We start from the raw sequence: 230686 nt of genomic DNA, 5'->3' as shown, positions 1-230686 counted from the left end.
TACACCATCCGCATTAATTTCAATAGCATTTGACCATAACTGCCTATATAAATCTTTAGACTCATTCTCCTTCGAAATGGTTAGAACAGGCGAATCTTGAACATTCTTGGACAATAGGATATCAAAATCTTTATGCCAATAGGACCAATGGTGACTACCTCTCCGGAAGCTAGCATTGTATACTAAGTTTCTTTCTCCAGCTGCTTGTTGTATTTTTGAGTTCTGTGATTTTAGTGCATCATTTTGCTCTTTTAAGTCAGCCATAATTATGGACACTAATTGATGTGTAAAATCTTGATAAAATTGATTCTCGAAATGAAGATAAAATAAACCCCATAAATGCTTTTGATCTGCAAAATATGTTTTATTGCTAAAATCAATGTATCTGACCTTATAATGATCAATCACATACTTATCAAGTACATCCCACCACTTATTATAAAGGGCTATATCAATGGAATGTTGACCCTCAGTTTTTGAGACTAATTTTTGTTCCCCAGATTCAGAATCTATATATTTGTCTGTAAAACGAGCACAATTTAGAATTACTCTACAACCCGGAACGTAATTTTCCAAAAAATCAAAAAGGAATCTGATACCTTCTTTCCAAAGATTAAGATAGCTATCTGGATCATTAAAGATAGAGAGGTTATTCCCTTCCTGCAAATCTTTATATAAAGAGGTTTTTGAAAATAGCCATCGTTTATTAGTGATATAACTATTTTCTATTTCCCTTGCTCCATAATAGACATCCCCGTAAAAATCAAGGATAAGATAATCAGGTTGATTGATTACCATTGAATCGAGAAAGCTCTTACTAAGTTCTGTCTCAAAGTGCTGCTGATCAAATGGGCTTATCTTGTCAATTAAAGAGCGATTGAACGAAATCGGTTCAGCAGCAAGGGATATCATAGACATTTGATTCTGATGAGTAATAATTGAATAATAATCTTTATATTTTGCTACTATTTGAGAATTAAAGTTATCCCTCGTTGCGCAGCATCCTAGTGTAGCAATCTTAACAGTCATGTATTCATCCCCTTAACCAAATTGGCTTGTATCAATAAATTAAGAACGTTCATTCCTAAAAAATGACTTAAATTTCCATTACTTTTTGTTAGTTAGAAAAATTTCAACTTCGCTTTTTATGTACATAGCTGGTTGATTTCATATGTCCGGTCCAATAATATGTGAATTCTGTATGTTTATTTTAAAATTATTTTCTCTACATATCAATTGTGAAAAAAATTATCTAAGTATTATCTTAGGAATTAAATAATGCAAGTGTCTGTTTGCAATTACTGTGATATAATATGTTAGGTATTTTGTACCGTATCTAACGATACATGCACTAATTATTCTCTATCATAATATTTAATATAGTTGAATCACTAGCTGGTTGATTTTCTAGGCTATCAGATAATTATAAATAGTAGAGGTGTTCTATTGGTGAAAGATTGGAAAGTAAAGAATAGAAATATAACCAGAGCAATAGAAAGACTAGAGTGGAATGAGCATACATTGGTGATTGAAGGATATGCTTATCTGAATGACTCCAACATGGACAGGAAGGATACTATTGAAAAGTATGCTTTTCTTATCAACACTCATACTGGAGAAAAAACAAGTTCTATTAGTCTAAAGAGTATAAAACGTACCGATATTTCCTTTGTATATGGAGAAGAAGGAGATTTTGATTGGTCTGGGTATTCAATATCAATTGATTTTGATGAATTTCAAAAATTAGATTTCCTAGAGGGCTCATATGCTGTAGGAATAGAGTATAGAAAAAACGGAAAAATAATTGAGAAATTTTTAGTTGGAAGCCCAATTGTTGATTCATTGTCTTTTATCCCACGTCAATTCATGAATCGATCTGTCATAAACGCGGATGTCAATGAAGAGTCAGACTTTATTATTGCAATTTTACCTATTCGCGCAGCTATCGAAGATGTAAATTACCTAGCAGGAGATATTCAATTGACCGGTTGGATATCTGGAACAAATAGATATGAAGAGGTCATTCTCCAAAATGACCATACTGAATACATGCTGCCAATCGAGATTAATGAGAATTCTGAAGCTGAGTTCAGTAAGCTTCGCCTATCCATTAGCCCAGATATGCTAGATAAACTTAACGCCAGCAATGAACTGTCTTGTTACTTAAGTGGTCCAGATGGAAAAGTACCATTATTCTATGATAAAGACAGCTTTTTTATAGAGGAAATTAATGGCGCAGAAATAGTAATTATGAACAAAGAAAACGGCGGACTTACAATTGGTCAGTCGAACATACATGTCCCTGTACTATCAGAGATAAGCTGGCGTGAAACGCAGGCAGACATAGGTGTTCGTTACCCATCTTCCGAAGTGAAGAAAGTATCTTCCCTAGTCTTAAAGCATCACTCCTCTAATAAAATGCTAGAATTTGATGTATTTGCTCAGGAAGCAAGTGGAGATTTCTCATTAATACATGCTGTTATTGATTTGCAGAATCAAAAGAATCAGGTTCCTTTAAATATCGGAGAATGGTCAATCTACTTGAAAATTCATTCCAACCTAGACGATTTTGTATTAACACCTTTACTTTATGGGCTAAACAAGCCTGGCACAACTGAAAGCAGCTATTTAAAGTTTGCTATAAGAAAGAACCCAAATGGAACAAGCAAGCTTACAGTTAGTCATTCTACTATTAGACGATTAAACCCTAAAATCAGTGTGATTTTACCTGTCTATAATGTCGAAGAATATCTAGAAGAATGCTTGGAATCCTTAGTAGCTCAATCAATGAAGGACTTTGAAGTAATTATGGTTGATGATGGTTCTTTAGATGGCAGCCGAGATATTATGGCTGAATATAGTAACACTTATCATAACTTCATAGCTATTTACAAAGAAAATGGCGGATTAGGGCATGCCAGAAATTATGGTGTTTCTTATGCGTCAGGGGATTATATTATTTTCATGGACTCTGATGATTATATAGCAGATAAAGCTTATGAATTATTGCTTAATTCCGCTGAAAATTCTGGTTCAGATATAGTCATTGGTAATGTCAGACGTTTTAATTCTACAAGAGAATTTGCATCCGGCTTACACAGAAAGGTATTTAAAGAAACAATCATCGGGACTCACATTACTAAAAATCAAGAATTAATGTACGATACAACAGCATGGAATAAGCTTTACAAGAAAAGCTTCTGGGATGAGCATCAATTTGCTTTTCCAGAAGGAATTCTATACGAAGATATTCCTGTGACAATCCCTGCCCATTTCTTATCAAAGTCTACAGATATATTGTCAGAGGTTATATATTACTGGAGAGCCAGGGACGGTGCGAGCAAATCAATTACCCAGCAACGTGATCAGCTAAAAAACTTTACAGACCGCTTAGCTGTTGTGAAAATGGTGGACAGTTTCTTCAAGGGGCAAGAAATTGACAAAGAGTTAAAAATAGAAAAGGATTATAAGGTTTTAAATGTTGATATCCTGCTTTATTTAAATTCACTCGATGAAGTTGATGAGGAATATAAACAAATATTTATTCAGTCAGTCTCTGATTATCTAGGGAAGGTCGACCCTACAGCGTTAGAACGGTTAAATGCAATCGACCGCTTGAAGTACCACTTAATTAAAGAAAAGAATCTCGAACAGCTACTAGAAGTTCTCCGTTTCCAAAAGGAGGAACTACGTAAAACAAAAATATTCAGGGATCGAGACCGATATTATGGGAATTATCCATTTATGGAAAAACTCCCTAAAAGCATTTTCGATGTAACTGATGAACTTCAAGTACAAAGACAGATTGACCAATTACGCTGGAGACACAATAAGCTAATTATTTCTGGGTATGCTTATATTGATAAGATAGATATGAAACGGAAATCTTCTGTTGAGATGGACGCATACATTCATAATCCTGAGTCAGGTAAAAAGGTTGCTCTGAAGATAGAAAATATTAAAAGGCCTGATGTTACACATAAGAAGGGCATTGATATTAATTCAGCAATCCCATTAAAACGGCTATATAATTACCATTGGTCTGGATTCAATATTACGATTGATTTTGATAATCCTGAAATTGCTGATTTTGGCGAAGGTAGACAGGAAGTCTGGTTAACTTTGAAGGTAGGCACAATCTCTCGTACATTCAGAGTTGGCGGTCCAATTGCTGGCAAAAAGCCGAGACCGGGCATGGGAGTGACAAGCGCACAGAGAATATTCCCGAAATATAATGCCGCTTGGGACCTCGTAATCGAAACAAGCGATGTGTTCTCCATCATTAATACAATTACACAAAGCACTAATAAGCTTCTTATAAATGGGTGGACTGAGCTTCCAGTTGAAGAATCAAAGGTTGTAATGATTGATTGGGCTAGAAATATAAGTAAATCTTATCCGATTCATCCCATGGCAATTAAAGCTGAAGAGGAAAAACAAATCTTTACTAATAGGATGAAGAATGGATTTAGTGCGGAAATTTCATTAAAAGATTTGAACCTTCATAATTCATCCAAAGATTGGTCAGCTTATATGTTCCACGGCAGGAAACGCTACCCGCTGACATTAATGTCAAAAGCGAAAAATATGCCGACATTGATTGTTGGCTCATCAGAAACTCAAATCAACATGAATCCTGCGGGCAATATGAATATAAAGTTTAAAAAAGTCGCTCCTTATGTAAAATCATGTTTATTTGACAATGGAAGATTATTGCTGGAAATCCGGATGCACAAGAGTATGATGAATGAGTTTGATAAGATCAATCAGCAAACTGTTTATCTAGTATCAAGAGGCAGCGGCACAAAACATAATCTGTCTATCTTAAACCAAGAGTCTGATGGGGAATATCACGTTATCAGCTGTGAACTTGATATACTAAGCGGAGGAGTCGCTATCTTAGAACCTGGCAGATGGGATTTATTTATAACCCTAGATGGCAAAAAAGGGGACGCCCAAAAAATTTCAAGAAACAGGGTGGAGGTAAGGAAATCCTTATCATCGCTAAATAAGAGCAAGGTAATCTCTGGATTGAGTATAACTCCTTATATAACTGATAAGGGGAATTTCAGTTTTAAAGTTCTACTTCATTGGAACAAAATTGAACGTGGACCAAGAAGGCAAGAAGTTATCCAGAAAGTACTCTATCCATTATTCAGACTTCTTCCAATGTCTAAAAAGACAGTCATCTTTGAAAGTTATTGGGGAAAATCTTACAGCTGTAATCCGCGTGCCTTATATCAATATATGAGTAAAGAATACAAGGATTATCAATATGTATGGTTCTTCAAAAATGAAAACATTCATGTTGATGGGAATGCAAAAAAAGTACGCATTAACTCTATTAAATATTATTACTATTTGGCAAGAGCCAAATACTTCATCAACAATGCAAACTTCCCTGATGTATATGAAAAGAGACGTGGAGCAGTTGAAGTCCAAACTTTGCATGGGACTCCATTAAAAACTATGGGCTTAGATGTTCCAGGGGAAACGGATACGAAGGAAAAATTAGAGAAATTCTTAAATAGATGCAACCGCTGGGATTATCTAGTTTCTCCAAGCAGCTACGTATCAGATATTTCTAAGAGGGCGTTTAAATTTGATCGTCAATTACTCGAATTTGGTTTCCCACGTAATGATATGTTAAAACGGAATTGGTCTGATGAAGAAATAATGGCCATTAAGAATAAATTTCATATTCCATTAGACAAGAAAATCGTTATGTATGCCCCAACTTGGAGAGTCAAGAAAGGATTCCAGCTTGAATTGAATCTAGATAAAATGCAAGAAGCCTTAGGTGATGAATACGTTGTATTATTAAGGCTCCACTATTTTATTTCTAGTTCAATTAATGTCAATAAGTATAAAGGGTTCGTTTATGATTTATCGAGCCATAATGACATTCAGGAACTCTACCTGCTTGCTGATCTATTGATAACAGATTATTCATCTGTTATGTTTGATTACGCTAATTTAAATCGACCAATTCTTTTCTTCACATACGACTTAGAAGCTTATCGAGATAATCTTCGCGGATTATATATCGATTTTGAAGAAGAAGCTCCAGGACCGCTTTTAAGAGATACCGAAGAAATTATTGATGCAATTAAAAATTTAGATAAAGTACAGGCAGAATATGAAATCAAATTCAAACAGTTTAGAAACAAGTTCTGCCAATTTGATAATGGGAATGCTACACAGCTAGTAGTCGAAAAAATGTTAAATCATAAGAAGGCAATTTAATTATCTAGTAAGCTAAATCATTGAGTGCACCGAAAAGTTAGAGTAAAAGATGAACTGCACTCCAATTGTTAGACACACGTTTAACAATCGGAGATGCAGTTTTTCTATGGCAAAATATACATCAAATGAAAAATTAAAAGTGACACTCTAGATTACAAGCTGATTAGTCTAATGAATATCCAATTTTCCCTAAATCCACTTGTATACAAGTAGGTAATATACATCAATTCAGAGAATCACGTAAATTGCAATGCTCTGCCTCTACATCCGTATGGGCTTGAACGGCACTCTTTATTTATACTTTGCATCCAAGGTATGAATGACCCCAATATCCATTCCTGTTCTTCTAAAAATTACTTCATGATTTCAGCCAGCTGTTTTTACCACCACTTCCATTCTATTTACCACTATCTAAAAAGAATGTTCTTATCTATTCTGTTCACTGTTATTCCTACTAGAGATTGTTAGTCGGTAGCTGTTTGTCACTTTACATGGATCTCTGCGGTCATGAATTCCTAGCCAAAAAAACAGCAATCTTAAAGCTTGCCTAGCCTACAAGGCTATCAAGCCCATCTCTCCAAATAAAGTTCACGTCTCGTCAGGTATACTTATAGCGGCGGCTCAAGAATTGCTGAGTCCCCGAGTCATGACTTTAATTAGTGCTGATAATTTGTCTGTCATTCAGTGGTAAAACATTTGCCATTCATTGGTAAAAACAACAGTGAAAAGTTTATACCTCATCAAAAGATTATAATTTTAAAATAAAATAAGCCTTTATACCTATCATATTTTCATCCTTTTTTATTATCATTAAGAAAGATAGTTCAAAAAGCATAATCAATATTCCTAACAAGGAAAATAAACCAGCCCTTAAGTATGTGAACCATGACAAAAAGTTATAGTGTTAAAAGGAAATTTGATAAATTTGTACTAGACTTCTGAGGATATGCAGAACAATGAAACGGAGCAACGCGAACAACAGGAAATATTCATGAGACTCCGTTCTTTCTATCAAATAGGGATAAAAGCCTTCCTAAGAATATGAGCTTCTCTATCATCCGAAAGTACAGGGCACTCTTGCCTGATATGAAAATCCAATCGCTCAGCTCCGTTTATCGAATCTTTTCACCCCGTTCACATACACCTCCACTCATAAACTTTTATCACTAGATGGAGGTAGGGCGAAACTACGAAATATGGAGGAATCGTTTTATAGAAGATAGAAAGCGACTTTTTATACATAATGAATAAATCTGACGAAACATTTACAAATTAAAACATAATTTGCTATCATTTGGAAAAATGTTAGTAATTACCCTTTATTTATCTATACTATTTCTACTATTATTAAAATTGAATATATATAATGGCATATTTATAACTATCAAACTTAAGTCTGCTGTTACTAGGGAGGAAATTATTATGGCTATGTACCAAACTCCTGAGGAAATGTATAAAAAAAGAAAAATCAAACGTAATATCTTATATGTTTCCCTAATTATATTGGCAATAGGATTGGTATTGGGACTTCAATTCTTACTTTATTCCATGTAATCATTCATTAAATATTATAAAAGATGGCTATCCATCACCTCTTTACGCGGGTGGGATAGCCTATTTTTCATTCATATCTCTACAGCCGTTTCTCCTTGCATACTCCTCTACCAATAAGTTATCACGCACTTAGTGAAGTAAGAGAATGAAGAAATAAGAAACAATCATACATTAATTAATCAATCAATTGATTAATCAAACAGCCGACATTAACTAAGCCAATGCCAAACATTAAAACTATCTGCTTAACGTTGCAGAAATTAAAAAGAAACAACCGTCGTTCATTCAACGGTTGTTTTCCTTTACAATTAGCGCAGCACTCGCGCCACACACAATTATTTCGATACATATCCTTCTGGATTGTTCTTATGCCAATTCCAAGCATCCGAAATGATTTTCTCTAAGGAATCAAACTGCGGTTTCCAACCTAGAACAGTTTGCGCTTTCTCTGATGAAGCGATTAGAACAGCCGGATCTCCCGCTCTTCTCTCTTTCACATCGGCAGGGATTGGATGCTCGGTTACCTTCCTTGCTATATCAATAACCTCTTTAACAGAGTATCCATTCCCATTTCCGAGGTTGAAGATATCGCTAGGATTCCCTTTTCTTAGATACTCTAATGCCAGGTAGTGCGCAGATGCTAAGTCCATTACATGAATGTAATCACGGATACATGTTCCATCCTCTGTTGGGTAGTCATCCCCAAACATGTATACCTTGTCTCTTTGGCCAAGCGGCACCTGTAATACCAATGGAATGAGATGGGTTTCAGGATCATGCATCTCCCCGATTTCTCCACTCTGATGGGCGCCAGCAGCATTGAAGTATCTTAAAGAGACGAATTTCACATCATAGCCTTGGTCAAACCATTTCATCATTTTCTCCATAGCAAGCTTCGTCTCGCCATAGGTATTCGTAGGATTCGTTTCATTGTCTTCCATGATAGGAATTGTCTTAGGCTCCCCATATGTCGCTGCTGTGGAGGAAAAGACGATTTTGTTTACTTGATTCGTTTTCATGACATCCAATAAACACATCATGCCGTAAACATTATTATCATAGTATTCATACGGCTTAGTCATGCTCTCGCCAACTAGAGAGTTAGCAGCAAAGTGAATAACCGCTTCAATATTGTGAGCCTTAAAAACCTTATCTAACGCAGCTTTATCTCTAAGATCAATTTCATAAAAATGCTCGACAGAAACAGCTTCCCTATGGCCACTTTGTAAATTATCGACTACAACAACGTCTTCATTCTGATCCAAAAAATGCTTTACCGTATGAGAGCCAATATAGCCAGCTCCACCTGTAATGAGGATTGACATTCTATCACCTGCTTGTATTATTTTTTCTTCTATTATAATTAAACAACGGTCTAAGAAATTATATCATTTCGTATGCCAGGAGACTATTGGTACTCATAAATTTTACTCAATGCCACTAGCTTAATACCTTTAAAATCTTTTTGATAGAACTCTTGCTTTTGAAAATATACAGAAGGCCTTCGTACAATATGTGCTCCTTCAGCCTTTCGGGAACAGGGATTTTACCTAAGAAAACCGAATCATGCAGGCAGAGCGGGAAGCCCCCTATCCAGGAGCTTCCCGGTCTTCATCACTTCACATCCCCCTTATCTAGAAGTAGCCTTTCACTCAAACATTCTTTCCAGCCTCATGGAACATTCCATGAAACAAGAAAATTCGGGTGGTGACAGGCACCTTCTCTAAGTTTGCATTTCAAATCTCCTCATTCCCTAGGAATGAGCATTGCCACTTAATACCTTCCGTTGAAATTGGTAAAAAATTATGATTTAATTTTTTATAGTGTGTATATTTAATATTTATGGATTTCAGCAAAGTATAAAAAAGAAGGATGATCATGAAGAATGAGTACAAATATTTCCTTTGGATTAATAAAGGGTAATGTACCTTACCTATCAGATGAGTATTACAGCTTTAACGGAACTAAATCACTCATTGCTAGGAAGAAGTTTAATACCAAGTATAATGTTTACAAAAAAAACACTAATGAAAGAATTATATTAACTCAATATAAGCCGATGACAATTGTCCAAACTTTATCATATAAACATAATAATACCCACGAAAATATTGTTCTATATGTAGATACGAACCAAAAGTTATCATATGTAAGAATTAAAAGACCTAAATATGGTGACACACAACAAATAATAGAAAAAGCTGAAAAGACCCCATTTGTCCGGAGCATTACATTTATATTGTTTTCTACGATTTTCTTTCTCGGAGTATTAAGGGTCAGAAACTACACTTATGAAGATGCGCATCTATCTTTTGGGTATGATAAAAGCATATCAAAAAAAATCCACTTCCTGTTCCCAAAAAAAATTAGAGAAAAGTTTGCCCTAAGTACCAATAAGCTATCTCTCCTTGCCCATACATACTGGTGTATAACCCCAGCGAAAAATATCTATGAAGGGTATATCAAAAACAGTGAGATTAATGTCCCTGTCTTCATACAGCTTACACAAGGCAACATGAGCTTTTGGTACCCTTTAAAATCCGATTCTAAGCATATATACAATAAGAAGCACTATATCTTCAGCACAAGATCAACTCGGGTGAGAAAAACGAATAATGAATTATTTATACGTAAATCAATCACCGGTCAATATGTCATTGTTATAACGAGCCTTATGAGCAAATGGATAAACCTTGTAGAGAAAGCTGCCTATTTCATGAGCAAGCTCTCAAAAAATAAAGAAGTCTATGATATTTATTTCGAAAAATTCTCACAAGGAGCCTCGGAATCCGGATTTGAATTGTTTAAATATGCTTTCGAGAATAATAAAAATGCCGTGTATATCCTAGATAGAGACTATCATAAGTTTCAGGAGCTAAAAAATATTTACGGAAATAATCTCGTCGCAAAAAATAGCTTCCGCGCTTTTTACTACATTTTCTTAGCAAGAAGCTTCCAATCCTCCGATCTAGTATCACATATTCAAAGAAGACTATATGATAATGATAGTTTAATAAAAAGGAAAATTCTCGCTTGTAACAAGAAGATTATGTTGCAGCATGGCGTTTGCCTATGTACCAATATCTTCGAAAGAGGATACTTCAATAAAAAGGTCCCAATCACTCCAGACTATCTCTTAGTTAATTCTAAATATGAAAGGGATTTATTTATTCAGAACACAGAATACCATGCAAATGAATTAATGGTTACTGGATTACCAAATCTTGATTTATATGTAAAAGAAAAAAACAATACAAAAAAAGAAATCACATTCCTGCTCACTTGGAGACCTTGGGATATTACAGGCAAAATTGAAGAAGGAAGTTATATTGATAGATATTTATCATTTTTAAAATTAATTCAGACTCATCACTTTTATTCCGATAAGAAAGTAAACATTATATTGCATCCTAAATCAAGGATTATCTTAGAAGAACAGTTCCCTGATATATATAAGGACTTATCAAAGCATCTTTATGACGGGGATATTAAAGAAGCTCTTATAAATAGTAAAGTTGTTATTTCAGACTACTCATCAATTATCTATTATGCTTTCGCAGGCGGAAGTAACATCATTCTTTATTGGCAAGATAAAGAACTGGCTGAGTCTCAATATGGAAGTAAAAATATACTCCAAGAAGAGATTGCGTTTGGGGATATTGTTTATGAATTTAATCATCTCCATACATTCATCGAAAAAAATTATTCTATTAGCCAACCAATAAAATATGTAAACCAATATAATATTTTAGTAAGTGAGACTTCAGGGACTAACACAAAAAACACATATGATTATATAAAATATTACATATTGAAAGACAGCACTGCTAAATTAAATAATCCGGATTCTCAAACGTTCAATTCAGATAACCCTAGTCCTAATCAATTTCAATAATATATAATAATAAAGCTGTTATATCGGTCTTCGTAATGAAGTACTTGTATATAACAGCTTTTTCAATTCATCTAGTATTTTTGGATTCTTACCACATGTTGAAGTGTCATCTAAATACCATAGATAAGCAAGAGTAAATAATTGCTATGCAGATGAGAACTTAGTTACAATGTACCCTTCATTAGGCTATAATTTCAAACTCAACATAAAAAAGCGGAAAGCCCCTATTAGTAGCTTCCCGCTCTTTATATCACTTCACATCATAATACTCACAATACCAATCTGCGAACCTTTGCAGCCCATCCTCAATCGAGGTGCTCGGCTTGAACCCAAACGCTTTCTCAAGCGGTTCTGTATCCGCAAAGGTTGCATACACATCCCCAGGCTGCATCGGAAGGAATTCCTTCTTCGCGACAATCTCGCGGCCTGTCGTCTTGCTCAGCGCCTTCTCAAGCGTCTCGATGAAATACATCAATTGCTCCGGGGTGGAGCTCTCGGTGTTATTCAATGTATGTGGTTTCCCATACCCATTTATCTAAACAACAATTATTTAGATAAATATCCCTTTGGATTGTTCTTATGCCAATTCCAGGCATCCGTGATTTTTTTCTGAAGAATCAAACTGTGGTTTCCACCCTAAAACAGTCTGCGCTTTCTCTGATGAAGCGATTAAAACAGCCGGATCTCCCGCTCTTCTCTCTTTCACATCAGCAAGAATTGGATGCTTCGTTACCTTCCTTGCTACATCAATAACCTCTTTGACAGAGTATACCTGTAGGTTCATCGAGAATGGGGATAATATCTTACTCCTTGGTCCACCTGGAGTAGAGAAAGCACACCTCGCAATCGATCTAGCATTAGAAGCTTTAATCCAAGGATATTCAGCTTACTATACACGTTGTGATGATTTCATTACAACGTGTAAAAAAGCAAATTCTCGTGGAACAACTGGTCGTTTGGTAAACAAACTATCAAACTTTAATGTTCTGATTTTAGATGAGATGAGATACTTCCCAAAAAAGCTTCTACATAAATCAAATCATTTGACTGTAAGGTAATGCAGCTATAAATACGTATGCGGGTAGTTCTTCACCAGTTGATCGATCTTGGATAGCTAGTGTAGAGCCAGCCCAGTCAACCTCCATAATCTCCCCAGGCTTTCTTCGAAGGGGCATGGTCAGTTTAAATTTCTTCGCGTAGTGCCCATATTTCTCTGCGAACGTTCGATAAGCATAAGGGATTTTTCGGGCTTCATGCGCTGGATCACTTCTGAAACGGTATTTCAGTGCTTGAACTAATCGTTCTTTGACTAATGCCGCCAAAGTGTAATTCCGGAATTTTTCGGCAATTAATCACAAAAAACCTCCTGTCTCAAAGTGTCATGCTTATTCGCATGCCTCTTCATTATACAGGAGGTTCATTCATGTTTATGTGAGTGGCTCAATCTTCCTGCACCGAGTGGCTCTATACTCCGCAATCGGTGGCTTAATTTAACGCACTAGTGGCTCATTTTGGATGCAATAATCACTTGACGTCTACAGCATTATGGGGGACGTTAAAAGTAGAGAAGTATTATTTACATAAATACGAGTCTTATGAAGCATTACAGCACGTTGTTGATCAGTATATACAGTTCTACAATACTGAACGTTACCAAGAAAATTAAACGGCTTGAGCCCTTTAGAATACAGGACTCAAGCCGCCTAATGCATTTTTATTATTTACACTGTCTACTTGACAGGGAGCAGTATCACTTGACCGATATTTAACCGGGTTGATAACGACCTCAATAAATGCAGAGGACAAACCAATCAGCTGCTGCAGAATTTCCGCCACCTTCCTAGAAACCCCTGAACTGACATTATAGACACCATTCGTAAGCCGCTAAATCGTGCTCCTTCTTACGATGAGACCGTGGACTTTATAGCCCTTCTCTCTTTACCTTTCGGCAGACCATTGTCAACCACTGTCACTTTACGGGTGAATCTATCTGAATATCCTTTGTCGTCTCTCAACCAGTATTCAAGCGAATAGGTACCTGCTTTATTATCTTCTATTATTTTTCTATAGACCTCACTATCTACTACGAGATAAGATAGGATATCCTTTCCCGTTGCTTTATCAGTAGCCTTTACACCTTCAAAAGGATCAAAGCTTTCTCCCAAACTAATTATCACGTCCTTTAGACCCTCTACTATAGCCTTCCTATGAGTTACCTCTACCCAACGCTCCATTACAGCAGTATTCTGAGCTTCGTCTGTTACTGTATATATTAATACCCAAGAAGATCCTACTGACGTTGTATCAACAAAACCATCAAACTCTAGTTCTATTTTGGAGGTTAAGTCTCCATCGCAATTATCCGTAGCTCTTACCCCCTCCATCGGATCAAAAGTGTCAAACATCTGAAGCATTTTAGTTTCTGCTCCACTAATTACAGGAGCAGTCCTATCTACTACTTTCACTCTTCGATTAGCCGTTGTTAGGTTTCCAGACTTATCTCTGACTGTATAAGTTAGGTGATAAGTACCAGGCTTATTTAAATTTATCTTTCCCTCCACCTTGATATTCGCAGTTAAATTCCCATCTGCTGCATCATTCGCCTTTATACCCGCTAAAGGGTTGAAGGTTCCTCCAGCAGATATGGTAAGGTCAGAAATACCAGTCAAAATTGGACTGACCTTATCGACAACATGTACCTTTCGGATTACAATTGTTTGGTTTCCAGTCTTGTCTTTGACTGTGTATGTAAGTTTGTATGTACCTACTTGTTTTGTTTTTACAGTACCCTTAATTTTCATCAGACTGGTAATCGTACCATCTATGTTATCTGTAGCTTTCACGCCCTTCTTGGGATTAAAGGAATCACCATAATTAATAGTCTTATTACTAGCACCAGTAATTTTTGGTTTTTCTGTATCCTTTTTAACGGTAATAATACGCGTGACTGTTGTCTTATTTTTCGTCTTATCTACTACTGAATATTTGAGCTTATATATGCCGACTTCATTCACATTGAATTTTCCGCTAACCTTTATTTTGCTAGTTATATTCCCGTCAACATTGTCTATAGCCTTCACACTAGTTTTTGGATTGAAGGAATAACCCATATATATCGTTTTATTCAAAGCTCCTGTAATATTGGGCTTGGTTGTATCCTTCTTTACAGTAATGGTTCGAGTGATCTTACTAGTATTTTTCGCCTTATCAGTCACAATATATGTAATTTTGTACTTCCCAACTTTCTTAGTATTCACCTTACCGCTTACTTTAATTTTGGATGTGAGGTTACCAGCTGCATTATCCGTAGCCTTCACACCAGTTTTCGGATTAAAGGAATAACCCATATATATCGTTTTATTTGAAGTTCCGGTGATTTTTGGTTTGGTCGTATCCTTTTTAACAGTAATAACACGCTTTACCGTACAGGTATTCTTAGCACTATCCGTTACTTTATAAGTTAGCGTATACTTACCTAGTTTCTTTGTGTTAACTTTTCCTGATATTTTGATAATACTCGTTATGTTACCGTCTACGTTATCTTTAGCAGTAACCCCTTTTCGTGGGTCAAATGAATGATTTAAATAAGCAACCGAATTAGTAGCACATGAAATAGTCGGTTTAACTTTATCTGTTGCTGCATTAGCTAAGCTAGGGATAAAATAAACTAGAGGCTAATAAACTAAGAATTAAGGCTAAACCAGCTACAATAAAATACCTTTTCTTTTGCACTTTTATAACTTCCTTTCTTTGATAATAGACAATGCCCTGATTCTATTGACAGCAATCGAAAGACATCTTTATCACTGCTATTATTAAATGTACACATAAAGATATTTTAATATAATTACGAAAAAATATAAATATCACCATAATCTAAATAATCTGGTCAAACAGAAATTCTTTTATATTGAAATCTATTACAATATATGATCTTAATTTTGGAGTTCTATGATAACATCACTGCTCTCATGCGGTTACCTGTTACTTTCAGATTTAAAGGAGATTCATATAGTATAAAGGAAGAGAGCAAGCCTGGGATTTACACAGTAGGGTTAAATTCATGACATCATTAAGGAATTTTGAAACCGTTTATATTGGGGATTTTATCACCGTTGTTAACAGCATGCTCCTCCGTCAATCCAAGGTATCACGCGGATCTTCCTCAAAATCATGTTCCAGAGCCCAACCAATCGTCTCTAGAATCTTCTTATTACAATAATCCTTAACCCCCAACAGAAAAAGAGCGGGAAGCCCCCTATCCAGAAGCCCCCCGCTCTTAAATCACTTCACATCATAATATTCACAATACCAATCCGCAAACCTTTGCAGCCCATCCTCAATCGATGTGCTCGGCTTAAAGCCAAACGCCTTCTCAAGCGGTTCTGTATCTGCAAAGGTTGCATACACATCCCCAGGCTGCATCGGAAGGAATTCCTTCTTCGCGACAATCTCACGACCAGCCGCTTTACTTAGCGCCTTCTCAAGCGTCTCGATGAAATACATCAATTGCTCCGGATGGGAGTTCCCGATATTATACACCTTATGCGGCACCCCATGCTCATCCGCTGGCGGCGGCTGATTCAGCATTCTCTCCATCGAACCAACGATATCATCCACATAGGTGAAGTCCCGCTTCATGTCGCCATGATTGAAGATCTTAATCGGCTCGCCGGCAAAGATTTTCTGCGTGAAGCCATAATAGGCCATATCCGGTCGGCCCATCGGACCATAGACAGTAAAGAAGCGCAAGCCCGTTGCTGGGATGTTGTAGAGATGGGAATAGGATCTCGCCAATAATTCATTGCTCTTCTTTGTCGCGGCATATAAGGAAACCGGATCATCTGTCTTATCCTCAACCGAATATGGCGTCTTCCTATTCGCCCCATAGACCGAGCTGCTAGAGGCATACAATAAATGCTCAACCGCGGTATTCCCTTCATCATAAGAATGACGGCAGCACTCGAGAATATTGTAAAAACCAATCAGATTCGAATGGATATAGGCATCTGGATTGGTGATGCTGTACCGAACCCCTGCCTGCGCAGCCAAATTGACAACTATCTCAGGCTGATACTTTTCAAAGACCTCATCCAATGCCTGTTTATCTGAAATATCCACCTTCAAGAAGGTAAACTCATCATAATCAGATAGCAGCTCAAGGCGCTTTTCCTTCAACCGGACATCATAATAGTCATTCATATTATCGATGCCAACAACACGGCATCCTTTTTCCAATAGATTACGAGACAAATAGTACCCGATGAACCCAGCCGCACCGGTAATCAAGTAGGTCTTATTAGGATTTGGCTTTTTGTAGGTCATTCTCCACTAGCTCCTTCGCACGAACTCATTAAGCAGACTTTTCCAGACCAGTCCAAATAATCACCTACACTGGTCTGCTTTATCTCTGCTATATTATAGAAATTCGGTCCGGCGAACTCTATAGACACACTAATCAATTTCCAGCCTATTTCTTATCAAAGAACCTTCTAACTGACTCCACTGTGAACAATTTCATCAAAACTCCAGCATCAAATCAGGCCGCACTGGAGAGATGATGCTCTTAAGGAATTCCATTTCTTCTGATACACATTTGGGAAATTGTATACATTGGCGAGGAGGATGTTGCTGCTATTGTAAAGGGGTATAAAACCATCATGATACAGAGGAAAATACTAAAAGGGATGTAGACTGTACTAATTTGACTGGTTCTTAATAAGAAAAAGTCCATTTCTGAAACCTTAAAGGTTATTGATTGTCTCTCTCCGTCCCCTCATAATAATGAAGCACTGCTCCTATATTAAGAAACCTTAGAGGAACAGAATGGGGATAATAATAGGACATATAGCTACTCCATGGATAATGTTCAGGCTGCTTAACCATTTTCGCGACAACTGGATTTAGATGGATATACCTGCTAACCTCTAACATTCCTTCTTTATCCTCAATCAGTTTGTCATAAAATCGTTTCTCAAAGACATGCCCGTTAAGACGGTATTTGGTATTATAGTAGTTGGCATAGCGCTTATTAATAAGTGCCATGAGCTTTGAAAGCGGTGTATCCTTGCTGCATATTTGTAGATGGTAATGGTTTGTCACAAAGCAATAAGACGCCATTTCAAAAGGATACTTTTCACAAAGTTGTTCGAGAATATGAATAAAGGCTTCAAAATCAGCCGCACTTCGAAAGAGGGGATCTCGACGGTTTCCCCGGCAAACAACATGGTAATAACGGTTAGGAATAAAATTGCGTTTTGCCCTTCCCATTAAGTTTGCCTTGCAATGCTCTGTTGTTTTTGAATGCTCCAACGTCTTAAACGAAAAGCCTCCCAAAGAGCCCCATCCGTAATCTCCTTTTCTCCGGCTAAATCTGAGATGGTTCTCGCAAGGCGAATGATTTTGACTTGAACACGATTGCTCCAATTTTGCTTTGCCGTTATCTTCGTTAACATCTGCTGCTGTTCCATTGTAAGAGGGCTCCTGTCTGTCAGCCATTCCAGCGGAACCTTCGCATTAGATACTTCTGTCTGATAACGATCATACTGGATGCTTCGTGCCTTCTCTACCCTGGCACGAATATCATCAGAGGTTTCCTGCCACTTTACTGGCTGATCGAAATTAATAGACTGTAAAGAGAGCAATATATCCATTCTGTCATAAATAGGTCCAGATAAACGATTGCGATAAGAAAGAATTTGTTTTTCTGAGCACGAGCAGTAGTGATGATTGGAGCCTAAATATCCGCATGGACATGGATTCATGGCACCAATTAATAGAAACGAGGAAGGATAGGTAACAGTAGAATGAACCCTGCTAACGGTTACGGTCCCTCGTTCAAAAGGCTGTCGCAGCATATCTAACGTCTTTTTTGTAAACTCAGCCATTTCATCAAGAAACAAAACACCTCGGTGGGCAAGCGAAATTTCCCCCGGCCTTGGCGTGGAACCACCCCCAATAATCGCAACAGCAGATGCTGAATGATGCGGGTGGCGAAAAGGGACATGAAGGTGTTGTTCTCGTTTCTCTCCCGCTAATTGATAGAGACTCATCACCTCCAGCTGCGCTTTATTGGTCAATGGCGGAAGAATGGATGGAAAGGTTTCAGCAAGCAGGCTTTTCCCACATCCCGGAGGGCCGCTCATTAACACATTATGTTCCCCCGCAGCTGCAATCTCCAGCGCTCGCTTAGCATACTCATGACCAATCACATGACAGAAGTCTTTTGGGTAAGGGGCAACATTCAGATGAAGCGACTCAGCTTGTAACAAGGCTGGTTGAAGCGAAAGACTGCCCTGACCTCCAAGGTGGTTGACAACCTCCTCAATATGCTGAACAACCACGCACTCTTGCCCTTCCAACATATGAACCGGGATAAGAGGATCATGAGGGAAATAGATTTGCTTGATCCCAAGCTTCTTAGCCGAAATAAGAGCCGGCAACAGCCCATCTGCTTTTACTACCGATCCATCAAGTGACAAAGCACCAATAAAAGCTGTATCCTCTGGAATCTCGCACTTGATCACATCGAGTTCCTTTAATGCAGCAATCCCAATGGCTAAATCAAACAGGGGACCATGTTTCTTCTGCTCGGAGGGAGATAAATTAACGACCACCTTCTGGTCCGTCACATCAGCGCTAAAATGACTCAATGCCGCAATCACCCGCTCACGAGACTCTTTCACCGATGCATCCGGCAAACCCACAATAATTATCGACTCCGTTCCAGGCGAGATCCGAACCTCCACCTGCACTCGATATCCCTAAAGCCCCTTAAGACCAATACTGGATACCTTAACCGTCACTAAAAAAACCTCCAAGCTTATTAAATTTTAAACTAAATGGAATGGAAGATTGTTTTACATTGTAGGTAATAATAGAGGAAACAAAATAGAAGAAGTAAATTAAAGATACGAGAAAATGAAAACCAAGGACCGAGGGAGCTACTAAAGATAATCATTCGACAAACTACGCAAACCCCTTCAAAAGTCCCGATTATTTTCTCCAAAAGAAAAAAAGGCCCCATACACAAAAGGAGCCTTCAGTCAAAAATGCCTACCACCCCAACTGTGGAACAACCCGTGAAACAAGAAAAATCGGGTGGTGACAGGCACCTTTTCTTTAGGTAAACTGTTGAATCTTATTTGTTGTTTTCTGTTTATCCTTATTTGTGGAAAACTGTTGAGTCTAGTTTATCGTTTACACCCTTAAACCCTTAAGATCAACACTAGATATCTTAACCGTCACATAAAAACTCCAAGTTATTAAATTTTATTACTGAAGAAATGAAAGAATGATGTAATTTCATAGATAATAATAGAGGAAACAAAGTAGAAGAAAAAAGTTTGAAGACATTGTAAAATAAAAAAAGAATCTACCAAATAGATAAATTTAGCATAAATACCAAAATAATTTTAAAAATCCAAAGATATTTAGACCTAAAAAGAAAAAAGGCTACTCACATAAGAAGCCTGCCCCCCGCCGTACAGCATTCTGTTAAACGGGGGAGTGACAGGTACTCTTTCTAATATTTATTGTAATAACATTATGAAATATTCTTGTAACACAAGAAAAATCGAACCGCAACAGCCACTGATTCCGAACTAGTTTTTCTTTTTAAAGAACTTTACCCTTATATTATTTAAAATAATATTAACATCTTCTATTTTGAAGAATACCGCAATTAATAAGTAAGATATTATACCAATAGTAACACTTACTATTAGCGCAAGTGTGCTTGAGGTAAGTATTGAAAGATATTTATAAATATAATTAGATATAGTAGCCATTAAAAATGACGCAACAACAACTTTTATAAATGATTTTATTATATCCCTCATTCCAAAAGGACCAATTTTTTTTCTTAGGCTATAAAATAATAAAAGCGTACCTAAAATCGCCGATATACTTGATGCAAGAGCAAGTCCAGAGATTCCCATGAATTTTGATAAGATAATATTCAATATTATATTTAATATTACTGCAATAATTGCATTTATAGTGGGTGTTTTACTATCTTGTAATGCATAAAACGTTCTAGATAATATTTCTCTAAGACTTAAACCTATAAGTCCCAATGAGTAAAAAAACAATGCAGAAGTAGTTAAATCAATCGCAGCTTTATCAAACGCTCCCCTTCCGTATAATAATTCTACTATCGGTTGAGCATATACCATCAAACCAAATGTTGCTGGTATAATAAATACATTGATTCCCTTAACAGCGCTGGAAATTGAGTTCTTTAAGTTCCCAATTTCATTTTTTGCAGTAAAACTAGCTATAATAGGATATACAACTGCAATAATTGAAGATGCTAGTATACCTTGTATAAAACCAATTATTCTAGATGAATAATTTATTGCTGATATTCCACCACTAATAATATTGGAAGCTAAAGTCCGATCAACTAAATAATTTATTTGATAAGCAGAGATTCCAATTATAGCTGGAAGTGCAATTGCTGCCATACTTTTTATATTAGCATTATTAATGCTAGGCAATACTCTATATTTATACTTCTTTTTAATTATAAAAGGAAGTATAAATATCAATTGAAAAAGACCAGCAATAACACTACCAACAGCCAATATAGTAATATCAGTTTTTGTACTAATAAACATAAAAATTATAGTAATTATATTTAAAGGAAATCCAACTAGTGCAGGTATTATATAATTTCGCTTAATTTGAAGATAACCACTGAAAATTGAAACCATCCCCGTGAAGTAAATGGTAAAAATACTAATTCTTGTTAGATTGGTGGCGATGTTTAGAGTTTCTCCCTGAAATCCAGATGCAAACATTGTTACAACTGGTTCAGTGAAGATTAATGTCCCTAAAACTACTATGGTAAACAAAATACAAATTACAGTTATAAGGTTACTTGTAAAATTATTTGCAGCTAATTCACCACTTCTATTTTCAATCTTACTGTACATTGGTATATAACCTACTGTTATTCCTGCACCAACAAACCCGAATATTACCATCGGTATAGTTGTTGATATTATATAAGCATCACTGATATTAGAGGCTCCATAAAAATAAGATAAAGCTATCTCCCTACCGAAACCAATTAATCCTGATAGTAAAGTAATCAGCATTAATAATATAGTGGTTTTTTTCATATATATCACCCAATTTGAGAATTCCCCTCAAATGACATCATTTTTATTTAAATGAGTTTTGGAGAGTTTACATAGCTGAATAACTAATTCATTCAACTTTCTTCGTAAGCTAGTTTAAATTTTTTTAGATAATTGATGAGACTTAATAATAGAATCAATTTCCTCACTCAAAACTTCTGCAATTTTTCTATACCCTTCTTCAACTGGATGAAAATGATCGTTACCATATACTAAGCTTCTAGGATATTTTTTTAATATATTATAAATATCAATAAATTTATATCCATGTTCTAATGCTATTTGCTTAATAGTTGAATTGTATAACTCAAATTGCTTGGTGGAACCAGGAAAATATTTGTCATTAATAGTAACAGTTGATATTAATAGTATTTCTCGTCGTTTTCCTTCAGATACTCTTTCTAAAAACTGATTATATATTTCCCTAAATAATTCTAACTCTGTCCAACAATATGTTCCTTCTGTCTTTAATAGGATTTTTTTTATATTATATCTGATATGCGACTCTAATAATTGAAATGTTCCTTTTAACTTTTTTCTAGAGATAAATGCTCTTGGATCTAGCATTCCATTGTTTCTATATCGACGCGGAACAAGATTATATAGGCCAAACTTTTTATTTGTTATTGGTCTAAGAATAGCATCAACATTTCCATAACATACAAAGATAATGTCAGGATTAATTTTATTTATTTCATCAACTAAGCCTAATGCATATTTAATAGTTGTTCCGGTTAGTGCTAAATTTACTATCTCTATATCTTTATAGTCTTGTTGTAATATTTCTGCATAATTATGTTTTTTCTTTCCTATACCCTCACTTATACTATCGCCTAAAATAACAATTTTCATATAATCCCCCTGTTTACAACTATACCTTCGAATAATTTTCCTCATTGATATAACTTACAAAATAAAACGGCCAAATTAGAAAAACAACTAGATATATATCTCTTAAGCATAATTCAAACGTATTAGTCAAAAAGAATAAAAACACAAAGATTCGTAGTTGTTTTGTTGTTTTGAAATAAATCAAAAATAACATTAATACATATACAAAGAAACCTACATATCCAGATTGCACCAATACATATCCAAAACCGTGAATAAATTTAAACTCAATACCAAAATTATCAAAAAAATAATTTATTTCATTACCTATACCCACACCAAAAATTTGAGTAAAACCGTTTAAATATGATAAATAAGTGGATGCAGAATCTGTCCTTGCTGTACCTTCTGATAACTTACTTAGTCCATATTCTACAACTACACTATCCTTCAAAAAATATAAAAAGATCAACCCAAATAGTAAAATAAACGTTAAGTATTTAATTTTACCGTTTTCACTCGGTCTAGATAATTTATAGTATGAATAGTACAACCAAATAACGACTAAAAACACAAGGGCAGCTGTAGATGTTGAAGCCACTAAAGAGATAGAAATAAACAGAGGCATACTATAATTCTTATGTTTATTAAGAAATAAGAAAACACATAGCCCGATACTTGCATAATATGCAAAATGAGAAGGTTCTAGAAAGAGTGAATAAGGTCGATAGATATTACTGTTTCCAAATGATGTAACTATTAAATCCACTTGTGTCGTATTTAACTCTAAGCCCGGGATTCTAAATGTCAAATTTATCCCAAAACCATAATAAGCAATTAGTTGTATCCACAAAAAAGTACAGATGATTATTGTAATTGCTTTAACCAATCTCACGGCTAGATCTTTATTTAAAAAGTATTTAGCTGATAATAAAATTAAAAAGTAAAAAAGCCATTTTACTATTCTTAGCAATGAGTCACCGATAGCAAAATTTATTATACATAACGCTGAAATTGCCGATAAGAAAATGAAAGTAAAAATGATTATTAGCAAATAATATTCTTTTTGGTTAAAATCTAATCTTTGGTTAATAAGAAAGACTAATGAAAAAGACAAAAGAATTAACATTAATAACTCAGCTAAATTCAGGCTCGGAATACCACTAGCATAGATTCTTATTATAGGAAACATTAATAATAATACTGTAAATATACTATTAAAACTTTTTCTGAGAGTCATTATCATTCCCCCATATTTTTTAAATTTATAGAGAGGTTATGAGGGTATAAAATAAAGTAAACTAACTAGTTAATACCTTATTAATGGCGCTGTTCAATAGGCTATAGTAATCTTCCCATTGGTAATCTAACGGTGTCTTTGAGGCATTTTCACTCATTATGGATAATAAATCTCTATTTACTTCTAGTTGACTTAATTTCTCAATAATCTGTTTTGAATTACCAGCTTCTACTATATATCCATTATGGCCATTTACTATTAAATCACTTACACCTGCATTTTTTGTACTAATTACAGGTATACCACTAGCTAAAGCTTCAAGTGCAGCAAAGCCGAATCCATCACATAGAGAAGGAAAAACCATTACATCTGCATTTGATAGATATACTTTCAACTTATCTTTTGTAATGTGACCGGTAAAATTACACTTTTCTTTGTATTTAGTGATATTTACATCTGATCTATCATAATCCCCAATAATATTAAATTGATAATTGTCTGTGCCCAAAACATCAATCGCCTGAAATAAATAAAATATTCCTTTCTTTTGAGTTACATTACCAACAAATATACAATTTAACCTTTTATCTATTGAACTTTTATTTTCTCTTTTAACAATCCTACTGTAGTCAATACCATATTGACAGTTAATAATTTTCGATTCAGATACCCTATCGAACACAAGGGATTTTTTCGTAAAAGTTGATGCGACTAAAAAATAATCAGCTAATTTCATTTCATCTAATGCTGTTTTTATTCTTTGTTTATAAATACTTGTCTGTGTTTCTTCAATTAATTTTATTGATATTTCGGGGTTTAGTTTAATATCATTTTTATAGATTATATCCATGTAATGTGCATTTGGTGCTGACATATCTAGTATTAGTTTAATATTAGCCTTTTTGCTCTTTATATACTCTAGAGCAGTAAGTGCCAATGTATCATATAATATTATTGCATCAATATGATTTTTTATTGCATACTTTGCAACTTTTATATTAAATCTTTTTATAATAAAATTATTGAATTTATCAACAAATCTCCTCTTTTTATCTATTCTTCTTAAAGCTAACAACAATAAACTTTCAAATTCTGAGATTTGCAATACATCATTATCATCTAATCCATCAGTTTTATGAGCAGCAAGTTTTTTATAAAAATTCCCTTTTAAAAACTTCAAAAACAAACGGGTTAAGGAAAATTCTTTATCATAAACTGTTGTGATATATTTAAACAAATTATTATTTTTTTTTAAAGCAATAGCAGTATGAAAGGAATGTTGCATTGCTGGGTGTGCAACAATTACTTTGTAGTTTTTGTTAGTTCGGGAATTGTTTATGTTATTCACTTTTTCTTCCTAACCCCCACTAAATCGAATAAATGTAATACCTGTGCATAAAATATACTCGTATCACTATATTTTCTCTTTAAAAACTTTATGCCAGGAAATGCCACTGCTACTATATCCATTATATTGTCATATAATGCTGATTGAAAAAGTAAAAATTCCATCCTTGTAAATGCCGATGAGTCTTCTTTAAAGAGATCCATTTTTTCTATCTTTCTTCTAATATAATCACCTTTTAGTTTATTGGGTTTTAATTCATTTAAAACACTTTCTGGGATATTAGTATTAAATAAAGACTTTGCAGACTTTAAAGAGAAATACACGGCAGTTTTTGTATTAACTGAATATACTTTCTTTAAGAAATCATCCCAGTTAATATCGTTTTCACTTACAACCCTATCAACATCAAGATGTAATCTAAATCCCGGCTTTCTTATATATGAATGCTTTGCAGTATGAATTGAAACTTGTAGTAGGTTGTCTTCTGGTGATAATATTCTTACATTAGTATTTGGAATTAAGACAGAGCTTTTAATCAGCGTTTCCGCTTTAGGCTCTACAGCTTGATTTATCCATCTACCATCTATAGGCCTCCATGACATTTCAAACCACATATTTTGCCCAGTATTATCATTATAAGAGTATTCTGTACTACCATGCGCAAGTGCGTTGTCGAAATCTTCCTTTTCGTATACACTTCTAAATTTAAAAGCAAAACCCATTTTTTGTGCAATCTCATGAGCTTGTTTCATATCTTCTTTTTTAATAAGCGTATCTATATCACCCATTGGGCTAAGTCCAAAATCATCCAATAAACCTAATGCGATACCAGAGTTCTTCAAGGCAACAATAGGTATATTCGCTTTGTTTAACTCGTCAGACAATTGCTTAAACACACCCATCATCCAACTTATTCTATTCTTTATAGTTAAATACTCACTTTCCCATTTTTTATCTAATTTATGACCAAGAATTTGAACAAGTTCTGGGTACATAATGGATGCTACTTCATTATTATAGGAAACTCTATATAGTTCATCTATATCAATAGATTTTAAAATTTGCGATGCTTCTTTTCTGTCATTATCAGTAATATTTCTACGAATTAATAATGTAATCACACGATGATATGGATTACTCAAAAACTTTTCAAACATGATATCCAACAAACCCTTTCCTATTTACCAATAAACATAAGTAATGAATTAAAATAAGTTTTCAACTCACTAATTCCATAATCCTTTGGCAAATCTATTGTTTCATTTATTCTATAATCGATATCTTCTAATGCTATTAAACTCGCCAAGGATTTCCGGCTGCTTATTTGATGAATGTCATCAAATTTATAAAAATCATTAATATTAGATTCTTGCATCAAATGGAAGATATTGTCGTCCATTCTTGCTCCATTCATCAAAAGAAATCTATCGTACCAAACAGATCTATACTTCGCAGATTCCCAATCAATAATATAAATTTTTTCCGTATTATTTTCAATCCACACATTACCGTGTTGTAAATCTCCATGACTAAGACTAATCGAAATAACACCATCATATTCTAGGCAATTTTCTAGAAGCTTTTTTAGTACATTATCTACAACATCTGTTGGTATCTTACTTTTCAGTTTATTATTCTCCAACTTACTTTTAATTTCCTTTTGTAATCTATTTACATATAAAACGATATGAACATCTTGTCTCGTACTACTTTCAAGCATTCGCATGCATTCTAAAGTATTTTCTAAATATCTTTTATAATCTTTCTCACTTGTGATTCGTGCTAAAGGTGTCCCATCAATAATTTTTTCTCTATACAAATTATCGGTACTGTTTATTATAGGTAGAATAAAATCTTCGTTAACAGTACTTCTTACCTTAATCTCGTTTAAAATTGACTCATTAGAAAACCCATCTTTTACAATAACATCAACAGTATTTGTTTTAAAATTAAATATTCTTATTTTTCTATTACAAGGGTAGACTAAAATATCATTAAAATTTAAACTGTCCACACTACCATCAATATTTATTCCGAATTGAGAAAATAAAACCGGAAATTTAAAACACAGTATCAAATATAATTTAACCATCATCCTCCTAATAATACTTCCTTTTACACTATACTCAGTAAAAAGGTAATTCTTAATTTCCGGAGATGTTCTCTTTGATATAATCGCATTTAAATTAGGGAAGACATATAAATCAGAATGCTTAGTCGCCTTCTTAGTAGATATCGTGAAATTCCTATTTATATATTGTAAAAAATACTTTTCTAACGTTCGTTCATTTATTAGGTAAAAATTCTCCCTTTTTACCATTTGACTTATTTTCATTTTATAGCCCTCATAGTCTCTGTGAATACTTCGTCGATCGACTTTAATGCATTGATTTCATATTGCCATTTATTTTTACTAATTAAATGTTTATAATATCTAATTCTCTCAACTCTTTGTTCTTTGGTTTCTGGCCAAGGCTCATTCTTCAATTCAGATCTCCTCATTGATTCATCTACAGGAATTACATAAACAATAGAACACGTTGGGCGGTAGTATACCTTTGTGAGAATCCTCCAAACAATCCACTTTTCAAAATTAAATTCTTTATATTTCATCTTAAAATCAATATAACTATCCCAGATATATCTATCAGCAATAATTATCTTTTTTTCGTACTTTTCAATAAATCTAAAATAAATCCCATAGTATAAGATAAGATCAATTATAGATAGAAATAAAAGTAATTTTCTTTTTTTATTACTTCTATTAATATTCTCCCTATATAATTCCTTTTCTTCTTCGGTAGCCCCTTTATCACTCCTAATCAAAGTTTTAATCTTTTCAAGTAATGGGGTATATCCACCCCTACTCCAAATTATTATCGTTTTATGTCCCTCATTTGCTAATTCCTTATTCACCTTTTCAATCTGCGTGCTTTTGCCGCTACAGTCTATTCCACTAAAAGCTAACATTACCTCACCTCAATATAACTAACTTCATTTAAATTTTTCATATAGCTTAATATAATCATAAAATCTTTCCCACATATCAAATTCAGCAGCTTTTTTTCTACAAGAATCCTGAATAACTTGCTTTTCTGGTATCTTTTTTATACTATCAATAAGTCTTTCAATACTATTTTTTTGAACTACCATTCCACAACTTGAGTCAATACTTTCAGGGCTTCCACCAGTATCATAAGTAATTACAGGGGTACCACACGCAAGTGCTTCAATATTAGTTGTAGGAAAATTATCTTCAAGAGTTGGGTTTACAAATACATCGGCAGCCGAATATATACTAACTAATTCTTCAACATTATCAGTTCTAGTAATTCCAATGATGTTATCTGGTAGTAATTCTTTCTGTTTAGTGGTGACACCGATAATAACAACTTGGTATTTACTATCCAATTCTTTTGATAATTGTATAAATGTATCCAAACCTTTTCTTCTATCCCATACACTTGCTACCCCTAAGATTAAAAACTTATTCTCTATTTGGTATCTCATTTTAAAATCATTTTTTTTAGGTTTAAAAACATCTAAATTAATACCATTTGGTATTACCTTGACATCATATGACCCAAAATATGAGTCTTTAACTAAACCTGCAAGCCATTTTGAAGGTGTGACAAATGTTATATTCTTATATGACGTGAATAAATCCTTTTTTTTTCTATAGTTTTCTATAGAATTATCAAGTATTAAACTTTCTGGGTATACCCTTTTATTTGGACAGTGGTGACACTCCGATTTCCACCTTTCACAACCAACAAAATCAAAGTAGCCACAATGACCTGTAAAAGGCCAGCAATCATGAAGAGTCCAAATTACTGGCTTTCTTGCCTCCTCTATATATTTAAATAAAACTTCAATGTTCAAATAATAGCCATGGATATTGTGCAAATGAATTATATCTGGATCATATTCTTTCACCTTAGTGACAAATTCTTGGGTTGCTTTAGTAGATGCAAATCCATGCCTATCTAATATCCTAGTTTTTAAAACGTGATGATATAAATCAACCTTATTGCCTATTTTAATTGTATTGACTCCCTTTGGAGCTATACCTCTTCCATAGGCAATACAACCTTCATACCCTCTGTGTTCTAATGTTTTATATAAATCGACAGCAATTCTACCTGTACTTCCTACACCACAAACCGAATTTATTTGTAAAACTTTCATTATTTAGACCACACAACTCTGTTTACATAATCAGTATAAGATAAGATAATACGTAGTATCTTATCTGATACATTAGGCATACTATAATCACCTACAAGTCTCAAAGTATTTTTTCCTTGCTCCTCTAATATCTCTAAGCCTTGTAAAATTCTTTCTTTTGTTAAACCAACCATCATAACAGATGCTTCTTCCATCGCTTCTGGTCTTTCATGAGCTTGCCTAATATTTAATGCTCTAAATCCAAGAATAGATGATTCTTCACTAATAGTCCCACTATCACTAAGTACAGCTTTTGCTTTTGTTTGTAATTTTACATAATCATTAAACCCCAAAGGCTTCATTGTTTTCACTAATGGATTAAACTCTATTCCTCTAGCCGCAATCATTTTTGCAGTCCTAGGATGTGTACTTACAATCACTGGCATATTATATTTTTCAGCAATTTCATTTAAACTATCAACTAAGTCTAAGAAGTTGATTTCCGAGTTTATATTCTCTTCTCTATGAGCTGATACTAAAAAGTAGTTTCCTTCTTTTAAACCCAATCTTTCTAACGCATCTGAATTATCAATATCTTCTTTTCTTGAATTTAACACCTCAAACATCGGGCTACCGGTTTTTATAATTCGGTCCGAAGGAAAACCTTCTCTAAGAAGATATTCTCTAGCTATATCACTATAAGTCAAATTAATATCTGCTGTATGATCAACGATTTTACGATTTGTCTCTTCTGGTACCCTTTGATCGAAACATCTATTTCCTGCTTCCATATGAAAAATTGGAATATGCCTTCTTTTTGCCGCAATTGCGGTCAAGCAGCTATTAGTATCACCTAATACTAATAATGCTTCGGGTTTAACTTCTTCTAAAATAGAGTCTATCTTTATAAGGATATTTCCAATTGTCTCTACTGCCGTTCCCGTTGCTGCATTTAAAAAATAATCCGGTTTTCTCAATTTAAAGTCATTAAAAAACACTTCATTTAGCTCATAATCATAATTTTGACCTGTATGAACTAATACATGATCTATAGCTTCTGACTGTTCTAATTTATTTATAACAGCTGACAATCTAATAATCTCCGGACGTGTTCCTACTACTGTCATAACCTTTAATTTTTTCATCTTTTAAACCTCCACAAAAAATGTATCCGGATTTTCAGGATCAAACCATTCATTAGCCCACATTACGGTTACCATATCAGTTGTTCCTAGATTCTCAATATTATGTGTGTATCCAACTGGAATATCAACCACTTCTAACTTGTTTCCAGAAACAAAATACTCTATTACCTCATCAGTATCAATTTTTCTAAAACGAATAACACCTTCTCCACTTACAACTAGAAATTTTTCATTTTTAGTATGATGCCAGTGGTTACCTTTTGTTATACCAGGTTTAGATATATTAATAGAAACTTGCCCTCGATCAGGAGTTTTAATGAATTCTGTAAAAGAACCTCGATTATCGATATTCATCTTTAAAGGATAGGCAAACTGATCTTCTGGCAAATAGCTTAGATACGTACTATATAATTTTTTTACAAATGAATTCCCTAAATTCGGTACTAGACGTTCATCCCTACTTCTTTTAAATGACTGAATCAGATCAACTATAGTGCCAAGTATTTCTTTATGTTTCACTGGTACTTCATAAAAATGCCCTCTCTTTGTTCCTCCTGTTAATGCATAAATCAACTCATCTACTACATCATCAATATAAACTAATTCTAACTCTACCTTTGGGTTATTAACCGTAATAGGTAAATCGCGTGAAATATTATAACAAAACGTTGCTATTGCACTATTATAATTTGGACGACACCATTTCCCAAAAACATTTGGGAATCGGTATATTTTCACTTCCGTCCCTGTTTCTTTGGCATAATCAAATAATAAATCCTCTCCTGCTTTCTTACTCTCGCCATATGGGTTAGAGAGAGAGGCCTGAATAGAAGATGACATCATAACTGGACATGTATTTTGATACTTTTTTAAAGTATCTAACAATGTAGATGTAAAACCATAATTACCTTCTCTGAATTCTGCAATATCCATTGGTCGATTTACTCCAGCTAAGTGGAAGATAAAATCAGCCTTTTTGCAGTATTCTTCAAATATATGTGACTCAGTATGACGATCCACTTCAAATATATTATGGTATCCACAATTTTTTAATTCGGCGACTAGGTTTTTCCCTATAAAACCTCTAGCACCAGTTACTAGTATATTCATCGTGCTTGCCATTCCTCTAGCTCCTTACGAACATACTCTAATTGCATTAATTTCACCTTAATCTGTTCTATTGATAGACGTTCAGTATTATTTGAGTTATATTCATCCTGAATTGAAAGCTGATGATCTCCTTCAACAAAGTACTTATCATAGTTCAAATCACGGTTATCAGAAGGAACTCGGTAAAATCCCCCCATATCAGTAGAAACAATTTTTTCTTCACGAGTAAGTAATGTCTCGAATGATTTCTCACCGTGTCTAGTGCCAATTACTTTTATCTCATTATCTACTTCGAATAATTCTTTTAATGCCTGTGCTAAGTCGCCAACAGTTGAAGCTGGAGACTTTTGAACCATGATATCTCCTGCCTGAGCATTTTGAAATGCAAAGATAACTAGTTCAACCGCTTCTTCTAAACTCATTAAGAAACGAGTCATAGTCGGATCAGTTACTGTTAAAGGTTGTCCATTTTTAATTTGTTCTATAAATAAAGGGATAACTGAACCGCGCGAAGCCATTACATTGCCATAGCGTGTTCCACAAATTAATGTTTGATCAGGATTTACCGTTTTAGCTTTTGCTACAAACACCTTTTCCATCATGGCTTTCGAAATACCCATTGCATTAATTGGATAGGCAGCTTTATCAGTTGATAGACAAATAACCTTCTTTACTCCACATTCAATAGCTGCTGTAACCACATTATCAGTACCGATAATATTCGTTTTTACTGCTTCCATAGGAAAGAATTCGCAAGATGGTACCTGCTTAAGTGCTGCTGCATGAAAGATGTAGTCTACCCCATACATAGCATTTTTGACACTTGCTAAATCTCTTACATCCCCTATATAGAATTTAAGTTTGTCATTTTTATAAAGTTTCCGCATATCATCTTGTTTTTTCTCATCTCGAGAAAAAATACGAATTTCCTTTATATCAGTATCTAAAAATCTTTTCATAACTGCGTTTCCAAATGAACCTGTACCACCTGTTATTAACAAGGTTTTATTCTTAAACATACACTTACCTCTTTTCAAATCTAATTAAAATGATTCATTATAATTTCATATGAATGTTTACTTGTATAATTATTTTCTAGGTATAATCTTGCGTTAACGCCCATTTGTTTTCTCAAGCATTCATCACAAAGCTGCTGTAACCTTTTATTAAATTCATCAACAGTATCACTCTCACACCAAAATCCAAATCCACCTTCTTCAATAACCTGGCCGATATCAGTATTTTTATCTGTTGCAGCTAATACAGGCATTGATGCTTGCATATATGACAGAAGTCTGGAAGGGAAATTTGGTATAGTGAATCGTTTATCTAAAAAAATCAAACCGACATCACAAGAATTAGCTAAAATTTCATAATCCTGTTTTGGTAATTGAGAAAACAGCTGTGCATTGTTTAGATTTTCACTTTCAAAAAAGACTTTAAGTTTATTAAACTCTGTTCCTGATCCTGCTATAACAAAATAAACCTTATCATTAAGCTTATTAGTTCTTAAACATTCAATTAAGAAATCAATACCTTGTGGCTTTCCAAGGTTTCCGCCGTAAATCAGAACTGTACGGTCAAGTGGTATATTGTATTTATCCTTTATCCTTCGAATTTTTTTTACGTCCTTATTAACGTTTAAAGGTTCGATACTATTAGGGCAAATTTCTACACTGTCCGGGGAAATTTCAGTATTATGTTTTAGTAAAAAATCAACATTTGCCTGTGACATACAACCGATATAGTCTGATATTTTATACAACCTTTTTTCTTTGGATTTAAAGTGCTTATACAAAACACCTTTAACCCCTTTGTTAGAAATCACACCCAAGTCTATTGCATTTTGTGGAAATATATCTTTTAACAATAAATAAGTCTTTGCATTATCTCTTTTTTTCACATATTCTACCGCCTTTTGCAATGTTATAGGCGGTGTAGAATAAATAACTAAGTCAAACTTAACATCAGAAAAATATTCCTTAATCCCTTGTTTAAACTTTGACTCTAGCGTTAGCGTTGAGATACCTTTTTCTATTAGGTTAGTTTTTTGAATATTACCTATCTGTAATTTAAGAATTTTATATTTTTCATTTTCAATTAATTTGGTTGGTTGTTGTTTTCTCTTTTCAGTAGGTGAAATAATATGCACCTTATGATTGCCCCTAATAAACTCTCTCATCAAGTCAGTATATATACCTTTTTCATCCACTGTCGAAAAATCTAATAATGTTAAAAATAAGACGTTCATAGCTACTACTCTCCTATTTGGTTGTTACATTTTGAACTCGTTTATTTTCAAGCTCTTTATTAACAGTGGCTCTTATTATCTATATTTATCGCCCAATTATCAGATCCAACTCATTTAAAGAATGAATAGAAAAATTTTCTCTGATATCATTTAGATAATAACTATCCTTATATACACCTTCTCGATAAATCCTTATTGTGTGAACAGGATATTGAGCTCCTATATGAAAATCCTTTTCTGGATTATCACCAACATATATCATCTCGTTAAATTCGATATTCAGTCGTTCCTTCATCAACTCAAATGCCTTAACATGTGGTTTCCAATATTCTCTTCCCAACTCATCTGTCACTATAATTTCATCAAATAATTCAAATGCTTGTACAGCTTCTAACTTTTGACGTTGGGCGATAGCATAACCATCTGTAATAATCCCTAATTTCAGTCCCTTTTCCTTAAGCATTTCTAAACATGGCAATACATCAATATAAAACTCAATTAGTGGAATATGATTACGGTACTCCTCAACTAGCTCCAATATATCACTTTTAGTATAGGGTTTATTCAAAGTATCAAAAAGCCTATTAAATACGTTCTTTGGACTCTGGCTAAATAATTTTATTAATAGCTCATAAAGGTCAAATTCGTTTTTCTCAAGTTTAGAACTCAATAATTTAGAAATATGTCGATAACCACTTTCAATGTACTTCCTTTCAGATATCAACGTATCATCTAAATCAAAGATAACAGCTTTAATCATTTAACTATCTCCATATCTTCATTTAAACAGATACTACTATCAAATCTTAAAAAAATCAGGCTATCTTTATAATTCTCGTTATATTCTAAGGATTGTCCCATTAATAATCGATACAAACTTTCACAAGAATCAGCACCACTTTGAATACTCATTGGTGCTCCTCCACCAAATCTTGGATTAACCTCTATATATTCTATACCCTTTTTAGTTTTCATAAGTTGCACAGTTATATGTCCGATTGGCTTTAGTTCCTTCATTAATCTAATGACATCCTCAATAACTTCTCTGTCCTTCGTAATCTTGCCCTTAGAGATTTCACCACTCCTAGTAGCCATCCTTAACCTAGGAACAACTGTGATAATATTACTCTGAAAATCAAGGAAAACATCAACTGTGAATTCTTCGCCTTCTATAAAATCCTGTACTATAGGCTCTTCTACGATACTCTTGTAAATATTTAACTCATTAAAATTATTGACTTTGAATGTGTTAATACTGGAGCTACCAGATTTAGGCTTAATAAATACAGGAAACTGGATCTCGCTCAAAAGTTCCTCATCTTTATACATTTTTGGAATTCCAAAATCATTTTCTTCTAAGAATTTTTGTGTATTAATTTTATCTCTACAAATACTGATAACATTAGTATCAGATATTAATACTTTTGCGCTCGTCTTATCTTCAATCAAAGCTTTATTCTCTGCCAACAATAATAAATCAGTATCAATTGTTGGTACTATCAATGAAATATTCTCTTGTATACATGCGTCTATTATTGATTGAATGTAATTTGAATCATCAATTCTTGGAAGTTTATAAGTTCTATCTGCAAAGTATAAAGCTGGGGCTGTGTCGGAACAGTCACCAGCCACAATCTTACTACTTATATTTAATTTTTTTGCAGCACGTTGAAAGCACTGCACTAATTCTACCCGTCTGCCAACACTAAGAATTAGAATATTAATCTCTTTCATTTTTTGCTCTCCACCTTACTTCCCTCAAAATATTCCATTGTTACAGCGGTCTCAGAATTAATACCTTCTCTAACAAAAACCTTTTTTATAGTCATAAAGATAATCTTCCAATCCCCAATGAAGCTAACATTCTCCACATATTCAACATCGAGATTGAACTTATCCTCCCAACTAATCGCATTCCTGCCGTTTGCCTGTGCCAAACCTGATAACCCAGGTCTTACCTCATGACGACGTTTTTGATGTTCATTATAAAGAGGAAGATACTGAACTAATAATGGTCTTGGACCTATAATAGACATATCACCTTTTAGGATATTAACAAGTTCTGGTAGCTCATCAAGCGAAGTGGATCGCAGAAACTTTCCAAACTTAGTTAGGCGAATATCATCAGGGAGCAAAGCGCCGCTCTCATCTTTCTCATCCGTCATTGTCCTAAACTTATACATCTTAAAAATCTTCTCATTAAGTCCTGGTCGTTCTTGTTTAAAAAGTATTGGACTGCCAAGTTTCATTCTTACAAGGATTGCTACTATTATAAACACAGGACTTAGAACAAAAATAGCGATTAAAGAAAGAATGAAATCCATTGGTCTCTTTACATACCTTCTATAAATTCCATCATTTGAAACGTTCATTACCTTTCCCACAACCCCTTAATAATCGTACAAACTCTATTTAAATCCTCATCCGTCATCTTCGTATCAGAAGGCAAACAAACACCGTTCTCAAATAGTTTCTCTGATACATCAGTTCCTACAAAATCATACTTCTCAAAGAACGGTTGCATATGCATCGGCTTCCAAACTGGTCTTGACTCGATATTCTCAGCTTCCAATACTTCAAATATATCAATAGGTCGTACCTTACCAGTCAACGTCATTGAACTTAACCAATAATTTGGGTGGTCCCATTCATTGCTTGGCATAAACTGCACACCTTCAAGTTCACCAAGTTCTCTTTTATAAAATTCATAAATATACCTTTTCTTCTCAACTCTTTGATCTAATACCTTAAGTTGTCCTCTACCAATTCCAGCAACAACATTACTCATCCGATAATTAAACCCTAATTCGCTATGCTGATAATGCCTTGCTTGATCTCTAGATTGAGTAGACCAGAATCTTGCTTTAGCAATTCGTTCTTCATTATTGGAAACAAGCATACCGCCACCAGAAGTTGTGATAATCTTATTCCCATTAAAAGAGAAGATGCCGTAATCACCAAATGTTCCAGTCTGCTTGCCTTTATAATAGGTACCTAAGGATTCAGCAGCATCTTCTATAACTACTACATTATGTTTCTTGCAGATTTCCATAATCTTATCCATATCTGCAGATAATCCATATAAATGAACAACGATTACTGCCTTAACCTCCGGGTACCTTTCAAAAGCCTCTTCTAATGCCTTAGGACACATATTCCAAGTCTTATAATCACTATCGATGAAAACAGGAATCGCATTTTGATAGATAATTGGGTTAGCAGTTGCAGAGAAAGTAAGTGTTGGACAAAAAACAATATCCCCTTCTCCTACACCCGCTGCTTTAAGGGCCAAATGAATGGCGGCTGTACCTGAAGAAAGCGCCGCTGCAGCCTTTGAACCGACCTTTTCGGCCAATTCTCTTTCAAATCCATTTACGTTCTCACCAAGAGGAGCAATCCAATTAGTATCAAAAGCTTCTTGTACATATTGCATTTCATAACCTTCATCACTCATATGAGGTGAAGATAGGAAAATTCTCTCTTTCTCTTTAATCGACTGCATTATAAGACTTCCTTCCATTATTATACTTAGTAAACTAGGACTTAATTGGAATACCTTTCTTTCACATTTCCAATCAACTGCTCACCTACTAAATCAACATATCTAATCCTTACATCTTAACTTCTATCCAACCTATTAAGTTCAAAAAGGAATTGGCTCAGGATTTTAAGGGTTGAGTTTGCAGCTCTTTCAATTAGTGATTAAAAGACTGGTAAACCAGTAAAAGTTGGTGGTGATTTTTTTAAATATCACCACCAAGCTTTCACGTCTAAGGTATTAGTTTTAAGGGTAAGTCCGCTATATTATTGGATTCAGACTCTACATATATATCCCTCCTAACTAACCACCATCGATTGCTTCTCACCAAACTTCATATTAGCAACCCCAACCAACGTCTCTTTCAATTGAACATATTCCATATCAGGTAGAGTCTCAATCACCGCATAAAGCTCACGCTTCTCCATAGGCACAGCCTTCCCAATAAAAATCTTCGGAAACACATGATCCTTCTGCACCTCATTATCATTAAGAAGCTCCTCATACATCTTCTCACCAGGTCTTAGGCCCGAATACTCTATCCCAATCTCATCAACCGTATAACCGGAAAGGGTAATAAGATTCTTCGCCAAATCAACAATCTTAACCGGTTCACCCATATCTAGCACAAAAACTTCTCCGCCACGCGCCAAAGCACCGGCCTGTATCACCAATCGTGACGCTTCCGGAATCGTCATGAAGTATCTCGTAATATCTGGATGTGTAACCGTAATCGGCCCGCCAGCCTGAATCTGTTTCTTAAACAAAGGAATAACACTGCCTCGACTGCCTAGTACGTTTCCGAATCGCACGGCCACAAACCTTGTGTTGCTTTCCTTCGCCAAGTTCTGAATAATCATCTCAGCAAAACGCTTCGTCGCCCCCATCACATTAGGCGGATTCACGGCCTTGTCAGTGGAAATCAACACAAAAGCACCAACACCAAATGTATCTGCTGCTTCTGCGACATTACGCGTACCGAAAATATTATTCTTCACAGCTTCTCTCGGGTTATATTCCATTAATGGAACATGCTTATGGGCTGCCGCGTGATAAACCACATCTGGCTGATATTGCTCCATCACGTTAAATATCCTTGCACGATCCTGGACATCAGCAATCACCGGAATGATTTCAATGCTTTCTCCATATTTCTTACGCAATTCCATATCAATTAAATAAATGCTGTTCTCGCCATGACCTAAAAGAACCAACCGTCCTGGTTTGAAACGGCAAATCTGTCGGCAAATTTCTGATCCGATTGATCCGCCCGCACCTGTGACTAAAATGGTCTTACCTTCCACTTCTTCTGAGATGCTGTCAATGTCGAGCCTATTCGGCTCACGGCCGAGTAAGTCTTCTACTTCTACATCCCTAAACTGAGTGACAGGTACATCGCCGGATATGATTTCATCGATGCGCGGCATGATTTGCACCTTTGCTGCCGTTTTTGAGCATTCCTCGTAAATTCGTTTTACTTCTGCCTTCTTAAGGGACGGAATCGCAATGATGATGGTCTCAATTTCATATAATGCAACAGCAGCAGGAATATAGGTTGTATCGCCCACTACATTAATGCCATGGATTTGCAGCTTCTGTTTATTGCAATCATCATCTATGAAGGCAACAGGCAATAAATCGCCATCCGCTTTATTAAGCAAATGCCTTGCAAGCATCGTTCCAGCCGCTCCGGCTCCGATAATCAAGGTTTTCTTATTATTTTCATGATGATGTCTCAGCACGCGGTCTCTGACCATTCTCCATGAGAAACGGGAACCGCCAATGAATAACACAAGAATCATCGCCGCAATTGCCAATGCTCTGACATAAATGTCCTGAAAAAAGACTAATTGGATAATAGCAGTCGTTATAGTGGTTAATAGCACAGCTTTGACAATCGCGATTAATTCACTGACACTCGCGTATTCCCATACCTTGTGATAGAGCTTATAAATGAGCGCATAAATATGATAGCTGCCTAAGAGGGCAATGGATGTAATAAGCAAGGTCCCCATCTTGAAAATGCTCATATATGGGTGGAGAATTAAATAACTCAAGTAAATAGCCGATATAACGATTACAGAATCAATCAGTATCAAGGCTGTTAGCCGCTTTCGGTATGACACGTATTTATCTCCTCCTACAAATAGAAAAGACCTGGAATAATCCCGGTCTCATTTTTCCTTATTGATATTTGGCGTGCATGTGTAACTTTTCTTCCATAAAACGATAGAGATCATCTCTCAAGCTTGGTTCCTGCAAGGCAAATTCAATCGTCGTTTGAATGAACCCTAGCTTTTCTCCTACATCATAGCGTTTGCCTTCGAAGTCATAGGCAAATACCCGCTGGATTTCATTCAACTTTTGAATGGCATCGGTTAATTGAATCTCACCGCCTGCACCAATTTGCTGCTCCTCTAAAAAGGTGAAGATTTCCGGGCGCAGGACATATCGGCCCATGATGGCCAAATTAGAAGGCGCTGTTCCGAGGGCTGGTTTCTCCACGAATTTATCAACCTGATAACGGCGTCCATTTTGCTCAAGCGGCGCGATGATGCCATACCTATCTGTTTCATCCTCTGGCACATGCTGTACACCAATGACAGAGGAATGCGTTTCTTCATATTGATTCATTAATTGTCGCAGACAAGGCGTTTCTGCTTGAACAATATCATCTCCTAGCAGGACAGCGAACGGTTCATCCCCAATGAAGTTCCGTGCACACCAGATGGCATGGCCCAAACCCTTCGGTTCCTTTTGGCGGATATAATGGATATCAACCTTTGATGGGGCTTGTACTTTCTCGAGGAGATCAAACTTCCCCTTTTCCATCAAGTTATTTTCCAGCTCATACGCATGATCGAAATGGTCCTCGATCGATCGCTTTCCTTTACCAGTGACAATGATAATATCTTCAATTCCTGATTCAATGGCTTCTTCGACGATATATTGGATGGTTGGTTTATCTACAATTGGGAGCATTTCCTTCGGCATCGCCTTCGTTGCCGGCAAAAACCTGGTTCCAAGTCCGGCTGCAGGAATAATCGCTTTCCGTACCTTTTCCATCTCGTCCTCCTGTCCTATCGCGCCTGTTTATTTCTTCCTACTTTAATTTACATATTAAGGGAATGACTTAGGAATATTTAATCAAAATTTCCATTAATAACCGAATTTATTAGACAATTAGATGATGCGTGTTTCATAATCAGAGTATAAGGGTAAATCAGTTATTCACTTAGTAACGAGTAAACCATATATCCTATATTCATAAATAAAAAACATAGGGCATCTAACCCTCCCTCACGCCATCCTATTGACGACACGCATCTAAGGAAGAAAGCTTTCTTCCCACAGCATGGCCGAGTACCACCGTTGATAAAGGTAAGGCGGCATCACCTTATGTACTTGCATCATTTTAAAATAGTCCCAGGAACTTGCGCTGTTTGACCTGTTGCGGCATTTCTCTCATGATGTATTGCCCTTCAACAACTAACCGTGCATTTTCTTCAAAATAATAAAGCTGGTCCAAACCAAATTGCTTCTCCATCTCACTCCTGGCTTCCTTCATCCAAAACTGCCTGGAGGTTACATTATGGGCATCCGAGGCGATAAAATGGACAAGGTTTGCCGCGATTAAATCGACGGATACTTTCTTGATTTTCTTACCGAATTTCCCGGATATACTGCCGCATGTGAGCTGAGCACTGATTCCATTTTGAACGAATTCATAGAGGAGGTTCGGATTCTCGACAATCTCCATATTCCGTTCCGGATGGACCAAGATGGGATGAATCCCCCTTTGCAGCAGCTCAAAGAATAATCGGTTTGCATACCTCGGTATATGATTCGATGGAAATTCGATTAATACATAATTCGTGTCATGAATGGTTTGAATCGTACCAGTCTCCAAGTCTTCTATTAATTCGCCATAGAGACGCACCTCCTGCCCTGCTAGGACAGTCAGCGGAATTTGGTGAATTTCAAGCTGTTTTCTGAAGGCTTGAACCGATTCTTGAATTTGCGCCTTTTCATTCTCGTACGCGCCATTTTTATGATGAGGGGTTGCTATGATTGTCTCAATGCCTTCACTAACGGCAAGTCTAGCCATTTGCAGAGATTCTTCGATTGTTTTGGCCCCGTCATCAAGACCCGGCAATATATGACTATGCAAGTCAATCATTAGCAATCATCCTCACATTTTGTATTTTTTTGCACATATGAAACTATGATACTGGTTTTATTTGGCAAAGTCTAGAAATATACCTATTTTTTTCCGTAATAGTAATAGGTATTATCCTTCATCTTTTTGTTATTAAGAACAGTTCCGATGATTTTCGTCCCTGTATTTGTTAGCAATTCCTTTGTTTTCACGGCATCTTCGATATGTGTACGCCCGCTGCTTACGACAAGAAGGATTCCATCAGAGAGTCTGGCGATAACCTGGGCATCCGTAACAGCCGTAACTGGCGGACTATCAATGATGATGACATCATATTCCTGTTTTGCGTGATCAATGAGCTCCTTCATCGTTCTTGAGGATAATAATTCTGCCGGATTCGGCGGAAGCGGACCGCTCGTCAAGACATGAAGCCCAAGCGGGTTCATCACTTGAACAGCCTTGTCTAAGCTAGTTTGCTTGGTCAATACACTTGTTAGTCCAACCGTATTCATAAACGAGAACGTATAGTGGGATGAAGGCTTTCTAAGGTCGGAATCGATAAACAAGGTCCGTTTGCCTTGCTGTGCGAAGACAACCGCGATATTAGCCGCCGTCGTTGACTTTCCTTCGATTGGACCAGACGATGTAATCAAGATGGTCTGCAATTCCTCATCCACTGCTGAGAACTGGATATTTGTCCGTAATGTACGAAATTGCTCCGAGATTGGTGATTTAGGATCGTAGTACGTGACAAGCTTACGCTTATTATCCTGCCCAATCGCCTTTTTAGATTTATTCCGCGCCAATTGGTTCACCTCTTCCTGATTTCGATGCACGTGCCTTTGCCTCCATATGGGCATTGCTTGACTCAATCTGTCCAATTACGCCGATAACTGGCATCTCTAATATTCTTTCGATATCTTGCTCTGTCTTAATGGTGTTATCCAAATATTCTAGCAAAAACGCTATTCCGACTCCTAGGAATAGTCCGACAACTAAAGCGGCAGCAATGTTCATAAGCGGCTGCGGTTTGATCGGTGATGCCTGGTCGGATACTTCGGCTTTCGCCAGGATGCTGACATTATCGACATTCATGATCTTGGCGATATCCTTTTGGAATGTGTCAGCGACCGTGTTCGCAATCAATGCTGCCATCTCCGGATTTTCATCTGTGACTGACACCTTCACGACCTGTGAGTTTTGCTCGCTGGCAACCGTTATCTTCTCTCCTAAAGCAGCAGGAGACATATCTAATTCTAGCTCGTCGATGACTTTGTCGAGAATCGCCGGGCTCTTCATGATGACGTTATACGTATCAATAAACTGTAGGTTTGCTTGAATTTCATTGGCATTATAAGGAGTTCCTTCATCCTTTGACTGATTAACGAGTAACTGCGTGGATGACTGATAGATTGGTGTTAAAAGAAAAAAGCTTGTAACTCCGCTTACCAGCACCGCGAGGATTGTAATGGTCAAGATGAGCAACGCTCGCTTCTTTAACGTTGTGAACAGATCCTTTAAGCTGATTGTTTCTTCCATATTCCCCTCCAAAAAACTCATAATGATGCTATTATACAACACCATACTCTTATTTTCTCTGTTTTCTGATATTTTTTTGTGCTACTATTAAAATATATCATAAAATTTTAATATTTGTATTCATTTGTAAATATTTGTAATAATAAATTAATTGTTATTTGCGGAAGGTGAATGATGATGAAGTATATTGGCACCATGACGCTACTTGTGTTATGTATTGGCGTTTTAATTGCTGGCCAATTGCATTGGACGAACAAAATTGAGCAAGCCTCTACTGTCAAAGCCACTTCAACGGAAAAGAAATCGTCCTCAAATGAAAAGCTTCCATTTCAGGAGGTACAAGACGTTGAGTTAAAAGAAACGATGGAACTGGCTGCCTGGAATCACGGCTCTGCTCGTGTTCTCATTGCCGGATCTGATTCAATCGGTACAGAGGAAGAAGGCTTAGCAGAACAAGTAAGCAAGAGATTGGAAGAAGCCTACGGTGGTGCCATCACCGTCAAGCATCTAGAGTATGAGGGGAATTCGATTGACTTCTTGGCAGAGAATAAAGTAGAGGATTATGTCGACTTTAAGCCGGATGTGTTCATCTATGAACCGCTCCTCCTTAACAGCAATGGCATAGAGGATGCGGTCATGACGACAAATGAGATGATCGACACGGTACTGGAAGCACTTCAAGCAGAGAATGAAGGTCTGTACACCATCCTCACTCCTCCTAATCCTATTTATGGGGCGACCTATTATCCTCGTGAGGTGGATGACTTGAAGGAGTACGCCGAAAAACAGGCCATCACCTATGTCGACCATTGGAGTGCATGGCCAGATCATCAAGGTGAGGAAGTTAAAGACTACTTGAACGATGCACAAAGCGCGCCGAATGAAGAGGGCGTAAAAATCTGGGCTAATGAGATCCTAAATTTATTTGGATTATAATCAACAGAGGGGAATTTTTGTTTTTTAAACAGGAATTTCCTTTTTTCTGTTCAAACCCTACTCATTCGTCCGATAGGTTAATCGAGGTGAAATGAAAAAATGAACAAACAGCTTTCGAAACTCATCTGTCTCTTGATTCTTATATCCCTTGTCATATCCCTGATTCCTGCATCTAAAGAAGCTTCCGGCTATTCGGCAAAGGTGACGGCGAATATATTGAATGTTCGCTCGAAGGCAGCCATGAATTCATCCATCAAATTCAAACTATCACTGGGAACGGCTGTCACTGTAACGAAAGAGAGCAAGGATTGGTCGTATATTAGCTATGGAAAAAAAAGCGGGTGGGTAGCAAGCCAATATCTTTCCTATACCAAGCCGGCCAGTCTCGGAACATATTATGTCACCGCCTCTAGCTTGAATGTACGAACGAAGGCTTCGACTTCTTCCAAGGTTGTCACCTCCGTGAAGAAAAATGCCTCTCTCACTCTATTGAAAAAAAGCGGCAGCTGGGGACAGGTGAAAGTAAGTAACGGTAAAACCGGATGGGTTTCCTTGAACTATTTAACGACGAAGAAACCAGCTAGCGTCCCGAAAAATCTCGGAACCTACTATGTCACCGCCTCTAGCTTGAATGTGCGAGAGAAAGCGTCGACTTCTTCTAAGATTGTCACCTCTGTAAAGAAAAACGCTTCCGTCACTCTATTGAAGAAAAGCGGCAGCTGGGGACAGGTGAAAGTAAGTAACGGCAAAACAGGCTGGGTTTCCTTGAACTATTTAACGACGAAGAAAGCAGCTAGCGTCTCAAAAAATCTCGGAACCTATTATGTGACGGCTTCTAGCTTGAATGTACGGGCGAAGGCTTCTACTTCTTCTAAGGTTGTCACATCTGTTAAGAAAAACGCCTCCGTCACTCTATTGAAGAAAAGCGGCAACTGGGGGCAGATTAAATTAAGCAACGGCAAAATCGGTTGGGTTTCCTTGAACTATTTAACGACGAAGAAGCCCGTCAGTGCTCAAGCAAATCTTGGAATCTATTATGTCACCGCCTCTAGCTTGAATGTGCGGGCGAAGGCTTCTACTTCTTCTAAAATTGTCACCTCTGTTAAGAAAAACGCTTCTGTCACTCTGTTAAAGAAGAGCGGCAGCTGGGGACAGATTAAATTAAGCAATGGCAAAACTGGATGGGTTTCCTTGAACTATTTAACAACGAAGAAACCCGTCAGTGCTCAAGCAAATCTTGGAATCTATTATGTGACAGCTTCTAGCTTGAATGTGCGGGCGAAGGCTTCTACTTCTTCTAAGATTGTCACCTCTGTTAAGAAAAACGCTTCTGTCACTCTATTAAAGAAGAGCGGCAGCTGGGGACAGATTAAATTAAGCAACGGCAAAACAGGATGGGTTTCCTTGAACTATTTAACAACGAAGAAACCCGTCAGTACTGAAGCAGATCTTGGAACCTATTATGTCACTGCCTCTAGCTTGAATGTACGAGAAAAGGCTTCGACTTCTTCCAAGATTATCACCTCTGTGAATAAAAACTCCTCCGTCACTCTTTTGAAAAGAAGCGGCAGCTGGGGGCAGGTGAAGGTAAGCAACGGCAAAACAGGATGGGTTTCATTGAATTACTTAACGACGAAGAAACCGGCCAGCACCTCTCCCAATCCGGAAGAAGCGTATTACACAGCGGCAAGAGCAACCATCCATAAGGATGCGAGTTCAAAATCCTCCGTCGTCGCCTCTGTCTCTAAAGGAATAAAGGTGCAAATATTGAGCACAAAGAACAGCTTCACGCAGATCAAGCTACCTTCGGGTACGATTGGCTGGTTAGCCTCTCACTTGGTTACGACAAAGACGGTCAAAGGCAAAACCATTGTCATCGACCCCGGGCATGGCGGCCAAGATGCAGGTGCCATTGGAACCCTTCTTAAGACACTGGAAAAGAACATCAACCTGAGTACGGCCAACGAGCTCGCCGCACGACTTCGTCAAGCTGGCGCAAAGGTCGTGATGACTCGCTCAAGCGATACATACCCGACCCTTTTGGAACGTGCAGCAATTAGCAACAAAAATATGGCCGATGCATTTATCAGCATTCATTATAATGCCTCTATCTCATCAAGTGTCCGCGGCATTGAGACATTCTATCATCTCAATCCAAGCCTTGCGAGCTCCCTGCAGCAGGAAATCGCAAAATCTACCGGACTCAGAAATCGCGGCATCAAGAAAAATGGCTTCACTGTGCTCTACCAAAATACCCGTCCAGCCGCCCTTGTTGAGCTTGGTTTCCTGACGAATCCAACCGAGGAGAGAATCATCTCCCAGTCTAGCTACCACGAAAAAGCAGCTCAAGGGATGTTCAATGGGCTAAACGTCTTCTTCAGCAAATAAAAGCCTAGAAAAACAGATGTAAAAACGATCATGTTTTTACATCTGTTTTCTTTATGTATGATAGATTTTCCTCCTCCACCTTCCACTTCTTACCTTCACTTAATTTTCTATTTCCCTACACTGCCTTTTATCCGATAATGTTAATCGAGGTGAATACAACTATATGAAAAAACAGATTTCTATACATATCTGCATCATGATGATTCTGTGCCTTGTCTTTTCACAGTATCCTATTTATACAGAGGCAGCTGGCTATTCATCCAAAGTGACAGCGGACATCCTAAACGTCCGCTCAAAGGCCAATACAACATCCTCAATCAAATTTAAGATCAAAAAAGGAACAACAGTCACAGTCTCAGCTGAGCAAGGCAGCTGGTCTTACATAACCTATGGCAAGCAGAATGGATGGGTATCGAGCAAATACCTCTCATCTAAGACTAATAGTCTCGGAACCTATTATGTAAGCGCCACTAGCTTAAACGTTAGGGAGAAAGCTTCCTCTTCTTCTAAGAATATCGCTTCCGTGAAAAAGAACACCGCTCTCACCTTGCTCAAGAAAAGTGGCTCCTGGGGGCAGGTCAAATTAAGCAATGGGAAGACCGGATGGGTTTCCTTACAGTACTTAACGAAGACGAAGCCTACCACGACAACAACTAATCTCGGCACCTACTATGTAACCGCCACTAACCTGAATGTCCGTGAGAAAGCTTCCTCTTCTTCTAAGAATATCGCTTCCGTGAAAAAGAACACCTCTCTCACCTTGCTCAAAAAAAGTGGCTCCTGGGGACACGTTAAATTGAGTAATGGCAAATCCGGATGGGTTTCCTTGCAGTATTTAACACAGACGAAGCCTGCTGCAACGGCGGCTAATCTTGGTACCTATTATGTCACGGCTCCTACTCTTAATTTGCGTGAGAAAGCTTCGGCTTCTTCCAAGCTCATCACTTCTGTGAAGAAGGACTCAGCTGTCACTCTATTGAAGAAAAGCGGCTCTTGGGGGCAAATTAAATTAAGTAACGGAAAAATCGGATGGGTTTCCTTGCAGTATTTAACAAAGACGAAGCCTACCACGACAACAACTAATCTCGGCACCTACTATGTAACCGCCACTAACCTGAATGTGCATGAGAAAGCCTCCTCTTCTTCCAAGAATATCGCTTCCGTGAAGAAGGATACCTCTCTCACCCTGCTCAAAAAAAGTGGTTCTTGGGGACACGTTAAATTGAGTAATGGCAAAACCGGATGGGTTTCCATGCAGTATTTAACACAGACGAAGCCTGCTGCAGTTGCGACTAATATCGGTACCTATTATGTCACGGCTTCTACTCTTAATTTGCGTGAAAAAGCTTCAGCTTCTTCCAAGCTCATCACTTCTGTGAAGAAGGATTCAGCTGTCACTCTATTGAAGAAAAGCGGCACATGGGGGCAAATTAAATTAAGTAACGGAAAAACCGGGTGGGTTTCCTTGCAGTACTTAACGCAGACGAAGCCTGCTGCAACGGCGGCTAATCTCGGTACCTATTATGTCACGGCTTCCAGCCTTAATTTGCGCGAGAAAGCCTCGGCTTCTTCCAAGCTCATCACTTCTGTGAAGAAGGACTCAGCTGTCACTCTTTTGAAGAAAAGCGGCTCTTGGGCGCAGATTAAATTAAGCAATGGCAAAACTGGGTGGGTTTCCTTGCAGTACTTAACGCAGACGAAGCCTGCTGCAACGGCGACTAATCTTGGAACCTATTATGTCACGGCTTCCAGTCTTAATTTACGTGAAAAAGCTTCGGCTTCTTCCAAGCTCATCACTTCCGTGAAGAAGGACTCAGCTGTCACTCTTTTGAAGAAAAGCGGCACCTGGGGGCAGATTAAATTAAGTAATGGAAAAACCGGTTGGGTTTCCTTGCAGTACTTAACAAAGACGAAGCCGGCCACAACAACAGCTACCCTCGGCACCTACTATGTAACCGCGACTAGCTTGAACGTTCGTGAGAAAGCCTCATCCTCTTCTAAAGCAATCGCTTCCGTGAAGAAGAACACCGCTCTCACCCTGCTCAAGAAAAGCGGCACTTGGGGACAAGTCAAATTAAGCAACGGCACGACCGGTTGGGTTTCCTTGCAATACTTATCGGCTAAGAAGACAGAAAATATTGCCGTACCAACAGAATATGTATATTTAGCCAGCAAAGCATCCATCTATCAAGATGCCAGCACGAAATCTCCCGTATTAGCGTCCGCTTCTAAAGGAGAAAAAGCAGGAAAGCTAAGTGTGAAGAATGGCTTCACACAAGTGAAACTGAACTCTGGCATTATTGGCTGGGTATCCTCTAGCGTACTTACTACGAAGACCGTAAAAGGGAAGACCATTGTCATTGATCCAGGTCATGGTGGCCATGATGCGGGTGCCGTTGGCATACTTCTGGGGACAAAGGAAAAGGACATCGCACTAAGTACGGCAAATCAATTGGCGACCCTGCTCCGCAACGCAGGTGCCAATGTCATTATGACCCGCTCAACAGATGTTTACTTGACTCTTCCCACTCGTGCAAGTATCAGTAACAATAACAAAGCGGATGCCTTTGTCAGCATTCACTACAATGCAACACCTATCGGCAATGCATATGGGATTGAAACCTTTTATTATCACGCCCCGCACACAAGCCTTGCCAGCTCCCTCCAACAAGAAATGATCAAAACAACGGGACTCAGGGATCGCGGCGTGAAGAAGAAAGGATATACGGTCTTATCTCAGAATAATCGCCCAGCTGCTCTCGTGGAGCTAGGATTCCTGTCGACTCCATCTGAGGAAAAGATTATTGCGCAAACCAGCCACCACAGAAAAGCAGCGCAAGGAATCCTCAATGGATTAAACGTCTTTTTCAGTAAATAGCCCTTAAGCCGCCTGAACAGATTAGGCGGCTTTCTTTATGCGTCCAATTTGGACGGAATCCCACTCAAAATCCTCCTCTGTCGAATAAGCTATATGGATTCGCAAAATAAATGGAAGTGGTATGGATGGCCAAGGGTAATCATACTAAAGAGATTATCGGCTCCTGGATGCAGGCAATTGGCAATGCAATCGAGGCCTATGGCTCTACCCCCTCCGTTCCTCTCGACTCAGAAACGCGCGATGATTATAACCGGGTCGGACTGACGATGCAGGCAACCGGGGCTGGACTTGTGGCGGATGGTCAGAGCACGGTTTATTCATATGAATATGCCGGATCAGTCATCACCTCCATCGGTTCTCTTGAGGAGCTCCTGCCATTGATTTGGCGTTTTTCCTCCCTGGAGGCTGATTATGTATTGGAATCAGGGGGCAATATCCTCCAAGGGCTAGGAACAACTCTCTCAGCCTATGATGAAGTCATCAATGGGACACCGTCTGGAGCCTATGAAGGAATCATCGGAAACACACTCCAAACAATCGGCTGCATGATTTCCGTTCTTGGAATCAAGGTGGAGCTGACTGACCAGTACAATGGTCAGTGGATCAACGCCATCGGCTCTTGGGTCCAGACCCTTGGGGCATTCATAGCCGCTATAGGTCAGCAGCTTGAGGAAGAGGAGGAAAGTGGAGTAGGAGATGGAGACGCTGGCGAAAGGCCAACTGAATTTGGGCGATGCAATGCCCCATTCTTCCTAAGATAGGGCATTGCCACCCTATGTCAACCGAAATCTTGGACAAGTTGATTTCACTAAAAAACCCACCCACTTTCCTATGAAGTGAATACACTGTAAAGATAAGCTATTGATGGATATAGAATCTGTTCCATTAGATCAGTATAAAGAAATACTGTGAGGACGAGGATTCAATCGGCGGGAAATTGACATAAGACAAAGAGTCAATGTCTTATCAGCCATCGGACAACAATAAGAAGAATGGCAAGAGCTTACGCCTGGTATTGATGAATAAAGACAGGGGGGATGAGGATGGACAAAGAACATCTGCTCACAGAGTATATAGGGTCCTGGGTGTTAGCGATTGGCGCCAATATCAACGCCGCCGCTTCTACTCCCTCGCCCTTTTTAACAGATGAGCAATTACAAGAAATCAATCTTATCGGATTCGAGCTGCAGGCCCTCGGCTTTGCCATCCAGGTCGATGCCCAAAGTGAGTTAAATCTCGAGTCAGGCGGCAATGCGATTGCCGCCATCGGGATGCTTGAAATCATCTCCTCTATCCTGCTTCCATTCTCAGATGAAACAGACACGAATCTCCTGGTTTCCGGAAACCTCCTTGCCTCACTCGGGGCCTTCATGATCTTCATCGAGGAACGATTTAATGAGCCGCAGGAGCGTGGCAGCAGGCTTGAGGCAATCGGCAATCTCATGCAAGCCATCGGGGCAGGCATTCTGGCAATCGCCTTAAGACTTCAAGGCAACCAAAAGGACGCAGAGAAAAAACAAAGAATAAAGAAAGGCAAGGACGAGAAGGATACCAAACGCACAAATGCCATCACCAATTTAATCGCCTGGTCAAGCTGGCTTGTCGCAGCCGGTACAGTCGTTGCCCTAATCGGAGTCGGAATCCAGCTCTACAACCAATGAGCTGGTTTCTGTTCTAGATGCCCTCACTTATCTAATCAGAAGATAGGTCACTAGCCCAATCAAAAACCATATAGCACTCGAAATAAGGCACCCCGATCTCACTCCTCTTATAAAGGAATCTTTATCTGTTTGAAAGTCCTGCATAATCCTGCTCCTTTTTTATAGCATACTCGCCTTTACCAACTATACTACTTGACCCTAAACAATTATTCCTTCGAATTAACCCATTTGTACGCCTCATTTAATATTTTTTCATCGACATCCCTCACCGATACGCTTCCTTTTTACACCATTCCCTATCGTATCCTAACGCATGCTGTTTAATGATACGCTATCCCCCTCTTTTTGTAGGTATTTGTTTTGTTTCAAGAAAGGGGTTTTACGGTATATAGAGAGTACAAATTTTTAAAAAAGGAGGCGGAACTCATGAAAATCCGCGCAGGCAGCTGGAAGATGCTTTCCAAACAAGAAAAATTATTTATTCTAACGGCCATTAGCAAACGCCGCTCAGCTTGATTCCTTTCATTTCTAAAATCCCCTATAGAAGATGCCCACAACCTTTTTCCCCTTATTTCTCCACGGTAATAGCATTGATTTGAACAACTCGCCGAGGCGGGTGTTTTTTTTATGCTTTTTGTTAATCAAACGATTGATTAAGTCTATAAAGGGTATGAGGACAATAGACTATATAGAAGGAATTAACTGGTCTGGCCAATTTCATTAAAAAATCCAGTGGCTTGTTGATATTAATTGAATTCCAAATCTATTTTCCGATATAGTAAATAAAGAGGAGTCATACGAATTACCTATACCTAAAGGCGGTGAACGGAAATTGAGAAAATCTCCATTGAGGAAACTCCAAATAGGCCTTATAATTGCTTCTATTCTTCTTATCTGTATACCTCTCTATCTGATTAGCCGGCCGCCTGACAAGGATACCCTAATCCATCAGGTGGAGCTAGCATTCAAACAGCAAAACAGCGAAACGCTATCCAAAGTGCTGACCTCCTCAGATCAAAATCTCCAAATTGACGAGAAGGATACGAAAGCACTCATAAACTACCTCCATGAGAATCCTGAATACCTGGAATCACTAATAACCATCCTGCAGGAGCAATCCAGATATTATGATGAGGAAGCTGGCGTCGCGGCAAGCAATACCAAATCCACTGAGAAAATTGAAGGCTTCTTAACCCTTAAAAAGAACCAAAATTTCATCCTGCCAGACACCTACTCCATTGAAATTGACCCTGTCTACCTGACTGTCTGTACAAACACACAGGACGCCGTAATCAAAATCAATGGCCAAAAAGTCACCCATACAAGCCAAAAAGATTGCGATAAAACAGTCGGCCCGCTTCTCCCTGGAGAATACATGGTAGAAGCAACCTCCAAGCAAAAGGACAAAGAAATCAAGAAAACCGAAACCGTCACCCTTTGGAACACCGATCAAGAAATCACCCTTGATCTCCAAGCCGAGGACATTACTCTCCAAACCAATAAAGACAAAAAGTAGCAGCTGATTTTCACAGCTGCTCTTTTTAATGGATATAACCTGAGTATACAATTCATTTTGTATTAAATATTAAATTTCTACATGAAATGAGTAAAAAATCTCACGAAATTGAGGGGAAGAATGCGTATAGTTAAGATGGATATAGGTTTTATTCTATTTAAATACAAATAAAAAACAGAAGACCTGCCCGATCTCCTGCTCTTATACATTTAGAATATAATAACTATTCAGTCTGCAAATATTAAGAATGTCGTACTGTTGTGGTTTTACACTACTGAATTGCCAACGCTTAGCATACGTGGCGGGAATGGAATCGCTTCAGCTACTTCGTTCCCTACATTCAGCATACGTGGCGGGAATGGAATTGCTTCGGCTACTTCGTTCCCTACATTCAACATACGTGGCGGGAATGGAATCGCTTCAGCTACTTCGTTCCCTACATTCAACATACGTGGCGGGAATGGAATCGCTTCAGCTACTTCGTTCCCTACATTCAACATACGTGGCGGGAATGGAATCGCTTCGGCTGTATCAACTGAATTATCTTTAGGAGCAAATGTTAGTATTGAAGCTAAAACTGCTACACCCAAAAGACTAAAGCTTAGAATCTTCATTTTCTTTTTCATTTAAATTCTCCTTTTCATTCTCTAAATCGAGAGTATAATTGGAATATATATTGTATATTTCCATTTAATCACATTATATAAAAACATTGAAATTCAAAAAGCAAGGACTTTTGATTCAAAATATATTAATTCCTACTTAAAACGTAAGCGTATAGACTTAAATATAACTTTAGGCATATTTTCAGAGAGGGAGGTCAGGAATGGATTTTTCTATTATTGGACAAAGGATTAGAGAGCTTAGAAAATCATTAAAACTATCACAGGAAGAATTAGCGGAGGGTATATGTACCCAAGCCCAAATCAGTAAGATAGAAAAAGGCGACGTCTTCCCATATGCAAATACATTATATTTAATATCCCAAAAGCTTGGAGTGGATGTAAACTATTTCTTTGAGATTGGATCTACTCCAAGGATCGATTATGTTAATGAAGTATTTCGGCAACTTAGATTAGCAAGAAGAAGCCTCCAATTTGTCGAGATGGAGCGAATAATTAAGATAGAAGAAAAGAATCCTCTATTTACGCAAAATAACCGACATTACCAAATGATTCTATGGCATAAAGGATTATGTGAACATGCTGTATATAAGAATCCTGATAAAGGCATTAAAATTCTATGGGAAGCAATACAACTTACCCATACAAATAATAAGGTATGGACAGAAAGGGAAATCGAAATTCTCATAGCAGTCGGTTCCATCTATTCAGAAGACGGTAGAACACAAGAGGCTATTGATATTTTTCTCGGAGCTCTTGAAAACTTAGAGCAACTTGTCTTTATTAGTGATAATACTATCTTGCCGAGACTTTATTATAATTTAGCAAGAGTATATAGCATGCTTGAAAACTATGAAGAGTCTAATTACTACTGTCATAAAGGCATTAAGTATTGTTTATCAAAGGACAACCTCTATCCATTAGGGGAATTGCATTATCAAATATGCTACAACTACGAAAGACTTAATCAATTGGAAAATGCGCTGTCTTATTTAAATAAAGCTGTAATCATATTTGAATTAATTGAGGATAAAAACTATTTGTCTATATTAGAGAAAGGCAAGGAAATCCTCTTGGAAGAAATTGAACGACAAAAAAACGATCATCCTATGTGATCGTTTTTGTTTTCGTATTAGAAATTCATGTTTAATTTAGCAGGGCTTGGTTAAAGCCCCTACCGGCTGATTATTTTCAGGAAGGCCAGGATAAAAAAATACATCCTTTAAAAGAGCAAGTTTATTCTATATCCCTATTTAGATATTTCTAGTCCTTCTCCTGCTCCACCAAAGATAGATTGCCACCCCAAACATCCCGCCAACCGTATCAATCATCACATCCTGAAAGAGCGGTGTCCGCTCTCCATTAAAGGATTGGTGCCACTCATCCGAACAGGCATATAGGAATACAAAAAGCATTGTCATGGCCGCAAGCTTCAGCGGCTTCTTCTTCATCCAAAGATGAATAACACTCGCAACGGCAATTGCAAGGACGAAATAAATACTGAAATGGGCTCCCTTCCGAATGAAGAACTCAATCAGGCCAGGAATTCCTTTCGTCTCCACGCTGATGATATGGCCGGCATAAGTAAACTCCACCTTAGAAAGCAGGGACACGATCGGTTCAGGAATCTCCAGCTTTTCGCTGATAAGTGGCTGAATATTTTGCTTTGAATATGGCTGGGATGAGGAATAGAAAATGACCCCGATAATCATTAAGGCAAAGACAATACGTACGATAAGCTTTTTAGTTAAATTATTCATAATGTCTATCCTATAGGAATTTCCTCCTATCGTAAATGAGTTTGTTCCGACATTTACCCATTATTGCCATTTTGATATTAATCAATCGATTGATTAATATCAAAATGGCCGTCATTCAAGTCTAATGACCTGAATGACGGCCTGTATGAATCTATTCCTTCTTGAATGACGCCTTTACTTTGGAACTCTCAAGTAAACCGCTCTTGGTCACCGAGATATAAACACTGCCTGCGTTCTTCCCTAGTTGTTTAACAGAAAGAGTTGTGGATGTTCCGGCTGATTTCTTGGAAACAAGCAGTTTACCGCCACTTGCTTTGGTATAAACCTTAATCGTATCACCTTTTTGAATGCTTTTTACAGTGATGGTATCTGATTTGCCTTTATTATTCTTTATGGTTAATTGACTGGCCTTTAGCGGTGCTGATGGCTCTGCCTTATAGGAGACTCCCACTCTTGAACTTTCAAGCAATCCTGTCTTTGTGACACTTACGTAGACCTTCCCTGCTTTTTGAGTAAGCTGCTTTACAGTCAGATTAAGTGAGGTGCCTGTTGCTTTTTTGCTCACGAGTAATTTGCCACCACTTGCTTTATCATATACCTTAATGTTGTCTCCTTTTTTGATACCGCTCACTGTAATAACATCCTGACTAGTACGGTTATTCGTTATTTTTACTTGTGTTGTTTTCAAGGGAGCTGATGGCTCTGCTTTATAGGAAACTGCCGTTCTCGAACTTTCTAAATAACCGGATTGGGTATTCGTTACATAGATCTTTCCTGCTGTTTGACTTAGCTGCTTTACAGTTAGATTAAGTGAGGTGCCTGTTGCATTTTTGCTCACGAGCAATTTGCCGCCACTTGCTTTGTCGTATACCTTGACGGTGTCTCCTTTTTTGATACCGCTCACTGCAATAACATCCTGACTAGTACGGTTATTCGTTATTTTTACTTGTGTTGTTTTCAAGGGAGCTGATGGCTCTGCTTTATAGGAAACTGCCGTTCTCGAACTTTCTAAATAACCGGATTGGGTATTCGTTACATAGATCTTCCCAGCCTTTTGACCAAGTTGCTTAATAGAAAGAGCTGTGGATGTGCCAGCAGATGTTTGGCTAGCTAATAATTTACCTCCGCTGCTCTTGTCATACACCTTAATTTGATTCCCTTTTTGAATACCACTAACTGTTACCGTATCATTTTTTCCGTAATTATTTTTTACGGTGATTTTGCTGGTAGAGAGAGTTGGTGTTATGGTTTGGATTTTTAAATTGTAAGCGGTATGTGCTCTACCATCAATCCTCACATAGTAAGTGTCTGGCACTAGCTCCATTGTTTTGGTTGCAGTACCGGATACCGTATCAGATGGGAATAAATAATTCAGTTCTTTTTCACCATTTTCCACTGATAAATAGTCGACTGTATTACTCACACTGAACTTTAATTTTTCCTTCTTTGTCAATGTAAATGTATACACATCATTATCATATCGGCTGGAATTAAATCCTTGATAATTTGAATTAAGTTTAATAGGATCCGCTTCTGCCTTCTTATCATTTGATTCCGTCTCATAATTAGTGCCCGGTGTGAAATTCAGCTCTAATTGATAAGAAATTAGTTCATTGGAATCAGAATTATTTGAAACGCTCATATAATACGTTCCAGCTGGCAATCCAATCTCCATGTTGGTTGTCCCACTTTTTAGTGGATTAGTGAATAAATAATCATAATCATCCTCATCCACATTCGTTAATCCAAGATAAAGTTCCCCTTGCTTGGAATTGCTCAATTTAACCGTTACTTTGCCTGGCTTCGTCAGGATAAATTTATAATGGTCGCTATAGTCACTATTTTCTTTTAAATAGCCACTCGTTATCGTATTTAGATTTAGTTGTTGAGAACTGACAATAGTATCATTCGGTTCTTTCTCTAAATTAGCCTTTGCCTTAAAATCTAACTGAATATCATACTTAAAGGGCTCTTCATATGCTTCAATCACAATATAGATAACTTTCCCCTTTGCTAAACCCATCGATGTCTTCACAGTTCCTGTTCCATCATCTGATTCCAAGATAGCTATAATGTGCTCAAAATCCTCATCCCATACATATATTTCGGATGACTCCGGCATATTTGACACAGAAATGGTAAGCTCCCCATTGTCAGGTATCGTAGCCTTGTAATAACGTGAACCATAATCCTCGAGATTACCTTCTATCTTGGTGGGTAACGTTAATGGGATTGCTTTGCCCTTTGTTTCACCGTTATCTGTTGCTGCCTCTCCAATATTATTGTTATATGCGGGATTAATCATCGACAATAATAAAACTACCCCTAAAAAAGCCATGAAAATTTTCCTCATGAATATCCTCCTATAAATAATTATGAAATCATTACAAATATATCATAATAGTGTAATTATAGTCATATTTAACCATACAGGCGATTTACTAAATGAAAAAAGACCAAATCCAGAGCCTTGCGCTGAATTTGGTCTTTCGTTCTGTTATATAGTTTATGCCATTGCGGCAATACGGTTGTTCTCTCGATATCGGATGTTGTGGATTCCGATGACGTTCAGGAATTTCTTGATTTCGTTCATAGCGGCTGGTTTATGTCCTTCCATGACGACAAGGTCAGTGACAAAGGCAATCTTAGGATAATGACGCTTACGCTTCTTCGGATTCAAAATGGGCTCTTCTTCAATTAATTGAGCATCCATCTCCTCCTCACAGGTTAGGATGACGGCTTCCCCTATCTTCATATCCGCTTGATCAAAAAAGAACGAGAATTCAATTGAACATTCACCATCAATAAACTTTGGCAATACTCTTACATTCAATTCCATTGATGCCCAGCCTCCTTCATTTCCTATTTGTAACCAGTCTAACAGGATTAGCAAGTAGGTGGTCAGGCCAGTATGCCAGGAAATCCGATGTTTTTTTGCATATTCATACAGGATTACTCATGTTTTCATCCTTTTTTATAACTCGAGGAATATTCCTATATGAATATTTTATACTTTCTCTATTGTACCTATTTACGGTTTAATAATCTAGATGTTTTTGTAATATTTTTGAAACTTTTTTTAAATCAGCATCATCAATGACCTCATAATAGACGCCATTAATTTTCTTTGCAGACCCTTGCATATTTATGCTGTCTATATGATCAAGGGCATCGCGATAGTTTTGCTTAATTTGAAACATTTCCTTGATAGTGAAGTTCGTCTTCACATTATTCATGAGGGCGGTCGCGATTTTATCATAGTGGGTCAGCGATTGCAGGTCCGCTCCTGTGCGGATGACTTCCTCAATGACTTTGCGCTGGCGCTCCTGCCGCTCCTCCTCACCATTCTCTCCGAGCGTCCGCATGCGAATATAGGCAAGCGCCTGCTTCCCATTCAGGCTGATTCTCCCGGTCGGGAAATGATAGCCCTCATAGGAGAAGGCTTTCTTATTCTCCATCGTTATGCCGCCCATCGCATCCACGACCTCCTCTACTCCCTCCATATTAATCTTGACGAAATAATCAATCGGAATCTTCATGAACCCTTCCACCGTCTCCATCATCAGCTCCACTCCTCCTGTCTTGTAGGCATGATTGAGTTTATCAGGCTGGTCTTGCCCTGGAATGTTAACACGCGTTTCTCGCGGAATATGGAGAAGCTTGATTGACTGGAGCGTTGGGTTGACGGTCAGCACCATGATTGTTCCGGCGCTTCTTCGCACCTCCCCGTCATCATCTACACCGAGCAGGAGGACGGAGAATGGATCCCTGTCCTCTAATTGGAGCATCTTATCTCGAAGATCTGATTGCCTTTGTGCAAGAGGGTCCGATATGGATTGATAGGCCTTGTAAATTGGGATGAAGAGGATCGTCGCGATAAGGATAATAAGAGCGGTGATCCAAATCCATTTATGCTTCATGCTATCCTCACTTAATCGTTTTATTCTCTAGTGTTTTGCCATAAGCTATCTTTTCATACGTTTTTTTCAAGATGTTTGTTACAATTAAGAGTAAACTTGGTTACACTGTCGGGTAAGGAGAATGATGTATGCATGATGCACTAAATTTCTATGGCGAACGCATAGCCGGCGTGCTTTCACCAAAGTCTAATAATGATGTTAATGTCGTAACGAAAGGCCTCGTCCTTTACCGGCAAGGAATGGTGACGAAGCTTACTATAGATGAAGAATTAATCCATGGGGTCGTACAGGATGTGATGAAGGTCGATGTGACGCTTGATTTGACGTTCCCAAGCAATAGCTCCTGTTCATGCCCGGCGATTGACCTATGCCGCCACCAGCTGGCTGTATTTTTTGCGGCCTATAGCAAGAGCGCGAGTGTTTCCGATTGGGTCGATGACTGGAAGCATAAGAATGATGCTATGTATAAGCTGAAGAAATCGCTTGAGTCCGGTCCTGTCTTCAAGGGTACGGAATCAAAGCCCGTGCAGCAAAAGGTGAAACCAGATCATAACTATGCTTCCTGGAGAGCTTTTTTTGCAAATGTCGCACGCGAGGAGCTGACCCTGCCCCCTTATTTCATGATGGGCACTCACCGCATTGCCTCCTCTTATCAGCGCGCCATCCAGCGAAGCGAGCCGGATAATCGGCAGTGGGTTCCACTTTACCGGAGCATGGCCTATTTCCATGGGATTCGTTTTTTATTTGACCAGGATTCCGAATCGCTCGATCATTTCCGGAAAGAGATGCTCCAACAATCCGTGCATGAGCTTTATTTAGCGATCATTGATGAGATGAGCCGCTTTGAAACGTCTATCCGCCCGTTTGATTCAGAGGAGTTCATTGGGGCTTTCTTAGAGGAGACGCAAGGCCTCCTCTATACGGATTCCTTCGTCTTTTATCGCTGGCAGCTTTATGGACTCATTTGGTCAGCGAGCCTGTCCTCCAAGGAGGAACGTGCGGCAGAGCGGTCTCGGCTCGAAAGCCTTGTTACTTCCCTGCCCGAGGCAGATGCAGAGCTTGGACAGATGATGATCGTTCATTTGCTGATGCTTGAGCAGGAGGATGAGGCAGCGCTCGCGATTATCCAGCTTCTTGGACCGGCAGCCTGCTTCTACCTCACCTTTATGCTCGAGGATATGAATATGCTGAAGCAGCATGCTCGTATGATTCCATTTGTTGAATTTTACACAAAGAACATAAAGGCATATTTGCTTCACTACCATTCACAGGAGTATAAGCGCACGAATTACTTGTATAATGCCCTGCAAATCATCCGCCCGTTCAGCTCGGCAACAAAGCGCTTTGACCTGCTTGAGCGCATGCTTCGGGAGACGATTCCCTATTCCCTTATTCCGTACTCCCATTATTTATATGAGAAGAAGGAGTACAAGAAATGGGTTGAGCTGCAGGTGGCTGAGCGTGTGAATGTACTGGCCGAGTGGCCGCAGCAGGCGAAGGAAATTCAAAAAGAGAAGCCTGAGGTGCTGCTCCCGCTTTACCATCAGCAGGTCATCCAGCTGATTGGCGGCAAGAATCGCGCTGCCTATCGGGATGCGGTCCGCTATTTGAAAAAGCTCCGGACGATATACAAAAAGTTAAAACAAGTACCTGCGTGGGAATCCTATATTGCTTATTTGAGTGATACCTATAAACGATTGCGTGCATTCCAGGAAGAATTGAGGAAGGGAAAGTTAATTGATGCAGCTGATTGATACACTTTACATCCAAATTGAATTACTCGAAGACGGACGCATTTTTGTTTATGGAACAGATGAGGGTGAGGAGGTTCAGGCGGAGTTCTGGGCACCGAGCTTCTTTCTCTGGGATGAGGATAGCTACTACGGAACTAAGCTTGAGATTACCCGGCTTGACGGCAAGAGCGGCATCATCCTCTCCGCCTATGATTGGATGAAGGTCCTTTCAAAGGAGCCGTTCAACAGCTTCATTCAATGGTCCTGGTCCAATTGGGCCTCCATCAGCCTCTCTCTTGCCCAAGGCTTATTTGAAGCCGTTGAGAACGGCACGGTCATGCCAAACTTCAAAGAGATGAAGGAGGGTGCCCTCACCTTCCCGCTCCCGCAGGAGATTATCGATGATTTCCATGATACGTTCTGGGAACAGGAGATGGTGAAGCATATCGCCAGCGGGGAAACCGTCCAGATGACGGTGCGTGAGTATGCGAGCGAATGGCTCAATGAAGCCATCAAGGACCGCCCTGGTGAGCACCGTGTGCGCGACCTCGTGAATATATTTGCCGAGAAGGGCTTGTCCATTAAGTCACTCAGCCGCTTCTTCGATGAGAATCGATGGAATGAGTGGACTGGCATGAATGATAACGGCCTGCTTTTCACCCTCGGCCTCCGTTTAAGCGAGCCGGATTTCGCCGCTGGTGATGAGGTCGACCAATGGAAGCTTGAGCCCTTCCTGCGCAGCAAGAAGAAAACCGATCAATTCTTCCTCTGGTCTGAGCGCGAGAAGATTCCATTCTCCTGGAAGAAGCAGCTGGATACGGCTGAAGAGGAGCTCAACCGCTGGAAGGAATTATTCCCGTGGATGGAGGATATCATTACGGAGGACCAGGCTTGGGACTTCCTGACCGATGCCTCCGAGGTGCTCCATATGCTTGGTGCGGAGATTCTGCTGCCATCCTGGTGGCAGGCGATCAAGGACGCGAAGGTGACCATGCGGGCGAAGGTAAAGAACTCAAGCGGACGCCGCAAATCCTTCGTCGGCATCAATGCCCTGCTTGATTATAATTGGCGTTTCTCCGTTAATGGTGCGAATGTATCAGAGGAAGAATTCAATAAGCTCGTCGAAGAAAAGCGCCGACTCATGTACATTCAAGGGCGCTGGGTACGCCTGGACCCTGCGTTCATGAGACGAATGCAGGAGCTGAAGCGCGAGGCCGATGAGCGTGGCCTTCGCATTATGGACCTCCTTAATCAGGAACTGACCCAGGAGGATGACGAGGAAGCGGTGGATGAGGATCAATATGCCCGCATCCAGTTTGAATTGAACAATGATTTGAAGCGGTTCATGACGAAGATTCGTTCCCTAGCGGATATCCCGCTGATCGATGTGCCGGATACATTCCATGGTTCGTTAAGACCATACCAACAGCAAGGGATGAGCTGGCTATTATTCCTGCGTGAATACGGCTTCGGCGCATGCCTGGCCGATGACATGGGACTCGGAAAGACGATTCAGCTGATCAGCTACATGCTCGCTGTCAGGGAAAAGAACGGCCCTGCCTCCTCTCCTGCCCTGATTGTCTGCCCGACCTCGGTGCTCGGCAACTGGCAAAAGGAGCTTGAGCGCTTCGCCCCTGACTTCAAGGTTCACCTTCATTACGGCTCAGGTCGGAAGAAGGGCGAGGCATTCACCACAGCCTTCGCCGGCACGGATGTCGTACTCACCAGCTACGGCCTTCTCCATCAGGACGAGGAGGAATTCCTCTCCATCACATGGGATGCAGTCGTGCTTGATGAGGCACAGAATATCAAGAACTCGCATACGAAGCAATCCCGCTCCGCGCGCAAGCTGCAGGGCCGTCAGCATATCGCCCTCACCGGCACGCCCATGGAAAACCGCCTGAGTGAGCTTTGGTCGATCTTCGATTTCATCAATAAAGGGTATCTCGGCTCTCAGGCTCATTTTGATAAACATTTTGCAGCTCCGATTGAAAAGGACGGCGACAAGAAGAAAATTGCCTCCTTGCAGAAGCTGATTCAGCCCTTCCTGCTTCGCCGTACGAAGAAGGATGAGGAAGTGGCCCTCAACCTGCCGGATAAGCTTGAGCAGAAGGAATTCATCAGCCTCACTACCGAGCAGGCCGCCCTATATGAGCAGCTGGTGAAGGATACGCTTGAGAAAATTGAGCAATTGAGCGGATTTGAGCGTAAGGGGCTGATTCTACAGATGCTTACCAAACTGAAGCAGATCTGCGACCATCCGGCCCTCTACTTGAAGGAAGAGACGCCGACTCATATACTCCACCGCTCGGGCAAAATGGAGAAGCTGATTGAGCTCCTCGATGCCGTGTATGAGCAGAACGAGAGTGCTCTCGTCTTTACGCAATACATCGAGATGGGCAATATGATCAAGCATATCGCCGAGCGCCGCTACGGCCAAAAGGTGCCATTCCTGAACGGCTCAGCCGGCAAGAAGCAGCGCGATGATATGGTCACCGCCTTCCAGGAGGGCAAGTACCCGATTCTCCTCCTTTCATTGAAGGCTGGAGGTACCGGGCTGAATCTCACTGCAGCGAACCATGTCATCCATTATGACCGCTGGTGGAACCCAGCCGTTGAGAACCAGGCGACCGACCGCGCCTACCGAATCGGCCAGACACGCTTCGTGCATGTCCACAAGATGGTCGCCTCCGGCACGCTCGAGGAGAAAATCGATGCGATGCTAGAGAAGAAGCAGACCTTGAATGATGAGATTGTCCAAAGTGATAACTGGATTACCGAATTGTCTGGTGATGAGCTGAAGGAATTGCTCGTGCTGGATTTATAGAATGGATATTGGAGCCCGGACTTTGTACCGGGCTCTTTTTTAAGGGGGATTAGGGAGATGGATGTTGTGTTGGCATTATTGGTTTTTACGGTGCCCATTTGGGCTGTTGTGCTTTGCGTAAACTTTGTGGCAATTCTTCAGAAGCTGAAATATGAGGAGGATCATCCTCAGAATACGTTTTGGTTTACAGTATCTGGGGCGATGCTGATGTGTTTATTATTTTTCGTATTGATTTCATTAAAGTAGGCTGAACCTTTTATGGTCCAGCCTACTTCTTTGTGCTTAGCTATGTTTTATTCTGCTGCACGCTTAAGCGAAAGGTCATATTTATATACTTCCTCTGGACTTGAGAGTTTATATCCTAAGGACGGGCTGAAATCGATGAATAATTCGTTATGCAAATAGGCTTTGCTCTTATCTGATACATAGAAGGGAATCCCTTCAACCTCATAAGCATCATCCCCCTCCTGCTTTTGGTCAATCGATAATTGATAATCAGCAAAAAGAGAACAGCTGCCTACATAGCTTGATCCAATGCGAATCCCTTCTTCCGCATCCAACGATAGCCCTTTCAATTGCTGTAAAGCAGCAGGTCTGATTGTGATAGATAGGTCCATGTTTATTCGCACTCCTTTCCGTATCTCGAATTAAATACAATACCCTCTCATCACCAATCAGAAACCTACCTTTTACAAAAAACACCAAATATCCGTATAACACCCTAAATAAATTCACTTTTCGCCACTATAATTGTAAATTTTTGTCTAAAATACTCAGGAGGTACTAATGAATAATGGCCCCCGGACTGGCATATAAATAGAAAAAACGATGCCATACAACCAGACGAATCTTTGACAGGAGCTGTTTTATTACATGATAGTAAACGAAGGAATGGCTAGACCAGAGGGGTCGCTCATACAAGTACAAAGGAAACTAGCAAAAACCATGGTTCGAAATCATACGAATATGATTTCTGACTTCCAGCTCAAACAAATTCTGCGCCTTCTGCACGATGACTATCAATACCTCGGAATGACCATCTCAATTTATGATACACCCGACCAAGTAAAATCTGACCACGAAAATCACGGACAACGCTATATAGATGACTGGTGCTACAAAGATGCCTTGAATGGAACTCTAGGCGGCTATCATAAGCTTGGCAACATCGCCCTCTTTCCCTTCAACCATATCGTCAAAAATCCAGCCTATCGCAAAGGACTCATGCAGCTGTTTTTGATCCAAGACCTCTTCCATGAAATCCGTCACGCCTACCAGCGTGTCCATATGAAAAGGCAATACAATACACCCTATATCACCACCGACACAAGCGGCTACCGCTCCCAATGGATCGAGCGTGATGCCAACAGATTCGCCTACCGTATGGTGGAAAAGCACCGTCATACCTTGAATGCCATTCTCGGGATAGACTTTAGGTGGAATAGCTGCTGGGGAAGATTTTATATTACGATTGAACGGTGATAGTTAGGACGGCGCTTTCTCGTGGGAGAAGGTGCTTTTTCTATTGGATTTTGTTTTAAGGAAGTATGCTTAACAATGCTAATGACGATGTTTGGGTTATACCGAGGTATATCCGCTTTATTTTTTCCCCATTAGAAAAAGCCGCGCATGAATTGGCGGCTACAAGAGGAGTTTATTTCATTTTCTAAAGTAATGAGGCTGTTGTGTTGAGGGGTAAGCCAATCAGGTTATTCGTGGTATTGATAATTTCGTTCCTTCAAATCGGCGATTTCGTTGATGAGCATTTGGAGGATATTCTCTACCCGTTTGAGGTCATTTTCCGTCGTGCAAACACGGCTGTTTACACTTCCGAGGATACGGATGAGGTCGGCAAGCATTTCGCGTTCAGTCATAGGGCGTGCTCACTCGTTTCCTGTTCCTCTTTTGCCGGTTTCTTCTCAGCAGTCTTACGGTCCATAAAGCTCACGTTTTCGACGATGACCTCTGTGATGAAATTACGCTTGCCTTCTGGGTTTTCATACGTGCGTGTTTGGATTTTACCAGTGATTCCGACAATCGATCCTTTCTGGCAGTAAATCGTCGTATTCTCAGCAATCCGGTTCCAAAGGGTACAGTTGACAAAATCAACGACATATTCACCATTGGAATTTCGGAAGCTGCGTTTAACGGCCAGCGTGATGTTAGAGACTGCCTTGCCATCCGGAGTGTAGCGCAATTCAGGGTCTTTCGTAAGCCTGCCCACGAGTGTCACTTGATTTAGCATTCATTTTCACCTCTCTTTTTTTTGAAGGTACAAGTATCATAATGGGTATTCAGACCCTTTGTACATTTGGCTAATTTGAAGTTTGAGTGTTTCTTCATGGACAAACTCTCCGTTTCACCAGGCAAATGGCCCATATATGAGGGTACTTTGTAGTGGATGGTCGCATTTTGACATTCCGTTCGACAAATTACTCCCATGTCATGTCTTTGAGCCGCTCGTGTTATAATAGAAAAAAATGGAGAAACGGAGGGAAGTCGATGAAGACATTTAAGCTTGTTTCACTGCAGCTAATTCCAGAGGACGGAGAGCCGGAAAATATTGAAATTGTTGATGGCCTTATCATTAATAAAGAAAATGAGGCGAGCACGTGGCTGATTGAGGCATTGATGAATGATGAGCAATATGAATTGGTCAAAGAACAGCTTAATGGCAAGGAGGATTCTTCCTTTATTGTAAGCTGCATTATCACGAAGAAGGATAATACACCTGCTTTCTTTGAGGCTTTCTTCGAGAATGCGCGGGTAATGGAGGATTATGTGAGTGTCCTGTTTATTGGCAAGCTGCGCAACCGCAGACGGGAAATGGCAGAGCTCCTGCTCGATGATTTAGTTGATGAGGGATTTACCGGTGCAGAGCTAAAGAGCGCCTTTCGCGATAGCCTCCGCTCAGGAAGCCGATAAATAATATAGAAAAGCTGGCAAGCACAAGTCTCGCCAGCTTTGTTTTTTATCGGTTGTCGTTCTTATCGTTTCGATCAGTTGTATCGTCGATGATGTCGTTCGTGTCATTCTTGACGTCATCTTTAAGATTTTGTGCGTCATCAGTGAGTTCGCCATCGAGTGTGTCGACGCCATTATTATCGTCATTATCAACGCCATTGGTGCCGTTATCATTCTCACCGTTCATATCCACACCATTATTATCGTTGGTCATGTCATTTGTATCCGTATTCATTTCCGGAGGAGGGTTTGTATCATTATCATCGTTGTTGTTACAGCCCACCATTAATACGGAAGCCATGGCCACGCCTAGCAATGCTTTTAGGATTTTCTGCATTCGGATCTTGCTCCTTTCCATTCTCAAGTCTTGACCAAAGGTCTTTCTTATAGTTCCCTGATTTAGCTTGATTATGATAAGGCAAAAAAAAGCAGCAAGCCCAAATGATAGGCCTGCTAAAAGGGAGAAGTGATATGGTTATCCACCATGGTATTATGAATGGCTGGTAGCGATTCATATATACCTTATTAGCCCGTTTTTACTCCATCTTAAACCTATTTATCCAAAAATCGACATATAGGCCTATGTTTTTCTCATCCAAGGGCAAAAATCAGCTCAGCTTCACATACGACTTCCCCGTTGACCGTGGCAACGCCTTTGCCTTTGCCAATAGAGCCCCGCACGCGTGTCATCTCCACTTCTAGCCTCAATTGATCGCCTGGTGTAACCTGCTTTTTGAACCGACAATGATCAATTCCGGCGAAAAACGGGGTTTTCCCCTTATTCTCTTCCTTCATCAAGACCGAAACCGCTCCAACCTGAGCCAACGCCTCCACAATTAATACGCCCGGCATGACCGGATACTCAGGGAAATGGCCGGAGAAGAAGGGTTCATTCGCGCTCACATTCTTGATGCCGACCGCTCGTTTCCCTTCCTCTACCTCAATCATTCGATCCACTAATAAAAATGGGTAGCGATGGGGAATAATTTCTTTTATCTGATTGATATCAAACATGCGCCTATCCTCCAATAAATTTCGTCATAAAAAAACAGGAAGGGCATCAATCCCTTCCCCCAAATTAGTTATTCACCAGTTGTGCCCTTGTTCACCAAGTCTGTAATATGAGTCCATGTGGATTTCTCGAAGACGTCGCCGGCATTCCCGTCGCCAATGACAGAATAGCCAATCAAGGCACCGCCAACAGCTGCCGTGACAGCGAGCACTAAGACAATCAGGATGCGCGCCCAAATCGGCACGATGCGAAGCCTGATCTTCTCTTCCACATCAGACGTTTTCTTTCTCTCTATGCGGCTATTCGGCTCCGTTGACTCTAGCTGTTCATTCTTCTTTCTAACCACTGCTTGCATTGTTCTACTCCTTTAACGAATCCCGTTTACCAGCCCCATCATTTGATCCGCCATGCTTACGGCACGGGATTGGAATTGGTACTGCCTTTGCACCTGAATCAGCTCAGTCATCTCAACGCTCAAATCAACATTCGATTGCTCGAGAGCCCCTCCTGTAAGGGAGACCTGATTTCTCAAAGCGCCGGTCAGCGGGGTATAGATTTCGTTCTCTGTTACCCCCAATTGTGCCATATTATTCGGGAGAGTAAAAGTATTATCGCTCACTTTTTCCAAAAATTGTGGTTTTTCTACAGATATGATGGCTAAATCAATCGTTTCTTCGCTGTTATTCTGATAGACGACTCGAATATGACCATCAGACTTAAAACTTATCCTCTTCATATCCTCGCCAATAAGAATCTTTTCATTATTCTCATCCAAAACCGCATGCCCCTCTGAGGTAACGAGCTGCAGCTGGTCTCCGACAGGACTTAAATAAAAGGCTCCATCCCTCGTATAGCGCGTCTCTACATTGGCTCCATTTTGAACGCTTACCGTGAAGTACAAATTCTCCTTATTGAGCGCCACGTCTAGGTCACGGCCGGTTTTTTGGATCGCCCCAACCTCTGTGTTCAGCTTGGACTGACTCATGCTTGCCCCGACTCCCACGCGGATACCGTTCGGCGTTAGACGCCCTTTCTCTTTCTCTACCCGCTCCTGATTATTAAATTCCTGCGTGAGCAAATCTGAAAAATATGCCTGCTTTTGCTTATAGCCGGTCGTCTCAGAATTGGCGATATTATTGGAGACCGTATCCAGCTTCTTTTGCAGCTGCCCCATCGTGTTTGATGCGGTTATCATCATTCTGTTCATCGCTCACCCTCCTATACCCGTCCAATCTCATTGACCGCTTTATCCATGCTTTTATCATATGCCTGGATAATCTTTTGATTCGCCTCAAACGTCCGATAAGCTGTCATCAGCTCTGTCATCGTCTTTGACGAATCCACATTCGATTGTTCAACCGCGCCCTGTCTTATCGTGAAGCTTACATCCTCCGTCTCATAAGCAGAAGGAAGCTGGCCTCCATTCAAACGGTACAGCCCCTCACCTTCTTTAATAAGCTCACCTTGCGGGCTGGAACTAAACGCAACGCCAAGTCGCGCCACCTGCTGTCCATCCTCAGATATGTATCCTTCAGGCGTTACAGTGAAGTCCACAGAGCCAAGCTGGATCCTCTCTTCATTCTCATCTAATATGTATTGACCGCTCGCTGTCGTCAAATAGCCGCTTCCATCAAGCGTGAAATTTCCGTTCCTCGTATAAAGAGTGCCATTTGCTGATTCCACCATGAAAAGGACTGTACCAGGCTCTCCTGATTCCGCATCAATTGGCAGACCGCCATCTATAAGCGCTAAATCAGTACTATGCTCGGTCTCCTTTACATTGCCCTGAGCGAAGGAGGGAATCGCCTCCTGAAGGTACACACCTGTATTAATCGCCCCGACACTCCTCAGCTTACTTATATTGAAGGACTTCTCAACAGGAATCTTCTCACTCTCATAGCTGTTTAGGAGCATCTCCGGAAACGCACGCACACTCGTCTGATCCTCCTTATATCCAACCGTCTCCGCATTCGCCAAATTATTTGTCAGCAATTCCGTGCGCCGCTGCTGAGCGATCATTCCTGACGCCGCTGTGTAAAATCCCTTAAACATCCAGACACCTCTCTTCTATCTATTTATATCGGGTATAAAGAGATGTCCGGACACAGACTTTTGACCTATTTCTTGCAGGCATCCATGTACGTTCATTTTTTTGATGACTGTAAGCTCTAAAGAAGCCAATAAAAAAGACCTGGCGATCCGTCCCGCCAGGTCTTAAAGGAGTTATTGATTAAACTAGTTTACGTCGTGTCACTCTGTCGATGTTATCAAGCATGATACCTGTGCCAATAGCCACGCAATCCATTGGATTTTCCGCGATAATGACAGGAACCTTCAATTCCTCAGCCATCAGCTGCTCAATGCCATGAAGCAAGGCGCCGCCGCCAGTCAGAATGATACCACGATCGATGATGTCAGCCGATAATTCAGGAGGCGTTTGCTCAAGGACTGTCTTCGCCGCTTGGACTATCACATAGATGGACTCATGCAATGCTTCCTCAATCTCCTGAGAACCAACGGTAATCGTTCTAGGAAGCCCATTCACCATATCACGGCCGCGAACTTCAATTGTCTCGTCACGGGATCCTTTGAATACAGTGGCCACTTTAATCTTGATATCCTCTGCTGTACGGTCACCAATCAATAGTTTATATTTACGTTTAATGTAATTCAGAATCTCGGCATCGAATTTGTCACCGGCCATCTTGATGGATGCAGACGTAACAATGTCACCCATGGAAAGAACGGCAATATCTGTTGTTCCGCCGCCAATATCAATGACCATGTTACCGCTTGGCTGGAAGATATCCATTCCTGCTCCAATAGCGGCTACCTTCGGCTCCTCTTCTAAAAAGACCTTCTTGCCGCCGCTCTTCTCGGCCGCTTCACGGATAGCCTTCTGCTCTACACTTGTGATGTTCGTCGGGCAGCAAATGAGGATGCGCGGCTTTGTCAGTAGGCCCTTCACTTCCAATTTGTTCATGAAATACTTTAGCATGGATTCAGTCACATCAAAATCCGCAATGACGCCGTCCTTCAACGGGCGAATCGCGATGATGTTTCCCGGTGTCCGTCCAACCATGCGACGCGCTTCTTCTCCAACGGCAAGAACTCGATTGGTGTTCTTATCAATTGCTACAACAGAGGGCTCATTCAACACGATACCCTTCCCCTTCACATGGATGAGCACATTAGCCGTGCCCAAATCGATCCCAATATCTCTCGAAAACATAAACGAATAATCCTCCTCAAGAAACACTTTCTGTTCCCTACTTCTGTACTAATTAAGAATTTTATCATATTTTGTAGAAAAAAAGGAACTTTCTACTTAAAATTTTGGACTATTTAGGGAAAAAAATCAAATTCAAGAGTTGTTTTACATAAAGAAATGTGGTAAATAGGTCAAACGATTTATTTTTGCTTTGTTGGAGGATTTTTATTTCCACTAAACTTACACTATCCACAATGTGGATAACTCAATTCCATAATAAAAAGGCCGACAACCCGGCCCTTCAACATACCCTTATACTACAGCCTCATTGAACCGGTTCTTCCTCTGCCTTACGATATTTTTGCTTTGTCGCCTCTCCTCCGCGAAGATGCCTGATTGATTTATGATAATCAAGAATCTCCTTTACCTCATTGGCCAACTCTGCGTTAATATCTGGAAGTCGCTCCGTCAAATCCTTATGGACAGTACTTTTGGATACCCCAAACTCCTTCGCGATAACGCGAACAGTTTTTCTCGTTTCCACGATATACTTCCCAATCTTGATAGTTCTTTCTTTGATGTAATCGTGCAATTCACTCGCCCTCCCTATTTGTAATAAGAGAAGTACGAGATAGAGACTCGCGGCTTATGATACGAAATGAATGCTCATATAGACAGAGTGTCAACTTTTCTTAGATCACTGATAGAATAAAACGATTCCCACCTCGAGAGCCCTCTCCCTCTAATACAGGTTTGTAACAGTTTATTAGCTTGGTTCCATGTTTATGCACAAAATCCACAATAAGGACAAGATAGCCCATTTCTTTTTCAAAGAACGCCTGTTAAATCATAAGCCCGGCAAGGACATAAATCGCTGATGTTCGCCTTTATAATGAAATAAAGACAAGGATATTTCCCGAGAAATAGATGGAAGTGCGTCGAATAAAAATACCCTTAGGCGAATTCGCCCAAGGGTATTTGACAATTAGTTACCGGTTTCTTCTCCGTTTTCCATGTTGCCGCTATCTTCAGATTCGTTGCCTTTTTCATCCTGTTGGTCAGCTGCTTTTTCTTCCTTCTCTGCTTGGTCAGCTTTTAATGAACTTAACGGTTTGTCCAGATAGTCTAATGGATTGACGGCTGTGTTGTCTTTTCTTACTTCAAAGTGTACATGATTGCCAGCTTCAGCATTGATACCGCTAGTGGAGCTTTTCGCGATTGTTTCGCCTTGCTTCACCTTTTCTCCCTCTTTTACTTCAATATCTGTAATAGAAGAATAATGCGTTTCCATGCCTTTGTCATGCTCGATTACCACGCTGTTTCCAAGTAATGCATCTTCTTGAACAGAGACTACTTTTCCGCTCATGGATGCGATGACTTCGAATTCCTTGCCATCTTTCATCGCATAGTCAATACCGGTATTTGGCTGATACGTATTATTATAAAAAACGAGTGATGCCTCTTGTTGCTTCGTATCACCATTGACATCATAGAACTCTTTCTTGATGACGGCAGATTCAGCTTCAGCCATTGGGATTGTAAAAGTCTCAAGTGAATTGTTGACTTCAATGGATGGCTCTGATTCTTCGCTTGTTATATTCTGTCTTGTCTCAGATAGCTCTTTCGTGAATTCATCATCACTAGCTTGGTACACTAAAATTCCTGTCAAAATGACGGCAGCACTAGTAATATAAAGTGCTGGCAAAAACCAACGTTTCTTTGTGATCCCTTTCCATTTTGACAACTGAGAAGATCGTTTCTTTTCTTCCTCTCTCATTTTCATCACCTCTGCCATCATTCTGAACACTTTTCAGAAAATATATACATGAGGCCTGAAAAAATTTTTAGTTTGTGCTAGTTCGGTTGAAATTATGCAAAAAATATCCTATTCGTTTCACGCACCTTCAAGTAGAGAAGTTCAGGTCTTATTGTGAAAACCCAAACTCAGAACACCAGCGATATAACAGGTTAGTTTAAATCTTCTCAATTGTATGCGCATGATAAGAAACCGTATATTGTAAGAAGGGCATTTTGATGCGGATGCGAAATTAATACCAGGGGCAACCTTAGCCGAATAAGCATACTCTACTAGTGAATCTGATGGATGCTTAAACCTTGTATATCAATTCGCTCGCAAGAACTGTGATTATTTCGGCATATTCTATTGTTGATATCATTTTAAGATTGAGTAAGGTCGAGAGCCAAATTAATTTTTTATAGGACAATTCAATTAGTCGCAGAAACCTATTTTCAGCAGAATGGGCGAGACTCCTATGGGATAAGTAAGTAAGCTGAGACCACTCTGCCGAAGGCGAGGGGGCTCAGCACTTACCCCATGGAAAGCGAGTCCATTCTGCTGAAAATAACTTTCACCTACAAATGGAGTGCAAGAGCATGAGAACTGTTGAACCATCCCTACACATATTTATCCTACACGAGAGACTACTGCGGCAGTAAACTTTTCTAGTGGCTCATCTTTGACTCAACTATGAAAATCAAAGCCTCTATATGGAGACCAAATACCAAAACAAAGGATTGAGAATAGAAGCATCCTCAATCCCTAAAAAACATTATTTATTTCTTCGCCGTAATGGTTGGCAGGTATGCGGTTGCCTCATTGATTGTAACATCCTTATAGTAGTGGGCGATGATTTCCTTATATGTCTTGCCTTCCTGTGCCATTCCGTTTGCCCCGTATTGGCTCATTCCCACTCCATGGCCATAGCCTTTCGTGGTGATGACAATCTGATTGCCCGTGCGATACCAGGTGAAATCACTTGACTTGAGATTGAGCTTCTCACGCACTTCCTTGCCTGTGAGCGTCTTGCCTCCTATTTTTATTTGGGCAATGCGCTTTCCATCCGTACGTGAGATGATTTGACCAATATCGGTCTTGCTTCCAATCTGGATGCCAAGCAAGCGCTCGAATTCGCTTAAAGCTATTTTTGTTTCCTGAAGGTATTTCGGTGATTTCTTATCCCATGGACTTTCGACGCTGCGCAAATATGGCAGGGAGTTTTGCCAGTAATCCTCAGAATTCTCAGTGTAGCCATTACTTGTGGAGAAAAAGGATGGTGTGATTAATTCATCCTTATACGTCAGAATCTGTCCTTTCGTTGCTTGGACAGCCTCCTGGATTCTTTTTCGCCGTTCCTCATATTGATTGCCCCACTGTGCCCGCAGCTCCTCATCACTCAAGTAGACTTGGTCATTAACCGTATCCGTGATATCTGCATCGGCTGGAGTCTCCTTCTTCTTTTGGGAGGTGAGGGTCTTGGTCACGAAGGTCCTGGCGGTTAAGGCCTGCGCCTTCAATGCCTCCATCTCAAAGCTTGACGGCATCTCAGCGGCAACGACCCCCACGACATAATCCTCTAAATCGACTGTTTCGACCGTATTTGTTTGATTTCGGAATACATTGATGCTGGCCACTGGATCCTCCTTCTTTTGCTTTACTTTAGGGAGCTGCTCTGGTTCAGCGGCGGTTTCTAACTGACCTGAGAAAGGCACCACCAGGAGAGCTGGGATTAGTATGACGACGATACCGATGATGGTGAGTGTGAAAAGGACTGGCTTCCAATGCTTCATATATGGCTATCTCCCCTCTATTCAGTTATCCAATACTCTTCATATGTATGAACTGATTCAAGGGAATATGTACAGGTTTAACGGTTTCGTTTTTGATAATCCCGATAGAGGCTAAGGAGAATGAGCACAAAAGCAGCAGCTAGAATGAGGTTCAACAGCACATTCACTAGCTTAAAAATGATGATGCCAAGGACAAGCAAAACAATAATCTTGAGTAAAAGACTGGTATCTAAATTCTTCATTCTAATTCACCTCCTTTTTCTTCTAGTCTATCAAACTTTCATTATTTTCGGACAATTATCCCCATTATCAACAGCGTGTGCATAAGTCTGTGGATAATCCGTGGAAAAATATTTTTAGACGAAATGCTACAATTTTTTTACTCTATTTCTTGATGTATGAAGGTTTATTTTATGAAATGATCATTTTCTTATATGGATATGTGGATAAACATGTGTATAACATTGTCAATAATGTGCATAACTTGTTGAAAGCTTGTGAGTTGTCCTGTGGGTAACTGTGTATAAGTTGATTTGTATAATCAAGATTGTATTCTCATACAATGGAACAAGCAAACGCAAAAAAGCCAGACCATGAGCCTGGCTTTTTCAATCATTTGCTATGAATAAAATTAAGCATTTTCAGCGATAATTTCGGTTTGTTCTTTTGTTTCATTGATTCGCTCAATATCTGCGCCTAAAGCAGCCAATTTGCCATGGAAGTTCACATATCCACGGTCAAGATGCTTAAGCTCTGTTACGCGAGTCACGCCTTCAGCCACTAATCCGGATAGGATCAAGGCAGCGGCAGCACGCAAATCTGTGGCAGAAACCTCTGCACCCTGCAGATTCGCATCACCAGAAATAATGACAGAACGTCCGTCAATCTTGATATCAGCATTCATGCGGCGGAACTCCTCTACATGCATGAAGCGGTTTTCAAAGACCGTTTCCGTAATCATGCTAGTGCCTTTTGCACGAAGCAATAGGGCCATCATTTGTGATTGCATATCTGTCGGGAAACCTGGGTGTGGCATCGTTTTGATATCCACAGCTTTCATGATATCTGGACCAATTACACGAAGACCATCTTTCTCTTCTTGAACAATAATACCCATCTCTTCCATTTTGGCAACGAGGGATGATAAATGCTCTAAAACGGCTCCTTGTACTAATACATTTCCACCTGTAATTGCCGCAGCAACCATGAATGTACCAGCTTCAATACGGTCAGGAATGATATGATGCTCTGCACCGTAAAGTTTGTCTACACCTTCGATACGGATTGTCGCTGTACCTGCGCCTTTGACCTTCGCGCCCATCTTATTCAGATAGTTAGCTAAATCAACGATCTCAGGCTCCTTCGCAACGTTTTCAATAATCGTTACACCATCGGCAAGAGCAGCAGCCATCATAATGTTTTCCGTCGCACCCACACTTGGGAAGTCCAAATAAATCTTAGCGCCTTTAAGACGACCGTCAACCTCTGCTTCGATGAATCCATTGCCGACTTTAACCTTTGCGCCCATTGCTTCGAATCCTTTTAAATGCTGGTCAATTGGGCGAGACCCAATCGCACAGCCGCCTGGAAGGGCTACGCGTGCTTTCCCGTTACGCGCTAAAAGAGATCCCATTACTAGGACAGATGCACGCATTTTACGTACATACTCAAACGGCGCTTCATCAAATAATGGCTTTGAAGCATCTACGGTTACTGTATTATTACTGAAAGTTACTTCTGTATTTAAATTTCGGATGACTTCGTTAATCGTATATACATCGGATAGCTCCGGAACGTCTCTAAGAACGCTTTTTCCTTCACTTGCTAATAATGTTGCAGCTAATACAGGTAAAACGGCGTTTTTAGCACCCTCTACTCGAACTGTACCCTCTAACCTGTTTCCGCCGCGGACAATGATTTTTTCCAAATTTATTCCCCTCCGCGTTCAATTTCTCTATATTAGTATTCAAATGCTATTATCGGTGTGCCAATGGTGACCATTGTTCCTGCTTCTTCAGCTGTTTTACGAAACGCAAGCTGGAGGTTAGCCCCATTTGGCAGCATATTTTTAAATTGTTTGCTGTTAGCAGAAATTGATACGAAATCGCTCTCTACAGCACTTTCCACTGACTTTGCATCAAATAATTTCATCCAGTTTTTATAAACAGCCTCATTCATAGTATCACCGGTTCTCACCTTTAGACAAGCGAAATAATCAGGTTCATTTTTAAATAAACCTTTCTTCCCGGTTTTCAGTTCTTTCCGAATGAAAGCTGCATGCCCGTTTGACCACTTCTCACCTTGAATAGAGTACAAAATTGTGATTTCATCATGTTCACCAGACATTAATTTTATTGTAGTACTTACATCCAATTCCTTATTGAGCGAACTGCCAGTCCAAGCTATGTAGTCAGAAGTATTCTCCTTGGTCCACACGTAGCCAGGGTACTCGTCTTTAAGACTTAATGCCATCTCAGCTAGGTCTCCATCTGAAGTTGAGCGTGCTAAGATAGTCCAGCCTAATACATCTGCGTCTGGATTTATCTCAAAAACTCCGTTTACGATTTTTTCCAAATCATTCATAACCAAAGCTTCTGTCGTTTTATTCCCTACATATAAAAGCATCAAACCAACAATTACAGGTAATACGACTTTTTTAAGCATTTACCTCACTCTCCCCATAGAGATAGTTTGCCCCTATGAAAGGTGTGTAAATACATAAATCCGTTCGTCATCATCTGACATTTACTCAAATAAAAGTGGTAACTGTCTGGAATATCCCAAATAAGTCAGGAAAAACCCGCTCACACTCGAACCAATCGCGATAGTCAGCAAAATATACAGCACTCTTGCTTGAATTACCCGGCCCGCCCGAAGCAGCTTGTCGAAATGGATTGCCTGAAGCGCCCACCATGTCACTCCGATGAAAAATAAATGACTGAGGATACTGATTAACGCCTGTAATCCAAAACTACTCATGATCATTTCCCTTCCCTGTCTCAAGATATACGATAACAGTGTAACATATTTAATTCCCATCTTCCTCTTTTTCTACAATTTATCGACTAATTTCTTCAAATATCTGCTTAATTCTCAGAAATAAGTGTCAAAATCAACAATATCATCCAAAATGACGTAAAAGGTACATGCAACCACCTAATAATTGTAAACCATTCCTCTCCCTCTTACTCTAACAAATTCGTTAGTTAACAAATTTGTCACGATTGGAGAAAATGGTGCATTTATCTATATTGCTGCATGTGATCAAAAACTTGGGGGATATTCTAAATTGTACCTTTGACAAAGGACTGAAATTCTACTGCATGCAACGCTTAATTTTTCAGGGGCGTTAGAATCTGCCTCGTTATTCAAAATGCTATTGGGAAAACAGTCTACTCATTCACTGCAGCAAGCCACAGAAAAAAGCTCGCCCAGCACACGGCCGGACGAGCTACTCGTTTTAGATACTTATCTCAATAAATTGACCATATCCGCAAAATTCCCCTGATAAAAATCAAGCAGGACATTTGGGAATAGCCCGAGAGCAAGCGTTCCCACTAAACAAAAACCAATCGCAAGCCCCATTGGCAGGGAGAGCGAACTCTCACGCCGCTTTTCACCCGGACGGGCAAACATATGAACCATGACATTGAAGTAGAACACATAAGAAATGATCGTCGCTATCAGCATGATAGCCGCCAGGATGTAATTCCCGTTCTCTTTAGCGAAAAAGCTGACAAAAATATTGAGTTTCCCAATAAAGCCGGCTGTCAATGGAATTCCAGCAAGAGACAGAAGGAAAATCGTCATCGACACAGCTTGCCATGGGGCTCGTTTATATAAGCCGGCCATGGCATACACATCATCATCCTTGTCACCGACGACAAATTGGACAATGGCAAGGGCACCGGCAACCATGAACACATAAGCGATTAAATAAAACCACAGAGCCTCAATCGTATATTGGCCAAAGGCTGCAACTGCAGCAAGCAAGTAGCCTGCATGCCCGATGCTTGAATAGGCAAGCATTCGCTTCAAGCTTCTTTGGCGTAAGGCGATCATATTTCCGACCAGCATTGTTATTCCCGCCAGCACTGCGATATATTGATCATTCGCCGTAAAGATGGAGAGAAATCCAATTGAATCTACAGTCGCTGTCATATAGACAGTCACGAGCATCCTCAGGAGCAGAGCGAACCCGGCAGCCTTTGAGACGATGCTCAAGAATGCGGTAACCGGTGTTGGTGATCCCTCATACACATCTGGCGCCCACATATGGAATGGGACGGTTGCCAGCTTGAATGATAAGCCGACTAGCAAAATGAAGAAGGAAAGGCCCGCTATATATTGATATTGCTCATTCGTCTCAATCGCGAATTGGTTGCTGAGCTCATACAGGTTTGTCGTTCCGCCAAGACCGTATAGATAACTCATTGCAAACAGGACAATCGCCGTAGAGATGCCTCCATTAACGACATATTTCATGGCTGCTTCTGTAGATTTAATTGAGTGCTTTCTCATCCCAGCTAATATATAGGATGAAACGGAGAGCAGCTCAAGCCCGACGAAGAGCGTGATTAAGTCCGCACTCGATGTCATCATCATCCCGCCTAAAAGCGCGGTAAGGAAGAGGTAATAGAACTCTCCTTGGTAAGGCTTCATGCCTGCTGAGGGCTGGTGATCGATCGCCAGCAATAGCACTAAGGCAGATCCTATCAGCAAGACGATCTTAAAGGCTTTGGCAAAGGCGTCCAGCACGAAGGTATCATAAAGAATCGAGCCAGCTTCCGCTGAGGTCAGCCCTACCACCACCGCTAAAGCAAGGAGCACGCTCACAAAGGCAAACCAGCCGAGGACTCTTCTCCCTATCTCCCTCGGCATCACAAGATCAAGAATGGAGAGCAGAACAGCCGCAGCAAGGATAATAAATTCCGGAACCATCAAGCTCCAGTTAAATGAAAGCAGGGTATCCATATCCATTCCGCCTCACCCCCCCATTCCTGAAATCGCGCGCTCAAGGATGGACGGATAAACACCGATGAGCACAATAATACCTACCAGCACTGCTGCCGGCATCCATTCAATTAAGCGAAGATCTCGCGCTTTTGTTTGAGCAGGCCCAAATGTCATCTTAAGCACGGCCCGGAGTATATACACAGCTGTCAAAATAATTCCAAGTGTCCCTATCGCGCCAAGGACGGCTTCCTCCTCGAACACGCCGAGGAACGCGAGGAATTCACTGATGAATCCGGATAAGCCAGGTAAGCCAAGCGATGCCATTCCTGCCGTCAGCAGGAGCCCTGAGAAAACCGGCATTCCATTCCACAGTCCGCCCAGCTTCCGCATATCGGTCGTATGAAAACGATTCTGCATGACCCCCACCAAGAGGAAGAACAGGCTCGCAATCAGACCGTGGGACACGACCTGGAATACTGCCCCCTGCATGCCAGCATCATTCAAGGCGCCAATCCCCATGAGGACAATTCCCATATGAGAGACCGAGGAATATGCCAGCATCAGCTTGAAATCGGTCTGAACGAGCGCCAGAAAGGCTCCATACAGAAGGTTGACTACCCCAAGCAGGATCACCCAGAAGGAAACGTGGCTGAACTCCTCTGGAAACAGCCCAACGCCGAAACGAATCAAGCCATAGGCGCCAATCTTCAGCAAGATTCCGGCATGGAGCATAACCACAGCCGGGGGCGCTTCCACGTGGACCTTCAATACCCATGAATGAAGCGGGAAGATTGGCAGTTTAATGCCGAAGGCCACTAGCAGGGCGATGAGGAGGGCATATTTTAATTCCGAGCTAATCGGGGACAATAATGTTTGTCCGCCGAGGGATAAAATCTGTTGCAAAATCTCAATATTGGCTGTACCCGTCTTCGCGAATAAGACAGCAATCACGAACAGCAAAATCGCTGAACCTAGACCATTGTAGATTAAGAAACGATAGGAGGCCTTCTCCCGATCAAACCCTCCCCATTTGCCAACCAAAAAGAAGGTCGCAACAAGCGTCACTTCAAAGAAAAGGAAGAACAAAATCAAGTTCTCAGCCGCGAACACGCCGAGCATCCCTATTTCCAGCAGCAAGAAGAGGCTGAAATATCCCCTCCACTCCTTTCCGATTTGCCAAGTAGAGGCAATTGCCGCGAGCATGCTCAACACTGCCGTCAATAGAATCATCACCATTGAAAATCCATCAATACCAAGTTCAAACGGAACGGCATACATCTGACTGAATTCATTACCCGTATTGTCAAGCTGAAACCAATCCGCATAAGCTGTAAAGCTGCTCCATTTCTCCCCGGATAAGACGATAAGCAGTGAGAACAAAAGCGGAGGCAGCGTCCCAAGCACACCGACTAGCTTAAGCACGCGGCTATTCCCCTTCGGCAGGAGCCATAAAGCCAACAAGAACAGGAGTGGCGAAAAAACAAGCAAAATTAATATCATCGCACATACCCCCCTGTCAGTGCATAGACGACCAGAATGACCGTAAGTCCAATAAAGGCAACCGCTCCGTACAGCTGCATCTGTCCATTTCCGGCATCGGCTCCCTTTGCGCCCAGCCTGTAAACGACGCCGCTGACGAGTGAGCCGATTCCTTGTATGATATAGCGATCGAACCATGAAAGCACATGTCCGATCCCTTGAACAAACGGTAGAGCTGTCCTTGCGTAAATTTCATCCACATAAAACTTATTCACTAGCAGATCCGGCATAACACCTTCTGAGGTCCCTTTTCTACCATAGAGCCAATACGCCCCAAAGCTTCCAGCCAAAAAGGCAAGAGTTGCAACGAGAGCAATCCAGCCAGGTGCCTCCACATGGGCTGCTTCTACATATGGATTCCCTTCTAAAAGCCACTCTCCGAGAAACTCCCCAAACCATGGTGTATTGAGATAGCCCGCAAAGACTGCCAGTACGCCTAGCACCATCATCGGGATTGTCATATTGCGGGGGGATTCATGAATCTTTGCAGCTGTTTTTGATGGCCCTGTAAAAACCAAGAAGAAGAGCCTGAACATATAGAAGGCCGTCAAGACAGCCGTCATCAGCGCCAAAGCAAACAAGACAGGATGGCCCGCATTCCAGGCAGAAGCTAATATCTCATCCTTGCTGAAAAAACCGGAAAGGAGCGGAAATCCTGTCAATGCCAACGTCCCAATCAAAAAGAGCGAACCGGTCAGGCGCAGCTTTGAAAATAAACCGCCCATATCAAGGATGTTCTGCGTCTTGATGGCATGAATGACGCTGCCTGCTGCCAAGAATAAAAGCGCCTTAAAGAAGGCATGTGTCGTCAGATGAAAGACCCCTGCGACATAACCGGCGGAGCCAAGGGCAAGCATCATATAACCTAGCTGACTGACTGTTGAATACGCTAAAATGCGCTTAATATCATTTTGGCCAATCGCAATCAGCGCTGCAAAGATGGCCGTAAAAGCACCGATGACTGCAATCGTCAGCAGGGCTGCTTCACTCGCGAGAAATAGCGGAAACAGCGTCGCAACTAGATAAACCCCTGCTGCCACCATCGTCGCTGCATGGATGAGTGCCGATACCGGAGTCGGTCCCTCCATCGCATCTGGAAGCCATGTATGAAGCGGGAATTGCCCTGATTTTCCAATGGCGCCAATGAAGATGAGAATTGCGATGAGAGTGATCATCCCTTCTGATACAGAGCCAGAGGTTACTTCTGCAAATATAGCGCTTATCTCAAACGTACCAGTCTGCCAGAATAAGAGAATGATTCCGATCAATAGCCCGACATCCCCGATACGCGTCATGATGAAGGCCTTCTTTGCGGCATCACGAGCAGATTCCTTATAGAAATAAAACCCTATCAGGAGGAAGGACCCTAAGCCCACAAGCTCCCAAAACATATATAACTGGATAAGGTTTGGCGATATGACGAGGCCGAGCATCGCGAATGAGAACAAGCCCAAATAGGCATAAAAGGTCGCGATGCGCCCATCCCCCTTCATATAACCGATGGAATATATATGTACAAGCACACTGACAAGTGACACAATCACAAGCATCAATGCATTCAATTGATTGACCTCAACACCTGCTGTCAGGCGAAAGTCCCCAACCTTCAGCCATTCAAAAGAGGCACGGTATGTCGGGGAATCGATGCGCTCGGTCATAATGAGTGCCGCTCCTAAAAAGGTTAGGGCCAATAGGCCGGTACCAATATAGGCGCTCAAATGCCTCATCCTCTGACCGAAAAGCATTAACAATATAAACGACAGCAGGGGAACTAGCGGGATGACCCACACAAACTCCATCATGTATACATTTCCCCTTCTAACTAGAATGGTTCAGCTTGTTCATCTCGTCGATATTGACGGTTTTACGGTTACGGTATAAGGCAAACAAGATGGCAAGACCGACCGCCGCCTCAATCGCGGCCACCGCAATCACAAACAAGGCAAAGACCTGGCCATCGATAGCCGGTGCGGGCCCAAGCTTACTGAAAGCGATGAGGTTGATATTGACGGCATTAAGCATTAATTCAATCGAGACGAGGACCATGATCATGTTCCGCTTCGTCAATGCTCCATACAATCCGATGCAAAATAAAACCAAGGCCAGAGTCAAATAGGCTGGAAGTGGCACCGTACTCATGAATCCCCCTCCTCCTTTTCATCCTTTTTGGCGAGAACAATGGCACCGACAAGCCCGACAAGCAGCAGCACGGATAAGAGCTCAAATGGAATCACATACTCACTGAATATCGAGATGCCAATCTTCTCCGTATTATCCGCATGCAACCGTCCTGCCACAGTCCCAAAGTCAAGATTATAGATTCCAGCATATACCACGGCGGCAAAGCCGAGAATCCCCAATAGAATCATCGCCTTACCGAGCGGGCGAACCTTTGATGGGCTCTCATCCTGGTGATTGGTCAGCATGATCCCAAAAAGCATAATAATCGTGATCGCGCCTGAGTAAATCATAATCTGGACGACAGCGGCAAATTCCGCTGATAAGAGCAGGAAGATGCCAGCTACGCTGACGAAGGTCAGCACAAGGGCAATCATCATATGCATAACCTTCGTTAAATTGATCATCATCACCGCCCCAGCGACGGCCATAAACCCTAAAATCATAAATGCGATGACTTCCCCGCTCATTGCTGATTCACCTTTCGAATATTCTCATCATTTTCGTCGAGCCACTGGAGATTCTTGAACAGCTCATCCCGGCTGTACTCGGCGAGCTCAAAATTATTGGTCATCACGATCGCCTCAGTCGGGCAAACCTCCGTGCATAAATCACATAAAATACAAATCTCAAAATTGATATCATACGTGTCGATAATCTTCTTCCCCTTCTTTGTTGCATCTGGATGCTTCTTGCCGGTGAGATGGATGCAATCTGTCGGGCAGATATTCACGCACTGATTGCAGACGATGCATTTTTCCGGGTAGAATTTCTGGATGCCGCGGAACCGGTCCGGTAGCATGATTGGCTCATTTGGATAATCATAGGTCACTTTATCCTTTGATAAATTTTTGAGCGTATATTTTAAGCCTTTGACTAAACCGAGCATTGGATAGCCTCCCTTACATGATTTTCAACAATAGGGCCGTTACGAAAATATTCACGAGGGCAAGCGGCAAAAGCACCTTCCAGCCAAACTCCATTAAGTGATCCGCTCTTAGACGCGGCAGGGTGACTCGCACCCAAATGAGGAAGAAGGTTACGGCAAACCATTTCAGCGCGAACCAAATCGCCCCGGGAATAACATCTAGAAACGGAAGCGCATGCCATCCGCCAAGGAATAAAACAACCGTGAGTGCCGCCATCGCGAACATATACACATACTCCGACAGCATGAAGAACGCCCAGCGGAACCCGGAGTACTCCACATGAAAGCCAGCGACGAGCTCTGATTCGGCCTCTGACAGGTCAAAAGGAACCCGATTCAGCTCTGCGACAGCGGCAATAAAGAAGATAACGAAGGCGACTGGCTGCTTGATAATATTCCAAAGCCCCTCTTGCCCTGCAACAATATCATTTAAATTAAGACTCCCGCTCAAGAGTACAACCCCGATAACAGACATCACCAGTGGCACTTCATAGGATATCATCTGCGCCCCTGCCCGCATCCCCCCAAGGAGAGAGTATTTATTGTTTGAGGCCCAGCCAGCCGCAAGTACACCAACCGTCGATAAACTTGAGACCGCAATGTAATATAGAAGCCCGATGCCAAGGTCCGCGAATTGGAGCTTATCAGTAAACGGCACAACTGCGACGACCATCATCGCCGGTGCAAAGGCAATCATAGGCGCAAGCTTGAATAGCGGCTTGTCAGCCATGGCCGGTACCGTATCCTCCTTAATCAAGAGCTTCAGTACATCGGCCACCGTTTGCAGTAATCCAAAGTGTCCCCCAAGCTGATTAGGCCCATGGCGGAGCTGCATATAGCCCATCACCTTCCGCTCCGCCAAAATCGCGAATGTGACAAAGCCCAAAATAACGAACATAAATGCAACCGCCGTGATGAAAAAGAAAGCAAACGTCCCCAGGCTTGGAGCAGATGTCAGTAAATCCTGTACCATCATCCATCAACCTCCCCGAGCACAATATCAATGGCCCCTAAAATAGCAACGAGGTTCGCAATATTTTCACCCTTTAATAATTTCGGCAGAATTTGAAGGTTATAGAAGGAAGGACGCCTGAATTTCAGCCGATACGGCTCTTTCTTCCCCTCACTTGCAATATAGCAGCCAATTTCGCCTCGCGGTGATTCTATTCGCACGAAGCCCTCTCCCTTTGGCGGCTTCACAATCTTCGGCACCTTGGCAAGCACTGGTCCACTCTTAGGAAATTGCTCAATTGCCTGTTCCAAAATTTTTAAGGATTCCTCCATCTCATCCAAACGAATCTCATAACGGGACAGGACATCCCCTGTTTCACGTGTAACACTTTTAAAACGAAATCGTTCATAGATGGAATATGGGGCTGTCTTTCGAATATCCTGATCGATGCCTGTGCATCTCAGGTTAGGACCGCTGAGTGAATAGGCAATCGCTTCATCCGCCGAATAAATGCCGATTCCTTTTACACGCGTCTGAAATATCTCATTACCGCTGACCAGATCACGATAGCCCGCTATTTGCTCCCGCATATATGGGATGAAGGCAGCGACCTTCTCAATCCACCCATCTGGGGCATCCCACTTCACGCCGCCTATGCGCATGTAGTTGAAGGTAAGGCGTGCCCCAGAGAGCTCATTGAGAAAATTTAAGATCATCTCCCTTTCCCTGAAGGCATAGATGAAGGGACTTGTCGCTCCAAGGTCGAGGACGAATGTGCCCCAAGCCACGAGATGGCTTGCGATACGGCCGAGCTCCATTGCCATCACACGCAAATATTCTGCGCGCTCCGGCACCTCGAGGTTCACCATGGTCTCAACCGCATGACAAAGCACATAATTATTCGTCATCGCAGATAGATAATCCATCCGGTCAGTATACGGGATGATTTGCGTATATTGAAGATCCTCCGCGAGCTTTTCCGTCCCTCTATGTAAGTAGCCAATAACAGGTGTCGCCTCCGTGATGATCTCTCCGTCAATCTTGACGACAATGCGCAGCACTCCATGTGTGCTCGGATGCTGAGGCCCGACATTTAGAAGCATTTCCTCTGTGCGAATCATCGCCTACACCTCCACATCATCATATTGGACATAATCCTTGCGGAGCGGATAGCCCTGCCACTCTTCGCCCAATAAAATGCGTTTCAAATCCGGATGACCGATGAAATGGATGCCAAGCAAATCATACGCCTCCGATTCCGCCCAGTTCGCCCCTGGCCAAAGCGGTGTCACAGATTCAATCTCCGGATGCGTTCGGTCAACCTTCACCTTCACGACGACATCCCGTTTAAATAACAACGATTGTAAATATAAATATACTTCAAAATGCTCCAAAAAGTCTGTTCCGTGAATTTCACTTAAATAATCAAACCGCAGCTTCGGATGATTACGGAGGCACGTCACAAGCGGCAGATAGGACTCTCTTTTCACGATTAGGGTCGGTACATCCTTGGAAAGCTTATTAATATAGGAATCTTCTAAGCTATCATTTCCAAGCTCACCCTCTATGATAGCCTTGTAAGTATCCAATATCGGCTGGTTTGGGGATGGCAAGGCTATATCAGCAGCGGGCTCTGCCGCTTTAGTGTCTGCTCCCTTTTGTTTAGCCTTAGCGGCTGCAGCCGCCTTCGCTTTGGCAGCGGCAATGGCCTTTGCCTTTTCTTTATCTAGATCTGCCGGTTCCCCGGAATCGCGTTTTTGTTTGGCTAGAGCTGCGGCCTTTGCTTTCGCGGCTGCAGCAGCTTTTTTCTTCGCCAGGTCATCGGAAGAGTTCTCCCCTCCCTCTTCAGTCATTCGCTTTTGCTTCGCGAGAGCGGCGGCTTTTGCCTTGGCTGCTGCAGCGGCTTTCTTCTTTGCCAGGTCGTCGGTGGTGGAACTCGACCCCTCCTCTTCGGTCATTCGCTTTTGCTTTGCGAGCGCAGCTGCCTTCGCCTTGGCGGCGGCTGCGGCTTTTTTCTTCGCCAGGTCGTCGGAGGTACTCGACCCTTCCTCTTCAGTCATTCGCTTTTGCTTTGCTAGAGCTGCTGCCTTTGCCTTGGCGGCCGCAGCGGCTTTTTTCTTCGCCAGGTCGTCGGTGGTGGAACTCGACCCCTCCTCTTCTGTCATTCGCTTTTGCTTGGCAAGCGCTGCTGCCTTTGCCTTGGCAGCTGCGGCAGCTTTTTTCTTCGCCAGGTCGTCGGAGGTACTCGACCCCTCCTCTTCTGTCATTCGCTTTTGCTTTGCTAGCGCGGCGGCTTTCGCCTTGGCGGCTGCGGCAGCTTTTTTCTTCACCAGATCTTCGGTATTGGCGTTTGGCTCAGCTGCGGATTTTTGACTCTCTAGGGATGCAGTCCTCCCTTGCGATAAGGCAGGTTCATCTTCGGTTAGCGGTTCTTTTGGTTCAGCAGCGGGTTTATTCTTTGCTCGTTTCCTCGCATTCTCCTCCGCCATTCTTTTCAGCACTTCGATATCGCGTCGGCCCATCTACATCACCTTCTTCCCCGTCTTTGCCTCATAAGCGATTTTCTCTTTCAATTTATTGATGCCATAAATCAATGCTGCTGGATTTGGCGGGCAGCCAGGTATGTAAACATCGACCGGGACAATTTGGTCGACCCCCTTCACTACGCTGTATGATTTCACGTACGGACCACCAGCAGTCGCGCATGATCCCATTGCGATTACCCATTTGGGTTCAGGCATTTGGTCGTATAGGCGGCGCAGTATCGGGGCCATTTTCTTCGTGACGGTTCCGGATACAATCATCACGTCTGATTGACGCGGAGATGTACGGAAAAAGGAGCCGAAACGGTCAACATCATAATGTGAAGAGCCGACAGCCATCATTTCAATTGCACAGCAGGCAAGTCCAAATGTTAATGGCCATAGCGAATTCCCTCTTGCCCAGCCCTTCACTTGCTCTAGGGTAGCAAAGAAAATGTTTCGCTCAAGCTCGGCCTTTTCGTGTGCGGAAAGCTGATCAAGTTTCAATTCCATTTGAGCACCTTCTTTCTCCAGGCGTATGCCAGTCCAAGAATGAGCATGAAGACAAATATCAACATCTCAATAAGCGCAAAGACGCCTAATTTCTCATAGGCTACGGCCCATGGATAGAGGAATACCGTTTCTACATCAAATAAAACAAACAAAAGCGCAAATATGTAATAACGCACATTGAATTGGACCCTTGAATCATGAAATGGCTCCAATCCGCTTTCATAGGTGGCGCGCTTTGCCTCCGTCGGCTTATTTGGTCTAAGAATTTTCCCCATGGTGAGCGCGACGATCGGAAGCAGGATACCTAGGCACAAAAAAATCAGAACGATTATGTAATTGTTCTGATACCAATATAGCGATGCCATCTTTACCCCTCCGATTTCTCGTATTTTTTAGGCAAGGATTCTCTGATTATGCAATATATGTAAGCGTATACATTATAACATTGCCTAGCAAGGCTGTCGATATGTCGTACAGACCTTTTGGTCGGAAGAAACAGCCTTTCCCCCAGTACTAGTATGTATATTACGGATGGAGAAAGTTATGAGTATTATTGAAGAGGCAATAGACTGGGATATGTTTTCGGCCAAATAATGTTGAGACAGCGAGGATTGTGCTGAATACAGGGACTGCCAAGAGCACCCTCTGAGAGAAAAATTAAAAAGCGTAATGTAAGCGAATCTTTGAATCAATCATCCAGGCTAAGAGCGAATCCTGTTGAGTAAGTATCCCCTATCAAAACAAAAAACCTTCAAGACTGGCGATTTACTCGCTCAGCTTGAAGGTTTTTTCATAAGATTAACGTTGGTGTTCAGCAATATCTAGACGGTTTAAAGCACGCTTGAGTGCCATTTCGGCGCGATGTGCATCGATCGCAGCTTGTCTGTCTGTAAGACGTTTTTCTGCGCGCGCTTTGGCCTGTTTGGCGCGAGCAATGTCAATGTTCTCTGCACGTTCAGCTGATTGGGCAAGAATGGTTACTTCCTGGCCGTTAACTTCGACGAATCCGCCGGAGACAGCAACCCATTCAGTATGATTGCCGGTTTTCAAACGGACAGCGCCAATATCAAGCGGCGCAACCATTGGAATATGTCCGGCAAGGATACCTAGTTCCCCAGTTTTAGCTTTTGTGCTGACCATTTCCACTTCTTCTTCCAATACAGGACCGCCAGGAGTAACTACAGAAACTTTAATCGTTCTCATATAAGTGCCCTCCTATAGGATCCGTTTGGTTTAAGCCTCTACGCCCATTTGCTTAGCTTTTTCAACCACGTCTTCAATGCGGCCGACTAGGCGGAATGCATCCTCAGGAAGGTGGTCATGCTTACCGTCAAGGATTTCTTTGAATCCTTTAACAGTTTCTTTAACAGGTACGTAAGAACCTTTTTGACCAGTGAACTGCTCTGCCACGTGGAAGTTTTGAGATAGGAAGTTTTGGATACGGCGTGCACGTGCAACCGTCTGTTTGTCTTCCTCGCCCAATTCATCCATACCTAGGATGGCAATGATATCTTGCAATTCTCTGTAACGCTGCAGTGTAGATTGAACCGCACGAGCTACTTCATAGTGCTCTTCTCCAACGATATCTGGAGAAAGGGCGCGAGAAGTGGACGCTAGCGGATCCACCGCTGGGTAGATACCCATCTCGGATAGTCTACGCTCAAGGTTTGTTGTAGCATCTAAGTGGGCGAATGTTGTAGCCGGAGCCGGGTCAGTGTAGTCATCGGCTGGTACATAGATTGCTTGGATAGATGTAACAGAACCTACGTTAGTAGATGTGATACGCTCTTGTAATTGACCCATTTCAGTGGCCAATGTTGGCTGGTAACCAACGGCAGAAGGCATACGTCCAAGAAGGGCGGATACTTCAGAACCGGCTTGTGTGAAACGGAAGATGTTATCGATAAAGAACAATACGTCCTGGCCTTGAACATCACGGAAGTATTCAGCCATTGTCAAACCAGTCAAGGCAACACGCATACGTGCTCCAGGCGGCTCGTTCATTTGTCCGAATACCATCGCTGTTTTCTTGATAACGCCAGAATCTGTCATTTCGTGGTAAAGGTCATTACCTTCACGTGTACGCTCACCAACACCGGCGAATACAGAAATACCGCCGTGCTCTTGAGCGATGTTGTTGATCAATTCTTGGATTAATACGGTTTTACCTACACCGGCACCACCGAACAATCCAATCTTACCGCCCTTGATGTAAGGAGCAAGCAAGTCTACTACTTTGATACCTGTTTCAAGGATCTCAACTTGAGTAGATAATTCTTCAAATTTTGGAGCTTCCCTGTGGATAGGGTCTTTTTGATAATCGCCTTCCAAAGCAGGATCAAGGTCAATTTTCTCTCCCAATACGTTGAATACGCGACCAAGTGTTACGTCTCCAACTGGTACTGAAATTGGCGCTCCTGTATCGATTACTTCCGCGTGACGGACTAAACCGTCTGTAGAAGCCATCGCAATTGTACGAACCGTATCATCGCCCAAATGAAGAGCAACTTCCAAAGTGAGGTATTCCGCTTCATCAGCTGGAGCCCCTTTGGAAATATTAATCTTCAGAGCGTTATAGATCTCAGGCAGTTTGCCGTTTTCAAAACGAACGTCGACAACCGGACCCATGACTTGAGTAACGCGTCCTATGTTCATTCCATTCCCTCCTATTTACTCTAATGCCGAGTGAGTGCTTCAATCTATTGTTTATCCATTTATCTATTCGAGTGCGGCAGCTCCGCCGACAATCTCGGTAATCTCTTGTGTGATCGCAGCCTGACGTGCACGGTTGTATGTGAGCGTGAGTGAGCCGATAAGCTCAGAAGCGTTATCTGTTGCACTCTTCATCGCTGTCATACGGGATGCGTGCTCGCTTGCCTTGCCGTCCAATAGCGCGCCGTACATAAGGCTTTCCGCATATTGTGGGAGCAACACTTTAAGAATTTCCTCTTGATTCGGTTCAAACTCGTAAAGCGTTGAGGCTTTGTCTGAATCAACACTTCCAAGAGGCAACAATTTCTTCTCCGTTACCTCTTGAGAAATAGCACTGATAAAGTGGTTGTAATACATATAGATTTCATCCACTGCTTCATCTGCGAATAATTTCACCGTACTGGATGTGATTCCTTTAATATCATCAAAAGTTGGCTGATCAGAGATCCCAGTAAGCTCTTGGATGACGTTCATTCCGCGCATGCGGAAGAATTCACTGCCAATACGTCCAAGTACGATAATGCCATACTCATCCGGAGACTTATGGCGCTCACTGATCGTCTGATACACCTTTCTCAAGACACTGCTGTTATATGGTCCAGCCAATCCGCGATCGGAAGTGATAACTACGTATCCAGTTCTTTTCACAGGACGCGAGACGAGCATCGGATGAGATGCATCCTTGCTTCCGTTCGCGATGCTTGATACGACCTCTTGGATTTTCTCCATGTACGGTACAAAAGCTTTCGCGTTTGTTTCGGCACGATTCAATTTGGAGGCGGAGACCATTTGCATGGCTTTTGTGATCTGGCTCGTTTTCTTTGTTGATTTTATACGCGCGTCTATATCACGTAATGATGCCATTCATTCTCACCATCCTTCTATTAATGCCTATCCTGTTATTCCGATACAACAAATTGTTTTTTGAATTCAGTAATTGCCGCGTTCATATCGCTTTCTTCCGGAAGTTTTCCAGTTGATTTGATATGTTCATAAAGTTCATTGTGGTTGCGGCCAGTCCATTCGATGATTTCTGCTTCGAAGCGTCTGATATCAGCGAGTGGAATATCATCTAAGAATCCGCGAGTCAAGCAGTATAGGATTAATACTTGCTGTTCTACACGAAGCGGTTTGTGAAGGTCTTGTTTCAATACCTCAACCGTACGTTGACCACGGTTCAATTTCGCTTGTGTTGCTTTATCCAAGTCAGAACCGAATTGAGAGAAAGCTTCAAGCTCACGGAAGGATGCCAAGTCCAGACGAAGTGTACCGGCAACGCTCTTCATTGCTTTAATTTGCGCAGATCCACCTACACGGGATACGGAAAGACCTGCGTTGATTGCAGGGCGTACGCCGGAGAAGAATAAGTCAGATTGCAAGAAGATTTGCCCATCCGTGATGGAGATTACGTTTGTTGGAATGTAAGCAGAGATATCGCCTGCTTGTGTTTCAACGAACGGTAATGCTGTGATGGAACCAGCACCTAAAGTATCATTTAATTTAGCTGCACGCTCGAGCAAGCGGGAGTGCAAGTAGAATACGTCACCTGGGAAGGCTTCACGGCCTGGAGGACGACGAAGGAGCAAGGAAAGCTCACGGTAAGCCGCAGCTTGCTTGGACAGATCATCGTACACGACAAGAACGTGCTTGCCTTGGCGCATGAAATGCTCACCCATTGTTACGCCGGAGTAAGGAGCTAAGTATAATAGCGGTGCCGGCTGAGAAGCAGATGCAGATACAACGATTGTGTAATCAAGCGCACCGTACTTACGGAATGTTTCAACTGTTCCACGAACCGTTGATTCTTTTTGTCCGATAGCCACGTAGATACAAATCATGTTTTCATCCTTTTGGTTAAGGATTGTATCTACTGCTACGGAAGTTTTACCAGTTTGACGGTCTCCGATAATCAATTCACGTTGTCCGCGTCCGATTGGAACAAGGGCATCGATTGCCTTGATACCAGTTTGAAGCGGCTCATGAACAGATTTACGGTCCATAACGCCTGGTGCGTTGTTTTCGATTGGAAGCGTGTCAGTTGTCGCGATTGGACCCATGCCATCAAGCGGTTGACCGAGGGAGTTAACTACGCGGCCAATAAGCGCGTCACCCACCGGTACCTCCATGATGCGTCCTGTGCGGCGTACTGTGTCACCTTCTTTAATGTCGCGGAAAGGACCGAGGATAATAACACCGACGTTATTCTCTTCCAAGTTTTGCGCCATACCTACTACACCGTTAGAGAACTCAAGAAGCTCTCCGGACATGGCGTTGTCCAATCCATGAACACGCGCGATCCCGTCACCGACTGTGATAACCGTGCCGACTTCGCTTACTTCTATATCAGATTGATAGCCTTCAATTTGTTTCTTAATCAGCGCGCTGATTTCTTCAGCTCTGATGCTCATGAATTTCACCCCTAACTTCTATTATTAACCGAGCAGACTGCGCTCTAAGCGATCGAGTTTCCCTTGGACCGTACCATCAAAAATACGGTTTCCGATACGGATTTTGATGCCGCCTAAAAGACTGCTGTCTACGATATTTTCAATGCGCAATGCTTGTTTTCCAATTTTACGGGCAAAAACCTTTGAAATTCCTTCTTGCTCCGCGTTGGATAACGGCCGTACAGAGTACACTTTCGCGTCAACGATCCCTGTTTGCTCATTCACCAGGATGATGAATTCATCTGCAAGGTCTGGCACGATTGTTTCCCTGTGGCGTTCAACAAGAAGCATCAACAGGTTTTGGATGGAAGGAGAAGCAGTTGCGAAAGCAGTTGCGATCGCTTGTTTCTTGTTTTCCATAGAGACCTTTGGATGTTCAAGGAACTCGATAAACTGGCCATTCGTTTCAAAAACTTCTTTAACCGTTCTGATTTCCGTTTCCAAGCGGTCGATTTGGTTTTCTTCCTTGGCAATTTGGAAAAGAGCATTTGCATAGCGTTTCGCTGCAAGTGTATGACTCATCGCTCTTCTCCTGCCTCTTGAATGTATTCATTGATCAATTTTTCCTGATCTTTTGCACTAAGTTCTTTTTCAATCACTTTAGACGCAATTAAAACAGACAAGGATGCAACTTGTTCACGAAGGGCAGCAACAGCTTGTTCTTTTTGCTGTTCGATCTCGCGGGTTGCTGATTCTTTCACTCGTTCAGCTTCCTGGCGTGCCATTGCAATGATTTCTTCACGCTGTGTTTCGCCATGCTTCTTAGCCTCTTCAATAAGAGCTAATGATTCCTGGCGAGCTTCTTTCAGCATTGTGCGTTGTTCTTCAAGCAATGCAGCTGCTTCTGCGCGGCTTTTCTCTGCAGATTCAATTTCGCTCGCTACATGAGATTCACGTTCTTTCATGATTCCCATAAGCGGACCGAAAGCAAATTTCTTAAGTAAAAGCATCAATACGATGAATGCCACCAATTGGAAGATGATGTCACCCGTATTCAATCCAGCGTGCGCTGTTGCTCCGAGTACAAAATTAGTAAATAACACCCCTATTTCACTCCCTTCAGAAGTCTTTACATGCATTATAATCGAGCCGTTTATAGCGAACGGCTAATTTTCAAAGTCATAAAGGAATGGCGAAGATACCTGATTTAAGATTCTCCGCCATCAAAATTGTCAATTATCTGTTCAATACCATGAACGCGATAACAACCGCGATGATCGGAATCGCCTCAACTAGTGCTACCCCGATGAACATTGTTGTTTGAAGCATTCCACGTGCTTCTGGCTGACGTGCGATACCCTCTACTGTACGAGATACGATCATACCATTACCAATACCTGCTCCAAGAGCGGCTAAACCAATTGCGATTGCTGCTGCGATAACTCCCAAACTCATTATGAAGTTCCTCCTTTAATTTGTATAACTAGTATTTTGGATTTGTTTATATTATTAATGGTCTTCGCTGACTTTGTGGGCCATGTAAACCATCGTTAACATCGTAAAGATAAACGCTTGGATTGCTCCAATGAAAATACTGAATGCCTGCCAAACCATTGTTGGCGCAAAAGCGACAATGTGTCCCCAGAATCCTGTAGCCAGCGAGCCAGCCAAAAGACTGAGCAAAATCTCACCCGCATAAATATTACCGAATAGACGCAAGCCCAATGTAAGTGTGTTTGCAAACTCTTCAATAATCTTTAAGGGAAATAAGAAAGGCATTGGTGCCACAAAGTTCTTGCCGTAACCTTTAAGTCCGCGCATCTTGATGCCGTAGAAGTTGGTTAATACGACAATCATGACAGCGAGCGTAAGGGCAATTACTGGATCAGCTGTTGGTGATTTCCACCACAGATCTCCATTATAGGTGACTGAGAACGGAAGACCTAGCATATTCGATACGAATATGTACATGATTAGGGTTGTCCCTAGGATCAGGAAGCGTCCGCCTGTGTTCCAGTCCATATTGCTGTTAATAATATTTCTTACGAAGTCGATTACCCATTCCATGAAGTTCTGCATACCGGTAGGCTTCACTGCTAATTTCCGGGTGGACAGGACAGCAATGAGAAAGACAATGACACTCGCTACCGTGATCATCAGAACGTTACCTAGGTTGAAGGTAAGACCAAAAAGTTCTAGTGTTGGTGCTCCATGATTCAATCTATATTCACCTCTTTTCCCCCCGCCAAGTGTTATGGATTAGTAAATCTATCATAACGACAAGATAACCTGCCATTAATCCCAATATCACAAAGTAAATATTGAATAGTTCTGGAAACTCCATCGCGATGGCGACTGCCAGCACAGCGGCGGCCATCCTTGATATCGTTCCTATTGATTTCAGCCCTCTCCCATGAAGAACGGCTTCACCCAATTGATTGGTTTTCCGAGATAGCAGCCAGATATTATAAATACCAATGACGCTGCCAAGAATTAGCCCTAAACTTTCTGCCTTATACGGCGTAAAACCCCAAAGGATACAATAAATGGAGAGAAGGGTAAGCGTATGCTTTAAATATCGTTTAAATACGAAGTGGATTTCTTGCATTAGGATTCTCCATCAAAGTAGTAGTTAATTGTACGAACTACCGCGAAAACGCCTGCGGACAGTCCAGCCAGGAGACAAAGGATTAAAAAGAGAGGTTCCATTTGATAATGTTCATCAAGCCATCTACCAATAAAAATCCCTACCAGCACGGAACCTGTCAGTTGTGACAAGACCGCAGAATACAAACCAATCGCACGAAAGCTTTGATGATTTTTATTCTTCTGCATCCAATCTCCCATGGGCGTATGTATTTAAGGCAAATCGAGCCTGACATTCGCAAAATAGTTATACAGAAATGTCAATTTGAAAACCCTACCAATTATACCCCATGTTAGAATACAATAGGGATATATGATTGTCAATTATGATGAGAAACAAAACTCTTTCCCACAACTTGAAGAAAGTTACAATTCAGAGTTATTAAATGACATACATTCTATTTTACAACATCCCCAATGTAAATGGGGACTCTCATCACTAATTCCTTGTCACCTTTTTTTAATTTCGTCACAAATTCGTAAAAATTTGACGAGAAATCCTTCGATATTTTCATTTTTCGCTTGAAAAGTCCCTTCTTTACCCCTTTATACACTCCTAACTGATCAGCAAAGATCAAGGAATCATATTCATACAAGGAATATTCCACTTCATCCGCCCCAAAAGGCAAATAAAGATTGACTTCAATCGCATTCAAATCCTTGATATATTCTGCCTCAAGACCGCGACCAATTGGGTAATTAGGCTCCTTCATGGCAAATAAATAGGGAATGCGTATTTCTTCTCCATCCTCGTATATCTTTAAGTATCCATCTTTTATGGCTACCTTATCCATCCAATCGTCAAGTTCAATGGTAATATCGACAACTTTTTTCTCACCGCCGTCTAAGGAGAACATTCTAGGAACCCGCCAGGAAATGAATCGTTCCTTCTGTGGAACCTTAAAAGTATAGCGCTTCCTTCTTTTGCTCTTATTATGGATAATGATGGTTTTCCTATGCACTGCACCGTTTTTCATTAAGCCAAACTTTAGAGAGGGTGGTGAAAGAAGCGTCTCTTCTCCGATAGCCTTTTCGGGGTTGACTCTTCCGGCACCTTGCTCAAATGTATGATACTGCGTGAGGGGGTCGGCTGTTGTCATCAAGGCAGATTTAATTTCCTGCGGTGTCCAGTCCGGATGAGCCTCCTTCAGCAGCGCGCATACCCCGGCGACATATGGGGCCGCCATACTGGTTCCCTGCAAGGCCATATATTCCCCGCCAGGTACGGTGCTGTTTATCTGCACTCCAGGTGCAATAACATCGGGCTTGATGCCAAAGTTGTCAATCACCGGCCCGCGTGAACTGAATGAAGCAAGCTTCTCTTCCTCCAGCCGCTCCTTCGTAACAATGGCAATCGGCTCCCCAGTCTTTATGGCCCTACGGATTCTCTCCCCATCCTTTTTCGTCATCGTCGCAACCGGAATGCTAGAAGTCATGCCGATGGAAGCATTTAATTCCCCTTCTTCATTATTAAAAATAATCACCCCTGCTGCTTGCATCCGGATTGCCCGCTTTACTTTCTCCTTAAAGGTGATATCTCCCCTTTGCATAATCACGATCTTGCCATTTTGCTTCTCACGAAGACGGGTTCCTTTACCGCCATCCACTATTCGCATGGAATGCTGATACTCCCAAGGGGCTGAACCAGCGACAGGCATTATCTTCATGTCATGTCCTTTGCCAAGGCTAATTGTTTTAGTCCGCGCAGCCACAGAGCTTGCCCCTACGCTGATCGCTCGGCTGCTCGTGCCTGGGGAACCAATCGTCCACGCCTTCGGGCCATCATTTCCATTCGCGACAACTGACACAACGCCTTTTTTTACCGCCTCATCAAGCGCCACAGAAGTCGGAAGGTCCGGCCCATTCACCGTGTCCCCTAGTGACAGGTTGATAATATCCATTCCATCCTGCACCGCCCGTTCAATCGCGGCAATAACTTGGTCCGTCGTCCCTCTTCCGCCAGGCCCAAGTGCACGGTAAACATATAAATCTGCATCTGGAGCGATCCCTTTGAAGCGTCCGTCCGCCGCGATAATTCCAGACACATGTGTTCCATGAATTGTCGCTTCTTTCGGGTTACCCCTTGTTTCCATTGGATCACTATCTTGGTCGACAACATCATATCCACCCTTATAATTCTTCCTAAGATCCGGGTGGGTGTAATCGACACCTGTATCAATAACCCCCACCTTGACACCCTTGCCCGTAAACTTTTTCGTGTGAAAAGTAGATTTAGGACGGACAGAAATTATAGGGGATTCCTGAATCTTTGCCTGGATCGCCGCACTGCGGTGAACGGACCACACTACCTCCTCTTGCTCAAGCTTGCCAATGAGAGTATCTGAGACATCAGCCGAAAAGCCATGCAGTACAGTTGAGAACTGGTACCGCGGAACAAGAGAAGGATACTTTTCAGTTAGTGACTGAATCGCTTTCTTAACCGGCACCTCCTCCATCGTCTCAATAATGACCGTCTCCACCGGACTTGAACGGCTGGCAGCATGAACAACCATGGGCAAAATAAATACTATCAACAGCAAAATGGCTGATATCCTTTGAAAACATGTCAGCATTCTCCATCACATCCTTGCCTTTATGATGGATTAACTGCTCCGTGTTATACACGAAGCTTCTATACAATAGAAGGAAAGCTTCTGTGAGGAGGCGAGGCCTTGGCATTGAGGGATAGAAAAGATATGCCAGGAAGTCGCGCATTCTCCATTAGTGACTGTATTTCATAGGATGATTACATATAAGCAGAGAAAAACCACCCTAAAGAATTTCAGGGTGGTTTCAGCTATATTTTCTAATATTATTTAGTTCCGAACAATCTGTCTCCAGCGTCACCAAGACCTGGTACGATGTATCCGTGGTCATTTAGCTTCTCATCAAGGGCTGCGATGAAGATGTCCACATCCGGGTGAGCTTCTTCAACGGCTTTCACGCCTTCTGGAGCTGCGACAAGGCACATAAATTTAATGTTTTTCGCACCGCGTTTTTTGATGGCACTGATGGCATCAACAGCAGATCCGCCTGTTGCAAGCATCGGGTCAACAACGATGAATTCTCTTTCTTCTACGTCAGCTGGAAGCTTCACGTAGTACTCAACCGGCTTCAAGGTTTCTGGGTCTCTGTATAAACCAACATGTCCAACCTTTGCAGCTGGGATGATTTTGAGCATGCCGTCCACCATACCGAGTCCTGCGCGCAGGATTGGTACAAGGGCTACTTTTTTACCGGCGATGGTTTTGGATGTTGCTTTGCCGACAGGAGTTTCAATTTCTACTTCCTCAAGCGGGAGATCACGCGTGATTTCAAAGGCCATAAGTGTTGCAACCTCATCAACCAGCTCTCTGAATTCTTTAGTACCCGTATTCTTGTCACGTATGTACGTAAGCTTATGTTGAATTAATGGATGGTCAAAAACGTATACTTTTCCCATACTGATCTCTCCTTACTGTTAAAATCCAATATTTAAGCACTCGCTTCATTTTACAGAAAAACGATTATTTCTTCAATCGTGAATTTTCTCTAACTAAGACTTCTATTTTCCTCTTTGTAGTATGTCCCTTTTTCACCCGAAAAAAGCCGCAAGTTATGCTAAACCTGCGGCCCATTTTCTTATAGAGAAGGATACAACTCGTATTTTCCAGAAAGTGCAGCAACACGTTCCGCCGCCTCTTTCAACTTCAATTCGTCTTCTGGGTTTTTAAGTGCTAGTCCAATAATGGCCCCGATTTCATCCATATCCCGAAGTCCAAATCCACGGGATGTGACCGCAGCTGTTCCGATGCGGATTCCACTTGTAACAAATGGACTTTCCGGATCAAACGGAATCGTGTTCTTATTGACCGTGATGCCGATGTCATCAAGAACTTTTTCGGCTGTTTTTCCTGTCAAACCTGCTGAACGTACATCAATTAAAAGTAAGTGGTTATCCGTGCCGCCTGACACGAGTGTCAAACCTTCCTTTTCCAGGCTTTCACCGAGACGCTTCGCATTTTCGATGATGTTTTTCGCATAGCCTTTGAAGCTTTCTTGGAGTGTTTCACCAAAAGCGACGGCTTTAGCAGCAATCACATGCATAAGCGGGCCGCCTTGGATGCCAGGGAAGATGGATTTATCAATTTTCTTCGCGAACTCTTCACGGCAGAGAATCATGCCTCCGCGCGGACCGCGCAAGGTTTTGTGCGTCGTCGTGGTGACAAAGTCCGCATAAGGGACCGGGCTTGGATGAAGACCTGCAGCCACAAGGCCGGCGATATGCGCCATGTCAACCATTAAGTATGCGCCGACTTCATCAGCGATTTCACGGAATTTCTTGAAATCAATTTCGCGCGGGTAAGCACTTGCACCAGCTACGATCAATTTAGGCTTGGCCTCCAATGCCTTTTGACGGACATCTTCATAATTAATGAGGTGAGTCTTTTCATCTACACCGTATTCCACGAAGTTATAAAGAACCCCGCTGAAATTGACCGGGCTGCCATGTGTTAAATGACCGCCATGCGAAAGATTCATGCCAAGAACGGTATCTCCCGGATTCAAGATGGTGAAATAAACGGCCATATTTGCTTGAGCACCAGAGTGAGGCTGGACATTGGCATGCTCTGCCCCAAAAATTTCTTTAGCACGATCGCGCGCCAAATCCTCGACAATATCAACATATTCACAGCCGCCATAATAGCGTTTCGCTGGATATCCTTCTGCATATTTGTTTGTCAGTACAGAGCCTTGGGCTTCCATAACAGCTTCACTGACAAAGTTCTCAGAAGCAATTAGTTCGATTTTTCCCCTTTGTCTTCCTAATTCTTGCTGGATCGCCTTAAATACTTGTGAATCCTGCTCTTGCAAATAGCTCATCTCTTTGCATCCTCCCTTTATCAAAAACACACTTACTTTTAAGAATTCCTACTCATTTTAGCATGAAACATACGCAGCGTCATTCTTTCCTAAGGCCTCTCATAACAAGCACGTGCCCCGCCAATTAGCTTCGGCCTTGTCATTGCACTCGTAACATGCGCCTGGCCGATAGTCTTAACTGATGTTCGGATCGGAACGGCCACATGCTTCAGATGCATACCAATCATCGTATCGCCAATATCGATACCGGCATCTGCCTTTATATGCTCAACAATGACTGGGTCTTTAAAGTGATTAAAGGCATACGTCGCCATCGCTCCGCCTGCGCTCCGCACCGGAACGACGGTTACTTCCTCAAGTGAATAACGAATCGCCGTCTCACGCTCGACGACAAGAGCACGGTTAATATGCTCACAGCCTTGAAACGCCACCTGAACCTTCGTGCGCTCCGCAAATTCGGCAATGGACGTATAGATGGCTCCCGCTGTATCAAGTGTTCCAGATGTGCCTATACGCTCGCCGATTACTTCACTCGTGCTGCACCCAATCACAAGAAGACGATTTTCATTTAACGGGAATACATTGTGTAATTCTTCAAGAAGGCTTGCTGTTTCAGTTTGAATTTCTTCAAGATGCCTTTTTGCCATAGTGCATTCCCCCGGTTTTTATTGCTCTAGATTAGCAATTTTATTAATGCGGTTTTCATGGCGTCCGCCTTCAAACTCAGTCGTAAGCCAGACCTTCGCAATCATACGGGCAAGCCCCGGGCCGACGACGCGCTCGCCCATTGTAAGCACATTACTGTTATTATGGGCTCTTGTTGCTTCCGCACTGAACACATCATGCACAAGTGCTGCACGAATGCCCTTCACCTTGTTGGCAGCAATGCTCATACCAATGCCTGTCCCGCAAATGAGGATGCCCCGGTCAAATTCGCCGGCCGCCACTTTCTCAGCAACTGGCTGGGCATAGTCAGGATAATCAACTGATGTTGCGCAATCACACCCAAAGTCCTCAAATTCAATACCCATTTCCTTCATTAAGTCAGCGATTTCATTCTTAATATTGATTCCGCCGTGATCTGATGCAAGAGCTACTTTCATAATCATATTCTCCCTTCAGCGTACAAAAGTTTAGTCACCTTTATAGTAGTACTAGTCGTTTATTTTTTCCACTAGGCCGCTAATTAATTGCTTTAATTCAATAAATGTTCGTTCATACATCTGCTTGCTTCCCCCATACGGATCCGATACATCCCGGTCATACGAATCTCCAAGAACAAACTCCTTAAGGGTAAAGGTACGCTCGATTGCTTGCGGGTAGCGGGAGGCTATAAGCTGCTTATGCCCCTCTGTCATGGTAAAGATATAATCTGCCCACTCTACCTCTTTCTCGCTAAATGGGCTGGCCGAATGATCATGGCTGATTTGATTGTCCTCGAGCACGAGCTTCGCATTGACGGAAGCTGTGTCTCCCGGAAACGCATAGACACCGGCCGATTTCACGCTGATTCCCTCGATTTGATAACTTTTTAGAATAGCTTCAGCCATCGGGCTTCGGCACGTATTCCCTGTGCATACAAATAAAATATTTTTCAAGGTGTTTCCCTCCTGCCCCTATTATAGATGATTTCACCTTAATAAAAAAAGGCGGCTAGACTAAAAGCAAGAGGGGCGGAAATGATGAGGAGAGTGTGGGTACGATGGAGGAATAGGAGTTTTAATCATCCGGATAGGCGCTCTTTGATTTCCCGCATTCCCGGCAGGAGTCGAGTAGCCTCAGCGAAATTCCATTACTTATTCAGAATAAACAAGTCTGTTGAAAACAAATAAAACCCTGAACTATTAGGCGTAATAATGATGAAATATCACCTAATAGTTTGGGCTTATCATTGGCTGAATTACTTATTTCCTGGTCCCTTCTATGCAAAGCTTTTTCTACTATATTAATTGCATCAATATCTTCAACCCAAATGCGAATAAGATGCTGCCGCCAATTACAAAGCTGTATTTGCCTAAGAAAGAGTGCACCTTCCTCCCTAACAATAGGCCGGCAATTGTCATGATGCAGGCGGTTATACCAAAGCACATAATTGCGATAAAGGCACGAGCCCCAATCATACCGAGGGATAATCCCACCGAGAAGCTGTCGAGACTCACACTCGTCGCAAAGAGCAGCAGCCCGAATCCGACTGGCGCAATGACAGCCTCCTCCTTGCCGCGCAGTCCTGATAGGAGCATCTGTAAGCCTAAGAATAATAAAAGCACCGCTCCAACAAAGGAAGCAAATGTTCCGAATTTACCAGTGAGAAAAGCTCCTGATAATATACCCAAATAAGGGAGCCATACATGGAAAATCCCGACAGTAATGCCGATCAAGGCTATCGTTCTCAGACGAAGCTTAAAAGATCCCATTCCAAGGCCGACGGAGAACGCATCCATGCCAAGCGCCAGGGCCATGATTATCATCGTGAACAGCTCTGAAACATAATGTTGATCCATAAGAAAAAAACCTCCCGGGACTAGCCTGCTTAAAAAGCATATGCCTGTCCTTGGAGGTTTAGAACCTATCCTTCTTTGATGATTCTGCCGCTTGCAGCCTTCAGTAAACGGTTCATGATCGCCTCGCCGATGCCATCATGCGGGAATGCCTCCCCAAAGATAACATCGGGTTTCTCATGATCGAACTGGCGCAGCACGCCATACATATTTTCCGCTACTGTTCTTAAATCCTGCAGGGTGCCCCCTTCAAGAATAATGTCGGCCTCGTACAAATCCTTATGTTCTTCTATCGTATAAACACCTACACGAAGTCCTTCTGCCCGCTTCTCATTCACTAATGATTGAAGGAAATCCGGGCTTCCGTCCACAAGAATGAGCGGTGCCTGCGGGGCATAATGCTTGTACTTCATCCCCGGTGCTTTTGGCGCTTCCTTCTCCTTCAACAGCCCTTTATCCACTTCTACAGGGCCAATGACTTCCTGCAATTGCTCGATGGTCACTCCGCCCGGACGAAGAATGAGCGGTACATCTCCGGTCATATCAAGAACAGTAGATTCCAGACCGACGCCTGTCGCTCCGCCGTCAACGATTCCGGCAATACGTCCACTTAAGTCCTCAGCCACATGCTCAGCTGTCGTCGGACTTGGCTTTCCGGATAGATTCGCGCTCGGTGCCGCGACCGGACAGCCTGATTCCTGTATGAGCTGAAGCGCCAATGGATGGTCAGGCATGCGGATTGCAACCGTTGCCAGGCCAGCTGTGACCGTATCAGGAAACATGCCCTCTTTTTTGTTAAAAATCAAGGTAAGCGGTCCCGGCCAGAAATGATTCATTAATGTTTGAGCCAATGCCGGGATATCCTCCACTAGGCCATTTAGCTGATTCTTATGCCCAATGTGGACAATTAGTGGATTATCGCTTGGTCTTCCCTTCGCCCGGTAGATATCCGCTACTGCCTGGGCGTCAAGAGCATTCGCTCCAAGGCCATAAACGGTCTCTGTCGGAAAGGCAACTAACTCTCCATCCCTAAGTTTTGCTGCGGCATCCACAATCTGTGGATAATTTTCGTGATTATCCACAAAGTTATCCACTTTCCAAATTTTCGTTTTCATCAATCACACCTACTGTCTCTTTAAATCACAAAGCTAAAAAGCCTTATAATATCGCATTTTTTCCCTATCAGTTACTATTTATCTTCTATATATAAAAACATTCCCCAAAAAGAAGGGGCTTTATCCACAGACTGTGAATAAAGCTGGCTTTTTCCGTGGATAAATCCACCTTTATACAATATCAACGGTATCTTCCCACTGAAGGTTATATATACCAATCGAGCTTTAACCGGCGATTGTCTATGAACCAGAATTCTTAAGCTTTAAGTCGTGATTAAATGACGACTCATAAAGTATACATCCTTCATTGTACACACCTTTTCCACAACAGGCGAATCTTTCACTTTATCCGGGAGGTCCTCCCCGCGACATGGCGCAAATTGCAATGCCTCAAAAAAAGCCATGGCCTGCTGTTTATTCGAGACAAGGAATACTTGTTCCACCCCTTGCTCCCTAGCGATAGCAAGCATGGCCTCAAACATAGCCGGCACCTGTGAGTGAGCCTCTGGCAGAAAGAGAAAAGAACGGAGCAGTCCAAATTCTTCACAGGCTTCAATCCCGATCATGCCTTTAATAGAATGCGCATCATCCTTTAGAAGAATGAATTTCCCGTTCTCTATCTCTTCAGCGGCCGCTTCCATTCCAGCCCGCTCCATAAACCGTATCGCAGGCTCAATATCCTGATTCTTCGCGATTGCCAAATAATACATACCTACCAATCCCCTCTCTATCATTTCTACTTCCATACATATGAATTGATAGAGTGAATAGAACTAAAAGAGCGAATCAACTATTTCCTTCAGGAAGAACTTCACCTCGACTTCCCCCTCATCTCGTTGTTCATATACGACCTTCGTCTCTTCCGCTGATTCCTCTTCATCAATCGATTGATTAACACCTTCAACCCTTGCTTCTTCTGCCTTTTGGGCTTCTTGTTCAATCGATTGATTAATAGCCCTATCACTTGAGACTTCTTCTGTTTGGCCAATCACTTCTTCCTTTGGTGCCTCTTCTTCTGGTTGAATGGAAGCAGCTTTATCGCCGGCGCGGCCAATTGCTGCTTCTTTAGATGATGCTTCTTCTGCTTGATTCACCGCTTCTTCACTTGCTTCCGTACCTTCATCCGTTTGAAAATCATCTTTTGTTTGTGCCTTCACAGCCGTCCCACTGCTAAAGTCCAGGAAGCATAGCGGCGGAAATAGAACACACCACCAGTTCTCCCCTTCCCCTGCTCCTAGGGTTATCTTGATGGCTTCATATTCTCCGGCAGGATATAAATATTGGCCATAAAGCTTGGTTGGAAAGACGGTTTTGCCAAACTGAACATCTACAGTCTGCACATCGCCCTCTCGTTCCATGACCTCCTGTGCGATTGCTTCAATCTCATCCAAACGGGAGGAGATCGTCTTGCGCGCTTCTTCTACACTTGTCAGCTCTGCTACCCAGCCGTTAATTTCTTCATTGACTTCATCCCTGATTTTTCTTTTCAATTCTTGATCAGCTTCATGATTGCTGTTTGCCAGGATTCGAAGACGAATCGCCTCAGACGGAATGATTTGGACCTCTGCATTCGTCTCATTGGTTTTAGGTGTCATAAAACCAGCCATAGTCGCCATAGATAAAAATAGAATATATAGTAAGGGTAAATACGTTCTCCCTCTCATCATCATCAAAAGCACCGTCCTTTCACTTATCAACAGTGTGGACAGTATTTCTCTATCTTAAACTATCATTATCTAATTTTTGTTGCGATTGTCATTTATTTCCTATATGATTTTCGAGAAAGGAGGGAAGAACAGTGGAAGACGTTATCTTTGAAGAGGAGCCAGGCTTTTTTGACAGCTTTGCTTTTGACACAGGGGCACCCATTTTTATTTTTATCGCACTAATATTCATCATCGTTATCAGCTTCATTGCCTACACCATCATCTCAGGGCTTATTCAATGGAAACGGAACAATGACCAAGCAAGGCTTTCAGTCCTCGCAAAGGTGGTCACGAAACGAACCGATACGCGTTCTGAGAGCACGTGGTATTACGCCACATTTGAGGTGGAAAGCGGGGACCGAATGGAGTTTGGTTTAAGCGGAAAAGAATTTGGTACGATTGCCGAGGGAGACGTTGGGACCCTTCAATTCCAAGGTACCCGCTATTTAGGGTTTGAGAGGATGGCATAAAGCCTCCTCTCTATTCTTTTATTACAGCAAATACCATCCGGTCCTTGCCATTAATGTCAAAGACAATGTCTGTTTCCGCTCCAGGAATGGAGGACTTAATCAGGGCTGCCACGCTCTCAGCCTGTCCTGCCCCAACCTCAAAGCCAACTAATGCCGGGAGACCCAGCACCTTAGACATATTGGCCGCAAGCTCACGATAGCAATCCAGTCCGTCCTCACCAGCAAAAAGGGCCATCGATGGTTCATGATCGGTTACGACCTCAGACATCCATTCTCGGTCACTCTCCGGGATATAAGGAGGGTTTGAGAGGAGGATATCCACCTTCTGCCCTGCATCGATCAGCGGGTCGAGAAGATTTCCCTGCATGAATCGAATCTCTGCCCCGTGAGCTGCCGCATTCCTTTTGGCGACTTCAAGCGCTCTATCTGATAAATCCACAGCAAGTACAGAAAGCCCAGGAAGCTCACAAGCCATCGTGACGGCGATGATGCCGCTTCCAGTCCCAATATCGGCAAGCGTCAGTGTCTGTTCTGCAGAGAATAGGTCCTTCTGTTTTTCAATCGCATGGTAGATGAGTTCTTCAGTTTCCGGGCGAGGGATAAGACAGTCACCGTTTACCGCAAAGGTTCGGCCATAAAACTCCTCAGAGCCGATGATATGCTGGATAGGCACGGCGTCTACACCATGCTTTCGCACAGACTCCTGGAATTGTTCAAGCACTTCAGCCGGCAGCTCCTCCTGCATAGCGGCAAGCAACTGGGCTCTTGTGTTCCCAAGCTGTGCCATTAAAAGCCATTCGCCGGCGTTTTCATCCCTTCCTTTTTCCCGTAAAAAAGAAGAAGCCCATTTCAGAGCTTCATATATCTTCATCATTCCTGCTCCGCATTCTCAAGGCGGCTTGCTTGGTCAGCCATGATAAGTGCATCAATGACTTCATCAAGCTTGCCTTCCATGATTTGGTCGAGCTTTTGAATTGTGAGACCAATGCGGTGGTCTGTTACACGGTTTTGCGGGAAATTATATGTGCGAATCCGCTCAGAGCGATCCCCTGTACCAACCGCGCTTTTACGTGTTTTATCGTATTCGGCCTGTGCCTCTTGCTGGAATTTATCATAAATACGGGCACGAAGAACCTTCATTGCTTTTTCTTTATTCTTGATTTGGGACTTCTCATCCTGGCAGGATACAACGATCCCTGTAGGCATATGGGTCAGACGCACTGCTGACATCGTCGTATTAACGCTTTGTCCGCCAGGACCGCTGGATGCGAACGTATCCACACGGATATCCTTATCATGAACCTCTACTTCTACCTCTTCCGCTTCCGGCAGGCAGGCCACTGTTGCCGTGGATGTATGAATCCGTCCGCCCGACTCGGTCTCAGGAACACGCTGCACGCGGTGTGCCCCATTTTCGAATTTCATCTTCGAGTAGGCGCCATTACCATTGATCATGAAAATAATCTCTTTATAACCGCCTAAGCCCGTCGGGTTGGAGTCCATGACTTCAATCTTCCAGCCCTGTGCCTCTGCATAGCGGCTGTACATACGATAAAGACTGCCCGCAAACAGTGCTGCTTCATCCCCGCCGGCTGCGCCGCGGATTTCCATGATAACGTTCTTATCATCATTCGGGTCCTTCGGAATGAGAAGAATGCGAAGCTTTTCCTCAAGCTCGGTCATTTGGCCGCTAAGCTCGTCCACTTCCTCCTTCACCATCTCGCGCATATCCGCGTCAAGCTTCTCTTCAAGCATCGCCTTCGCGTCTTGAAGCTGAGAGCGTACTTCTTTGTATTCTCTATAAGCAAATACCGTATCCTGGATATCGGATTGCTCCTTGGAATATTCACGGAGCTTAGTCGTGTTATTGACGATATCCGGATCACTCAATAATTCATTTAATCTTTCATATCGGTCTTCAACCGCTTGTAATCGATCGATCAATCTATTCACCTCATCAACAGGTTTTATCTGCATCGGCGCATTAATCCGCCGTCTCAATTCAATTATCTATTGTAACACACAAGGCAGCAAATAAGAAAATTCACTTCCAGCACCCACTAAAAAAACACCCTCTTCATGAAGGTGTTTCCTAAGGGGTTATTCAAGTATGCCGCCATCAAGCGGAGCTGACACAATCTCTCTCTTGCCAGGCACTTCATGGTGGTGTCGGCACCTAGGCTCATAGGATTCCGATGCGCCAACCAAGATGACTGGATCCTCATATCCCGCCGGCTTCTCATCAATTAGACGCTGCGTACGGCTGGCTGGTGATCCGCATACTGAGCAGACAGCCTGGAGCTTGGTCACTTGTTCCGCATGACACATCAATTGAGGCATCGGACCAAACGGCTCCCCTCTGAAATCTTGGTCAAGACCGGCCAAAATGACACGATATCCGCTATCAGCCAAGTGCTGGGCGACCTCAACAATCTCTTCATCAAAGAATTGCACCTCATCAATGGCAATCAAATCTGTATCCATATCAATATGCTCAAAGATTTTAGATGAATGTGTAATGGACTTCGCTATAACAGATGATCCATTGTGGGAAACGACCGCCTCCTCACTGTAACGATTATCAATAGCGGGTTTGAATACTGCGATGGATTGCTTGGCAAATACCGCTCTCCTCACTCTTCGAATCAATTCTTCAGATTTGCCGGAAAACATGCTGCCACAAATTAATTCCATCCAGCCCGTTTGTTTCATTTCGTACATGCGATGGTGTCTCCCTTCGTTCATTCATACTTGATCATAAGAATTATGCTTACCACTAGTGCTTATTATATCATGATTAAAAATCCATAAGAATGTATAATTGCATATCTTGCTTAATTTCTCTCGGCGCAAAATAACTTTTCTTTATAACAAAAATTGGCCGAATAAAAAACAGGCAAGCGGCTTACCCGCTGCCTGTTCCTAGTAAAATCATTATTATTATTGTTGTTGAGATTTGAAACCGTACTTCTTGTTGAAACGTTCAACACGTCCATCAGCAGAAGCGAATTTTTGACGTCCAGTGTAGAATGGGTGGCACTCAGAGCAAACCTCTACGCGCACTTCCTCTTTAACGGAGCCAGTTTCAAATTCATTACCACAAGCACATTTAACCATGGCTTTTTTGTAATTAGGGTGAATTCCTGCTTTCATCTTTTCCACTCCTTCCGCCCTGAGTCTTTCGAAACAGAGTTATAAGGTGTACATCCACTTATGTGAAGCACACTTAAAATAGTATAACAGACATACATTTATAAATCAACAAATCGAATCTTTTTCTTTAGAGGATTCTCTTTGTATTCGTTGACTTCTTCATTTCATCATCAAGATAGTCAAAAAACTCTTGGTTGGTCTTAGTCTGCTTCAATTTACGCAGCAAGCGCTCGGCAAAATCTGGCATATCGGACATCGTTTTGCGAATTGCCCAAAGCTTCTCCAAATGATCCTTCGGAATGATGAGCTCTTCTTTCCGTGTGCCGGAGCGGCGAATGTCGATGGCCGGGAAGATCCTTCTCTCCGCAAGGGAACGATCAAGGTGCAGCTCCATATTGCCTGTTCCTTTGAATTCCTCATAAATGACGTCATCCATACGTGAACCTGTATCCACAAGTGCCGTTGCAAGGATGGTCAAGCTGCCGCCTTCTTCAATATTACGGGCTGCCCCGAAGAATCGCTTCGGACGGTGGAAGGCTGCCGGGTCAATCCCGCCGGAAAGTGTCCTTCCGCTTGGCGGAATAACCAGGTTATAGGCTCTTGCCAATCGCGTGATACTATCCATGAGGATAATAACGTCACGCTTATGCTCAACGAGGCGCATCGCTCTCTCCAGTACAAGCTCAGCAACTTTGATATGGTTTTCTGGCACCTCATCAAAGGTAGAGCTGACGACATCACCTTGTACAGAACGCTCAATATCGGTTACCTCTTCCGGACGTTCATCAATCAAAAGCACGATTAATTCTGCCTCCGGATGATTCGTCGTAATCGCATTAGCGATCTCCTTTAAGAGCATCGTTTTACCAGCTTTAGGAGGAGCGACAATCAATCCCCTCTGGCCGAAGCCGACAGGAGCGATGATGTCCATCACACGAGTGGACATATTACGCGGGGTTGTTTCAAGAATGACCTGACGATCCGGGTATAGCGGCGTAAGCGCAGGGAAATGGACACGCTCCTTCGCAGATTCCGGATTATCGCCATTAACCGCTTCCACATGAAGCAATCCGTAATATCGTTCATTCTCCTTAGGCGGGCGTACCTTTCCGGATACCTTGTCCCCATTTCGCAGATCGAAACGACGAATTTGGGATGCGGAAATATAGATATCCTCACTGCTTGGTGAATAATTGATTGGACGAAGGAAGCCGAATCCTTCAGAAGGAATGATTTCAAGAACGCCCTCCATAAATAAATAGCCGTCCCGCTCCGCTTGCGCCTTCAGAATGGCAAAAATAAGCTCCTTTTTCGTTAGCTTGCTGTAATAGGATACTTTATATTTCTTCGCTTGTTCATATAGTTCTTTCAGTTTTAAATTTTCTAAATCAGAAATAGTTAATTCCATTATGACACCACACTTTAAATTAATAAGTTATATTTTTTTGGTTGAACTAGTGAATGATTAATGATACTTGGATAGGAATTCAAGAAGAAAAGAATCAGAAGATAATAGAAGCAGTTGTGGTAATGGGTATACCGTTAAGAGTTAACGACCTTCATACGAATCAAACATATTTTATTGTACTCGGTTTTCATGCATACTTCAACTTTTAGAGTTCACTTATGAAATCAACACAACTACCGCAATATTCATAATATAACACAATTTTTTAAAAATTATAACAAATCCTCCAGCTTATTTATCTGGAGGATTTGTTTCAATGCACCAAATTACGATTTAATGACCAGATTTGGTTTTTTCTTCAAGCTGTGTTTTCCTTCGATGAAACGCACTGTTCCTGACTTTGCTCTCATAACGACTGAATGTGTGAGACCATAATTATTGCTTTTAAATTGAACACCTTTGAGCAGCTCTCCGTCTGTCACGCCAGTAGCGGCGAAAATAGCATCTTCTCCGCGAACAAGGTCCTCCATGAGGAGAATCTTATTGACGTCAATGCCCATATTCAAGCAGCGTTCTTGTTCTGCTTCGCTCTGCGGGATGAGCTTGCCTTGAATTTCTCCTCCGAGACATTTAAGGGCAACAGCGGCAAGCACACCCTCCGGAGCTCCCCCGGAACCAAATAGAATGTCCACACCCGTGTCATCAAAGGCTGTGTTGATGGCTCCGGCTACATCTCCATCATTGATGAGCTTAATACGGGCACCCGCTTCTCTCAGCTGATAAATGATTTCTTCATGGCGTTTGCGGTTCAGCACGGTTGCCACGATGTCTTCTATGTCTTTATTCTTAGCCTTGGCAACCGCTTTCAGATTATCAATGATTGGTGCATTAATGTCAATGCTTCCGACTGCTTCGGGACCGACAGCAATCTTGTCCATATACATATCAGGGGCATGCAGCAAATTGCCGTGATCTGCAACCGCAAGTACGGCCAGGGCATTCCAGCCTCCTGAGGCGACGATATTTGTTCCTTCGAGCGGGTCAACGGCCACGTCTACACGCTGTCCATATCCCGTTCCTAATTTCTCGCCAATATAGAGCATTGGGGCTTCATCCATCTCACCTTCCCCAATCACAACCGTGCCCTTCATAGGAACTGTATCAAAAACGTCCCGCATGGCGCTTGTTGCGGCATCATCCGCCTCATCCTTCTTACCGCGCCCCATCCATCTTGCAGAGGCCAATGCTGCTGCCTCGGTTACCCTAACCAACTCCATTGATAAACTTCTTTCCATCCTGCAACCCCCGCTTCTTTTTGGCTTATGAATTCTCCAGCTGCTCAATCTCTCTTTCGGTTAACTCTTCTCTCCAAATCGTTGCTCCAAGACCAGACAGCTTGTCCACGATAAAACTATAGCCACGGTCAATATGTTCTACACCTGTTATCTCTGTCACGCCTTCTGCCAAAAGCCCTGCTGCGATTAAGGCGGCCCCTGCGCGCAGGTCACTCGCTTTAACTCTGGCACCCGTCAATTGAACCGGTCCATTCACGATAGCTGAACGTCCCTCTACCTTAATGCTTGCATTCATTCTCCGCAATTCATCAATATGCTTAAAACGAGCTCCATAAATCGTGTCCGTTACAATTGCCGAGCCTTCTGCCTTTGTCAAAAGAGTAGTGAACGGCTGCTGGAGGTCAGTCGGAAAACCTGGATAAACCAGTGTCTTTATATCAACTGCCTTTAATTTATCTGTTTTCGGGATGTAGATCTGATCATCCCTTTCTTCAACGACGACGCCCATCTCCCTCAATTTAGCAATCAGGGACTCAAGGTGCTGAGGAATGACATTGTCAATAAGGATTCCTTCCCCAGCCGCAGCCGCAATAATCATGTAGGTGCCTGCCTCGATTCGGTCTGGAATGATGGTATGACGGCAGCCGTGCAGTTCCTCTACCCCCTCGATGCGAATCACATCGGTTCCAGCCCCCTTGATACGAGCGCCCATATTGGTTAAAAGGGTTGCCACATCGATAATTTCCGGCTCTTTAGCGGCATTCTCAATAATGGTCTTTCCCTTTGCCAATACGGCTGCAAGCATAATATTGATGGTCGCCCCTACACTGACGACATCCAGATAAATACGTGCACCGCGAAGTTCATCAGCACGCAGGTAAATAGCGCCCTGCTCATTCGTCACCTGTGCACCCAATGCTTCAAATCCTTTAATATGCTGGTCAATTGGGCGCGGCCCAAGGTAGCAGCCACCTGGGAGCCCAATGACGGCTTTCTTGAATTTGCCGAGCATCGCACCCATCAAATAATAGGAAGCACGCAGCTGCTTCACTCGTCCGTTTGGCAATGGCATTGGGACCATCTGAGAAGGATCGACGGTCATTTCATTATTCTCAAGCGTCACCTTCCCGCCAATCTCCTCAAGCAATCCTTTAAGCATTTCTACATCAGAGATCTCAGGCAATCCTTCAATCGTAACAGAGGAGCCGGCCAAGATAGTCGCCGGAATTAAAGCTACCGCGCTATTCTTGGCACCGCTTATACGAACTTCCCCTTTTAACGGGTAACCACCTGCTATTTTCAGCTTTTCCATAATTACTCCCTTCAGCGCCACATGATGTTCTCACAACCCATCTGTGATCGGCGAGAATAAGGTATCCCTTTATTCATAACTTCCAGACAAAAAACTTTCCATCTTACTATTTTACACATATTCCCATGAATAATGTACTACTTTTGGAAATTATTAGGACCCGATGCTTTCCCAATCCTTCAAGAAGGCTTCAATTCCCTTGTCAGTTAACGGATGCTTGCATAATTGCAGGATGACCTTATACGGAATAGTCGCAATATGCGCACCGCGCAATGCTGCTTGTGTCACGTGCTGCGGATGACGAATGCTCGCTGCGATGATTTCAGAATCAATATCATGGATAGCGAAGATTTCTGCAATTTCAGCAATTAAGTCCAACCCATTTTGGCCAATATCATCAAGTCTTCCGATAAACGGAGATACATAGGTTGCCCCTGCTCTTGCCGCTAAGAGAGCCTGATTAGCATTAAAGATGAGGGTTACATTTGTTTTGATGCCTTCATCAGTCAACGCGCGTACTGCTTTCAGCCCATCCGGCGTCATTGGAATCTTTACGGTAATATTCGGCGCAATTTTCGCAAGCTCTTTTCCTTCACGGATCATTTCTTCCGCTTCAAGAGAGATAACCTCTGCACTGACAGAGCCAGGTACGAGCGCAGTAATCTCACGGAGGCGATCATGGAAGGATACACCTTTTTCTTTCGCCACTAATGATGGGTTTGTTGTTACGCCAGAAAGTACGCCCAACGCATGTGCTTCTTTGATTTCATCTAAATTAGCTGTATCGATAAAAAATTTCATCTTTTATTCCTCCTGTAATCTGTGTTTTATTCTTCCTATATTGTGGCACTCTTGCCCCCATAAGAGCAAATAATTCTATTAAATCTTACCCAATTTTATACTACATTAAAAAAGAGATGTCTTCATCCCTAAAGTAGAAGACATCTCATTCAAATAAGAGATAATTAAGCTTTTCCGTTTGAACCGAACTCACGGATTTTCCCAATAACCGTTTCTTTAATCGCTTCGCGTCCCGGTCCGATAAATTTCCGTGGATCATAGACTTCTTTGTCAGCGTCAAGCACTTCGCGAACACGCTTCGCAAAAGCGATTTGGTTCTCAGTATTAACGTTGATTTTAGATGTCCCTAAAGAGATAGATTTTTGGATGTCCGCTACAGGAATGCCAGTACCTCCGTGTAATACTAATGGCATATTCGTAAGGTTTTTGATTTCCTCCATTTCGGCAAATCCAAGGTTTGGCTCACCCTTGTATGGTCCGTGTACAGAACCAAGCGCTGGAGCTAGGCAATCGATGCCTGTTTTCTCAACAAGCTCTTTACATTCTTGCGGATCAGCATAGATTACACCGTCAGCAACAACGTCATCTTCTTGTCCGCCGACTGTTCCAAGCTCTGCCTCAACAGAAACTCCATTAGCGTGAGCATATTCAACAACTTTCTTTGTTGTTTCAATGTTTTCCTCAAATGGATGATGAGAAGCATCAATCATAACAGATGTGAAACCTGCATCAATCGCCGCTTTACATTTATCGTAAGAAGAACCATGATCAAGGTGAATCGCAACAGGAACCGTAATGTTCATGTCTTCTAAAAGACCTTTAACCATCATAACAACGGTTTTGAAACCGCCCATATGGCGAGCAGCACCTTCAGATACACCAAGGATAACTGGTGATTTTTCTTCTTCTGCAGCTGCTAGAATAGCTTGAGTCCACTCTAGGTTGTTGATGTTAAACTGTCCAACTGCATATTTACCTTCCAATGCTTTGTTGAGCATTTCTGTCATTGAAACTAAAGGCATGTTTTTTCCTCCTTGTTTAATAATAAGAGCACTTAAAGAAGTCACCCTTATCATTTTCCCAAATGGGTCAATATGTATTCCTTATCTGAAAAAGGACATCAGAAAAGAAGTCATATATAGCATACCAAAATTGTGAATAAAGTATCAATATTCATGATTTATTTCCTTTTAACTATCGAAATTTGCCACCAAAAGGTGTTTCTTGACAGCCTTTCGGATATCATCAATATCAAATGGCTTAGCAAAATGGGTCAAAGCTCCCAGACTAAGTGCCTCTTCAATCATATCAAGCTCTCCATAAGCCGTCATAATTAAAACGCGAATATCCTTATCCGCTTGCTTCATTCTCTTCAAAATCTCAATGCCATCCATACCCGGTATCTTCATATCAAGCAGAACAAGATCAGGATCCTCTTGTTTCTGGAGAACGAGTGCCTGCTCCCCGTTTGCAGCCATAAAAGTTTGATAGCCTTCCTGCTGTAATACTTCGTTTAACAGTATCCTGATTCCGAACTGATCATCCACGATTAGAATCTTTTTATCGTTCATACTCTCCCAGCTCCTTCTACACCGTTAACCTATAAAACATCTATCATTTATATCTTCTCTTCCGAAGTCGAAAATACCTTCCGTAACCATAAATTGGATAATAAAAATAATACCTTTTCCCTAATCTATCATGAAAGCTTTGACAAGTTCATGAGATTCGCATACTGTATCTACTAGATATAGGAACTTTCCCTTTAAATTTTTTGACAGGAGCTGAGAGATATTGTTAAAAGTATTCCTGACACAATTAACAGGTGTATATAAAAAAATTGAGCAAGAAGAACAAGAAAGCATCGAGGACGCTGCGCGCCTTTTAGCCCAGGCCTTAACGGCAAAAGGGCAAGTCTACATCCACGGTTTTAAGGAGATGGAAGGAATCGTCTCCCAGGCAATCAATGGCCCTGAACCATTGAAGGGTCTGAAAAAACTATACAGCGGACAATACATGGTTCAAGCCCAGCAACGCGACCGCGCCATTATCTTCGCCCGCTCCGCAACTGAAAAAGAAGCCGTCGCCCTCGCAGAATCCCTGCGCGGCCAGCACGTCCCCTTTGTCGCTGTCTCTCAAGGCATCAAGCCAGAGGAAGAAGGCAAGCCAAACTTAGCTGAAATCGCTGATGTGCATGTCGATATCAAGGCGGCACGAGGACTTGTGCCAAACGAAGACGGGACAAGAAGCGGAATTCCTACACTCGCCGCTGCGCTTTTTGCCTATCAGGGCATCATCATGGCCGTGGATGAAATATTGCGGGAATATGAGGAAGAATAAAACGAGAAATATGTAAGATAGGATAGACACGAATGCCCTTTTGGCAGATATTCGTGTCTATTTTTATTTATGAAAATTCCTAACGACGGGTTCCCCCTTACTTCAATATGAGGAGTCGATTAGCTTCCTCCATGTACTCTTCCATAACATGGTGTTGAATGAGCATCTGATGATGATGATCGTTACTTTGGTCAGACAGATTTAGGCCGACACCCCCTAAAGAAAGGAAAAGGCAATCTTGATGGACAACAGGGTCAATACTTAGGTTTCCTAAGCCGAATAAGCAAACTCGACTAATGAGTAGATGAAGGAATAGACTTCGAATCCGAACCATATGGTTCTCAGGAAGAGTTGATTTAACATAATCATTTTTAATTATTCATTCGCGGTCTAAGGGGGATGTTTTGTTAACATGCCATCATTATCTTCAAATATCATTGAACCCATATATCGAGGAGAAGGGGAATACTGTTTTTGATAAGGTAATTTCCATGACATGCAGTGACCTATTTTCGGCAGAATGGGCGAGACTCCTGCGGGAAAAGCAAGCAAATCGAGACCCCACAGCGCGGAGCGCGAGGAGGCTTGATGCTTGCCCGCGGAAAGCGAGCCCATTCTGCCGAAAATAGCTTAATATTGAAATTAAGTGCAATGATAGAAAACTATAGACCAAACCCTTATCGGATTTGGTCTACAGTCTGAGGAGAACACCTAAATTGTGTTCTCCTTTTTATTATATCTTATCTCTCTTCCAAAGACGCTTTTACGAAGTCGCGGAAAAGCGGCTGCGGGCGTGTTGGTCTTGAGATGAATTCCGGGTGGAACTGGGATGCGACAAACCATGGGTGATCTTTGAGCTCAATGATCTCAACCAGGCGGCCATCTGGGCTTGTGCCGGAGAAGACGAAGCCTTGTTTTTCCATGTCTTCGCGGTAGTGGTTATTGAATTCATAGCGATGGCGATGACGTTCATATACCACTTCTTCTTTGTATGCTTCAGCTGTTTTCGTGCCTGGTACCACTTTACATGGGTACAGTCCTAGGCGAAGCGTTCCGCCAAGGTCCTCGACATCCTTTTGCTCAGGAAGCAAGTCGATGATTGGGTTTGTCGTAGCTGGATTGATCTCTGATGAGTTCGCATCCTCGAGTCCAAGAACATTGCGCGCAAATTCAATAGATGCAAGCTGCATGCCTAGGCAGATGCCAAGGAATGGTTTCTTATGTGTTCTTGCATATTCGATTGCAGCGATTTTCCCTTCGATCCCGCGGTCACCGAAACCGCCAGGAACAAGGACACCGGCTACATCGCCAAGAAGCTCTTCTACGTTTTCTTTTGTTACTTCTTCAGCATTGATCCATTTAATCTTAATGTCTGCGTCAAATGCGTATCCAGCGTGCTTAAGAGACTCGACAACAGAGATGTAAGCATCCTGCAATTCAACATATTTACCGACAAGGCCGATTGTCACTGTTTTGGATAGATGCGTTACTTTCTCAACAAGCTCTTTCCATTCTGTCATTTCTGCATCTGGCGTTTGCAATTTCAAATGGTTGCAGACGATTTGGTCCATCTTTTGGTCTTGGAGCATCAATGGCACTTTGTATAGAGTGTCTGCATCAGGGCATTCAATTACAGCATTTTTGTCGATATCACAGAATAATGCTAGCTTGTCCTTCATATCTTGAGAAATTGGCATTTCTGTACGAACGACGATGATATTTGGCTGGATGCCAAGGCTGCGCAGCTCTTTTACGCTATGCTGGGTTGGTTTTGTTTTCATTTCGCCGGCCGCTTTAAGATACGGAATTAATGTACAGTGTATGTACAATACATTGTCAGAGCCGATATCGCTCTTGATTTGGCGAATTGCCTCAAGGAATGGCAAGGATTCAATATCCCCTACTGTTCCGCCGATTTCTGTGATAACCACGTCAGCGTTTGTATCATGGCCTGCCTTCAGGATTCGTTCTTTAATTTCATTGGTGATATGCGGAATGACTTGGACTGTCCCGCCAAGATAATCACCGCGGCGTTCCTTTTTCAATACATGGGAGTAGATTTTTCCTGTCGTCACATTAGAGAGCTTGGAAAGATTGATGTCAATAAAGCGCTCATAGTGGCCAAGGTCAAGATCTGTTTCCGCACCATCATCTGTAACGAATACTTCACCATGCTGATAAGGACTCATTGTACCTGGGTCAACGTTGATATATGGATCGAATTTTTGGATTGTCACCTTTAACCCTCTATTTTTTAGCAAACGACCTAGAGAAGCAGCTGTGATTCCTTTTCCTAGTGAGGAAACAACGCCTCCAGTAACAAAAATATACTTTGTCATAAAAAAACCTCCTACCATTCTACATATTAAATTTGCACGGATAACTATCTATTTCAATCTTACTTTTCGTTAAAATCAACCGACGTATCCATAAAAAAATAAAAACGCCCCCTTGCGAACAAGGGAGCGTTAATTGCTATAATTAGTATCCTTTACTAATAAAGGAGCCCAAATAATATTCTACAAAGATTGACACTTGAAGTCAAGGATTGATGTTTAGCGAATATCTTCCTCGTCCTCAAAGTCCTCTTCTTCTTCTTCTTCTTCTTCATCATCTTCGATAACAAATTTATCTTTGATAATTTCTTCTTCGTCTTCAATCAAGTCATCATCATCGTCATCGACATCTTCATCGAAGTCGTCATCAATTAGATCTTCGTCGTCATCATCATCATCATAATCATCGATATCATCGAAATCTAAGTCTTCATCATCTTCATCGATTGCATCGAAGTCAACTAAATCGTCATCATCAACGACTTTCTTGCCTTTTTTCTTCTTCACTTTGGAAGCAGGAACGGTTTCTTCTTCGACTTGTTCAACAGGATACCAGCCTTTTAATCCCCAGCGGTTATCCCCGATGCTGATGAAACGGCCATCAACGTTCAGGTCTGTGTAGAACTGTCCGATTTTTTCCGCCACTTCCTCGTTTGATAAACCAAGTAATTTTTGGATCTCATCCATCATCACTTTAAAGTCTATGGCTTCTTTCTTTTCTATAAGTAATAAGTTTGCAATTTCAATGAAGGCCATTTCACGAATATCTTCGACAGACATCTTGGCTAAAGTCATTGTTCGCACATCCTTTCTATCAAATCAACATCAAAATACCCATTTATGCATATCCCATTATAACCAAACGGCTTATCATAATGCCACTTTATTTTACTTCTTGTCTCTAATTCCTTGCTTCCACTGTTTATAAGCCATGAAAGTTAGAAAGATAGAAATGAGAAAGTAGCCGACTGCTCCAAGGGAATGATCGTAAAGAACCCGAAACAGCCAAAAGAACGCAAGAAGGATGACCAGGCTGCCGAAAGCACGCTGCATATCCATTACTATACCTCCTGTTCTTCATTATGGCCCGCTTTTATATAACTTATAAGGAAGATGACAGTTTTATCCTATCATACAAATAGAAAGGACAGACCATAATAAATTGAATATTTTTAGTATGTACAAAAATGCGCGGAGGAGAACCCTCCGCGCCGAGGGGATTACATGTTTCTGCGATATTGTCCCCCAACCTCATATAAAGCATGTGTAATCTGTCCAAGACTTGCTACACGAACCGTCTCCATCAATTGTTCAAAGATATTCTCACCTCGTATCGCCGCTTCCTTCAAGCGTTCAAGTGCAGCACCCGCCTCCTGCTGATGCTTCTCCTTAAATGCTTCCAGATTTCTAAGCTGCAGGTCCTTCTCTTCCTTCGTAGCACGGGCAAGCTGCATATTGTTGACCTCATCCTCACTCGGCGGATTCGGGTTCAAATACGTATTCACCCCGATGATTGGAAGCTCGCCATTATGCTTTTTCGTCTCATAATGCATCGATTCATCCTGTATCTTGCCTCGCTGGTATTGCATCTCCATGGCACCAAGCACACCGCCGCGGTCATTGATGCGTTCGAACTCCTGTAAAACGGCTTCTTCCACAAGGTCTGTCAGCTCATCGATGATATAAGAGCCTTGAAGGGAATTCTCATTCTTCATCAGTCCGAATTCCTTCGTGATAATCATTTGAATTGCCATGGCCCGGCGCACAGATTCCTCCGTTGGCGTCGTGATCGCTTCATCATATGCATTTGTATGCAAGGAATTGCAATTGTCCTGCAGGGCGATGAGCGCCTGCAAGGTTGTTCGAATATCATTGAAATCAATTTCCTGTGCGTGTAAGGAGCGGCCGGATGTTTGAATATGATACTTCAGTTTCTGACTCCGCTCATTTGCGCCATATTTCTCCTTCATGACGATAGCCCAGATCCTGCGCGCCACGCGGCCCAATACGGTGTATTCTGGGTCAAGGCCATTGGAGAAAAAGAATGATAGATTGGGAGCAAAGTCATCAATCTTCATGCCGCGGCTCAAATAATACTCTACATACGTAAAGCCATTGGAGAGCGTGAAGGCAAGCTGAGATATTGGATTCGCCCCTGCTTCAGCGATATGGTAGCCTGAGATGGAGACAGAGTAATAATTCTTCACTTGATTGCTGACGAAGTATTCCTGGATGTCACCCATCATTTTCAAGGCAAATTCTGTTGAGAAGATACACGTATTTTGCCCTTGATCCTCTTTTAAAATATCAGCCTGAACGGTCCCTCGAACAACTTGAAGCGTTTCACTCCTAACGTTCTGCGCTTCTTCCTCTGTAAGCTTACGCCCAAGCTCTTGTTCCTTTTTCTCAAGCTGCTGATCAATTGCCGTGTTCATGAACATCGCAAGAATTATAGGAGCCGGTCCGTTAATTGTCATCGAAACGGAGGTACTTGGCGCACATAGGTCAAAGCCGGCGTAAAGCTTCTTCATATCATCAAGCGTACAAACGCTCACACCGCTCTCCCCAACCTTGCCGTAAATATCAGGACGGATATGCGGGTCCTCGCCATATAAGGTGACCGAATCAAAGGCCGTGCTCAGCCGTTTAGCCTCATCATCCTTTGAAAGATAATGGAAGCGGCGGTTCGTCCTTTCTGGAGATCCTTCTCCGGCGAATTGACGTTTCGGATCCTCCTCCTTCCGCTTGAAAGGGAAGACCCCAGCCGTAAACGGGAATTTTCCCGGAACATTCTCGCTTCGGACCCAGCGGACAATCTCCCCGTAATCCTTGAATTTCGGCAGGGCCACCTTTGGTATGGCCAGGCCACTTAAAGAAATGGTCTTCAGCTCGGTCCGGATTTCCCGGTCGCGTACCCTTGTCACTAGCTCATCCCCGCTGTATGATTTCCTTTGCGCTTCCCATCCTTCGATAATCTCGACTGTGTCCGGATGGAGTGATTGCTTCGTCTTTTCCTTTAGCTGCTGCAGCGTTTCAATGGTATCTCCGCTCTCAGCGAGGGCTTCAATCGTCCCCTCAATCTGGAAAAGTCTGCGGGCTGACTCCTCTTCACGTGCGGTGCGCTCATGATAGGACCGAACGGCATCAGCAAGTTCGCGCAAATAGTATTGACGGTCCGGCGGGATAATCGTATGCTGCTTCTCGGTCTTCGCATCCTTGCTGTAGCGCGTCTTGTAGTCGGTTCCGGTATACTTTGCCATCGCCTCAATCAAGGCGGCAAATAACGCATTTGTCCCTTCGTCATTGAATTGGCTGGCAATCGTGCCATACACCGGCAGCTCTGCTAAGTCACGATCAAAGAGATTGCGGCTGCGCTGATATTGCTTTTGCACCTGGCGCAGGGCATCCTGAGACCCTTTCCGTTCAAATTTATTAATAACGATGAAATCTGCGTAATCAATCATATCAATCTTCTCAAGCTGGGTTGGGGCTCCAAATTCACTTGTCATCACATACATCGAAATATCGCAAACATCCGTGATTGCTGCATCCCCTTGGCCAATTCCGCTTGTTTCGACGATGACTGCATCATAGCCAGCGGCCTTCACAACAGCAATCGCATCCTTGATGGAGGAGGATAGCTCTGAGCGCGAGTCCCTTGTCGCCAGGCTTCTCATATAGACGTTCGGATGAAAGATAGCATTCATGCGGATTCTGTCCCCAAGCAGGGCTCCGCCTGTTTTCTGCTTCGTCGGGTCAATGGATAAAATGGCCAGACGGTGATCCGGAAGCTCCCGAATAAAGCGGCAGATCAGCTCATCCGTCAGCGAGCTCTTTCCTGCTCCGCCGGTGCCAGTAATCCCAATAACAGGAATGGTGCCCGCAGCACTTGCTAGACCCTCTAATGCTGGCTCAGTCGTCGCCGCCTCTTCTGAACGGAACAGCTTGTTTTCTGCCATGGTAATCGCGCGGGCGACAGCGAGCGGCTGGTCAGGATTAAGTGTTTCCGCTGAAATGCTCTCTAGTGCCGGCAGCGGGAAATCACATTCCTTGATTAATAGCTCCATCATGCCGTCCAGGCCAAGTTCGCGCCCGTCCTCTGGCGAAAAGATGCGGGCGATTCCGTAATCATGCAGCTCCTTGATCTCCCGCGGGATGATGACTCCTCCCCCGCCGCCATAAATACGAATATGAGAGGCTCCTCTTTCCTTTAATAAATCATACATGTATTTGAAATATTCCACATGGCCGCCTTGATAGGAGGAAACGGCAATCCCCTGTACATCCTCTTCAATAGCCGCACTCACAACCTCTTCCACCGAGCGATTATGCCCTAGGTGAATGACCTCCGCTCCCTTTGCCTGAAGAATTCTCCTCATGATATTCACGCTGACATCATGCCCGTCAAAAAGGCTTGATGCCGTGACAAAGCGGATATGATTCTTCGGTTTGTACTCGCTGTTCATATTGTTCCCCCTCTACTGACTGTATTGGTTCCTTCCGTGATCCCCTTTAGCAGAAAATCCGTTTGTGAGTCGATATAATCCTCTATCGAGAACTTCTTGCCAATGGCCCAGCGCCTAAATGCCCACATCTGCCCATGGACGATAATATTATGGGCTAGCAAATACGTCTGTTCTGCCTCAAGCTCGATTTCCTCGTGCTCGAGACAAGCGACAATTAACTTCTCAAACATGCGCGCCATCTCAATCTCTTTATTTAGCACATATGGCAGTGCTGTCTTATTCAAGGACTTAGCTTCCTGATACATGACAAGTACCTCATCCTGCATTTCATCACAGATGCGAAAATAAAAGGAGATGCCAAGACGCAATCCTTCAAGTGTGCCTTCACTTAATTCAAGGGCCTTTTGCAGCCGCTCCTTCACCTCATCATAAATATTGTCGCAAACGAGATAGAGGATATCGTCCTTTGACCGGATATATTCATATAATGTGCCGATGCTAAATCCTGCTGCTCTCGCAATCTCCCTTGTTGTGGTCCGGTGGTATCCTTTCTCGATAAATAAGGAAACGGCTCCCTTAATCATCTCGTCGCGCCTTTTCTTCACAAGCCTCTCATCCTTGACAGATGCCTGCACCTCTATTTTCTTCAAGATCCCCCACCCGCCTTTTTAAAAGGGTTTCCTCCCAGAGGCAGCCGGGAGGAATGATATAACTCTCTCTTATTTCGTCAGCATCCGTGAAATGACAAGACGCTGAATTTCCTGTGTTCCTTCATAGATTTGGGTAATTTTCGCATCGCGCATGAACCGCTCAACCGGGTAATCCTTCGTGTATCCGTAGCCGCCGAAGATTTGAACCGCATCTGTTGTTACTCTCATTGCCGCATCACCTGCAAAAAGCTTAGACATGGCAGACTCCTTGCCATACGGCAACCCTTGAGATTCCAGCCACGCAGCTTGATAGGTTAGAAGGCGGGCCGCCTCAACGCTTGTTGCCATGTCAGCGAGCTTAAAGCCAACCCCTTGCTGAGCGGAGATTGGTTTTCCGAATTGGACACGCTCCTTCGCATATTCAGTCGCGGCATCAAGGGCGCCTTGCGCAATCCCGACTGCCTGCGCGGCAATGCCGTTACGGCCACCATCAAGCGTCATCATCGCAATCTTAAAGCCGTCTCCCTCTTCGCCAAGAAGGTTCTCCTTCTGCACGCGGCACTCCTCAAAGATGATCTCCGTTGTAGGAGAGGAACGGATGCCTAGTTTCTTTTCCTTCTTGCCTACACTGAACCCTTCGAAATCCTTTTCAATGATAAAAGCACTTGTTCCCTTTTGCTTTTTCTCCGGATCCGTGAGCGCGAAGACGACATACGTATCTGCAACACCGCCATTTGTGATGAAGATCTTTGAGCCGTTCAGGATATAATCATCCCCATCACGGCGAGCCGTCGTCCTCATCGCACCGGAGTCAGAGCCGGAACCAGGCTCAGTCAATCCATAAGCGCCGATCTTCTCGCCTGTTGCTAGCGGGCGAAGGTAACGCTGCTTTTGCTCCTCTGTGCCGAATTTAAAGATTGGCCAGCTCGCAAGTGATGTATGGGCAGATAAGGTTACGCCCGTTGATGCACATACACGCGAAAGCTCCTCAACAGCAATGCAGTAAGCGACATAATCACTGCCTATTCCGCCGTACTCCTCCGGCCACGGAATGCCTGTCAGGCCAAGCTCTGCCATTTTATCGAACAGACCTTTATCAAAGCGTTCTTCCTCATCACGCTCTGCTGCAGTCGGCGCTACTTCATTCTTCGCAAAATCACGCACCATCTTGCGGATCATCTCATGCTCTTCTGATAAACGAAAATTCATCTTCCATCCCCCAAATCTATCAATTTACTAATTGTTTAGCGATGACAATTCGCTGAATTTCACTCGTGCCTTCATAAATCTCGGTCACTTTTGCATCGCGGAAATAACGTTCGACCGGATACTCCTCCGTATAGCCATACCCGCCAAAAACCTGTATTGCCTCAGTCGTCACATCCATTGCTGTCTTTGATGCCATTAATTTCGCCATCGAGGACTCCTTCGTGCAGGTTAATCCTGCCTCTTTCAAGGAGGCCGCATGATAGACGAGCAGCTTGGACGCCTCAATCGCGGTCGCCATATCAGCCAATTTAAAGCCGATGCCTTGCTGGGCGCTGATTGGTTTGCCAAATTGCCTTCTGTCTTTTGCATAACGAACAGCCTCGCGGAAAGCTCCTTCAGCTATTCCAAGCGCCTGGGCAGCAATGCCGATTCGTCCTGTATTGAGATTGCTGAGCGCAATCGCCAAGCCCTGTCCTTCTTCTCCGAGCCGGTTTTTCGCCGGCACCAACATATCCTCGAAGGTAATTTGGACGGTACGTGAGCCGTGCAGGCCCATCTTGCGTTCATCCTTGCCAATGATCAAACCAGGCGTGCCCTTCTCAACGATGAAGGCAGAGATGCCCTTGCTTCCCTTCTCCGGGGCTGTTTGGGCGAAGACGATGTATGTATCCGCCTCCCCGCCATTCGTAATGAAGATTTTGGACCCGTTCAGGACATATTCATCCCCTTGCATTACGGCCCTTGATTTGAGCGAAGCGGCATCTGAGCCAGCGCTCGGTTCAGTCAGACAGAATGCCCCTATATATTCCCCGCTTGCAAGCTTTGGAATATAGGTCCTTTTTTGTTCCTCTGTTCCGTAAAAAAGAATCGGGTTTGTGCCGACAGATGTATGAACGCTAAGAATAACGCCGACTGTCGGACTGATTTTTGATATTTCATGGATGGCGATGATGTAAGAGGTGAAATCCATGCCGGCACCGCCATATTCAGCTGGTATCGGAATGCCCATTAGGCCAAGCTCTCCCATGCTCTGCAATATAACTCTCGGGAAAACTCCTTTCTCCATTTCCGGCACGAACGGTGCTATGTTCTTTTCAGCGAATTCTCGCACCATCTTCCTCATCATCTGCTGTTCATCTGTAAAACGTAAGTCCATTCAAGCTGCCCCCTCGTGCTTCTGACGCGTATCAGCTGTATTCATAAAACCCTCTTCCAGTCTTTTTCCCAAGCCAGCCAGCCTTTACATATTTGCGCAGGAGCGGACATGGCCGGTATTTATCCTCACCGAGCCCTTCCTGCAAGGTTTCCATGATATAAAGACATGTATCTAATCCGATGAAATCAGCAAGCTGGAGCGGACCCATTGGATGGTTCATGCCTAGCTTCATCACCTCATCAATCGCTTCCTTTGAAGCAACTCCCTCGTAAAGCGTGAAGATGGCTTCATTAATCATCGGCATGAGTACACGGTTTGAGATAAATCCCGGGAAATCATTGACCTCTACCGGCACCTTGCCAAGTTCTTTGGCCATCGTTTCAATAGCGGCATATACCTCATCCTTTGTTGCGAGCCCGCGGATAATCTCAACAAGCTTCATAACAGGAACCGGATTCATGAAATGCATGCCAATGACCTGCTCAGGCCTGCTTGTTGCTGCGGCAATTTCCGTAATCGGCAATGATGAGGTATTGGTCGCTAAAATGGCATGGGAAGGAGCAATCTGATCGAGTTCAGCAAATAGCTGCTTTTTGACCTCCATATTTTCCACCGCTGCTTCTATGACCACATCTACCTCTTTCGCATTTTGCAAATCGGCAGATGGCTTTATTCTTTCAAGCAGCCCTGCCTTTTCTTCAACAGAAAGCCGGCCTTTATCAACGAGGCGCTGCACATTTTTTTCAATGCCAGCCAGTCCCCTCTCCACAAACTCCTTCTTCAAATCATGCAAATATACATCATATCCAGCAGCCGCACATACTTGAGCAATTCCAGAGCCCATTTGCCCGGCCCCTATGACCATGACTTGTTTAATCACCATTTTCAAAGTCCCCCTTTTGGCACTTCAATCATGATGGCATCGCCCTGTCCGCCGCCGCTGCAAATGGAGGCTATTCCAATACCGCCGCCCCGGCGCTTCAATTCATACATGAGGGTGAGGATGATTCTCGCACCGCTTGCCCCAATTGGATGGCCGAGCGCAACCGCGCCTCCATTTACATTGACCTTCTCCGGGTCTAGTCCGGCAATCTTTCCGCTTGCTAGCGTGACGGCTGCAAATGCTTCATTTACCTCGAATAAATCAATCTCTTCAAGAGATTTTCCTGTCTTCTCTAAAAGCGCATTAATCACAAGTCCAGGTGTTTTCGGGAAATCCTTTGCCTCAACCGCGACCTCCGCATGGCCAAGAATGATTGCGCCAATCTTCTTGCCCTCCTGCCCGGCACGTTCCTCGCTCATGAGCACGAGTGCACCAGCTCCGTCATTAATGCCGGGTGCATTGCCTGCCGTAATCGTACCGTCAGCCCCAAAGGCCGGTTTCAGGGAAGCCAATCTTTCTGGTGTTGTGTCCTTCCTTGGTGCCTCGTCAACTGCGACGATGCGCTCACCCTTTCGCTCCTTAACTGTGACCGGAACTATTTCTTCTTCTAATCTCCCAGACTCCATTGCAGCAATTGCCCTTTGATGGCTTTGATAGGCCCATGCATCCTGGTCCTCTCTCGTAAGCTCAAGATCGGCTGCTGTGCTATTGCCGTAATTGCCCATATGCACGCCTGTGAAGCTGCATGTCAATCCATCATGGACCATCATATCAACGACACGCCCATCACCCATTCGCGCTCCCCAGCGCTCCTTCGGCAGGATATATGGCGCATTACTCATCGATTCCATGCCGCCGGCAACGATGACTTCCTCATCACCAACGCGGATTATCTGGTCAGCCAATGTGACACTTCTTAGACCTGATGCACATACCTTGTTGATTGTTTCTGTCTTTACCTCCCAAGGCAAACCAGCCTCGCGCGCTGCCTGGCGAGAGACGATTTGGCCTTGCCCCCCTTGAAGCACGCATCCCATGATGACCTCATCAATTTCCTCTGCCTTAATGCCTGAACGCGTAATGGCTTCCTTAATAGCTATACCGCCAAGCTGTGATGCTGTTAAGCCGCTGAGCGTTCCTCCAAATTTGCCAAAGGGCGTTCTTGCTCCATCTAAGATAACTGTTTTCCCCATCTTTTCCCCTCCGATTATTGAATTTCTCCCATCCATGACTGAACGCTCGTTCAATTTGTAAGCGCTTTAATTTACTTCATCTTTTATTTTACATAAAAAGGAAAGAAACAGAAAACCATACACTCTAATTTTTTCCATAAATATAGGTGCAGGATCTCTGTTTCTTTCCTCACTTCTTCTATAGACCCCTATGATTACCGATCAGGATGCTAATTCCTTTCCATCCCCAAACACGGACTTCTCTAGAAGCTCTGCTACATCATAGGTTTTAACGTCCTCTTCTACTTCCTTCGCCTTCGTTCCATCACTGAGCATCGTCAAGCAATACGGACAGCCGGAGCTGATTACGGTTGGATTGACAGCCAGCGCTTGCTCTGTTCTGGCTACGTTGATGCGATGGCCGGTTTCCTCCTCCATCCACATCAATCCGCCTCCCGCTCCGCAGCACATTCCGTTCTCACGGTTCCGTCCTTCAATCTCGACGAAGGAAGCCCCCGGAATCGCCTTCAGGATGTCACGAGGCGCATCATATACGTCATTGTAACGGCCGAGGTAACAGGAGTCATGGAAGGTGATTTTCTCGTTAACCGCATGGGCCGGCTTCAATCTTCCTTCCCTGACAAGCTCTGCAAGCACCTGTGTATGGTGGTACACTTCTGCTTCCAATCCAAAGTCAGGGTACTCATTTTTGAAAATATTAAAGGCATGCGGATCAATTGTAACAATCTTTTTGATGTCATTCTTCGCAAATTCCTCAATATTCTTTGTCGCAAGCTCCTGGAACAAGAATTCATTGCCAAGGCGGCGCGGTGTATCCCCTGAGTTCTTTTCCTTATTGCCCAGGATGGCGAATTTAACGCCAGCCTCATTCAGCAAGCGGGCAAATGAGAGGGCAATCTTTTGGGAACGGTTGTCATAAGAGCCCATGGCACCGACCCAGAATAAGTATTCGAATTCTTCCCCCGCTTTGGACATTTCCTTCACGGTTGGAACATGCACATCCTCACGTGCTTCACGCCAGTTCTCCCGTTCTTTCCGGTTTAGCCCCCACGGATTCCCTTGACGCTCAATGTTTTGCATCGCACGCTGGGCATCTGCAGGAACTTTTCCTTCTGTGAGCACCAAGTAGCGGCGCATATCAAGGATCTTGCCGACATGCTGGTTCATGACCGGACATTGATCTTCACAATTCCGGCAGGTCGTACAAGCCCAAAGCTCTTCTTCCGTGATAACTTCGCCGACAAGCGCGGGATTGTACATATCAATCGCTGCCGCTGATTCAGAGGCACCTTGTCCCTTAGCTGCCATTGCGATTTGGTTGCCCTTCGTGTTCCCAAAGACAAAGGACGGCACCCAAGGCTCTTTTCGCGTGACGGCCGCACCTGTGAAGGTCAGATGGTCACGCATTTTCAATAGCAAGTCCATCGGGGAAAGCATCTTCCCTGTGACAGACGCCGGGCACATATTAGTACAGCGGCCGCACTCTACACAAGCATAGAGATCAAGCAGCTGGAGATCTGTGAAATCTTCAATCTTTCCAGCACCGAATGTTTCCTGTGTCTCATCCTCAAAGTCAATCGGCTTTAATTTCGGCGGTGTAAGCCTATGGAAATACACATTGGCCGGTCCCGCGATTAAATGTGCATGCTTTGATTGCGGTATATAAACCAAGAAGGTCAAAATGAACAGCAGGTGAATCCACCATGCTGCATAGAACACCACAGCAGCGGCTGTCTCACTCATCCAGCCCAGCAAAAAGGCGATCGATGAAGCGATTGGTTCAGACCAGTGCAGCTCTCCTCCGTGCAGCCAAATTAAGGAGGCGCCATTAGCGACCAAGGTCGCAAGCATGAGTCCGCCGATAAAAATGAGCACAAGTCCTGATTTGAACCCCCGTTTTAATCGGACGAGCTTCTCAATATAGCGGCGGTAAAACGCCCAAATGACGGCTACCATAACCATTAGCACAACAATTTCCTGGAAGAACGTGAAAATCGGGTAAAGCGGGCCAAGCGGCAGGTGAGAACCTGGCTTGATTCCTTTCCAGATTAGGTCGATGGCTCCAAATTGGACCAATATAAATCCATAAAAGAAGAGCACATGCATCGTACCGCTTTTCTTGTCCTTCATCAGCTTCTTCTGTCCAAACACATACACCCATATCTTCTCGAGCCGTTTCTTAACATCATTATCAAACTCTTCTTTCTTGCCGAGCTTGATAAACTCGATTCGAGATTTAACCAGGTACGCAAATAGATAGATTGCGTAAGCGGTTACAAGTATGGCTGCAATTAAATTGATCCAAAGCAGACCATTCATCTCCATCCCTCTTTCGCCCCTTATTTGCTGCTACTCTCGCTTGCATGCGTCAAATAGCGGCATTCCTAAATATACCATTAGTATCTATTTCCATTCTAATAATGAATGAGCATTCAGTCAATCTATATCTTCCATCAATTTCAAATTAGTCTAAACTTAGGGTGAACGGTACACATCTAAAGAGGCAGTATAGGGGTAATTTGCCGAAAACTTGTCATACTAATTTCATGGCGATAAAATCAACCACTTCCGCTTGAAAGGATGCCTATATAATGGAAATTCGATTTGGATATGTCTCAACCGCTCTAGACCTTTGGGACTCCTCCCCCTCTAAGACCATTACCTATACACGCTGGAGCAGTCTTCCTGCCAAGGATCAACAGAATCGGTTGCTCGAATTGACGAGGCAGAATATCGAGACGACAAAACGGATTCTCTATTACAATATCGCGAAGGAAATTAAGATATACCGCTTCTCAAGCTCCATTGTCCCGCTTGCCACTCACCCTGATGTGAAATGGGATTATATGACCCCTTTCAAAAAAGAGTGGACTGAGCTTGGCAAGCTCGTTAAGGATCACCAGCTGCGGGTTAGCTTCCACCCAAACGCCTTCACCCTCTTCACATCCCCAAACCAGGATGTGACTGAGAAGGCGGTAGAAGACATGCAATACCATTACCGTCTCCTTGAAGCGATGGGCATGCCCGAGGGCTCCTTGATTAACATCCATGTCGGCGGTTCATACGGTGATAAAAAGGCTGCTATCAGCCGCTTTCATCAAAATATACAAAAGCTCCCTGTACACATTAAGGAACGAATGACACTAGAGAATGATGATAAAACCTATACCGCTGAAGAAACCTTGCAGGTGTGCGAGCAGGAGGAAGTCCCCTTACTCTTCGATTACCATCACCATATTGCCAATCCTTCCACCGAGGAATTGAACACCCTCCTCCCTCGTATTTTGAAGACGTGGGAAGGACGCGACTGGAAGCCAAAAATCCATATCTCCTCCCCCAGATCCGACAAGGAGATTAGGGCCCACGCAGTTAATGTGGATATGGAATTCATTCTCCCGTTCATTCAGCTTGTGAAATCGGCCGGAGTCAAAGAGATTGATTTCATCATCGAAGCGAAAAACAAGGATATCGCGATGCTGAAATTAATTGAAGATCTCTCCTCCCTCAGAGGGGTCAAAAGGATTAGCGGCGGCACCATTCGATTCAAATAAAAAGGCCATCCCTTGATTGATAGATCAAAGGATGGCCTGATTTTCTTCCTATTACATTCTTTCTGGAGCAGAAACACCAATCAGTTTCAAGGCATTTGCCAAAGTGATCTTCGCTGCTTGCACGAGAGCAAGACGAGCTTTGCTTCGTTCAGGATGCTCAAGGTCAAGAACCTTGTCCGCATTGTAGAAGCTGTGGAAAGTAGAAGCTAGGTCAAAGATATAGTTTGTCACACGGTGAGGCATGCGTTTCTCGGCCGCTTCAGCAACAGCCTGCGGGAACTCACCAAGTTTCTTCAGCAAATCGATTTCTTTTTCAGAACCGACTTGGCTGTAGTCAACCTCTCCATCAAGTGTGATGCCCATTTCTTCACCTTGGCGTAAAATGCTGCAAATACGCGCATGAGCATATTGAGCATAGTATACCGGGTTGTCATTCGATTGAGAAACAGCCAGGTCAAGGTCAAAGTCCATATGGGAGTCAGCACTTCTCATGGCAAAGAAGTATCGAACCGCATCCAAGCCAACCTCTTCCATCAAGTCTCTCATCGTAACAGCTTTACCTGTACGTTTGGACATCTTCATCTTCTCGCCATTTTTGAACAAATGTACAAGCTGGATGATTTCTACTTCAAGCGTATCCTTTGGATAGCCCATCGCCTGGATAGCTGCCTGCATACGCGGGATGTATCCGTGATGGTCAGCGCCCCAAATATTAATTAATTTCTCAAAGCCGCGCTCAAGCTTATTCTTGTGATAAGCGATATCTGGCAATAAATACGTGTAAGAGCCGTCATTCTTGATTAATACACGGTCTTTGTCATCGCCGTATTCAGTAGAGCTGAACCAGGTTGCTCCGTCCTTCTCGTAAATATGGCCTTTCTCGCGGAGAAGCTCCAATGCTGGCATAATCTTGCCATCCTCATAAAGGGAAGTCTCAGAGAACCATACGTCAAACGGGACGCGGAAGCTCTCAAGGTCCTTCTTCAATTTCTCCATTTCATATTTCAAGCCGTACTCGCGGAAAAACTTGAAGCGTTCTTCGTCACTCTTATCAAGAATTTGATTGCCGAATTCTTCTGCCAGGCGTTTTCCGATATTGATGATATCTTCCCCATGGTAGCCGTCCTCAGGCATTTCTGCCTCAAGACCAAGCGCTTGCTTGTAGCGTGCTTCAACAGAGTAAGCAAGATTATTGATTTGGTTTCCGGCATCATTGATGTAATATTCACGGGATACATCCCAGCCAGCTTTATCAAGAATATTAGATAGTGAATCCCCTACTGCTGCACCGCGGGCATGGCCTAAATGCAAATCACCTGTCGGGTTGGCAGAGACGAACTCAACCTGGATTTTCTCGCCCTTCCCAACATTTGATTCCCCGTAAGCTTCTTTTGCTTCAAGAATAGTCGGAATCAAATCAGTTAGGTAGCTATTATCTAAATAAAAATTAATAAAGCCCGGTCCAGCAATCTCAATTTTTGAGATAGATGCCTTAGTCGTATCGAAATTCTCGATGATGGCCTCCGCAATCGCTCTTGGCGCCTTTTTCGCAACACGGGCAAGCTGCATCGCCATATTTGTTGAATAATCTCCATGCGCCTTATCTTTAGGCAATTCAAGGATTACGCCTGGAATCTGTTCTTCTGCTGCCAGGCCGGCCTTAAGAACGGCCTGTTTGATTTCGTCTTTAATTTGCTGTTGAATCTCCGTTACGATATTCATTGATTGTTTTCCTCCTTGACCGTTAATGTAAGGTGATAATGCCCCACATTTTCATCCTGCAAAAATAAATGATAGGAAACCGAAAACTCTTCCTCATTGGTCTCTTTATTGACGGTATGGTTCAGGGCAATTGTATGAGTCGATAAATCAAGTGTACCATGAATGCTGTCATAAGAACCTTCTGTTATGGAGCCAATTTTGTAGAGCTGCTTCATTTTCACCGCTCCGGTCCGAATGATGAGCATCTCGCTTCCATCATATTTCACCGTCGTATTGATTTTCCCATTATTCTCTACATGTTCAATGTAACGGACATATGTCGCATTAGGCATATGATGCAGTGTCCCGAATGTGACAAGTTCTATATTCTCTACATCATCCTCATGTTCGATCCTTGTCTTCAATCTCACCATGACCTCTTTAGCTGTATTCCCTTTTTCCTCGGTCATATAATGAACTCCCCCTGGGATTGTTTTAGTACTCAATTCTACAAGTATAAGATATTGAAAAACAGTCTGGCAACTTGCCGGACTATATTTTTAGAAAAAAAGCCAAAGTCCGCTCCTTTATATAGTATGGACGGATTCTCCTGGTTTTTAGCCTTCTTTTTCTCGAAACCTAAAAGAGTATAGTCTAATCCCCCATAAAAGTAAAGATTTACCCCAAAACCCAAATTTCCGTTTAAAAAACCCCTGTTTTTTTCATACTACTGATAATAAATGATTTGACACCACTAGACTAAGGGGGAAGGAATATGTCCAGAACCGAACGCAGAAGAAAAAAACGAATCATCTACCGCGCCTTTTCATTTGCCGCGTTAGTACTCGCGGCAGTCTCCCTCGTATGCACGACCGTCATATGGGCTGCTGTTAAGCTGGCCGGTGCACCTGAGGTGGTTGTTCCGCAAACGACTGTATACTTAGCCGATAATCTACAATCTTTCGGCGAAAGCCATGGCGGACAAAAGCGCTATTGGGTAGCACTTGATGAGATATCCCCTTATTTAATTGATGCCACCATTGCAGTGGAGGACCGGCAATTCTACTCCCACCATGGTTTTGATATGAAGCGAATCGCAGGTGCTATCGTAAAGGATGTAGCTGCACGCGCTAAGGTTCAGGGTGCAAGCACAATCACACAGCAATATGCCCGGAATCTCTTCCTAGGTTCAGAGAAAACATGGTCAAGGAAAGCAAAGGAGGCATTCTACACACTCCGGCTAGAAAATCATTATTCAAAGAATGAAATTCTAGAAGGTTATTTAAACACAATCTATTACGGTCATGGCATGTACGGCATTGAAGCCGCGAGCCATTATTATTTTCACAAGGATGCCCGTGACCTGACATTAACAGAGGCAAGCATCCTCGCTGGCATCCCAAAAGGGCCCAGCCTCTACTCTCCGATTCGCTCGTCCGAGAATGCGAGAAATCGCCAGCATGTCGTCCTTCGCTCAATGGAGGCAACCGGCGCAATTACGAGAGATCAGGCCGAACGGGCAAGCAAGGAATTTCAGGATATTGCCTTCTTCGGCTCGCTGGATACAGAGGATTTAGCAGAAGCCCCCTATTTCCTTGATGCAGCAAACCAGGAGCTGAGGACTATTCTGCGCGGCCGCGAGGATCTCATTCGTAATGGCGGATTAACCGTCTATACGACTATGAATATCGACCAGCAAACAATAGCAGAGAAAATCGTCACAGCACATATCCCAAACAATAGTGAATTGCAGGTTGCACTCGTGGCCATGAATCCAAAAAGCGGAAGCGTAAAAGCCTTAATTGGCGGAACCAATTATGAAAAGAGCGCCTTCAACCGCGCGACCCAATCATTACGCCAGCCTGGGTCGACTATTAAGCCTATTCTTTATTATACGGCGCTTGAGAAAGGCTTTACTCCATCGACTACGATGAGGAGCGAGGAAACAACCTTCTCCTATGATGAGGGTAAAAGCAGCTACACTCCTCATAACTTCCGTAACCATTACGCTAATGAAGCTATTACAATGGCACAGGCCATTGCCTTATCGGACAATATTTATGCGGTCAAAACCCATCTCTTCCTTGGCCAGGATGAACTCGTCAAGGCAGTGAAGCGCTTCGGTCTCACATCCAAAATGGCAAAGGTGCCATCACTTGCCCTTGGCACATCCGGCGTCAAGCCAATCGAGATGACTAATGCCTATAACCACTTCGCCAACGGGGGCAAAAAGGTAAAGCCATTCTTCATCACAAAGGTCGTCGGCCGCGAAGGTGAAACCTTGTACGAACGCAAGCCGCAAAAGAAGAAGGCTTTAGATAAAGCAAACTCCTATGTCATGACACAAATGCTCACAGGCGTCTTTGATCAGAAATTAAATGGCTATGCCTCTGTCACAGGCTCCTCTATCATTCCAAAGCTCTCACGCCCGTTTGCCGGAAAATCCGGCTCCACGGAATATGACAGCTGGATGGTCGGGTTCACACCACAGCTGACAGCTGGCATTTGGGCAGGCTACGACCAATCCCGAAAGCTTGAAACGAAATATGACAAAACAACCGCCAAGCAAATATGGGCTGAATTCATGGAAGCCACCCACAAGGACAAGCCAGTTACCGAATTCAAGCAGCCAAAAGGCGTAGTTGGCGTCGAAATCGACCCAGTCACCGGCTTGCTGGCAGATGATGATTGCCCGGTAAAACGGATGACCTACTTCAAGAAAGGCAGCGAACCGAGGGAAATATGCCCGCTTCATGGACATAATGACCATGATGCTGATGAGCTGCCAGACGCTGAAAAAGAGAAGCTGCCTTGGTACAGGAGGATTTGGCCGTTTAAGAAAGGGGTTTAGTGTGGTGATTGGCTTTCCACCCTTTTCCCCTTTGTATGGGGATTGGGTGGACTTTCTCTGACGATGGACACCCTTTCCCCCTTTGCATGGGATTTGGGTGGGCTTTCTCTGACGATGGACACCCTTTGTCCACCCTTCACCCCCTTTGTATGGGGATTGGATGGGCTTTCTCTGACGATGGACACCCTTTTCCCACCCTTTACCCCTTTGTATGGGGTTTGGGTGGGCTTTCTCTGGGCAGAGGGTGGGCTTGGTCACGCTTCTCCCACACTTTTCCCACCTTTCACCCTCTTAGTATGGAAAAGGCTGGGCTTTCTCTGATGATTCCCCTAGGGTGTGGACAGGATTTATCTTGTTTTTATCTCCGTTATACAAAAATCCCCAAACCAGTTATTGGTTTGGGGATTTTCGTGTCCTAGCTCTACGTGAATGTACAATCTCACGTGATTTTAGTTTACTTTTTTTGGTTGCAGGCGACAAGTGATTTGCCAAACAGCACCCCAATTCCTTCCATCGCGTTCACATTTCTGACACATTTAATTGCTGCTTTAATTCGTCAGAGGAGTTGTTCCACAGCTCTTCATTATGACTTTTGAGGAAGTCGGCGAGAACTTTTTTAGAGCTGTCATCCATATGGTCAACAATGATGTGGCGCTTTAGGGATTTATCCATGCGGTTTACGTGCTCTGGCAAGGATTTATAGCCGCGGCGAATTTCTTTGTCGACGGTCATTTCACAGGCGGTCACACCGGCATAGTAAGCACCGGTTGGCGCTTGTTCGATGGTTACCCAGACAAGCCAGTACGGCTTTCCGTTTGGCACATCAGCTTTATTGGGCAGGAATTTGATCCGTCTCTCGATTTCACTGCGCGCATGCATGGCGCCGATATCGACAAATGCCCTCTTTTCTTCTACATCAACAAAGACAGGCGAGACATTTTCAAGGCTGAGTGCGCCAATACCGTAACCTTTATGGCCGTCTGTCGGATTATTTTTAATAATATTGAAGGTTGGTTTTTTCTTTTCTTGGCTCATGGTCCAATCAGAAGCCTCCTTTTAATATAAAATCATTGAATATAATGCTTGCACTATGCTTGGCACAAGTTCAAGCAGGATTGGGTCAATCGTATATTGACCGAGCGGTGTTATGACAAGGATAAGGAAAATCAGTACCCCATATTGCTCGTACTGCGTCATTTTTGCCCGGAAATCCGGCTTGACTAGATCCTCTATTATACGATACCCATCTAATGGGGGAAAAGGCAATAAATTGAACACAAACAGCAGGACATTTATATTGATGAAGATGGTAAAGAACTTGAACATGAAGTCTGGTACCATCAGCCCGATACCGAACTGCTGGATGAGGAAGACAACAAATACAGCCAGCACAGCGAGAGCGAGATTACTCAACGGACCCACGATGGAGACAATGATTCCGTTCATGCGCGGGTTCTTAAAGAAGAATCGGTTTACGGGTACGGGCTTTGCCCAACCGAACCCGAACAGGATGATAAAGATAGCGCCGATTGGGTCAATATGGACGAGCGGATTCAATTTCAATCGCCCTTGATTCTTCGCGGTCATATCACCGAATTTATAGGCAGCATATGCATGGGCATATTCATGGGCCGTGAATGCAATCGCGAGTGTGACAATCATATAGGGCAAATTGGTGATTATGCTCTGTAAATCCACAAACATCTCCCTTTCTATATGGATTGATTATGTACTAAAGGTTATCTTGCTTTCTCATTCTATTTATGAAAAACTAAGCTCATATCCATGATAAACAAGGAGGAATATCCATGCCATTTGTCACTGTAAAAATGCTTGAAGGACGCACAGAGGAGCAAAAGAAAGCCCTTTGCGAAAAAGTAACGGAGGCAGTTTCTGAAACAACAGGAGCTCCTCGTGAGAATATTACGGTCTTCATCGAGGAAATGTCCAAAAACCATTATGCCCCAGGCGGCAAACGCTTAAGCGACCAATAAGGGTGATGGCAAAGAATGGAGCAGTCACTGCTCCATTCTTTTTTGATTTATGAATGCATGGATAATGGCTGTTTATTGGTCTCAATCAGCTCGTCGACATAGACAAACGCCTCTTTAATCTCTTCCGCTGAATAATTTTGCTTCGCCTTTAGTTCTTCAATCTTCTGGACGATTTCAGGCTTTGGCAAATGATCAAAGAAAAAGATGGTTGAGACGAGCTCAAGGAAGCGGGCAGTCTGCCCATTGAGTTCATTTAAAAATAGCATAAGGCGCTCATCAAGGCCATTCTCATACAAGGTCAGGAACTCGCGGCCGGCCTCAGTCAAGGAATAATCGTATTGAAGGCAGCCATTCTCCTTATCCTTTAGCTCCTCAATCAGCCCCAGATTTCGTAATTCCTCAATCTTTAATGTTAGCTCCTCTGAGTACGGTCCGTAAAAATGGAATTCAAATTTCTCATGAAATGGATATTGCAGTTTCTTTGAAATAAAGATCATCTTTTGTAGCTTTTTTCTTCCAGCGATATGCCCTGTAGCATTTATGGCTGAAAGGATGCGTGCATGATCCTTTAACACCATTCTTCACCTCTTTTGTCTAGATTACTCCCATTCGAGCATTCGCTTAATTTCCTCTTTCTCGCGGCCATGGACAGACATATCGTTAAGCATATCAGCCGGGAAATAGAGTTTATGATCCGTACGTCTCTTGCCGGAGATTGCATCAACGATATCGGACTCACGAGAAAGCTCCTTCAGTTCTTCCTTTTTCGATAACAGATAGATAGGCACCCGCTCCTCCTCTTCCCCTGGGCGGTAAAAGTCATATGGAAGATCAGAAGATGAGTCGAGCACCAAATAGTATTCCGGGTCCATCCCAGCTTTAGCAAATAATTGGGTCAGCTTTAAGAGCTTCTTCATCTCCTGGTTGGATGGTGTGAATTCAACATACTGGAATAGGTCGCGATTATTGAAACGGCGGCACAGGTCACTAAGAATCAGGTCTTCTTCTTCTTCCCATTGCTGGAAGTAATATAGCATCACAGCATCGTCCAATTTCAGGTAATCCCGAAGAGTAACCGTATGTGTAAATAAAGAATTAAAATGATAGGGTTCGTGCTGGAACTGATAATTCTCTTTATAGAGCTCCTTAGCACGATGGAGAATCTTCGTCAGGATGACTTCCGCGCTCCTTGTGACAGGGTGGAAATAGACCTGCCAGTACATTTGATAGCGGCTCATGATGTAGTCCTCTACCGCATGCATGCCGCTTTGCTTGAAGACAGCCTGCTCTTCTGTCGGACGCACGACACGCAGTATTCGCTCCATATCAAACTGGCCGTAGCTGACCCCGGTAAAATAAGCATCGCGCAGCAGATAATCCATCCGGTCTGCATCGAGCTGGCTGGAGATGAGGCTGACGACAAGCTTATTGGCATGTGTCTTCGCGATGACTTCTGCCACTTCTTTCGGGAAGGTCTCGTTTACTCGGCGGAGCACCTTATTAACCTCTGTATCGCCGAGAATGATTTGGCGCGTAAATACTTCATGGTCCATTTCAAACACCTTTTCAAAAGAGTGAGAGAATGGCCCATGTCCTAAATCATGCAAAAGTGCTGCACATAAGGATAAAAGCCGGTCCTTCGGGTTCCATTTCTCACGGCCGTCAAACACGCCATCAACGATTCGTCTCACAATCTCGTATACTCCGAGAGAGTGATTGAAACGGCTGTGCTCAGCCCCGTGGAAGGTCAAATAAGTTGTGCCCAGCTGCTTAATTCGGCGCAGGCGCTGGAACTCCTTCGTATCAATTAGATCCCAAATCACCCGGTCATTCACGTGGACATAACGGTGCACCGGGTCTTTAAATACTTTTTCTTCGCTCATTTTTTGCAGAGAATACTTCATCTGATTCCCTCTTCCTTCTCAATCATGTTTTTATTATAGCTTGTTTGGAATAAAAAACATATTATCGCCATCATTTAAAAAGTGGGTTTTTTGGCATGAAAAAAACCTCCATGCTGAACATTTGCATGGAGGCTATCCTTATTCCTTCGTCCTGAATTGCCATAGCGGTGACCTCATCCAGCCGCCATAGCGGTCGCTGAGCTCGACATACCAGAAATAATCGGTGTCCTTATTCAAATTATGAAGATGAGCCTTCACTTTTCGTTTCTTTTTGCCGGCATAGTCACGGCCGATTTTCTTGTTAGAGTACACATTGACACTGATATAATCGGTCGCGACCTGCTTGTGAATCGGATTCAGCTCCAAGTCTTCAATCGTGAACTCATCCTTTTGTGGCTCAAAGAAATTATAATCATCCATGTATGGAGAATACGTCTTTACGTTCAGGCGCTTATGGGCCGGGTCGAAGTGAAGCATCCGCATATAGCCTTGTCCTCCCTCAGGGCCGCTCTGGTAATCTGCAAGCATCTCATATACCTTCCTGACTTTGCCCTTATCCCCTTTTACAGGAATCTCGGCTGTATGCCTGCTTGCACCAGGGATATGACCGGCAAGCACGAGCTTAATATTGTCATACCGCCTGATGATTTTGTCGAATATTTGCCTGCCATTAAATGTTCGCTCTCCCTCATCGTCCAAATAATTATGGACAGCGAGCACGACATTCCGCTCCGAATAATGGTTCAGTACATCTTTCACCCATTTGAGAGTCTCGCGCTCGGTTTCATGTCCCCACCCTAAATAGAGGAACAAGAAATCATGTCCGCCAAAGGACATCAAGTCATAATGGTTTCGATTCTGCTTCGTCCCATGATAAAACGGACTTTCATGAAAGCGTCTTTTCCCGAAATAGCGAGCAAAATTGCGATAATCTTGAACAAGATTGCCGACATCGTGATTACCGGAAACGACTCCGTATGGAATCCGGTTCTCATCGAGAATGCTCATTGCCTGGTCTGCCACTTCCCATTGCTCCTTCGCCCAGCGGACATTGACCATATCCCCCGTATGGATAACATATTCGGCATTCCCCAATTGATTTTGGATGCGAATCCAGTTTGTCATGACAGGAAATACATGAGCAAATGTCTCTGAGTAATATTGTGTGTCTGACATCCACACGAGGTTGAACGGCCTGTTTACGGCATCGATGACCCGGTCTTGGATAAGAACATCAACAAGTCCGTCATCCATGTAGGTCTCAGGCTTTATGCTTGCCCGAAGCGAGAAATCGTCCTCACCATAGCCGTATACAAGGGAATCCCATCTTGCTTCAAGCCGATTCCAGGCATACATGGTCACTCTCCTTCCCGGAAGAGAATGACCAACCCATTCTAGCTCTACTTCCTTGATAGCGGAATTCGGCTCAGCCAAGCTCACCTGATAGCGCTGATAGGGAAATCCTGAATCAGCATTCGTCACCCAATATTTCTTGTCCGCCTCAGCAACCTGTTTGAGCTGACTTTTTCCCGCCAGCTCCTCACGTTCAGTCATCAAGCCTTCCGGCGGCTCCTCATCAGCAATATAGGAGTAAGCCTTCAAATGCGGGCTCTTGGAATCATAGCGTTTGCCAGCATAGAATTTCGCCAAAAGCCGATCGTTTGTCGGGTCTTCAACCTTAACAGTCAGGCTTGGATGCAAAGAGACGTCCTTCTCCTCATTTTTCGGGCTGATCTGTCCAGAAATGATCGGCGTTTCTTCAACTACCTGAAAAGGGATGGTTTTTTTTGCCCGGTTTCCTGCCGCATCCGTTGCGACAATCTTGACGGTATGCTTGCCCTTCCTCAGTTTTCCTGACGATGTCGTGTACGGAAGGTCAATCTCCTTGCCGTCCAAATACCCCTTTATCGAAGCAACCGAAGTAATCTTATCCTCTGGATTAGCATTGATTGTGAATGTCCCCTTATAGGTCTTCCCTTTCTTCGGGGCAATAGGGTTCAGCTTCGGAGCCGAGTTATCAAAGACTACCTTTGCCTCATGCTCGGATTCCCCCGTCGCCTTAATGATATGGACTCCATCCTCATAGGTCGTTGTATCAATCTCCGCTTGCAGCGTCCTAAATTTAGCAGGAGAAATGGTGAACTCAAACACCTGGATGAGAATTCCCTTCTTGCCAAGCGCCCAGTCACGTCCGTCATGATAGGTTTGCTTCTTTTCATCTCCCTCCGCATTAATACCCTTGACGGCTTTCGGCCGAATAATGGTTCCGTCATCAAGCAATAGCTTGATATTTTTGACTGTAAAACGATCGGCATCCTCCATGTTTGTTACCTTCCCTGACCGGTATACCTCCTTCTTTGTTCCAGTATGAATGGCGATGCGATTCTTGCCGGGCTTAAGTGTCTCGATTGGAATCGAGATTTCATAGGGCATATATTCTCCCTCCGTCGGCTTGAGAGAGGTGATTCTTTGCTTGCCGACATATATGGCACTCTTCTTGCGCTCATCAATGCCGAGCCCCTCGAAAACGAAGGCAGCCGGCTTCCCTAATGTTTGCTGGGTGAGAAGGGGCCTTCCATCGAGCATTAAATCCATCTGTTCATCTGCCCAGCGTTTATGTAACTGGATTCTTTTTACACCTCGCAAAATAGTATTATCCTGCACAGACAATCCCGACTTTACGGATTTATACATGGACGGATTGCCGACCTTGATAGTCTTGACTCCCTTTTCTGGATAGCGGGTCGTCGTTCCATAGCCGTCCGATAGTTCCAAATAGTATTCTATATTAGGTTTCGCTCCATAAAGATTATAGCGGGGAATGAACCCTTGAAAGGTCTCCAGCGTCTTCATCGTGAATTTGATGCGGGTATAGTTCTTGTCCTGTGCCCGCTTATAAAACATCTCAACTCTCTTAACAGGCTCTTTCCCCTTTATTTCTGCCTCGAGCTCAAGGTCTGTCCGTTCAGGAATCTCATTGGGCAGATTAATCGGATTGAACGTCATTTTCCCGCCTATTTGCTTCTCATTCCATTCATCTGGTACTTGCTCTTTCGTCACAATACCTGGTGTAGGACGAGATCTATCCATCTCCTTCAGCCTCTTCCTCTTTCCTGCATGGCGGAAATGTGTATTTCCTGTTTCATAGGTGACATAAGAAATAACCGCCCCGGTATCAGTAGCGAGAACAAGTGTATTCTTCCCCTTGTTTTTCAAGGTTCCCTTCAAGTCGGCGAGCAGCCGGACATCCCTTTTGTAATGCTCGTTAAATTCTGACACAGGACGCTTATTCGAAAACCAGAGGACAATTGCCTTTCCTGCCGGCACCATTGTCCGTTCCTTGAGGTCCCAGGTCCGCATCGTTTTATCCATCGCAAGATAGCGGAGGGAATAGTCACCAAGATTGACCGCCTCATTCGTATTATTGTATATCTCGATATATTCATAATGATTTCCGTCCGGAGAAACCTCCGTAATCAGTAAATCAGGTACTTCTTCCGCACCTCGATGTGAAGAAAATCCAGCTCCTACGATCATAGCGGCTGCGATTGTCAGCAAAAACCTCATTCAATCCCCTTCCCCCTACAAGATTTCTCTTAGTATGGTTCACAGGACTGATTTTATGAAAAGAAGCCGCACCCCAGTTAGGAGCACGGCTTCTGTATTATTTAATCTTCTTTTCCACTTTTTCAATCAATTCATCTTCTGTCAGGGCAGCCACAGGACGATTGTTCACGAACGCAAAGGATTTCTTGCGCCCTGGCCCACAATAGGACTGGCACCCGATTTCGATTTTTGCATCTGGATCAACCTTTTTCAGTTTCGGTAGCAGTGTTTTTAAGTTTGTGGCTTGACAGTCGTCACATACCCTAAATTCATTCGACATGACCGCCTATCCTTTCTTACCAAAAAATTAGCCCCTTGAATACGGGACTATTGGACCTAAAGCGTATTGTATCACTCACACATTTATGTTTGCAAGAATGATGTAAAGTCTATAAGGCAACGAAAAAATCTAGTAACCTGTATAAAATTTCTCTTATCTGCCCATGCTAGAACCATAATTTGCAAATTTATTTTTAATAAGGGAGTTGTAGACATGAAAGTTAGACAAGATGCATGGACAGAAGAAAATGACTTGCTGCTGGCTGAAACCGTACTAAGGCACGTTCGTGAAGGCAGCACACAATTGAATGCATTTGATGAGGTCGGCGACAAATTAAACCGGACGGCAGCCGCCTGCGGATTCCGCTGGAACGCGGTTGTTCGCCACAATTACGAGAAAGCCCTGCAATTGGCCCGAAAGCAAAGAAAGCAGCGCCAGCGTTTGCTCGGCAAGGACCAAGGCGGCAAGAAAAAGATTCTCTATCAACCACCTGTGCCATCATTAAGAGATTTCGAGACCGTTACAACCGCAATGGAAGAGGAATTGATGGAAATGGAGCCCTCCGCAGAAGGATCAGCTGAAGGAAAAGCGGTACACCAAGAGACAGTCGTGGAGCAGCCAAGCTTCTTCCCGATGATGGAAGCCATTCAGCCCTCAGAAATTACAATGGCTGATGTGATCTCCTTCCTGCAAAACTATGACGGAGATAGCCTGAAAATCCAAGCCCTTCAATCCGAAAATGAGCGCCTGAAGCTAGAAATGCATGATTTAAAAGAGATAAACAGAGAGCTTCAGCACAAGCTTGATAATGTTCAAGAGAACACGCATACTATCCAGGAAGACTATGAAACACTAATGAATATTATGAATCGCGCCCGTAAGCTCGCGCTAATTGAAGAAGAGGAACGCCAAGCAACAAAGTTTAAGATGGACCGAAACGGCAACCTCGAGAAAATCGCTGAATAAAACCCTTCAAACCAGTTCCAATTCGTGAACTGGTTTTTATTTTGGGTGCAAAAAAACGAAGGCAGCAAATCTGCCTTCATTCTAAAAGTCCAAGCTTCTCATTTCGCTCTTCTATTCTCTCTAAATAGGATTCATAAACAGGCTGCTCTTCCCCCGTCAACCCTTCGCTCACAAGCTCATCCGAGAAGCTCTTAATCGATTGAAGGAAACGGCGAACAACCTCTTCAACTGTTAAATCAGCTGACAGCAGCTCTGAAAGAGAGGCCATTACATCCGGATTAACATCCGGATAGACGAACTTCGTCTCCTCATCTCCGCGTGCGTTCTCATAAAACGCCTTAATAAGAGCCGCACGATCGGCTGCATTTCCACACACATCCACATAAATCTGAACAGCAACCCCTCCGCGAATACGGCGCTGGGAGATGCCAGCAAACTTCTTGCCGTCTATGCTCAAATCATAGCTGCCCGGACAGTACGAGCCAACTATCTCCCCTGCCTCAATCTCCGCATCAAAATCACGAAACATATGGCGAATGAGCTCCCACATGGCGTCATACCCCTTGTTGATGCCAATCTGGCCGCTTTTTTCAGGGAAAACGAGTGTCAGGTTAAGGATGCCTTCATCCAGCACGACAGCCAGGCCGCCAGAGTTGCGAACAATGCAGTCATAGCCTTGGCCTTGCACAAATTCAACACCCTTTTGCAAAAATGGGAGCCTTCCATCCTGTATGCCCATGACAACAGTCTTCTTATGTACCCAAGCTCTCGCTGCAGCCGGTGACATCCCTCCGCCGACAGCCGCGCATAATGTATCATCAACCGCAAACGATTGAAGCGCTCGCATATAAATCCCTGATGTACTATGATCAATGATTCTCCATGTACCTTGTCTTAACAAGCTCATCTTTCTCGTCCCTTCAAAAAAAACGGCGTCTGCATGATTCGAGACGCCGTCCTTGTTCATTCTTAAATTGATTGTCTTATCGTACCAAGCTTTGAGATGCTGTAATCAATGCAAGGTTGTATACATCCTCTGCATTACATCCGCGGGAAAGGTCATTCACTGGCGCGTTCAATCCTTGAAGGATTGGACCGACAGCTTCAAATCCGCCAAGACGCTGAGCAATCTTGTAGCCGATGTTACCAGCCTCGAGGCTTGGGAATACGAATACATTCGCTGCCCCTTGCAACGGAGAATCAGGGGCCTTTGAAGCCGCTACGGACGGAACGATTGCTGCGTCAAATTGCATTTCTCCATCCACGATCATTTGCGGATCCATTTCCTTTACAAGCTTCACAGCGTCTGCTACTTTTGTTGTTTCCTCAGACACAGCAGAACCAACTGTAGAGAAGCTTAGCATTGCCACACGCGGGTCTAGGTCGAACATGCGTGCAGTACGTGCACTCTCAATTGCGATTTCCGCAAGGTCTTGGCTGTCCGGCGCAATATTGATCGCGCAATCGGCGAATACATATTTCTCGTCGCCTTTTACCATGATGAAGACACCAGAAGTTTTCTTCACGCCTTGTTTCGTTTTGATAATCTGCAGCGCCGGGCGAACTGTATCAGCTGTTGAATGAGCTGCACCGCTAACAAGTCCTTCAGCTTTATTTAAGTAAACAAGCATTGTGCCGAAATAGTTTTCATCTAATAGGATTTGGCGCGCTTGCTCTTCTGTCACTTTCCCTTTACGGCGTTCTACAAAAGCCGCTACCAATTCATCCATCATAATATAATTAGCCGGATCATAGATTTCCATATTTTCTACAGAAATCCCCATATCACTAGCCTTTGCACTAATTTCTTCAATGTTTCCGATTAAAACAGGAACAACAGTTTTATCAGCAGCTAATCTGCCTGCCGCTTCTAAAATACGCTCATCTGTACCCTCTGGGAATACGATACGTAAATTATGACCGGAAACCTTTTCTTTTAATGCAGTAAATAAATTACTCATTTTACTTATGTCCTCCTCTAAATGTCACTCTACTTAGAATACTACTATCGTACCTGATTGTCATTTAGGTTTTTCTATTTTTTTGCTGGAAACGCATACAGCTGCTTTTTTCACGAATTTGACACAATCGCGAATAGAGAAAATTTTGGAATCATTATGATATATTAGAAACAGCAATCAACGAAATTCTAGTAGGAGATGATTGAACAATGAGTGAAGCAGCAAAAACATTGGACGGCTGGTATTGCTTACACGATTTCCGCACAATCGACTGGGGTACATGGAAAATGGTCCCTGCCGAAGAGCGCACTGCCGCTATCAAAGAATTCCTTGACCTCGTCGAAAAATGGAACAAAACGCAGGCTGACCAACAAGGCAGCCACGCTCTCTATACAATCGTCGGGCAAAAAGCCGATTTCATGATGATGCTCTTGCGTCCAACGATGGAAGAACTAAACGAAATCGAAACAGAATTCAACAAAACAAAGCTCGCCGACTTCACCATCCCGGCCCATTCGTACGTATCCGTCGTGGAATTAAGCAACTATATGGCCAAAGACTCTGATGAAGATCCATACCAAAATCCGCATGTCCGTTCCCGTCTATACCCAATTTTGCCAAAAGCTAAGCACGTCTGCTTCTATCCGATGGACAAGCGCCGCCAAGGCAATGACAACTGGTACATGCTCTCCATGGAAGAACGCCGGAAACTCATGTACTCCCACGGCATGATTGGCCGCCAATATGCCGGCAAGGTCAAACAAATCATCAGCGGCTCTGTCGGCTTCGATGATTACGAATGGGGCGTCACCCTATTCGCTGACGATGTTCTCCAGTTCAAGAAACTCGTCTACGAAATGCGCTTCGATGAAGTCAGCGCCCGCTACGGCGAATTTGGCTCCTTCTTTGTCGGCAATTTGCTTGATGAAGAAAAAGTCGGCCAATTTCTGAAGGTTTGATAAGGTATTGATAGGACACCCGCTTAATTGTAAGCGGGTGTTTTTTTGTTGGGATTGGGCTGGGCGAGGGTACAGGTTTGGATCACTTTTCTTGCCGTTTGTATGGGTGAAAGGTGGGGATTGCTTGACTTCTCCCATGCTTGGTCCACCCTATTCCCACCTTTTGACCACCCTTTTCCCACCCTTCATACCCTTTGCATGGGCGAAGGTGGGCTTTCTCTGACGATTCCCACCTTTTGACCACCCTTTTCCCACCCTTCATACCCTTTGCATGGGTGAAAGGTGGGCTTTCTCTGACGATTCCCACCTTTTGACCACTCTTTTCCCACCCTTCATACCCTTTGCATGGGTGATGGGTGGGAATTGCCTGGCTTCTCCCACACTTACCTCACCCTTTCCCCACCCTTCATACCCTTTGCATGGTCAAAAGGCGGGAATCACTTGACTTCTCCCAGCAGTAACAGATAAAACAGCCCTCAATGCAGGTACGGGATCTCCCTTAGCGTTCCCAAGTCAAAAGGCGTGCATTCTTCATCTCCTTTAAAGCCCATTCAATTTTTTATCATAAGCTGGTCTTCTTCTGCATAATTTTCTTTAGTGAGCATGCCTTTTTTTCTTAAAGACAATGACTTCATAATACTTAATTCATCAGAAAAGAGGTGCTTCGAGTCTTGGCTGTTATCCAAGCTACTGAGGATGATGTTAAGTTACTTGCCCGATTGATGAGGGCAGAGGCAGAGGGTGAGGGAGAGCTTGGGATGTTGATGGTGGGGAATGTAGGGGTGAACAGGGTCCGGGGAGAATGCTTGGATTTTGTGAATATCCGTACCATTCCGCAGATGGTTTTTCAGAATCCCGGCGGATTTGAAGCGACTCAAAAGGGTTATTTTTATCAGCGGGCCAGAGAAAGTGACATACGTTTGGCGAGAAGGGTCATTAATGGAGAACGATTTAGACCCGCCACAAATGCGCTTTGGTTTTTCAGGCCAGAGGGCGATTGCCCATCTCAGTGGTATGGTCAGTATAACTCCGGCCGCTATAAAAACCATTGCTTCTTTGCTCCTATTGAGTCCGATTGCCCAACTGTTTTTGATTAATTAGACAAAGGAGGATTTATCTATGCAACAACCTGGTTCACCATCTTATGGGGGAGGCGGTCCTTTTAACGGAGGATACCAAGTTCCTTACAATCCTTATATGGCTCAAAACGGGGCGCCGAGGCAGCAGCAACCACAGCAGCCCCCGCCAAGCATGTATCCTTCTCAGGGACAGATGCCTCCATCTGGGTCTTCATTCCAGACGTCACCGACATCAAATGGAGGGGCCAGCTCTCCTCCGCAACAGTCGTACATCGAAAATATTCTGCGCCTGAACAAAGGGAAGCTGGCGTCTGTATTCATGACATTTGAGGGCGCTAAGGAGAATAACACGAAATTATTCAAGGGTATTATTGAGGCAGCTGGACGGGATCATCTGATTTTAAGTGACCCGCAAACCGGAATGCGCTATTTGCTGCCGCTGATTTATTTAGATTATGCATCCTTTGAAGAGGAGATTGAATATGCTCCTGAGTTCGGAGGGGTTCCTAGGTAAAGATTCGGAGGGTTCCGAAACAAAAAGCAAGGGCTCCTTTCTATGCAGAAAGGAGCCCTTTTATCATCTTTTAGCTATATTTGTACACAGCGACAATCATCAAGATCCAGGCAGTGATAAATGCGACCCCGCCCAATGGCGTAATCATGCCGAGCTTCGAGATGCCGCTCACGCTTAAGATATAGAGACTGCCGGAGAAGAGAATAATGCCGGCAAGCATAGCCCATCCAGACCAGCTTAATAAATTATGTGAGGATAAATGATTCCATAAAAGACCGATTACAAACAAGCCTCCTGCATGAAACATTTGATACTGAACACCTGTTTGCCATGTTTCTAAATACTTATCTGCTATTTTCCCCTCAAGGCCGTGGGCTCCAAAGGCTCCTAATGCCACAGCCAAGGCCGCGTTAACCGCAGCGATGATGATGAATGTCTTCATCTGCTTTTCTCCCCTTTATCTATAGACTAAAAGTCAAATAACGAATCTCCATTTGCGTCATCCAATCGAACGGGCTGTTCGTTTGGAAGTGTGACGGTTCCTTGCTGTGTGATTGGCTGCTGCACGATTGGAAGATGGCTCGCTTGCACGGGCGCGGCGACCTTCTTCGTCTCGGTTGAAAGGAGGAGCTCCATTAAGCTTTTGGCCGCAATGATATAGCCTTTCTGCTCTTCCCCTTTTGTCTGTTTCGCCCTCCGAATAAGTTCCTCAGCCTTCGAAAGGACGGCTTCTGATGTGATTTCCATACACTCACCCCGCTTCAATTTCATCATACCACAGGAGGGTCAAGCGGTGCACTCGGTAGTGACCAGTCTATTTCGCCACGCCCGGCCTTCCTAAGAAGCTCATTGGTTTTTGAGAATGGTTTGCTTCCAAAGAAGCCGCGCCGGGCTGAGAGCGGACTCGGGTGAGCTGATGAGAGCACATAATGTGAATTGGTATCAATGAGCGGCAATTTTGATTGCGCAGGTCTTCCCCAAAGGAGAAAAACGACCGGTTCTTCCTTTGCGTTCAACGACTGGATAATGGCATCTGTGAAGGTCTCCCACCCTTTTCCTTTATGGGAGTGAGCTTCTCCTTCCCGGACAGTGAGCACGGTGTTTAAGAGCAGGACTCCTTCGTCTGCCCATTTTTTCAAGTAGCCATCAGCTGGAATCGGAACTCCAAGGTCATCCTGCAGCTCTTTGAACATATTACGAAGCGATGGCGGTACCTTCACTCCTGGCTGTACAGAAAAACTCAGTCCATGCGCCTGGTTTGGCCCATGGTATGGGTCTTGTCCGAGGAGGACGACCTTGACATTCTCATAGCTCGTATAATGAAGGGCATTAAAGATATCCTCTTTCTTTGGATAAATGGTTTTTGTCTCATATTCTTCTTTTAAAAAATGGCGTAATTCACGGTAATAAGGCTTCTTAAATTCCTCGCCTAAAATAGCTTGCCAATCATTTTGGAAAATTGGTTTGTTCATATTTTCTTGTCTCCTTTATGTTACTAAATAAGACCATTTTACTTCTATTATTGATGTTTACCCATTTGTCCTCCGGGATATATACATAGTGTGGAAACATTGTTAACAGGTACCAAAAACACAAGGAGGATGATTTAATGTATTCCGTACATGTCGTAGAGAATTCGGTACAAGCGAAAGCTAAGATAGAGCAATTAGTATCAGAAGGTTTTTCAAAAGATCATGTTTATGTATTTGCGCACGATAAAGATTTTTCGAAGGACTTAACAGATGCAACTGATTCCGGCTCTGTTGGGCTAAAGGAAACCGGCCTGTTTGAAACAGTCGGCAACCTATTCAAATCCCGCGGTGATGAGTTGCGCAGTAAATTTGAGTCACTCGGACTTTCTGAAATGGAAGCAGGCCAATATGAGGAAGCATTGGACAACCACAAGGTTGTTGTCGTAGCCTCCAATCAAGCGGCTGACACAGATAACACGAAAACAATGTAATGTGCGCAGAGGATGAACATTTTCTATATAAAAGAGCTCCAGGCTATTCGTCTGGAGCTCTTTCTGTTTAGCCTAGAATACGGTGATAAATGGATTTTGCCTCATGGATATCCTTTGTTTCATGGATGAGGGCGCGCCCATCTTGAAAAAGGACGATTCTCTTCCCCTCTCCTTGCACACTGAGCAAGAAAGCGTTCCCATCCACTTGGTAGCCGCCTTGGATAAGCTGACGAGCAAGTGTGTCAAAATTCAGGCGCATATGCCTTGGCGGGCGCACTTGTACTGTATCCCGCCCGCATAAAACGGCTGTCTTGGTGACATTATCACGTTCAAGGAATGGATATTGCGGATTACTTCCGCAGGAGAGGCAGCCGTCCTTCTTCATCTTCCCGGTTTTGAATTGTTGATAATCATTATTCCATAGATCAAAGAAGACGAGTCCTTCCCGGACTGCTTCGTAATCTTCGACAAGAATCTTTATCGCCTCTGCCATTTGATGGGCAGCTGCCATTTGGACAGCCGGACTGATAATGCCGCCAGTGTCACAGGTTAGGCCTTGTATCGGAATAGATTTCATCAAGCAATTCAGGCACGGTGTCTTCCCGGGGAGAATTGTGAGGCACATTCCAGTGCTGCCGACACAGGCTCCATAAATCCAAGGAGTCCTGTGCTTTTGAGAGAGGTCATTAATCACCATTCTTGTTTCAAAATTATCGGTCGCATCTAGGATTAAATCAGCATTTATGACTAATGGTCCCATCACTTCAGATGTCGCATCAGTTACGATGGCTTTAATCTGCACATCGCTATTAACCATTTCCAGGCGCCGCCTTGCTGCCTCTGCCTTTGGCATTCGATTCTCGGCATCCTGTTCTGTATAAAGCTGCTGGCGCTGAAGATTGCTATACTCCACGTAATCCCGGTCAACTATGGTCAGCGCTTTAATGCCTGCACGAACGAGCATTTCAGAGAGCGCTGAGCCGAGTGCTCCCGCGCCAATGATGAGTACATGCTTCATGCTGATCTTGTTCTGTCCTGATTCTCCGACTGGAGGAAATAGCACTTGTCTTGAATAGCGCTCCATCTCTATCAGCCCCCGCTCACAGGAGGAATGAAAGCGACTGTATCCCTCTCGTTCAAAACCGTTCCTTCATCCGTAAACTCTTCATTGACCGCAGTCATTGCCCCATCAAGCGTGATAGCATGACGCTCCATAATCATGGCCTTCAATTCAGAAACCGTTTTGCCGGCTGCATCAAGCTGTTCAGAGTCAAGCTTCGTTGCTTCTTTTAAACTGGCAAAATACAGGATATTAATCATTCGATTCCCTCCCAGGCTTTCCAGATGGATAGCTCACAGTCTCAAGCTGATTGCCGACCCATTCCTCGCCGTCCTCCCAATGCTCTTTCTTCCAAATTGGCACGATTTCCTTAATTCGTTCAATCGCGTAACGGCTAGCTTCATAGGCATCATGGCGGTGAGGGGTAGAAACAGCGATGACAACAGCAATATCACTAATATCGAGCTTACCTGTTCGATGCGTGATAGCCACGTCTGCTCCTTCCCATTTCTCCTGAATCTCCTGGCCGATTTGAATGAGCTTCTTGACCGCCATTTCTTCATAAGCTTCATAAATTAAGTACAAGGTTTTCTTCCCGTTGGTCAGTTCTCTCACCGTTCCAACAAACAAGGTGACAGCGCCAGCGTCCCTTTGGATGACCTTGTTCATGACATCTGTGACATTGATTGGTTCATCAGTCAGCTGAAATTTCATGACCTTCCCCCTTATGTATCCTTTTCATCCATTGATAGTCTTGTATTGTATTCATGTTGAAGAAAACGCGCGGATCTTCTCCCTCAACAAGCTTCGCATTAGCTGCATCGAGCAGCGTTGCCATCCGCCTTTGATCGGCATCAAGCGCTTTCTGCACTTTTGGAAGAAGTGACTTTCGATAGGCCGCACATAAAGGATGACACCTGCCATCCGTCTGCGGGATAGCGAGCTCATATTGATTTAAAAGCATAAGCAATCTCTCCCCCGTCTCCGCCTGAAAAAAAGGCAAATCACAGGCAAGCAGAAGATTATGCTCTGTCCTTGAAGCCATGAGTCCAGCCTCCAATCCAGCGAGCGGTCCCATTCCTTTACGGATGTCGCTGACATGAGGCAATTGGAGGGTGGCATACTCTTCCGGCTGATTCGTGACTAGGAGGATCTCCCCGCCCAACCGCTCCGCCTCCCTTACGATACGCGAGATGACAGTCTCTCCATCTATTTGAAGAAACGCTTTATTCGTGCCCATTCTGCTGGATTGCCCCCCAGCTAATAGGATGACGGTACATTCCATCTTCCCCACCCCCTTTTACAACCTATCATTTACCCCGTCCCTTCTTACGTGAACCTGTCAAATAGTACTCTTTTTTAAAATTATATCATTCCATCCTTATGCAAGCAGACAATTCGTTTCCACGGAATGGAAGGTATATAATAGACTATACAAGATTGAGGTGCATCGCTTTTTGTTTTGATATATATTTAAATGTATATCTTATAGCTTGATGTACTTGAAGGAGGAAAGAAGACTAATGAGCTTAAAAAAGACATTAACAATTGCCGGATCTGACAGCAGCGGCGGAGCCGGTCTTCAGGCTGATCTGAAAACATTCCAAGAATTAGGCGTATATGGCATGTCAGCTGTCACTTCCATTGTTGCCATGGATCCTAAGGATTGGTCCCATAATGTTTTTCCAATAGAAACATCCATTGTTGAGACACAGCTTGATACAATTCTTTCAACCGGAATTGATGCGATGAAAACCGGTATGCTGGGCACTGTGGATATCATTGAACTAACTGCTAAAAAAATCAAAGAATATAATCTGGATAAAGTCGTCATTGACCCTGTCATGGTATGTAAAGGAACAGATGAAGTCTTAATGCCAGAAAACACGGTTGCCATGCGCGAATTACTTCTTCCGCTTGCGACTGTAGTTACGCCAAACCTTTTCGAGGCTTGGCAGCTTTCAGGCCTCGGACCTATCACAACAATTGAGGAAATGCAGCAAGCAGCGCAGATCATTCATGAGCAAGGTGCAAAATATGTCTTAATTAAAGGCGGCACGAAGCTCGAAGGCCAAGATAAGGCGATTGACTTAGTATACGACGGCAAGAACTTCACCGTCCTAGAATCTGAGAAAATGCAAACGACTTATACTCATGGAGCAGGCTGCACAACAGCTGCTGCCATTACCGCTGAACTGGCGAAAGGGAAATCCGTTGAAGAAGCGCTAGAAACCGCAAAGAACTTCATTTCTGCCGCCATTGAACATGGCTGGAAGCTGAATGAATTTGTCGGACCTGTCATGCATGGGGCTTATCGCAACTTCAAATAATGGCTGACGTTAAAGCTGCCGGCGCATTTGTCTCCGGCAGCTTATTTATTTCACATTTTTATACGTCATTTAGTATGATGATTTAAAATACTAGAATTACTTTGATATGAACTAGGAGGTAGTGTCATGAAGCCAATTGATCTTCTCGATGCTCAAGCATCCCTGCAAACATTCGCGGACCATCCCGTATACCTGCATTTAGAGACGACAAACGGGGCTTATGCATCCCATAATGATGAAGCCTTTTTCTCAGCGGGTGCCTTCATCCGCAATGTCGCCATTACCTTTGAGGAAGGAAAAATCATCGGTGATGGTCCATACCGCGTCGGTCTCCGTATGGCGAATGGCTGGGTATATGCAGAAGGCATCACTCATTATGAAATAGATGAATTTGGCCGTTTGCTCATGGCTGGTCTTGACCATCAAGGCCGCCTGGCTGTTGCCTTTGAGCTGAGCAATAACCCATTTGACAAGTAAGGAGATGTGAATGATGGAAACTGAAAGACATGTACTGGTAATCTTCCCCCATCCAGATGATGAAGCCTTCGGGGTGTCTGGAACCATTGCCTCCTATACGAAAAACAACATTCCTGTTACCTATATTTGCCTAACACTCGGTGAGATGGGCCGCAATTTAGGAAACCCTCCATTCGCGACTAGGGAATCGCTTCCGAATATCCGCAGACAGGAACTGATGGATGCCGCAAATGTGATGGGCATTCAGGATTTGCGCATGTGGGGCCTTCGCGATAAAACGGTTGAATTCGAGAATGAGGAAGCACTCGCCAACCGCATCCGGGCGGCGATCGATGAAGTGAATCCTTCCCTGATTATTACGTTCTATCCCGGCTTCAGTGTTCACCCAGACCATGAAGCAACTGGGAGAGCTGTCGTGCGAGCTGTAGGCTCTATTGATCAAGCTGAACGTCCTAAGCTTTATGGCGTCGCTTTTTCAAATAATCATCAGCAGGTGCTCGGCAAACCAAATGTTGTTCATTTCATCAAGGATGTCATTGAAACGAAGCTTGCTGCGATTGCAGCACACCGTTCCCAAACAGAGGCAATGATGGCCTCCTGGCCTGACCTTTTGGAGCAGAAAAATGAAGAGCTCGAAAGTCGCCTATTCTATGAGCGATTCTATGAATATAAGTGGGCTGAAGATATACGCTAAAAGAATAGCAGAGGAATGTCTATGAACACCGGCAAAAGGGGTTGAGAATTTTTTATTCTCAATCTCTTTTTTGCTTCTATTGGCTAAGAAGGCAAGCTAGAACACCTGCCAAATATAGTGCCAGAGCATAAAAAAAATCCGCCAGGCTGATTTAGCCCGGCGGTCCAAAAAGGGGGGGATACTTTGGAAAACTTCATTGCCTTTATAATTTAACCAATTTTCCCCAACTTTATACATGTATGTCATTATTTTTTTGAAACCATATAGCGATAGATTGCATGGGCAACGCCATCCTCTTTATTGGATAAGGTCGTATCCTTGCAAATTTGCTTAATTTCCTCTGCAGCATTCCCCATGGCGATGGAGAGGCCAGCCTTCTCAAACATAGAGACATCGTTCAGATTGTCCCCGATGGCGATCGTTTCTTCAAGCGGGATATTATAGTTAGCTAATAATGCTTCGAGAGCATTCCCTTTAGAGATTCCGCGATTATTGATTTCGATATTGCCTTTACCAGAGGAAGTAATCGTCAAACCATCAAACTTAGCAAGGGCTTCGGCCGCCGTGCTGAGCTCATCCTGATGGAGTGAGAATACTAAGATTTTAAAGACGTGCATATCCTCTTCTTTAATCAATGCATGATAATCATGCGTTTCAAATAAAAACCCGTATTCAATTCTCGCCAGCGCTCTCCTCTGCACTTCCTCCCTATCATGCTCAGGGTTAGCGCTCAACACGATATCCACAAGAGAATCAACCGCATGCTCTGGATTTTTTGAGAAAACACCATGATTCGTATACAGTTCGAAATATAGGCCCGCTTCCTCCAAGAAGGTAATCGTGCTTTCTAGCTCCTCAAGCGCGATTGGCTGAGATGAAATGAGATCTCCTTTTTGATCATAAACAGCGGCGCCGTTCATACTGATTATAGGGCAATTGATATTCGCCTCATCAAGAGCCAATCTCGCTTCCTTATAAGAGCGGCCTGTCGCAATGATGACTTGTCCGCCCATTTCCCTCACCGCTTCAAGTGCTTTACGGTTCTCTTCACTGATTTTCTGATTTTCATTCAGCAATGTGCCATCCATATCAGATACAATACATTTCATATCGTTTGGCTCCTCCTTCATTCACCTTCCATGATCATTCTAATGATAGGCAGAGATGTCTTATTTTAAGTATATACCCTGTTATTCCATATGAAAAATGGGTTAACCTATCTCCCCTGTATAAAAAATGTTTCTATGGCGAAACATACTAACCGATATAATTAAATAAAACTTTTCTATTAACTTTTAAACCTATACACTAATGATGGCTTACTATTCTAAATTTACAACTGAAAGGCAACAGGTGAACTACTATGACTTCTCAAACAAATCGTATATCCTTTTGGGGCGGCATCGGCTTCACGGCATTACTTGCCTTACTAGGGTTCATATTGGCTAAACTGCCAGTATTCGATTATATAGGCCCATTAGCATGCAGTATCTTGCTCGCGATTGCTTATCGAAATTTACGCAGCTATCCAGAAAACCTTCGTGCCGGCGTTCATTTCTCTGCACGCATTCTCCTTCGTGCCGCTATTATTCTCTATGGTTTAAAGCTAGATATGCAAATCATTTTCAGTGAAGGTCTTGGACTGCTAGGAAAAGCCTTCGTCGTCATTATCTTTTCCATTACGGTGATGATGCTCCTCGGCCGCTGGTTAAAGATTGATCCGCATATCTCTTTTTTACTAGGCGCCGGAACTGGTATCTGCGGTGCAGCAGCTATTGCTGCCGTTTCTCCAATCATACAATCAGAGGAAGAAGACACAGCGATGAGTGTCGGAATGATTGCCTTGATTGGGACCATATTTGCCGTCGGCTATACCGTTCTCTTGCCGATGGTCAGCCTCACCCCAGTCGGGTATGGCATATGGTCTGGGCTAAGCCTTCATGAATTGGCCCACGTTGCCCTGGCTGCGGACCCAGCGGGTGAAGATGCAGTAGCGATGGCATTGCTCGCTAAGCTATGCCGCGTTTTCTTGCTTATTCCGTTTTGCTTCGTGCTAGTCTTTTGGATGAAGCGCAGACAGAAAAACGATGAATCAAGTTCTAAGATTGCCTTCCCATGGTTCTTGCTTGGCTTTATCGCACTTAGCATTTTCCGTACATATCTTGCGGGCGATTGGTTCCCGGTCTCCTTATATGATTCCATTGCCATGCTCACGACCTTCTTATTATCCATGGCCATGGCTGGTCTCGGTCTAACCATAGACCTGCGGCAATTAAAGGAGAAAGCAGGATTCCCGCTGCTTGCTCTTGTGATTACATCTATTTTACTATCAGTTATCACCTATATTTGGGTGTAAATACCGTCATAAAAAACAGATGAAGACCCCCGTGGTTTTCATCTGTTTTTTATTGGCGGCGAGCGCGAGAGTGTACACATTTTAGTCCCTTTTCCTGCGACTTTTCAGCTAACGCTTCTTTCATAACGGGATGATTAGGGGATTGGCTGAAAATGAAGCGCAAGAGCGAATCTCAACCATTTGAATACATCACTCTTTTGGTTTTATGGGCTCTCCTCCCTGCATACACTTGTACAAGCAAACGAAACGGAGGGCTTGCTTGTATGTATGGATTATTAAGTTATGTTTATTTAGGAATATCCTTATCCGCGCCTGTTGGACCTATCAATGCCGCACAAATGGAAACAGGACTGCGCAAGGGATTTAGCTATGCCTGGCTATTTGGATTAGGCGCCATTCTTGCCGACATTGTTTATATGATTCTTGTTTATTTCGGTCTTGCCACATATATGAATATTCCCATCATCCAGACCTTCCTATGGCTATTCGGGGCATTCGTGCTTATCTATTCAGGGGCAGAAAGTCTCGCCTCCTCTGTTCAGGCAAACGAAAAAAGCCTGCAGAGAAATGTGACGAAGTTTCATTCCTTCCGTACAGGCTTCTTTATGTCTTTGATGAATCCTCTAAGCATCCTTTTCTGGATTGGGATTTATGGGTCTGTTCTGGCAGAGACGGCGAATCATTTATCAACACGCCAGATTTTCATTAATAGCTGCGCCATTATCTGCGGCATTTTCTTATGGGATTATACAATTGCTTTACTATCAAGTATCTTCAGGCGGTTTCTGACCGACCGTTTCTTGCGGGCTGTCTCCTTGTTTTCGGGTATCTCCTTAATCGGATTTGGCCTTTACTTTGGCTCAAAAGGGATTCTGTCCTTATTCTAATCAGCGCATTCTGCGCGGAGTTAAAGGCCGTTTCCTGATTCTTTTCACACTGACAATAAAGGTAATAAGACCGATAAAAGCGACGAAACAAAGACTGACGAGAAGTCCGCCTCTTGTGCCTTTTTGAAAAAGAGTGCCTGTAATCCCTAGCACGATAAATAAGAAGGCCAAATTACGCTTCCACTTATCTAGAGCTGATAATTCAATCGATTTCGAATAGGTTATCAAAATCAATATCCAATTGTATAAGATAAGCAAGCTTGCCCCTGTCGTAAAATATTCATAGACACTGTTTGGCATTAGAAGGGATAAGACGATTGAAATGACAAGAGCCAGCACTGTTATGATAAAGGCAGGGAGCGGAATTGCGAGCTTTCCCTTCTTACAGCAAAAACGCGGAGCATCGCGGTCCTCTGCCAATGCAACAAGCATCGTCGTCACAGCATATAGAGAGGCTGACATGGTAGAAAATCCGGCAATCATCAAAGCCCCGTTAAATATATGGGCAACCAATGGTACCTTAAAAAAGGAAAGAACGGTCAAGAACGGGCTTTCATTTGCCTTAATATCATGATGGGGCAAGGTGAAGACAACTAGGCTAAGAGCAGCGAGATAGATGACCAGCAAGATCAAAAGCATCACTTTTCCTGCCTTTGGCGCATCCTCCTTGTTTTCGAGCCGCATTGACATAATGCCAATTACCTCTATTCCGCCAAAGGCAAAAAAAGCAAAAATCAGCGATGCCCAAATCTGCTTCCATCCAGTCGGGAAGAATCCCGCAACCGTGTGCGGCCAGCTAAATCCTTTGTCTCCATCAATGACTCCTGTACTCCCAAGGACGGCGATGATGATAAACATCAAAATCGCTGCGACCTTCACGATGGCACTTACATTTTCCATCTGTTCGAATAGCTTCGTCCCAATCAAAATGACCACGAGACCGAGCACTCCGAAAATGCTTGCGAACACCCATAGCTGAATTTCCGGAAACCAGAATCGCGAGAATAAAGAAATTGCTGTAAGCTGGCTCCCGACAATGAACATTTCAGAAAACCAATAAATCCAGCCATTCATGAACCCGACTGGTCTTCCAAAAGCCTTGCGGGAATAGGTACGAAATGATCCCTTTTGCGGATCCTTCTGTGTCATCGCCGCCAAGGCGTCATACACAAAATAAGTAGCGGTCCCCGCGATTAGAAAGGCGATTAAGACAGCCGGCCCAGCAAGCTTAATTCCAAGTCCGGATCCAAGAAAGAAGCCGGTGCCTATCGTGCATCCGACCCCTATCATCGATAATTGCCACCATTTCAGCATTTTCTTTTCCTTCCCCTGTGCTGCCTGCTTTTTCATCGTAATTCACCTCAGTCCATTTGGCATTCATTCCTCCTTAATTTGCTCTACTATAATTGACTTATACGCAAATAAAAAAGAAGGGAGGAGACATAGGAATGCCTTCTCCCTTCTTACAGTGAAATTACATATAAGTTCAGATATTTTTATTAGATGCGAACAACGTTAGCTGCTTGTGGTCCGCGGTTACCTTCAACGATTTCGAATTCAACTTCTTGGCCTTCTTCAAGAGTTTTGAATCCAGTTCCTTGGATTGCTGAGAAGTGTACGAATACATCGTCACCCTCTTCGCGCTCGATGAAACCAAAACCTTTTTCTGCGTTAAACCATTTTACTTTTCCGACCATTTTTTTGGCCTCCTAACTTTAGTAGAAATAATCAAAAGTAGAAAACCAGAAAAACCTTTCATGTCTAAAGCATGTACTTACAGACTGTAAAAATTTTTTTGATCTTCAAACCTTTAGCGTAATAATCGTACCATAATCGAGCCCCCTCTGACAAACGATTTTAACAAGTTAAATAAATCCAAAATGTGCGAAAATATACGTAATTCATTGGAATTTACCTATAAAATGCTCGATTTACCACAAATTGTATAGGATATTGTCGAAATAATCGGTCCATATCCTTACAAATATCAGAGGTATTTACAAATCCTTAAACCCATAGCCGCTTGGATAATTGAAGAGGCTGCTCATCCTGATATACCACTCCGTATATACTCTCCCTTGCATTTTTTGTCTCACTAAAAGTCTATCAGCATTCCAATAAAGCAATGACCCCTAAAGTATCTATCCTTTTTCAGTGCCAAAACTATGGTATATTAGACGATACAGAACAAGTAAAGGAGTTCGGATAATGGCAAAAAGTGTAGTAATCGCCGAAAAACCATCTGTTGCGCGTGATATCGCCAATGTGCTGAATTGCAGAAAAAAGGGTAACGGGTTTTTAGAAGGGGATCAATATATCGTTACATGGGCACTTGGGCATCTCGTCACATTGGCTGACCCTGAGACCTATGATCAAAAATATAAAACATGGAATCTCGAGGACCTGCCAATGCTCCCGAAACAGCTGAAGCTTGTCGTCATGAAGCAAACCGGCAAACAATTCAATGCAGTGAAGTCCCAGCTGACCCGCGGGGATGTCAAAGATATTATTATCGCTACAGACGCAGGGCGCGAGGGTGAACTTGTTGCTCGCTGGATCATCGAGAAAGCGAATGTGAAAAAGCCGATTAAGCGCTTATGGATTTCCTCTGTTACAGATAAAGCAATCAAAGACGGCTTCAATCGCCTGAAGCCTGGTAAAGATTATGAGAATCTCTATGCCTCTGCTGTGGCGCGTTCAGAGGCGGACTGGTATATCGGCCTTAATGCAACCAGGGCGCTGACCACGAAGCATAACGCCCAGCTGAACTGCGGACGGGTGCAAACCCCAACCGTTGCCATGGTTGCTGCCCGCGAGGAAGAAATTAAGAATTTTAAGCCGAAAACGTATTATGGCATTGAGGCAAAGTCAGATGCCCTAAGTCTCACTTGGCAGGACAAGGACGGGAACAGCCGCAGCTTCAACAAAGAGAAGGTGGATGCCATCCTTCAATCATTTGGCAAACAGAACGCTGAGGTTGTTGCAATCGATCGCAAGGCAAAGAAAACATACTCCCCTGCCCTCTATGACTTAACAGAGCTGCAGAGGGATGCCAATAAACTATTTGGCTACTCCGCCAAGGAAACATTGAATATCATGCAAAAGCTGTATGAACAGCATAAAGTGCTCACCTATCCGCGGACGGATTCCCGCTATCTTTCCTCTGACATCGTCAGCACGATTCCAGAGCGTCTGAAAGCGATCGGCGGCGCGGAATACTCAAAGCTTGCCAACAGAATCGCGAACAGGCCAATCAAGGCAACGAAAGCCTTTGTTGACGACAGCAAGGTAAGCGACCACCATGCCATCATTCCGACGGAGGGCTATGTTAATTATGCAGCCTTTAATGATAAAGAGCGAAAAATCTATGACCTTGTCGTGAAGCGTTTCTTGGCGGTCCTATACCCTGCACATGAATTTGAGCAATTGACTGTCCATGCGAAAATCGGCTCTGAGTCGTTCATCGCACGAGGCAAGACGGTCATTAAGGCTGGATGGAAGGAAGTCTATAACAACCGATTTGACGATGAGGAATCTACTGATGATGTGAAGGAGCAGCTATTGCCGCGTCTGAACAAGGGTGATGAACTAAAGGTTTCCCTGATTGCTCAAACATCCGGCCAAACGAAGCCGCCTGCCCGTTTCAATGAGGCAACCCTTCTGTCTGCGATGGAGAATCCGACGAAATATATGGAAACAAAGGATAAAAAACTCGCTGCCACGCTCAAATCAACAGGCGGACTTGGCACAGTCGCAACGCGTGCAGATATCATCGACAAGCTGTTCAATTCCTTCCTGATTGAAAAACGGGGAGGCAAGGACATCTACATTACCTCTAAAGGGCGCCAGCTGCTCGACCTTGTGCCTGATGAGCTTAAATCGCCTGCTACAACAGCTGAGTGGGAACAAAAGCTTGAGATGATTGCTAAAGGAAAGCTTGATAAGAATGCCTTCATCAATGAAATGAAGCAGCATACGAAGGAAATTGTCGCAGATATCAAGGCTAGCGATAAGAAGTTCAAACATGACAATATCTCTACGAAATCCTGTCCGGAATGTGGCAAACCAATGCTTGAGGTCAATGGCAAGAAAGGTAAAATGCTCGTCTGCCAAGATCGTGAATGCGGCTACCGCAAAAATGTCGCACGCCTGACCAATGCACGCTGCCCGCAATGCAAGAAGAAAATGGAGCTGCGCGGTGAAGGCACAGGACAAATCTTCACCTGCAAATGCGGCTACCGCGAAAAGCTGTCTTCCTTTGAAGAAAGACGCAAAAAGGAATCCGGCGGCAAAGCCGACAAGCGCACCGTTCAGAAATACTTAAAGCAGCAGCAAAAAGAAGAAACACCAATTAACAACCCGTTTGCTGACCTGTTGAAAGGCATAAAGCTGGATGATAAATAAGATGTTCATATGAAACAAAGCTGCCTCCCCAATTATGGAGAGGCAGCTTTGTTATTGAGGGAAAGGTTTTTCGGTCCGAACATATGTGATATCATTTTGGCCGCCAATTTATCCCCCAATATAAACAGGCGGAGTCTCCAAAACCACGCCTGCCCTCCTTAAGAGAGTCTATATTTGAAATCCTGATAGCCGAATTGACGGACGACCCGGCAGTCCCCATCCTTATCGCGCAGACAGATTGCCGGAAGCGCCATTCCATTAAAGGTGTTGTTTTTCACCATTGAGTAGATGGCCATATCGCCGAAGATGAGACGGTCACCTGCTTTTAAAGGCTCGTCAAAGGAATAGTCCCCGATGACATCGCCAGCAAGACAGGTCGGACCGCCGAGACGGTAGGTATGCTCCTTTTCACCCGGAAGGCCTGAGCCTAGAAGCGGCGGCCGATATGGCATTTCGAGCACATCCGGCATGTGGCAGGAGGCAGATGTATCAAGAATAGCTAGCTCAACATCATTGACGAGCGTATCAAGGACGCTTGTCACGAGAAAACCCGCATTAAGAGCAATCGCTTCTCCTGGCTCCAAGTAAACCTTGAGTCCATATTTATCTTGCATTCTCTTAATGCAGGATTCCAGCAATTCGAGATTATATCCTTCCCTTGTAATATGATGGCCGCCTCCGAAGTTGATCCATTCGAGCTGTGGCAGCCATTCACCGAATTTCTCTTCAATCACATCAAGCGTAACTGCCAAGGCATCGGCATCCTGCTCACAAAGCGTGTGGAAGTGGAAGCCTGATACCCCTTCTAGTTTCTCTGGCTCGAATTGGCTGAGCGTCACGCCGAATCTGGACCCGCGCGCACACGGATCATAGATTTCATGCCCTTCCTGGGTAGAGCATTCCGGATTGATGCGCAAGCCTACTGCTTTTTGGGCCTTGTGTACCTTCTCCCTGTATTTCTCCAGCTGGGAGAAGGAATTGAAGATAATATGGTCACATAAATCAATGATCTCATCCATCTCCTCCTCACGATAGGCCGGGGAGAAGACATGATTTTCCTTCCCCATTTCCTCATGCCCAAGTCTCGCCTCAAACAAGCCGCTCGCTGCTGTACCGCTTAAGTACTGCCCAATTAACGGATAGGTTGCATACATAGAAAATGCCTTTTGTGCGAGGATGATTTTGCAGCCAGTCCGTTCCATAACCCCACTTAGGATTTTTAAGTTCTTTTCTAATAACGCTTCATCCACCACATAGCTTGGTGTCGAGAGTTCTTCCAAGCGCATCTTAGTCTACTAGCTCCGGATCAAAGCTTTCCTTCCAAGGAAGACCCCATTTATTAAGAGCCTCCATGAATGGGTCTGGATTGAACTCTTCAATATTGTAAACACCTGGTTTGTTCCATTCACCTGTCATGACCATCATGGCGCCAATCATGGCTGGTACGCCAGTTGTGTAAGAAACGGCTTGTGAGCCGACTTCACGGTAGCATTCTTCATGGTCACATACATTGTATACATAATACGTTTTCGGCTTGCCGTCCTTTGTGCCGCGGAAAATACAGCCGATATTCGTTTTCCCTTTCGTGCGCGGTCCTAATGATGCCGGGTCAGGCAGGACAGCCTTCAGGAATTGAAGCGGGATGATTTCCTTTCCATCGAACATAATTGGCTCAATCGATGTCATGCCGACATTTTCAAGACATTTTAGGTGAGTCAGATAGCTTTCCCCGAATGTCATGAAGAAACGGATTTGTTTTAGACCAGGGATATTTTGAGACAGGGACTCAAGTTCCTCATGGTAAAGCAGGTACATATCCTTTTCGCCAACCTCCGGGAAATTGTAGACACGCTTAATTTCCATCGGCTTTGTCTCAATCCACTCGCCATCCTTCCAGTAGCGGCCATTTGCGGATACTTCACGGATGTTGATCTCCGGGTTGAAGTTTGTCGCAAACGGATAACCATGATCTCCTGCATTGCAGTCAAGGATGTCGATATATTCAATTTCATCAAAGTGATGTTTAAGCGCATAGGCTGAAAATACACCCGTCACACCTGGGTCAAATCCGCTGCCAAGCAAGGCAGTGATGCCGGCTTCTTCAAAGCGCTGGCGGTATTCCCATTGCCATTTGTATTCGAATTTCGCCGTGTCCTCCGGCTCGTAATTCGCTGTGTCCATATAATGCGTCTTGGTCGCCAGGCATGCATCCATGATGGTCAAATCCTGATAGGGAAGGGCCAGGTTCATGACGATGTCTGGCTTCACTTCCTTGATGAGGGCAATTAGCTCTTCGACATTGTCTGCATCCACTTGAGCAGTCGTAATTTTTGTTTCCCCTCCATCAAGCTTTGCCTTCAGCTCGTCACATTTCGATTTTGTCCGGCTTGCGATGCAAATCTCCTCAAATACCTCACTGTTTTGTACACATTTATGGACAGCAACGGAGGCAACTCCTCCTGCACCGATGATTAACGCTTTACCCATTTCCATCTCTCCAATCTTGTTCTTTATTTTTTGATTGCAAGTATTAGTTCCCTGACAAGCTTGCAGGCTGTCGCTGTGGAAATACCGCTAGAATCATAGGTCGGTGATAATTCATTCATGTCGAGACCAACGATATTTGTCCTCCCGCAAACGGTAAGCAATGCGGCCAGCAATTGCCTATAGGTGACGCCGCCAGCCTCAGGTGTTCCCGTCCCCGGAAAGGCAGATGGGTCGAGCACATCCAAATCAAGAGTTAGATAGACCGGCTTGTCTCCGATTTCCGCAAGGATCTCCTCAAGCCCTTCAAAATCGAATTTATTGGTGAACACATGCCCTTCCTTTGCCCATTCAAATTCACTCCTGTCCCCAGAGCGGATGCCGAATTGGAAGATGCGGCCGTCGCCAAGAATATCATGACAGCGGCGAATGACAGATGCATGGGACAGCCTCTCGCCTAAATAATCATCCCGCAGATCTGTATGCGCATCGAAATGAATGATATGCAAATCAGGATACCGCTCTGAGACGGCACGTACGCTGCCGAGTGTAACGAGATGCTCGCCGCCAATCATGAATGGAATTTTCCCGTCCCCGATGATTTTCTTTGTGCGTTCCTCAATATCAGAAAGCACTCTTTCGACATTTCCGAAGGCGAGCTCCAGGTCGCCGCTATCAAAGACTGCTATATCGGTTAAATCCTTGTCCTGATAAGGACTGTATGTTTCAAGCCCATATGATTCCTGGCGGATGGCCTGCGGTCCGAACCGGGTACCCGGCCGATAGGAGGTCGTCCCGTCAAAGGGGGCACCGAATAAGACAATGTCGGCCTCATTATATTCAGCCTCACAGCCAATAAAGGTGTGGATATTTTTACTCAACATCTCGCAGCAGCTCCTCTACATAAGTGGGGAGCGAGAAGGCGCCGACATGAAGATTCGGATTGTAATAACGCGTATTGAGTTTGGCGTCTTTAAAAGCCTCTCGCTTTAAGTCATCCACTGGATGATATTTCTTTGAAGCGAATCCAAACAGCCAGTGACCGGATGGATAAGTCGGGATATGGGCTTGGTACACATAGCTGATTGGGAAGCTTTCCACAATACGTTTATGGGCACGCTGCATGGCTGCGACATCCTCCTGGTAAAATGGGCTCTCATGCTGATTGACCATGATGCCATCTTTATGAAGTGCCTTATAGCAGCTTCCGTAGAACTCACGGGTGAACAAGCCCTCGCCCGGACCAAATGGGTCAGTTGAATCCACGATAATCAGGTCATACTGATCCTCGCAGGAACGGATATACTTCAAGCCATCCTCATAATGAATATGAAGGCGCGGATCATCGAGCGCACAGGCTGTTTTCGGCAGGTATTTCTTGCACACATCCACGACCATTTCATCAATCTCAACCAAATCAATATGCCTCACACTCTCATACTTGACGAGTTCCCTGACCGCTCCGCCATCTCCTGCACCGATAATCAGAACCTGCTCTGGATTTGGGTGGACCATCATTGGCACATGGGTGATCATCTCGTGATAAATGAATTCATCCTTCTCTGTCAGCATCATAAAGCCGTCTAGCGTCAGAAAGCGCCCAAATTCCTTTGATTCATAAATGTCAATGCGCTGATAGTCGCTCTGCCCGCTATACAGCTGCTTTTCCACCTTGATGGACAGCTTAACGTTCGGGGTATGCCGCTCACTAAACCAAAGTTCCATTTTCGTCACACTCCTTGAAGTACATTCAATCGTTCAATACTCAAATCCTCAGGTCCTGTCATCGAGCATCCCTTTTCCTTGGCGTAATCAATATAATCAATGATGTCCTGCGTAATCCGTTCACCTGGTGCGAGAATCGGTATTCCCGGCGGGTAGCACATCACGAATTCACTGCACACCCTGCCGACCGTCTCATGGATAGGCAAGGATTCCTTTTTGGCATAGAAGGCTTGCTGCGGTGTGGTTACAACTTCTGGGTCAATATATTCCTGCGTGAACATTCCTGCCTTATCCCGCATATAACGTCTTTTAATTTCTGATAACGCGCTGATCAGCCTTTCGACATCCCGGTTACGGTCGCCCACTGATATATAGGCAAGAATATTGCCGATATCGCCGAATTCAATTTGGATATCATATTCATCACGGAGAATGTCATATACCTCAATACCGGCAAGTCCAATATCTCTCGTATAAATAGACAGCTTCGTCACATCAAAATCATAGACGCTATCTCCATTGACCAGTTCCTTCGAAAAAGCGTAAAAATCCCCAATCTGATTAATCTCATGACGGACATACTCAGCGAGCTCAACGACATGCGCAAAAATCTCCTCCCCATTCAAGGCGAGATTCCTCCTCGAAATATCCAAGCTTGAAAGAAGTAAATAAGACCCGCTCGTTGTCTGAGTTAAATTGATGATCTGCCGGGCATAACCGGCATTCACCGCTGGTCCGAGAAGCATGAAAGAACTCTGTGTCAGGCTGCCGCCAGACTTATGCATGCTTACTGCAGCCATATCCGCTCCTGCCCCCATCGCGGAAACCGGCAAATTCTTACCGAAATATAAATGGGTGCCATGGGCCTCATCCGCGAGCACGAGCAGTCCATGTTTATGGGCAAGCTGAACAATACCGCAAAGATCAGAGCAAATTCCATAATAGGTCGGGTTATTGACCAATACGGCCTTTGCCTCGGGGTTCTCCAAGATGGCCTTTTCTACCTGACTGACTGACATGCCAAGCGCAATCCCGAGCCTGTGGTCGACCTCAGGATTAACATACACAGGCTCCGCTCCGCAAAGAACGAGGGCATTGATCACACTGCGATGAACATTGCGCGGAACGATAATCTTGTCGCCCTTCTTGCAGGCAGTCAGAATCATTCCCTGCACGGCTGATGTCGTGCCATTGACCATGAAAAAGGCATGTGCCGCACCAAAGGCCTCAGCTGCCAATGCTTCTGCATCCTTTATGACAGAAACCGGATGGCATAGATTATCGAGCGGCTTCATTGAATTCACATCAACCGTTAAGGCCTGTTCTCCTAAGAAGGCCGTCAACTCCGGGTTCCCCCTGCCTCGCTTGTGACCTGGCACATCAAACGGCACGATTCTTTTCCTCTTAAATTCCTCAAGCGCTTCATAGATAGGCGCCCTGTCTTGTGCCGCTCGAAAAGCAGCAGTCTTCTTATAGCTCAATTTGGCGTTCCCCCTATGATTTATCGTCGGTCTCTAGCAGCGGGGCATTCCAGACCGTAGCTGTTTCTAATTTTCCTTTTACTATTCGGAAGATTAAGTCTATATTTTGCTAACTTCTCCCTCTTAAACTACTTACCCTCTAGCCTCTAAATAACGCAAAAAACGCAAGTAATGGCGTCAAAAGGCGCATCACTTGCGTGTGTATGAAATATCCAAAATATATCTAAAAAGCAACGGCATACTACCCCCAATAATCAAAGCGGGGCATAGCATCCATACATGGGGAATGAGGCTTTTTAAACAATATTCAAATATACCATCAAGGTTTAGAGTCTATATAGCAAATAATTACTTTTACCACTCTTATTGACCGTTTCACAAGTTGATGTGCGATTTTATTCACACTGGTTGTAAAGTAACCAACTTATAAAATTTGAGCTTTTAACTCAATCAATAAGGCAACTAAGTTGCCAATCGGCATTTGACCCGGCTGTCCGTATGGCCTTAACGTTCCATGCTTTCACATGAAATGTGGTCAAAAATCATCTGCTTGGAAAGACTCCTTCTATTTGAATTCCAATTCTCCCCAAATGTTATAGCTATCTTACCAACCCACATTGGAAATTTCAACCATAAAACAAAAAGTTTTAATTTACAAAATATTTACACATATTTCCAAACCTTTGTTAAATCTATATTACTTAGAAAATATTTCTATTATTTTTTTAAAAGAAAGCTCGCTTGTTGAGGCATAAACGATATCTGCCTCCCCTAATTGATCCATGGACCCGACTCCTACCGCAAACATGCGGGCACGCTTGATAGCTTGAACCCCTGCCTTTGCATCCTCGACGCCAATGCAGTTTTCTGGATTGACCTTCAGATTCAAAGCAGCATTCAAGAAGATTTCAGGATCTGGCTTGCCGTTGGCAATCAGGTTGGCATCCGCCATATAATCAAATTCATCGAGAAGATCTAACCCTTTCAGGACAGCTGGCGCATTCTTGCTGGCTGAGGCGAGTCCTACCTTTATACCTGCCTCCTTTATCTCCTTTATGAATGGCTTAATGCCTGGAAGGATGTCGGCAGGGGTAATTCGCTTAATGAGCTCCATGTATTGAATATTCTTCTTCTTTGCAAGGTGCTCCTTCTCCTCTTCGGTGAATGCCATCTGCTTGTTGCCTAGCTCTAGAATAATTTCGAGTGACGCCAGACGGGACACCCCTTTTAACCGCTCATTATCCTCCCTCGTGAATGGTATGCCAAGCTCCGCTGCCAATCCCTTCCACGCGAGATAATGATATTCAGCTGTATCGGTAATGACTCCGTCCAAGTCGAAAATAATTGCCTCCAGCTTACCCATCACTTCGTCTCCTCCTTCACCTTGCCTATTGATACACTCAAGATTCCATCTTCATCGAGTACATGCTTCACCCCATATAGTTCAAAGGTGAGCGCTGGCCCCTTCTGGGTGATTTGAACGGTTTCTTGGTCAATCTTCACTGTAAGATGATGCTCACGATAGTTGATATTAAAAGCATAACGATCCCATGCAGCTGGAATAAATGGTGCAAACGATAGCACCCCGTCAAAGGTTTTCATGCCAGCAAAGCCTTGCACAATAGCCAGCCAGGACCCCGTCATACTCGTGATATGGAGGCCATCCTCTGTGTCATTATTATAATTATCTAAATCAAGCCGTGCTGTACGGTTATACATCTCATATGCCTTTTCCTCGAGACCAAGCTCTGCAGCAAGCACCGCATGCACAGATGGGGATAAAGAGGATTCATGGACCGTCATTGGCTCATAAAACTCAAAGTTTCGGCGCTTCTCCTCATCTGTGAATTCATTATTGAGGAAGTAGATGCCTTGAAGAACATCTGCCTGCTTAATGAAACAGCTGCGCAAAATTTTATCCCAGGACCATTTCTGATTTAAAGGCCTTTCATGCGGGGAGAGCTCGCTCACCTTCTTCAGGTCTTTATCAAGGAAGGTGTCATGCTGCACGAACACTTGAAGCTCTTCATCATATGGCAAATACATTTTATCTGTAATCTCCGCCCAGCGGTCCAGTTCCTCTTGATAAATATACAAATCAGCAAGCCTGGACTCATGACCGGCTTCCTTAAGCTCATTAATGACCTGGATCGTGTAGCGCAATGTCCATGCCGCCATCTTATTCGTATACCAGTTATTATTCACGTTATTCTCGTATTCGTTCGGACCGGTTACACCATGAATCATGTATTGGTCTTTACGGCTCTGGTAATGAACCCGGTCAGCCCAGAAACGGGAGATGCCTGTGAGTACGTCAATGCCATATTTCAACAAGTATTCCTTATCACCCGTGTAGTTGACATAGTTGTAGATGGCGTAAGCAATGGCTGCATTTCGGTGAATCTCTTCAAACGTAATTTCCCACTCATTATGGCACTCGACGCCCGTGAAGGTGACCATTGGATATAAGGCTCCTTCAAGCCCCTGCCTTTTGGCGTTCACATAAGCCCCTTCGAGCTGGTTATAACGATAGATTAGTAGATTGCGGGCCACCTCGGGATTTGCGGTTGCCAAATAGAAGGGCAAGGCATAGGCTTCGGTATCCCAATAAGTCGCACCGCCATACTTCTCGCCTGTGAACCCCTTAGGACCAATGTTTAAGCGAGCATCTTCCCCATAATAAGTAGAGAAAAGCTGGAAAAGATTGAAGCGAATTCCTTGCTGTGCTTCATCATCTCCATCAATTTGGATATCGGCCATATTCCACCTCTTTGCCCACTCCTCCGTATGAGCCTTCAGGCATGCCTCATAACCGGCTTGCATCGCTTGATTCAAAATTTCCCCGCCCTTTTCAGCCAAGTGCTCGGCATCATAGTCACGGTTTGTTGTCACAACGATGTACTTTGTTAAGCTGACCGGTTTGCCAGCTGTCGTATTCATAACGATGGTGTTATCCACATATTCCACATTCATAAACGGCGTAACCTCAGCCACATCGCCTTCTGCTTCTAATCCCATACTCGCCGATACGCGGAATATTTCCGTTTCGAAAGGGTTTTCATTTGTCTCCATCACAAGATGAGCCTTGTTTGGCTCAGCAAAGCGTGCAATCGCTTTCCAAAAATCCTCATCATAATTCGAGTCTTCATTGCGTACATCCCCATCCAAATAAGGAATGAATGTAACCTTACTATCATGGTTCAGCGGTGTGACCTGATACTTTATGACGGCAAGCTGCTTCTCCGCAACGGAAAGATAACGCACCACATCGATTTTTGTTTCCTTTCCTTCATGCACAATGGTAAACGTACGAGTCAGGGCCCCCGCCTTCATGTCAAGCTCACGGTGGTAGTCCTTCACTTCAGTCTTGTAAAGATCAATCTCATCCTCATCAATAAGCACGCGAATACCAATGAAATTAATCGCATTGATCACTTTGCCGAAATAATCCGGATAGCCATTTTTCCACCAGCCAACTCTTGTTTTATCCGGATACCACACTCCTGCTATATAAGTTCCTTTATGTGAATCACCGCTATAGGTTTCTTCAAAATTCCCTCTCAAGCCCATATGTCCGTTGCCAAGACTCATCATACTCTCAGCAAGACGAAAATCATCCTTATGTAGTTCTTCCTCTATAATTCTCCATGGGTCTACTGCAAATAATCTCTTCATCGAATTTCACTCTCCCATAAAAGGTCCCTTACTTTGTGCAAGCGATTGCACATTAAGTTCATGTTTATTATAACGTATTGCAGAGTAAAAGAAAGTATGTTTGATAAAAAATCAAAATTTTCTTTATAGATGATATATTGACATAAAAAAACTCCAAAGCCGCTCAAGCTTTGGAGTTCATATATTAATCATTTGTGCGCGGTTCAGGCTTCTGATGAGGCATCGGCAGCTTTCCAAAATGCCTAGGGGGAATATAGCCATTTGCTTTTACTTTCTCAAAGCGCTTGTCCATATGCTCGAGAATCATATCGGCTGTATCCTTTGTCATCACACCATATTCCACATATTTATGGATAATATCCTTCTCACGCTGAAGGGCATCCTTATGCATGGCTTCAAGCTCTGTTTTCTGCGCATCTGTCAGTGATTTCTCTGCCGGAGCTGGCACCTTCTCCTCTGCAGCCTGAACGGGTGGGCTAAGACTGGTAAATGAGGCTGTTGCCATCATGATGCCTGCCAAAACAATTAACGTCCATTTCTTCATTTCATTCACTCCTCTAATTTTATCCACCCTAGTTTTTGCCAATTGCCTGATTTTATTCATGGGTTTAGGAGAGTGATGATCCTGTTTATTTTTTCTTTTGCGGCTTCACAGCCGGACGCTTCTTCGGATAGACTGGCCGCTCATCGACAATCTTCCCTTTAAATAATTCTTTCTTTTTCAGCTCTAGCTTAAGTTCACGAGCATATTTGCGCAGCTCTCGCTCCTCACGCGGCGTCACAATCGAAATCACTGTTCCACTTGCTCCTTGGCGTCCTGTGCGGCCGGAGCGATGGACATATTGGGCGATGGATTCCGGGAAATCTACATGGATGACATACGGTAGGCCCTCAATATCAAGCCCCCTTGCCGCGACATCTGTCGCAAGCAAAACCGGAAGCTTTCCTTGCCGGAAGGAACGAATAGCCTTCTCTCTGTCCATCTTCTTCGAATCGCCATGAATAACAGCAAGGTCAACCTTTTTATAGGAGAGCTTAGAAGCCATGACATCAAGATTGCCAATATCTCTGCCGAAGACGAGTGCTCTCATTCCCTGCATTTTGGCGAGCTTCTCAAGGAGAAGGATCTTATCGCGCTGTTCGGTCACAAAATAAATATGATCGACCTTCGATTGCACGGTTTCTTCCTTTGAAATTCGAATGCTGACAGGTTCATTCATCCATTGGGCTGCTTCCTCTTCAAGCTGCTTTGGCAGTGTCGCTGAGAAGAGCAGAACTTGACGATCACGCATCGCTGAATGAAGAATGGCCCCAACAGTGGACATATGTTCAGGAATTAGAAGCTGATCGCCCTCATCAAGAACGATGGTCTTTACTCCATGCATCTTCAGTTTCTTTTGCTTGATTAATTCCTCTAGCCTGCCAGGCGTGCCAATCACGATATGCGGATGCTTCTTCAATTTCTCAAGCTGCCGTTTTGGATTTGCCCCTCCAATGAAGGATGCAGCCGTGATGCCGCTGCTTTTTGCCCATGTTTGCACAACCTCAAAAATTTGCATAACCAATTCACGTGACGGCGCCACGAAAACAGCCTGTACCTTCTGCTCAGCAGGAGCAATCTTATTTAGTACCGGCAGCACATAGGCTAGCGTCTTGCCCGTTCCTGTCGGGGACTCAACGATACAATCAGCTCCCTCCATCACAGGTCCATATGCCTTCGATTGAACGGCTGTCGGTTCCTTAAATCCAGCTTGCTCCCATTCTTTTTTCAGTCCTTCATTTAATTCCTCTATAAATACAGCTTTCGCGCTCATTTAATTCTCCTAACTAATGTCGTGGTTTTCTCATCTTATTATACATAGGCTGTCGCTTGATTATCAATAAAGGTCCCCTTTCGAGCCTTTTCCCGTGCATTTCAATGTATAGGAAAACAAAATGCAGATATACTAGATATATTGCCAAAATTACTATATTAGAAGATGCTCCCCGCCCTTTACTGTATTTATTTGTAGGCTTCTTGCGACTCGGGGACATTTCCATTAGAATGAAACTACTAGTTTATGCGAAAGAGGTTGAAGATGGTGGAACATAATACGTCCAATTTTATACGCAACATCGTCATTGATGATGTAGAATCAGGCAAAACAAAAGAAGTCATCACCCGTTTCCCGCCGGAACCGAATGGCTATTTGCATATCGGCCATGCTAAATCGATTGTGCTGAATTTTGACATCGCTGATGAGTTCGGCGGCAAGACAAACTTGCGCTTTGATGATACCAATCCTGTGAAGGAGGATGTGGAGTTTGTCGAATCAATTAAGAAAGATGTAGAATGGCTTGGCTACAACTGGGACGGACTGTTTTTTGCCTCTGATTATTTTGAGGAAATGTACAGCCGAGCAATCCTTTTGATTGAAAAAGGTTTAGCCTATGTGGATGACCTTTCTGCCGATCAAATCCGGGAATACCGCGGCACATTAACTGAACCAGGCAAGGAGAGCCCTTTCCGCGGCCGTTCTGTGGAAGAGAATCTCGACTTGTTCAAACGGATGCGAGATGGAGAATTTAGAGACGGGGAGAAAGTTCTTCGTGCCAAGATCGATATGAGTTCACCAAACATCAATCTTCGTGACCCTGTTATTTACCGAATCGCTCATGTACCACACCATAACACTGGCACAAAATGGTGCATCTATCCAATGTATGCGTTCGCTCACCCAATTGAGGATGCGATTGAAGGCGTGACTCATTCTATTTGTACACTTGAATTCGAGGACCAGCGTCCATTCTATGACTGGGTAATTAAAGAATGCGAAATGCCAGCTGTGCCAAGACAATATGAGTTCGGTCGTTTGAATTTGACAAACACAGTCATGAGCAAGCGCAAATTGAAGCAGCTTGTTGAAGAAGGCTATGTCGATGGCTGGGATGACCCGCGTATGCCGACCCTATCCGGTCTAAGAAGACGCGGCTACACACCGGAAGCAATCCGTAACTTCTGCCGTGAAATTGGCGTAGCTAAAACAAGCGGAATCGTCGATGAAAAGATGCTTGAGCATTTCGTCCGCGAAGACTTGAAATTAAAAGCGCCGCGTACAATGGGGATTTTAAAGCCGCTTAAGGTTGTGATCACGAATTATCCAGAAGGCGAAATCGAAATGCTTGATGCAGAGATTAATCCGGAGAACCCGGAAATGGGCATGCGCAAAATCCCGTTCGGCCGTGAAATCTACATCGAGCAAGAGGACTTCATGGAAGACCCTCCGAAGAAATATTTCCGTCTCTTCCCTGGTAACGAGGTTCGCTTAAAGCATGCTTACTTCATTAAATGTGAAGAAGTCATCAAAGATGCGGACGGAAATGTGGTCGAGCTGCACTGTACGTATGACCCAGAAACGAAGAGCGGCACTGGATTTACTGGCCGCAAAGTAAAAGGAACAATTCACTGGGTCGAAGCTACCCAAGCTATCCCGGCTGAATTCCGTCTATACGAGCCCCTCATCCTTGATGAGGATGCGGAGAAAGAAGGCGGCTCATTCCTTGACCATGTAAATCCAAACTCCTTGATCATTGAGCAAGGATTCGTGGAGCCGAACATGAAGGATGTCAAAGGAAATGACAAGTTCCAATTCTTCCGCCACGGCTATTTTAACGTCGATCCGAAGAATGAATCAGACAAATTAATCTTTAACTTGATTGTCTCCTTAAAGAGTTCATTCAAGCTTTAAAAAAGGCAGGGCACTCATCCTAATCGGATGAGTGCCCTTCTTTCATGCTTATTGATTGAGCCTGCTTCTGATTTCATTTACAATTTCATTCGCCGTCATGCCATTCGCCTCAATAATAGACGCGTCGGTTCTGGCTTCCTGTATGCCCATGACATTTGTGTCTAGTCCCGTGACAACACAAAAATCAAAATCGACCCCAGCAGCATCCGCTGCATGGCGCAATTCTGTCACCTCATACCCTAGCTCAGCCAAGGCCTCATGAATATCAGTTAATGATTGCTCGACACCTATTTTAGTCATTGTCGCACCTCCTCACTCTCTTAAGATTTCCTGTGAGGGGATATATTATGTTGTAATAAGCGACAAAGAAGACCGCCTATCATTTAGACGGTCTTTTTGACTTTCAAATATTCTCGCGGTGAGATACCGAACTCTTTCTTAAATGCCCGCACGAAGCCTGAATAATCGTTGAAGCCCGCTGACTGGCACACATCAGTCAGCCTTAAGCCCTCTGCCATTAAGGCTTTCGCATACATCAGCCTCTTCTGGACAATATATTGGTGAAGTGTATAGCCTGTATATGCCTTGAATTTTCTCATGAGATGATATTTGCTCAAGAAAACAAGGGAGGCAAGGTGTCCAACGGATAGGTCACCATCCAAGTGCTGATTGATATACGTAACAATTTCATTGATGTTTTGGTCAAATTGAACATCAATTGACGGATTTCTGCGATTAATATCGAGTATACTGCGGTTCAAAAGGATGATTAATTGAATTAATAAGGTTCGTTTCAAGATATCATTGCCAAAAGCCGGACTATCTTCTTCTTCAAGAAAATCATTTACGATTCTTTTCACCTTGCGCAGCTGCTCCTCAAATAAACGCAGACGATTGTTATCCCTGTTCATAGCTACTTCAAAGCACTCAAGCAAATTGGCATCCTCACGATTATGCTCTGCTATCATTTCCGGGTTAAACCAAATAATGATTCGCTCATAATCCTCTGAGGGATCAATGATTGGCTTATGGATTTGACTTTGACTGATGATGAGGGTATCCCAAGGTCTTAACTTATAAGCTTTCCCCTCAATCATGTAGGTAACATTTCCTTTCAGGAAAATGATGATCTTATGAAAATCATGATAATGGTAATCGACATCCTTTGTGATGCGGTCCTTCAAATGGAAAACGCGGAAATCTTCATTTAGAATGCCCCGTTTTTCAAGCGGCCATTGCCCATATTCAATCATGTAAATGAACTCCTTTTATTATCATCTTCTAATTTTAGAGCATTTTTATCCATCTTTCTAGCAATATTCACATAGTAGTTGGCAATTTGAATAAGTATGATAAAATAACAGAAGTTTTTCAAAAAGAAAGGTTTGAGAATATGAAACGTTTTCTAGCAAGCTATAAGTCTTCTTTAATCTTGCTCGGCGCTATCATCATCGGCGGAATCGCAGGATCTATTATTGGACCGGATATAGCCGTAGTAAGACCATTCGGGGACTTATTCCTGAACTTATTATTTATGATCATTGTTCCGCTTGTCTTCTTTAGCATCACATCAGCTATTGCTAATATGAGCGAAATGAAGCGTCTCGGCAAAATCATGGTGAGCATTGTCATTGTCTTCTTTATCACAGCTGTCATCTCAGCTGTTCTAGGTATGGCAGGAACTACTATTATGAATCCAATTGGAGATTCTGATGTATCCGCCATCAAAGAAATGATGACAAACACCGAAGTCCCAGACACAGAAGATGTCACCCTGCTCTCACAGCTTGTGAACACTTTTACTGTGAGTGATTTCTCTGAATTGCTGTCTAGACAACATATCCTTCAGCTAATCGTCTTCTCCGTCCTTGTCGGGCTCGCTACTGCCATGGCCGGTGAAAAGGGACGTCCTGTTGCGCAGCTGCTCACTTCTGCAACTGAGGTTCTCATGAAGGTTGTTAAAATCATTATGTACTATGCCCCAATCGGGCTTGGCTGCTATTTCGCGGCGATTATTGGTGAGCTTGGACCGCAAATCCTTGAAGGATACGCACGTTCCTTCGTACTCTATATGATTATATCCATCATCTATTTCTTCGGATTCTTTACACTATATGCTTTCATTGCAGCTGGAAAAGACGGCATACGTGCCTTCTGGATGAATGTTCTTCCTCCATCTGTTACAGCCATTGCTACATGCTCTAGTGCTGCGTGCATTCCGATTAATCTTGATGCGACGAAGAAAATCGGTGTTCCTGATGATATCGCAGAAACGGTCATTCCGCTTGGTGCTAACACGCATAAGGATGGTTCCGTTATCGGTGGTGTGCTGAAAATCGTCTTCTTGTTCAGTCTCTTTGGCCGAGATATGACGAGCGTATCAAGCATTCTCAGTATTCTAGCTGTCTCCTTCCTTGTTGGGGCCGTAATGGGTGCTATCCCAGGTGGCGGCATGATTGGTGAAATGCTGATCTTAACGGTATTCGGCTTCTCGCCAGAAGTATTGCCGCTAATCGCTGTTATCAGTACCATCATTGATATTCCAGCTACCTTGCTTAACTCTACAGGAAACACTGTGTGCGCCATGCTTGTCACACGTCTTGTCGAGGGCAAAAACTGGCTGAAAAACGCCATGAGTAAAACTGCAGATGCATAAAATTAAGCAAAAAGGCCAGTTCAGCTGATGAACTGGCTTTTTGCTTGTTTTGTATCCAATATTCCACTGGTCGAAGAGCTTCTCTCAAGCCCTTTTCTGCTCCATTCCTGCCAGTCTATCTTGCTGGCTCGCGTGTATCGGAATAAGTCATGAGGAAACTGACCCTCTCATACTTAACTTAATGCTTAAACGCACTGCGACCGCCGACTATAGGCAATGTAATTTCACTGCGGGTTGGAATGACATTAATTTTTGTACCGGCTTTTGGACGAATTGTATAGTCATAATCGCTGGCGATAAGGACAATCCCAATCTGGTGACCTGCCTTAAATACGTAATCCTTAGGCTCCATTTCCCATTCAAACGTGTAATCCTTGCCAGGAACCAATGATTTAGAGCGGTCATCGGATTTGAGATTTTGCGGATCCATCCAGCCGCGCGATACGATGACTGGGCTTGAATTGCTGTAATCAACGAGTAAGGCCGTTAAGTTGGCAACCGGACGATCTATGCTTGCACGAATACTGACTTTCGGCGTTCCGCTCAGCCGGACTGAATCAGTTAGTGCAGGAGTCATATAAGCCAGCCGGTTGGAGGAATTTAGCTCTGGGTCGGCAATGAGTGTATTGGCCTTTTTCATTGGGTCATCAATGATTATTTGCTTGTTATGCGGCTTATTCGGAACCGGCTTCAGCTGTAACTTACCTAAATCATTCCCCTCGCCTGTCAAATGCAACCTTGTCGGAGCAGAACCAGCTGCAGGCCAGCTTGTTTCCTTCGTCCACGTTCTGTCCTCACGCTGGATATCTACCGCCGGCTCATTCATGACTCCATTTTCGATCCCATAGAGATAATAATCAAACCATCTATTTTGTAATTGCGGCCAGTTATTGCCTGACGGACTTGAATGGCCACCCTGATGGAGCCATAATCTGCGGGGGACATTATTTTCTCCTAATGCTTCCCACCACTGTGAGAATTGCTTTGTTTTAACATTCCAATCATTCAGCCCATGTACCACAAGAACACTAGCCTCGATATTCTTGGCATCCTTCACATAATCACGGTCTGCCCAGAATTCATTGTAGTCCCCTGTTTCTCTGTCCTGTTCGGCTGTTAGCTCAGCAATGACATCCTTACATACCTGCGGATTGTCACGAGTGAGGACAGCTTCAGCCATATTGTCTGTATCTTCACCTTGATAGCCACCAGGAGCGATAACTGCTCCGTTTGCACGATAATAGTCATACCAGCTGCTAATTGCGGCAACTGGGATAATCGTTTTTAGTCCATCGACACCTGTTGCAGCAACCGCATTCGGCAAGGTCCCGTTGTAGGAAGTACCTGTCATCCCCACGTTGCCTGTGGACCAATCAGCGGATACCTCTCTACCGTCTCCTGCATAAGCTTTTGCTCGCCCATTTAACCAATCAATAACAGCCTTCGTGCCAAGAATTTCACGTTCATCTCCTGTTGTTGGACAACCATTCGATTTACCTGTCCCAATACTTTCTGCAAGAATAACCCCATAACCGCGAGGGACATAGTAATTCCCCAAGGAGCCAAGATTAGCAGGCTGGCCTTTGGCAAGCGCGAATGGCTTTCCTCCTCGTCCATTCCCTTTCCCAGGGTGTTCAACGGGATTTAGCTCCACATCGACATTATAGACGGGAACATTTAAAATTCCAGAGCGATAGGGACTCATCTCATAAATGACGGGTACTTTAACACCTGGTTCCGTTTTGGGCCGGTACACTTTAATAGACACGCGGTCACGCTTCCCATCCCTGTCGCTGTCTACCTCGGTCTCGACAAATAATTCCTCTATTATCGCCTCGTCAGTTGAATAGATTGGCTTTGTCATACCATTTTCCAGTTCAATTCTCGTTGCGTCTGAAGCCGTTTCCGGAATCAGTCCATTTAGCGGTATTCCATTCCAATCTGGAATATTCCCCTTAGCTGCTGTTTTTAATGATGCGGGCAGATTTTGACCGTTTTTCGCTTCTGCTGTCCATGAATTTCCCCCAGCTAATAATGTAAGAGATAATACAGAACATAAACCAATTGACCAAACTTTTTTCCTCAAATTTCTCCCCCCACAACCGCAAATTTTGGAAATTACACCCAAAACAATAGTATCACTGAATGTTCTGTCTTTTTGTGTTACCTTGATGAATAATTAAAAACAGGAGAATAGTAATGGGCAGGAAAAATAATTCATAGGATATAAACCCTGTTTTACGTGCAGAAAAGCAGGACACGGAATGACAAAAAAGCGTAAACCAATTAGGTTAACGCCTCCCATGTTAAAGTACATTCATTTATAAAATAATCGAAGAAATCCATTGAATCTCACACGTATGCTGACTCTTTAATAGCCGCCTCTATAACCGTGTTCACTTTAATAAAAGCTCTTCGTTTATTTGAGATGCAGCTATTCAATCTTGTTATTTCAGACACTGTCCAGCCCTGTACTCCCTTGCTAATAGTTTGCTTCTTAGTACAGCGACCATTTGCATGATGGCGAAATGTTATCAAAAAAAGGCGGTATCTGGCCATTAAGCCAGCAGCCGCCTCATCCTCACTTCTGTGCCCGTATAATCCGGTAGTTCATTAGATGCCTGTATTGCTTGAGCATTTGTTCATGCTGGGATAACAATTGGAAAACCTGTTCCGGAACGTCATCCGATGGGTAGAAGTCAGTCAGCGGTTCCTCATCATCGTAGAAGGATGGGAGCTCGCGAATCTCTACATGGCGGAATCCCGCATAAAGACAGGCAGCCTTCCACTCCTCTTCGTTCCACATTTGCCGGAATCCATAAAACGACCCGATTACATGCTTCTCCTCCTGCCTGGCCGGTCCGTCTATCGTCAGCTCAATAGCGTAAAGGACACCACTACTCTTTAATACCCGATGTATTTCTTTTGCCGAGGCATAAAAGTCAGCAAAGGAAAGGACAGATTCTGATAGACAATAATCAACGGAGCCTGTAGCGAGTGGCATGGATTCAAGAGAGGATTCTATGACCTTAACAGGCAGGCTTTGCATGCTAAAGCGCTGTCTTGCCTTTTCTGCCATTAGCGGATGGTTATCAAGCGCCAATACTTTTGCTCCATACCGTGATGAAAGATAGGCACTCGTTTGCCCCGTCCCGCACCCCGCATCAAGAATCACGGTTTCAGGTCCAATCGATTCTCCTCCAAGCATGATATCGGTTGCTTTAATTCCGCCTGGATGGGCTCCCCCAATTCCTAGGATTGATAATAGATCTATATACGTATACACTGACATGCTGCACCCCTAACTTCTTTTTTGCCATTGTATGAATGCCCTTATTTTATGTTCCGCTCAAAGAAACTCCTTTAGATAGGTAAAACAAACAAGCAAGTTGTCCAAAAAAAAATACAATACAGAGAAACCGATTCAGGAAGGAGGTTCTATCCTCATGAATTATTATGAATTATGCAATAGACATATCGGACGTAATGTTTGCATCACAGATGTCCACGGCAGAAGGCATAATGGCGTTATCACGCGAGTTACGAATAAGCATGTTTGGATCAGGCCAAGCGGCGGTTCTGGCAGAGGCTATGGTTACTGGGGCTGGGGAGGAGGCTGGGGCTGGGGTTACCCGCTTGCTCTTGGCTTAATCGGCGGCTTCGCTCTAGGCGCCTTATTCTTCTAAAAATAGTTAAAGGAAGAGGCTCATAAAAATGAGCCTCTTCCTTTTTTATTCAGCCTATTAATTCAATGAAGACGACCTTTAAATAGTCCCCCTCTTTATATTCACTAATCGTTTTAAAATCATCCGGAAGCGAGAATTCCTCACGAATACGGTAACGGCGCTTCATGTCCTTGCATGCCGTATCAATGAACCCTTTAAACTTGTCCATATTAAACGCACTGCAATTGGTTGAGGCGACGATCGTTCCATTCTTCTCCGTAATCGCAATCGTATCCTTCAGCAAATTTGTGTAATCCTTTGCTGCACTGAAGGTGAATTTTTTTGATTTAGCAAAGCTTGGCGGATCAAGGATAACTAAATCAAACTTCAATTCTTTCCGCGCTGCATACTTGAAGTATTTAAATACATCCTCCACAATGATATCCTGGCTTTCATAATCAATGCCATTAATGCTGAACTGCTCAATCGTCTTGGCGTAGCTGCGATTGGCAAGATCAACGCTCGTTGTCTTTTTGGCTCCGCCAAGGGCCGCAAATACGGAGAATGCCCCTGTGTAAGAGAACATATTTAACACCGTCTTGCCCCTTGCATACTTATCACGGATGGTCCGGCGCACATCGCGCTGGTCAAGGAACACACCAACCATTGCCCCATCATTTAGATCAACGGCAAAGTTAGCCCCATTCTCCTTGACGATAAGCGGGAATTCACCTCTTACACCGGCAACGAAATCATCATCCTCGATATATTTCCCCTTCGTATCAAAACGCTTCTTCTCATAAATGCCTTTATAGCCGCCTTCCCACTTTTGAAGGGAAGAGATCACCATATCCTTGAAGGTATAAATGCCCTGACTGTACCAGTGGATGACGAAAAACCCAGCATAATAATCGATGATAAGACCGCCAATGCCATCACCCTCGCCGTTAAACACGCGAAATGCTGTCGTCTCTTCACTGTTAAAATACGCAGCACGCGCACGCAGAGCCTTCGTGATTTTCGCATCAAAGAATGCCTGGTCAATAGCCTCTTCCTGCTTTCTCGTCAGCACCCAGCCTATTCCTTTATTTTGATTGCCATAATAGCCTTTCCCAATAAAACGGCCATTTTCATCCGTGAGCTTGAGGATGCTTCCCTCCTCTTGCAAATGCTCCGGATGGACAACCGCCCTCTTATCTATTAACGGATACCCGCCTTTTATCTTTTTACTGTCACGCGCTTTAATTTCACATATTAATTCCTGCATTTAGATCACATTCTCTCTACATTTCATCTTTAACTATCCCTATAGTATAACGAAAAACCGCAAAAGTTAAATCATCGAGAAAAGAAAAAGCAGATTCACAACGGAATCTGCTTAAATGATAAGCCCGACAATCAGCCCGGATAGGATGCTGACAAGCGTCGCGCCATATAAAAGTTTCAAGCCAAAGCGTGCGACTGTATTACCCTGCCGTTCACTGAGCCCCTTAACCGCTCCGGCAATAATCCCAATCGATGAGAAATTGGCGAATGAGACAAGGAAGACAGACAGAATACCAAGCGTCCGTTCACTGAACGTATCCGCAATATCAGATAAGCTGACCATTGCAACAAATTCATTTGTCACAAGCTTCGTTGCCATAATTCCCCCGGCAGAAACGGCTTCGCTCCAAGGAATACCCATTATAAAGGCCACTGGCGCAAAGACATAGCCAAGTAAATGCTGGAACGTAATACCGAATATTTGATCGAATGTGCCATTAATAAAAGCAATCAAGGCAACAAACCCAATCAGCATTGCCCCAACTACAATCGCTACCTTAAAACCATCCATTATATATTCCCCAAGCATTTCAAAAAAGGTTTGTTTCTTTTCCTCTTCTTCTACAGGCAGAATATCCTCTTCCGGGTCAACCCTGTACGGATTGATGATGGAGGCGATGATGAAACCGCCAAACAGGTTCAGAACAAGCGCGGTTACGACGTATTCAGGCTCAATCATTGTCATATAAGAACCGACAATTGACATGGAGACCGTCGACATCGCAGAAGCACATAATGTATACAGACGGTTTGGCGGCAGCTTGTCCAATTGCTTTTTAACCGTAATGAATACCTCTGATTGTCCTACCATGGCAGAAGCAACTGCATTGTAGGATTCGAGCTTGCCCATTCCATTCACCTTGCTAAGCAAATAACCAATCCACCTCATGATAAAGGGGAGAATTTTGAAATGCTGCAAAATCCCGATTAAGACTGAAATGAACACAATTGGCAAAAGCACAGTCAGGAAGAATGGTGCCTGACCTTCATTGGCCAATCCGCCAAAGACAAAGGTGATTCCTTCTGCCGCATATTCAAGAAGCCGTTCAAACACAACCGCAATGGCACGTATGATGAAATAGCCGACTTTCGTGTTGAGCAGCAACAGGGTCAAAAGAATTTGCAGCACAATCATGATGCCAATATATCTAAACTTAATGTCCTTGCGATTATTACTGACGAGATAAGCTAACCCTAGTACAATTAAAATCCCGATGATTGATATGAGATATTTCATGTTTACCTCCGCTAAGATGTTCTCCCAAAATTATCCAGTGCATAGTCATAAATTAGCCCCGTTCTCCCAAGGAGAGACGGGGCTGGATAATTAAACCTGCCCATTTTAGCTTTTGCAAAAATGAGCCTGGTTATTCCCCATTAATAATCTGTGCTTGCTGTTTCCCCTTTGGCAATGGATACACCAGAGCTCGCTCCGATTCTCGTAGCTCCTGCTTCCACCATTGCTTTTGCGTCCTCTAGGCTGCGAACACCGCCAGATGCTTTCACACCGATTTCCGGTCCAACAGTCTTTCTCATGAGAGCGATGTCTTCAGCAGTCGCTCCGCCTGTTGAGAAGCCGGTGGATGTTTTTACGAAATCAGTTCCAGCAGATACAGCCAATTGGCACGCTTTCTCGATTTCTTCTTTCGTTAATAGGCACGTCTCGATGATTACCTTTACAAGCGCCTTTCCTTTTGCTGCTTCAACAACGGCTTTAATGTCTGCCTCAACCTCATCGTAACGGCCATCTTTCATTGCGCCAATATTGATGACCATGTCTACCTCATCAGCACCATTTTCAATCGCATTCTTTGTTTCGAATGCTTTGACTTCAGGTGTATTTGCCCCAAGAGGGAAGCCAATTACCGTACACACCTTCACTTCTGGTGTGTCAGCTAGTAATTCAGCACATTTTTTTACCCAAGTCGGATTGACACAAACAGAGGCAAATTTATATTCCTTTGCTTCTTCTGCAAGCTTTACTACTTGCTCTTCTCTTGCGTCAGCCTTTAAAAGGGTGTGGTCAATTAAGCTCGTTAACTTTTCAGTCATCTTCCATTACCTGCTTTCCTGTATCAATTAGTGAATTTCTGTATAAATCAATGTCGGAGCTTCTGTTTTTTCTCCGCTGATTTCATAAGCATCATAGATCATGTTCATGACCTTCTCAACATCCTCTGCATTGGCATGAATCGTCACGATTGATTCGCCCTTCGCCACCTCATCTCCAACCTTCTTGTTGAGAACAAGTCCGACAGCCAAATCAATTTCAGATTCCTTCGTCGCTCTGCCGGCACCAAGAAGCATAGCGGCAACACCAATCTCCTCAGCCGCAATTTTCGCAACAAATCCAGCTTCCTTCGCAGGTACCTCAATGATGTATTTCGCCTGAGGCAATTTTTCTGGATTATCAACAACACTTGCGTCTCCGCCTTGTGATGCAAGGAATGTCTTAAACACTTCAAGTGCACGGCCATTCTTCATCACTTCTTCAAGCTTTTGGCGTGCCTCTTCAGGGGTATCCGCTTTTCCTGCAAGGATGATCATATGGCTTCCGAGCGTTAGGCAAAGCTCATTTAGATCAGCTGGTCCATTCCCTGAAAGGGTATCAATAGCTTCCTTGATCTCAAGTGCATTCCCTACAGCGAATCCTAGCGGCTGGCTCATATCAGAAATAATTGCCTTCGTTTTACGGCCGACTCCATTTCCGATATCGACCATAGCTTTCGCCAATTCCTTCGCGTCATCTAGGTTTTTCATGAAAGCCCCGTCGCCTGTTTTAACATCAAGAACAATGGCATCCGCACCAGCGGCAATTTTCTTGCTCATGATGGAGCTCGCAATTAGCGGAATAGAATCCACTGTCGCGGTTACATCACGAAGTGCATATAGCTTCTTATCAGCGGGTGTGAGGTTTCCGCTTTGGCCAATAACGGCAATCTTATTCTTATTCACTAAATCAATGAACTCTTGATTGGAAATCTCCACATGGAACCCCGGAACAGCCTCAAGCTTATCAATCGTACCGCCCGTATGGCCAAGCCCGCGGCCTGACATTTTCGCAACCGGTACATCAAGCGCAGCTACAAGCGGTGCAAGTACTAGAGTTGTCGTATCGCCAACTCCGCCGGTACTATGCTTGTCTACCTTAACGCCTTCTATCGCGGATAAATCAATCTGATCACCTGATTCAACCATTAATTGCGTTAAAATCACGCGCTCCTCTTGCGTCATCCCTTTAAAATAAACAGCCATCGCAAAGGCTGACATTTGATAATCCGGAATACTGCCATCCGTAAATCCTTCAATCACAAATTGAAGCTCTTCCTTGTCCAACTCATATCCATTACGTTTCTTCTCAATAACATCGACCATTCTCATGAATTAACACCCCATTTTTATGAAGTTACTGAATAATTGGTAAGCACTTACAAAAATACTATAACACAAAAGTTGAACAATTGTAATAAATAGATGTGAACATATGTAAAACATATACTAGGTCCTTATTCAACTTATTCTAATTCCCCATTTAAGCGGCGGAAAACTTTGCGGCAGAAAATCACACACCGCCTTCCATATGTATCTGCTTGCTATTTATCACAAAATATTGTGTCCTAAGGGGAATGGAATTACTCCTTTTTACCTGATTATTAGGATTTACCTTTTACATACTGACACTGGAGCATTATTTTCTTTTGGATGGAGAGTTTCGGGGTATGGAGGATGGTTATTTTTTAATAGTGGTCATCTTTTGTCCACCTTTTGGCCACCCTTTACACCTTTGCATGGGTTTTGGATGGGCTTTCTCTGACGATATCCACCCTTGGCCCACCCTTTACCCTCTTTGCCTGGGTTTTGGGTGGCCTTTCTCTGACGATGTCCACCCTTGGCCCACCCTTTAACCCTTTGCATGGGCTTTGGGTGGGCTTTCTCTGACGATGTCCACCCTTGGGCCACCCTTTACACCTTTGCATGGGTTTTGGGTGGGCTTTCTCTGACGATGTCCACCTTTTGCCCACCCTTTACCCCCTTTGCATGGAAAAAGGTGGGCTTTCCCAAGCTTTCCCCGCACTTTTTCTATAGAAAAAAAGCAGCCGCATGTCCTTGATTCAGCAAAAAAAGAAGCAGGATAACTATCCCGCTCTCCAGATCATTCACTTATCTAAAATAAACCGAGCCGTATATTGATCGGTTACAAGAACATTTGCATATTCGCCTTTTAGGGCAGCGTGGATGGATTCGATTTTGTGGGAGCCACCTGCGACTAAAATCGAATAATCCTTTTTCTTCAATTCTTCCAATTCGATACCTAGTGTGCGTTCATCCAGGCTTTGGCTGCATACATGGCCGTCTTTATCAAAGAAGCGGGAAGAGATATCACCTACGGCAGTTGAATAGAGCATACCGGCATCTTCCTCTGAGAAGTAACCAAGATTGAAGAGCAGGGAGTCCGATTTAATTTGTCCGCATGTAAACAAAGCAATATTAGCTCGTTTCCCCATATCAATTACCCGTTTGATATGACGATCTGCCATGATGGCTTCTTTAACGACGACATTGTCGACAATAGCCGGCAAGGGCAGATAATGCGGAGAGGCATTGAAGGCCTTGCCGAATAGATACAGAATCTCTGAGACATATGTGTTCTTTTCGGAAAGACTGATGCCTCCCTTCAGCTGGACGACCTGAACATTATTGACTTGTTTTTTCTTTAGTTCGACTGCGACATGGTAAATCGTTGTTCCCCATGTGACACCGATAATATCATCATCCCCGACGATGGAATCGAGGTATTCGGCTGCTTTCAAGCCAATGGTCGTCTTAATGACATGATCTTCATATTGTCCAACGGAGGCGACGACGGCCTTCTTCAGTCCGTATTTTTGCTCAAGATCTGCTTCAAGATCCGTTAGGCGGTCGGCTTTTTCACATATTTTAATTTGCACGATGCCCTCTCGTTTGGCCGTCTGGAGCATTCGTGATACAGTCGGCCGTGATACTCCTAATTTTTTGGCGATTTCATTTTGCGTACAATCGAGCAAGTAATACAGTTTTGCCGCTTGTATGACTTTATCGTTTTTATCCATTGCTCTATTTGTCCCCTAATTTAAAATTCTTGGCCGTCAAAAGACGATTGTTTTATTGCCATGGACGATAATTCGGTCTTCAAGATGCCATTTCACGGCTCGCGCAAGCACACTTCGTTCAATTGATGCACCGATTTTCTTGAGCTTGCGGACATCGTCCTGATGATTGACTCTCATGATATCCTGTTCAATAATTGGGCCTTCATCCAAGTCATCCGTGACATAGTGAGAGGTCGCCCCAATTAGCTTGACACCTCGATCAAATGCTCGTTCATATGGTTTTGCTCCGACGAAGGCAGGCAGGAATGAATGATGTATGTTGATAATCTTATTTTTCTGTCTTGCGACAAACTCAGGAGAAAGAATCCTCATATAGCGAGCGAGTACAATGACATCAATGCTATGCTCGGCTAAAAGGCGAAGCTGCTCCTCCTCCACCTTCTTTGTTGTTTCCTTTGTTATTGGCAGACAGTAAAACGGGATTTGCAGGGGTTCGACAATCTCTCTCGCATCCTCATGATTGCTGATAATAAGCGGAATATCCGCCATTAAATCGCCTGACTGCCACTCCCATAATAGCTCACGGAGGCAGTGAAGCTCCTTTGATACAAAGATGGCCATCCGTTTCATCTTATAGGCAAAGATAATGTCCCACTTCATCTCAAACCGTTCAGCCACTTGGGTAAAGCCAGTTTTAAACAAAGCTTCCTTTTGATGCAAATCAGGAGCCTCAAATTCAATTCTCATGAAGAATGTGCCTTTATGCCGGTCTGTCGAATATTGATTTGACGCTAATATATTGGCTCCTTGTTTAAATAAAAATTCAGAGACAGCCGCAACAATCCCAGGCTGGTCCGGACAGCTAACCAATAGCCGCGCTTTATCCTTTTGATTTTCCTGATATATTCGTTCCTGCCATTCCTTCATTGACTCCACCCATCCTCCGCCTCTCATGCTTAGTATGTATTAATAGTGTATCACTTAATCTAGCATATAATGAAGGATTGAGGTATGCAGAGCATATGTTTTCATCTTATTGATAGGAATACTTATTTTTCTTCTTATGTTTGCAACAGGCTGGCTTATGGGTATTTGTCTAGTTAAGATTACCGTTTTTGTAAGACGTTGTTTTTTTTCTAAAGACTAAACTGCAAAAACAGTCATATAGAAATAGATAGGGGTGGATTCAATGAGTCAAAATCATACGATGATGCAATTTTTCGAATGGCATATTCTACCCGATGGAACCCATTGGAAGCGACTGAAGGAACTCGCATCCGAGCTTAAGAACAAGGGAATAGATTCCGTTTGGATTCCACCGCCAACAAAAGCTCAAACACCTGAGGATACCGGTTATGGCATCTATGATTTATACGATTTGGGCGAATTCGACCAAAATGGCTCTGTCCGTACAAAATACGGAACGAAGGATGAACTGGTTGAAGCGATTGAGGCCTGCAGGGAGAATGATATTTGCGTATATGCGGATGTGGTCATGAATCACAAGGCTGGCGCCGATGAAACGGAGAGATTCAAGGTTATTGAAGTCGATCAAAATGATCGCACAAAAGAGATATCCGGTCCTTTTGATATTGATGGCTGGACTAAATTCACTTTCCCCGGCAGAGGAGATACATATTCTTCCTTCAAATGGAATGTCGAGCATTTTAATGGAACGGATTATGATGAGGGGACAATCCGGACAGGGATATTTAAAATTCTTGGAGAGCATAAAGGCTGGAACGATAACGTCGATCGCGAATTTGGCAATTATGATTATTTGATGTTCGCTAATATTGACTACAATCATCCCGCCGTCCGGGAGGAAATGATTAAATGGGGCAAATGGCTGACTGACACATTAAGATGTGACGGGTACAGGCTAGATGCCGTAAAGCATATCGATTATACGTTTATCCGTGATTTTGCCACGGAAATGCGTGGAACACATGGCGATCATTTCTATATGTTCGCCGAGTACTGGAATCCAGATCTGAAAGCTTGCCAGGAATATTTGCAGAATGTTGAATTTACCGTAGATTTGATTGACGTCCCCCTCCACTTCAAGCTGTTTTCTGCCTCACAAGCTGGTCGTGATTTTGACTTAAGAACCATCTTTGATGACACCCTCGTCCAAGCAAACCCGCTAAATGCCGTCACATTTGTCGATAATCATGACTCTCAGCCTGGCGAATCGCTTGAGTCATGGATTCAGGACTGGTTCAAGCAGGCGGCCTATGCCTTGATTCTCTTGCGCCATGATGGTTATCCATGCGTCTTTTATGGTGATTATTACGGCGTTGGCGGAGAAGAGCCGGTTGGCCGCAAGAGCAAATTAATTGATCCTCTTCTTTACGCAAGGGTGCATAAAGCGTATGGCGAGCAAATCGATTATTTTGACCATCCGAATACCATTGGGTGGGTTAGGATGGGAACGAGCGAGCACGAAGGTTCAGGATGTGCGGTCGTTATCTCTAATGGGGATAACGGAGAAAAGCGTATGTTTGTTGGCGATGAACGCGCTGGCGAATCATGGGTAGACTGTACAAAAAACCGCAGCGACACTGTCGAGATTGGCGATGACGGTTGGGCTGTTTTCCCTGTAAACGGCGGCAGTGTTTCTGTCTGGGTTCTTCCCGATTCTGAATAAAACCAATGAACGATTACCGTACTAAATTATACGATAGAATGGCAGGCTTTTTTGTTTCAGGGTCTGTCACGATTGTTGTTTCAATATCGAATACCTCTCGCAGCACTTCACGGCTAATAACTTGTTCAGCAGTCCCTTGGATAATTAACTTCCCTTCTTTCACGGCGATGATTTCATCCGCAAAGCGGCTTGCATGATTTAAGTCATGTATAACCATGACAATCGTGCGGCCGGCTTTTTTATTCAGCTTTCCAAGCAGCTCTAATACCTCTAATTGATGGGCCATATCAAGGTAGGTTGTTGGCTCATCAAGCAAAAGGATATCGGTCTCCTGAGCAATAGCCATGGCAATCCAGGCTCTTTGGCGCTGACCGCCTGACAAGGCATCTACTGGCATTTCCTTATAGGAGGCCAGTCCCGTTTCTTCAATTGCCCATTCAACCATTTCCAGGTCATGGGCCGTGGACCGTGAAAAGCCAGATTGGTAAGGTGTACGCCCATAGGAAACCAAGTCTTGAACGCTCAATCCTTCCGGTGCTTGCGGAGATTGCGGAAGAATGGCTAGTTGCTGGGCCAGCTTCCTCGTAGACATACGGTGAATATCCTGTCCGTCCAGGTATACTCCACCGCCGCTTGCCTTATGAAGGCGGGCTATCGTCTTGAGAATCGTTGATTTTCCGCATCCATTGGGACCAATGATAGCCGTGACCTCTCCTTTTTTTATTTCCATATTCAATTTAGGAACGATGATGTTTCCTTCATAGCCGATTGTCAGATCACGTGCTGTCAGGCTCATTTCCCGCTACCTTCTTTCTTCTCTATTTCGTTTTAAGTAATAAATATATAAAGTATGGTGCACTCAGGAGGGAAACGATGATTCCAGCTGGTATATCTACCTTCAGCAGATTTTTGCCAAGCATGTCAGCTAGAATCAAGATGAGCGACCCAATCATTGCTGCGGTTGGCAGGAGATACTGGTGCTTCGGACCAACTAGCTTTCGCGCGATATGCGGTGAAATTAAACCTAAGAATGCAATTCCCCCTCCTGCTGCGACACCAAGTCCAGCGAGCGCTACCGCTAGCACAATCAAGGTTAACCGCTCTCTTTCCGTGCGAATGCCAAGACCCGTTGAGACAAGGGGTCCTAGATGCAGGACATTTAATGCGTGGGATTTGTAAATGATGAGCGGAATGAGCAAGATGAACCAAGGCGCAAGCGCCCATACATACTTCCACTGCGTAGCCCATAGGTCTCCTGATAACCATGTCAAAGCCTTCATGAAATCATGAGGATTCAGCCTTAGCTGTAAGGCCGTCAAGATAGCTGTAATTCCGGCGTTGATGCCTATCCCCGTAAGAAGAAGCCGAATCGTATGCAAGCCTTGCTTCCATGAGAGGAAAAGAATCAAAACAGCTGTCAGCATGGCTCCCAAAAAGGCAAAGAACGGCATTGCAAATGTACTTAAAAGACTCATATTGCTCAGCGAACCTTGGAATAAGGTGATATAAAGGACTACGGTCAATCCTGCCCCTGCATTAATTCCTAAGATTCCCGGCTCCGCCAACTCATTGCGTGTGACTGTTTGCAGCACTGCTCCGGAAATTGCCATGCCTGTCCCGACCATCAAGGCGAGAATGATTGCCGGAAGCCTGATGTCAAACAGGATCAATTCCTGCTTTGGTGTCCCTTGCCCAATAATCGTCTGCCAAACCTCTAGCGGAGAGATGGAAACCGTTCCGATATTAAAGCTTATGAAGCATGCGGCAATAATAAGGAAGCTAAGCATGGTCCAAATGAGCTTGGCTCTTTTTTGTTGCCTCATGAAAACAGCCTCCTTCCATCCTGTCTGACCATGTACAAAAAGAATGGTACCCCAATTACGGCAGTCAAGACGCCAATCGGCGTTTCATAGGGTGCATTTATGGTTCTCGATAAAGCATCTGCCCCGACCAGCAGCGTGCTCCCGAGAAGGGCGGCCACAGGCAGTAATTTTCCATATTTACCGCCTATAGTCATCCTTGTGATATGCGGAATGACCAAGCCGACAAACCCGACCGTCCCCGCGACAGCAACTGCGCTGCCCGTAAGCATTAGAACTGCTACAACCCCTAGCGTCCGTACAAGACCGACATGAATACCAAGACTCTTCGTGATTTCCTCCCCAAGCGACAACAGTGTCAATGCGCGGGAGATTGACAAGGCAATCAAAAGCCCGACCGCCCCCATGATGAGCAAGAGCTTCACATCTGTCCAGTTGCTTGCCGAAAGGTCTCCTGCATACCAAAAACTGATATTTTTTGAAACATCAAAATAAAGAGCGATACTGGTCGTCAAAGAGCTGAGAAACATTCCCGTCGCCATGCCAGCGAGCGCTAGTTTAACTGGCGTTATTCCCCCTCTAGCTAGAATAGACAAGGAGAAAACGAATAACACGGCAAGTCCTGCCCCTGCCATTGAGGCAAACATTGTCTCTAGTTTCGATAATCCAGGGAAAATGGTCAATACTAACACCAAAGTGAAAGCTGCTCCATTTGATACACCAAGAAGTGAGGGCTCTGCAAGCACATTTCTTGTCAAGGCTTGCATCACAGCACCGGATACCGCCAAGAAGGCCCCAACGAGCCCCGCCGCAATTGCCCTTGGCAAACGAATGTCCCAAATGATGTCATGCGTAATATTATTTTCTGTACGATGGAAAAGGGCTTCCCAAATGGTTGAAATACCGTATGTTTTCGTCCCTATCATGAGCGAAACCAGCACGACGGCTGCAAAAAGCAAAACGGCCATCACCAGAACCAAAGTCAATCGCTTGGCTCCCTCTTTCCCTTTTCCCCTATTGTAACCTTGCATCAGTAACCAAATCCTTTATCTTCAACAGAATTAGTGTAAAGAAAAAATCTTTTTTGATTTGGAAAATTAATTCCATTGACTTTATAATTGAGAATAATTATCATTTGTTTTAACTAGTATAGTTTACAATTTAGAGGAGGATTTATCAATGGTAATCAACAAGAAATCCCTATTCATGTTCTTAAGCCTTGCCTGCCTTATGCTAGTGCTCGGGGCATGCAGTTCAAATAACAGCTCAGAGGAAACAAGCTCTGCTAAAACCGTGACTGACGCAGTTGGAGAAATGGAGTTCCCAGCTAACCCAGAAAAAGTTCTTGCTCCCAATATGGAAGATTATCTTGTCACACTAGGCATCACCCCTGTAGCACAATGGTCCATTGGCACATCTGTTCATACATACTTGCAGGATGAGCTTAAAGATGTACCTCTGATTTCATGGGATATGCCTATTGAGGATGTTATTGAGGCAGAGCCTGACCTTATTATGTTTGAATCTGAGGCGGCTATCCAAGAAGGCATGTATGAGGAATACAAAAAGGTTGCCCCAACCTATGTATTTAAGCCAGAAGATACTGAGGACTGGAAAACACAATTGACGGTCATGGGTAAGCTCTTCGGCAAAGAGGATGCCGCAAAGACAGCTATTGAGGAATATGAACAAAAGGCCAAAGATGCGAAAATCCAAGTGAAAGAAGCAATCGGCGATGAATCAGCAGCCCTCATCTGGGTAACAGGCGGACAATTCTTCGTATTTGAAGGCGATCGCTACGCATCCAATGTGTTATATAAGGACCTTGGAATCACGATGCCAACGTATATCAAAGACCTAGGCAAAAGCCAAGATGTATGGCAAGCCATCGCGCTCGAGGCACTAGCTGACCTTGACGCAGACCATTTGTTCATTATGGCGGCAGAAAATGAAGAAGGCATTGAGACATTGGAAAATAGCTCCGTGTATAAATCCATTCCAGCAGTTAAAAAAGATCAAGTATACTTCTTTGAAGACTCAAGCAACTGGACAATAAATGCCAAAATGGCAAATGAGGCAACGATTGATCTTGTACTGGAATCATTAACGAAATAATCGCGAAATATCAGCTGTCCCATTGGGGCAGCTTTTTCTATTTTGTCCGCTTTTATGAAAAGCAATAAACCAGTTTATCCACTGAACCGGTTCAATCATATAACGGCTTCTGCCGGGTCTTATAGACTGGTATGAGCTCTTCACCTTTTGACTGACTTCCTCCTTTTCAAATACTTGAAAAAACACGCTATACCAAAACTGAACACTTCAACAAAAATATTTACGGAATCCTCTGATAAAATATGACGGAAACGAATCATTCTCTCCCCTTCATACGTATGATTAAAGTAAGCAAAACGAAAAAAGGAGTGTATTATGGGATATTTAATTCTTTATTCATTGATTGCCGGCGTTCTATCAGCCTTAGTGCTGCTGCCGCTAACCAACAATGAGAGGCTGCGCATTCATTTCACAGGCAAGATGAGACTGCAAGCAATTGGCGGCCTGTCCATCCTCTGCTTTATCGGATTTTTTCTATATTACTACATAACCAATCAGGACATAAACGCTACTTCTCTCTGGCTTCCAGCCTTAATTTTCACAGCTGGAGGGGCTTTATTGTCCAGCGGGCTTGAGCAGAAATTAAAAGGAATCCTTCTTGTTCTAAGCCTTCTGGCAAGTGCTTATATTCTTTCTGCCTTTATGTTCAATGCGAATGAGAAATATGAAGTCTCTAAAATGGACATAAAAACAGAAATCAAAACCTTTGATGAAAAAGAGACACCAGCAAGTGTCCCGCCTGACTTTGCCCGTAATAAAATGAAGAAGGCATTTGGCCAGGTACCGAATACCAGCTATTACGAGCTTGGCAATCTCCAAATTCAAAAGGTCAATGAAGAGTTCGTATACATTGCACCTGTTGAATTCTCTGGATTTTTCAAATGGTTCAAGGGCAAGGAAACACCTGGCTATTTCATCCTTAGTGCGACCGATTCAACCGCAAACCCATTATTCGTCGAATCAGAAATGGCTTATACCCCTTCTTCTTATTTTAATAAGAAAACCGAACGGGCTTTTAGGCTTCAATATCCTTCCTATATCTTCTATGGAGCGGTTCAGCTAGAAATTGATGATAACGGAAACCCCTTTTATGTTCAGTCCTATGGGGATTTCATTTCCGCACGAAATGGTTTTAAAGCTGATGGCGTAGCTGTCATGGATGCTAAAACAGGCAAGACGAAGGATTACACCTTGGATGATGCACCTGAATTTATTGATGGAGCTGTCTCACCAGAAGCTGTCAGTCTCCAGAACAGCTACTTCGGTAATTATGTGCACGGCTTTTGGAATAGTTATTTCGGGAAATCGGATGTCAAGCTGCCTTCAGATGAAGGAACAGAAGCGAACGTCAGCCCCATCTTCGATGAAAAGGGCGTGATGTACTATTTCACCGACTTCACGAGCCCGAAGGAAGGGGTCGATTCCATGCTTGGATATGCATTGACGAACGCTCGGACCGGAAAGGCCACCTATTATACCGGCAACCTTAAAGAGTCCTATATGGATTCAGAGGGAGCTCTGCAAATTATTGAAAAACGATTCATTGAGAAAAAATGGGAAGGTCAAATGCCTATTCTATATAACTTCTATGGAGAAGCAAGCTGGCTAACGGCTGTGCTTGATTCAAACGGCTACCTGCAGAATTATTTTATCGTGTCTGCGGCGAACCCTGAGATCACTGCCTATGGCCAGTCTCCGGCGGAAGCCCTTAAGCTGTATAAAACCGCCCTTCAAAAAGGAGGCGGAACCGTGACGGGCTCCTCTTCCTCCGAAGAAAAAAAGATTAGCGGGAAAGTCCTTCGGGTTTACAAAGAGAAATTAGGGGAAAATACAAATGTGTCTTTCTTACTAGATAATCGCCAAAGCTATACAATGTCATCTGAAAAGGAACCGCTCATCATTTACCTGCTGGAAGGGGATGAGGTTACCATGACTTATCTCGATACAGGCGAAACATTTTTACCGGTAAATACCATTAAAATTAATAACTTGGAATAATATAAATGGATGTAAGAGATCAGGACTTCATCATCCTGGTCTCTTCTTGTTAACTAATTTATATTCGTACAGAATACTCAGTTCTATGCTACATATTTACCCCTTCCACCTAACATAAAATCCCTTTCATTTGTGCATTCTAAGCATGGCAATTCACCATTTATATGCTTCTTTCAACCATATAAATATCCAAAAAGAAAAACATATTACTATTCCTCTATAATTTGGAATGAAAATTTATTCATTGCAAAGGTATAGAAAATTTTTATATACTCATAAAGACATGCTTTTTTTTGCTATATTCCTCAATCACTTTTTCTATCCGAGAATGTGTAAATATAGAGAGGGTTTCTTAACGTAATTTTTGAAGGGGGCTCCAATATGAAGAAATTTTCCAAACTAATGTTATCCTTAGCGATAGCTGTTATCTCGGTTGCTTCATTCGTTTTTCCAAACCTTACGAGTGCTGAGGGAAAAACCTATACGATCGCAACGGATATCACATTCGCACCTTTTGAATTCCAAGATACAAATGGCGACTTTGTCGGTATTGATATTGATTTATTAAATGCAATAGCAGAAAATCAGGGGTTTAATGTAGAAATTAAACCGCTTGGATTCAATGCTGCTGTACAGGCTCTAGAATCAAAGCAAGTGGACGGCGTTATTGCCGGTATGAGTATTACGGATGAGCGTGAACGTAAATTCGATTTTTCTGAGCCTTATTTCGAATCTGGCGTCGTGATGGCGATTGCCGAGGGCAATGAAGATATTGCATCTTATGAAGACCTAAAAGGTAAGAGAGTTGCGGTCAAAACAGGTACAGAAGGTGCCAGCTTTGCGCAAAGCATTCAGGATGAGTACGGCTTTAAAATCGTCACATTTGATGATTCCGCCAATATGTACGATGATGTCAAAACCGGCAACTCTCAAGCTGTCTTCGATGACTATCCGGTATTGGCTTATGGTGTAGCTCAAGGCAACGGCCTACAGATTGTCACTGAAAAAGAGGTTGGCGGTTCCTATGGATTTGCTGTGGCTAAAGGCGAGAACGGCGAACTCCTTGAGCAGTTCAATGATGGACTTGCTAACCTTGAAGAGTCTGGCGAATACCAAGAGATTCTTGATAAATATCTAGAAGCAAAGAAAAGCACTGATACTGAAAATGGCTTCTTTGGCTTGTTGAAGGAAAGCTTCCCAAGCCTCATGAAGGGCTTGCAAATGACATTGCTCTTAACGGTTGTGTCACTTGTCATTGCCTCTATTTTAGGGATATTATTCGGCTTATGCCGCGTGGCGCATAATGCTGTTCTTCGTGCCATTGGAACCATTTATGTCGATATATTCCGCGGTACGCCATTGATTGTCCAAGCATTCTTCATCTACTTCGGATTGCCGGCTGCACTTGACTTCCGTATTTCGGCTGTGACAGCAGGTATTATCACATTGAGCTTGAATGCTGGTGCTTATATGGCTGAAATTGTCCGCGGCGGAATTGAATCTGTCGATAAGGGACAAATGGAAGCAGCCCGAAGCCTGGGGCTTCCTTATAAAACAGCGATGGCGAAGGTTATCCTTCCGCAAGCCATCCGCCTAATGATTCCATCCATCATTAACCAATTCATCATCACCTTAAAGGATACATCCATCCTTTCAATTATCGGCATCAATGAGCTAACACAAAGCGGTAAGATCATTATTGCGCGTAACCTGGAATCCTTCCAAATGTGGCTCATCGTTGGCGTTATGTACTTTATCATTATTATGATATTGACAAAAGTATCGAACCGTATGGAAAGGAAGATCCAAAATGGGAAAGCTTAAAGTTAGAGGATTAAAAAAATCATACGGACAGCTAGAAGTGCTTAAAGATATCAGCCTTGAAGTAAAGGAAGGCGAAGTCATCTGTTTGATTGGTCCATCCGGTTCCGGTAAAAGCACCCTGCTCCGCTGCCTAAATTTACTTGAGGACGTCAATGAAGGCGAAGTTGAAGTGGATGATATAATCATCACTGATAAGGAAACAGACATCAATAAGGTCCGTGAAAATATCGGAATGGTTTTCCAGCATTTCAACCTCTTCCCTCATATGACTGTGCTTGAGAATATCACGCTGGCACCTGTACAGCTTAAGAAGGCGACAAAAGAGGAAGCTGAAAAGAAGGCACATGAATTGCTTGCTCAAGTAGGTCTTGCCGATAAGGCAAATGCCAAGCCGGCACAATTATCAGGCGGTCAAAAACAGCGTGTTGCGATTGCACGCGCACTTGCGATGAACCCGGATATCATGCTCTTCGATGAACCGACAAGTGCCCTTGACCCAGAGATGGTCGGCGAGGTATTGAATGTTATTAAGCAATTGGCTCAAGAGGGGATGACAATGGTCATCGTAACCCATGAAATGGGCTTTGCTCGTGAGGTTGCCGACCAAGTAATCTTTATGGACGGCGGCTATGTAGTTGAGAAGGGAACACCAACGGAGATTTTCTCCAACCCGCAAAACGAACGGACGCAGGATTTCTTAAACAAAGTATTATAAAACTCGAAAAGGATGCTTTCACATATGTGGCAGCATCCTTTTTTTTGTTTCTTTCGACGATGGAAAATAATACATCCCCCTGCTTCAATAGACATCGTATGGATTGTGATATGATAATAACGTGTCATTTTTGTACGAGGAGTGTGTTATTTTTGGATTTAATTGAAATCATTAAGTATGTCTTTCTTGGATTGCTGCAAGGGATTACCGAACCCATCCCTGTATCCTCAAGCGGACATCTAGTTATCTTCCAGCACTTTTTCAATATGGAGATACCTGGGCTCAGCTTTGAGCTATTCGTGAACTTCGCTTCCTTGATTGCGGTCGTGATCATTTATAGACAGGATTTAGCCAGAATCATTCAAAACGGCCTCGGATTCCTTTTCTCATCCGAAAAAACGGAAAGTATGAAAAAGGATTTCTATTTTATTCTTTACCTAATCATCGGGACCATTCCAGCTGCCTTGATTGGGCTGCTGTTTGAGGACCAAATTGCCGCTGTTTTTAAAGGTGTGCGGGTCATCGGGTTCACCCTTCTTATTACCGGTCTTGCTTTATGGCTCATTCGGAACCTTAATGGCCGCAAATCAGAAGGTGAGCTCAGCTTTAAGGATGCCATTATTGTCGGCTCAGCTCAGGCTGTTGCCTTAATTCCTGGAATCAGCCGCTCCGGTGCAACCGTTGTTGCGTCCATGGCGATGGGAATGAAACGCGAAACGGCTTTGAAGTTCTCCTTCTTCCTCTATATTCCGATCAGTCTTGGCGGGATGATTTTATCTGTTTCTGACCTGGTCAATGACCCTGCGGTTAATCAATTAATGGTTCCATATCTATTCGCCTTCGCAACCTCATTGATTGCCTCTTACTTCTCTTTGAAATGGTTCATGAATATCATGCAAAGAGGAAAGCTAGGCTACTTCTCCGTATACTGCTTTATCGTGGGGACGCTAGTCATTATCTTCGCTTAAGAAGAAAGAATACTGACATGAAAAATCCCTTGCTGGATAGACAAATGGTTTATCACAGCGAGGGATTTTTTGTATGATGCTTTTGCAACAGCCTCCCATCCCCCTTTCCCTTTACATCTGCCTGGCCCATCTTCTACGATGCAATAGTTACCCTGGATAACCATACGAAAATGGGGGTACATGAAGATGTTCAGGAATTCTTCTATCGCTTGGCTCCTCTCTTATGGATATGAATATGGCATGGGGGGAATTTAAATATACTGAACAATAACTACCAATCTTATGAGCCTGTGCTTTCGGAACCCTTCGAATGGGCCGCCAACTAAGTTCGAAACCATCCGAGCCGGTGACTTTTCCACTTCCTTTCATATCATCATTATAATCCGGCTAATAAAAAGTCTGTCAATTAGGTCTATTAGTATTATTTTGACATCACTTTCATGATAGAAAATACTTATATAGTGTAATTTTTTACTGGGCAATTTTAACTATTATTACCATAAAAACTATTAAATTCCTGCAAATCTGCTATATTGATTGGTGGGAGTGTTACCCTCCCACCAATTAATAGCTTTTAGGAGGAATGAATAGTTTGCGAAGATTACCCTTAACTAAACTCGTTACTGTCTTCATGTTTGCCATTCTTTTATTCACCACCCCATTCCAGATGCTAGATGCAGAGGCATCCAAAAATCATAAGGGCAAGAAAAACAAGGAAAATTCCAAGGTCTCCCTTCGCATTATGGAAACAACAGATGTCCATATGAATCTGTTAAGCTATGATTATTACAAAAACAGCGAATCTCCGAATGTCGGGCTCGCTAAAACAGCTACCCTCATCAACCAGGCACGCAGTGAAGTGAAAAACAGCGTCCTCGTTGATAATGGCGACCTTATACAAGGTAACCCATTTGCTACATACAAGGCTAAAATTGACCCTCTTGAAAAAAAGGAAGTCCATCCAGCCATTAAAGCAATGAACCTTTTGGATTATGATATTGCCACGCTTGGCAACCATGAGTTCAATTATGGATTAGAATTTTTAGATGAAGTATATAATGATGCGAAATTTGATTTCGTCAACGCGAATGTCTATATCGATGACAAAGACGGAAATCCAAACAATGATCAAAATAAATACAGACCTTATAAGATTGTTAACAAGAAGGTAAAAGACCAATCAGGCAAGACAAAAGTCGTAAAAATCGGCTATATCGGGTTTGTGCCTCCCCAAATCAACGAGTGGGATAAAGCCCATCTTGACGGCAAGGTTATCACAAAGGATATTACCAAAACAGCCGAAAAATATATTCCAATGATGAAGAAAAAAGGTGCTGATGTCATCGTTGCCATGGCTCATTCCGGCTTCAGCAGCAATGAGCAGAACACGGAAGATACCATTTATGCCTTAAGCAAGGTAAAAGGCATCGATGCCCTCACCTTCTCCCATACGCACAAGGTCTTCCCAGCTGCTGATGTCAGTAAGCTAGATGCCCTCTTTAAGGACGAGAACGGTAACGTCCTTCCTGGAGTAGATAATGAAAAAGGAACCATTAACGGCGTTCCAGCTGTACAAGCTGGCTTCGGCGGCGGTTCCCTTGGAATCATTGATTTAACTCTAGAGAAGAAGAAAGGGAAATGGAGTGTTACTGATTCTCAGTCCTCCACACGAGCAGTTACTAGCGATGTTGAGCCAAATCGAGCAATCGTGAAGGCTGTCACAAAAGACCATGAAGCTACCATTGATTATGTAAATACACCAATAGGAACAACGACTGATGATATATACAGCTACTTTGCTCTTGTGAAGGATGACCCATCCATTCAGGTCGTGACCAATGCTCAAACTTGGTATGCGGAGAATTACATCAAGCTCAATAAGCCAGAGCTTGCTGATATTCCGATTCTCTCGGCTGGAGCACCTTTCAAAGCTGGCCGTAACGGGGTTGAGGAATTCACAGAAATCAAAAAAGGTGATTTAACTATTCGCAGTGCTGCCGATCTTTATTTATACGACAACACCTTAAAGGCCATCAAATTGACCGGTGCTGACGTAAAAGAATGGCTTGAAATGTCTGCCGGCAAATTCAACACAGTTGATCCGGCTAACACAGAGACACAGGAATTATTAAACCCGTCCTTCGCCGTTTATAACTATGATGTGATTGATGGCGTTACCTATCAAATCGATGTGACGAAGAAACCAAAATATACTCCGACTGGAGCGGTCGCTAATCCAGATTCAAGCCGAATCATCAATCTGGAGTACAATGGCGCTCCTGTCCAGCCAGATCAGGAGTTCATTGTTGTAACAAATAATTACCGTGCAAATGGCGGTGGGAACTTCCCAGGCGTTACAAACGGCGAGATCGTTATTGATTCAGCTGAAGAGAACCGTCAAGTCTTGATGGACTATATCTCAGAAGTAAAAGAAATCACGCCAACAGCTGATAATAACTGGTCCCTTGCACCTATTGCTGGTGATGTGAATCTAACATTTACGACATCACCAAAAGCTCAAGAATACATCACAGAAGACAGCCCATTCACGTATACAGGCAAAACGGATGATAAAGGCTTTGGTATCTTCACCTATGATTTGAATCGCGGAATCAGCATCCAGCTATTGAGCATGAATGATCTGCATGGCCAGCTTGACACTGTCACGACCGTGGACGGCAAGACAGCGGGAAAGATTGAATATACAGCTGCTGCCCTAAAGGAACGCGAGGCTTTGAACCCCAATACATTCATCGTTCATTCCGGTGATATGATTGGGGGCAGCCCCCTCCTCTCTGCCTCTTTCCAGGATGAGCCGACTGTTGAGGTCATGGAAGCCATCGGCTTTGATGCCGGGACACTTGGAAACCATGAATTTGACGAAGGCATTGATGAATTGAAAAGAATGATTTCCGGCGGGGATCATGAAAAGGGAACGAAGGGATATGACGGCATGGATTTCCCTGTCGTTGCTGCCAATGCCTATGACACTCGCGATAATGAGCTTATTACTGATCCTTATACAATCCTTGAAGCAGAAGGCCAAAAAATTGGCGTCATCGGTGTTGTCACACAGGAAACACCCGAAATGATTGTTCGTAAGGGAAATGAAACATTAAAGATTACAGATGAAGTAGAAGCCATTAATACGTATACAGAAGAACTAAAAAAGGAAGGCATTGAGGCAATTATTGTCCTTGCTCATAACCCCGCCACCCAGGATGGCTATACAGATCGCTATGATGCAAGCAGGATTGCTGAGCAAATCAATGATGAAGTGGATATCATCTTTGCCGCTCACAATCATGTAGGAGTTAACCGTGTGGTAGATAATAAACTCATCGTACAAGCCTACTCATACGGTTCAGCCATTGCAGATGTTGACATTGAAATTGACCCGGTTACCGGTGATATCTTCCACAAGGAAGCTGAAATCGTGACAGTATTCCAGGATGATTACACACCAGACCCTGAGGTCATTGCTATCATGGATAAATATACAGCTCTTGTAGAGCCAATCAAGGCCCAGGTTGTCGGCCAATCTGCTGAAACCTTGATCAAAGGGTACCCAACGATTGCGCAAACCAACAGCGACCTTGCCCTCGGCAACCTGATTGCTGATGGAATGAGAGTCGCGATGGATGCAGACTTTGCCATGATGAATGGCGGCGGTGTCCGTTCTCCGCTTGAAGCTGGGGAAGTAACGTTTGGCGACCTCTTCGCAATCCAGCCATTCGGCAATGTCCTAAACAAGGCCACCCTTAGCGGAGCTGACATAGCTGTCGTACTTGATGAACAAATTACAGCAAGAGGCTTAGACTACCATATCTCTGGCCTAAAATATACGTACACCTATGACGATGAAACTAAAACAGGCAAAGTTGTGGACATCTTCCTTGAAGATGGCAGCAAAATCGATCCTGAAAAGGAATACACTGTTGTTGTAAATAATTATATGTACACAAATATCAGTACTAGCTTTGATGAGCTCGCTTCTTCCATGGAGGTTGGGCCAGTTGATATCGATGCCACTGTTGACTATGTAAAAACTCTGCCACAGCCATTTACTTATGCTGTTGAAGGACGGATCCAGAGAGTTCAATAGTTAAAAGACCTGTCAGGATGGATAATCTCTCCTGACAGGTCTTCTTTTATATGGACTGGACTCATGATTCTATACCCAACAATATAAAAAGCCGTCCCCTCGATTCAAAGGGACAGCTTCCACCCCTATTCATTTAAATAACTTCTCGTATTGCCCATATCCTTCATCTGACAATTTCTCCTTCGGAATAAATCGCAGGGCGGCAGAATTGATGCAATATCGCGCCCCATCTGGTCCTGGCCCATCATCAAATACATGGCCAAGATGAGAATCCGAGGTTTTTGCCCTGACTTCAATTCGCCTCATCCCATAGGAGGTGTCGAGCTTCTCTTCTAGCTCCATGCGCTGCAATGGTTTTGTAAAGCTTGGCCAGCCACAGCCGGCATCATACTGGTCAAGTGAGCTGAATAGCGGCTCACCGGTGATAATGTCTACATAGATTCCATCCTCTTCATTATCCCAATATTCATTATCAAACGGCGGTTCAGTCGCATTATTTCTCGTCACCTCATATTGGAGCTCAGTCAATTCCTTCCTGAGCTGTTCCGGACCTTTGACTTTTTTCCAATTCTCTCGGATAAAGCGGGCACGTCCGGAACCCTCCTTATAGAGATTGTAGTGAAAAGGATTCTTCCTGTGATATTGCTGATGCTTCTCCTCTGCTTCGTAAAACGGGGCAGCAGGCCGGATTTCAGTGACAATCTCTTTCTGGAAGCGGCCGCTCTCAGCTAGCGCTTGCTTTGACTCTTCCGCTAACCTGCGCTGTTCATCTGTATGGTAAAAAATAGCCGTTCGGTAGGATTGTCCTCTATCATTGAATTGGCCGCCCGGATCAGTCGGGTCAATCTGCTGCCAATATTGCTCAAGTAATTTCTCATAAGGCATTACATCTGGGTTAAAGGTAATTTGAACAGCCTCATAATGGCCCGTTGTTTCAGAACAAACCTCTTCATATGTCGGGTTTTCTGTATGTCCGCCCGTATAACCTGAGACAATGCCATAAACGCCTGGCTGTTCTTCAAATGGAGAGACCATGCACCAAAAGCATCCGCCAGCAAATGTCGCGAGCTCCTTCCTTTCCTCCATTGGTTGATTCCTCCTTTTTCTGTTCGTACCGTATATAATAACCTTTTCTTCTATCCCTAAACCATTGATACGCTTGTTTATAAGTACGTATGATAAAAATGAAAATACATCATCTGGCAATTAAAAAGAGCGGACAAATGAACCTTGCCCGCTCCACATATTCATAAACTGTCATCAAAAACGCGTAACCCCGCACCGACAACACCATTGTTTTCTCTTAGCCTGCTAATATACAAATGATTCAATAGATGCTGCTGATCCACTAGCTGATGTGCCTTTAACTTATTTTTGATTAGATCTAACAAAAATGGGTTGTTTACGATGACACTTCCGCCGAACACGATTCTATGAGGATCAATCAAGCTCGAGATCGAATAAATTCCCTGCGCAATATATTCAGCAATCTGTTCAATGATGACATCATAGCCTTCAGCCCCACTTAGAAATCTATCAAAAACATCTTTTGTGGATCCAATATCCTGCTTTAATTCTTTCTCTGCTAATTTTCGAATACCTGGACCTGCCGCTATTTTCTCTAGCCTTTCATTCGAGTCGCCTATAAGGACTGGAATGAGCCCCAACTCTCCGGCAAAACCAGCTCCCCTGATAAAGTCGCCTTTATGAATAATCGAGCTGGCAATTCCCGTGCTGATGGTAATATAAACAAATGTCTCCTCCAGGTCCTTCTGTGAGACCCATTCGGCAAATGCCGCCATATACACATCATTATCAATGATAATCCGGTTTTCCTTGAATCGATCTGCCAAGCGCTCTCTTATCGGAAAGTTACCCCATGGAAGGTTATTCTGATAGATAGCAATACCTTCCTTACGATCCACTTTCCCTGGGACCCCTGCACCGATTCCTTCAATCTGATCAATACTGATTGAGACCTCGTTCAACACCTGCTCCACGGCTTCGCATACTCTTACAAACATCGCTTCCCTGCCTGAAGGATCACTTTTCACTTCCACTCGTCCAAGCAGCTCACCCTGTTCTGTCACAATTCCTGCTGCTATCTTCGTTCCGCCTATATCAAGACCAATTGCCTTTTTCATTTAGCTGCACCTCTGTGAATTGAGTTGAGTACCGATAGGAATAGTTAGGCATATTTGCGATTGTAATCATACAGGAGCCCGAGAAGGCCTGCCAGACCAATTAACATCAGCCCTAACTCCATCTTCCCCACTGTCTTCTGTCCAATAATGATTAATGCAAGGCAGAAGATGAATAAAAGTACCTTAATCACGATCAGCAAATTCTCCTTCATCAGAAAAAACCTCCCACCTTATTTCACTAGGTGCTAGCTTCACTTCCTTGGCTTTGCCTTGGCCATTGTAAATCATTGTCGTCTGTTCTTCCATCGAATTATTCACGATAGCCGCTTTCCCTATAGCTGGATATACATGAACCTCACAATAAATATTGCTTGAATGCCATCTATAGAACGCTTCTTCTTTCTGGGCAGCATAATATAATGAACGCATTAATAGACGCGTGTTTTCTTCACTGTATGGTAGTCCCGCGATATAGACTGTTCTTCCCTGCCCAAATGAGCCGCTCGCCAGATGAACTTCACCATCAGAGTACTCAAGGATTTCAGTCTTCTCAGAGAGGGCATAGATGTTTTTCATCCCTTCACCGAAATCAAATGATTGACTGTCCTTTGTAATAAAATGCTCGTTGACAGGTGTGACAAAATATTTATCAGTTGATAGGCTAAACCCTAATTCTTTATCGACACCAAGGGCAGTGGCCAACTGGAAGTAATGGCCCTCATGCTGATAGGCTGTCGGTTCACCAACGCCAATGAAGCCTCCGCCGTTATAGATCCAAGACCTAATTGTTGTGACAAGCTTTTCATTTGTCCAATAATGGCCGCCCGAAAACGCAGTACCAGCGTCACCGGCATTGATGATAACATCAACATCATCAGGTACTCCATTGTTAATCACATCATCAAAGCTGATGAAGACAACATCAACATCTGCCCCGCTTAATGATTCCAGGATGCCCAAATAGGAATAAATTTGTTTATACCATAGTGCATGGGCAACCATATGGGTCTGCCATGTCCTCAATTTCCCCCATGAGTTTAAGATGGCTACCTTCAATCCGCTATATGGTTCAACTCCGTGAATCGTATCGTATATTTCACGGAATTCATCTGTCACACTTTCTATATAGGAAACGAAATCAGGGAACTTGTAGGCCAAGCTTAAATACCCGCCATACCCAATCCTGTCCACTGGATTCCTTAGGATGGCTCTCCTGGCCGTCAGCCAATTTTCATTTGCTTCAATGACTGGGTTATTGCCTTCATAAAACGTATCCGGGAAGAAATACGGCAGGAATCTGCCTTCTGTATATCGGACATGCGGGATATCTGCAATCATGCGCAAGGTCGCTCCTCCGCCTACACTGCCAACTACTGCATCAAGTCCGATGTTTTTGAAGTATTCTCCATACGGCTCAGTGCCAATCCAATTGTCCCCAAGAAACATCATGGCTTCTTTCCCGCTTTCATGGACGATATCTACTAGCTTTCTAGCTTCTTCTGCAACAAACTTTTGCACAAAATCCATATAATCCAAAAATGCCTTCGTCGGAATTCGGAAGGATGTGTTGTAATATCCTTGGTCAACGATATCCTCTGGTCTTAAGCGATAGCCCTTCTCTTTCTCAAAGGCATCAAGGGCTGCGACGGATACACTAGCTCCATAGCCAAACCAATCCACAAATTTTTCTTTCCCAAGATTATTGAACACAAGGGTAAAGTGATAAAAGAATGTCGTAAACCGGACGACATCTGTATCAGGATTCTCCTTCAGCCATTGGCTCAAATAATCCTTCATATATTTATTGGAATTTGGCTGCCTTACATCAAACGGGATATCATGAGGGGTATCACCCCAGTCATTCGTAATGTGATTGTACATTTGCGTAGGATCCCAAATCGCATAAACCAAAAATGATACTGTATACTCGTGCCAAGGAATCGCATTCGTGATTGTCACACTATTATCTTGTTTATTTACGCTCCAATTATCTATATCTACAACTTTGCCAGTTGTACGATCAATAACTTCCCAATAGACTTTAGGGTCATGCACATAATCAGGCTTTAGCTGCTCCTCAAAATAGCCCTTCATGAAATCAATCTTAAGCTCCTCATTATGGGCCGTATTAAATTGACTCATTAAATAAAGCTGCTGGCATTCCTCCATATGTTTCTCGGCAAAATCATTATGGCCACGCGCAACAAAATAGGTGGTGTAGATTTTGGCATCCAGCTGCTTAATGTCATCATCTAATTTAGTCCCGTCACTATCCCTGATGGCATCAGCACCCCAACGTTCCATTAGCTCTTTTGTTTCATTTAAAAAGTCCTTCTGACTCGGAAGTGTTACACGTCCTCTTCCATTTCTCATGCCTAACTCCTCCTAATCTTTTAGACCGCCAAGGGTCATGCCTTGCGTTAATTTCTTTTGCACAATAATATACAGAATCAAGGTTGGCAGCATGACAAGGACCATACCTGCATACATTTGCCCATAGTTTGCGGCTGATTTCTGTGCTGCCATCAAATTCATTAATCCAACAGGCAAGGTTTTATCGGGACCTGGTATTAAGGTAAGAGCTATGATGTACTCATTCCAGAACGCCAGAAAGTTAAATAGGATGACAGCAACTATACTTGGCCGAGCCATTGGAATCATGACTTTTGCCATTGTCTTAAAATAACCTGCTCCATCGATAAAAGCTGCCTCTTCATATGTAGATGGTAAGGATTGAAAGTAGCTTGATAATAAATAAATCGTAAAAGGCAAAGCCGTCGCCGCGTATACGAATGCGAGAACAACTAAATTATCCAATAAAAATCCCTCCCCAAACACTTCACGCAAGAGGGTATCTCCGTCTACGAGCATAAGAAAAATCGGAACAACTATATAGTTCACATTAATAAATAATCCTGCTTTAAATAAAACATTCATCAAACGGCTGCCTCTGAACGTATACCGTGCCAGAACATATGCTGCAGGCAACGCCACAACCAATAGAATGGCCAGGGCAAGCGTGGTCACAATAGCGGAATTCAGCATATAGCCGCCCATATTCGCCTTTTGGAAGGCATCAATAAAGTTCTGGAAATAGAATCCCTCCGGCAAAGCCCACGGGCTTCCGTAAAATTCCGCGTTTTGCTTGATTGAGGCAAGGAAAACCCATGCAACTGGGACAAGGATCGAAATAGCCAGTGTAAATAACGCAAGATAGATAAATAAGCGATAGGCTGTTTCAGCACTCATGCTTTTTCGTGCTTTCATTCGTCAATACCTCCTTAATACTCCTGTACTTCCCGTTTTGTGACTAGACTGACAAGGGCTGATAATGCGAATGAGAACAGGAAGATGACAACACCGATAGCCATCCCGTAACCATACGAGGAATTGGTATAAGCCTGCTTGTACATATAACTCAAGAAAACCTCCGTCGAGCCATCTGGTCCGCCCCCCGTCATCGCTTGAACCAATAGGAAGCTTAGGTTAATCGTACTGATGATAAAAAAGGTCAACGTTGTACGGATGTTATTCCAAATCAGCGGTAAAGTGATACTCGTAAACTGCTTAATCCGTCCTGCCCCCTCTAATGCTGATGCCTCATAGAAGCTTTCCGGTATGTTTGCTATGCTAGCCATATACATGACCATATAGTAGCCAATCGCTTGCCAGATAAGTGCTGCACCGATACTGTAAATGGCGATTTTTTGATCACCAAGCCACATTTTTTGCAGGTTATCTAAGTTGAACAACCCAAGGAGGTTATTTAATAATCCGGTATTCGGATCATAGACCGCCGAGAATATCCCCGCGATAACAACAATCGAAAGGATATTCGGGATATAGAAAATGACTCTGAAAAGGCTATTCCCCTTTATATTCTCTCTTGTTAAAATCGCAGCAAATAGGATGGCCATAACCATTGTGAAAATTGTTACAATTACAAGCAGTAAAACACTGTTTTGAAGGGCATGAATAAAATTCATATCATTCCAGAGAATCTTAAAGTTATCTAGACCGACAAATACCTTATTATTAGAGAAGCCGCCCCATTTATATAAGGACATTCTAAAGACTTCAATCGTCGGATAAATCATGAATATGGACAACATAATTAAGGCAGGTACTGTACAAACAAAGATAAATATACTTTTTTCCGTTTTCTTATTCATTGCGTTCCCTCCAGTAAAGAACAATAACGGTGAGACGCCTGATACAATCCCACCGTTATGTCATTACAAGTAGTCCTTTAATTCATGGCTTCTCTCAATTGATCACTTGCCTTTTCAACTGATTCCTGCCACTCAGATACACTCTTATCACCAGAGACAATACTGTCAATTGTCCCAAACAAGGTTGCTGCCATACTAACTCCTTCAACAGCTTCAGTAGCAGCAAATCCGCCCATACCGGCTTTAGCTCCGTTATCATAGATACTGTAAAACAGCTTATTATCATCGCTCAATTGATCAGAAATTCCCTCAATTGGTTGGATAGCCCCGCTTTCTGCAAAGATGGCTGCAGCTTCATCAGAATATACATACGTAATAAATTCTTTTGCCGCATCTTTATTCTCTGCTGCGGATGGAACCCATATTTGTTCAAAGAACGTAAAGGCATAGCGATCACCGTTTTCTTCAACAGCAGGCAAAGCTGTCATTCCCCATTCAAAGCCCTCTGCTCTTGGTGCCTCAGCCATCTCACCGACAACCCAAGTACCATTTGGCATGAATAACGCTTTATTATCCAGAATTAATTGCTGGTTTTTTGTAAAGTCTTTATCGTTTGCATTTGCTACTGTCGTTGGCTCTGTATACTCGGCCAATTTCCCAACGATTTCAAAAGCCTTTGTCGCTTCAGGAGACTCCCATATTTTATCTTCATATGTCATCGCCTTATTATAGAAATCAGGACCTCCAACCTCTAGTAATAAAGAGTAGAAGAAGGCATCAAAATAGCCAGTGGTAGGGTAGGTGAATAAAGAAATTCCCTCTTTTTTCGCTTTGTCGCCTAACTCCCACATTTCATCCCAAGTCTCTGGCACTGTCCATCCTTTTTCTTCAAAAAGGTTAGCATTATAGAATAGTCCAGTAGGGCTGTAGAACATTGGAGCCATATATGTTTTGCCATCGTTATATGGATTTGTGGCAAGAGTTTCCGTAAAACCTGGTACAAGCTTATCTTTAACCTTCGTTTCTTCTCCATAGACATTCATATCAAGAACATCTGTAAGATCCTCTAAGGCTTTATCTTTTATCAAAGTCTCTGTTAAGGCCAGCTTTCTCCCTGTGGCCAGCATGACGACATCTGGGTAGGTACCGGCTTTCATATTAGGGCTAATGGTTTCTTCAAGATTTTTATCAACAGTCAATTCAATCGTAATATCAGGATTCGCCTTTTCATAAGCATCCTTCAGCTTTGTCCACATTTCATTGCTATAAGCTGATTCAAGCGCTGCCACATGAAGGGTTTCTTTACCTGATGCCTTTCCATCACTTGCTTCATCACCCTGGCAAGCCATTAAACTAAGAGAAAACAAAACAGTCAAAATTGACAATAGAAACTTTTTATTCATTTTTTCCCCTCCCTTTTAGTCCTAACTTGATTATAGGAATTCAGAAAACGTTTACACAACAAACATATTGTCAAATTTTTTAGAAATCTTGCTTTAAAAATTGTATGAAATTACTAATTTCAATATAATAGGGAAAAGATGATAGGGAGGATATCATATGTCTAATGAAGTATACGAGGTTCCTATAGTCAATCAGGAACATCTTCCGATAAAACTTCTTTATATTACTAAAGCAAAGTATGACATTGATTGGCATAGCACAAACCATGCGCATCATTTTACGGAAATCTTATATATTACTAGAGGCAAAGGGACCTTCATCTTTTCCCATGAGCAAGTTCCTGTCAAAGAACAGGACTTAATCATCATTAATCCGCATGTTGAACACACCGAGAAATCGTGCAATACCCATCCCCTTGAATATATCGCTGTAGGTATAGAAGGGTTTGCCTTTACAACTCCCGATAGTTCAGAGCAAGTGACATTCCATAACTACATAGAGGAAAAGAATATCTATCTTTCTTATCTTGAACAATTACTCGAAGAAGCAGAAAGCCAAAAGAATGATTATGAGTTAATCCTGCGGAATATAATCGAGATATTATTACTTAAAATGCTTAGAAAAAAGAATTTGAACTTAGAGAAAATCTCCTCTCAAAAAATCAGCAAAGATATTGCATTCACAAAAAATTTCATCAAGCAGCATTTCCGCGAGAAGATTAACTTAGACATTTTAGCTAAGGCTAGCCATATGAATAAATACTATCTGTCTCATTCATTCAAAAAACTTGTGGGCCTCTCTCCTATCGAATATTTAATCGATATTCGTATACGAGAAAGCAAAATACTATTAGAAACAACCAATTATCCAATCTCGGATATTTCTAATATCATTGGATTTTCATCTCAATCTCTTTTTTCTCAAGCCTTCAAGCGTGAGACAAATATGACCCCCTCTCAATACCGAAAAAACAGAAGCTCGAAATAGATTTCAGAGTATACGGGGTAAACGGAGAAATCCTTATAAGATTCACATAACAAAAAAAGTGCCAAAGGCACTTTTTTAGCATTTTCAGGCTCTGCGCTGCTCCCTATGCTCTGCTTCTGCCTGTTGAATGCTTGCTTTGTTCCGTTTGTTAAGATGACGGTAACCAATAGCGGTCACGACCAGTGCACCCAGGGAATCGACAATGAAATCCTCCATTGTGTCCACCAGGGCATCACGCCCGATTAATACCGTCCCATCTGAGGTGATGAATTTCTGCATATTTGTCCCTAACATGCCATCAGCCAGAAACTCATAAATTTCCCATACCGTTCCGCAAGTCAGCGCAAAACAAAACGCAAACAGTGACACAAAGAAGGGGCTTAGCGTAATTTTTATCCTCTCCATATCGTTGAAGAAATTAACAATCACAAACCCAAGCGCTCCTAACATCCCTGCGCTGAAACAGTGGAGAATCAAATCCCAATAAGGAATTTTGAAATAGAAATTTTGTACCTCTCCAAGGTAAATTGCACAAAATAAGAAGAGGAAATACAATATTTCCATAATATCAGGTATATCTAACCGAAATCTCTGTTCCACCTTAGATGGCAGAAAGATCACGAAGCTTCCCACGATGCATTGCAAAACCATCAATATATAATCACTTCGCATCCGCTCATATTCATTAGATGCCAACCCTGTTGGCGTAACAATCGCCATATAAACCGCATAAACTGTCGATATGATGAGCAAAATTAATACGGTTCTAAAAATAGCGGTCTTATATTTCTCATAAGGGTTTCTGCTTTCAGCCAAAATCGTTTCTCCTTTAAATATTTTTTCGGCCCATTTTTGCCATGTCTCATTATTATAATTGGTATTTCATCTAAATGGGACATAATCTATTCATCAACTAGGACTCTCCTTCATTACTATAATAATAAAGCAAAAAAGTGGATAAGCCAAAAGCATATACACCTTTTTATTTATATTTATATAGCAAAAACCGCAAATAGAGGCCTATTTGCGGTTTTATCCACTGTCAGCTTATGAATGATAAGCAAGCTGAGATGAATTCATCCTCAGCTTTAAGATGTGCGAGGTTGATTCATTTATTTGAGATAGGAGCTCGGGATTGTCAGCAAGGGATACCCCATATGAAGGCACCATTTCCTTGATCTTGCTTTCCCAGCCACTCATTTCCTGAGGGAAGCACTTCTCTAAAACCTTCAACATGACATGAACAGCCGTTGATGCACCTGGGGATGCGCCAAGCAAAGCAGCAACTGATCCGTCAGAGGCACTGACAACCTCTGTTCCGAATTGGAGCGTACCTTTTCCTGCGTCTGTATCCTTAATGACTTGGACACGCTGTCCAGCCACAACCATTTCCCACTCATCGCTTTTCGCATTCGGTATGAATTCACGCAGAACCTCCATCCGTTTCTCATGAGAGAGCAGCAGCTGTTCTATTAAGTATTTTGTCAATGGAATTTCCTTTACCCCTGCGGCAAGCATGGTCAATAGATTATTCGGTTTAATGGAATAGAACAAATCCATATTCGACCCGGTTTTCAGGAACTTTGGTGTGAAACCGGCAAACGGACCAAATAGCAGCGCCTTCTTGCCATCAATGAAGCGGGTATCCAGATGCGGAACAGACATAGGCGGGGCACCAAGCTTCGCTTTGCCATACACTTTCGCATGATGGCGCTCAACAATTTCCTGATTCTTGCAGACCATGAATAATCCGCTCACAGGGAATCCTCCGATATGCTTGGATTCAGGAATTCCCGTCTTTTGAAGCAATGGCAGGCTGCCGCCTCCACCCCCGATAAAGACAAATTTTGCTGTATGATATTCGACTTTTCCGCCGTCAAGATCCTGCACCTTTACTTCCCAAAGGCCATCGCTTGTTCGTTTGATATCCTTGACGATATGCCCATAATGAACTTCCGTATTCACTTTCATTAAGTGATTAAACAGCATCCGAGTTAAAGCTCCGAAGTTTACATCCGTTCCATCATCTATTTTCGTTGCGGCGATTGGCTCCGTTGAAGTTCTTCCTTCCATCACAAGCGGCAGCCATTCCTTCAGCACATTCGACTCCTCAGAATACTCCATCCCCTCAAAAAGCGGGTTATCTGCAAGCGCTTTAAATCTCTTTTGGAGAAAAGAAACATTGTCTTGCCCTTCCACCAAGCTTATATGGGGAATAGCCCGGACGAAATCCTCTGGATGCTGAATAAGTCCCTTTTGAGTAAGGTAGGACCAAAACTGCTTTGACAGCTGAAATTGTTCGTTTATGTTAATGGCTTTCTTGATATCGATTGACCCATCCGGCTTCTCAGGCGTGTAGTTAAGCTCACATAAGGCTGAATGTCCCGTACCAGCATTGTTCCACTCATTCGAGCTTTCCTCTCCCGGACTCTTCAGTTTCTCAAAGACCTTAATATGCCAGGATGGCTCAAGCTCCTTCAGCATGGAACCCAATGTTGCACTCATGATTCCCGCACCAATTAATATAACGTCTGTTTCTTTCTGTATGCTGTTCATATTACCCTTCCTTATCCCCTTATATTTGCAAAAAAACAGGTACTTTACATAGATGACACACAACCAAAAGAAGTTACAGTTGGACCTACTTTTATCTAAATTTCAATAATCCTATTTAATGTTAAACCATTCATTATTTTTTAACAATTATAAACCATTTAATTCTCAAAAAACGGTTTCATGCTCATATTCATAGGCTTTTCTATTCATTTTCTCATGCTGGCAGGTTATTTGAACCAATCTGGCGTTTCACTGTAAATAATTGAAGGAATAAGGGTAAAAAAAAGAGGTGAAAATGGTGGCCAATCATAAAGAACAAACCAATAAAAGCAGAAATATACTTTCCGGCATTCTGTTTGGAATCGGCTTTGCTTCCTTCATCGATGAAGCAGTTTTTCACCAGCTTCTTCGCTGGCATCATTTCTATGATAAGTCCACCACAGAGATTGGATTGATCTCTGATGGGCTTTTCCATGCCTTCAGCTGGTTCGCGACGATTGGCGGGTTATTTCTCTTCGCTGATTTACGGAGAAGAAAAGCACTTGAACCATTGATTTGGTGGGGAAGCATACTTCTTGGCGCGGGAGGATTTCAGCTCTATGACGGTACCATCCAGCACAAATTCATGAAGCTTCACCAGATTCGCTATGTCGACAATGTCTTCGTCTATGACTTGGTTTGGAATGTCATCGCCATCTTGATGATTATAGCTGGTCTAGCATTGATTTTATCCCCCAAACGGCGAAGGGAGGCCTCCTAATATGGTACATCATGGACATCACCTCGAAGATTTGGCTATCCTGCCTCAGGTGCTGTTAGGCCTCCCTTTTATCCTATTGCTCGTCTTATATATGGCAGCTATCGTCAAAACGAATCAAACACATAAGCCATGGCCGATACATCGTACTGTATTCCTGTGCATCGGGACCACCCTTGCCGTCATATCTGTCGCAGGGCCGCTTGCTGAGAGAGCACTTATGGATTTTCGCGCTCATATGGCAGCCCATCTCTTCTTAGGCATGCTAGCCCCCTTATTGATCGTCTTGGCGGCTCCCATGACCTTGATGCTCCGCACTTTGGATATAAGTAAGGCACGACGGATAACAAAGCTGCTTAAAAGTCGTCCGATTGGATGGATCACCAACCCGATTACGGCTGCCATCCTCAATATTGGTGGCCTATGGCTGCTTTATACGACAAGCCTCTATTCTCTCATGCATGAGTTCATGTGGCTTCACGTGCTCGTACATGTGCATATTTTTCTGGCAGGCTATTTATTTACGGTCTCCCTTATTTATATTGACCCGATTCATCACCGGAATTCCTATCTTAATAGAGCAATTGTTCTTATTCTTTCACTAGCTTGGCATAGTATTTTAGCTAAATACTTGTATGCACATCCTCCAGTTAGCGTTCCGACAGACGAGGCACAGACGGGTGCTATGCTGATGTATTATGGCGGTGATCTTGTCGATGCAGCTATCATCTTCATTCTTTGCTGGCAATGGTACAAGGCAACGAAGCCACGGGCTGCCTATACTCCAAGCACACATGCATGAGTGACGAGGAACACTAGCAAAAGGCTGCCAGCTTAATCCTAAGTGAATAAGCTAGCCGCCTTTTTTAGGCCATAAACTTACGCTGACTTGACACACCCTATATAACACCTCACAATAAAATTACCCAATATTTTACATACCTAGATCTTAATTAAGAAGGAGCGATTATTAATGGCAGCCCAATTACTCCAGCAAGTCGGTCAAATAGGCATCCCGGTGAAAGACCTTGACCGCGCAATTACCTTCTACAGCGACATACTTAATCTCCCCCTCCTATTCCAGACGGACAGAATGGCCTTTTATGATCTTAATGGCCTGCGAATCATGCTATCGTTACCTGAGAAGGAGGAATTTGCCCACACAAGCTCTGTCCTTTATTACCAAGTAGAGGATATTCAAGCTGTCTGCAAGGAGCTTTTGGCAAAAGGTGCGGCCTTTTCAGGGGAGCCCCATGTAGTGACGAGAATGGACAACATAGAGACATGGATGGCTTTTTTCACCGATTCAGAAGGGAATACGATGGCCTTAGTAAGCGAGGTATCTGTTTAAAGACACCATTAGTTTCAGAGCTCAACTGAAAAAAGCAGAGCCGCTTGCTGCGGTTCTGCTTTTTCATCTTCAACATCTGATATATCTCTACTTAGCCTCTTGCTCTTTAACCTCAAACCCCTGCAGATCCCATTTCTTTACGTCCAAAACCGCATGACCGGCAAAAACAATGCTCTCATCCTCAACGTTCGGAAAATATCGTGCCGTGAATACCTCCTTGCCTCCATCCAGGAAGATTTCCATGGAAGAATGGTCAAGGAACACATGAATCGCAGAAAGAGACGAGACCTTACTAGTTCTTGTTTCCAGCTTCCCGGTCTTAACATTTTCTCTTATTAAGCTGACCTCATCGCGAGCCTCATCATAGATAAGCTTTGCACTGTTTCGGAAGTTGATCTCAAATACCCCGCCTCTCGTTTCCACGAGCTCGATAAGGAGCTCGATTGATTTTCCGGCAATCTGAGGGTATAACTCCTCTGCTCCATCAATGGATAACCTAGTCTCTACTTTTCCTTTTCGCAGCATCTTCATTTCTTGCAAAGGACTTTGATAGATTTGTCCATTCACGTATCTGAGCTCTCTTGGCATGGTCAGGGCATGGACCCAATGGTTAGAGATTGTCGGGTGATGCTGTTCGGCTTCATCCGTGATTCCCATCCATCCAAAGAGGATAGTTCGCCCACTTTCATCAACAAAGGTTTGCGGGGCGTAAAAGTCAAAGCCGCGATCCAGCTCCGTAAATGGCCCATGGTCAAAGGTTAATTTTTGTGCATCAAACGCTCCAGAGAAATACCCGGATTGGAATAGATTATGGTATTCATGACCGGCCACATCTAACCCTTGCGGCGAAACAAGCAGAATATCCTTTCCGTTCAGGCGAATTAGATCGGGGCATTCCCACATATAGCCGAAATCGCCTAATCCATTCAGACCGCTTCCGGCTATCCGCCCCACCTCTTCCCATTCATATAAATCCTTAGAATAAAAGAGGACAGCAGCTCCTTGTTCCTTGAGAGTTTGGGCACCCAAAATCATAAACCATCCATCCCCTTGCCTCCATACCTTCGGATCACGAAAATGGGCTGTATAGCCTTCCGGAAGGTATAAAATAGGCCCGATCTTCTCAAAGTGTACGCCATCCTCTGATACGGCCAGACATTGATAGGTCTCCCGCGTCCCATCTGGCTGCTTTACATTCCCGGTATAAAATAGATGCAATTTGCCCTCCCATTCAACCGCACTTCCAGAATAGCAGCCATTCCTGTCATACCACTCACTCGGGGCAAGAGCGATTGGCTCCTCCCTCCAATGAATCAAGTCCTTTGAAGTATAATGACCCCAGAATTTCGCGCCATGGGCTGTTTCAAATGGATTCCATTGATAAAAGACATGATAGACTCCCCTGAATTGAATCAATCCATTTGGGTCGTTTAATAGCCCGACCGGCGGCATGAGATGGTAGTGCAGCCGATAAGGATCCTGCTGCACCATTTCACGAAATTTCATTACTTCCTCATTTGCCCAAAGCCTCAGCAGCTGATCATTTTCTGACATGGCAAACCCATCCTTACCTCAATTTTTAAAAGAAAAGGCAAGACGACCATCGCCTGCCTTCTTGATATCATTATTGTTCAATTTCATTCTTCATCTTATCGGAATAACCAAACATCCAGGTGAGCGCAAATGCCACCGCAACCGCAACCACATTTACAAGGATATAAGCTAGAAGCTGACCGTTTAAGTAGAGCAGAGTTCCTGGAATAACCGTGACAGACATACCTGTTGCCTCCAATTGGAAAAGCGAGGCCAGGAATCCCCCGACAGCTCCGCCAATAAGACCCATGATGAAAGGCTTGCCATATCTCAGATTGACCCCAAATAAGGCCGGCTCCGTGATCCCAAGGAATGCGGATAGGGCTGACGGGAAACCAAGCGCTTTCAGCTTCGCTGATTTCGTCTTCATGGCAACCGCTAATGCGGCGCCTCCCTGAGCGGCAGTTGAACAAGTAACAATCGCATTATACGGATTACTCTGGAATTCAGCGAGCAGCTGAATCTCAAGCATATTGAAGACATGGTGTACACCTGTGATGACAATAATTTGATTTAAACCCCCAATAATCAATCCGCTAATCCCAAATGGCCATGATAAAACAGTTTTTGCCACAGACAGGATTCCATTTTCAACTATATGAAAAATTGGCCCAATCACTAGCAAGGCTAAGATAATCATCACAAGCAGCGTCAAAAATGGCGTCAAAATCAAATCTAGTGACTCTGGCACGCGCTTTCTGATCCATCTCTCTAGTTTTGCCCCAATGATTCCGGCAATGAAGGCTGGCAACACGGATGCTTGATAACCGACAACCGGAATGAAGCCAAAGAATTCAATTGGGGTCACGTCTCCGCCCGCAACAGACCAAGCATTCGGCAGGGACGGTGAAACAAGCATCAGTCCAAGCACCAAACCGATGATCGGACTTCCGCCAAACACCCGGAACGTTGACCAGGCTATGAGTGCAGGCAAGAATATAAAGGCAGTGTCTGTCAGTACTTCCGTGAAAAGAAGGAGGTTTGCAGATACATCATCGGGCGTCAATCCAAACAGTCCAAGTATTTGCTCCTGCATCAGGAGACCGCGGAGACCCATGAACAGTCCCGTGGCAACAAGCACCGGAATGATTGGAACAAATACATCCCCAAATGTTCTGATAGCCCTTTGAAAACGCGTGCCGCTTTTGGCCGCTTCCTTCTTCTGGTCAGAGGCATTCATCGTAGCAAGGCCAAGGCCAGCAACTTCTTCATATACCCTGTTGACCGTACCAGTACCGAATATAATCTGGTATTGGCCTGAGTTAAAGAACGCTCCCTTGACCTTCTGAATGTCTTCAACCTTTTTCTGGTCAATCAGTTCCTTATCGTTCACCATGATGCGGAGCCTGGTTGCACAATGGGCCACAGAAGAAATATTCTCCCTTCCTCCGACGGCCTCAATCACTTCCTCTGCTATTCTGCGATTCTCTGACATTGCCATTCACCCCTTTGAATTTTTATTCGTACCTTTTTTAGATAATATAATTTCAGCAATGGTTTGTGGAATCGATTCCACATTAAGAAAAATAAAAGTGTAACCAATTTATGAAATCGATTACACAATTATTATATACTGTCTCTTTGTAAAAATCTATGCTCAACCTCCCTTTTTATGGAATTGCTTACATCTTTATCTATCATTATCAATATGATGCCTGCCGCTTCTTTTCCCGCCTCTTCAATCATAAAGTCAATCGTTGATAAGGAAGGGGTAATGAACTTAGACAATTCTGAAGCCCCCATACCCACAACAGCCAAATCACCAGGTATGTCCAATCCTATTTCCTTTAAATACTGCATAGCACCAATGGCTAATCTGTCCGTTACAGCAACAACGGCGGTCGGCCTCTGCTCAGATGATTCCATAATCTCTTTCATGCATGTTCTCCCAGACTCCAGGTCAAAGATTCCCGTTCTGACCCAGCTGGCAGCAACTGACAAACCATTCTCTTTCATTGCATCCAGGTACCCCTTCTTTCGCAGCACTCCGACGGCCGGGTCTGACTCGCCGACTCCAATGAAGGCAATCTCCTTATGCGCCCTCTTGATAAGTGCTTGGACAGCATCCTTGGCTGCCTGGTAATCATCAAATACGACATGTGAAAAGCCTGGCATATTCTGCCCTACCGCGACAAACGGGATAGCCAGCTCACGAATCTCCTCCATGAGCTCCTTCTCTGTATTCGTTGCCGATAGAATAATTCCATCAACATGACGGCTCTTCAACAGCCGCAGATTCTCAATCTCTTTTTCCGGAGCCAGATTCGTATTCGCTAGAAGAATCTGATAACCAGCTTCACTCAATATCTCATCTATTCCCTTTACAAGCCGGCTGGAGGTTTCCGTGCTGATCTTTGGCAGGATGACCCCAATGACCTTCGTCTTCTTCGTCCGCAAAGATTGAGCATGCTGGCTTGGGACATAACCGGTCTCTTCGATAACCTTCAAGACCGCGCTTCTGGACTTTTCGCTAACATATCCTGAATTATTCAAGACACGTGATACCGTCGTCCTCGAAACATTTGCCCTCTGAGCTATTTCCTTTATTGTTAACATGAAACATTATCCTCCCTCTAATCTATTACCATTTTACACAAATCACCTAAAAAGACATACACTTACTCAATCCTTCACAGCCTAATCATTTGGTAAATGCGTAAAATTGATTTACAATTACAACCAACGCAACATAACAAACACAACATAATGGAATCGATTCCTTAATTACACATATAAAGGTGGTAATCTACTATGTTCAAAGGCCTGTTCAAAAAGAAGCAGCCAAATGATCAAGATTCTATGCTCGTGCCGTTAAAGGGGAAAATCGTCCATCTCGAAGCTGTCCCGGACCCTGTATTTGCCGAAAAGATGATGGGCGATGGATTTGCGATTGACCCAGCAGATGGAACCATTGTCTCTCCTGTTGATGGCGAGGTCATCACAATATTTCCGACCAAGCATGCAATCAGCTTAAAAAGCAAGCAAGGAAGAGAAATTTTGATTCATGTCGGGCTTGAGACTGTCCAATTGAACGGGGAAGGATTCACACCGCTTGTCATGGACGGGCAAAAAATCAAGAAGGGTCAAGAGCTGTTGAAGGTGGATTTTGATGCCATAAAAGAAAAGGTGCCTTCTATCTTGACTCCTGTCATATTTACGAATCTTAACGAGAATGAAAAAGTCGTTGTGGAAGGACAGGAGATTTTTATCCGATAAAAAAAATCAGGCAGAGCTAGATGCTCTGCCTACAAATTCATCACGGCCCTACTTTCCCTCTTCCTCTGGATAAATAAGACCCCACTCTCTCCGAATTTCGGTCATGATATCCATGACATCCTTCGTAAGGTTCAAATGGGTCACCTCTTTATTGCCCTTGACGGCTGCTTCCATATCCAGCATTTCATAATAGAGGGCGTCTTCTGTTCGTCCTTCTTCAATGACTTCCTGCTCGCCTGTTTCTGTATAGGTGATGACCGCTTTTTGGCCTCTTGGATATTCCATGAGTTCGATATAGCCTTTGTCACAGGAAATCATCCCGCGCTTAGGCTGCTTGGAATGAAGCGTCAGAGCGATAGTTACCATTTCCTGCTTTTCATTCATCATGAGAATGCCTGCCTGTTCATCGACACCAGTTGGCGCATACTTCACTTGGCTCACAACCTGGTTTGGTTTCTCAGACATGAACCAACGCGCGAATGAGATGGCATAAACGCCAATGTCAAGCAAGGCCCCGCCAGCCAGGTTCTTGTTAAAGAAGCGGTTCTCCATATCATACTCCTTATAGCTTCCGAAATTCATCTGGATCATGCGCAGCTCACCCATTGCCCCAGAATCAATCAATGCCTTTAACTTCTTATAGATTGGCATATGGAAGATGGTCATCGCTTCAGCCAAGACGACTTGTTTTTCATCCGCGATGCGAATCGCCTCATCAAGCTCGTCACTATTGAGCGTAATCGATTTCTCGACCAATAGATGCTTGCCGTTTTTAAGCGCCTCTCTCATAAATTCAATATGCGTGTTATGCGGAGTCGTAATATAGATAATGTCGACATTTTCATCATGGAACATCTCATGAAAATCATCATATACCTTCCCGATGCCATGCTTTTCAGCAAAATCAATTGCCTTGCTATGTGTTCGGTTACCTACCGCATAAAAGGTCTTTCCCGCCTTTTTCAAGGATGCTGCCATTTCATTCGCAACAACCCCGGTGCCTAATACTGCCCAGTTCAAGTTTTCTCTCATATATTGATCTCTCCTTATCTTGCGGAACTAATGGATAAAAAATTCTCCGCCTCACAAAAAGACTAATAGGAAACGCTATGTACAATTATTCTAATATACTTATTTTTCTCTAATTTTACTATACTAAAATATATTTAGTGGAGTACTATAATAAATAAACTTCTTAGAAGATAAAGCTAGAGCCAGCTACAGGGGTTGCAGCTGGCTCGATTCACATAGATTAAAAAGGATTTGTTGCAATGAAGCTTGCCGTTTTCACATACATGCGCGGGTTAATTTTCAGCTGTCCGACGATGTATTCTGCAATGTCCTCTGCTTGAATGTATTTATTATCATCGTTTTCCTTCATTAATTCCAAATCAAGCGCAAGGTCAGTGGCAACCGTGCTTGGCGTTAAAGCCGATACACGAATATTGTTGCGGCGCACCTCCTGAGCAAGAGATTCCGTGAAACCGATGACGGCAAACTTCGATGCGCTGTAAGCACTTGAGGTAGCCGATCCGTTTAAGCCGCTTGTGGAGGATATGTTAATGATATCCCCACCATTTTTCTCAATTAATTGCGGGAGCACCGCTCTTGTCACATAGTAAGTGCCAAGCAAATTGGTATCAATGATTTTCTTCCATTCCGCAGGATCCATCTCCAGCACCTTGCCAAATGAAGCAATCCCGGCGTTGTTGATAAGAATGTCTGCTGCTCCTAATTGGCTGGTCAATGCTTCGACCGCCTCATTAACCTGTTCTTCAGATGAAACATCTGCAGCAGCATAGGCTGCTTTTACGCCAAGACGTTCAATCTCAGCAGCTGTTTCCTTTAAGGTCTCTTCTGTACGCGCGAGCAAGCCTATATGGACTCCCTCTTTCGCTAAGGCAATCGCTGTTGCCTTACCAATTCCTCTTGCACCGCCTGTGATAAAGGCAATTTTATTCGTTAATGGTCTTCCCATTCTAACAGCCTCCTTTAAAACTACCATTCTACCTTCAACTATACTATTTCGAGGGCAAGATGACTAAAGCTGTGCTTGGCCAATAAAAAAACACTGCTATTCGATTGCAGCGTTCCCCTTATATCTCTATAATCAGTACTCAGTATGCCTTCTTAGCAGGAAAAGCAAGGTTCCCATTATCATCTATTATCTTCATAAAATATCTTTGTCCCTTTCACTTATCTATTCTTCAGCATTCCTGCAAGTTCATATAAAGATTGGTATTGTTTTATGAGATAATACCGACCTTCCTTTTGCAAGTATCCTTTCTCGCAAAATTGGGCGAGCACATGTAGTAAATGCCGATAAGTCACTCCTAAATAGTCACACACAATTATATGCTTTTCCTTATAAACGCCCTCATAAGCTGTTTGTAAAATGAAATCTGCCAATCGATTTTCAAGCGGGTAAGCAAGGCTTTGTGAATACTTCTCCCCCATAAGAGTCGCCTTTACGCTGAGGAACTTCGTTAATTCTCTCAGAAATTTGGCATCCTCCAATAATTTTTCCCTGTACTGGGAAAAAGGGAGAGCAAAGCAAATCATCCTTGTTGATGCTCGAATTCCCTTTGTACTATACACCTCATTTAATAATTCCATTTCTCCCATATAATCATCAGTATTGATGAAATTAATTAAGGAAACTTTCCCATTTTGGTGTGTGACATATATTTTGGCTTTTCCTTCAATGACATAAAATAAATAATCCGGTCTCATACCTTCTCGAATAATCCATTCATCTCGTTCATATTCATGCACTTCTATTAACTCTTCGACGGGAAAAGAAAATAAATGAGCAATTGAATTTTCCTGCAAAAAGCGCCTCTTTTTTTCACCTTTATAGATTTCCATATTCCACCTCAAAATATGAGATATCTCATATTATTTTATGTATTTCCATGATACTATACTATGCAGGCAAGGAGGAATACGTAATGAATGCACATCGTTGGATGAGCACACAATTTTTTAGTTTCTATATAACTTGGGGTATTTTTCTCCCCTATTGGACAGGATGGATGGTTGATGCAAAAGGCCTTACGATTTCAGAAGCTAGTTTGATCATGAGCTTAGGCCTTGTAGCAAGAGGACTTTCACCTATATCTATCTATCCTTATTTATCTAACAAATTCAGCAGTAAAGCACTGCTCAATGGGGCAGGAATCGCCACCGTCATTGCGATTTTATGCTATATCCCGGCCAGTTCCTTTACTAGCTTACTGATTGTCACACTAGGGATTAACCTTGTCTATCCTATATTGATGCCAGCTTTAGATAGCGCTGCGGGCGTCCTAGCCCAAAACAGGCTATTAACTAATTACGGAAGAAGCCGTCAATGGGGCTCAATCGGTTTCGTTGTAGCCGGTATGATTCTGACCCTCTTTACAGGTAAGTTTGGTGATGAAGTCATTTTATGGGCACTTTTGCTTGGTACCATCTTGCTGGTTTGCCTTGGCTTTATGCAGGCTCCGAGTGTTCTGTCTAAAAAGCCTCAAGCTAGCAGTTCTCAAAAGAAAGGCATGTTACATTTATTCAAAATTAAGCACTTTGCTTTAGTGCTTATTATTGTTATCTTTCTACAAGCAGCGCATGCAACCTATTACAATTATGGTTATCTCTATTTACAAGAAATCCAGGCTCCAAAATATTTGATTGGACTCATTATCAATATTGCTGTACTTGCAGAAATTGCTTTCTTTTCCGTCGCAGACCGAAAGTTTAATCGTTTTTCCGTAGGCTCCTTGCTTGCAATGGCCTCTTTAGGGTCCACCATACGATGGGTACTAATATTTGCCGTTCCAAATGTGCTTGTTTTCTCTATCGCACAAATCCTGCATGCATTCTCATTTGCCATGGCCCATTATGCTTTTATGAAATACTTAATCAAAAACATACCTGCTTCGCAGGTTCCAGGAGCACAAGGGATGTATTCAGCACTGGCCATGAGTTGGAGTGCGGCCGTATTTACGATTTTCGGCGGCTATTTATACGAAATTGAACCAAGATTTGCCTTTCTTGGCATGATTGTTTGTACAATCCCTGCCATGCTGCTATCCCTTTATTATCGAAAATTAGAGCATTAATATTTTGTCCACAAAAAGAGGCCGTTAAATACGGCCTCTTTTTCCATCTTAATTAAAGTCTTGTATCCCACTTATTGCACCAAACATTTTCATTTGGTGTGCCGTGGAACTCAGATTCACCCATGATTTTGTCAATCACAGCTTTGATTGTGATATCAGTATCTTTGTATGCGTTGATATAGGCTTTCACCATCGGTACATCTGTTAGATGTGTAGTGAAGTTAAGTGATACGAAAACAGTTGGCACTTCATGTACGTACCATGGGATTTCGTTCGCCATAGCCGCTTTCCATCTAATGCGGTAGTTGTTTTCTGCACCATAGCCAACTACATTAGCGAATACAAGCGCTGCATCCACCTCTTCGCGGTATTTCAATGTAGCTCCCTTAACGCGAGTATTACCTTCGTTGACGGTTACCTCAAAGCCTCTGCTCTCAAGCTCACTCACGATATAATTAAGCGTTTTGTCATCCGCTTTATAAATGCCGCCTTTTTCCCCTTCTAAGTAATAGAGGCGAATGCGCTTATGTGTTTCCGGGCGAATTGGCAGCTGATCTAATGTATTCTTAACAAGTGTGATTCCTTTGTCAGCAGCTTGTTTAGCACGCTCGATGTGGTCTTCACAGCCAATCACTTTTAGATCTTCTTCATTACGGAAGATAGAGCCGTCTTCTTTCGCTTTGTGCAAGCCAAGTGTCGCTTTAAAGCCCAAGATTCTTTCTAATGCGTCTTGAAGACGTTCTTCTGTAATGATTCCGTTTTTGTAGCCATTTAGCATGAAGTTATAGTCTTCATCGATATCATTGAAGAATAAGAACATATCACAGCCAGCCGCGATGGATTGTGGTACATACTCTTCGCGTCTCATCGCTGCTGTCATACCTAACATGTGAGATGCGTCAGTCAATACCAATCCGTTGAAGCCTAATTTGCCTTTTAGGAGGCCGTTGATCAATTCAGGTGCAAGTGTCGCTGGTAAGATATCACGGTCTCCTAGCTCAGGCGCCAATGCTTTTTGATACTCTGGCAAAGCAATATGTCCGGCCATAATGGAATGTACGCCATTTTCAATGTGGTTACGGTATACCTCACCAAAGGATTTTTCCCACTCATCAACAGACAATTCATTTACGCCCATAACTAAGTGCTGGTCGCGTTCCTCTGTTCCATCACCAGGCCAGTGCTTGATGCAAACACCAACATTGCTTTCTGTCAGCCCTTTGATGTATGAGTTTGTATGTTTAATAACAGTCTCCGCATTTGTGCCATATGCACGCGTGTTAACGATTGTGTTTCTCCAGTTTTTCAGGATATCTACACATGGGTCGAAGTTCCAGTTGACACCAACCGCATGCGCTTCACGGCCGCTTACATACCCGGCATCAAAGGATACTTGCTCATCACCTGAAGCTTCACACATCGCTGCTGCTGCCACATATGTACCGTCGTTTACCGCACCATTACCACCAGCATCACAGTTTGCTGCCACTAACAACGGAATTTTGGAATCCTTTTGAAGTTCGTTAATCAAATTTTGTACCTTATCAGAATTAGCTCCCATGTAACGTGCTCCACCGATATGGTACTTCTCAAGAAGCTCTTTGTTTGTGAACTCATTTCCGCTGAATTCATCATCACCGAAGAAGAATAGGTTAATAAATAACTGACCGATTTTCTCTTCGACAGTCATTCCAGAAATCGTATCTTTCACCCATTTGATATCTTCATCAGAAAGATTATACGGCTTCGCCTTTAAATCAACCTTTGGCATTGGAATGTTTTTGGCAATCTTTTGAATCATGGTATAGTTCCTCCGAACTTATTTTAAGTTATCGTTAAATTCCTTGATCAATTGTTCTTGGTATTCCCCAGCGAAGCTGCCATCTAAGAATTTTGCTAAAGCCTCTTCTCTGAAACGATCCCAAGAGAATTTCTCTTTACCAACAAGGATTGGGTAATAAAGAACGTTATTTACCTCTGCAGCGGATAAATCTCCAGGAGCATCGCCAATCATCAATACATGTGTATTTTCATAGCCGAATTTCTTCAATTGCTCGATGCAAAATGCTTTTGTTCCAGCCTCTTGGCCAAGCATGACATCAACATGTACGTTCAATTCATGTCTTGTCCATTCGTCAAGCACAGCCGCACCGTTTGCTGAAGAAACAATCGCTACGTCAGCGACATTATTTGCTGCTTCAAGTCCAGCTTTAGCACCTTCAACAGGTTTGTCATTTCCAGCTAGTTCTTCCTCAATCGTACGGTTAACCGCATGGCTCCACTCTAAAGCTTTTTTTAATTGCTCATCATTCGTTTCAGCAATCGCTCTTTCAAGTGATGGGTTGGAAAGCTCGTTCGTTGTTTCAGCCCACTTTTTGAAGGAAGAGATATCTGGCATTTTAATGCCTTCTTTTTCTAACGCTTCAAATGTAGCAACAACCCCTTTAAAACGGTTGATTCCTCTAGTTCTTG

The 230686-nt window shown here is 43.1% G+C and carries 210 protein-coding genes (2 of these 210 only partly in view); 48 read left to right on the top strand and 162 right to left on the bottom strand.

Annotated features, from left to right (window positions below):
• A protein-coding gene (locus CYL18_RS06220) for a DUF6270 domain-containing protein (protein WP_104848617.1) crosses the window boundary here: on the bottom strand, window positions 1-1029 show its 5' portion. Its footprint begins 330 nt before the window's first position; 1029 of the gene's 1359 nt are visible here — the first part of the coding sequence; the start codon lies at window positions 1027-1029; the stop codon falls past the left edge of the window.
• A gap of 420 nt (window positions 1030-1449) precedes the next feature.
• Between CYL18_RS06220 and CYL18_RS06215 the strand changes: the two genes are divergently transcribed.
• Window positions 1450-6246, top strand: coding sequence for a bifunctional glycosyltransferase/CDP-glycerol:glycerophosphate glycerophosphotransferase (locus tag CYL18_RS06215; protein WP_146102820.1), 4797 nt, complete (start codon window positions 1450-1452; stop codon window positions 6244-6246).
• A 1889-nt stretch (window positions 6247-8135) separates the two neighbouring features.
• On the opposite strand, the gene galE is transcribed toward CYL18_RS06215, so the two are convergent.
• A complete protein-coding gene (gene galE / locus CYL18_RS06210) occupies window positions 8136-9125 on the bottom strand; it encodes a UDP-glucose 4-epimerase GalE (RefSeq protein WP_104848615.1) in 990 nt (329 codons plus the stop codon).
• Between the two features lie 560 nt (window positions 9126-9685).
• Here galE and CYL18_RS06205 point away from each other — a divergent pair.
• Window positions 9686-11695: a CDP-glycerol glycerophosphotransferase family protein gene (locus tag CYL18_RS06205; RefSeq protein WP_104848614.1), complete on the top strand. Its 2010-nt coding sequence runs from the start codon at window positions 9686-9688 to the stop codon at window positions 11693-11695.
• Between the two features lie 250 nt (window positions 11696-11945).
• On the opposite strand, the gene CYL18_RS06200 is transcribed toward CYL18_RS06205, so the two are convergent.
• A complete protein-coding gene (locus CYL18_RS06200; protein ID WP_104848613.1) occupies window positions 11946-12203 on the bottom strand; it encodes a Rossmann-fold NAD(P)-binding domain-containing protein in 258 nt (85 codons plus the stop codon).
• Between the two features lie 69 nt (window positions 12204-12272).
• A complete protein-coding gene (locus tag CYL18_RS19480; RefSeq protein ID WP_236636294.1) occupies window positions 12273-12479 on the bottom strand; it encodes a hypothetical protein in 207 nt (68 codons plus the stop codon).
• Here CYL18_RS19480 and CYL18_RS19690 point away from each other — a divergent pair.
• On the top strand, window positions 12454-12753 hold the full coding sequence (locus CYL18_RS19690) for an ATP-binding protein (RefSeq protein WP_407984519.1): 300 nt from the start codon (window positions 12454-12456) through the stop codon (window positions 12751-12753). The genes CYL18_RS19480 and CYL18_RS19690 overlap by 26 nt on opposite strands.
• Here CYL18_RS19690 and CYL18_RS06190 read toward each other — a convergent pair.
• Complete coding sequence (locus CYL18_RS06190; RefSeq protein WP_104848611.1) at window positions 12730-13017, bottom strand: hypothetical protein; 288 nt, start codon at window positions 13015-13017, stop codon at window positions 12730-12732. The genes CYL18_RS19690 and CYL18_RS06190 overlap by 24 nt on opposite strands.
• Before the next feature lie 179 nt (window positions 13018-13196).
• Here CYL18_RS06190 and CYL18_RS19685 point away from each other — a divergent pair, with 179 nt between their 5' ends.
• A complete protein-coding gene (locus CYL18_RS19685; RefSeq protein WP_104848610.1) occupies window positions 13197-13361 on the top strand; it encodes an IS3 family transposase in 165 nt (54 codons plus the stop codon).
• 14 nt (window positions 13362-13375) lie between these two features.
• Here CYL18_RS19685 and CYL18_RS19235 read toward each other — a convergent pair whose 3' ends face one another.
• The 26 genes from CYL18_RS19235 to CYL18_RS06055 all read right to left on the bottom strand — a co-directional run bounded on the left by CYL18_RS19235 (window position 13376) and on the right by CYL18_RS06055 (window position 43168).
• A complete protein-coding gene (locus tag CYL18_RS19235; protein ID WP_161497088.1) occupies window positions 13376-13531 on the bottom strand; it encodes a hypothetical protein in 156 nt (51 codons plus the stop codon).
• Window positions 13532-13596: 65 nt separating this feature from the next.
• Window positions 13597-15309, bottom strand: coding sequence for an immunoglobulin-like domain-containing protein (locus tag CYL18_RS06180; protein ID WP_407984522.1), 1713 nt, complete (start codon window positions 15307-15309; stop codon window positions 13597-13599).
• A gap of 670 nt (window positions 15310-15979) precedes the next feature.
• Window positions 15980-17020, bottom strand: a complete 1041-nt coding sequence (locus CYL18_RS06170; protein WP_104848608.1) for an SDR family NAD(P)-dependent oxidoreductase — start codon at window positions 17018-17020, stop codon at window positions 15980-15982.
• Between the two features lie 426 nt (window positions 17021-17446).
• On the bottom strand, window positions 17447-17965 hold the full coding sequence (locus CYL18_RS06165) for a transposase (RefSeq protein WP_104848737.1): 519 nt from the start codon (window positions 17963-17965) through the stop codon (window positions 17447-17449).
• Window positions 17965-19449: a YifB family Mg chelatase-like AAA ATPase gene (locus CYL18_RS06160; protein ID WP_236636275.1), complete on the bottom strand. Its 1485-nt coding sequence runs from the start codon at window positions 19447-19449 to the stop codon at window positions 17965-17967. The genes CYL18_RS06165 and CYL18_RS06160 overlap by 1 nt, the downstream gene beginning before the upstream one ends.
• Window positions 19450-20298: 849 nt before the next feature.
• Complete coding sequence (murJ, locus tag CYL18_RS06155; RefSeq protein WP_104848607.1) at window positions 20299-21822, bottom strand: murein biosynthesis integral membrane protein MurJ; 1524 nt, start codon at window positions 21820-21822, stop codon at window positions 20299-20301.
• A gap of 114 nt (window positions 21823-21936) precedes the next feature.
• Window positions 21937-22692: an SGNH/GDSL hydrolase family protein gene (locus CYL18_RS06150; protein ID WP_161497087.1), complete on the bottom strand. Its 756-nt coding sequence runs from the start codon at window positions 22690-22692 to the stop codon at window positions 21937-21939.
• Window positions 22693-22711: 19 nt separating this feature from the next.
• Window positions 22712-23911, bottom strand: coding sequence for a hypothetical protein (locus CYL18_RS06145; protein WP_104848605.1), 1200 nt, complete (start codon window positions 23909-23911; stop codon window positions 22712-22714).
• Between the two features lie 61 nt (window positions 23912-23972).
• A complete protein-coding gene (locus CYL18_RS06140; RefSeq protein WP_104848604.1) occupies window positions 23973-25259 on the bottom strand; it encodes a glycosyltransferase family 4 protein in 1287 nt (428 codons plus the stop codon).
• Window positions 25256-26416, bottom strand: coding sequence for a nucleotidyltransferase domain-containing protein (locus CYL18_RS06135; RefSeq protein WP_236636290.1), 1161 nt, complete (start codon window positions 26414-26416; stop codon window positions 25256-25258). The genes CYL18_RS06140 and CYL18_RS06135 overlap by 4 nt, the downstream gene beginning before the upstream one ends.
• 20 nt (window positions 26417-26436) lie before the next feature.
• Window positions 26437-27594, bottom strand: a complete 1158-nt coding sequence (locus CYL18_RS06130) for a phosphotransferase (protein ID WP_104848602.1) — start codon at window positions 27592-27594, stop codon at window positions 26437-26439.
• Entirely contained in the window at window positions 27591-28229 is a 639-nt protein-coding gene (locus tag CYL18_RS06125; protein WP_104848601.1) for a dTMP kinase, read from the bottom strand. Before CYL18_RS06125 ends, CYL18_RS06130 begins: the two co-directional genes overlap by 4 nt.
• A gap of 24 nt (window positions 28230-28253) precedes the next feature.
• Window positions 28254-29447 (bottom strand): glycosyltransferase, encoded by a 1194-nt coding sequence (locus CYL18_RS06120; RefSeq protein WP_104848600.1) that lies wholly within the window; start codon window positions 29445-29447, stop codon window positions 28254-28256.
• A complete protein-coding gene (gene wecB, locus CYL18_RS06115; RefSeq protein WP_104848599.1) occupies window positions 29447-30571 on the bottom strand; it encodes a non-hydrolyzing UDP-N-acetylglucosamine 2-epimerase in 1125 nt (374 codons plus the stop codon). Before wecB ends, CYL18_RS06120 begins: the two co-directional genes overlap by 1 nt.
• A 3-nt stretch (window positions 30572-30574) precedes the next feature.
• A complete protein-coding gene (locus tag CYL18_RS06110; protein ID WP_104848736.1) occupies window positions 30575-31681 on the bottom strand; it encodes a capsular polysaccharide biosynthesis protein CapF in 1107 nt (368 codons plus the stop codon).
• Window positions 31678-32700, bottom strand: a complete 1023-nt coding sequence (locus CYL18_RS06105; protein WP_104848598.1) for a polysaccharide biosynthesis protein — start codon at window positions 32698-32700, stop codon at window positions 31678-31680. Before CYL18_RS06105 ends, CYL18_RS06110 begins: the two co-directional genes overlap by 4 nt.
• A gap of 20 nt (window positions 32701-32720) precedes the next feature.
• The gene (locus CYL18_RS06100) at window positions 32721-33932 is read right to left on the bottom strand and encodes a glycosyltransferase family 4 protein (RefSeq protein WP_104848597.1); all 1212 of its coding nucleotides are present in this window, start codon (window positions 33930-33932) and stop codon (window positions 32721-32723) included.
• An 85-nt stretch (window positions 33933-34017) separates the two neighbouring features.
• Entirely contained in the window at window positions 34018-34692 is a 675-nt protein-coding gene (locus CYL18_RS06095; protein WP_104848596.1) for an HAD family hydrolase, read from the bottom strand.
• Complete coding sequence (locus CYL18_RS06090) at window positions 34689-35666, bottom strand: ATP-grasp domain-containing protein (protein WP_104848595.1); 978 nt, start codon at window positions 35664-35666, stop codon at window positions 34689-34691. Before CYL18_RS06090 ends, CYL18_RS06095 begins: the two co-directional genes overlap by 4 nt.
• Complete coding sequence (locus tag CYL18_RS06085; RefSeq protein ID WP_104848594.1) at window positions 35663-36304, bottom strand: sugar transferase; 642 nt, start codon at window positions 36302-36304, stop codon at window positions 35663-35665. The genes CYL18_RS06090 and CYL18_RS06085 overlap by 4 nt, the downstream gene beginning before the upstream one ends.
• Window positions 36304-37434 carry a DegT/DnrJ/EryC1/StrS family aminotransferase gene (locus tag CYL18_RS06080; protein ID WP_104848593.1) on the bottom strand — a complete coding sequence of 377 codons (1131 nt, stop codon included), beginning with the start codon at window positions 37432-37434 and terminating at the stop codon, window positions 36304-36306. Before CYL18_RS06080 ends, CYL18_RS06085 begins: the two co-directional genes overlap by 1 nt.
• 335 nt (window positions 37435-37769) lie before the next feature.
• Window positions 37770-39596, bottom strand: coding sequence for a polysaccharide biosynthesis protein (locus CYL18_RS06075; RefSeq protein WP_104848592.1), 1827 nt, complete (start codon window positions 39594-39596; stop codon window positions 37770-37772).
• Window positions 39597-39654: 58 nt separating this feature from the next.
• Window positions 39655-40536 (bottom strand): UTP--glucose-1-phosphate uridylyltransferase GalU, encoded by an 882-nt coding sequence (gene galU / locus CYL18_RS06070; RefSeq protein WP_104848591.1) that lies wholly within the window; start codon window positions 40534-40536, stop codon window positions 39655-39657.
• A gap of 349 nt (window positions 40537-40885) precedes the next feature.
• Window positions 40886-41650, bottom strand: a complete 765-nt coding sequence (locus tag CYL18_RS06065) for a tyrosine-protein phosphatase (RefSeq protein ID WP_104848590.1) — start codon at window positions 41648-41650, stop codon at window positions 40886-40888.
• Window positions 41651-41733: 83 nt separating this feature from the next.
• Window positions 41734-42465, bottom strand: coding sequence for a CpsD/CapB family tyrosine-protein kinase (locus CYL18_RS06060; protein ID WP_407984518.1), 732 nt, complete (start codon window positions 42463-42465; stop codon window positions 41734-41736).
• Window positions 42422-43168, bottom strand: coding sequence for a YveK family protein (locus CYL18_RS06055; protein ID WP_104848588.1), 747 nt, complete (start codon window positions 43166-43168; stop codon window positions 42422-42424). Before CYL18_RS06055 ends, CYL18_RS06060 begins: the two co-directional genes overlap by 44 nt.
• Before the next feature lie 171 nt (window positions 43169-43339).
• Here CYL18_RS06055 and CYL18_RS06050 point away from each other — a divergent pair, with 171 nt between their 5' ends.
• The 6 genes from CYL18_RS06050 to CYL18_RS06025 all read left to right on the top strand — a co-directional run bounded on the left by CYL18_RS06050 (window position 43340) and on the right by CYL18_RS06025 (window position 52547).
• Entirely contained in the window at window positions 43340-44104 is a 765-nt protein-coding gene (locus CYL18_RS06050) for an SGNH/GDSL hydrolase family protein (protein WP_146102819.1), read from the top strand.
• Window positions 44105-44203: 99 nt separating this feature from the next.
• Window positions 44204-46492, top strand: coding sequence for an SH3 domain-containing protein (locus CYL18_RS06045; protein ID WP_104848586.1), 2289 nt, complete (start codon window positions 44204-44206; stop codon window positions 46490-46492).
• A 163-nt stretch (window positions 46493-46655) separates the two neighbouring features.
• Window positions 46656-49370, top strand: a complete 2715-nt coding sequence (locus CYL18_RS06040) for an SH3 domain-containing protein (RefSeq protein WP_104848585.1) — start codon at window positions 46656-46658, stop codon at window positions 49368-49370.
• Between the two features lie 125 nt (window positions 49371-49495).
• Window positions 49496-50131: a DUF6944 family repetitive protein gene (locus CYL18_RS06035; RefSeq protein WP_104848584.1), complete on the top strand. Its 636-nt coding sequence runs from the start codon at window positions 49496-49498 to the stop codon at window positions 50129-50131.
• A 282-nt stretch (window positions 50132-50413) separates the two neighbouring features.
• Window positions 50414-51031, top strand: a complete 618-nt coding sequence (locus CYL18_RS06030; RefSeq protein WP_104848583.1) for a DUF6944 family repetitive protein — start codon at window positions 50414-50416, stop codon at window positions 51029-51031.
• Between the two features lie 832 nt (window positions 51032-51863).
• Window positions 51864-52547: a TcaA second domain-containing protein gene (locus tag CYL18_RS06025; protein ID WP_104848582.1), complete on the top strand. Its 684-nt coding sequence runs from the start codon at window positions 51864-51866 to the stop codon at window positions 52545-52547.
• 266 nt (window positions 52548-52813) lie between these two features.
• Here CYL18_RS06025 and CYL18_RS06020 read toward each other — a convergent pair whose 3' ends face one another.
• Window positions 52814-53173 (bottom strand): hypothetical protein, encoded by a 360-nt coding sequence (locus tag CYL18_RS06020; RefSeq protein WP_104848581.1) that lies wholly within the window; start codon window positions 53171-53173, stop codon window positions 52814-52816.
• A 200-nt stretch (window positions 53174-53373) separates the two neighbouring features.
• On the opposite strand from CYL18_RS06020, the gene CYL18_RS06015 reads away from it, so the two are divergent.
• Entirely contained in the window at window positions 53374-54285 is a 912-nt protein-coding gene (locus CYL18_RS06015) for a helix-turn-helix domain-containing protein (protein ID WP_104848580.1), read from the top strand.
• A gap of 138 nt (window positions 54286-54423) precedes the next feature.
• Here the strand turns inward: CYL18_RS06015 and CYL18_RS06010 are convergent, their stop codons facing one another.
• The 4 genes from CYL18_RS06010 to CYL18_RS05995 all read right to left on the bottom strand — a co-directional run bounded on the left by CYL18_RS06010 (window position 54424) and on the right by CYL18_RS05995 (window position 58850).
• Window positions 54424-54930, bottom strand: coding sequence for a VanZ family protein (locus CYL18_RS06010; protein WP_104848579.1), 507 nt, complete (start codon window positions 54928-54930; stop codon window positions 54424-54426).
• Window positions 54931-55081: 151 nt separating this feature from the next.
• A complete protein-coding gene (locus tag CYL18_RS06005; RefSeq protein WP_104848578.1) occupies window positions 55082-57283 on the bottom strand; it encodes a hypothetical protein in 2202 nt (733 codons plus the stop codon).
• Window positions 57284-57436: 153 nt separating this feature from the next.
• On the bottom strand, window positions 57437-57769 hold the full coding sequence (locus tag CYL18_RS06000) for a hypothetical protein (RefSeq protein ID WP_104848577.1): 333 nt from the start codon (window positions 57767-57769) through the stop codon (window positions 57437-57439).
• Between the two features lie 199 nt (window positions 57770-57968).
• A complete protein-coding gene (locus CYL18_RS05995; RefSeq protein ID WP_104848576.1) occupies window positions 57969-58850 on the bottom strand; it encodes an LCP family glycopolymer transferase in 882 nt (293 codons plus the stop codon).
• A 128-nt stretch (window positions 58851-58978) separates the two neighbouring features.
• On the opposite strand from CYL18_RS05995, the gene CYL18_RS05990 reads away from it, so the two are divergent.
• Genes CYL18_RS05990 through CYL18_RS05980 form a run of 3 tightly spaced genes read left to right on the top strand, consistent with a single transcriptional unit; the run spans window position 58979 to window position 63656 of the window.
• Window positions 58979-60604, top strand: a complete 1626-nt coding sequence (locus CYL18_RS05990) for an SWIM zinc finger family protein (protein ID WP_104848575.1) — start codon at window positions 58979-58981, stop codon at window positions 60602-60604.
• Complete coding sequence (locus CYL18_RS05985; protein ID WP_104848735.1) at window positions 60591-63410, top strand: DEAD/DEAH box helicase; 2820 nt, start codon at window positions 60591-60593, stop codon at window positions 63408-63410. The genes CYL18_RS05990 and CYL18_RS05985 overlap by 14 nt, the downstream gene beginning before the upstream one ends.
• Before the next feature lie 57 nt (window positions 63411-63467).
• Complete coding sequence (locus tag CYL18_RS05980; protein ID WP_104848574.1) at window positions 63468-63656, top strand: hypothetical protein; 189 nt, start codon at window positions 63468-63470, stop codon at window positions 63654-63656.
• A gap of 47 nt (window positions 63657-63703) precedes the next feature.
• On the opposite strand, the gene CYL18_RS05975 is transcribed toward CYL18_RS05980, so the two are convergent.
• Entirely contained in the window at window positions 63704-64027 is a 324-nt protein-coding gene (locus CYL18_RS05975) for an iron-sulfur cluster biosynthesis family protein (RefSeq protein WP_104848573.1), read from the bottom strand.
• Between the two features lie 256 nt (window positions 64028-64283).
• Between CYL18_RS05975 and CYL18_RS05970 the strand changes: the two genes are divergently transcribed.
• Entirely contained in the window at window positions 64284-64892 is a 609-nt protein-coding gene (locus CYL18_RS05970) for a hypothetical protein (protein ID WP_104848572.1), read from the top strand.
• A 227-nt stretch (window positions 64893-65119) separates the two neighbouring features.
• Here the strand turns inward: CYL18_RS05970 and CYL18_RS19230 are convergent, their stop codons facing one another.
• Together CYL18_RS19230 and ssb are read right to left on the bottom strand one after the other, a co-directional pair.
• Window positions 65120-65284, bottom strand: coding sequence for a hypothetical protein (locus CYL18_RS19230; protein WP_161497086.1), 165 nt, complete (start codon window positions 65282-65284; stop codon window positions 65120-65122).
• A complete protein-coding gene (gene ssb, locus CYL18_RS05965) occupies window positions 65281-65655 on the bottom strand; it encodes a single-stranded DNA-binding protein (RefSeq protein WP_104848571.1) in 375 nt (124 codons plus the stop codon). The genes CYL18_RS19230 and ssb overlap by 4 nt, the downstream gene beginning before the upstream one ends.
• Before the next feature lie 257 nt (window positions 65656-65912).
• Here ssb and CYL18_RS05960 point away from each other — a divergent pair, with 257 nt between their 5' ends.
• The gene (locus tag CYL18_RS05960) at window positions 65913-66335 is read left to right on the top strand and encodes a YwpF family protein (RefSeq protein WP_161497085.1); all 423 of its coding nucleotides are present in this window, start codon (window positions 65913-65915) and stop codon (window positions 66333-66335) included.
• 46 nt (window positions 66336-66381) lie between these two features.
• Here CYL18_RS05960 and CYL18_RS05955 read toward each other — a convergent pair whose 3' ends face one another.
• The 44 genes from CYL18_RS05955 to spoIIR form a co-directional block, all read right to left on the bottom strand.
• On the bottom strand, window positions 66382-66711 hold the full coding sequence (locus tag CYL18_RS05955) for a hypothetical protein (protein ID WP_104848569.1): 330 nt from the start codon (window positions 66709-66711) through the stop codon (window positions 66382-66384).
• 254 nt (window positions 66712-66965) lie between these two features.
• A complete protein-coding gene (gene fabZ, locus CYL18_RS05950) occupies window positions 66966-67388 on the bottom strand; it encodes a 3-hydroxyacyl-ACP dehydratase FabZ (RefSeq protein WP_104848568.1) in 423 nt (140 codons plus the stop codon).
• 68 nt (window positions 67389-67456) lie between these two features.
• The gene (locus CYL18_RS05945) at window positions 67457-67741 is read right to left on the bottom strand and encodes a DNA-directed RNA polymerase subunit beta (protein ID WP_104848567.1); all 285 of its coding nucleotides are present in this window, start codon (window positions 67739-67741) and stop codon (window positions 67457-67459) included.
• A 12-nt stretch (window positions 67742-67753) separates the two neighbouring features.
• The gene (locus tag CYL18_RS05940) at window positions 67754-68593 is read right to left on the bottom strand and encodes a flagellar hook-basal body protein (RefSeq protein WP_104848566.1); all 840 of its coding nucleotides are present in this window, start codon (window positions 68591-68593) and stop codon (window positions 67754-67756) included.
• Window positions 68594-68604: 11 nt separating this feature from the next.
• Complete coding sequence (locus CYL18_RS05935; protein WP_104848565.1) at window positions 68605-69438, bottom strand: flagellar hook-basal body protein; 834 nt, start codon at window positions 69436-69438, stop codon at window positions 68605-68607.
• 178 nt (window positions 69439-69616) lie between these two features.
• Window positions 69617-70618: a rod shape-determining protein gene (mreB, locus tag CYL18_RS05930; RefSeq protein WP_104848564.1), complete on the bottom strand. Its 1002-nt coding sequence runs from the start codon at window positions 70616-70618 to the stop codon at window positions 69617-69619.
• A gap of 304 nt (window positions 70619-70922) precedes the next feature.
• Window positions 70923-71189: a sporulation transcriptional regulator SpoIIID gene (spoIIID, locus tag CYL18_RS05925; RefSeq protein ID WP_049669334.1), complete on the bottom strand. Its 267-nt coding sequence runs from the start codon at window positions 71187-71189 to the stop codon at window positions 70923-70925.
• Window positions 71190-71582: 393 nt separating this feature from the next.
• Window positions 71583-72374 (bottom strand): M23 family metallopeptidase, encoded by a 792-nt coding sequence (locus CYL18_RS05920; protein WP_161497084.1) that lies wholly within the window; start codon window positions 72372-72374, stop codon window positions 71583-71585.
• Between the two features lie 797 nt (window positions 72375-73171).
• On the bottom strand, window positions 73172-74185 hold the full coding sequence (gene spoIID / locus CYL18_RS05915; protein WP_104848562.1) for a stage II sporulation protein D: 1014 nt from the start codon (window positions 74183-74185) through the stop codon (window positions 73172-73174).
• A gap of 77 nt (window positions 74186-74262) precedes the next feature.
• On the bottom strand, window positions 74263-74427 hold the full coding sequence (locus tag CYL18_RS19225) for a hypothetical protein (protein ID WP_161497083.1): 165 nt from the start codon (window positions 74425-74427) through the stop codon (window positions 74263-74265).
• Window positions 74428-74816: 389 nt separating this feature from the next.
• On the bottom strand, window positions 74817-76112 hold the full coding sequence (gene murA / locus CYL18_RS05910; protein WP_104848561.1) for a UDP-N-acetylglucosamine 1-carboxyvinyltransferase: 1296 nt from the start codon (window positions 76110-76112) through the stop codon (window positions 74817-74819).
• A 32-nt stretch (window positions 76113-76144) separates the two neighbouring features.
• Window positions 76145-76849, bottom strand: a complete 705-nt coding sequence (locus CYL18_RS05905) for a YwmB family TATA-box binding protein (protein WP_104848560.1) — start codon at window positions 76847-76849, stop codon at window positions 76145-76147.
• Window positions 76850-76930: 81 nt separating this feature from the next.
• Window positions 76931-77164 carry a DUF1146 family protein gene (locus tag CYL18_RS05900; RefSeq protein WP_407984517.1) on the bottom strand — a complete coding sequence of 78 codons (234 nt, stop codon included), beginning with the start codon at window positions 77162-77164 and terminating at the stop codon, window positions 76931-76933.
• Window positions 77165-77653: 489 nt separating this feature from the next.
• Window positions 77654-79165, bottom strand: coding sequence for an NADH-quinone oxidoreductase subunit NuoN (gene nuoN, locus CYL18_RS05895; RefSeq protein ID WP_104848559.1), 1512 nt, complete (start codon window positions 79163-79165; stop codon window positions 77654-77656).
• Between the two features lie 6 nt (window positions 79166-79171).
• Window positions 79172-80641, bottom strand: coding sequence for a complex I subunit 4 family protein (locus tag CYL18_RS05890; RefSeq protein ID WP_104848558.1), 1470 nt, complete (start codon window positions 80639-80641; stop codon window positions 79172-79174).
• Window positions 80638-82482, bottom strand: a complete 1845-nt coding sequence (gene nuoL, locus CYL18_RS05885) for an NADH-quinone oxidoreductase subunit L (RefSeq protein ID WP_104848557.1) — start codon at window positions 82480-82482, stop codon at window positions 80638-80640. The genes CYL18_RS05890 and nuoL overlap by 4 nt, the downstream gene beginning before the upstream one ends.
• A 16-nt stretch (window positions 82483-82498) precedes the next feature.
• Window positions 82499-82819 (bottom strand): NADH-quinone oxidoreductase subunit NuoK, encoded by a 321-nt coding sequence (gene nuoK, locus CYL18_RS05880; RefSeq protein WP_104848556.1) that lies wholly within the window; start codon window positions 82817-82819, stop codon window positions 82499-82501.
• Window positions 82816-83328, bottom strand: a complete 513-nt coding sequence (locus CYL18_RS05875; protein WP_104848555.1) for an NADH-quinone oxidoreductase subunit J — start codon at window positions 83326-83328, stop codon at window positions 82816-82818. The genes nuoK and CYL18_RS05875 overlap by 4 nt, the downstream gene beginning before the upstream one ends.
• A complete protein-coding gene (gene nuoI, locus CYL18_RS05870) occupies window positions 83325-83747 on the bottom strand; it encodes an NADH-quinone oxidoreductase subunit NuoI (RefSeq protein ID WP_104848554.1) in 423 nt (140 codons plus the stop codon). The genes CYL18_RS05875 and nuoI overlap by 4 nt, the downstream gene beginning before the upstream one ends.
• A 13-nt stretch (window positions 83748-83760) precedes the next feature.
• Complete coding sequence (nuoH, locus tag CYL18_RS05865; RefSeq protein ID WP_104848733.1) at window positions 83761-84759, bottom strand: NADH-quinone oxidoreductase subunit NuoH; 999 nt, start codon at window positions 84757-84759, stop codon at window positions 83761-83763.
• Window positions 84759-85859 (bottom strand): NADH-quinone oxidoreductase subunit D, encoded by a 1101-nt coding sequence (locus CYL18_RS05860; RefSeq protein WP_104848553.1) that lies wholly within the window; start codon window positions 85857-85859, stop codon window positions 84759-84761. The genes nuoH and CYL18_RS05860 overlap by 1 nt, the downstream gene beginning before the upstream one ends.
• A 3-nt stretch (window positions 85860-85862) precedes the next feature.
• Window positions 85863-87260, bottom strand: a complete 1398-nt coding sequence (locus tag CYL18_RS05855) for an NADH-quinone oxidoreductase subunit C (RefSeq protein WP_104848552.1) — start codon at window positions 87258-87260, stop codon at window positions 85863-85865.
• A complete protein-coding gene (locus CYL18_RS05850) occupies window positions 87261-87773 on the bottom strand; it encodes a NuoB/complex I 20 kDa subunit family protein (RefSeq protein ID WP_104848551.1) in 513 nt (170 codons plus the stop codon).
• Window positions 87764-88138, bottom strand: coding sequence for an NADH-quinone oxidoreductase subunit A (locus CYL18_RS05845; protein WP_104848550.1), 375 nt, complete (start codon window positions 88136-88138; stop codon window positions 87764-87766). Before CYL18_RS05845 ends, CYL18_RS05850 begins: the two co-directional genes overlap by 10 nt.
• 433 nt (window positions 88139-88571) lie before the next feature.
• Window positions 88572-88976, bottom strand: coding sequence for a F0F1 ATP synthase subunit epsilon (locus CYL18_RS05840; protein WP_104848549.1), 405 nt, complete (start codon window positions 88974-88976; stop codon window positions 88572-88574).
• A 30-nt stretch (window positions 88977-89006) separates the two neighbouring features.
• Window positions 89007-90428: a F0F1 ATP synthase subunit beta gene (gene atpD, locus CYL18_RS05835; protein ID WP_104848548.1), complete on the bottom strand. Its 1422-nt coding sequence runs from the start codon at window positions 90426-90428 to the stop codon at window positions 89007-89009.
• 63 nt (window positions 90429-90491) lie between these two features.
• Window positions 90492-91349 (bottom strand): ATP synthase F1 subunit gamma, encoded by an 858-nt coding sequence (atpG, locus tag CYL18_RS05830; protein ID WP_104848547.1) that lies wholly within the window; start codon window positions 91347-91349, stop codon window positions 90492-90494.
• Window positions 91350-91384: 35 nt separating this feature from the next.
• Entirely contained in the window at window positions 91385-92893 is a 1509-nt protein-coding gene (gene atpA, locus CYL18_RS05825; protein ID WP_104848546.1) for a F0F1 ATP synthase subunit alpha, read from the bottom strand.
• 24 nt (window positions 92894-92917) lie between these two features.
• Entirely contained in the window at window positions 92918-93454 is a 537-nt protein-coding gene (locus CYL18_RS05820; RefSeq protein WP_104848545.1) for a F0F1 ATP synthase subunit delta, read from the bottom strand.
• On the bottom strand, window positions 93451-93975 hold the full coding sequence (atpF, locus tag CYL18_RS05815; protein ID WP_104848544.1) for a F0F1 ATP synthase subunit B: 525 nt from the start codon (window positions 93973-93975) through the stop codon (window positions 93451-93453). Before atpF ends, CYL18_RS05820 begins: the two co-directional genes overlap by 4 nt.
• A gap of 133 nt (window positions 93976-94108) precedes the next feature.
• Window positions 94109-94327 (bottom strand): F0F1 ATP synthase subunit C, encoded by a 219-nt coding sequence (atpE, locus tag CYL18_RS05810; protein WP_104848543.1) that lies wholly within the window; start codon window positions 94325-94327, stop codon window positions 94109-94111.
• Window positions 94328-94381: 54 nt separating this feature from the next.
• Window positions 94382-95092, bottom strand: a complete 711-nt coding sequence (atpB, locus tag CYL18_RS05805; RefSeq protein ID WP_104848542.1) for a F0F1 ATP synthase subunit A — start codon at window positions 95090-95092, stop codon at window positions 94382-94384.
• A gap of 7 nt (window positions 95093-95099) precedes the next feature.
• The gene (locus CYL18_RS05800; RefSeq protein ID WP_104848541.1) at window positions 95100-95480 is read right to left on the bottom strand and encodes an ATP synthase subunit I; all 381 of its coding nucleotides are present in this window, start codon (window positions 95478-95480) and stop codon (window positions 95100-95102) included.
• Window positions 95480-95707: an AtpZ/AtpI family protein gene (locus tag CYL18_RS05795; RefSeq protein WP_104848540.1), complete on the bottom strand. Its 228-nt coding sequence runs from the start codon at window positions 95705-95707 to the stop codon at window positions 95480-95482. The genes CYL18_RS05800 and CYL18_RS05795 overlap by 1 nt, the downstream gene beginning before the upstream one ends.
• Before the next feature lie 209 nt (window positions 95708-95916).
• Window positions 95917-98091 (bottom strand): S8 family serine peptidase, encoded by a 2175-nt coding sequence (locus CYL18_RS05790; RefSeq protein ID WP_104848539.1) that lies wholly within the window; start codon window positions 98089-98091, stop codon window positions 95917-95919.
• A gap of 239 nt (window positions 98092-98330) precedes the next feature.
• Window positions 98331-98960: a uracil phosphoribosyltransferase gene (gene upp, locus CYL18_RS05785; protein WP_104848538.1), complete on the bottom strand. Its 630-nt coding sequence runs from the start codon at window positions 98958-98960 to the stop codon at window positions 98331-98333.
• 179 nt (window positions 98961-99139) lie between these two features.
• Window positions 99140-100381, bottom strand: coding sequence for a serine hydroxymethyltransferase (locus CYL18_RS05780; RefSeq protein WP_104848537.1), 1242 nt, complete (start codon window positions 100379-100381; stop codon window positions 99140-99142).
• A gap of 89 nt (window positions 100382-100470) precedes the next feature.
• The gene (locus CYL18_RS05775; RefSeq protein ID WP_104848536.1) at window positions 100471-101028 is read right to left on the bottom strand and encodes a TIGR01440 family protein; all 558 of its coding nucleotides are present in this window, start codon (window positions 101026-101028) and stop codon (window positions 100471-100473) included.
• Window positions 101029-101046: 18 nt separating this feature from the next.
• Window positions 101047-101484: a ribose 5-phosphate isomerase B gene (gene rpiB, locus CYL18_RS05770; protein WP_104848535.1), complete on the bottom strand. Its 438-nt coding sequence runs from the start codon at window positions 101482-101484 to the stop codon at window positions 101047-101049.
• A gap of 51 nt (window positions 101485-101535) precedes the next feature.
• A complete protein-coding gene (locus tag CYL18_RS05765) occupies window positions 101536-101979 on the bottom strand; it encodes a low molecular weight protein arginine phosphatase (RefSeq protein ID WP_104848534.1) in 444 nt (147 codons plus the stop codon).
• A 342-nt stretch (window positions 101980-102321) separates the two neighbouring features.
• Window positions 102322-102882 carry a manganese efflux pump MntP gene (locus CYL18_RS05760; RefSeq protein ID WP_104848533.1) on the bottom strand — a complete coding sequence of 187 codons (561 nt, stop codon included), beginning with the start codon at window positions 102880-102882 and terminating at the stop codon, window positions 102322-102324.
• A gap of 65 nt (window positions 102883-102947) precedes the next feature.
• Window positions 102948-103994, bottom strand: coding sequence for an L-threonylcarbamoyladenylate synthase (locus CYL18_RS05755; protein ID WP_104848532.1), 1047 nt, complete (start codon window positions 103992-103994; stop codon window positions 102948-102950).
• Window positions 103995-104257: 263 nt separating this feature from the next.
• A complete protein-coding gene (locus CYL18_RS05750) occupies window positions 104258-104704 on the bottom strand; it encodes a GNAT family N-acetyltransferase (protein WP_104848531.1) in 447 nt (148 codons plus the stop codon).
• A gap of 63 nt (window positions 104705-104767) precedes the next feature.
• The gene (spoIIR, locus tag CYL18_RS05745; protein WP_236636273.1) at window positions 104768-105664 is read right to left on the bottom strand and encodes a stage II sporulation protein R; all 897 of its coding nucleotides are present in this window, start codon (window positions 105662-105664) and stop codon (window positions 104768-104770) included.
• A 128-nt stretch (window positions 105665-105792) separates the two neighbouring features.
• Here spoIIR and CYL18_RS05740 point away from each other — a divergent pair, with 128 nt between their 5' ends.
• Window positions 105793-106170 carry a DUF2500 domain-containing protein gene (locus CYL18_RS05740; RefSeq protein WP_236636270.1) on the top strand — a complete coding sequence of 126 codons (378 nt, stop codon included), beginning with the start codon at window positions 105793-105795 and terminating at the stop codon, window positions 106168-106170.
• A 10-nt stretch (window positions 106171-106180) separates the two neighbouring features.
• Here the strand turns inward: CYL18_RS05740 and prmC are convergent, their stop codons facing one another.
• The 10 genes from prmC to CYL18_RS05690 all read right to left on the bottom strand — a co-directional run bounded on the left by prmC (window position 106181) and on the right by CYL18_RS05690 (window position 115710).
• Window positions 106181-107044, bottom strand: coding sequence for a peptide chain release factor N(5)-glutamine methyltransferase (gene prmC / locus CYL18_RS05735; RefSeq protein ID WP_330847571.1), 864 nt, complete (start codon window positions 107042-107044; stop codon window positions 106181-106183).
• Window positions 107041-108114 (bottom strand): peptide chain release factor 1, encoded by a 1074-nt coding sequence (gene prfA / locus CYL18_RS05730; protein ID WP_104848528.1) that lies wholly within the window; start codon window positions 108112-108114, stop codon window positions 107041-107043. Before prfA ends, prmC begins: the two co-directional genes overlap by 4 nt.
• Window positions 108115-108270: 156 nt before the next feature.
• Complete coding sequence (locus tag CYL18_RS05725; RefSeq protein WP_104848527.1) at window positions 108271-108891, bottom strand: thymidine kinase; 621 nt, start codon at window positions 108889-108891, stop codon at window positions 108271-108273.
• 219 nt (window positions 108892-109110) lie between these two features.
• Window positions 109111-109323 (bottom strand): 50S ribosomal protein L31, encoded by a 213-nt coding sequence (gene rpmE / locus CYL18_RS05720; RefSeq protein ID WP_104848526.1) that lies wholly within the window; start codon window positions 109321-109323, stop codon window positions 109111-109113.
• Between the two features lie 127 nt (window positions 109324-109450).
• Window positions 109451-110731, bottom strand: a complete 1281-nt coding sequence (gene rho, locus CYL18_RS05715) for a transcription termination factor Rho (protein WP_104848525.1) — start codon at window positions 110729-110731, stop codon at window positions 109451-109453.
• 326 nt (window positions 110732-111057) lie between these two features.
• The gene (glpX, locus tag CYL18_RS05710) at window positions 111058-112026 is read right to left on the bottom strand and encodes a class II fructose-bisphosphatase (RefSeq protein ID WP_104848524.1); all 969 of its coding nucleotides are present in this window, start codon (window positions 112024-112026) and stop codon (window positions 111058-111060) included.
• A gap of 25 nt (window positions 112027-112051) precedes the next feature.
• Window positions 112052-113338, bottom strand: coding sequence for a UDP-N-acetylglucosamine 1-carboxyvinyltransferase (locus tag CYL18_RS05705; protein ID WP_104848523.1), 1287 nt, complete (start codon window positions 113336-113338; stop codon window positions 112052-112054).
• Window positions 113339-113491: 153 nt separating this feature from the next.
• Window positions 113492-114139, bottom strand: coding sequence for a fructose-6-phosphate aldolase (gene fsa / locus CYL18_RS05700; RefSeq protein WP_104848522.1), 648 nt, complete (start codon window positions 114137-114139; stop codon window positions 113492-113494).
• 164 nt (window positions 114140-114303) lie between these two features.
• Window positions 114304-115161 carry a class II fructose-bisphosphate aldolase gene (locus CYL18_RS05695; RefSeq protein WP_104848521.1) on the bottom strand — a complete coding sequence of 286 codons (858 nt, stop codon included), beginning with the start codon at window positions 115159-115161 and terminating at the stop codon, window positions 114304-114306.
• A 168-nt stretch (window positions 115162-115329) separates the two neighbouring features.
• A complete protein-coding gene (locus CYL18_RS05690; RefSeq protein WP_104848520.1) occupies window positions 115330-115710 on the bottom strand; it encodes a response regulator in 381 nt (126 codons plus the stop codon).
• A 223-nt stretch (window positions 115711-115933) separates the two neighbouring features.
• Between CYL18_RS05690 and CYL18_RS05685 the strand changes: the two genes are divergently transcribed.
• A complete protein-coding gene (locus tag CYL18_RS05685) occupies window positions 115934-116479 on the top strand; it encodes a DUF2529 family protein (protein WP_104848519.1) in 546 nt (181 codons plus the stop codon).
• A gap of 740 nt (window positions 116480-117219) precedes the next feature.
• Here the strand turns inward: CYL18_RS05685 and CYL18_RS05675 are convergent.
• The 10 genes from CYL18_RS05675 to CYL18_RS05635 form a co-directional block, all read right to left on the bottom strand.
• A complete protein-coding gene (locus tag CYL18_RS05675) occupies window positions 117220-118818 on the bottom strand; it encodes a CTP synthase (protein ID WP_104848517.1) in 1599 nt (532 codons plus the stop codon).
• 216 nt (window positions 118819-119034) lie between these two features.
• Window positions 119035-119610, bottom strand: a complete 576-nt coding sequence (rpoE, locus tag CYL18_RS05670) for a DNA-directed RNA polymerase subunit delta (protein ID WP_104848516.1) — start codon at window positions 119608-119610, stop codon at window positions 119035-119037.
• Window positions 119611-119703: 93 nt separating this feature from the next.
• Complete coding sequence (locus CYL18_RS19220) at window positions 119704-119874, bottom strand: hypothetical protein (protein ID WP_161497082.1); 171 nt, start codon at window positions 119872-119874, stop codon at window positions 119704-119706.
• Window positions 119875-120035: 161 nt separating this feature from the next.
• Window positions 120036-123281, bottom strand: a complete 3246-nt coding sequence (gene icmF, locus CYL18_RS05665) for a fused isobutyryl-CoA mutase/GTPase IcmF (protein WP_104848515.1) — start codon at window positions 123279-123281, stop codon at window positions 120036-120038.
• Window positions 123278-123931 carry a TetR/AcrR family transcriptional regulator gene (locus CYL18_RS05660; protein WP_104848514.1) on the bottom strand — a complete coding sequence of 218 codons (654 nt, stop codon included), beginning with the start codon at window positions 123929-123931 and terminating at the stop codon, window positions 123278-123280. The genes icmF and CYL18_RS05660 overlap by 4 nt, the downstream gene beginning before the upstream one ends.
• 69 nt (window positions 123932-124000) lie before the next feature.
• Entirely contained in the window at window positions 124001-125140 is a 1140-nt protein-coding gene (locus CYL18_RS05655) for an acyl-CoA dehydrogenase (protein WP_104848513.1), read from the bottom strand.
• 19 nt (window positions 125141-125159) lie between these two features.
• Entirely contained in the window at window positions 125160-126296 is a 1137-nt protein-coding gene (locus tag CYL18_RS05650) for an acyl-CoA dehydrogenase (protein WP_104848512.1), read from the bottom strand.
• Between the two features lie 31 nt (window positions 126297-126327).
• Entirely contained in the window at window positions 126328-127179 is an 852-nt protein-coding gene (locus CYL18_RS05645) for a 3-hydroxybutyryl-CoA dehydrogenase (RefSeq protein ID WP_104848511.1), read from the bottom strand.
• A gap of 2 nt (window positions 127180-127181) precedes the next feature.
• Window positions 127182-128372 carry an acetyl-CoA C-acetyltransferase gene (locus CYL18_RS05640; protein WP_104848510.1) on the bottom strand — a complete coding sequence of 397 codons (1191 nt, stop codon included), beginning with the start codon at window positions 128370-128372 and terminating at the stop codon, window positions 127182-127184.
• A 201-nt stretch (window positions 128373-128573) separates the two neighbouring features.
• The gene (locus CYL18_RS05635; RefSeq protein WP_104848509.1) at window positions 128574-130691 is read right to left on the bottom strand and encodes a heterodisulfide reductase-related iron-sulfur binding cluster; all 2118 of its coding nucleotides are present in this window, start codon (window positions 130689-130691) and stop codon (window positions 128574-128576) included.
• Window positions 130692-130963: 272 nt separating this feature from the next.
• Here CYL18_RS05635 and uvsE point away from each other — a divergent pair, with 272 nt between their 5' ends.
• Entirely contained in the window at window positions 130964-131923 is a 960-nt protein-coding gene (gene uvsE, locus CYL18_RS05630; protein WP_104848508.1) for a UV DNA damage repair endonuclease UvsE, read from the top strand.
• A gap of 51 nt (window positions 131924-131974) precedes the next feature.
• Here the strand turns inward: uvsE and argS are convergent, their stop codons facing one another.
• Window positions 131975-133645 carry an arginine--tRNA ligase gene (gene argS, locus CYL18_RS05625; protein ID WP_104848507.1) on the bottom strand — a complete coding sequence of 557 codons (1671 nt, stop codon included), beginning with the start codon at window positions 133643-133645 and terminating at the stop codon, window positions 131975-131977.
• Window positions 133642-134094 carry a DUF1934 domain-containing protein gene (locus tag CYL18_RS05620; RefSeq protein ID WP_104848506.1) on the bottom strand — a complete coding sequence of 151 codons (453 nt, stop codon included), beginning with the start codon at window positions 134092-134094 and terminating at the stop codon, window positions 133642-133644. The genes argS and CYL18_RS05620 overlap by 4 nt, the downstream gene beginning before the upstream one ends.
• Before the next feature lie 305 nt (window positions 134095-134399).
• On the opposite strand from CYL18_RS05620, the gene CYL18_RS05610 reads away from it, so the two are divergent.
• The gene (locus CYL18_RS05610; protein WP_104848504.1) at window positions 134400-136475 is read left to right on the top strand and encodes a transglycosylase domain-containing protein; all 2076 of its coding nucleotides are present in this window, start codon (window positions 134400-134402) and stop codon (window positions 136473-136475) included.
• Between the two features lie 519 nt (window positions 136476-136994).
• Here CYL18_RS05610 and CYL18_RS05600 read toward each other — a convergent pair.
• Both CYL18_RS05600 and CYL18_RS05595 read right to left on the bottom strand, forming a co-directional pair.
• Window positions 136995-137510, bottom strand: a complete 516-nt coding sequence (locus tag CYL18_RS05600) for a YwhD family protein (protein ID WP_104848502.1) — start codon at window positions 137508-137510, stop codon at window positions 136995-136997.
• Window positions 137511-137531: 21 nt separating this feature from the next.
• Window positions 137532-138179 carry a site-2 protease family protein gene (locus CYL18_RS05595; protein ID WP_104848501.1) on the bottom strand — a complete coding sequence of 216 codons (648 nt, stop codon included), beginning with the start codon at window positions 138177-138179 and terminating at the stop codon, window positions 137532-137534.
• 104 nt (window positions 138180-138283) lie between these two features.
• Here CYL18_RS05595 and CYL18_RS05590 point away from each other — a divergent pair, with 104 nt between their 5' ends.
• Window positions 138284-138469, top strand: a complete 186-nt coding sequence (locus tag CYL18_RS05590; protein ID WP_049669276.1) for a 2-hydroxymuconate tautomerase — start codon at window positions 138284-138286, stop codon at window positions 138467-138469.
• Between the two features lie 47 nt (window positions 138470-138516).
• Here CYL18_RS05590 and CYL18_RS05585 read toward each other — a convergent pair whose 3' ends face one another.
• The 4 genes from CYL18_RS05585 to CYL18_RS05570 all read right to left on the bottom strand — a co-directional run bounded on the left by CYL18_RS05585 (window position 138517) and on the right by CYL18_RS05570 (window position 144259).
• Entirely contained in the window at window positions 138517-139044 is a 528-nt protein-coding gene (locus CYL18_RS05585; RefSeq protein WP_104848731.1) for a YwgA family protein, read from the bottom strand.
• A gap of 24 nt (window positions 139045-139068) precedes the next feature.
• A complete protein-coding gene (locus tag CYL18_RS05580; RefSeq protein WP_104848500.1) occupies window positions 139069-140373 on the bottom strand; it encodes an HD domain-containing protein in 1305 nt (434 codons plus the stop codon).
• Between the two features lie 138 nt (window positions 140374-140511).
• The gene (locus tag CYL18_RS05575; protein ID WP_104848499.1) at window positions 140512-143940 is read right to left on the bottom strand and encodes a lamin tail domain-containing protein; all 3429 of its coding nucleotides are present in this window, start codon (window positions 143938-143940) and stop codon (window positions 140512-140514) included.
• Between the two features lie 97 nt (window positions 143941-144037).
• Window positions 144038-144259, bottom strand: a complete 222-nt coding sequence (locus tag CYL18_RS05570) for a DUF1450 domain-containing protein (protein ID WP_104848498.1) — start codon at window positions 144257-144259, stop codon at window positions 144038-144040.
• Between the two features lie 213 nt (window positions 144260-144472).
• On the opposite strand from CYL18_RS05570, the gene CYL18_RS05565 reads away from it, so the two are divergent.
• Window positions 144473-145225, top strand: coding sequence for an RsfA family transcriptional regulator (locus CYL18_RS05565; protein WP_104848497.1), 753 nt, complete (start codon window positions 144473-144475; stop codon window positions 145223-145225).
• A gap of 76 nt (window positions 145226-145301) precedes the next feature.
• On the opposite strand, the gene CYL18_RS05560 is transcribed toward CYL18_RS05565, so the two are convergent.
• Entirely contained in the window at window positions 145302-146132 is an 831-nt protein-coding gene (locus CYL18_RS05560) for a lipoate--protein ligase family protein (protein ID WP_236636267.1), read from the bottom strand.
• A 76-nt stretch (window positions 146133-146208) separates the two neighbouring features.
• Window positions 146209-147186: a phosphate acetyltransferase gene (gene pta, locus CYL18_RS05555; protein ID WP_104848495.1), complete on the bottom strand. Its 978-nt coding sequence runs from the start codon at window positions 147184-147186 to the stop codon at window positions 146209-146211.
• Window positions 147187-147395: 209 nt separating this feature from the next.
• Here pta and hemQ point away from each other — a divergent pair, with 209 nt between their 5' ends.
• The 3 genes from hemQ to gerQ all read left to right on the top strand — a co-directional run bounded on the left by hemQ (window position 147396) and on the right by gerQ (window position 149738).
• On the top strand, window positions 147396-148145 hold the full coding sequence (gene hemQ / locus CYL18_RS05550) for a hydrogen peroxide-dependent heme synthase (protein ID WP_104848494.1): 750 nt from the start codon (window positions 147396-147398) through the stop codon (window positions 148143-148145).
• Window positions 148146-148816: 671 nt separating this feature from the next.
• Entirely contained in the window at window positions 148817-149242 is a 426-nt protein-coding gene (locus tag CYL18_RS05540) for a cell wall hydrolase (RefSeq protein WP_104848492.1), read from the top strand.
• A gap of 22 nt (window positions 149243-149264) precedes the next feature.
• Window positions 149265-149738, top strand: a complete 474-nt coding sequence (gene gerQ, locus CYL18_RS05535; protein WP_236636265.1) for a spore coat protein GerQ — start codon at window positions 149265-149267, stop codon at window positions 149736-149738.
• Between the two features lie 70 nt (window positions 149739-149808).
• Here the strand turns inward: gerQ and CYL18_RS05530 are convergent, their stop codons facing one another.
• From CYL18_RS05530 to CYL18_RS05520, 3 genes are read right to left on the bottom strand one after another with little or no spacing between them, the layout of a single operon-like run.
• The gene (locus CYL18_RS05530; RefSeq protein ID WP_104848491.1) at window positions 149809-150180 is read right to left on the bottom strand and encodes a DUF423 domain-containing protein; all 372 of its coding nucleotides are present in this window, start codon (window positions 150178-150180) and stop codon (window positions 149809-149811) included.
• Between the two features lie 26 nt (window positions 150181-150206).
• Entirely contained in the window at window positions 150207-150485 is a 279-nt protein-coding gene (locus CYL18_RS05525) for a DUF5327 family protein (protein WP_104848490.1), read from the bottom strand.
• A 23-nt stretch (window positions 150486-150508) separates the two neighbouring features.
• Window positions 150509-151210 carry a uracil-DNA glycosylase gene (locus CYL18_RS05520; protein ID WP_104848489.1) on the bottom strand — a complete coding sequence of 234 codons (702 nt, stop codon included), beginning with the start codon at window positions 151208-151210 and terminating at the stop codon, window positions 150509-150511.
• Between the two features lie 137 nt (window positions 151211-151347).
• On the opposite strand from CYL18_RS05520, the gene CYL18_RS05515 reads away from it, so the two are divergent.
• Window positions 151348-151701 (top strand): general stress protein, encoded by a 354-nt coding sequence (locus CYL18_RS05515; protein WP_104848488.1) that lies wholly within the window; start codon window positions 151348-151350, stop codon window positions 151699-151701.
• Between the two features lie 67 nt (window positions 151702-151768).
• Here the strand turns inward: CYL18_RS05515 and CYL18_RS05510 are convergent, their stop codons facing one another.
• From CYL18_RS05510 to mobA, 4 genes are read right to left on the bottom strand one after another with little or no spacing between them, the layout of a single operon-like run.
• Window positions 151769-152785 (bottom strand): MoeB/ThiF family adenylyltransferase, encoded by a 1017-nt coding sequence (locus CYL18_RS05510; protein WP_104848487.1) that lies wholly within the window; start codon window positions 152783-152785, stop codon window positions 151769-151771.
• 5 nt (window positions 152786-152790) lie between these two features.
• Window positions 152791-153021 (bottom strand): molybdopterin converting factor subunit 1, encoded by a 231-nt coding sequence (gene moaD / locus CYL18_RS05505; RefSeq protein WP_104848486.1) that lies wholly within the window; start codon window positions 153019-153021, stop codon window positions 152791-152793.
• On the bottom strand, window positions 153014-153475 hold the full coding sequence (locus CYL18_RS05500) for a molybdenum cofactor biosynthesis protein MoaE (RefSeq protein WP_104848485.1): 462 nt from the start codon (window positions 153473-153475) through the stop codon (window positions 153014-153016). Before CYL18_RS05500 ends, moaD begins: the two co-directional genes overlap by 8 nt.
• Window positions 153456-154046 carry a molybdenum cofactor guanylyltransferase gene (mobA, locus tag CYL18_RS05495; RefSeq protein ID WP_104848484.1) on the bottom strand — a complete coding sequence of 197 codons (591 nt, stop codon included), beginning with the start codon at window positions 154044-154046 and terminating at the stop codon, window positions 153456-153458. The genes CYL18_RS05500 and mobA overlap by 20 nt, the downstream gene beginning before the upstream one ends.
• 238 nt (window positions 154047-154284) lie before the next feature.
• Here mobA and pdxK point away from each other — a divergent pair, with 238 nt between their 5' ends.
• The 3 genes from pdxK to bshB2 all read left to right on the top strand — a co-directional run bounded on the left by pdxK (window position 154285) and on the right by bshB2 (window position 156262).
• Entirely contained in the window at window positions 154285-155091 is an 807-nt protein-coding gene (gene pdxK, locus CYL18_RS05490; protein WP_104848483.1) for a pyridoxine/pyridoxal/pyridoxamine kinase, read from the top strand.
• A gap of 126 nt (window positions 155092-155217) precedes the next feature.
• Complete coding sequence (locus CYL18_RS05485) at window positions 155218-155568, top strand: YojF family protein (RefSeq protein WP_104848482.1); 351 nt, start codon at window positions 155218-155220, stop codon at window positions 155566-155568.
• A gap of 13 nt (window positions 155569-155581) precedes the next feature.
• Window positions 155582-156262: a bacillithiol biosynthesis deacetylase BshB2 gene (gene bshB2 / locus CYL18_RS05480; protein WP_104848481.1), complete on the top strand. Its 681-nt coding sequence runs from the start codon at window positions 155582-155584 to the stop codon at window positions 156260-156262.
• 245 nt (window positions 156263-156507) lie between these two features.
• On the opposite strand, the gene CYL18_RS05475 is transcribed toward bshB2, so the two are convergent.
• Entirely contained in the window at window positions 156508-157371 is an 864-nt protein-coding gene (locus tag CYL18_RS05475; protein WP_161497081.1) for a Cof-type HAD-IIB family hydrolase, read from the bottom strand.
• Window positions 157372-157625: 254 nt separating this feature from the next.
• On the opposite strand from CYL18_RS05475, the gene CYL18_RS05470 reads away from it, so the two are divergent.
• Both CYL18_RS05470 and CYL18_RS05465 read left to right on the top strand, forming a co-directional pair.
• Window positions 157626-158618, top strand: a complete 993-nt coding sequence (locus tag CYL18_RS05470) for a YeiH family protein (RefSeq protein WP_104848479.1) — start codon at window positions 157626-157628, stop codon at window positions 158616-158618.
• Window positions 158619-158881: 263 nt separating this feature from the next.
• On the top strand, window positions 158882-159505 hold the full coding sequence (locus tag CYL18_RS05465; RefSeq protein WP_104848478.1) for a LysE family transporter: 624 nt from the start codon (window positions 158882-158884) through the stop codon (window positions 159503-159505).
• Here the strand turns inward: CYL18_RS05465 and CYL18_RS05460 are convergent, their stop codons facing one another.
• Both CYL18_RS05460 and cspD read right to left on the bottom strand, forming a co-directional pair.
• Window positions 159506-160855 carry an amino acid permease gene (locus CYL18_RS05460; RefSeq protein ID WP_104848477.1) on the bottom strand — a complete coding sequence of 450 codons (1350 nt, stop codon included), beginning with the start codon at window positions 160853-160855 and terminating at the stop codon, window positions 159506-159508. It abuts the gene before it with no gap.
• A gap of 149 nt (window positions 160856-161004) precedes the next feature.
• Window positions 161005-161202, bottom strand: a complete 198-nt coding sequence (cspD, locus tag CYL18_RS05455) for a cold-shock protein CspD (protein ID WP_104848476.1) — start codon at window positions 161200-161202, stop codon at window positions 161005-161007.
• A 511-nt stretch (window positions 161203-161713) separates the two neighbouring features.
• Here cspD and CYL18_RS05450 point away from each other — a divergent pair.
• Complete coding sequence (locus tag CYL18_RS05450) at window positions 161714-163909, top strand: DNA topoisomerase III (protein WP_104848475.1); 2196 nt, start codon at window positions 161714-161716, stop codon at window positions 163907-163909.
• 158 nt (window positions 163910-164067) lie between these two features.
• On the opposite strand, the gene nspC is transcribed toward CYL18_RS05450, so the two are convergent.
• The 9 genes from nspC to CYL18_RS05405 all read right to left on the bottom strand — a co-directional run bounded on the left by nspC (window position 164068) and on the right by CYL18_RS05405 (window position 175088).
• The gene (gene nspC / locus CYL18_RS05445; RefSeq protein WP_104848474.1) at window positions 164068-165195 is read right to left on the bottom strand and encodes a carboxynorspermidine decarboxylase; all 1128 of its coding nucleotides are present in this window, start codon (window positions 165193-165195) and stop codon (window positions 164068-164070) included.
• A gap of 1 nt (window position 165196) precedes the next feature.
• Entirely contained in the window at window positions 165197-166396 is a 1200-nt protein-coding gene (locus CYL18_RS05440) for a saccharopine dehydrogenase family protein (protein WP_104848473.1), read from the bottom strand.
• Between the two features lie 23 nt (window positions 166397-166419).
• Window positions 166420-167277, bottom strand: coding sequence for an agmatinase (speB, locus tag CYL18_RS05435; RefSeq protein WP_104848472.1), 858 nt, complete (start codon window positions 167275-167277; stop codon window positions 166420-166422).
• Window positions 167267-168118 carry a polyamine aminopropyltransferase gene (speE, locus tag CYL18_RS05430; protein WP_104848471.1) on the bottom strand — a complete coding sequence of 284 codons (852 nt, stop codon included), beginning with the start codon at window positions 168116-168118 and terminating at the stop codon, window positions 167267-167269. Before speE ends, speB begins: the two co-directional genes overlap by 11 nt.
• A gap of 5 nt (window positions 168119-168123) precedes the next feature.
• On the bottom strand, window positions 168124-169599 hold the full coding sequence (locus tag CYL18_RS05425) for an aminotransferase class I/II-fold pyridoxal phosphate-dependent enzyme (protein ID WP_104848470.1): 1476 nt from the start codon (window positions 169597-169599) through the stop codon (window positions 168124-168126).
• A 697-nt stretch (window positions 169600-170296) separates the two neighbouring features.
• On the bottom strand, window positions 170297-170962 hold the full coding sequence (gene pgmB / locus CYL18_RS05420) for a beta-phosphoglucomutase (protein ID WP_104848469.1): 666 nt from the start codon (window positions 170960-170962) through the stop codon (window positions 170297-170299).
• Window positions 170962-173274, bottom strand: coding sequence for a glycoside hydrolase family 65 protein (locus CYL18_RS05415; RefSeq protein ID WP_104848468.1), 2313 nt, complete (start codon window positions 173272-173274; stop codon window positions 170962-170964). The genes pgmB and CYL18_RS05415 overlap by 1 nt, the downstream gene beginning before the upstream one ends.
• Before the next feature lie 184 nt (window positions 173275-173458).
• Window positions 173459-173818, bottom strand: a complete 360-nt coding sequence (locus CYL18_RS05410; protein WP_161497080.1) for a YckD family protein — start codon at window positions 173816-173818, stop codon at window positions 173459-173461.
• An 85-nt stretch (window positions 173819-173903) separates the two neighbouring features.
• The gene (locus tag CYL18_RS05405) at window positions 173904-175088 is read right to left on the bottom strand and encodes a DEAD/DEAH box helicase (RefSeq protein WP_104848466.1); all 1185 of its coding nucleotides are present in this window, start codon (window positions 175086-175088) and stop codon (window positions 173904-173906) included.
• Between the two features lie 264 nt (window positions 175089-175352).
• On the opposite strand from CYL18_RS05405, the gene CYL18_RS05400 reads away from it, so the two are divergent.
• Window positions 175353-177002, top strand: a complete 1650-nt coding sequence (locus CYL18_RS05400) for a glutamine--tRNA ligase/YqeY domain fusion protein (protein ID WP_104848465.1) — start codon at window positions 175353-175355, stop codon at window positions 177000-177002.
• 48 nt (window positions 177003-177050) lie between these two features.
• Here CYL18_RS05400 and CYL18_RS05395 read toward each other — a convergent pair whose 3' ends face one another.
• Together CYL18_RS05395 and CYL18_RS05390 are read right to left on the bottom strand one after the other, a co-directional pair.
• The gene (locus tag CYL18_RS05395) at window positions 177051-177302 is read right to left on the bottom strand and encodes a YkuS family protein (protein WP_104848464.1); all 252 of its coding nucleotides are present in this window, start codon (window positions 177300-177302) and stop codon (window positions 177051-177053) included.
• An 83-nt stretch (window positions 177303-177385) separates the two neighbouring features.
• On the bottom strand, window positions 177386-178255 hold the full coding sequence (locus CYL18_RS05390) for an AraC family transcriptional regulator (RefSeq protein WP_104848463.1): 870 nt from the start codon (window positions 178253-178255) through the stop codon (window positions 177386-177388).
• Between the two features lie 140 nt (window positions 178256-178395).
• On the opposite strand from CYL18_RS05390, the gene CYL18_RS05385 reads away from it, so the two are divergent.
• Window positions 178396-179658 carry a dicarboxylate/amino acid:cation symporter gene (locus CYL18_RS05385; RefSeq protein ID WP_104848729.1) on the top strand — a complete coding sequence of 421 codons (1263 nt, stop codon included), beginning with the start codon at window positions 178396-178398 and terminating at the stop codon, window positions 179656-179658.
• A gap of 178 nt (window positions 179659-179836) precedes the next feature.
• On the opposite strand, the gene CYL18_RS05380 is transcribed toward CYL18_RS05385, so the two are convergent.
• Both CYL18_RS05380 and CYL18_RS05375 read right to left on the bottom strand, forming a co-directional pair.
• Window positions 179837-181744, bottom strand: a complete 1908-nt coding sequence (locus tag CYL18_RS05380) for a Xaa-Pro dipeptidyl-peptidase (protein WP_104848462.1) — start codon at window positions 181742-181744, stop codon at window positions 179837-179839.
• Window positions 181745-182239: 495 nt separating this feature from the next.
• Window positions 182240-182950, bottom strand: a complete 711-nt coding sequence (locus tag CYL18_RS05375) for a class I SAM-dependent methyltransferase (RefSeq protein ID WP_104848461.1) — start codon at window positions 182948-182950, stop codon at window positions 182240-182242.
• Window positions 182951-183104: 154 nt separating this feature from the next.
• Here CYL18_RS05375 and CYL18_RS05370 point away from each other — a divergent pair, with 154 nt between their 5' ends.
• A complete protein-coding gene (locus CYL18_RS05370) occupies window positions 183105-183344 on the top strand; it encodes a hypothetical protein (protein WP_104848460.1) in 240 nt (79 codons plus the stop codon).
• Window positions 183345-183393: 49 nt separating this feature from the next.
• On the opposite strand, the gene CYL18_RS05365 is transcribed toward CYL18_RS05370, so the two are convergent.
• The 6 genes from CYL18_RS05365 to purU form a co-directional block, all read right to left on the bottom strand.
• Window positions 183394-184590, bottom strand: coding sequence for a class I SAM-dependent rRNA methyltransferase (locus tag CYL18_RS05365; RefSeq protein WP_104848459.1), 1197 nt, complete (start codon window positions 184588-184590; stop codon window positions 183394-183396).
• A 111-nt stretch (window positions 184591-184701) separates the two neighbouring features.
• A complete protein-coding gene (locus CYL18_RS05360; RefSeq protein WP_104848458.1) occupies window positions 184702-185886 on the bottom strand; it encodes a NupC/NupG family nucleoside CNT transporter in 1185 nt (394 codons plus the stop codon).
• Between the two features lie 140 nt (window positions 185887-186026).
• Entirely contained in the window at window positions 186027-186701 is a 675-nt protein-coding gene (gene deoC, locus CYL18_RS05355) for a deoxyribose-phosphate aldolase (protein WP_104848457.1), read from the bottom strand.
• 27 nt (window positions 186702-186728) lie between these two features.
• On the bottom strand, window positions 186729-188030 hold the full coding sequence (locus CYL18_RS05350; RefSeq protein WP_104848456.1) for a pyrimidine-nucleoside phosphorylase: 1302 nt from the start codon (window positions 188028-188030) through the stop codon (window positions 186729-186731).
• Window positions 188031-188806: 776 nt separating this feature from the next.
• Window positions 188807-189739: a sugar-binding transcriptional regulator gene (locus CYL18_RS05340; RefSeq protein WP_104848454.1), complete on the bottom strand. Its 933-nt coding sequence runs from the start codon at window positions 189737-189739 to the stop codon at window positions 188807-188809.
• Between the two features lie 36 nt (window positions 189740-189775).
• A complete protein-coding gene (gene purU / locus CYL18_RS05335; protein WP_104848453.1) occupies window positions 189776-190666 on the bottom strand; it encodes a formyltetrahydrofolate deformylase in 891 nt (296 codons plus the stop codon).
• Between the two features lie 262 nt (window positions 190667-190928).
• Between purU and CYL18_RS05330 the strand changes: the two genes are divergently transcribed.
• The gene (locus CYL18_RS05330; protein ID WP_104848452.1) at window positions 190929-192389 is read left to right on the top strand and encodes an alpha-amylase; all 1461 of its coding nucleotides are present in this window, start codon (window positions 190929-190931) and stop codon (window positions 192387-192389) included.
• 13 nt (window positions 192390-192402) lie between these two features.
• Here CYL18_RS05330 and CYL18_RS05325 read toward each other — a convergent pair whose 3' ends face one another.
• Genes CYL18_RS05325 through CYL18_RS05315 form a run of 3 tightly spaced genes read right to left on the bottom strand, consistent with a single transcriptional unit; the run spans window position 192403 to window position 195240 of the window.
• Window positions 192403-193185 (bottom strand): ABC transporter ATP-binding protein, encoded by a 783-nt coding sequence (locus CYL18_RS05325; protein WP_104848451.1) that lies wholly within the window; start codon window positions 193183-193185, stop codon window positions 192403-192405.
• Between the two features lie 22 nt (window positions 193186-193207).
• Window positions 193208-194212 carry a FecCD family ABC transporter permease gene (locus tag CYL18_RS05320; protein WP_104848450.1) on the bottom strand — a complete coding sequence of 335 codons (1005 nt, stop codon included), beginning with the start codon at window positions 194210-194212 and terminating at the stop codon, window positions 193208-193210.
• Window positions 194209-195240 (bottom strand): FecCD family ABC transporter permease, encoded by a 1032-nt coding sequence (locus tag CYL18_RS05315; RefSeq protein ID WP_236636263.1) that lies wholly within the window; start codon window positions 195238-195240, stop codon window positions 194209-194211. Before CYL18_RS05315 ends, CYL18_RS05320 begins: the two co-directional genes overlap by 4 nt.
• A 148-nt stretch (window positions 195241-195388) precedes the next feature.
• On the opposite strand from CYL18_RS05315, the gene CYL18_RS05310 reads away from it, so the two are divergent.
• The 6 genes from CYL18_RS05310 (at window position 195389) to CYL18_RS05280 (ending at window position 205934) form a co-directional block, all read left to right on the top strand.
• Window positions 195389-196324: an ABC transporter substrate-binding protein gene (locus CYL18_RS05310; RefSeq protein WP_104848449.1), complete on the top strand. Its 936-nt coding sequence runs from the start codon at window positions 195389-195391 to the stop codon at window positions 196322-196324.
• Window positions 196325-196639: 315 nt separating this feature from the next.
• A complete protein-coding gene (locus tag CYL18_RS05305; RefSeq protein WP_104848448.1) occupies window positions 196640-198322 on the top strand; it encodes a hypothetical protein in 1683 nt (560 codons plus the stop codon).
• A gap of 381 nt (window positions 198323-198703) precedes the next feature.
• A complete protein-coding gene (locus CYL18_RS05300) occupies window positions 198704-200146 on the top strand; it encodes an amino acid ABC transporter substrate-binding protein/permease (protein WP_201741243.1) in 1443 nt (480 codons plus the stop codon).
• On the top strand, window positions 200133-200861 hold the full coding sequence (locus CYL18_RS05295; protein WP_104848447.1) for an amino acid ABC transporter ATP-binding protein: 729 nt from the start codon (window positions 200133-200135) through the stop codon (window positions 200859-200861). Before CYL18_RS05300 ends, CYL18_RS05295 begins: the two co-directional genes overlap by 14 nt.
• Window positions 200862-201013: 152 nt before the next feature.
• Window positions 201014-201829: an undecaprenyl-diphosphate phosphatase gene (locus CYL18_RS05290; protein ID WP_201741242.1), complete on the top strand. Its 816-nt coding sequence runs from the start codon at window positions 201014-201016 to the stop codon at window positions 201827-201829.
• 631 nt (window positions 201830-202460) lie between these two features.
• Window positions 202461-205934 (top strand): bifunctional 2',3'-cyclic-nucleotide 2'-phosphodiesterase/3'-nucleotidase, encoded by a 3474-nt coding sequence (locus CYL18_RS05280; RefSeq protein ID WP_456238404.1) that lies wholly within the window; start codon window positions 202461-202463, stop codon window positions 205932-205934.
• A 129-nt stretch (window positions 205935-206063) separates the two neighbouring features.
• On the opposite strand, the gene msrA is transcribed toward CYL18_RS05280, so the two are convergent.
• From msrA to CYL18_RS05250, 7 genes are all read right to left on the bottom strand, one after another.
• On the bottom strand, window positions 206064-207020 hold the full coding sequence (gene msrA / locus CYL18_RS05275) for a peptide-methionine (S)-S-oxide reductase MsrA (RefSeq protein WP_104848444.1): 957 nt from the start codon (window positions 207018-207020) through the stop codon (window positions 206064-206066).
• A 161-nt stretch (window positions 207021-207181) separates the two neighbouring features.
• Window positions 207182-208078, bottom strand: coding sequence for an ROK family protein (locus tag CYL18_RS05270; RefSeq protein ID WP_104848443.1), 897 nt, complete (start codon window positions 208076-208078; stop codon window positions 207182-207184).
• A gap of 44 nt (window positions 208079-208122) precedes the next feature.
• Window positions 208123-208290, bottom strand: a complete 168-nt coding sequence (locus CYL18_RS19365; protein ID WP_201741241.1) for a DUF6903 family protein — start codon at window positions 208288-208290, stop codon at window positions 208123-208125.
• A complete protein-coding gene (gnpA, locus tag CYL18_RS05265) occupies window positions 208262-210451 on the bottom strand; it encodes a 1,3-beta-galactosyl-N-acetylhexosamine phosphorylase (protein ID WP_104848442.1) in 2190 nt (729 codons plus the stop codon). Before gnpA ends, CYL18_RS19365 begins: the two co-directional genes overlap by 29 nt.
• A 12-nt stretch (window positions 210452-210463) precedes the next feature.
• Window positions 210464-211345, bottom strand: coding sequence for a carbohydrate ABC transporter permease (locus CYL18_RS05260; protein ID WP_104848441.1), 882 nt, complete (start codon window positions 211343-211345; stop codon window positions 210464-210466).
• A gap of 14 nt (window positions 211346-211359) precedes the next feature.
• Window positions 211360-212250, bottom strand: a complete 891-nt coding sequence (locus CYL18_RS05255; RefSeq protein ID WP_104848440.1) for a carbohydrate ABC transporter permease — start codon at window positions 212248-212250, stop codon at window positions 211360-211362.
• A 77-nt stretch (window positions 212251-212327) separates the two neighbouring features.
• Entirely contained in the window at window positions 212328-213653 is a 1326-nt protein-coding gene (locus tag CYL18_RS05250; RefSeq protein WP_104848439.1) for a carbohydrate ABC transporter substrate-binding protein, read from the bottom strand.
• Window positions 213654-213810: 157 nt separating this feature from the next.
• Here CYL18_RS05250 and CYL18_RS05245 point away from each other — a divergent pair, with 157 nt between their 5' ends.
• Window positions 213811-214641, top strand: coding sequence for a helix-turn-helix transcriptional regulator (locus tag CYL18_RS05245; RefSeq protein WP_104848438.1), 831 nt, complete (start codon window positions 213811-213813; stop codon window positions 214639-214641).
• 84 nt (window positions 214642-214725) lie between these two features.
• On the opposite strand, the gene CYL18_RS05240 is transcribed toward CYL18_RS05245, so the two are convergent.
• Window positions 214726-215361 carry a hypothetical protein gene (locus CYL18_RS05240; protein WP_236636284.1) on the bottom strand — a complete coding sequence of 212 codons (636 nt, stop codon included), beginning with the start codon at window positions 215359-215361 and terminating at the stop codon, window positions 214726-214728.
• 327 nt (window positions 215362-215688) lie between these two features.
• Window positions 215689-217197: a malate:quinone oxidoreductase gene (locus tag CYL18_RS05235; protein WP_104848436.1), complete on the bottom strand. Its 1509-nt coding sequence runs from the start codon at window positions 217195-217197 to the stop codon at window positions 215689-215691.
• A gap of 295 nt (window positions 217198-217492) precedes the next feature.
• On the opposite strand from CYL18_RS05235, the gene CYL18_RS05230 reads away from it, so the two are divergent.
• The 3 genes from CYL18_RS05230 (at window position 217493) to CYL18_RS05220 (ending at window position 219305) form a co-directional block, all read left to right on the top strand.
• Window positions 217493-217957, top strand: a complete 465-nt coding sequence (locus CYL18_RS05230; RefSeq protein ID WP_104848435.1) for a DUF2243 domain-containing protein — start codon at window positions 217493-217495, stop codon at window positions 217955-217957.
• A 1-nt stretch (window position 217958) separates the two neighbouring features.
• Window positions 217959-218756 carry a cytochrome c oxidase assembly protein gene (locus tag CYL18_RS05225; protein WP_104848434.1) on the top strand — a complete coding sequence of 266 codons (798 nt, stop codon included), beginning with the start codon at window positions 217959-217961 and terminating at the stop codon, window positions 218754-218756.
• 171 nt (window positions 218757-218927) lie between these two features.
• Window positions 218928-219305 carry a VOC family protein gene (locus CYL18_RS05220; protein WP_104848433.1) on the top strand — a complete coding sequence of 126 codons (378 nt, stop codon included), beginning with the start codon at window positions 218928-218930 and terminating at the stop codon, window positions 219303-219305.
• Window positions 219306-219392: 87 nt separating this feature from the next.
• Here the strand turns inward: CYL18_RS05220 and CYL18_RS05215 are convergent, their stop codons facing one another.
• The 3 genes from CYL18_RS05215 to CYL18_RS05205 form a co-directional block, all read right to left on the bottom strand.
• Entirely contained in the window at window positions 219393-220859 is a 1467-nt protein-coding gene (locus tag CYL18_RS05215; RefSeq protein WP_104848432.1) for a sucrose-6-phosphate hydrolase, read from the bottom strand.
• 70 nt (window positions 220860-220929) lie between these two features.
• Window positions 220930-222333, bottom strand: coding sequence for a sucrose-specific PTS transporter subunit IIBC (locus CYL18_RS05210; RefSeq protein WP_104848431.1), 1404 nt, complete (start codon window positions 222331-222333; stop codon window positions 220930-220932).
• Between the two features lie 131 nt (window positions 222334-222464).
• Window positions 222465-223454, bottom strand: a complete 990-nt coding sequence (locus CYL18_RS05205; RefSeq protein WP_104848430.1) for a LacI family DNA-binding transcriptional regulator — start codon at window positions 223452-223454, stop codon at window positions 222465-222467.
• Window positions 223455-223649: 195 nt separating this feature from the next.
• Here CYL18_RS05205 and CYL18_RS05200 point away from each other — a divergent pair, with 195 nt between their 5' ends.
• Window positions 223650-224114: a PTS sugar transporter subunit IIA gene (locus CYL18_RS05200; protein ID WP_104848429.1), complete on the top strand. Its 465-nt coding sequence runs from the start codon at window positions 223650-223652 to the stop codon at window positions 224112-224114.
• Between the two features lie 48 nt (window positions 224115-224162).
• Here CYL18_RS05200 and CYL18_RS05195 read toward each other — a convergent pair whose 3' ends face one another.
• From CYL18_RS05195 to yeiL, 3 genes are all read right to left on the bottom strand, one after another.
• Entirely contained in the window at window positions 224163-225146 is a 984-nt protein-coding gene (locus tag CYL18_RS05195; protein WP_104848428.1) for a Gfo/Idh/MocA family protein, read from the bottom strand.
• A 220-nt stretch (window positions 225147-225366) separates the two neighbouring features.
• Window positions 225367-226092, bottom strand: coding sequence for a 3-ketoacyl-ACP reductase (locus tag CYL18_RS05190; RefSeq protein WP_104848427.1), 726 nt, complete (start codon window positions 226090-226092; stop codon window positions 225367-225369).
• Window positions 226093-226310: 218 nt separating this feature from the next.
• Complete coding sequence (gene yeiL / locus CYL18_RS05185; RefSeq protein WP_104848426.1) at window positions 226311-226982, bottom strand: transcriptional regulator YeiL; 672 nt, start codon at window positions 226980-226982, stop codon at window positions 226311-226313.
• 83 nt (window positions 226983-227065) lie between these two features.
• Between yeiL and CYL18_RS05180 the strand changes: the two genes are divergently transcribed.
• Window positions 227066-228214: an MFS transporter gene (locus tag CYL18_RS05180; RefSeq protein ID WP_104848425.1), complete on the top strand. Its 1149-nt coding sequence runs from the start codon at window positions 227066-227068 to the stop codon at window positions 228212-228214.
• Window positions 228215-228266: 52 nt separating this feature from the next.
• Here the strand turns inward: CYL18_RS05180 and CYL18_RS05175 are convergent, their stop codons facing one another.
• Window positions 228267-230015, bottom strand: a complete 1749-nt coding sequence (locus CYL18_RS05175; RefSeq protein WP_236636259.1) for a glycoside hydrolase family 3 protein — start codon at window positions 230013-230015, stop codon at window positions 228267-228269.
• A gap of 18 nt (window positions 230016-230033) precedes the next feature.
• Window positions 230034-230686: the 3' portion of an HAD family hydrolase gene (locus tag CYL18_RS05170; protein ID WP_104848424.1), read on the bottom strand. The gene runs 190 nt beyond the window's last position; 653 of the gene's 843 nt are visible here — the last part of the coding sequence; the start codon falls outside the window, past its right edge; the stop codon is at window positions 230034-230036.

Origin of the sequence: Pradoshia eiseniae (assembly GCF_002946355.1) — a bacterium.
In the GTDB taxonomy this organism is placed as follows: Bacteria; Bacillota; Bacilli; order Bacillales; family Pradoshiaceae; genus Pradoshia; species Pradoshia eiseniae.
The sequence above is the reverse complement of the archived record's forward strand: the minus strand, read 5'-3'. Positions and strand labels throughout refer to the sequence as shown.

Coding starts and splice junctions, on each gene's coding strand:
- galE (WP_104848615.1), bottom strand. CDS start 9,125: ATGTCAATCCTCATTACAGGTGGAGCTGGCTATATTGGCTCTCATACG.
- CYL18_RS06205 (WP_104848614.1), top strand. CDS start 9,686: ATGAGTACAAATATTTCCTTTGGATTAATAAAGGGTAATGTACCTTAC.
- CYL18_RS19480 (WP_236636294.1), bottom strand. CDS start 12,479: ATGAACCTACAGGTATACTCTGTCAAAGAGGTTATTGATGTAGCAAGG.
- CYL18_RS06170 (WP_104848608.1), bottom strand. CDS start 17,020: ATGACCTACAAAAAGCCAAATCCTAATAAGACCTACTTGATTACCGGT.
- CYL18_RS06165 (WP_104848737.1), bottom strand. CDS start 17,965: ATGGGAAGGGCAAAACGCAATTTTATTCCTAACCGTTATTACCATGTT.
- murJ (WP_104848607.1), bottom strand. CDS start 21,822: ATGAAAAAAACCACTATATTATTAATGCTGATTACTTTACTATCAGGA.
- CYL18_RS06150 (WP_161497087.1), bottom strand. CDS start 22,692: ATGAAAATTGTTATTTTAGGCGATAGTATAAGTGAGGGTATAGGAAAG.
- CYL18_RS06145 (WP_104848605.1), bottom strand. CDS start 23,911: ATGACTCTCAGAAAAAGTTTTAATAGTATATTTACAGTATTATTATTA.
- CYL18_RS06135 (WP_236636290.1), bottom strand. CDS start 26,416: ATGTTTGAAAAGTTTTTGAGTAATCCATATCATCGTGTGATTACATTA.
- CYL18_RS06130 (WP_104848602.1), bottom strand. CDS start 27,594: ATGAAAATAAGTCAAATGGTAAAAAGGGAGAATTTTTACCTAATAAAT.
- CYL18_RS06125 (WP_104848601.1), bottom strand. CDS start 28,229: ATGTTAGCTTTTAGTGGAATAGACTGTAGCGGCAAAAGCACGCAGATT.
- CYL18_RS06120 (WP_104848600.1), bottom strand. CDS start 29,447: ATGAAAGTTTTACAAATAAATTCGGTTTGTGGTGTAGGAAGTACAGGT.
- wecB (WP_104848599.1), bottom strand. CDS start 30,571: ATGAAAAAATTAAAGGTTATGACAGTAGTAGGAACACGTCCGGAGATT.
- CYL18_RS06110 (WP_104848736.1), bottom strand. CDS start 31,681: ATGAATATACTAGTAACTGGTGCTAGAGGTTTTATAGGGAAAAACCTA.
- CYL18_RS06105 (WP_104848598.1), bottom strand. CDS start 32,700: ATGTTTAAGAATAAAACCTTGTTAATAACAGGTGGTACAGGTTCATTT.
- CYL18_RS06100 (WP_104848597.1), bottom strand. CDS start 33,932: ATGAACGTCTTATTTTTAACATTATTAGATTTTTCGACAGTGGATGAA.
- CYL18_RS06095 (WP_104848596.1), bottom strand. CDS start 34,692: ATGATTAAAGCTGTTATCTTTGATTTAGATGATACGTTGATATCTGAA.
- CYL18_RS06090 (WP_104848595.1), bottom strand. CDS start 35,666: ATGAAAGAGATTAATATTCTAATTCTTAGTGTTGGCAGACGGGTAGAA.
- CYL18_RS06085 (WP_104848594.1), bottom strand. CDS start 36,304: ATGAACGTTTCAAATGATGGAATTTATAGAAGGTATGTAAAGAGACCA.
- CYL18_RS06080 (WP_104848593.1), bottom strand. CDS start 37,434: ATGCAGTCGATTAAAGAGAAAGAGAGAATTTTCCTATCTTCACCTCAT.
- galU (WP_104848591.1), bottom strand. CDS start 40,536: ATGGAAAAGGTACGGAAAGCGATTATTCCTGCAGCCGGACTTGGAACC.
- CYL18_RS06065 (WP_104848590.1), bottom strand. CDS start 41,650: ATGATTGACTTGCATAGTCATATATTGCCGGGTCTTGATGACGGGGCC.
- CYL18_RS06055 (WP_104848588.1), bottom strand. CDS start 43,168: ATGGAAGAAACAATCAGCTTAAAGGATCTGTTCACAACGTTAAAGAAG.
- CYL18_RS06050 (WP_146102819.1), top strand. CDS start 43,340: ATGATGATGAAGTATATTGGCACCATGACGCTACTTGTGTTATGTATT.
- CYL18_RS06045 (WP_104848586.1), top strand. CDS start 44,204: ATGAACAAACAGCTTTCGAAACTCATCTGTCTCTTGATTCTTATATCC.
- CYL18_RS06040 (WP_104848585.1), top strand. CDS start 46,656: ATGAAAAAACAGATTTCTATACATATCTGCATCATGATGATTCTGTGC.
- CYL18_RS06035 (WP_104848584.1), top strand. CDS start 49,496: ATGGCCAAGGGTAATCATACTAAAGAGATTATCGGCTCCTGGATGCAG.
- CYL18_RS06030 (WP_104848583.1), top strand. CDS start 50,414: ATGGACAAAGAACATCTGCTCACAGAGTATATAGGGTCCTGGGTGTTA.
- CYL18_RS06020 (WP_104848581.1), bottom strand. CDS start 53,173: ATGAAAAAGAAAATGAAGATTCTAAGCTTTAGTCTTTTGGGTGTAGCA.
- CYL18_RS06015 (WP_104848580.1), top strand. CDS start 53,374: ATGGATTTTTCTATTATTGGACAAAGGATTAGAGAGCTTAGAAAATCA.
- CYL18_RS06010 (WP_104848579.1), bottom strand. CDS start 54,930: ATGAATAATTTAACTAAAAAGCTTATCGTACGTATTGTCTTTGCCTTA.
- CYL18_RS06005 (WP_104848578.1), bottom strand. CDS start 57,283: ATGAGGAAAATTTTCATGGCTTTTTTAGGGGTAGTTTTATTATTGTCG.
- CYL18_RS06000 (WP_104848577.1), bottom strand. CDS start 57,769: ATGGAATTGAATGTAAGAGTATTGCCAAAGTTTATTGATGGTGAATGT.
- CYL18_RS05995 (WP_104848576.1), bottom strand. CDS start 58,850: ATGAAGCATAAATGGATTTGGATCACCGCTCTTATTATCCTTATCGCG.
- CYL18_RS05990 (WP_104848575.1), top strand. CDS start 58,979: ATGCATGATGCACTAAATTTCTATGGCGAACGCATAGCCGGCGTGCTT.
- CYL18_RS05985 (WP_104848735.1), top strand. CDS start 60,591: ATGCAGCTGATTGATACACTTTACATCCAAATTGAATTACTCGAAGAC.
- CYL18_RS05980 (WP_104848574.1), top strand. CDS start 63,468: ATGGATGTTGTGTTGGCATTATTGGTTTTTACGGTGCCCATTTGGGCT.
- CYL18_RS05975 (WP_104848573.1), bottom strand. CDS start 64,027: ATGGACCTATCTATCACAATCAGACCTGCTGCTTTACAGCAATTGAAA.
- CYL18_RS05970 (WP_104848572.1), top strand. CDS start 64,284: ATGATAGTAAACGAAGGAATGGCTAGACCAGAGGGGTCGCTCATACAA.
- CYL18_RS19230 (WP_161497086.1), bottom strand. CDS start 65,284: ATGACTGAACGCGAAATGCTTGCCGACCTCATCCGTATCCTCGGAAGT.
- ssb (WP_104848571.1), bottom strand. CDS start 65,655: ATGCTAAATCAAGTGACACTCGTGGGCAGGCTTACGAAAGACCCTGAA.
- CYL18_RS05960 (WP_161497085.1), top strand. CDS start 65,913: ATGAAGACATTTAAGCTTGTTTCACTGCAGCTAATTCCAGAGGACGGA.
- CYL18_RS05955 (WP_104848569.1), bottom strand. CDS start 66,711: ATGCAGAAAATCCTAAAAGCATTGCTAGGCGTGGCCATGGCTTCCGTA.
- fabZ (WP_104848568.1), bottom strand. CDS start 67,388: ATGTTTGATATCAATCAGATAAAAGAAATTATTCCCCATCGCTACCCA.
- CYL18_RS05945 (WP_104848567.1), bottom strand. CDS start 67,741: ATGCAAGCAGTGGTTAGAAAGAAGAATGAACAGCTAGAGTCAACGGAG.
- CYL18_RS05940 (WP_104848566.1), bottom strand. CDS start 68,593: ATGAACAGAATGATGATAACCGCATCAAACACGATGGGGCAGCTGCAA.
- CYL18_RS05935 (WP_104848565.1), bottom strand. CDS start 69,438: ATGTTTAAGGGATTTTACACAGCGGCGTCAGGAATGATCGCTCAGCAG.
- mreB (WP_104848564.1), bottom strand. CDS start 70,618: ATGTTTTCGAGAGATATTGGGATCGATTTGGGCACGGCTAATGTGCTC.
- CYL18_RS05920 (WP_161497084.1), bottom strand. CDS start 72,374: ATGAGAGAGGAAGAAAAGAAACGATCTTCTCAGTTGTCAAAATGGAAA.
- spoIID (WP_104848562.1), bottom strand. CDS start 74,185: ATGAAGCATTGGAAGCCAGTCCTTTTCACACTCACCATCATCGGTATC.
- CYL18_RS19225 (WP_161497083.1), bottom strand. CDS start 74,427: ATGAAGAATTTAGATACCAGTCTTTTACTCAAGATTATTGTTTTGCTT.
- CYL18_RS05905 (WP_104848560.1), bottom strand. CDS start 76,849: ATGCTTAAAAAAGTCGTATTACCTGTAATTGTTGGTTTGATGCTTTTA.
- CYL18_RS05900 (WP_407984517.1), bottom strand. CDS start 77,164: ATGAGTAGTTTTGGATTACAGGCGTTAATCAGTATCCTCAGTCATTTA.
- nuoN (WP_104848559.1), bottom strand. CDS start 79,165: ATGGATATGGATACCCTGCTTTCATTTAACTGGAGCTTGATGGTTCCG.
- CYL18_RS05890 (WP_104848558.1), bottom strand. CDS start 80,641: ATGATATTAATTTTGCTTGTTTTTTCGCCACTCCTGTTCTTGTTGGCT.
- nuoL (WP_104848557.1), bottom strand. CDS start 82,482: ATGATGGAGTTTGTGTGGGTCATCCCGCTAGTTCCCCTGCTGTCGTTT.
- nuoK (WP_104848556.1), bottom strand. CDS start 82,819: ATGAGTACGGTGCCACTTCCAGCCTATTTGACTCTGGCCTTGGTTTTA.
- CYL18_RS05875 (WP_104848555.1), bottom strand. CDS start 83,328: ATGAGCGGGGAAGTCATCGCATTTATGATTTTAGGGTTTATGGCCGTC.
- nuoI (WP_104848554.1), bottom strand. CDS start 83,747: ATGCTCGGTTTAGTCAAAGGCTTAAAATATACGCTCAAAAATTTATCA.
- nuoH (WP_104848733.1), bottom strand. CDS start 84,759: ATGGTACAGGATTTACTGACATCTGCTCCAAGCCTGGGGACGTTTGCT.
- CYL18_RS05860 (WP_104848553.1), bottom strand. CDS start 85,859: ATGATTCGCACAGAGGAAATGCTTCTAAATGTCGGGCCTCAGCATCCG.
- CYL18_RS05855 (WP_104848552.1), bottom strand. CDS start 87,260: ATGGGCCGACGCGATATCGAAGTGCTGAAAAGAATGGCGGAGGAGAAT.
- CYL18_RS05850 (WP_104848551.1), bottom strand. CDS start 87,773: ATGGAATTGAAACTTGATCAGCTTTCCGCACACGAAAAGGCCGAGCTT.
- CYL18_RS05845 (WP_104848550.1), bottom strand. CDS start 88,138: ATGGCATCGCTATATTGGTATCAGAACAATTACATAATCGTTCTGATT.
- CYL18_RS05840 (WP_104848549.1), bottom strand. CDS start 88,976: ATGAGAACGATTAAAGTTTCTGTAGTTACTCCTGGCGGTCCTGTATTG.
- atpD (WP_104848548.1), bottom strand. CDS start 90,428: ATGAACATAGGACGCGTTACTCAAGTCATGGGTCCGGTTGTCGACGTT.
- atpG (WP_104848547.1), bottom strand. CDS start 91,349: ATGGCATCATTACGTGATATAGACGCGCGTATAAAATCAACAAAGAAA.
- atpA (WP_104848546.1), bottom strand. CDS start 92,893: ATGAGCATCAGAGCTGAAGAAATCAGCGCGCTGATTAAGAAACAAATT.
- CYL18_RS05820 (WP_104848545.1), bottom strand. CDS start 93,454: ATGAGTCATACACTTGCAGCGAAACGCTATGCAAATGCTCTTTTCCAA.
- atpE (WP_104848543.1), bottom strand. CDS start 94,327: ATGAGTTTGGGAGTTATCGCAGCAGCAATCGCAATTGGTTTAGCCGCT.
- CYL18_RS05800 (WP_104848541.1), bottom strand. CDS start 95,480: ATGCAAGAAATCCACTTCGTATTTAAACGATATTTAAAGCATACGCTT.
- CYL18_RS05795 (WP_104848540.1), bottom strand. CDS start 95,707: ATGCAGAAGAATAAAAATCATCAAAGCTTTCGTGCGATTGGTTTGTAT.
- CYL18_RS05790 (WP_104848539.1), bottom strand. CDS start 98,091: ATGCTGACATGTTTTCAAAGGATATCAGCCATTTTGCTGTTGATAGTA.
- upp (WP_104848538.1), bottom strand. CDS start 98,960: ATGGGAAAAGTATACGTTTTTGACCATCCATTAATTCAACATAAGCTT.
- CYL18_RS05780 (WP_104848537.1), bottom strand. CDS start 100,381: ATGAGCTATTTGCAAGAGCAGGATTCACAAGTATTTAAGGCGATCCAG.
- CYL18_RS05775 (WP_104848536.1), bottom strand. CDS start 101,028: ATGGCAAAAAGGCATCTTGAAGAAATTCAAACTGAAACAGCAAGCCTT.
- rpiB (WP_104848535.1), bottom strand. CDS start 101,484: ATGAAAGTAGCTCTTGCATCAGATCACGGCGGAATCAATATTAAGAAT.
- CYL18_RS05760 (WP_104848533.1), bottom strand. CDS start 102,882: ATGGATCAACATTATGTTTCAGAGCTGTTCACGATGATAATCATGGCC.
- CYL18_RS05755 (WP_104848532.1), bottom strand. CDS start 103,994: ATGAAAACGAAAATTTGGAAAGTGGATAACTTTGTGGATAATCACGAA.
- CYL18_RS05750 (WP_104848531.1), bottom strand. CDS start 104,704: ATGTATTATTTGGCAATCGCGAAGAATCAGGATATTGAGCCTGCGATA.
- spoIIR (WP_236636273.1), bottom strand. CDS start 105,664: ATGATGATGAGAGGGAGAACGTATTTACCCTTACTATATATTCTATTT.
- prmC (WP_330847571.1), bottom strand. CDS start 107,044: ATGATGAAGATATATGAAGCTCTGAAATGGGCTTCTTCTTTTTTACGG.
- CYL18_RS05725 (WP_104848527.1), bottom strand. CDS start 108,891: ATGTACGAAATGAAACAAACGGGCTGGATGGAATTAATTTGTGGCAGC.
- rpmE (WP_104848526.1), bottom strand. CDS start 109,323: ATGAAAGCAGGAATTCACCCTAATTACAAAAAAGCCATGGTTAAATGT.
- rho (WP_104848525.1), bottom strand. CDS start 110,731: ATGGAATTAACTATTTCTGATTTAGAAAATTTAAAACTGAAAGAACTA.
- glpX (WP_104848524.1), bottom strand. CDS start 112,026: ATGGAAAGAAGTTTATCAATGGAGTTGGTTAGGGTAACCGAGGCAGCA.
- CYL18_RS05705 (WP_104848523.1), bottom strand. CDS start 113,338: ATGGAAAAGCTGAAAATAGCAGGTGGTTACCCGTTAAAAGGGGAAGTT.
- fsa (WP_104848522.1), bottom strand. CDS start 114,139: ATGAAATTTTTTATCGATACAGCTAATTTAGATGAAATCAAAGAAGCA.
- CYL18_RS05695 (WP_104848521.1), bottom strand. CDS start 115,161: ATGCCTTTAGTTTCAATGACAGAAATGCTCAACAAAGCATTGGAAGGT.
- CYL18_RS05690 (WP_104848520.1), bottom strand. CDS start 115,710: ATGAACGATAAAAAGATTCTAATCGTGGATGATCAGTTCGGAATCAGG.
- CYL18_RS05675 (WP_104848517.1), bottom strand. CDS start 118,818: ATGACAAAGTATATTTTTGTTACTGGAGGCGTTGTTTCCTCACTAGGA.
- rpoE (WP_104848516.1), bottom strand. CDS start 119,610: ATGACTTTAGCCAAGATGTCTGTCGAAGATATTCGTGAAATGGCCTTC.
- CYL18_RS19220 (WP_161497082.1), bottom strand. CDS start 119,874: ATGGATATGCAGCGTGCTTTCGGCAGCCTGGTCATCCTTCTTGCGTTC.
- icmF (WP_104848515.1), bottom strand. CDS start 123,281: ATGAACAGCGAGTACAAACCGAAGAATCATATCCGCTTTGTCACGGCA.
- CYL18_RS05655 (WP_104848513.1), bottom strand. CDS start 125,140: ATGAATTTTCGTTTATCAGAAGAGCATGAGATGATCCGCAAGATGGTG.
- CYL18_RS05650 (WP_104848512.1), bottom strand. CDS start 126,296: ATGGACTTACGTTTTACAGATGAACAGCAGATGATGAGGAAGATGGTG.
- CYL18_RS05645 (WP_104848511.1), bottom strand. CDS start 127,179: ATGGTGATTAAACAAGTCATGGTCATAGGGGCCGGGCAAATGGGCTCT.
- CYL18_RS05640 (WP_104848510.1), bottom strand. CDS start 128,372: ATGGGGAAAACAGTTATCTTAGATGGAGCAAGAACGCCCTTTGGCAAA.
- CYL18_RS05635 (WP_104848509.1), bottom strand. CDS start 130,691: ATGAATGGTCTGCTTTGGATCAATTTAATTGCAGCCATACTTGTAACC.
- uvsE (WP_104848508.1), top strand. CDS start 130,964: ATGGAAATTCGATTTGGATATGTCTCAACCGCTCTAGACCTTTGGGAC.
- argS (WP_104848507.1), bottom strand. CDS start 133,645: ATGAATATCGTAACGGAGATTCAACAGCAAATTAAAGACGAAATCAAA.
- CYL18_RS05620 (WP_104848506.1), bottom strand. CDS start 134,094: ATGACCGAGGAAAAAGGGAATACAGCTAAAGAGGTCATGGTGAGATTG.
- CYL18_RS05610 (WP_104848504.1), top strand. CDS start 134,400: ATGTCCAGAACCGAACGCAGAAGAAAAAAACGAATCATCTACCGCGCC.
- CYL18_RS05600 (WP_104848502.1), bottom strand. CDS start 137,510: ATGAGCCAAGAAAAGAAAAAACCAACCTTCAATATTATTAAAAATAAT.
- CYL18_RS05595 (WP_104848501.1), bottom strand. CDS start 138,179: ATGTTTGTGGATTTACAGAGCATAATCACCAATTTGCCCTATATGATT.
- CYL18_RS05590 (WP_049669276.1), top strand. CDS start 138,284: ATGCCATTTGTCACTGTAAAAATGCTTGAAGGACGCACAGAGGAGCAA.
- CYL18_RS05580 (WP_104848500.1), bottom strand. CDS start 140,373: ATGAAGTATTCTCTGCAAAAAATGAGCGAAGAAAAAGTATTTAAAGAC.
- CYL18_RS05575 (WP_104848499.1), bottom strand. CDS start 143,940: ATGAGGTTTTTGCTGACAATCGCAGCCGCTATGATCGTAGGAGCTGGA.
- CYL18_RS05570 (WP_104848498.1), bottom strand. CDS start 144,259: ATGTCGAATGAATTTAGGGTATGTGACGACTGTCAAGCCACAAACTTA.
- CYL18_RS05565 (WP_104848497.1), top strand. CDS start 144,473: ATGAAAGTTAGACAAGATGCATGGACAGAAGAAAATGACTTGCTGCTG.
- CYL18_RS05560 (WP_236636267.1), bottom strand. CDS start 146,132: ATGAGCTTGTTAAGACAAGGTACATGGAGAATCATTGATCATAGTACA.
- pta (WP_104848495.1), bottom strand. CDS start 147,186: ATGAGTAATTTATTTACTGCATTAAAAGAAAAGGTTTCCGGTCATAAT.
- hemQ (WP_104848494.1), top strand. CDS start 147,396: ATGAGTGAAGCAGCAAAAACATTGGACGGCTGGTATTGCTTACACGAT.
- gerQ (WP_236636265.1), top strand. CDS start 149,265: ATGCAACAACCTGGTTCACCATCTTATGGGGGAGGCGGTCCTTTTAAC.
- CYL18_RS05530 (WP_104848491.1), bottom strand. CDS start 150,180: ATGAAGACATTCATCATCATCGCTGCGGTTAACGCGGCCTTGGCTGTG.
- CYL18_RS05525 (WP_104848490.1), bottom strand. CDS start 150,485: ATGGAAATCACATCAGAAGCCGTCCTTTCGAAGGCTGAGGAACTTATT.
- CYL18_RS05520 (WP_104848489.1), bottom strand. CDS start 151,210: ATGAACAAACCAATTTTCCAAAATGATTGGCAAGCTATTTTAGGCGAG.
- CYL18_RS05515 (WP_104848488.1), top strand. CDS start 151,348: ATGTATTCCGTACATGTCGTAGAGAATTCGGTACAAGCGAAAGCTAAG.
- CYL18_RS05510 (WP_104848487.1), bottom strand. CDS start 152,785: ATGGAGCGCTATTCAAGACAAGTGCTATTTCCTCCAGTCGGAGAATCA.
- moaD (WP_104848486.1), bottom strand. CDS start 153,021: ATGATTAATATCCTGTATTTTGCCAGTTTAAAAGAAGCAACGAAGCTT.
- CYL18_RS05500 (WP_104848485.1), bottom strand. CDS start 153,475: ATGAAATTTCAGCTGACTGATGAACCAATCAATGTCACAGATGTCATG.
- mobA (WP_104848484.1), bottom strand. CDS start 154,046: ATGGAATGTACCGTCATCCTATTAGCTGGGGGGCAATCCAGCAGAATG.
- pdxK (WP_104848483.1), top strand. CDS start 154,285: ATGAGCTTAAAAAAGACATTAACAATTGCCGGATCTGACAGCAGCGGC.
- CYL18_RS05485 (WP_104848482.1), top strand. CDS start 155,218: ATGAAGCCAATTGATCTTCTCGATGCTCAAGCATCCCTGCAAACATTC.
- bshB2 (WP_104848481.1), top strand. CDS start 155,582: ATGGAAACTGAAAGACATGTACTGGTAATCTTCCCCCATCCAGATGAT.
- CYL18_RS05475 (WP_161497081.1), bottom strand. CDS start 157,371: ATGAAATGTATTGTATCTGATATGGATGGCACATTGCTGAATGAAAAT.
- CYL18_RS05470 (WP_104848479.1), top strand. CDS start 157,626: ATGACTTCTCAAACAAATCGTATATCCTTTTGGGGCGGCATCGGCTTC.
- CYL18_RS05465 (WP_104848478.1), top strand. CDS start 158,882: ATGTATGGATTATTAAGTTATGTTTATTTAGGAATATCCTTATCCGCG.
- CYL18_RS05460 (WP_104848477.1), bottom strand. CDS start 160,855: ATGAAAAAGCAGGCAGCACAGGGGAAGGAAAAGAAAATGCTGAAATGG.
- cspD (WP_104848476.1), bottom strand. CDS start 161,202: ATGGTCGGAAAAGTAAAATGGTTTAACGCAGAAAAAGGTTTTGGTTTC.
- CYL18_RS05450 (WP_104848475.1), top strand. CDS start 161,714: ATGGCAAAAAGTGTAGTAATCGCCGAAAAACCATCTGTTGCGCGTGAT.
- nspC (WP_104848474.1), bottom strand. CDS start 165,195: ATGCGCTTGGAAGAACTCTCGACACCAAGCTATGTGGTGGATGAAGCG.
- CYL18_RS05440 (WP_104848473.1), bottom strand. CDS start 166,396: ATGGGTAAAGCGTTAATCATCGGTGCAGGAGGAGTTGCCTCCGTTGCT.
- speB (WP_104848472.1), bottom strand. CDS start 167,277: ATGTTGAGTAAAAATATCCACACCTTTATTGGCTGTGAGGCTGAATAT.
- speE (WP_104848471.1), bottom strand. CDS start 168,118: ATGGAACTTTGGTTTAGTGAGCGGCATACCCCGAACGTTAAGCTGTCC.
- pgmB (WP_104848469.1), bottom strand. CDS start 170,962: ATGGGTAAGCTGGAGGCAATTATTTTCGACTTGGACGGAGTCATTACC.
- CYL18_RS05415 (WP_104848468.1), bottom strand. CDS start 173,274: ATGAAGAGATTATTTGCAGTAGACCCATGGAGAATTATAGAGGAAGAA.
- CYL18_RS05410 (WP_161497080.1), bottom strand. CDS start 173,818: ATGAAGAAATGGACGTTAATTGTTTTGGCAGGCATCATGATGGCAACA.
- CYL18_RS05405 (WP_104848466.1), bottom strand. CDS start 175,088: ATGAGCGCGAAAGCTGTATTTATAGAGGAATTAAATGAAGGACTGAAA.
- CYL18_RS05400 (WP_104848465.1), top strand. CDS start 175,353: ATGGTGGAACATAATACGTCCAATTTTATACGCAACATCGTCATTGAT.
- CYL18_RS05395 (WP_104848464.1), bottom strand. CDS start 177,302: ATGACTAAAATAGGTGTCGAGCAATCATTAACTGATATTCATGAGGCC.
- CYL18_RS05390 (WP_104848463.1), bottom strand. CDS start 178,255: ATGATTGAATATGGGCAATGGCCGCTTGAAAAACGGGGCATTCTAAAT.
- CYL18_RS05385 (WP_104848729.1), top strand. CDS start 178,396: ATGAAACGTTTTCTAGCAAGCTATAAGTCTTCTTTAATCTTGCTCGGC.
- CYL18_RS05375 (WP_104848461.1), bottom strand. CDS start 182,950: ATGTCAGTGTATACGTATATAGATCTATTATCAATCCTAGGAATTGGG.
- CYL18_RS05370 (WP_104848460.1), top strand. CDS start 183,105: ATGAATTATTATGAATTATGCAATAGACATATCGGACGTAATGTTTGC.
- CYL18_RS05365 (WP_104848459.1), bottom strand. CDS start 184,590: ATGCAGGAATTAATATGTGAAATTAAAGCGCGTGACAGTAAAAAGATA.
- CYL18_RS05360 (WP_104848458.1), bottom strand. CDS start 185,886: ATGAAATATCTCATATCAATCATCGGGATTTTAATTGTACTAGGGTTA.
- deoC (WP_104848457.1), bottom strand. CDS start 186,701: ATGACTGAAAAGTTAACGAGCTTAATTGACCACACCCTTTTAAAGGCT.
- CYL18_RS05350 (WP_104848456.1), bottom strand. CDS start 188,030: ATGAGAATGGTCGATGTTATTGAGAAGAAACGTAATGGATATGAGTTG.
- CYL18_RS05340 (WP_104848454.1), bottom strand. CDS start 189,739: ATGGATAAAAACGATAAAGTCATACAAGCGGCAAAACTGTATTACTTG.
- purU (WP_104848453.1), bottom strand. CDS start 190,666: ATGAAGGAATGGCAGGAACGAATATATCAGGAAAATCAAAAGGATAAA.
- CYL18_RS05330 (WP_104848452.1), top strand. CDS start 190,929: ATGAGTCAAAATCATACGATGATGCAATTTTTCGAATGGCATATTCTA.
- CYL18_RS05325 (WP_104848451.1), bottom strand. CDS start 193,185: ATGAGCCTGACAGCACGTGATCTGACAATCGGCTATGAAGGAAACATC.
- CYL18_RS05320 (WP_104848450.1), bottom strand. CDS start 194,212: ATGAGGCAACAAAAAAGAGCCAAGCTCATTTGGACCATGCTTAGCTTC.
- CYL18_RS05315 (WP_236636263.1), bottom strand. CDS start 195,240: ATGCAAGGTTACAATAGGGGAAAAGGGAAAGAGGGAGCCAAGCGATTG.
- CYL18_RS05310 (WP_104848449.1), top strand. CDS start 195,389: ATGGTAATCAACAAGAAATCCCTATTCATGTTCTTAAGCCTTGCCTGC.
- CYL18_RS05305 (WP_104848448.1), top strand. CDS start 196,640: ATGGGATATTTAATTCTTTATTCATTGATTGCCGGCGTTCTATCAGCC.
- CYL18_RS05300 (WP_201741243.1), top strand. CDS start 198,704: ATGAAGAAATTTTCCAAACTAATGTTATCCTTAGCGATAGCTGTTATC.
- CYL18_RS05295 (WP_104848447.1), top strand. CDS start 200,133: ATGGGAAAGCTTAAAGTTAGAGGATTAAAAAAATCATACGGACAGCTA.
- CYL18_RS05280 (WP_456238404.1), top strand. CDS start 202,461: ATGTTTGCCATTCTTTTATTCACCACCCCATTCCAGATGCTAGATGCA.
- msrA (WP_104848444.1), bottom strand. CDS start 207,020: ATGGAGGAAAGGAAGGAGCTCGCGACATTTGCTGGCGGATGCTTTTGG.
- CYL18_RS05270 (WP_104848443.1), bottom strand. CDS start 208,078: ATGAAAAAGGCAATTGGTCTTGATATAGGCGGAACGAAGATAGCAGCA.
- CYL18_RS19365 (WP_201741241.1), bottom strand. CDS start 208,290: ATGAAGGAGAATTTGCTGATCGTGATTAAGGTACTTTTATTCATCTTC.
- gnpA (WP_104848442.1), bottom strand. CDS start 210,451: ATGAGAAATGGAAGAGGACGTGTAACACTTCCGAGTCAGAAGGACTTT.
- CYL18_RS05260 (WP_104848441.1), bottom strand. CDS start 211,345: ATGAAAGCACGAAAAAGCATGAGTGCTGAAACAGCCTATCGCTTATTT.
- CYL18_RS05255 (WP_104848440.1), bottom strand. CDS start 212,250: ATGAATAAGAAAACGGAAAAAAGTATATTTATCTTTGTTTGTACAGTA.
- CYL18_RS05250 (WP_104848439.1), bottom strand. CDS start 213,653: ATGAATAAAAAGTTTCTATTGTCAATTTTGACTGTTTTGTTTTCTCTT.
- CYL18_RS05245 (WP_104848438.1), top strand. CDS start 213,811: ATGTCTAATGAAGTATACGAGGTTCCTATAGTCAATCAGGAACATCTT.
- CYL18_RS05240 (WP_236636284.1), bottom strand. CDS start 215,361: ATGGCGATTGTTACGCCAACAGGGTTGGCATCTAATGAATATGAGCGG.
- CYL18_RS05235 (WP_104848436.1), bottom strand. CDS start 217,197: ATGAACAGCATACAGAAAGAAACAGACGTTATATTAATTGGTGCGGGA.
- CYL18_RS05230 (WP_104848435.1), top strand. CDS start 217,493: ATGGTGGCCAATCATAAAGAACAAACCAATAAAAGCAGAAATATACTT.
- CYL18_RS05225 (WP_104848434.1), top strand. CDS start 217,959: ATGGTACATCATGGACATCACCTCGAAGATTTGGCTATCCTGCCTCAG.
- CYL18_RS05220 (WP_104848433.1), top strand. CDS start 218,928: ATGGCAGCCCAATTACTCCAGCAAGTCGGTCAAATAGGCATCCCGGTG.
- CYL18_RS05215 (WP_104848432.1), bottom strand. CDS start 220,859: ATGTCAGAAAATGATCAGCTGCTGAGGCTTTGGGCAAATGAGGAAGTA.
- CYL18_RS05210 (WP_104848431.1), bottom strand. CDS start 222,333: ATGTCAGAGAATCGCAGAATAGCAGAGGAAGTGATTGAGGCCGTCGGA.
- CYL18_RS05205 (WP_104848430.1), bottom strand. CDS start 223,454: ATGTTAACAATAAAGGAAATAGCTCAGAGGGCAAATGTTTCGAGGACG.
- CYL18_RS05200 (WP_104848429.1), top strand. CDS start 223,650: ATGTTCAAAGGCCTGTTCAAAAAGAAGCAGCCAAATGATCAAGATTCT.
- CYL18_RS05195 (WP_104848428.1), bottom strand. CDS start 225,146: ATGAGAGAAAACTTGAACTGGGCAGTATTAGGCACCGGGGTTGTTGCG.
- CYL18_RS05190 (WP_104848427.1), bottom strand. CDS start 226,092: ATGGGAAGACCATTAACGAATAAAATTGCCTTTATCACAGGCGGTGCA.
- yeiL (WP_104848426.1), bottom strand. CDS start 226,982: ATGGAAATCTATAAAGGTGAAAAAAAGAGGCGCTTTTTGCAGGAAAAT.
- CYL18_RS05180 (WP_104848425.1), top strand. CDS start 227,066: ATGAATGCACATCGTTGGATGAGCACACAATTTTTTAGTTTCTATATA.
- CYL18_RS05175 (WP_236636259.1), bottom strand. CDS start 230,015: ATGATTCAAAAGATTGCCAAAAACATTCCAATGCCAAAGGTTGATTTA.